We start from the raw sequence: 227399 nt of genomic DNA, 5'->3' as shown, positions 1-227399 counted from the left end.
GCCCACGGTCCACACGGTGCGCGGCTGGTCCGGCAGCAGCGCGTTGGCGTCGAGCTTCGTCACGGGTGTGCCGTCCGGCGGCACTTCTCCGGGTGCGTTGTTCGGGGGCAGCTCAGAAGGTGAGGTGGCGGTCGGCATCGTCTCGCCACCGCCACCTGCTCCAGTGCCCGCGTTCTGCGCACTGCCACAGGCCGAGATGACGAGCAGCAGAACGCCAGTGCCAACTACGGTTCCTATGTGCCTCATGTGAAGAGGACGGAACCTCGCTCACGGCGGGTTGCAGTGATTTTCCGCGGTGAGGCCTTCACAGTTACCGGCTAACGGCCGTTACAGCCTCTCGCAGAGCTTCCAGGCGTGCGGCCGACGCGAGACCACCGTGGTAGAGGTGGAACTCCTCCACACCGGCGTCCAGGTACGTGAGCCACTCCTTGGACAACGCCGCCCCGTCGGCCGGTTTCGGCGGCAACCCCAGGACGTACGCGGCGATCCGCGTGTCCGGAGCGACGGCGCGCAGGGCCTCGATGCCGGGCACAGCGACGTCCGGGCCGGGCCAGCACATCGTCGTCAGCACGTCGACGTCGGCTCCGACACCCCCGGCCACGGTCGCGAACGGTCCGGTGCCCCACGGGTCCGCCGTCACGTGCATTCCGACCCGAATCGAGGGCGCGGCCGCGCGGATCTCGGAGACCAGCCTCTGCCGCAACGACCGCACCACGCCGGTGCGCACGGCCTGAACGTCCTCCGCGAGCGCACCCAGCGCTTCCTCGACGCTGGGTGCGCCGCGGTCGACCCCGGCCCGGACCGCGTCACGCAGGGCGTCCGGGTCGGCGTACAGGGCGGTGCAGGCGGAGCAGAAGCACAGCGACAACAGCTTCTGCTGCACCGCGTCCCAGTCCGTGCCGTCGGTCTTCTCGTGGTGCCCGCCGTGGAAGAACCCCAGCGGCCCCGCGGCCTCCAGGACGATCCCGTCCGGCGCGCCGAGCTCCAGCACCTCCGACACCAGCACCGACGTGTACTCGACGACGTCGGGCTGCGCGGTGCACAACGCGTACGGGTAGCGATCTCCGAACGCGTTCACCACGGTCACGTCCGGGTGCAGGTCGCCCAGCCGCGAGTTGTGCGTCAGCACGGTCCACGCGTACACGGGCAGGCCGGCGGCGCGAACCAGGGCCGCCGCGGCACCGAACGAGTCAGAACCGTCCACCCAGGACGGTTCGGCGGGCACCAACCGGCCGTAGTTCGACTCGCGCACCGGCAGGTAGAACGCCGCGTGCCGGGCATCGACGAGTCGATGCTCCGGGTGCAACGGCGTCGCGGCCCGCACGGTGTGGTACGACGCGGCGAGCGCGATCGCGTCGACTCCGAGACCCCGGTACCGCGCAACGGCTTCAGGGTCTCCGATCAGGTCCCACGGATAGGCGTGGACAACCGACTTCACCACCGGGGACGCTTCCTCTCGTAGCTCGGGTCGAACTTCTGCATGTAGCCCGTGTCGTCACGAGCCGTGATCCCGCACCGCGCGTAGTTCTCCGCCAGCCGGGCCAGCGCGTCGCGGTCCAGCGACACACCCAGCCCTGGACCGGTGGGCACCGGCACCGCACCGTCCACGAAGGACAGGACTCCGGGTTCCACGACCTCGTCGGCCGCGTTCCACGGGTAGTGCGTGTCGCACGCGTAGTTCAGGTTCGGCGTCGCGGCGGCCAGGTGCGTCATCGCGGCCAGCGAGATGCCGAGGTGCGAGTTCGAGTGCATCGACAGGCCGATGCCGAACGTCTGGCAGATCGTCGCCAGCTGACGCGACCGCTGCAGGCCGCCCCAGTAGTGGTGGTCCGACAGCAGGACCTGCACGGCGTCCTGCTCGACCGACGGCCGCAGGTGCTCGAAGGCGACCACGCACATGTTGGTGGCCAACGGCATCGGCGCCTTCGCGGCCACCTCCGCCATGCCGGAGATCTCCGGCGCCGGGTCCTCCAGGTACTCCAGCACGCCGTCGAGCTCCTCGGCGACCTTCAACGACGTGGCCGGCGACCAGGCCGCGTTCGGGTCCAGCCGCAGCGGGTGGTCCGGGAACGCCTCGCGCAGGGCGCGGATCGCCTCGATCTCCTGCTCGGGAGGGAAGACACCGCCCTTGAGCTTGATGGACCCGAACCCGTACCGCGAGATCATCTTCGTGGCCTGCGCCACGATGCCCGCGGGGTCGATCGCCTCGCCCCACTCGTCCGGCTCCGCGCCGGGGTGCCCGTCCCACTTGTAGAACAGGTACGCCGAGTACGGGACGGCCGAACGGACGGCGCCGCCCAGCAGGTCGCTCACCGGGCGTCCCAGCGCCTTGCCCTGGATGTCGAGGCACGCGACCTCGAACGGCGAGTACACGCGGTCGACGGTGCTCTCCGCCGTGATCTTCCCGGTGAGGCCGTGCTTGTCCGGCCCCGCCTCGCCACCGAGGACGGCGGCGACGCGCGTGTGCATCTCGTTCAACGCGAACACGTCGAGGCCGATCAGGGAGTCCACAACGGACCGCGAGCGCTCCAGGTGCCCGAGGTCGCCGTAGGTCTCCCCCAGCCCCGAGATGCCCTCGTCGGTGTGCACCTCGACGATCGTGCGCAGCGCCCACGGTTCGTGCACACCCGCCGAGTTCAGCAGCGGCGGGTCCCGGAACGCGATCGGTGTCAGAACGATCTCGGTGATCTTCATGCCGGACGCCCTCTCAGCTCAGCAGTGCCTTGCCGGCGGCGATGATCTCGTCGAGCGCGGCCAGGTGCTCGTCCGACGGGTCGACCAGCGGCGGGCGCACGCCACCGACCTCGAACCCGTTGGCGCGCACGGCCGCCTTCACGAGGCCGACCGCGTAGCCGGGCACCTTGTCCCGCAGCTCCACCAACGGCTTGTAGAACTCGTACAGGTACCGGTTCACGAGCTTCGTGTCGCCCGCCTGCACGGCGTTGTAGAAACCGATCGAGATCTCCGGCGCGAAGCAGAACACCGCCGACGAGTAGAGCTCGACGCCGATGGCCCGGTACGCGAGCTGCGTCATCTCCGCGGTCGGCAGGCCGTTGAAGAACTGGAACGGCTTGTCAACGTTGGCACGGACCGACAGGACGACCCGCTGCATCTGGTCGAGGTCGCCGAGGCCGTCCTTGAGTCCGACGACGTTCGGGATCCGCGCGACCTCGACCGCGGTCTCCGGCGTGAACCGCGCGTTGTTGCGCTGGTACACGATGATCGGCAGCTCGGTCGAGGCGGCGACCTCGGCCACGTACCGCACGAGACCGGCGGCCGGGTTGCTCACCAGGTACGGCGGGAGCAGCAGGATGCCCTGGGCGCCGGCGCGTTCCGCCGCCTTCACGAACTGCTTGGTGATCACGACAGAGCCGCCCGCGCCGGCGAACACCGGCACCTTGCCCGCGGTCGCCTCGACCGCGACCGCGACCGCCCGTTCGAACTCCTCCAGCCCCAGCGCGTGGAACTCGCCGGTGCCGCAGGCGGCGAACACCGCGCCCGGCCCGGCGGAGACACCGTGCTTGACGTGCTCGGCGAGCACGTCGTACGCGATGTTCCCCTCGCTGTCGAACGGGGTCACCGGAAAGAACAGCACACCATCGAGTTGCATAACCAGACTCATCCCTTGATCGCTCCGGTGGTGATCCCACGCAGGAAGGACTTCTGCAGCGACAGGTACACGACCAGGCTCGGTACCAGCGCCAGCAACGCACCGGCCAGCACGATGCCCGTCCCGACCATGTCGTCGGAGCGGAGCGCGAGAAGTGCGACCGTGAGCGTGTAATCGGAGGGGTCAGCGGCGACGATCAGGGGGAGCAGGTACTGCTCCCAAATCATGTTGAAGCCGAACACGGCGATGACGCCGAGCGCGGGTTTGCACAGCGGGAGGATGATCTGCGCGAAGAGGCGCAGCTCCCCGGCACCGTCCACTTTGGCCGCCTCCTCCAGCTCGTTGGGGATCTCCTTCATGAACTCCGTCATGACGAAGATGGAGAAACCCCAAGCCCCCAGCGGGAGGATGACGCCGAGCAGGGTGCCCTTGAGACTCACGTGCACCAGCGGTAGGTCTCCGATCACCAGCGACAGCGGGATCGCGATGACCTCCTCCGGCAACATCATCGTGGCGAGAATGACCAACAGGGCGATGGCCTGACCGCGGAACTTCTTGCGCGCCAACGCGTATGCGGCGAAAACGCTCACCGACAGCTGCAGCAGCAGCGCACCACCGGCGATGATCAACGAGTTCATCAGGTAGTGCCAGATCTTGTTCTCCGCCGCGACCTGGAAGTTGATCAGCGACGGGTTCTCCGGGATCACCGACAGCTTGGTCGGGTCCGGGTTGTGGTCGAAGGCGCCGGAGAAGATGACCAGCAGCGGGCCGCAGAAAAGGATTACAGCGACGGCGCTGAAAAGAACCCGGATGCCCTTGCTGACCCACGCGTCCGGGCGGGCGGACCAGCCGATGGCGCTGTCGAAGCGGCTTGAGTTCACGGTGCTCATCGCGCTTCCCTCCTGCGGCGGTACCACTGCACGCTGACCGTCAGAATCAAGGTAACCAGGAACAACAGCACGGAACCAGCGGAGGCGAGTCCGGCTTCGGACTGTTCGAACGCCGTGGTGTAGACGCGGGTCATCCAGACGTCGGTCGATCCGGCCGGTCCACCGCCGGTGAGCACGTAGACCTCGGTGAAGACGCGCAGGCCGCGGATCGCCGCCAGGGTCAGCAGGATCGTGATGACCGGGCGCAAAGCGGGCAGTGTGACGTTCCAGATCCGTTGCGGCGTCGAGGCCCCGTCGATCGCGGCGGCCTCGTACTGCTGGCGGTCGATGCCGGCGAGCCCGGCGAGGATCAGCACCATGTCGTACGGGGCGTGCTTCCAGATGCCCACGAACATGACCGACACCAGCGAGGTGTCCGTGCTGTGGATGTACTCCCAGGGCCCGAGGCCGACCCACGAGATGAGCTCGTTGAGGAAGCCCTCGGGCGCCGGGTAGAAGAACAGCCGCCAGATCTCGCCGATGACCGCGGTGGCCGCCACGACGGGCAGGAACACCGCGGACCGCACGAACCACAACGACTTGGTGTGGCCCTCCAGCAGCAACGCGAGGAAGAAACCGATCACCATCGCGCCGACCGTCTGACCGCCGGCCAGCACGAGGGTGTGCCAGCTGGCGGTCAGGAACTTCTCGTCCTGCAGGATCGTCGAGTAGTTCTGGAACCCGACGAAGATGTCCCCGAGGAACGGCCGGACCTCGAACAGCGACAGCCGGATGCCCTCGGCCATCGGGATGAACTTGAAGACCAGGAAGATCAGCGCGGCCGGGAAGAGGAACAACCACGGGATGAAGGTGGCTCCCGTGAGGCGACGCCGGCGGCGCCGCCTCACGGGGTGGGTTTCGACGGCACCGCCGCCACTAGCCGTCGAGCCCACGTCTCGGGTGTCGCCGAGTGACTGCACTGCCGTCACTTCGACGCCTTCTGGTTGTCGAGCTCCTTCTTGAGCGCGTCCGCGAGCGACTTCAGCTCGGCCGAGGTGTCAGCGGGGCACTTCGCGAAGATGGAGTTCAGGGTCTCCGAGGTCTTCTGCCGGAACGGCGCGAAGTTCGGGACGCTCGGGAACGGCCGCGCCTCGCTGGAGTACACGCCCGCGACGGTCGCCCAGCGCGGGTCCTTGTACGTCGCGTTGACGTCGACGGTCTTGTTGACGGGCAGGCGCACGACCGGCTGCGGGTCGCCCTTCATGCCGGCCTGCTGCGCCTCGGCCGAGATCAGGTACTCGGCGAGCTTCTTCTGGTCGGCGGTCTTCGCGGAGCCGGCCATCTGGTAGATGTTCTCGCCCTCACCGAGAACCGTGGCGCCGGCCGGGCCCTTGGGGGACGCGACGACCTCGTACTTGTCCTTGCCGAGCGACTTGTCGAAACGGCCGATCATGTACGGGCCGGTGAGGTAGATGCCGCTCTTGCCCGACTCGAACAGCGGGTGCGCGTCGTTCGTGCCCAGGGTCAGCGAGCCGGGCTGCATGACCTTGTCGTCGCAGAAGAGCTTGCGCAGCCGTTCGACGGCCTTGGTCGACTCCGGCGAGTCGATGCCGACGCGGAACTTGCCGTCGCCCTCGTCCTCGAGGATGTCGCCGCCGCCCTGCCAGATGTAGCTGGCCGCCCACCACGCGAGGTAGCCGCGGTCGGTCGTGCCGGGCACGAGCATGCCGTAGGTGTCGTTCTGCCCGTTGCCGTCCGGGTCGTTCCGGGTGAACGCCTTCGCGAGGTCGTCGAGCTCCTCCCACGTGGTGGGGATCGGCTTGCCGAGCTTCTCGCGCCAGTCCTTGCGGATCAGCGTGACCATCGCCTGGGTGGAGTAGGGGATGGCGTAGAACTTGCCGTCCGCGCCCTTCCCGTTGTTCCACGCGCGGTCGACGATGTCGCCGCCGCCCGCGACGTCGTCCTTGCTCACCTCGGTCGTCCAGCCCTGCTTGACGAAGTTGCCGAGCGAGCCGGTGTCGGTGATGACGACGTCGGGGAGGTCCTTCGACGCGGCGCGCTGCTGCACCTGCTTGTCGAAGTCGTTGAAGATCGGCTTGTAGTCGACCTGCACACCGGTCTTCTCGGTGAACGACTTGAAGATCTTCTCGTAGACCTTCGCCGTTGCCTCCGTCGAGCGGGTCCACACCTCGAGGGGCTTGTTCGGGTCCTTCGACGACGCCGGCGTGCTGCCACCGCTGCCGCATCCCGCGAGCAGCGCGGCCACGCCCAGCGTGGCAAGTGTTGTGGCAGTTCTACGGCGCATCGTCGGAGCCCTTCGCGTTCAGATATGTGAACCTGGGTCGTACTTGTGAACCTGGTGCAGGACTGTAAGAATCGGCACAGCAACGTGTCAAGGGCAAGTTGCTTTCCTGTTTCGAGGAGGCCAGGTGGCGTCGCCGATCGACAAGGGCACGGCTCGTCCGGGCGCGGTCAAGTCCGCCGACCGCACGGTGGAGCTGCTCGAGGTGCTGTCCGCGTCAGACCGCAGGCTGACGCTCACGGAGTTGCACCGCGAGCTCAGCTATCCCAAGTCCAGCCTGTACATGCTGTTGCAGACGCTGGTGGCGCGCGGCTGGGTGGAGGTCGACTCCGACCGGGGCACGTACGGAATCGGCGTGCGCGCGCTGCTCGTCGGTACGTCCTATCTGGACCACGACCCGGTGGTGCGCGCGGCGATCCGCGTGATGGAGCAGGTCCGCCAGGAGATCAACGAGACCGTCCACCTCGCCCGTCTGGACGGCGCGGACGTCGTCTACCTGGCGAGCCGCGAGTCGGAGCACCACCTGCGCGTCGTCTCACGCGTCGGCCGGCGGCTGCCCGCGCACTCGACGTCGCTCGGCAAGGCCGTGCTCTCGACGCGCACGCCGGACGAGGTCGACCAGATCCTCCCCGGCGAACTGGCGCCGCTGACCCCGAACACGCTGGTCGACCGGGCGGCGTTGCACGAGCAGCTGGCCGGGTTCCGCAACGTCGGCTACGCCCACGAACGCGAGGAGAACACGCCCGGACTGGGCTGTTTCGCGGTGGCGCTGCCCTACCGCAACCCCGTGCTGGACGCGATGAGCTGCTCGGTCCCCCTGGGCAGGCTGACCCCGGAGCACGAGCGTCAGGTCGTCTCCGCCCTGCTCGACGCCGCCAGGACTATCACCGAGCTCCTCCGCCAGTTCGGTCGCTGAAAGCCTTGCCGACACACCTGATCAAGACGGAGGGTTCCAACCCGTGACCGCACGCATCCTGATCACCGGCGCCGGCGGCGGGGTGGGCACGCTCATGCGCACCCGCCTCGCGGCCGAGGGCCGAGTCCTGCGGCTGCTGGACATCGCGGAGCTACCCGCGGCCGCCGACGGCGAGAACGTCGAACTCGTCGAGGCGTCGGTGACCGACATGGCCGCCATGGAAGCCGCGTCGAAGGACGTCGACGCGGTGATCCACCTCGGTGGCCACAGCCTCGAGGAGTCGTGGGACAAGATTCTGCGCGTCAACATCGACGGCACCCACACGGTGCTGGAGGCCGCCCGGCGCGCCGGCGTTCGCCGCGTGGTCCTGGCCAGCTCGAACCACGCCGTGGGCTACCTCGAACGCGCGGACGGCGAGGCCGGTGATTACGCCTTCCCCCGCCCGGATACTTACTACGGTGTGTCCAAGGTGGCGTTGGAAGCGCTGGGATCGCTGTACGCCGACCGCTACGGCATGGACGTGATCGCGATCCGCATCGGCTCGTGCTTCGAGAAGCCGCGGGACGTGCGGATGCTGTCGACGTGGATGTCGCCGGACGACGGCGCGCGCCTGTTCGAGGCGTGTCTGTCCGCTCCCTCACCGGGTTTCCGGGTGGTGTGGGGCGTGTCGGACAACAAGCGCGGCTGGTTCTCGCTCGACGAGGCCCGCGCGCTCGGTTACGAGCCGCAGGACGACTCCGAGGAGTACGCGGCCGCCGTGCTGGAGCAGCACGGCGAGCCCGACCCCTCGTCGCCCGCGGCGAGGTACGTGGGCGGGGTCTGGTGCGGCCCCGATTTCGACACGGCAGTCAAGGAGGCAGGGCGTTGAGCCACGGCGTGCAGGGATACAACCCGCGGACCGGTGAGCCGTACGGCGAACCGGTCGCGAAGACCCCCGACAGCGAGGTGGACCGCATCGCGAGCGCCGCGGCCACCGCGTTCTCGGCGTGGTCGGTCGTTCCGGCGGCGGATCGTGCCGTGGTGCTGGAGAAGGTCGCGGACGCGCTCGACGCCGAGTCGGCGTTGCTCGTGGAGACCGCGGACAGCGAGACCGCTTTGGGCGTGCCGCGGCTGACGACCGAGCTCAAGCGCACGACGAACCAGCTGCGGCTGTTCGGCGAGGTGCTGCGCGAGGGCAGTTACGTCGAGGCCACTTTGGACACGGCGAACCCGGACATCATCCCGCCGCGGCCGGTGCTGCGCCGCGTTCTCCGTCCTCTGGGGACGGTCGCGGTGTTCTCCGCGTCGAACTTCCCGTTCGCGTTCTCGGTGGCCGGTGGCGACACGGCGTCCGCGCTGGCGTCCGGCTGTTCCGTTGTGGTGAAGGCGCATTCGGCCCACCCGTCGACGTCGCGCGAGACCGCGCGAGTGGTGATCGACGCGCTGCGCGAGGCCGGTGCGCCCGAGGGCGTGTTCGGGATCGTGTACGGCACCGAGTCCGGTGTCGCGCTGGTGAAGCACCCGGCGGTGCGCGCGGTCGGCTTCACCGGCTCGACCGGCGGCGGCCGGGCGTTGTTCGACCTGGCGCAGGGCAGGCCGGACCCGATCCCGTTCTACGGCGAGCTCGGCAGCGTCAACCCGACGGTGATCCTGCCCGGCGCGGCGACGCCGGACATCGCGGCCGGGTTCGCGCAGTCGCTGGTGATGGGGGTCGGGCAGTTCTGCACGAACCCCGGTCTGGTGTTCGTGCCCGAGTCGATCGTGCCCGCGCTGGGCGAGGCGGTCGCCGCGACGTCCGGCGGCGCGATGCTGAACGAGCGGATGTGCGACTCCTACAAGTCGGGCACGGACGCGCTGGCCGCGTCGGACCTCGTCTCCGTGGTGTCGACCGGCACCCGCCCGGACGAGGCGTGGGCCGTGGCGCCGCTGCTGTTCAGCACGTCGGTGAAGGTGTTCGAGGAGAACCTCGAGAAGCTGACCGAGGAGCACTTCGGCCCGGCCGCGCTGGTCGTGACGTACTCCTCGCCGGACGAGCTGCACTCGGTGCTGGCGAAGCTGCCGGGCACGCTGACCGGCACGGTGCACGCGGCCGAGTCGGACCACGCCCAGGCCGGTGAGGTCGCCGAGGTCCTGCGGCGCGTGGCGGGCCGGATCATCTTCAACGCGTGGCCGACCGGTGTCGCGGTGGCGTGGGGCCAGCACCACGGTGGCCCGTGGCCGTCGACGACGAACCCGCTGCACACGTCGGTGGGCGCCACGTCGATCCGCCGCTGGATCGCGCCGGTGACGTACCAGTCGTGGCCGGACGCGTTGCTGCCGGCGGAGCTGCAGGACGCGAACCCGCTCGGCATCCCGCGCCGGATCGACGGAGTGCTGGGCGTGCACTGATCTTGTGAACGAGCGGGGCCGCCGACGTGATGTCGGCGGCCCCGTTCTTCGTCAGACGACTCGGGCGGCGATGACTTTCGCGCACTCGACCGACTCGGCCTTCGCGGTGTCGACCTCGACGTCGTAGCTCATCCCGCGGTGCACGAGGTCGGCCTGTGCCTCGGCCATCCCGGAGACCCGGTCACCACGGGCGAGCTCCCGGCCGGCAGCTACTCCGGCGTCGCACCGCACCCCCACCCACAGCACGGCGAGCCCGTCCAGCGCCTTCTCCCACCGCTGCCGCGACTCGGCCCCGCCGAGGAACACGTCGTCCACGATCACCCGTGCCCCGGCGCGCACCATCGCGGCGACGCCGGCCATCCACGCGTCCTCTAGCAGCCGGAACTCGGCCCCGACGCTGACGTCGCCGCCGAGGTCTTCTTCTGGGAACCCGATCCCCTCCGACCCGAGCCGCAACCGCGCGGGCACCACGTCGATCAGCGTGTCGACGCCGATCGCCAGCCACGCCTGCGGCAGCACCGCCTGCAGGCACCGGGCGATGCCGGACTTGCCGGAGCTGGACCCGCCGTTGAGGACGATCACCTGAGCGCTAGACGACACGCTCCGACCGTACCCACGCGCGCCGTTCCTGAAGCAACTCGCGCTGGTAGCCGAGGAAGTCGACCTCGAGCGTGTGCCGCTTCGACCTCACGTACTTGCGCCGCAGCTTCTCCCGGTACGAGGTGATCTCAGCCTTCATCTCCGGGACCGGGGGCAGCGCGCCGCGACCGGAGATCAGGTCCGCGACCCACTCGGCCTGGGCCTCGGCGAGCGGCATGATCGCCCCGAGGGGCTGGATCAGGCCGAGGAAGTACAACCCGGGATGCGCCGGGTCCGCGACCCGCCGGTACAGCGACACCTCGTTGTCCGCGGACGACACCGCCGGGAACTCCGTTACATCCAGAAACGGGAATTCCACCTTGTAACCGGTGCAATAGACGATCACGTCCACGTCCTCGCGGGACCCGTCCGCGAACACGACGCCGGACCCGTCGAGCCGTTCGACGTTCGGTTTCACGGTGATGTCGCCGTGCCCGAGCCGCGTCAGCAGGTCGTCGGACACCGTCGGGTGCGCGGCGAGGATGGCGTGCCCGGGCTCGGGCAGGCCGTAGTCGGTGAGCTTGCCGCGGGCCAGCCGCAGCATCACCCGCAGCGACAACGCCTGCAGCCACGCGGGCGCGAAGCGGGCGAGCGGCGAGGTCGTCAGGTGGTCCGTCGGCATGCCGAAGAGGTACTTGGGCATGATGTGCGCGCCTCGGCGCATCGCGAGGAACGTCCGCGCCGAGACGCGGGACGACTCGACGGCGATGTCGCAGGCGGAGTTGCCGATGCCGAGGACCAGCACCTTCTTGTCGGCGAACCGCTCAGGCGTCTTGTAGAAGTGCACGTGCGTCTGCTCGCCGTCGAACGAGCCGGGGAACGCGGGCTCGGGCAGCCGCGGCGACCAGTGGTGCCCGTTCGCGACGATCACCGACCGGTAGACGCCCGACGTCTCCTCGCCCGTGTCGCGATCGCGCGTCGTCACGGAGTAGCCGCCCGGCGCGACGGACACGGAGGTGACCTCGGTCCGGAACCGGATGCGGTCGCGGAACCCGTGGTGCTTCACGAAGTCGTCGAAGTACTCGGCGATCTGGAAGTGCGACGGGTACGCGGGCAGGTGGGACGGCATCGGGAAGGACTTGAACTCCATCATCTGCCGCGAGGTGTTGATGTGCAGCGACCGGTAGGCCGAGGACATCCCGTTGTCGTTGAGATAGCGCCAGTTGCCGCCGATCTCCGACCCGGTCTCGAAGCAGTCGAACTCGATGCCGCGGGCGCCGAGCACCTGACATGCGGCGATGCCGGACGACCCCGCCCCGATGACGCACACGCGCTCCATGCGCTGAAGTATTTTCACGTTAAGGGCGGCTGTCAATCGGCTTCGTCCCGGGGCGCCCGCTGGGTGGAACGGGGTGCGGCCGACCGGCCGGGCCCCATACGTTGTGCGCCATGCGAAATCTTCTCGTGGCAGTCACGTCCGTACTGGCGTTCGCGGTCTCCACCGGCACGGCGGCGGGCGCGCCGCTGCCGTCCCCGGAGATCTTCGCGACGAACAACACCGCGATCATCACCGATCCCGCCGACCCGCGCCTCCAGGACAGACTGGTGAGGTTCGACCGCGAGGTCCGCGGGATCGTGCGGGCGAACGGCGGCCACACCACCCGGTCGACGTTGCTCGACGGTGTCTTCTACTCGAGCGACCTGCAGCAGACGACGTTCGAACGCTCCCGCAAGTTCGACGTCACCCTGAACGCCGAAAGCCTGCGCCACACCGCTTCCACGATCGCCAAGCAGTTCCGGCAGGAGGCGGTGCTCACGTTCCGCTTCCTGCCCGCGAACTCGCCTGCGGTCGACGCCGTGCAGGTCGAGGTCGACGGCGTCACCGCGGCCCAGGTCCGGCAGGGCCTGCTCGACGACGCCGTCGCGCGCGAGAAGCTCGGCGGCGGTAGCGTCACGTTGCAGGGCAAGGCGATTCTCCTCGCGGGCGTCGACGACCTGCCGACCGTGCGCGCGTTCATCACCACCATCGGTGGCGACGCGCGCAAGGCGAAGGTGCGCAAGGGGACGTGGGAGTTCGTTGGCGCGCAATAAACCCCCGATAAACTCCTTTGTGGAGCACTGCGATCGCCGCCTAACCTCGTGAGCATGGCAGCAACTGTGGTCCGCGGCCAGAACGTGGACATCCGAATGTGGACTCGACCGGACGAGGTCGAGGAGTTCGCCATGCGGCAGTTGCAGAACATCTCTTCGCTGCCGTGGGCGTTCAAGCACATCGCGGTCATGCCGGACGTGCACTACGGCAAGGGCGCCACGGTGGGTTCGGTGATCGCGTTGCGCGACGCCGTCTCCCCCGCGGCCGTCGGCGTGGACATCGGCTGCGGCATGACCGCCGTGCGCACCTCGCTCACGGCGAGCGACCTGCCGGAGACGCTGCGTGGCCTGCGGTCCCGCATGGAGGCCGTGGTCCCCGTCGGTTTCGGCCAGCACAGGGCGACGGCGTTCACCGAGAGGGACGCGTCCGACTGGGGCACGTTCTGGAGGAAGTTCGACGACCTCACGCCCGTCGTGAAGGCGCGTGCCGACAAGGCGATGCACCAGATGGGCACGCTCGGGGGCGGCAACCACTTCCTGGAGGTCTGCCTGGACGGCGACCAGCGGGTGTGGGTCATGCTGCACTCCGGGTCGCGTGGCATCGGCAACGAGCTGGCGCAGCACCACATCGCGGTGGCGCGCACGCTCGCGCACAACGCCGAGCTGCCGGACCCGGACCTCGCCGTGTTCCTCTCGGGCACGTCCGAGATGGCGGCGTACCGTCACGACCTGTACTGGGCTCAGGACTACGCGCGACGCAACCGCGCGGTCATGCTGCGCCTGGTCTGCGACGTGCTGCGCGCCGAGTTCCCGCAGATCGTGTTCGAGGAGCCGATCTCGGCGCACCACAACTACGTCTCCGAGGAGAACCACTTCGGCGAGGACGTCCTGGTGACGCGCAAGGGCGCGATCCGCGCCGGCCGTGGTGAGCTGGGCATCATCCCGGGTTCCATGGGCACCGGTTCGTACATCGTGCGCGGGCTCGGGAACCCCGACTCGTTCGAGTCGGCGTCGCACGGCGCCGGCCGGAGGATGTCGCGCAACAAGGCCCGCAAGACGTTCACGACGAAGGATCTCGCCGACCAGACAAGTGGTGTCGAGTGCCGCAAGGACTCCGGCGTCGTGGACGAGATTCCGGGCGCCTACAAGGACATCGACACCGTGATGGCGAACCAGTCCGACCTGGTCGAGGTGGTCGCCAAGCTCAAGCAGGTGGTTTGTATCAAGGGTTGATGTTTCCCTTGTGAGTGAACGGGAAAGCCTCCGGACAGCCAGAGAGTTTGCCTGTCTTGGAGGTTTTTCCATGTCAACGGGCGCCATCATCGGCGTGGTGGTCGCGGTTCTAGTGGTGCTGGTGGTCCTCGCGTTCGTGCTGAGGCCCGCCATGCAGCGCAAGAAGCTCCGTGACCGCTTCGGCCCTGAATACGACCGCGTGGTCGAACACAGCGACAACAGAACGGCCGCGGAGAAGGAGCTCGCCGAGCGGGAGCACCGCCACAGCGAGTTCGACCTGAAGCCGCTTTCCCCGACGGCGCAGGACAGTTACCGCCGGCACTGGGCGACCGTGCAGGCGAAGTTCGTCGACTCGCCGGAGAGCGCCATCGCCGACGCCGACCGCCTCGTGACCGATCTGATGGCCGAGCGCGGGTACCCCACCGAGGGGTACGAGGCGCAGCTGAGCGTCCTGTCCGTCGAGCACGCACGGACCCTGGAGCACTACCGCAAGGCGCATGACATCTCGGAGCGCCAGGAGATCGGCGAGGCGAGCACCGAGGACCTGCGCACCGCGATGGTGCACTACCGCGAGCTGTTCACCGATCTGCTCGAACACGGCGCAGAGCCGCGCAAGGACCGGGAAACCGTGCGGAAGGAGAAGACCGATGTCTGAGGCCCCCACCCACGCCGCCGGCGTTCCGACTCCGGCTCGGCCGCAGCAGACCGAGCGCGCGCAGACGGAGCGCACGCCGCAGCAGCCGCAGCAGACCGAGCGCGCGCAGACGGAGCGCACGCCGCAGCAGCCGCAGCGCGCCGACGCGCAGCGGATCGACGGCCAGAGGACTGACGGCCAGAGGAGCGAAGCGCAGCGTGTGGAGGCGCAGCGGACCGAGGCCCAGCGAGCTGACGGGCAGCGGGCTGATGCTCAGCGCGCTGACGTCCAGGCGACTGAGGCTTCGCGCACCGAGGCCCAGCGCACCGAACAGCAGCGCGGTGAACACCAGCGCACCGAGCAGCAGCGCACCGAGCAGCAGCGTTCTGACCACGAGCGCGGCGAGCACCGTTCCGACCAGCGCCACGCCGAGCCGCAGCACGCGGACTCGCGGCAGGTCGGCAAGCTCGAGGACGAGTGGCAGGCGGTGCAGTACGAGTTCGTCGACGACCCGAAGGCGGCCGTCCGCAAGGCGGACGGGCTCGTGACGCGCGCGCTGGAGGAGCTCACGACCCGGCACCGTTCCCTCACCAAGCAGCTCGAGGGAAACAGTGATCCACAGACCGAGGACCTGCGACTGGCTCTCCACCGCTATCGGGAACTGTTCAAGTCGCTCGTCGCCGTCAAATAAGTGCTGGAAGCCCCGGCGCCGTGGCCGTAACAGGTGGCGGCGCCGGCAGGCATGTCCGGACCCGGTGTCAGCTGGGCAGCTCGCGGATCTCCATCTCGAGCACGTCGATCTCGTCGCTGATCGCCTCGTCGAGCATGTCGTCCAGCAACTTGCGGCACTCCGCCGATCCGCATCGCGGCAGTCCCGCGCCGAACCTCGGCACCTGCTCCCACCACACCGCGGGGTTGTTCCAGAACGATCCGGAACCCTGGTCGACACCTTCCAGGCAACGCAGTCGCTGGTCCGTTGCCGGAAGGGCTCGCACGAACTCGATGAACAACGCGAGTGCGTCGGGATTGCTCACCGGGACCGCGCCGTAGCCACGCAGACAATCCTCGAGTTCTGCGAGGAACTCCGCCTTGAAGGACACGGCACACCCCCGCTCCTCCGCACCGTTGCGGACACCTGAAGTTCTTGGCACCAACAGTACCTCCGCGACTTGAGCGGGGAACGAGTGCGAACGGGCGGTATCTTCCTGCGCCCGCACGGGATCCGGTGACCCGCAGTCACGTCACCCGATGGTCACGAACCTCTGAACGACGCGTCACGGGCCATGCGGAAACCGTTGCCCGGCTTGATGATCCAGCCGACGACCAGGGCGTCGGCCGAGCCGGCGCCCCGCGCACCGCCCGCACCGGCCCAGTCGGCCGTCAGCCTCCCGGACGCGCCCGGGAAGTCACGCGCAGTGCGCGGCCTGATAGAGACCCGAACGTTGGGGCCCGAAAGGGATTCTTCCCACACAAGCCACGTCGATCACTCGCAGATCGTTTGACGCCTTTCAGTTCATCGTCCCGAGCTCCTGCCACACCTGCTGCGCTCCATTGTGGACATCTGAACACGCCACAGTGGACGGTGAGCGCTAACGGTCGGCGTGCAGCCTGGCCACGAAGCTGAACCGATCACCCCGGTACAACGACCGGGCGCGTTCGATCGGGTGACCCTCGACGTCGTAGGACACGCGGTGCAGCAACAACATGGGCAGCGCCGGGTTCGTGCCGATCAGCAGTGCCTCGCGGGGCGTGGCGAGCACCGTCTCGACGCGTTCCTCGGCCTCCGCGAAACGCACGCCGAGCCGTTCGGTGAGGCACGCGTAGAGCGATCCGGCGGGGTCGAGCTTCTCCAACAGGTCCGGGAAGCGCCCCAGGCTCAGGTAGGTCGATTCGAGGCCGATGCGTTCGTCGTCGGCGAGCAGCACGCGTTCGAGGTGCACGATCGGGTCGCCCGGCTCGATCATCAGGTCGCGGGCCAGGCCCTCGTCGGCGCCGAGCTCCTCGACCGTGATCACGGTGCGGTTCGGCTCGACGCCCTGACGGCGCATGCCCTCGGTGTAGCTGACCAGGGACAACGGCTGGACGAGCTTCGGCGGCGCGACGAACGTCCCGCTGCCCTGGCGGCGGATGAGCTTGCCCTCGAGCACCAGTTCGCTGACGGCCTGGCGCAGCGTGACGCGCGAGACGGAGAACCGTTCGGCGAGTTCGCGTTCGGACGGCAGCACGGTGCCTTCGCCGAGGTTCTCGACGAGGTCGAACAGCTCGGCCTTGACCGCGTAGTAACGCGGAACTCGGCCGTGTTCTGGGATGCCCGCGCGAACGGGACGATCAGCGCGGTGCGGCGGGACGCGGTTCACGTGGCGTGAGCCTACGTGACGCCCCGTGTGATCACGGGGCCAGCTGCGGCGGGTCGGGGATCTTGTAGCCGGAAGATCCGATGTTGGCCTCGAGCGACTTGCGCCAGGCACCCGTGTCGATCATCTTCTGCAGCGCGGCCTGGACCTTCGCCTTGCTGTTCGGGTCGTCGCGGTGCAGGCCGACGCCGTACTCCTCCTTGCTGAACGGGTCGCCGACGACCCGCAGGAGCTCGGGGTTCTGGGCGGCGTAGCCCGCGAGCAGCACGTCGTCGGTGGTGACGGCGTCGACGTTCTCCGCGAGCAGCGCCGTGACGCAGTCGCTGAACTTGGCGTACTCGACCATCTTCACGTCCTTCGCGAACTGGTCGCGGACGTACTCGGCCGACGTGGAACCGGCGGTGGAGCACAGGCGCAGGGTCGCGTTGAGCGACTTCGGGCCGTCGATGCGGTTCTCGTTCATGCGCACCAGCAGGTCCTGGCCGGCGACGAAGTACGGGCCGACGAAGTCGACGATCTGCTTGCGCTTGTCCGTGATCGAGTAGGTGGAGACGACCATGTCGGCCTCACCGCTGGTCAGGAGCGTCTCGCGGTTGCCCGGCTGTGCTTCCTTCCAGGCGATGTTCTCCTCTTTGACGCCCAGCTCGTTCGCGATGTACTTGGCGACGTCGACGTCGAACCCGCGGTAGCTGCCGTCGAGCCTGCGCACCGACAGGCCAGGCTGGTCGTACGACACGGCGATGACCATGCGGTCGTCCGAGCTGACCTTGCTGGCCATACCGGACCCGCCGCCACCCGCGCACGAGGCGAGCAGGAGCACGGCCGCACTTGTAGTCGCCAGCAGGCGGAGAAGTGCTCTCGGCGTCATTCGTCCCTCTACAGCAGTTATCAACTACAGCGCTATTCCACGGGCATGCGCCTGCGCACCTGGGTCGGTGCTGCTCGGCGATGCCGGAAACCTAAGCGGCGGCAGGACGCATGTCCATACCTTGGCACGAATGGAAACAACGGAATCGGTGCGGTAACAGTTCAGTCGGACGTCAGTCCGGAGTCACCGCAGACGGCGCGGACCGGCGTCGTGCAGGGACGGGGGCGGACCGATGACGATTCGAGCGCTGCTCACGAAAGCCCCTGCGGCAGAAGCAAGAACAGGTTCGAGCTTCAACGAACGCACCTCCGGGAGGTCCTCCGCCAATGCCGCCAAACGGAGTACCAGTTCCTGAAGTGCTTTCAGGTCCGCTGGTTCGTCGCCGCGATAACCGGTGAGCAGGGGCGCTGCTTTCGGTGCCGCAACGAGTTCCGCCGCGTCGGTGTCGGTGAGGGGTACCGCCCGGTAGGCCCGGTCGCCGAGCAGGTCGCTGACCAGACCGGACAGTCCGAACCAGACGAGCGTGCCGAAGCTCGGGTCGTCCTGCAGGCCCAGGACGCAGCTGACTCCCTTGGGCGCCATGCGTTGCACGTAGACGCCCGGTTTCCCGGAGAGCGCCGCGAGGTCGTGGTAGGCGGCCGTGACCGATTCCCGCTGGGCGACGTCGAGCCTGACGCCGACGAGGTCGGTGCGGTGGCGCAGCCGCTCGCTGGTGGCCTTCATCGCGACGGGGTACCCGAGCTCCTCGGCCGCCTCGGCGGCTTCTTCGGCGCTCTGCGCGATGCGGAACGGGACGACGTCGATGCCGTAGCACTCCAGCAGCTCAACGGCCTTGCGGTCGTCGAGGCGCTGCTCGGCGCGCGGTGTGTCCACAATGGACCTGGCCCGGTCGAGGTCGATGCCGTCGGGCCGGGTGAAGTTGCCCTGCGGTGCGGCACGCCAGCGGGCGTAGCGGACGGCGCGGGCCAGGGCGAGCACGGCGCGTTCGGGACTGGCGTAGCTCGGGATCGAGCCCTTGCCGGGCATCTTGAGCTCGTCGGGAATGCCCTCGACCGCGAGGAACGTGCTGACGATCGGTTTCGTGCGGTGGGCGGCTTCCTTGAGCGCGCGGGCGTAGGCGGCGCCGGGAACCACGATCGGGGGCACGAACACGACGACGAGGGCGTCGGTGTCGGTGCGGTCCAGGGCCTGTTCGACCGCCTTCGCGAACTCCTCGGGGGTGGCCTGCGCGCCGACGTCGACGGGATCACCCGCGAGGTCGAGGCCCTGGGCCAGCAGCGTGTCGGCGGCGAGCAGGCCGATCGCGGTGGAGTTGCCGACGACGGCGACGCGCTTGCCCGCCGGCAGCGGCTGGTGGGCAAGCAGGAGCGCGGTGTCGAACAGCTGGGCCAGCGAGTCGACCCTGATCACGCCGGCCTGCTCGAACAGGGCCTGGACGCTCGCCTCGTCGACGTTCGCGGCCGTGGCGGCGAGGCCGGGGACGACGGCGTGCCGGCCGGACTTCACCGCGACGATGGGCTTGGTGCGGCCGAGCCTGCGGGCGAGCCTCGCGAACTTGCGCGGGTTGCCGAACGACTCGAGGTAGAGCAGCACGACGTCGGTGGAGGGATCGGTCTCCCAGTACTGCAGCATGTCGTTGCCGGAGACGTCGGCGCGGTTGCCCGCCGAGACGAACGTGGACAGGCCGAGGCCCCAGCCGGCGGCGTTGGCCAGGATGGCCGTGCCGAGGGCGCCGGACTGGCAGAAGAAGCCCGCGCGGCCCCGTGACGGCAGCTTCGGCGCGAGGCTCGCGTTGAGGCGGACCTTCGGATCGAGGTTGAGCACGCCCAACGCGTTCGGACCGACGACACGCATGCCGTGCGCTCTCGCCTCCGCCGCGAGCCTGCGTTCCGCCGACAGCCCGTCAGGCCCCGTCTCGCCGTAGCCCGAACTGACGACGACGAGCGCCTTCACGCCCTTGGCGAGGCAACCGTCCATGACCTCGTCGACGCTGGCCGCGGGGACGGCGACGACGGCGAGGTCGACGTCGTCGGGGATGTCGACCACGGTGGGGTAGGCCCGGACGCCCCGCACCGAGCGGTGCTCGGCGTTGACGGGGTAGACGGGCCCGTTGAAGTCGGACTCGAGGAGGTTCTTGAGGACCGCGTGCCCGATCTTGGTCGGGTCGGTGGACGCGCCGATGACGGCGACGCTGCGCGGGTGCAGCAGGTTGTGCACGCTGCGGGCCTCGGCGGCCTGCTCGCGGGCCCTGGCGACGGCCACGGACTCGTCGGTGGGGTCGATGGCGAACTCGAGGTGCAGCACGCCCTCCTCGAACGCCCTGCTGACCTGGTAGCCGGCGTCGCGGAACACCCGGACCATCTGCCCGTTCTCGGCGAGCACCTCGGCCTCGAACCGCACCAGCCCGACCTCCCTGGCCGCCGCGGCGAGGTGCTCGAGCAGGATGCTGCCCAGCCCGCGCCCCTGGTGCCCGTCCTCGACGACGAACGCCACCTCGGCGCTGTCCCCCCGGCTGTGGTTCCTGCCCTGCTGAGCGTCGTGCAGCCGGTCGAACCGCCCGACGGCGACGATGTCGTCGCCGAGCAACGCGATGAGCGCCACCCGGTCGTGGTGGTCGACCGTGCTGAACCGGTCGAGGTCGCGCTGCGGGATCCGCGGGTACGGCCCGAAGTAGCGGAAGTACCGCGTCCGCTCCGACAGCCGGCCGTGGAACTCGCGCAGCTGCTCGCCGTCGTCCGGCGTGATCGGCCGCAGGTGGACGGTGCGGCCGTCGCTCAGGACGACGTCCGCCTCCCAGTGCCGCGGGAAGTCGAACGGATCTCTCACGCTCGGGTCGTTCTCGCTGGAATCGTTCACGCTGGCCGGCACCGGTGTCAGTCCCTGGGGTCGTCGGGATCAAGTCCATGCAACGGGAACACCGCTCGACGCGTCTCGCGGATCGCCTTGTCCACCGGCTCCTCCACGTCCCCGCCCCAAGGGTGGTACCCAGGGTCGCACCCGTCAGTCATCGACGAGGGCAAAGGCCACTCGGGCGCGATGCGTGTCGCGTGGGCCACCCAGTCCGCCGGCAACGGCCGGTTCGGGTCGACGTCGCGGTCGAGCACGGTCGCCAGCAGGTGAGTCCACGACCGCGGCACCACCCTGAGCAGCTCGTACCCACCACCACCGAGCGCGAGCCACTTGTACCCGCGCTCGTTCACCAGGTCCCGGAACGCCTGGTAGATCGCCCGATGCCCGTCCACGCTCAAAGACAGGTCCGCGAGCGGATCCTCCTTGTGCGTGTCGACACCGCACTGCGTGACCAGCACCTGCGGCCGGAACGCCCCCAGCAACGCCGGCACGGTCGCGTGGAACGCCCGCAACCAGCCGCCGTCCCGCGTCCCCGCAGGCAACGGCACGTTGACCGCGCTCCCCTCGGCCCCGGCGCCCCCGACCTCACCGGCCCACCCGGTACCGGGCCACAGGCTCATCGGATGCTGGTGCAACGAGATCGTCAGCACCCGCGGGTCGTCCCAGAACGCCGTCTGCACCCCGTCCCCGTGATGCACGTCGACATCGACATAGGCGATGCGCTCCACCCCGCTGCGCAACAACCACTCGATCGCCACCGCACAGTCGTTGTAAACGCAGAACCCGGCCGCACTGTCCGGCATCGCGTGGTGCAACCCCCCGGCGATGTTGACCGCCCGGTCCGCCTCCCCCGAAGCGATGGCCCGAGCCGCCACGAGCGACCCGCCGACCACCAACGCCGACGCCTCGTGCATCCGCTCGAACACGGGATTGTCCGCCGTCCCCAGCCCGTGCCCCACGTCCCACCCGGCCGTCGGCGCAGCCTGCACAGCACTCAGGTAACCGGGCTTGTGCACCAGCTCGATCTCTTCGTCACTGGCCGCCGCAGGCGCCCGCAACGCGACACCGTCCAGCACCCCGAGCGCCGTGGCGAGCCGCACGGTCAGATCGAGCCGGACCGGGTTCAGCGGATGGTCGCCACCGAGGTCGTACCCGAGGAAGGACCTGTCCCAGACAACAGCGGCTGGCTTACCCATGCCCTGCAACCTACAGTCGCGCGCGGAACCGATCTCACCGAACAGAGGTCAGAGGCGACATGCACCTGAGACCAGCGGCCATCCTCCTCGCACTGGGCCTGACCCTCGCCGCCGTCACGGGCTGCGCCGAACAGGTCAAGGGCAACGCGACGGCCGACACCAACGCGGTCCAAGAACCGGCCGACCCCACCACGACCTCGAAGAAGCCGTCCGCCAGCACCCCGGCCTCCAAGCCGGCGAGCCCCTCCACCGCCCCGAAGCAGGGCGAGGTGAAGGTCACCACCAAGAAGAAGGCCACGGGCCTCGAGACCTGCGGCGTCCTCAAGGCCGCGGACATCGAGGCCGCCACCGGCGGCAAGTCCTCGGCGGACGGCGGCTGCATCCACACCACCACCGGCCCGTCGACCGTCATCACCCAGATGGTCACGGTCCCCGACGTGGCGGACCAGGAAGGCGACAAGAAGCAGATCGAGATCGGCGGCAACACCGCCTGGCAGGTCAGCGCCGCCAAGGAGGACTGCCAGGTCACCGTCATGCTGACCGACGACCCGAACGTCATCACCCCGGCCTTCTCGGTGAGCGTCCTGGCGATCGAGGAACTGGACACCTGCGCCACGGCCCTCAAACTCGCCACCGAGGGCTTCAACCGCATCCCCAACGCCTGACGCAGCGTCTACCCGGTGAGCGTCAGCCGCCGGTAGCGACCTCCCGGTCCAACGCGCACCAGTTGGACCACGACCCGGCGTACAAGGCCGCCGGCCTCTCGGCCGACGTGATCCCCGCGACCTCCAGCGCGAGCACGACGGACGAGGCAGTCACACCTGACCCGCAGTACGCACCGACAGCCACACCACCCGACACCCCAAGCCCAGCGAACCGCGCGGCCAGCTCCTCCGCCCCGAGCCACCGCCCGTCCGCCCCGACGTGCCCGGTGCTCGGCGCGTTGAGCGCACCCGGAACGTGCCCGGCCTTGGGGTCCACCGGCTCGGTCTCCCCGCGGTACCGAGGGGCCGCCCGAGCATCGAGCAGCACACCCTCCTGAGCGAGCGCCGCCGCCCCGTCCGCGTCCAGCACGGGCATCTGCCCAGCTCGCACCACCACGTCCCCGGCCGCATCACCAACGGGAGCCGGCGGCACGTCGGCGGTCACCGGCAGCCCTGCGGCCTCCCACGCGGCGAACCCGCCGTCCAGCACCGCGACCTCACCGAACCCGGCCCACCGCAGCAACCACCACACCCGAGCGGCGACCGACCCGTCCCCCGCGTCGTACGCCACGACCCGGCCACCCTCGCGCACACCCGCACCGCGCAACACCGCCTGCAACCGCTCCGGATCCGGCAGCGGATGACGGCCCCCGGCACCGGGCGGAGCGGACAACTCGGTGTCCAGATCCACGTACACCGCGCCGGGCACGTGGCTGACCTCGTAGTCTTGACGTCCGGGTGGTCCGCCGAGACGCCACCGGACGTCCAGCACGACGGTCGCCGGACGCGCACTCAACGCGTCGGCGAGGGCCTCAGGAGTGATCAAGGGATGCACGGCTCACATCCTGCACCCGCGCGGACACCTGTGTCCCCCGGCACGACTACCATCGACACCATACGAAGGGGAGCGGGTGTGAACGACCTCATCGACACCACGGAGATGTATCTCCGCACGATCTACGAGCTCGAGGAAGAGGGCGTGGTGCCACTGCGCGCCCGCATCGCCGAGCGCCTGGGCCAAAGTGGACCGACGGTGAGCCAGACCGTCGGCCGCATGGAACGCGACGGCCTGGTGGTCGTGGCGGAGGACCGCCATCTCGAGCTCACCGAGCAGGGCCGCAACCTCGCGATCGCCGTCATGCGCAAGCACCGGCTAGCCGAGCGCCTCCTCGTGGACATCATCGGACTCGAGTGGGAGCACGTGCACAGCGAGGCGTGCCGCTGGGAGCACGTGATGAGCGAGGCCGTCGAGCGCAAGCTGATCAAGCTGCTCGGCAACCCCACCACCTCGCCCTACGGCAACCCGATCCCCGGCCTCGACAAGCTGGGCGACGGCGAGCCCGCCCCGCCCGCCGAGGCCGACCTGGTGCGCGTGGACGAGGTGGCCCGCCGCGGTGGCGGCCGCGTCGAGGTGCGCCGCATCGCCGAGCACGTCCAGCTCGACCCGGACCTCATGGCCGAACTGAAGGACGCCGGCGTCGTGCCGGGCGGCACCGTGGAGGTCGGGGCGCTCGGTGGCGCCAAGGTCATCCAGGTGCGCGGCGGCAACGGCAACACGGCAGAGCTCGACCCCGCGGTCGCCCACGCCGTCCTGGTGCTCGCCCGGTGACCCAGGCGACGACACCGGCGGCGAAGGCCGCGGAGGCGTTCGAGCGCCTGCACGGACGCGCTCCCGAGGGGGTCTGGTCGGCCCCGGGCCGCGTCAACCTCATCGGCGAGCACACCGACTACAACGACGGCTACGTGCTGCCGTTCGCGTTGCCCCACCGCATCGCGGTGGCGGCGTCGCCCCGCGCCGACGGCGTGATGACGGTCAGCACGATGGGCGACGACGGCGGGTTGCAGGAAGCGGACCCGGTCGTGGTGGCGGACCTAGTCCCCGGCACCGTCAAGGGGTGGGCCGCGTACCCCTCCGGAGTCGCCTGGGCCCTGCGTGAGCAGGGGATCGCCGTCACCGCCGGGGCGGACCTCGTCATCGCGGGCGACGTTCCCGCGGGGGCCGGTCTCTCCTCCTCGCACGCCCTGGAATGCGCTGTCGCGCTCGCGCTGCTCGGCCTCGCCGGCGTCGACGCCGAGCGGCCGGACATCGCGCGCTGGGTGCAGCGCTCCGAGAACGACTTCGTGGGCGCACCGACCGGCATCCTGGACCAGACGGCATCGCTGTGCTGCGTCGAAGCGCACGCCCTGTTTTACGACGTGCGCTCCGGCAAGCCGGAGCAGGTCGCGTTCGACGCGGCTGCCAGCGGGCTCGAGGTCCTGGTCATCGACACCCGCGCCAGCCACGCCCTCGTCGACGGCGGCTACGGCGCCCGGCGGGCGGGATGCGAGCGTGCGGCCGAGATCCTTGGCGTCCCCGCGCTGCGCGACGTCGACATCGCCGAGCTCGACCAGACGCTCGTCCGGCTGCCCGAAGACCTGCGTCCGCTGGTGCGGCACGTCGTGACCGAGAACGACAGGGTCCTGCGCACCGTCGACCTGCTCCGCAAGGGCAGGCTCGCCGAGGTCGGACCTCTCCTCTCGGGCTCCCACGCGAGCCTGCGGGACGACTACCGGGTCTCGTGCCTCGAGCTCGACGTCGCCGTCGACTCCGCGATGGCGGCGGGCGCCCTTGGCGCCCGGATGGTCGGCGGCGGTTTCGGTGGCTCGGCCATCGCCCTCGTGCCCGTCGAACGGCACGACGAGGTCGAACGGTCCGTGCTCGCCGGCTTCGCCTCGCGCTCGCTTACGCGGCCGAGGCTCTTCACGGCGGTTCCGTCCGCGGGTGCGGGCAGGGACCGGTAGCCAAGAACGATCTTGACCAGGAATGCGAGGACTGTGGTGAAGCTGCTCGTCACGGGCGGGGCCGGATACGTCGGCAGCGTGAACGCTGCCAGGCTGCTCGAAGCCGGGCACGAGGTGGTCGTCCTCGACGACCTCTCGACCGGGCACGAGGACGCCGTCCCCGCGGGAGCGCGCTTCATCCGGGGTGACATCGCCGAGGTGATCGGCGATGTCCTCGCAGAAGGGTTCGACGGCGTTCTGCACTTCGCCGCGAAGTCCCTCGTTGGCGAGTCCATGCAGGACCCCGGCAAGTACTGGACGGGTAACGTCCTGACGGCGATTCATCTGCTCGATGCGATGAAGGATCACGGCACGCCGAAGCTCGTCTTCTCCTCGACTGCCGCGACGTACGGCGAGCCGCGGGAGGTGCCGATCCCCGAGACCGCCCCGACCTCGCCGACCAACACCTACGGCGCCACCAAGCTGGCCATCGACCACGCGATCACGTCGTACGCCGCCGCGCACGGCCTTGCGGCGACGAGCCTGCGGTACTTCAACGTCGCCGGCGCCTACGGCAGCATCGGCGAGCGGCACGCGACCGAGACCCACCTCATCCCGCTCGTGCTGCAGGTCGCGCTCGGGCAGCGCGAGCACATCTCGATCTACGGCGACGACTGGGCCACCGAGGACGGCACCTGCGTCCGCGACTACATCCACGTCTTGGACCTCGCGGACGCCCACCTCCTCGCGCTCGAGAACGCCACCGCCGGCGAGCACCGGATCTACAACCTGGGCAACGGCACCGGCTTCTCGGTCAAGCAGGTCATCGACACCTGCCGCGAGGTCACCGGCCACCCGATCCCCGCCGTCGTCGCCCCCCGGCGCGCCGGCGATCCGGCCGTGCTGGTCGCCTCCGCCGAGCGGGCCCGCGCCGACCTCGGCTGGAAGCCCGAGCGCGCCGACATCACCGGCATCGTCCGCGACGCGTGGGAGTTCACGCGCGCCCGGCACGGAGCCTGAGCCGGGATGACCGACTTCGCCTCCTTCGAGAGCTACAACGCCACCCCGCGGCTCGCGTCGCTCGCGCTGTCCCCGGACGGCACCCGGCTCGTCACGGTCGTGTCCACGCTCGCCCCGGACGGCAAGACGTGGCAGGGCGCTCTCTGGGAGGTCGACCCCACCGGGGAGCGGGAGGCCGTCCGGCTCACCCGCTCCGCCAAGGGCGACTCCTCCCCTGCGTTCGCGCCGGACGGGTCGCTGCTGTTCCTGTCGGCCCGCCCGGACCCGCTCGCGAAGCCGGGTGAGTCCAAGGACAAGAAGGCGCTGTGGCGGCTTCCGGTCCGCGGTGAGGCCGCCGAGGTGCTCCGGCCTGGTGGCGGAGTCGGTCAGGTTCGCATCGCCGGCGAGACGGTGTTGTTCACGTCGTCGGCGTACCGCTTCGCGGAGTTCGGCGACGACGACAACGCCAAGCGCAAGGCCCGCGAGGACGCCGGCGTAACAGCGATCCTGCACGAGTCGTACCCGATCAGGTACTGGGACGCGGACCTCGGTCCTGCCTACCCGCGCCTGTTCGCGGTTCCTCTCGCGGACGTCGGCGCCGAGGCGGTCACCGCTCTCACCGAGGACTCCGAGAGCAGGCTCAGCGACGAGGACGTTGAGCTGAGCCCAGACGGGAAGTGGGCGGTCTACGGCCACGCCGTGGACGTCAGTGCCGCCTACGGCCGCCGAACTGAACTGCGGGTGGTCCCCACGAGTGGCGGTGCGTCGCGTGCGATCGCCTCCGAGGAGGGTTTCTCCTTCCACGGCGCCACGATCACGCCCGACTCCTCCGCCGTGATCGCCATCCGGTTCCGCGAGTCCACTCCGGACTCCCCACACCGGCGCGACCTCGTGCGGGTGGAGCTGGCGGACGGCTCGATCACGCCACTGGCGCCCGACTTCCAGGAGGAGCCGGACCACCCGGTGGTGAGCCCGGACGGGTCCGCGGTCTTCTTCACCGCCAGCCACCTCGGGCACCAGCCGGTGTGGCGGCTCGACCTGGCGACCGGCGAGATCACGAAGCTGACGGACTCCGGTTACTACAGCGACCTGGTCGTGAGCCCGGACGGCAAGACGCTGTACGCGCTGCGCAACTCGGTCGACCACCCGCCTCAGCCAGTGCGGTTCGCGGCCACCGGCGCCGACCAGGACCCCGAACGGCTGCGCGCGCCCGGCGCCATCGCGTCGGTGCCCGGCACCCTCACGGAGATCTCCACGGTCGTCGCCGACGGCAGGACCGTCCGCTCGTGGCTGGTGTTGCCGGAAGGCGCCTCCGCCGACTCCCCCGTACCGCTGGTCCTGTGGGTCCACGGTGGCCCCGTCATGAGCTGGAACGGCTGGACCTGGCGCTGGAACCCGTGGCTGATGGCCGCTCGCGGTTACGCCATCCTGCTGCCCGACCCCGCCCTGTCGACCGGCTACGGGCCGGACTTCATCAAGGCCGGCTGGGGCCGCTGGGGTGCCGAGCCCTACACCGACCTCATGGCCATCACGGACGTCGCGGTCGAGCGGGCCGACATCGACGCCTCCAAGACCGCCGCGATGGGCGGGTCGTTCGGTGGCTACATGGCCAACTGGATCGCCACCCAGACCGACCGGTTCCGCGCGATCGTCACCCACGCGTCCTTGTGGCACCTCGACGCCTTCTCCGGTGGCACCGACAGTTCCTACTTCTGGATGAGGGAGATGGGCGACCCCCTCACCCAGCCGGAGCGGATCCTCGCCAACTCCCCGCACCTGCGGGTGGCGGACATCAAGACCCCGATGCTCGTCATCCACGGGGACAAGGACTACCGGGTTCCCATCGGTGAGGGGCATCGCCTGTACTTCGACCTCGTCCGCCACGGGGTCGAGGCGAAATACCTTTACTTCCCAACCGAAAACCACTGGATCCTCACCCCCGGCAACTCTCGGGTCTGGTACGAGACGGTGTGGGCGTTCCTGGCCGAGCACGTCCTGGATCAGGACTGGGAGCGACCCGAGCTGCTCTGAGCGCCGGCGAGCAGCTCACGGGCGCTGTCCAGGTACTTGACGGACAGCGCCCGCATCTCCGAAGGCGGGAACGCGGCGCTGACGGCGGCACGGATGAGCTTGCTCAGCGCATGGCCGGGGCAGGCTTCGTCGGCGGCGTCGAGCGCGATGGACGCGATCCCGCCGTCACCACGCTGGTAGGCGTAGAACGCGAGCAGGCACGCGGGCTCCGCTCGCTCCGGCGCCGGGCTGGTCCTGGTGAGCTCGAGCCACAGGCGTTCGGCCAGCCTGGATCGGGACTGTGCCGCGAACCCCATGCTCGCGTCACGCACCTCGGGCACCGCCAACGCCCTCGCCAGAGCGACGACGTCCTTGTCCGGCAACGATCCCTTGCGGTGCTCCACGGCGTCGATCGCGTCGCTCACCCGACGCAGTTCGACGCGTGGATCAGGGTCGGGTGTGGCCGTCATGAGCTCGTCGAGCAACGTGGACCGGCGTTCCAGCGCCTCCGGCGGATCCAGCGTGGCGATCGCGGCCATGGCGGCGCGCGACTCGAACGTCACGTTGCCCTCGTGTGCCGACGCCGCAGCAACAGCGGACAGTTGAGGATCCGGCAGTGTCCCGTGGCAGTCGATGTCGAGATAACAGAGCCACTGCGCGTCCTTCTGGCACGACGGCAGCCACACTGCCTCGACGACCTCGATGCCCACATCGCCCAACTTGAGCCTGAGTGTGGTGACCAGTGGCTCGTGCGGCAGTTCCTCGGGCAGGTGCTCGGACGGCGCACACACGACCACGAGGATCACTTCAGTCGCGCCTTGTTCCAGCAGCGGACCTTCCAACTGGGCCGCTAGAAGGCCTCTATGTCGTGGGCGCGGAAGGTCGACGCGCATGGTCATGCTGACCAGATGGTCCTTCAGCACCAGCACGACGAGCGAGTCGGCCGGGTGGAACCCCATCAGGTGCGGGATCGCGGCGTAGAGATCGCCGGCGTCACGAACCCGGATCGGCTTCGAGAGGGTTGAGGGCATGGGCCCACTGTGGAGGGTGGGGCCGGGTGGTGAGCCGGGGTCACCGCGAGGTTGTGGACAACTCGGTGGTTGTGGACAGGTTGAGATCTTGGACCGTTGGGAAGCGGTGTTCTGTCGGGGGTGAGTGCTAGGTTGCCGCGCTTCGGCCCAGTGGACCGAAGCGCGGCACCACGTCAGAACGCCTGGAGCACGGTGCGCCAGCCGCCGACGACGGGCAGCTCCACAGAGGTCCTGGTGAGGTCCAGTGACAGGCCGGCACCCGGCTTCGGGCGCAGCGTGTAGTCGTAGTCGCTGGAGATCACGACGAACTCGAGCCGATGACCGGCCTGCAGGACGTAGTCGTCCGGCACGATCGGCACCTCGACGTCGTAGAACTTGCCGGGCTTGATCGGCGACGTCCTGTCCGGCCGCTCGCGGTTCTGCGGGTCGGTCGAGCCGCGCGTGATGACGTGCGACGTGCCGTCCGTTGAGCGGTCGACGAGCAGCGTGGTCAGGTTGGCCGCGGGCCGGTCGAACGCGACCCTCAGGTTCGCCGTCGACTTGCCGGACAGCCGCACCGGCTTCTTCGCCGGCTCCGAGCTGTAGGAGAGGCGGTTCGGCGACGTCGCCTGGTCGATCAGCGACTCAGCGGTCTTCGTCGCGTCGTCGGTCAGCTTCTCGACACCGCGGCTGGGCAGAACCCCGAGACCGCCCTTGGCGGATCCGCCCGCGGACGGCCGCAGCCGCACGTCGGACGTACCGGGAGCCGGCCAGTCCTTCTCGTCGACCCACGTCTTGTCCTCGCGCTGCAGGGTCGCCTTCGGCTCCTTGTCGATGCCGTTGCGGTGGCCCCAGAGGTACTGGGTGAACCAGCGGTTCAGCGTGCGCCGCCACTCGACCGAACGCAGCGTGTCGGCGTCGGTGTGCCCGGACTGGTGCAGCCAGATCTTGTGCGGCGCACCGACCTTCTTCAACGCCGAGTACCACTGCTCGACGTGCGTCATCTTGACGTTCCAGTCGTTGAGCCCGTGCACGGCGAGCACGGCCGCGCGGACCTTGCGGACGTCGTTGAGGTAGTTGCGCTTGTCCCAGAACCGGCTGTAGTCACCGGTGACGCGGTCCTGGTCCTTGGCGATCTCGGCGAGGATCGGCTTGCAGATCTCCCGATCCGCGCGCGTGTAGACGTACTCGGCGAGCACGTCGGCGTCCTCGCCCTGGAACGTGCCGGGTGCGACGACGGCGCCGTCCGCGCGGTAGTAGTCGTACCAGCTGGAGATCGCGGCGATCGGCACGATGGCTTCGAGGCCGCGCACACCGGTGGAGGCGACGGCGTTGGGCAGCGTTCCGTTGTAGGAGACGCCCATCATCCCGGTCTTGCCGGTGGACCAGGTCGCCTTGATGGCTTCGCCCGTGGCGGTGCGTGCGGACGCACGGCCGTTGAGCCAGTCGACGACGACACGCGCGCCGATCGTCTCGTTGACGTCACCCGTCGTCGGGCAACCCGTCGACTTGCCGGTGCCGAGCGATTCGGCGTAGACGACGGCGTATCCGCGTGCGATGAAGTAGGCCTCGTAACGCCCCGAGGTGATCGGGTTCGGGCCGAGGGCGGCGGTGATGCGTTCGTCGGAGTTGGACTTCAGCAGACGCCCGTTGCGCTTGTCGGGCACGTACAGCTCGACGTCGACGTTGTGGTTGGCGACGTCGTTGCCGCCTGAGAAGTACGGGCTGACCATGTAGACGACGGGGACTTTGAGGCCGCGTTCGGTGGCGCGTGGCCGGACGACTTCGGTGTAGACCTCGTCATCCTTGCCGTCGCGGTCGCTGTCGACCGGGGCGCGGACCCAGAGGCTCTCCTTCACCACGTCCTTCGGATCGAAGACGGGTTGCGCCTCACCGTCCTTGAACACCGGCCCTTCGGCCGCCTGGGCCGTTGCGGGCAGGAATGGCAGAACGAGCACCGCTGTCAGCAGTGCAACTCTTCGTGCGCCCCTCACGAGGCACCCCCAATGCGGAAGGCAGAGACAGGGATTCGCCTGCACCCTCTCCCTTGACTGCAAGACATGTCACCCGTCGAATGGCCCTTGACCTGAGAGCATGGACCGTGCCCATTTCCGACTTCGTCCACGCGCTGCCGAAGGCCGAGCTGCACGTCCACCTCGTGGGCGCGGCTTCCGTCGAGACAGTCCTCGCGCTCGCGCGCAACCACCCCGGCGGGCGGGTGCCGGCCGACGAGGCCGCGTTGCGGAAGTTCTACGAGTTCAGGGACTTCCGGCACTTCATCACCGTGTACGGCATCGTCAACGACCTCGTCACCACCGGCGAGGACGTCCGCACACTCGTCGTCGGATACGCGCGTGACGCCGCGCGGACCAACGTCCGCTACGCGGAGCTGACGATCAGCGCGACCAGCCACCTGCGTGCCGGCATCGAGCCCGACGAACTCGTCGAAGCGTTGAAGGCCGGGCGTGACGAGGCCCTCGCCGTGCACGGTGTGGCGTTGCAGTGGATCTTCGACGTTCCCGGAGTGTGGGACCGCGACTGGGGCATGACGAGTGCGCGGTTCGCGACCGAGCACCGGCCCGAGGGACTGGTCGGGTTCGGGCTGGGCGGATTCGAGTCGGACTCGCCGAGGTCGAACTTCCGGGAGGCGTTCGCGATGGCGCGCGACGCCGGGCTGCGCATGGTGCCGCACGCCGGCGAGACGACGCCGCCGAGCGAGATTTGGGCCGCGCTGCGTGATCTGCGTGCCGAACGGATCGGGCACGGCGTGAGCGCGGTGCAGGATCCCGAACTCGTGCGGCATCTCGCCGACGAGGGCGTCGTGGTGGAGGTGTGCCCGACCTCGAACATCCGCACGGGCGCGGTGACGTCGCTGGAGGAGCACCCGTTGCCGCGGCTCGTGGAGGCCGGGGTGCCGGTGACGATCAGCACCGACGACCCCGGCATGTTCCACACCGATCTCGACCGCGAGTACCTGCTGTGCCATGAGCGGTTCGGATTCGGCCGCGACGAGCTCGCCGGCCTCGCCCGAGCGGCGGTGCGGGCGTCCTATGCACCGGTCGAGCTGAAGGACCAGCTGATGAAGGAGATCGACGCGCTATGAGTGGTGTGAGCGTGGTGACGACGACCGTCGACTCCCCCGAAGCCGCAGAGTCGCTGGCGAAGGGCATCGTCGAAGCCCGGCTGGGCGCTTGTGTGCAGATCGTGCCCATCCGCAGCGTCTACCGATGGGATGGCGAGGTGCGCGTCGACGCGGAATGGCAGTGCGTCGTGAAGACGTCCACCATCCGCGTCGGCGATCTCGTCGTGCACATCAAGGCGCATCACACCTATGACGTGCCCGAGGTCGTCGTCACCCCCGTGACCGGAGGCAACGACGACTACCTCACGTGGGTCTCAGAGGAGACCTCGTAGGTGACGAGGCAGCGGTTCGGTGTGCAGGACGCCGAGCCGTTGCGTCGCTCTCGTCAACGCCACGTACAGCTCGCTGGGTGACATGCGTTGCGGCTCGACGACGAGGACGACGTCGAACTCCAGTCCCTTCGAGGCGCGTGGCGGCATCCAGCCTTCGCCGATGACCGCGATGGTGCGTTCGTCGCGTGCGTCGGCGTGCGCGTCGAGTTCGTCGCGCACGGCCGCCGATATGTCAGTCACGCGGCGAGCCCACGGACGGACGCCGGCGTTGCGCACCGAGACCGGTGCCGACGCGTCGGGATCGACGAGCTTCAGGACCGGTGTGGCGACGGCCATGATCTCGCCGGGGGTGCGGTAGTTGACCTCGAGCCGCCGGTAGGTGAACCGCTCGAACACCGATCCCCAGCTGCGGACGCCGCCCGCTGCCTGACGCTGGGCCAGGTCACCGACGACGGTCATGGACCTGTTGGGACACCGGCGCAGCAGGACGCGCCAGTCCAGTGCGGACAGCTCCTGCGCTTCGTCCACGACGACGTGGCCGTAGGTCCACGTTCGGTCGTCGGCGGCTCGTTCGGCGAGAGTGCGCTGGTCGCGAACCTCGTGCCTGGCGGCCAGCACTTCGGCGTTGACGAAGTCGGTGACGATGTACTCGTCGGAGTCTGCGCGCTTGTCGATCGACAGGACGTCCATGACGCCGCGCGCGTAGTCGAGCTGTTCCTCCTCCTCTCGTCTCGCCGCGCGCTCTGCGGAGCCGTCGGATCCGAGCAGGTCGGCGAGCTCGTCGAGCAACGGCACGTCGGACACCGTCCACGCCCTGCCGTCGGGCCGGTACAGCTCCGGTGCGCCGATCCGGAAGCAACGGCCTTCGTACAGGTCTGAGAGCAGCTGTTCCGGTGTGAGCAGCGGCCACAGCCTGTTGACGGCGTCGAGCAACGCGGAGCTGTGGCGGAGTTCGTGGCGGACGTCCTCCTCGATCTCCGGCCAGTCGACACCGATCAGCCGCATCGCCGGCGCGACGAGTTCCTCGGCGAGCGTGAGAAAGAAGTACTTGCGGGCAGCGTTGTGCGGCAGTTCGTAGTAGCGCGTCTTCTCCCGCGCGACGGCGGCGATGTGCGCGTCGAGCGGGACGACTACGTCCTCCAACTCGATCTCGACGGGCTCGTCGGGAAGCTCCTGCCGGTCGGCGACGGCGACGGCGAGCAGGTCCAGAACTGATAGGTCGCCCTTCAGCCGTTGCAACGACGGGGTGTCCTCCACGCCGGTCACGACGCCGGGGTAGAGCTCGCCAGGAGTCGCGAAAACGACGTCGGTCTCCCCCAGCGACGGAAGGACGTCGCCGACGTAGCGGAGGAATCCGGTGTTCGGACCGACGATCAGGACACCGTGCCGTGACAGGCGTTCACGGCGCGTATACAGCAGGTATGCCACGCGATGCAGGGCTACGGCGGTCTTGCCCGTGCCAGGCCCGCCCTCGATCACCAGCACGCCAGGGCCCCAGTAGCGGATGATCTCGTCCTGTTCGGCCTGGATGGTCGAGACGATGTCGCGCATCGTCGCCGTCCGCGGTGCGTTGAGGGCGTCGAGCAGCGCGGTCGCGTCTGTCAGCAGTTCGTCGTCGTGGAAGTCGCACAGTTCCCGATCACGAACGCGGAAGTGCCGCCGCAGCACGACGCCTTCCGGATTCGCGGCGGTCGCCGTGTAGAACGGCCGCGCCGCGGGCGCGCGCCAGTCCAGCAGCAGCGGTTCGAAGTCGTCGTCGAACAGTCCGACGCGTCCGATGTAGGTGCGGTCGCCCTTGTCCGAGTCGATGCGGCCGAAGCACAGCCCGTCTTCCGCCGCGCGATACTTGCCGACTTCCCTGGTCAGCGTCTGGACGGCAGCCTCTCGCTCCAGTCGCTGGGTGACCGCGTCCTGCAGAACGGCCGCGAGGTCTGCGGCCGCTTTGTTCCGTTCTTCATCGAGCTTTTCATACAGAGAGGTGATTCGTGCCTGTTCGCTCGCCAACACCTTGCCCCCTGTGATACAATCATTCTGTCTTCTCGGAAAATTCATTCCGAAAATGCAAAGCCATTCTTTCTATCATGCTTCTGTCGTGCGCGGAACCCTTCAGGAGATCCCGCGACAGAGTCGTTCTCCAGTTGCGGACGTGGTCGGCGGATGTGTCTGATCTGCCATAACACGATCCGGGCCGTCATCTCCGCCAGCTTTCACGTCTCGCGCATGGCCGAAGATCCCTGCGTCCACGTCATTCCACGTACTGGCCCGCGGTCGCGCGCCAGGAGACTCTTGGTGTTCATGTCGCCCTGCTCGGCGATTCGCCGTTCACCGCATCTGAAAATGTAGGATCGGCAGAGCGGTTCACACTGCGGAAGAGGCCAGAATGGACGTGGTCGAGGCATGAAGCTGGTCATCCTGGGTGGGGGCGGCTTCCGCGTGCCGCTCGTCTACCGCGCGCTCCTCGCCGACCGGTCGCCCGGACGCGTGACCGAGGTCGTGCTGCACGACCTCGACGGCACCAGGCTCACCGCGATCGGTGGCGTGCTCGCCGAGCTCGCGACCGATGTACGGGATGCACCGACGGTGTCGACGTCGACCGACCTCGACGAGGCGTTGCGCGGAGCGGACTTCGTGTTCTCCGCGATTCGCGTCGGCGGGCTCGACGGGCGCGCGGCCGACGAGAGCGTCGCGGCGGGATGCGGTGTGCTCGGACAGGAGACGGTCGGCGCCGGCGGCATTGCATACGGGCTGCGTACCGTCCCCGTCGCACTCGACATCGCACGCCGTATATCAGTGCACGCACCAGACGCGTGGGTCATCAACTTCACGAACCCCGCCGGCATGGTCACCGAAGCGATGTCGGCGCACCTCGACAACCGCGTCATCGGTATCTGCGACTCCCCCGTCGGCCTGGGCAAGCGGGTGGCTCGGGCCGTGGGCGTCGATCTCGACGACGTGTGGCTTGACTACGCGGGGCTCAACCACCTCGGTTGGTTGCGGGGTGTCCACGTGAACGGACGCAACGCACTGCCTGACCTGCTCGCCGACACCGAACGGCTCGAGTCGTTCGAGGAGGGCAAGCTCTTCGGCGCGGAGTGGCTGAGGACGTTGGGCGCCATCCCGAACGAGTACCTGCACTACTACTACTTCACTCGTGAGGCGGTGAAGTCCGGTGCGTCGCGCGGGGCGTTCCTGCTGGAGCAGCAGAAGCAGTTCTACGCCTCGCCTTCGTGGGAGAGCTGGGAACGGACCCGGCTCGAACGCGAGCAGACCTACATGGCGGAGACCCGCGACGACGAACGCGACGCGGACGACCTCGACGGTGGTGGCTACGAGCGGGTCGCCCTCGACTTGATGCACGCCATCGCGTCCGACAAACGAGCCACGTTGATCCTCAACGTGCCGAACGGGACGACGTTGTCGTGCCTCGACGCCGACGCCATCGTCGAGGTGCCGAGCCTGGTCGATGCGAACGGCGCGCGGCCCGTCTCCGTCAGCCAGGTGCCGGACGAGGGCGTCGGACTCGTCACCGCGTTGAAGGTCGTTGAACGCGCCACGATCATGGCGGCCATCAGCGGCGAGCGAGCGCACGCGGTGAAGGCGCTGGCGTTGCATCCGCTCGTCGACTCCGTCAGCGTCGCGCGCAAGATCGTCGATGCTCATCCGCTCCTGTCGGGAGTCTTCCGCGCTAGCTTCTGAGGTCGTGGACACCGACCTGTTGCGGCAGCTCAACGACGACATCTGGCACCCGTTCAGGCTCACCTACGCGCGACTGGACGCGCCGGCGTTCCTGTCCTTGTACTCGTCGACGCTGATCCGCGCCGGGGGCCCAGCGAAGCAGGTGCTCGGGTTCTCCGAGTACGCGGACCAGACGGAGAAGTGGTTCGCGGAGCTCGCCGACCGCGATAGCTCGGTGAGCATCTCATTCCGGTTCGTCGAGCGCATCGCTGAGAACGACGTCGCGAGCGAGCGCGGCATCTTCCAGCTCGTGTCGACACGTGCGGATGGCGGCGAGCGCACGTTCTACGGCCGCTTCCACACGTACTCGCGACGCACAGACGGACGGTGGCGCATCTGCGTCGACTACGACACGGACGAGCGGGCGGCGACGTTGGAGGAGGAGTTTCTCGCCGCGATCGACGTCGACGACGTCAACGCGTTCAAGGAGTGACGAGGGTCTGATGCCGAGTGGTGGTGTTCTTAACTACGCTCGTCCGCAAATGGACACCACCACCTCTCGCCGCGTGCCACTCGTCATGGGCATCGCCGTGCTCGTGCTGCTGCTGGACCAGGCCACGAAGTTCTGGGCCGAGAGCGCGCTGACCGGCCGCGCGCCCATTCCCGTGCTCGGGGAGTTCCTGCAGTTCAGGCTCCTCTACAACCCCGGCGCCGCGTTCTCGATCGGCGCGGGGTCCACGTGGATCTTCACCATCGTCGCCGCCGTCGCGGTCGTGCTGCTCGCCCGGTACGGCATGCAGCCGCAGACGAAGCTGCGAGCGGCCGCGCTCGCGTTGATGCTCGGCGGTGCGACGACGCACCTGCTCGACCGGCTGTTCCGGCCACCGGGCTTCGCGCGCGGGCACGTCGTCGACTTCATCGACTACAACGGCTGGTTCGTCGGCAACGTCGCGGACATCGCCCTCGTCGGCGGTGCCATCCTGCTCGTGCTGATGAGCTTCACCCCGACGAAACAGCCTGCCGAGTGAGTGTGTCGGCGCGGCGGGTCGTCTCCGGCAGCCGATAGCGCGGGGCCAGGCGCAGCACTTCGGCGCACGCACGGTCGAGGTCGATCTTGTGGCCGACCGACACGAAGACGGGCTTCACCCCGTCCTGCGTTCGCAGTGCCCTGCCGACGACCTCATCGCCGTTGTCGCCGTCCATGACGAGGTCGCTCATCGACCCGCGGACGTTGCCTGGCTGCTCGAACGCGCCCATCGCGTTCTTCGCGACGCCGATGCTCGGGATGCTCGTGTGCACGCCGAGATGGCAAGCCAGGCCGAACCGGCGAGGGTGCGCGAGGCCTTGACCGTCCGCGACCAACAGGTCCGGCGCGACGGTCACCCGATCGAGAGCACGCAGCAGGACGGGCATCTCGCGGAACGCGAAGAGCCCGGCGATATAGGGGAAGTCCGTTGTGTCCTCGACGACGACCTCGTCGAGGACGACCAGCGTCTTTGCATCGAACACCACGCAGACGCCCGCAACTGTGTCATTGCTACGGTAGCCGACGTCCAGGCCTGCGACGGTGTCTATGCGCAGGTCAGGGGCGCTGGTGGTGATCACCTGGGTGCGCAGGCGTTCTTGCAGTGCGACGGCGTCGTCAACCGTTCTGGGCCACTCCACGGGCGACAGTGTGCCGTGACGTGTCGTAGTGGGCGGCGAGCAGGTCGTCGCCGAAGTCACCTGAATGACGACGCCAGACCGTGTGGACGTGGTTGGCCTCGTTGGCCGTGTTGTCGTATTCGATGAGCAGTTCCGGGCCTTGGACGCGGTAGTAGTGGCCCTCGCCTCGGCGCAGCGAACCTTCCCAGGAGAAGTGCAGGCGTTCCGCGTCGATCTGGGCGAACTCCTCGTCGGCCAGTTCGTAGGTGAGCCGGTCGAGGTAGAAGCGGACTATGTCGACCAGCAACCCGGCTGCGGGCTTGCCGAGTTGGGCCGGCGTCACACCGACCGGTTCGGACGGGCTGATTCGTGGAGAGTTGCCGGTGCGGATGTCGTGCGGCGCGGTGTCCGAGACGACGGCCAGGCGGCGGGCGGTCGGGCCCATGCGGTCGAGCAGTTCGCGGGCCAGCTCTTCTTCCAGACGCAGCGGCTGGCCTACGACGCGTCCGCGGTAGGTGACGCGGGCCGGGTTGGCGCCCAGGAAGAACGGTGTCGCCGAGACGCGGCCGTTGGCGACTACGACGTTCACCGACAGGTGGTGTCCTTCGACGCGCCATCCCCACGGCTCGTCGCCGCCGGGTGTTCCGAAGAGCACTGTCCAGTAGTCGCCGTTGTGGCGGTCGCGGTGTCCGCCTTCGCGGTGGTCGAGCACGTCTTCCAACGCCATCACCGCTGCCGCCTGTGCGTAGGCGTGTGAGCTGAGCACGGTCGCGAGCATGCCGTGCACCGCCTTGCGCTGGTCTCGTTCGAGATCGCCGAGTGCCAGTCCGGGGCGTGTACCGGGTGTATACGCCCAGCGGTGCCTTAGGTCGTCGTCGGTGACGGCGCGGATCGCGTGTTCGCGCTGGTCACCGGTGAGCAAACTAATATATTGGTGCGTGGCGTCAGCGACGTCGTGCAGCATCACTCGAACTTATAGGCCTTGAGGCCTCGCAGCAGCCGAGAGCAGTCGCTCACCTGCCCTGGTGTCGATGCTTCGCGTCAGTCGCGTGCAAGACCGCGAACGTCTTGCGACCGATGCTCGACATACGCGTTCATAGGTGTTAAAAACCTTACGTAATGAAGTTGCCACATGATGACGACGCCATCTGGCGCGCCCTCGCGAACCCGTTAAGGCGCGCGATCCTCGACGTCCTGCGCAGGGGCCCGCGCACCACAGGCGAGTTGGTCGAGGTGCTGGAGACGAGCCGGCACGTCGTCATGCAGCACCTCGGTGTGCTCCGCGAGGCCGATCTGGTGATCGTGGAGCCGCGGGGCCGGAAGCGGGTCAACCACCTGAATCCCGTGCCCATCCAGCAGATCCATCAGCGGTGGGTCGCGCACTACGAGCAGAACTGGGCAGCGGCACTGGTCGGCCTGAAGCTCACGGTCGAGGGCGCCGAACAGGAGGATGAGGATGTTGGCTGACCCCGGCACCGAGTTGTTGCACAGCATCGTCATAGCCGCGCCCATCGAGAAGGTGTGGGCGGAGATCACCAAACTCGACGGCAAGCAGCGCGCCATGATGGACGCGGTTCTCGACTCCGCACTCGAACCGGGCGCACCGCTGTACTACCGGTCGACCGATGGCAAGCGGGTCTTCGTCGTCGGCCGCGTCGTCGAGGTCGATCCGCCGCGGCTGCTCTCCCACACGCAGCGACTCACGATGCGCGACGACCCGTGGACGGTCGTCTCGTGGGAACTGGAAGAGGTCGACGGCGGCACGCGTGTCACGCTGCGTAACTCCGGTTGGCCCGAGGGCGTCAAGCGTCTCGACAAGGTCGACGCGACCTGGAAGGGCATTCTCGCCGCGCTCAAGCAGGTCGTGGAGTCCGGCGATGTCGGCGCCGGCCTGAGGTTCCAGTACGCGATGATGCGCGCCTTCATGTGGGCGATGCCGTCGGGCACCAAGACCGAGAACGTCCCCGAGCCGCCCGGCATCGGCCAGTCCGTCTGAAACGTGAAACCTGGTTTAGCAATGAGTCTTTGGACTTCGTCGTCCAAAGACTCATTGCTAAGGTGCAGGTCAGCGGCGGCAGGGTGAGCGATATATTGGTTGGGCTAGGCGTGGCAGGCGATGGGGCCGCCGTGGAGTTCCATCATGTCCATCCAGACGCGCGGGAGTTCGAGGCGTTCGGAGAGGGGCTTGCCGTCCAGTTCGTGGTAGGCGCGGTGGAGGTTGCCGACCAGGCGTTCGGACTCCTGCCACGACGAGAAGCGCGACTCCCCCGCCTCGCGGACGACGTCCATCGGCGTCTTGGCGGCGGCGTGGCCGGACGAAGCCAGTTCGGAGAGATAGGTCGTGTAGGCGACCAGGTCGTCGAGGACGCGAGTGATCTCGGAGCCCCGCAGTAGCGGACCGTGACCGGGGACGACGACCGCGGCGTCGAACGCGCGCAGGAACTCCAGTGCGGACAGGTAGCCGTGGATGCTGCCTTCGGCGAGGAACGGCTGGCCGCCCGCGAAGACCAGGTCGCCGGTGAACAGGACGCGTTCGGCCGGCAGCCACACCACGGTGTCGCCGCGGGTGTGCGCCGGGCCGGGGTGGTGCAGTTCGACCACGCGCTTGCCGAGGTGCAGAGTCAGGGACGTGCTGTAGGTGAGTGACGGCGGGCGGACCTCGATGTGGCCGTAGTCCGGGCCGGTCAGGACCTGCGCGGCCAGCAGGCCGGCGGCGAGGACCTCTTCGCGGCATGCCTCGTGGCCGACGATCACGGTGGACGGCGGCACGAGCCAGTTGCCGAAGGTGTGGTCGCCGTGGTGGTGGGTGTTGATCACGTAGGTCGGGTCTGCGGAGGACACCGCCGCCACCGAGGCGAGCAACGCGCGGTTGCGCGCCTCGGTGGACGTGGTGTCGACGAGCAGGAGCGTGTCGTCGGAGCCGACGACGACACCGGTGTTGTTGATCATCCAGGACCCGTCGGGCTGGACGTAGGCGTGGACCCCTGGTGCGACCTCCACCAGTTCTGGGGCGAGATCGGGCTGGCCGGGAGAAGGTTCCACCCGATCCAGCGTAGTGACGGCCGTGGGTCAGCCCTGGGCGATGTAGGCCTGCAACTGGTCGTGGGACTGTTCGAGCTGGCCGATCCGGCTCTTCACCACGTCACCGATGCTGACGATCCCGACCAGTTGCCCGTCGGACAGCACGGGCACGTGACGGAAGCGCCGTTCGGTCATCACGACCGTGAGGCTGTCCACCGTGTCCGACGGCGAACAGGTGAAGACCTCGGCGGTCATGATCGACGACACGGGAGAAGACAGCAGGTCAACGCCCGTTTCGTGCAGTCGGCGCACCACGTCGCGCTCCGACACGATCCCCGCCACGCCCGTGGGGCCGACGACGACGATCGCGCCGACGTTGTGTTCGGCGAGCGCTCTGAGCAGTTCGGACACCGGGACGTCCGGGTCGATTGTCGCGACCGCCGATCCCTTGGTCCGCAAAACGTCAGCGATCCTCATCTGGCGCCTCCGATCCTGTCGGTCCGGTAGCAACTCAGGCTAGATCGGATTCGGACAGAACGGGAGATCGAGCCCACGAAGAGAGCAGAGGACGTGGTCGTTCGACCACGTCCTCTGCTGGTGTCGCGCCCGGTTCGGCGTCGGCTACGCGGTTCCTCCGCGGCGACGGGTCGCGAACTGGCGCGGCTGGACCAGCGGCGCCCGCTGCTGCGGCACCTGGAAGTGCGTGTTCTGGTCCTGCTTGCCCCGCTTCTGCGCACGACGCGCGGCGCGGTTGCCCGGCTCGGGCTGGGTGGTGTCAGGCATGCGAAAGCCTCCTCGTGACGAGGGCGTGCAAAGGGCACGGCGAAACGACGGCCGTGAGAGATGGACCCGCGCGGTGGGTCACCGGAGAAGGACGCGACGGCGAGGTCGCGAGGGCAGCGTCGAGAGCGCTGCGGGAGCTTCATCAGATGAAGTACATGCCCGCAACGCTAGCGACGCCGCCGCCTCACGCCAACCGAATTAACTAGCCCCGTGCGCGCGCTGCGGCCGTGCCAGCGCCGAGCATCACGAGGATGACGGTGACCATCGCCCACTTGCGGGACTTGGTCATCGGCGTCGTCTCCTGGTCGAGCGGAAGTTCCTGGCGGGCCTGGGACTTCTGACGGGCGGCGCGCACCGGCACCGGTTGCGGCGCGGCGGAAGGAGGCGGGGGCGTGGCGGCAGGAGGCTGCCGCACGACCGGAACGGGCCCTGGCACCGGCGCCGGAACCGGGGCCGAACCGGGCGGGGCGGGAGGCGGCACGGGCACCGGCACCTCGGGGCGGGGCGCGGGCGGTTCGACGCGTGGCGGCATCGGGTTCGGCAGGCAGCCCGCCGCGTCGATCAGGCCCATCTGCGGGCCGGTCGACAGCTCCACCGCCGTGGTGCCCGTGACGCGGTAGAGGCGACTGCGGCCCTGGTAACCGTTGTTGATGGCGTGGACGGTGCCGGCCGCGTCGATCACCACGGCGCCGTAGGTGGACTTGCCGGGCAGTCCGGCGATCTCCGTCCTGCTCAGCACCCGCCCCGACACCGGGTCGAACGTCACGACCTCGCCCGGTCCCCAGCCCGCGGCGGACACCCCGGTCAGCTTCCCGGTCAGCGGGTCGGCGGTGAAGTCGTCGAGCGTGAGTGCGGGCCAGTCCAGCACGACGGTCCGCACGATCTTGAGGTACGACGGGCTGGCGGGGTTGATGTCGATCGCGTGCAGCCGGGCGTGGTCGCGCACGTAGAACGTGGTGCCGACGACCGCTCCGGCCGACACGTCGTCGGTGCGGAACCACAGCGCGTCAACGGGTCCGAGGTCGTTGACCACGCCCCGGGTGTCGATCAGGACGACGTGCGACGGGTTCTTCCACCAGTGGTGGCCCTTGGACGTGATGCCGACCAGCCGGCCCAGCGCGGCCGAGTACCCCAGTGCATTCACCGCGTAGTCCAGGCGGGCTATCTCTGTCACCCCACCGGATGACGCGTCCACTTTCGTGAACATCGAGAGTTCTCCACGATGGGATGAACGCACTTGATAAGCGTCACAGTTCGGCGCCGCAGCATGAGCAACGGCGCTGGTGAACGGCGCGGAAAGCGCGAGCAAGGTCGCGGCTCCACCCAGCGCGAACGTATTCCGTCGCAACCGGAATGGAGCAGCCCGATACGACAACCGGGTATTTCTGCTGTGGCCGCGCATTCCCACCTGACCATTGCTCGTTAACCAGACCGTGTTGTACGGGCCACAGTAGACCGTGGTCTAATCCCACACCAGAAAGGAGCCGAATTGAGCATTTACCTCACCGGCGCGCTCTGGGTTCTCGGTGCCGCCGTCCTCTCCGCCGTTCTCGTCGTCATCACCCGCCGGTTCGGCTCGGAGGAAGTGAGCGAGAAGAACCTCGGCGCGGGTGGTTCCGTGTTCAGCATCGTCGCGGGCCTGCACGCCGTGCTCGCCGCGTTCATCCTGATCTCCCTGTTCGACGCGGCCAACGGCGCGGAGGAGCAGGTGCAGAAGGAGGCCAACGCGCTGGTCGCGGTCGACTGGGCGTCGGACTCGCTGCCCGAGCCCGCGAAGTCCGGGGTCGACGAGCTGATCCGCGACTACGTGTCGATCGTCGTGCAAGACGAGTGGCCCCGCATGCGCGAGGGCGAGAACGTCGACAACCAGGGCTGGCTCACGCTGAACCGGCTGCGCGACACGATCTCGACGGCGGCGCCGAACGGCGACTGGCAGGAGGACCGCAAGGCCGAGGCCGCGAACCAGCTCTGGCAGGTCTACCAGGCCAGGCAGGAACGGCTGGACGCGGCGGACAACGGCGTCAACCCGGTCGTGTGGCTCGCGCTGCTGATCGGCACCGGTCTGTCGCTGCTGTTCCCGTACCTGTTCCGCGGGCCGACCCTGACCTCGCAAATGCTGATCACTGTTACGCTGACGTCGACACTGGTCCTGCTGCTGTTCGCGATCTACCAGCTGCAGAACCCGTTCGACGGTGGCGTGCTCATCCCGTCGGACGCGTTCAGCTCCGCACTGGACAGGCTGAGCTAGCGCGAATCAGTCGTTCCGTCCGATTCTTCGAGTTCCACGGACAACACCTCGCCGTCGATCACCTTCGGCAAAGGGTCCGTGTGGGCGAAGTAGCGATTTGCGAATGAACCGACCGCCCTGGTAGAGGCGGCGTCAACGCCACCACCGATGACGCCGCCCAGCACCGGAACGCCCTTGGCCACGAGCGTGCCGAGTTTCTTCGTGCCGTATTTGGTGATGAGCGCCGAAGCGGCTTTCTTGGTGAACTGCTTGATGCCGACCTTTTTGAACAGCTCGGTCCCGGCGTTGCCGAGAAGGCACAGCAGGATGGCCATCTGCACCTCGTCGCTGTCCACGTCGTGACCGCGCAACGACGCGATGGACGCGATGAGGTGCGTCTGGATGACGTAGGTGGCCGCGACGTTGGACGGCAGCGACACCGGCAGCGTGATCAGGCCGCCGAGATTCGTGACGAAGCCCTGCGCACCCGCCAGCGCCACGTGCGTGCGGATGAGGTGCCTGATCGCGGCGGTCTCGTCGCCCTTCTTGACCAGCGCGTCGGACGCGGACTCGCGGGCGCTCTTGAACGGGCCGAAGCCGTCCACGCCGGCGCGCAGCAGGTAATCGGCGATGCCCTGCTGGACCTTGTTCAGCTCACCTTTGGACTCAGCCACAATCCCGACATTACGCGTCCAGCTGCCGCGATGACGCCTCAACGGTCTGTTCCGGCAGTGTGGTGACCGCGCCGGTGCTGCCGTCCACGGTGATCCGCTCCCCCGTCCTGATCCGGGTCACGGCCTCGCGCACGCCCACGACGGCCGGAATGCCGTACTCCCGCGCCACGACCGCGCCGTGCGAGTTCGCCCCGCCCATCTCCATCACGAGGCCGCCCGCGGTCAGGAACAACGGTGTCCAGCCGGGATCCGTCGACGGGGCGACGAGGATCTCGCCGGGTTCGAGGTGCGCGCCGACCGGGTCCATGACGACGCGCGCGATGCCGGTGATCGTGCCCGCCGACGCCGGCGTGCCGACCAGATCACCTTCCACCGGTGTGCCGTGGTGCACGGCTTCCGGTTCGGTGCCGTCCGACAACAGCACGCGCGGGATGTGCCTGCGGCGCATCTCGCGGTCGTAGACCTCGCGGCGCCCGGCCACGAGTGAGCGCAGATCTCCTTGCGAGGAGCGCATTTCCTCGAAGTTCAGGAAGTACACGTCGTCCACCGTGTCGAGGCGACCGTCCGCGACGAGCCGGGCACCGAACTCGGCGACGCGCTTCCGCAGGGACCCGAACAACGTGACGATCAGGTACTTCGGGTACTCCCGCAGGCCGGCGAGCACCCTGGTGCGGCGCAACGCGAAGCGCACGAACCAGCCGCGTCCCCGCGCACGCCGGGCGAGGGTCTCGATCATCGCCTCGGCTTCGGCGGCGCCGCGTGCGAAGACCGCGTCCGGGTGGGCCTGACCGTCCTGCAGGCGCAGGAAGTTCTTCACGACGCCGATGACGTGCGCCGGGTCGTCCGACCACCTCGGCAGGCCCAGGTCGATCTCGGCGACGGCGCGGTGGCCCCACTTCGCCAGGAAGCGGTCGAGGGCCGCGGGGCGTTCGCCGTCCTGGAACTGCCGCAGCGCGACGGGGTCGTGGCGGATCTCCTGCGCCAGGTCCCACATCGCCATGTCCATCTCGGTGGTGATGTTGTTCGGCAGGCCGCGCAGCACGGTCTGCAGCTCCCCCGGCCTCGTCTTCACGACCTTGCCGACCAGTCCGAGCATCGCGAACCCGACCAGCGCGGTGGGCGCGAGGCCGGGCAGCACCGGCACGGTGCACTGCCGCAGCGCCTGCTCGATCGAGAGGGTCGCGGACTTCTCCAGCACGTCGCGCTCCATCAACAACGCCCTGCGCACGGCCCTTTCGGGGTTCACCAGTGCCTTCACCGCCGTCACCGGTACGCGGAACCGGCGAGCGAGCCGGAGAACGCGTTTGAGCGCGGGTGCCGGTGAGGAGTTCCTGATCGCGAACCTCGGGTCGTCGAAGAGGCTTCGCAGCACCTCGGAGGAACGCGCCTCCATCACACCGAGCAGGCGCGTGACGAACTCGCGGCCGACCTTGCTCCGCAACACCTTGGTGACGTCGAAGAAGATGCGATCGCCGGCCTCCACATAGGACTGGCTCGCCGGGTCGCCGATCACGATCTCGAAGGCGGACTGGGCGATCTCCCGGAACGCCGCGCGCCCCATCGGCGTGATCGGGCGTTGGAGGCCCTGCGCGAGGCTGAAGCAGAAGTAGGCGTGAGCACCGCCGTCCGGGTTGTCCGGCAACGGGAACAGCGTCGTGATCGGCCGCGCCTGGGTCAGGTGCAGCTCGCCGTCGTCGTCGATCGCCCACTCGGTGTCCTGCGGCGAACCGTAATGCTCCTGCACCTTGCGGCCGAGGACGGCGAGCGCGTGGACCTGCCCGTCGGTGAGGCACTGCCCGGCGCTCTCCCCGACTTCGACGTGCTCGGTGCCGCCGCCGGGCAGCGAGCGGATGACGAACCTCTTGTCGCCCAGCCGCTTCTCGACGATCTCGCCGCCGTCGACGACGAAGTGGTCGGGGTTGACCGCACCGGACACCACGGCCTCACCGAGACCGGGACTCGCGTCGATGACGATCTGGTCGCGCGTGCCGGTGACCGGGTTCGCCGTGAACATCACACCCGACACCGCGGACTGCACCATCCGTTGCACGACAACGGCCAGGTACGTGGTGGTGTGGTCGATGCCGTTCGACTCGCGATAGCTGACCGCGCGGTCGGTCCACAGCGAGGCCCAGCACCGGCGCACCGCGTCGACCACCGCGTCCTCGCCGACGACGTTGAGGAACGTGTCCTGCTGGCCCGCGAAACTCGCGAACGGCAGGTCCTCGGCCGTCGCGCTCGACCGCACCGCGACCGGGACGCCGGGTTCACGATCGCCGCCGAGCTTGCGGTACTCGGCGACGATCGCGTCCCGGACGTCCTGCGGCACAGAGGTTTCCAGCAACGTCCTGCGGGCGTTGTCCGGAGTCGTGCCCGCCAGCTCGTCGGCCTTCGCGACGGCGCGGTAGGCGTCCGTGGTGACGCAGAACCCCTGCGGCACCGGCAGGCCCGCCCTGGTGAGCTCACCGAGGTTCGCGGCCTTGCCGCCCACGGTGGCGAGCATCGAGCCGTCGATGGACGTGAAGCCGATGGTGAGCGCCATGGTTACCCCTCCAGGTTCCGCCTGAAGAGGAGGTTACGAGCGTTCGGCCAAAAACTCAACACGCGATGAATAAATCACACCGTCGAGTCAAAGCTCCTGATCAGAGCGGCTCGCCCAGTCCGGGAGGGGCTCGCGGGCCTGCCGCCAGTCCTCCGGCGGGTTCGTGACGATGCCCCCGACGATCGCGGCCGTGGTGTCGACGTCGCCGCCGGCCCTGACGCACGCCGCGATGGCCGCGCGGTAGTCGCCGAGGTGGTGGGCGGCGACCCAGAGCGTGAACGGCACGGTGTCCTGCGCCGTCACGCGCGAGCCGTTGCCGAGCACGTACGCGGCCTCTTCGGCGTTGCCGATCCTGCGCGCCTTCTCGATCCCCTTGCGCACGAACGATTCTTCGAGGTGGTCGAGCACGGTGCCGAGCAGGTCGCGTGGCGGTGAGCCCGTCAGCCGCGCCCTGGCCGCGACGGCCGCGGCGTGAGCGACCGCAAGTCCGCCCATGACGCCCTCCGGGTGCTGGTGCGTCACCTCGCTGGCCCGGATCGCCTGGGCCGTGGTGGCCGCCGGGTCGTCGGCGAAGTACGCGCCCAGCGGCGCGATCCGCATCGCGGCCCCGTTGCCGCAAGAACCCTGCCCGCCGAACGCGCTGGACGCCGCTTCCTTCCACGGCGTGCCCTGGCGGATCTTGCGCAGGATGGTGAAAGCCCCCGCGCCGTAACCGCGGTAGGGCTCGCAGCGGTCGGCGAACGTCGCCGCGAGCCGGGTCTGGTCGACTTCTCCGTGGTCACGGAGCTCGGCGACGAGGTTGCAGGCCATTTCGGTGTCGTCGGTCCACTCCCACGGGCCCCGTGGCGGCTTGCCGGCCACGAGGTCGGGCAACGAGCGTCCGACCATGAAGAACTGAGCGCCCAGAGCGTCGCCGACGGAGAGCCCGTCGAGCGAGGCGTATGCGAGGTCCAGGCGCGCACGAGTGTGCAGAACTATGCGCATCACCTGCGATTTTATCGGTTTCGCCTACCCTGGTCACATGGATTTGGACCTGCGGAAGCTGCGGTATTTCGTGGCGGTCGCGGAGCATCTGAACTTCAGCCGCGCCGCCGAGGCCCTGCACATCGCGCAGCCGGTGCTGTCGCGGCAGATCCGCGCGCTGGAGACCGAACTGAAGGTCCAGCTGTTCGACCGTTCCTCGAAGGGGACCGTGCTGACGCCCTTCGGTGAGCAACTGCTGGCCGACGCACGGCCGTTGCTGTCACAGGCCTCGGCGTTGCTGCGGCGTGTGGGTGCGGCGGACGTGTTCGCAGTCGGGTTCATGCCGGGGCTGATCATCACGCCCGCGGTGCGGCTGCTGGCGTCGCGGCACCCCGGGCTGCGGGTCGACGTCGTGCGCACCACGTGGGAGGACCAGGTCGAGGTGATCCACGACGGCCGCGTCGACGTCGGCTACGTGCGGCTGCCGGTGCCGATGGACGGGCTTAGGTGCGTGCCGCTGTTCACCGAGCCGCGCGTCGCCGTCCTCCCGTCCGCGCATCGGCTGGCGGGCAAGGAGAACGTGCTGGAGTCGGACCTCGCCGGTGAGCGGATCGTGCGGCACACGACCACGCCGGGGATCCGGTCCGTCGAGGAGAAGCTGGAGCACGTCGCGATGCACGGCGGTGTGGCGATCCTGCCGTTGTCGACGGCGGTGTTCTACTCGCGCGAAGACCTCGCGCACGTGCCGATCGACGACATCGCGCCGAACGAGGTCGCACTGGCGTGGGCCGCGCACCGCCAGACGCCGCTGATCGCGGAGTTCACCTCGATAGCCCAGCAGGCGTGAAGACGAAGCTGTCGCGGAAACCGCCTTCGCCGCGCCTCGTCGCCATCAGCCGCATCTCCGGCATGAAGTGGAAGAACACCAGCGACCCCGACCTGTCCGGGTAACCGAGCGTCTTCGAGTACTTGGGGTTCGTGCCGCCCAGCCACAACGGCGGCTCGCCGTACTCGGCGATCACGTCGTCGAGCAGGCAGTCCCGCTCCCCCAGCACACCGGGGATCCGGCTGTCCGCGTCGAGGCTCAGCCAGCCCTGCCGGTGCGCGAGGTCCGCGTACACCGACGCCATGACGTCCTCGCTGCGGTGGCCGAGCGCCTCGTGCACCGCGCCGCTGACCATGGCCGCGTTCGCCGCGCCCCGCTTGACCAACGCCTCGAGCTCGTTCTGCCACCGGTCCGTGCGGTCGTCGGCGAACGCCAGCGCGTCGAGCAAGGTGAGGATCACCGCCTCACCGCCGTACATGCCGGGACGCCGGACAGCCGCGTTGAGCTGTCCGAGCAGGTAACGGCGTAAGTCGTCGAACGAAGGCATCGCTCCCCCTTAATGCGAGATGTTCTATCAGTTGCGAGTGGGCGAAACGGAATCGCCTTCACGACCGATTGGGGAGGCAACACCTGGGGAGGACCACTTGAGCATCACCAGCCAGCAGATCGTCGCGTACTGGGTCGAGCACGAGGTCGACCTCGTCATCGACTGGAGCACCGCCCACGAACGGTGCTGGCGCTGCGGTTACAGGTCCTCACTGGAGCAACACCTCGTCGTGCCCGCGTCGATGGGCGGCAGCCGCACCACGGACAACGTCGTGCTGCTGTGCGGGCGGTGCGTCAGCGAGTCGCCGAGCCACGTGGACCCGCAGTACCTGTGGAGGTGGCTGCGCGCGACGTCCGTGGCGGTCAACGACACGTACTGGACGTTGCGCGGCTGGGAGGAGTTCGAGGTCATCTTCGGCCGCAAGCCGCTGGAGTGCTTCACGGACTCAGCCGTCGACCACCGCTCGCTGAACGCCGAGTGCCGGGCGCTGGCGGCGGACGAGTTCGCGAAGACCGTCGTGCGCTTCGGCGAGGGACGGCTCAACCCGTCGACCATCGCCTGTGTGATCGCGGAGGTCGAGAAGAAGCTGGCGGACCGCCACGGCATCGAACTGCCGTGACGGCCCGCAACATCAGCTAGAGCTTCTAACCACTGCGATTAGCTGCAGCCAGACGTGCTGCCGCAGCTCTCGCACAGCCGAGCAAGGGACGGTGAGGTGCTACTTCTTCTTGCTCGACTTGGGCGTTTGTGCAAGTGCACTGGCCGCTGAAGACTTCTCAGACTTGGTCGATCCCGCGTTCCCCAACACTTTGGCTGCCTTCGAAGCCGCTGCGGGGCTCGTCTGGCCTGTGCTCTTCGGTGCCTGTGCGAGGGCGCTTGCGGCGGCGGACTTCTCCGCAGCAGTCGATTTGGGATTCGACAGAACCTTGCTTGCGCTCGACGCTGCCTTCGCGCCCGTCTGCTTGCTGTTTCTCGCGGTCATCCGGTGCTCCTGATCACTCGTTTGGCACAAGCGTCAGGAACGTGATGTCATGCGGTTGATGCACCGCGCGGGACACCACGTCCTGCCGCCACGAACACCCGGCTCTGCAAGGCCGGGTGTTCGTCGTTCCGGAGGCATCTGACCACCGGTACGTACAGGTGGGGCCTCGAACGCACGATGCGTCGAGGCCCCAGCCGCTGTTGAGTTAGAACCTAAAGTTCAGCGGCTTCTATCAGCTGCAGCCGGACGTGCTGCCGCAGCCCTCGCACAGGTAGCACGAGCCGGCCGGACGCATCTTCGTGCCGCAGGTCATGCACAGCGGCGCGTCGGCGGCCTTGCCCAGGTGCAGCTCCAGCAGCTCGGTGGAGCTGCCGACGTGCCTCGGCGTCTCGACGGCGGCCTCGACCTGCTTCGGCGCGGCCTCGACGGCCTCGACCGATCCCCGCAGGCCCTCGAGGTCCACGTCGGACGTCGCCGGGGCGCCGTACTCGTTCGCGACCTGCGCCGAACGCTCGTCGGCGGTGAAGATGCCGAGCTGCGCGCGCTTGTCGTAGGACAGGTAGTCCAGCGCCAGGCGGCGGAACAGGTAGTCGAGCACCGACGTCGCGATGCGGACGTCCGGGTCGTCGGTCATGCCCGCCGGCTCGAAGCGCAGGTTCTGGAACTTCGAGACGTAGAACTCGAGCGGGATGCCGTACTGCAGGCCCACCGAGATGGACATGGAGAACGCGTCCATCACGCCAGCCAGCGTGGAGCCCTGCTTGCCCAGCTTGACGAAGATCTCGCCGAGGCCGTTGTCCGGGTAGGAACCGGCGTGCAGGTAGCCCTCGGCGCCACCGACCGTGAAGGACACGGTCTGCGACGGGCGCTTCTTCGGCAGGCGCTTGCGGACGGGGCGGTACTCGACGACCGTGTCCGAGGCCTTCTTCTCCTCGGTCGCCTTGGCGCCCTTGCCCGCGGACAGCGGCTGGCCGACCTTGCAGTTGTCGCGGTAGATCGCGAGCGCCTTCAGGCCGAGCTTCCAGCCCTGGTAGTAGATCTCCTCGACGTCGGCGATCGTGGCCGTCTCCGGCATGTTGACCGTCTTGGAGATCGCGCCGGACAGGAACGGCTGCGTGGCCGCCATCATCCGCACGTGGCCCATGGGCGCGATGGAACGCTCGCCCATCGCGCAGTCGAAGACCTCGTAGTGCTCGCGGCGCAGGCCCGGCGCGTCGACGACGTGGCCGTGCTCGCCGATGAACTCGACGATCGCCTCGACCTGCTCGTCCAGGTAGCCGAGAGCCTTGAGGGCGCGCGGCACCGTCTGGTTGACGATCTGCATCGAGCCGCCGCCGACGAGCTTCTTGAACTTGACCAGGGCCAGGTCCGGCTCGATACCGGTGGTGTCGCAGTCCATCATCAGGCCGATGGTGCCGGTGGGGGCCAGCACGGACGCCTGGGCGTTGCGCCAGCCGTTCTTCGCGCCGATCTCCAGCGACTGCTGCCACGCCTCGGTCGCGACCTTGTGCGTGGCGGAGTCGTTGCCGCCGTAGGTGCGGATGAGGTCGTTGGCGGCGGCGTGCTTGCGCATGACGCGCTGGTGCGCCGTGGCGTTGCGCTTGTAACCGTCGTACGCGCCGACCATGCCCGCGAGCTCGGCGGAACGGCGGTACGAGACACCGGTCATCAGCGAGGTGATGGTCGCGGCGAGCGCGCGGCCGCCCTCGGAGTCGTACGCGTGGCCGGTCGCCATCAGCAGCGCGCCGAGGTTGGCGTAGCCGATGCCGAGCTGGCGGAACTTGCGGGTGGTGTCCGCGATCGGCTCGGTCGGGAAGTCCGCGAAGCAGATCGAGATGTCCATCGCGGTGATGATCAGCTCGACGGCCTTGGCGAACGTGACGGCGTCGAAGCGGCCGTCGTCACCGAGGAACTTCATCAGGTTGAGCGACGCGAGGTTGCAGCTCGAGTTGTCGAGGTGCATGTACTCGGAGCACGGGTTGGACGCGGTGATGCGGCCCGACTCGGGGCAGGTGTGCCAGTCGTTGATCGTGTCGTCGTACTGGATGCCGGGGTCGGCGCACTCCCACGCGGCCTTGGCGAGCTTGCCGAACAGCTCCTTGGCGTCGACGCGCTCGATGACCTCGCCGGTCTGACGGCCGCGCAGGCCGAAGTCGTTGCCGGCCTCGTAGGCGTGCATGAACTCGTCCGACACGCGAATCGAGTTGTTCGCGTTCTGGTACTGCACCGACACGATGTCCGCGCCGCCGAGGTCCATGTCGAACCCGGCGTCGCGCAGCGCCCGGATCTTGTCCTCTTCGCGAGCCTTGGTCTCGATGAACTCGACGACGTCCGGGTGGTCGACGTCGAGGACGACCATCTTGGCCGCGCGGCGCGTGGCGCCACCGGACTTGATGGTGCCCGCGGACGCGTCGGCGCCGCGCATGAACGACACGGGGCCGGAAGCGGTGCCGCCGGAGGACAGCAGTTCCTTGGAGGAACGGATGCGCGAGAGGTTCAGGCCGGCGCCGGAGCCGCCCTTGAAGATCAGGCCCTCCTCGCGGTACCAGTTGAGGATCGACTCCATCGTGTCGTCGACCGCGAGGATGAAGCACGCGCTGACCTGCTGCGGCGAGCTGGTGCCGACGTTGAACCACACCGGCGAGTTGAAGCTGAACACCTGGTGCAGGAGCATGTAGGTGAGCTCGTGCTCGAAGATCTCGGCGTCCTGCTCGCCCGTGAAGTAACCGTGCTCCTTGCCGGCGCCCACGTACGTCTTCACGACGCGGTCGATCAGCTGGCGCAGCGACTGCTCGCGCACCTCGCTGCCGACGGCACCGCGGAAGTACTTGCTGGTGACGATGTTGGTGGCGTTCACCGACCAGGAAGCGGGGAACTCGACACCGCGCTGTTCGAAGTTCACCGAGCCGTCGCGCCAGTTCGTCATGACGACGTCGCGGCGTTCCCACGTCACGTCGTCGTACGGGTGGCGGCCCTCGGTGGTGTAGACGCGCTGGATCTTCAGCGCGGCAGGCTTCGCAGCCGCCCGTGCGGCTGTCTTCTTGGCTGAGCCGCCGACGGTCTCGGTCACGGTGGATCTCCCTAGTGCAGGTGCTCGGAAAAAAGATGAAGTTGCCTCACGCGCTTTGACGCGCGCGGATCACTGCTCGGCCGGTGCTTCCTCGGCTCTCGCAGTGCGAAGATCAAGAATTTCCTTCTCGAAGTCCTCGACGGACGAGAAGGACCTGTAAACGCTCGCGAAGCGCAGATAAGCGACCTCGTCGAGTTCGCGCAGGGGGCCGAGAATGGCGAGCCCCACCTCGTGGCTGGCGATTTCCGCACACCCCGTCGACCGGATCGACTCTTCCACCTGCTGTGCCAGCACCTGGAACGCGTCCTCGTCGACCGGGCGGCCCTGGCACGCCCTGCGCACGCCCACGACGACCTTGTCGCGGCTGAAAGGCTCCGTCACGCCGGAGCGCTTGACCACGGCGAGAACCGCTTCTTCGACCGTGGTGAACCTGCGGCTGCAGCTGTTGCAGGAGCGCCGACGACGGATCACCTGACCCTCGTCGACCTCACGGGAGTCGACCACCCGCGAGTCCGAATGGCGGCAGAACGGACACCGCACGCCACCTCACCCCTTCCCCCGCGCAGCATCCATCGCAGCAGCCTCACTGGTCGGGTTACCCACAACCTGTGGACTACTTACAACGGTGCAACCACTAGATGTAGGGGTAGAACCTAGATCGCAACCCAACCCCTGCGCAACTCGACACGACGCATCGCGTGTCACCCTGTTGGGCGAACCGCCGACGATCAGCGGCGATTACGCAAAAAAGCCCGCCGATGACGGAGCGTTCACGTCACGACGGGCGGCGAAACACAAGATGTGGGGGCAGGCCTACGGAGTGACCCCCGCCTGCTGTAGGTAGAGCACTCCGAGCGCCACGACCGTCAACGCGCTCAAGACACCGACGGCGACGAGTTCGAACACCGACTCGCGCTTCGGCCGGACCTCGCACGAGCTCGACTCGCGCGTGGCGGGCACGACGACCTGGTGCGGCCGCGTGGCCGGACGGCGCGGCATGACCCGGGGCCCCGAACGGAGTGGACGCCCCGCTGCGACATCCGCGTCCTCGACAACGCGCAAACGCTTCTCGACGAGCACCGCCATCACGACCTCCATCGCAGGTCAACCACCTTGATCGAACAGGGGTTCGATCGAACGTCCGTGCGAATTTCTACCAGACCCGCTCTCCGAACGCCACAACACGCGCCCAAATACCTCGAACAGGTGTTTGATCTGCGCAGCAAACACGACTACCGTCGAGCACGAAGATCGACGGAGGCCGGAATCCCATTCGAACTGGGGGCGGCGAGGAGGACAGCGACCGTGGCAGGCAAGACGATCGACCCGGATCCCGCTCTTGTGGAGACACAGGTGAACGAGATCGCGGGAAACGCCGGCCTGACTCTGCGTCAGCGCAAGGTGCTCGACGTGATCCGCGATTGGGTCGACCGTTTCGGCTACCCGCCGAGCGTGCGCGAGATCGGTGAGGCCGTGGGCCTCACGTCGACTTCGTCCGTCGCATACCAATTGCGCGCGTTGGAACGTAAGGGCTTCCTGCGCCGCGACCCGAACCGCCCGCGCGCGGTCGGGATGCTGCCCAACGAGATCGACGCCGGTCTCGACCCGATGTCCAAGCCGACGCCCGCGTACGTGCCGATGCTCGGCCGGATCGCTGCCGGTGGCCCGATCCTGGCAGAGGAGTCGATCGAGGACGTGTTCCCGCTGCCGCGCGAGATCGTCGGCGAGGGTGAGCTGTTCCTGCTGCGCGTCGTCGGCGACTCGATGGTCGACGCCGCGATCACCGACGGCGACTGGGTCGTGATCCGCAAGCAGCCCACGGCCGACCAGGGCGAGATCGTCGCCGCCATGATCGACGGCGAGGCGACCGTGAAGACGTTCAAGCGCAAGGACGGGCACGTGTGGCTGATGCCGCACAACCCGGCCTACCAGCCGATCAACGGCGACGAGGCCACCATCCTCGGCAAGGTCGTGACCGTGCTCAGGCGTCTTCCGTGACTTCTCCGCGGGCCCGTTTCTTCTTCTCGAAGAAGTCGAGCCACTTCTGCCGCGTGGACTCCATGTCCACGACGACGAACGCGAAGAACTGACCCATGTCCTTGAGGCGGGCACCGACCGGCGTGCCGAGACCGAAGATCTCGGCACCGTCCAGTCCGGTGTCCGCCCAGGTCGAGTTGCGCTGCGCGCTGGACAGCCACGCCCGGTACCAGAGGTCGTCGTCCAGGAAGTAGCGCATCCGCTTGCCGTCGCGTTCGGCGCGCAGCAGGTCGATGCTCTGCAGGTACGCCGTCGACCGCGAGACCGTGCCCGGGCTGACCGACAGCCGCAGCACCAGTTCCGTCGCCGTCAGGCTGCCCTTGTCGGTCATGAAGATCTCGGCGAGGACCCGCGCCGCCGTGTGCGACAGCCCGGTCTGCCGGAACATGGCGACCAGCCTCAGGTGGAACTCCTGCACCTTCCCGGGGCTCCGGTCGAACGAGTACGCCTCGTCGTCGACGTCGAGGTCGTCCACGGCGGGCATCCGGCGCATCGCCCGCTCGCTCGCAGCACGGTGCGCGGCGCCCGGCCGATAGTTGTTGTGCCCGCCGTTGCGGACCACTTCGCGCTGGATCGTGGACGCAGGCCTTTGCAACCGCCTCCCGATTTCGGAGTACCCCAGCCCGTCCCAGAGGAACTGGGCGATGAGCTGCCGTTCTTCGTCGTCTAGCCGCTTACCAGGCACAACATCATGGTGCCTTGCTCCTCAGGCCATTGCAATGAGTCTTTTGACTTCGTCCGCAAACGTTTTTAGCTTGCAGAGAGGGGAAAGAACTCGTTGCAAGGGGGAGCGATGCCACTGAGTCCGATGACGTATCCGGACGGGCACGTCGGCTGGCGGGCGCACGACCACGCGACTGTGCGCGCGGTGCTGGCGGACGGGCGGTTCAGCATCAGGCCGGACCTGATGCACAACCCGTTCGGGCCGGGGAGCCCCGGTGACGCGCCGCCGTCGCCGCCCGGTGCGTTCACCGACCACGACCCGCCGGACCACACGCGGTACCGGAGCAGGCTGACCGGGCAGTTCACGGTGCGGCGGATGCGGTTGCTGGCCGAGCGGCTCGAGGTGATCACGGCCGGGCACCTCGACGTGCTGGCGGCGCAGGGGTCGCCCGCGGACCTGGTCGAGCACTTCGCGGTGCCGGTACCCGGGCTGATGATCTGCGAACTGCTGGGAGTTCCCTACGAGCGGCGAACGGAGTTCCAGCAGGACGCGATGCTCTTGACCGCGGCCAGCGGCGCGGAGGTCGACGGAGGCGCGGCCATGTTCGCGGCGTTCGAGCGGCTTCAGCGGTTCATGCTGGAGATGGTCGCCGCGAAACGCGCACAGCCGACGGACGACGTGCTCAGCGATCTGGTCAACAGCGGCAGCGACCTGACCGACGACGAGATGGCCGCGATGGGCATGGCGTTGCTCGGCGGCGGGCTCGACACGACGACGAACATGTTGTCGCTCGGCGCGCTGGAGCTGCTGCGGGAGCCGGCGCGGGTGGAGGCGATGCTCGCCGATCCCGGCGCGGCCGTCGAGGAGCTGCTCCGATATATCAGTTTGACGCCCGCGACGGCGCGGACGGCGTTGGAGGACGTCGAGATCGACGGCGTCGTCGTGCGTGCCGGTGACACCGTGTTCGTCGAGCTGGGGTCGGCGAACCGCGATCCGGCTCGCTACGCCGATCCGGACGTCCTCGACCTGGCGCGGGGAACGGCCGGGCACCTCGCGTTCGGGCACGGCATCCACCAGTGCATCGGGCAGCACCTCGCGCGGATCGAGTTGAAGATCGCCTTTCCGGCGCTCTTCACGCGGTTCCCGGAGCTGAGGCTGGCCGTGGCCGAGGACGAGCTGCCGCACCGGGCGAGTCTGGTGATCGGCGGGCTGGAGCGGATGCCCGTCGCCTGGGACTGATCAGGCCCTGCGGCGGAAGCGGAGACCGATGACCAGGGCGGCGACGAGCACGAGGCCGCCCAGGGTCAGCGCCAGGGGCCAGTTCTGCCAGGAGCCGCCGGACGGTTCCGGTGGCGCGGCTTGCTGCTGGTCGGCGGCCGGCGGGGGTGTCGTGGTCGTCGGCGCGGGTGGCTGGGCCAGGGCCGCGGCGCCCGCCACGGCGCGGATCGGGGTGCCGGTGCCTTCGGAGGCGGAGAGCAGGGTGCCGTCCGGGTCGAACGCGATGGCCTCGCCCTGGGGTTCGTTCGGCAACGGCACGCGGACCGGGTCTCCGGACAGGGCCTTGACGATGTCGCCGTCGGGGACCGGGTAGAGGTACGCGTCGGTGTAGGTGCGCAGGGCGATGACGGAGCCGTCGGCCGTGGAGGCGGCTCCCGTCACCAGGCGCGAGTCGAGGGTGCCCTCCAGGGGGCCGCCCGGGGTGTCCGTCGACGACAGCGACACGCGCGTGACCTGCTCCAACGGCACCGATATATCAGTTCGGAGCGGGGCCGTCGGGCGATATACCAGTGCGGAGCCGAGGGGTTCCTTGGTGATGATGTACGGGGTGCCGGACTTGTCGATCAGCAGCGCCTCGGCGTCGTGCTTGCCGTCCGGGTAGGTGACGCGGAACCGCTCCACGGCGCCGGAAGGCGAGACCTTGTGCAAGGCGACCGTGGAGCGGGACTTGCCGTTGTCGCCGGTGTCGGACGCCCAGAGGGTGCCGTCCGGCGTCATCGCCAGGTCTTCGACGTCGTACGGGTCGACGGGCGCGGTGATCGTGCGCGTCACCACGCAGTCACGGCCCATGACCTGGATGCGCAGCGTGCCGTTGTCGCTGTCGCTGACGGCGAAGAACTGCTTGCCGTCGGACGTGAGCCCGGAGAGCTCCTGCATGGCTACCGGGCACACGTCCACCGGTGGAGGCGGGAGGATCAAGCAGGCGTCCCGTTCGTCGCGAACTCCTCGAGCACGTTGGCGAGGTCCGGGCGCACGCGGGCGCTGAGCAGCGTGCCCGACTCCACGTGCTTCTCGGACAGCACCTCGCCGTCGCGGTGCACGCGGGCGACGACCTCGCCGCGCGCGTACGGCACGAGGGCCTCGACCACGACCTCGGGACGGGGCATCAGCTCGGCGATGCGGACCCGCAGCTCCTCGATGCCGAGGCCCGAGTGCGCCGACACGAACGACGCGTCCGGAAACAGGTGCCGCAGCCGCGCCATGCCCAGGTCGCCCACCGCGTCGATCTTGTTCACGACGAGCAGTTCACGCGGCATCGGCGTGTCGTTCTTGTCGTTGATCTCGGCGAGCACCTCGCGCACGGCCTTGACCTGCTTCTCCGGCATGCCGTCGGAGCCGTCGACCACGTGCACGAGCAGGTCGGACTGGCCGACCTCCTCCAGCGTGGAGCGGAACGCCTCGACCAGCTGGTGCGGCAGGTGCCGGACGAAGCCGACCGTGTCCGTCAGCGTGTACGGCAGGCCTTCCGGCGTCAGCGCGCGGCGTGTCGTCGGGTCGAGGGTGGCGAACAGCGCGTCCTCCACCAGGACACCGGCGCCCGTCAGCGCGTTGAGCAGCGACGACTTGCCCGCGTTCGTGTAGCCGGCGATCGCGATGCTCGGGATCTCGTTCGCCGTGCGGCGGCCGCGCTTGGTCTCGCGGATCACGCTGATCGCGGCGATCTCACGGCGCAGCTTCGAGATGCGCGCGCGGATCCGGCGGCGGTCGGTCTCGATCTTCGTCTCACCGGGACCGCGCAGACCCACACCGCCGTTGCCGCCACCGGCACGACCACCGGCCTGGCGCGACAACGTCTCACCCCAGCCGCGCAGGCGCGGCATCAGGTACTGCAGCTGGGCCAGCTCGACCTGCGCCTTGCCCTCCTTGGACCGCGCGTGCTGCGCGAAGATGTCCAGGATCAGGGCGGTGCGGTCGATGACCTTGACCTTGAGCTTCTCCTCCAGCTGACGCAGCTGGCCGGGTGAGAGCTCGCCGTCGCAGATCACCGTGTCCGCGCCGGTCGACTGCACGACGTCGCGCAGCTCGGAGACCTTGCCGGAGCCGATGTACGTGGCCGCGTCGGGCTTGTCACGCCGCTGCACGACGCCCTCGAGGACCTCGGAACCCGCGGTCTCGGCGAGGCGCGCGAGCTCGGCCATCGAGGCGTCGGAGTCGGCGGCCGTGCCCTCGGTCCACACCCCGACGAGCACGACCCGCTCCAGGCGGAGCTGCCGGTACTCGACCTCGGTGATGTCCTCGAGCTCGGTGGACAACCCCGCGACTCGGCGCAGCGCGGCGCGTTCGGCGCGTTCGAAGTCGCCGGTGGAGAGGTTCTCCTCTTCCCACGTCGAGTCGAACTCCGGGTCGAACTCTGTGCTCTGGATGTTTTCCGTCATTTGCCCTTCATCGTCCCACGGACAGTTAGTCCCCCGGATACACCGCGAGGTAGATCGCCACACGGGGAACATCCGGCTTCACAGGTTTCGCGGCCAGCTCATCCATCAACGACGCGAGCCGCTGCTTTAGTTCCTCCGGGTCGACGGTCACGACCAGACGGCTCTGATCCACGTCACCGAGCCCGATGTCGGCGACCTCGCCGAGGAAAGCGTGCAACATCGCCTCGCCGACGGCGACCGCATTTTCGCTGTTGTCGAGCTGCCACGACAGCCCTGTCGACCGATAGGGGATCTCCTTCGCGCCCCTGTTGCCCGCGCGGGGCGGCATCGCCTCCAGGAATCCGGCGGCGACGAGCTTGCGCACGTGGTGCAGCGTCGTGGCCGGGTCCCTGCCCAGGCGCTGCGCCAGCTCCTTGTTGGTGAGCGGGCGCTCGAACGTCATGCGGATCATCCGCAACCGCAGGTCAGAGCTCAGAGCCGCGGCTTCCTCGCTCGTCGCGGGACGACGCTTCCGTGGGAGTGGCACGCTCGCAGTCTAAGTGATTGACAGTTTCCAATCACTCAGCGCAGACTTCTCGGCATGGCGCTTTGGGGGCACCCCGACTTCCGCAGGCTCTGGGTCGGCGACACGATCAGCCAGTTCGGCGCGAACGTCGGCATGACGGTGATCCCGCTGCTCGCGGCGGGAGCGCTGAACGCGACACCGTTCGAGATGGGGCTGCTCGCCGCCGCGAGCACGATCGCGTTCCTGCTCATCGGACTGCCCGCGGGCGTGTGGGTCGACCGGATGCGCCGCAAGCCGTTGATGATCGCGATGGACGTCGCCCGCGCCGCGCTGATGCTGAGCGTGCCCGTCGCGTGGTGGCTGGACCTGCTCGACCTGCCCCAGCTGATCGTCGTGAGCCTCGCGGTGGGCGTGTGCACCGTGTTCTTCGACGTCGCCTACCAGTCCTACCTGCCCTCGCTGGTCGGTCGCGGCCAGCTCGTCGAGGGCAACTCGAAGCTGCAGGCCAGCCTCTCGGTCGCCGAGGTGTCCGGGCCCGCGATCGGCGGGTACGCGTCGCAGTTCCTCGGCGCGGCCAACGGCGTCCTCGCGACCGGGGTGGGCTACCTGAGCTCGGCGTTCTTCCTGGTGCGGATCAAGACGGTCGAGCCGGCACCCGAACGCCACCCCGACCCGCACCTGCGCCGCGAGATCATGGAGGGGCTGCGGTTCGTCTTCGGCAACGTCACCCTGCGCATGATCGTGGCCTGCACCGGCACGTCGAACTTCTTCCACGGCATCCAGAACGCCGTGATGATCCTGTTCCTGCTGCAGACCGTGAACCTGAGCGAGGGCACCGCGGGCCTGGTGCTCAGCGCGGGCGGCGTCGGCGGTGTGCTCGGCGCGGCGTTCGCGCACCGGATCGGACTGCTCGTCGGACAGGCCAGGATGATCTGGCTCATCCCGCTCCTGACCTGGCCGTTCACCCTCGCACTGCCGTTCATCTCGGACGGCTGGGGACTGGTGCTGCCGATGGCCGGCCTGGCGGTGAGCGTGTTCGGCATCGTCGTCTACAACGTCGGCCAGGTGAGCTACCGGCAGGCGATCTGCCCCGATCACCTGCTGGGCCGGATGAACGCCTCGATCCGCTGGGTGGTGTGGGGCGCGACGCCGCTCGGCGCGTTGCTGGGCGGCGGCCTCGGCTCGTGGATCGGCATCGTGCCGACGATGTGGGTCTCGCTCGTCGGTTCGGTGGCCGGGATGGTGTGGCTGCTGCTCTCGCCGCTGCGGTCTATGCGGGACCTGCCGACCGCGTCTAGCGTCGAGGCCCATGGCTGACACCACGGTGCTGCGGGACGGTCTCCACTTCGGCGAAGGACCGCGACGCGGTCCCGACGGCCGTCTCTACTACTCGGACTTCTACGCGGGCGAAGTGCACGCCCTCGACCTGGCGACGGGGGACGACGAGGTCGTCGTCGCCTTCGACGGCCAGCCCTCCGGCCTCGGCTGGCTGCCCGACGGGCGCTTGCTCGTCGTGTCGATGCTCGACCGCACCGTGCGCCGGCTCGAGGGCGACGACCTCGTCGTGCACGCCGATATATCGGATATCGCGACGTTCCACGCCAACGACATGCTCGTCGACGGCGAGGGCCGCGCCTACGTCGGGAACTTCGGCTTCGACCTGCACGGCCTGATCGACGAGGTCGGCATCCCGCGGTTGCTCGAACCGGACTTCGACCCGCAGGGCGCCGCGCTCGCGCTCGTCCAGCCCGACGGGTCCGTCAGCGTCGTCGCCGAGGACCTCAAGTTCCCGAACGGGATGGCGCTGCTGCCCGACCCGACGGGCGAGTCCGAGAGCGGCACCATCCTCGTCGTCGCCGAGACCGTTGCGTTCCACCTCACTTCGTTTTCGGTCGACCGCAACGGATCGTTGCAAAACCGCAGGGTGTGGGCCGATGTGAAGGAGTTCGGGATCGCGCCGGACGGGATCGCGGGCGACGGGGACGGTGTGTGGGTGGCGCCGGCGTTGCAGCCCGCGGCGTTCCGGGTGGCGGAGGGCGGCAAGATCACGCGCCGGGTCGAGACCACGCAGACGGTGTTCGCCGTCGCGGTCGTCGACGACCACCTCGTGTGCCTGACGGCGCCGGACTCGAACCCGAAGGTGGTCAGGCCGGAGAGGCTCGGGAAGATCGAGGTCTTCCCGCTCTGATATGCGATATATCAGTTAGACCCTGAAACAGTGACCTCTGAACAGATGGGCCCTGTAGTCAGGCGAGGGCGTCCCACCAGGACTTGTCGAGCTCGCCGCGCGCGACGAGCACGGCAGGTCCGGTGAGCGTCGACGTCGTCGGGTCGATCGTCACGTGCACCTGGCCGCCGAGGACATCGACGGTGGCCGCGCCCGTGGTCCTGCCCTGGCCCGCGAGCCAGGACGCGACGGACGCGACGGTGCCGGTGCCGCAGGAGCGGGTCTCGCCCACACCGCGCTCGTAGACGCGCATGCGCAGCGCGCCGTCCTCGATCACGTTGATGAGCTCGACGTTCACGCCGTGCGGGAACATCACCGGGTCGAAGCCGGGAGGCACGGTGAGGTCGAAGCTGCTGACCGGGAGGTCGGTGACGCACGCCAGGTGCGGGTTGCCGACGTCGACCGCGAAGCCGCCGATGCCGGAGCCGTCGACCGCGGCGATGGAGGTGCCGGTGACCCGCGCGGGGCCCATGTCGTTCGTAACGGAGCCGTCGGGGTGCGTGGTGACCGTGCGGTCTCCCGCCCGCGTGCCCACGACGAACTCGCCCTGCGGCTGGTGGCCCGCGTCGACCAAGTAGCGGGCGAAGACCCGTAGGCCGTTGCCGCACATCTCGGCGATGGAGCCGTCGGCGTTGCGGTAGTCCATGAACCACTTGCCGCCGGAATCGCCACCGGAGCGCACGACGCGCAGCACGCCGTCCGCGCCCAGGCCGCGCTGCCGGTCGCACAGCGCCTGCACGCGGGCGACGGTCAGGTCCAGCTGGTCATCGAGGTCGGGCAGGACGACGAAGTCGTTCTCCGTGCCGTGCCCCTTCACGAACTCCACGGCACAAGGCTACCGGCGGCGTCCAAAAGATCCGGCCTGGCACCGTCGAGCCAGGTGATGCGCTGGTCGCGCCGGAACCACGACCGCTGCCTGCGCACGAACCGGCGGGTGGCGCGTTTCGTCTCCTCCGCGGCGAAGTCGATCGTGCAGGCTCCGTCCATTGCGGACAGCACCTGCTGATAGCCCAGCGCGCGCGAGGCCGTCTTGCCTTCGCGCAGGCCGATCCGGACCAGCGCGCGCACCTCCGCTTCGAGGCCCGATTCGAACATCACGTCCACGCGCTGGTCGACGCGTGAGTCCAGTTCGGACACCTCGCGGTCGACGCCGATCTGGACGGTGCCGTACCGCGCGGGGCCGGGCTTGGGCAGGTTCGCGGAGAACGGCTGCCCCGTCAGCTCGATGACCTCCAGCGCGCGCACGATGCGGCGGCCGTTGGACGGCAGGATCGCGATCGCGGCGGCCGGGTCGAGTTCCCGCAGCCGCCGGTGCAACGCCTCCGAACCCGCGGAGGCCAGTTCCGCCTCGAAGCGCTCGCGGACCGCGTCGTCCGTGCCGGGGAACTTCAGGTCGTCGAGCACGGCCTGCACGTAGAGCCCCGAACCTCCGACGAGGACCGGCGGACGGCCGGCGGCGAGCAGGTCCTCGATCACGGCCCGCGTCTCGCGCTGGTAGGCGGCCACGGACGCGGTCTCGGTGACGGACAGGACGTCGAACAGGTGATGGGGCACGCCGCGGCGCTCCCCCACGGGCATCTTCGCCGTGCCGATGTCCATGCCGCGGTAGAGCTGCATGGCGTCGGCGTTGACGACCTCTCCCCCGAACCGCTCCGCGAGCGCGACGGCCAGGTCGGACTTGCCGGTCGCGGTGGGTCCGACGACTGCGATGGGCGTGATCACGGGCGCTCCCAGACGGCGACGTGGTAGCCCACGCCGAACGGTGCGAAGAACTCGGCGCTCGAGCAGCGCCACGGACCGGGCACACCGGCGAGGACCTGCCACGCGGCACGGCCCTGCGCACCCAGTTCGCGGGCGAGGTCGATGTCGAGGCCGAGCAGGCCGTCCACGTCGGCGGCGCTCAGCGAAGTGTGGACCAAAGAATCAAAAGGTCCCGAACGCTCGTCGTTGGAACCGGGAGAGCGGAGGCCGTGCCGAGTCGAGCCGTCGCCCAGGACGAGGAGCCCGACGGGATCCGGCTCGGCGGCGAGTCGCCGTCCAAACGAGACACAGTCGGAAGCGGGCAGGTCAGGCGGGACGAGTTCAACGCGTGACACCTCGACTGCGCAGCGTTCGCGCAGCCACGCGGTGATTAGCACTGGCAACGGAATCGTGGCGTCCGGCGGCAGGTCTCCGCCGAGTGACACCCGCACATCGACCCCATAACCGAGAAAAGTTCCCGACAACGGCGGCACGAAGGTGGAGGGGCCGCTGCCGCCGACCGCCACCGCGACCCACGGGCCGGGCAGTTTTCCTGCTGCGGCAAGGGTTGCGGCGCGCACGGACTCGGTTTCGGCGGCGGCCCCCACGACCAGTTCTGGCACCAGGAGAGGTGGGTGCGGCACCACCACAGCGCGGGTGATCACAACGAACCAGGCTACCTATCGTGGACTCCCAGTACCGAGTCGAGCTCTGACCTGTTTGAATGCGCGCGGGGAACTGGGGACGGGAGACCCTCCAGCGCCCGTATTGCATCGGCCCCGCCAACGGCGGGGCGCCCGTGGCAGGCACGGGCGTCAGATGGGAGGAACCGGCGATGTCGGAGCAGGACAGCACACCGGAGGCCGTGGCCGAGACCGCTCCAGTGGCGGTCGCAGCCGAGGGTGGGGTCGAGGAAACGCCGAAGGAGACCCCGCCGCAGGCGACGCCTCCGGCCGTCCCCGTGGCGTCGGACCACCCTGACCGCTGGGGGCGCGTGGACGCCGACGGCACCGTGTACGTGAAGACCGAGGACGGCGAACGTGCTGTCGGGTCGTGGCAGGCCGGCGAGCCGGTCGAGGGTCTCGCGCACTTCGCGCGGCGCTTCGACGACCTGCGCACCGAGGTCGAGCTGCTGGTCTCGCGGCTCAAGACCGGTGCCGGCGACCCCAAGCACGCCCTGACCAGCGCGAAGCACGTCAAGGAGCAGCTCGCCGAGGCCGCCGTCGTCGGCGACCTCAAGGCGCTGGCCGCCCGCGTCGAGCACGTGCTGGTGCAGGCCGAGGCCGGCATGGAGAAGGCGAAGGAGGCCAAGGAGGCCGCCCGAGCCCAGTCCGTGGCGCGCAAGCAGGCGCTCGTCGACGAGGCCGAGTCGATCGCGAACGAGTCGACGCAGTGGAAGGTCGCGGGCGACCGGCTGCGGCAGATCCTCGACGAGTGGAAGACCATCCGCGGCGTCGACCGCAAGACCGACGAGCAGCTGTGGCGCCGGTTCTCGAAGGCCCGTGACGCGTTCAACCGCCGTCGCGGCTCGCACTTCGCGGACCTCGACCGCCAGCGTTCGGTCGCGAAGGGCTCCAAGCAGGCGCTCGTCGAGGAGGCCGAGAAGCTCGTCGACTCCGACGACTGGGGCCCCACGGCCGGCCGGTACAAGGAGCTGATGGTCGAGTGGAAGGCCGCCGGGCGTGCGCCCAAGGAGGCCGACGACGCGTTGTGGCAGCGGTTCCGCGCCGCGCAGGACGCGTTCTTCCAGAAGCGTTCCGAGGCCTTCAGCGAGCGTGACGCCGAGTTCACGGCCAACGCGAAGCTGAAGGAGGAGCTGCTCGCCGAGGCCGAGGGCATCGACCCGTCGGGCGACCTCGAGTCGGCTCGCAACCAGCTCTACAAGATCCAGGAGCGCTGGGACGCGATCGGCAAGGTGCCGCGCGAGCGCATCCGCGAGCTCGAGGGCAAGCTGCGCGCCATCGAGGAGCGGGTCCGCGGCGCGGTCGACGCCCAGTGGCGCCGGTCCGACCCCGAGGCCGAGGCCCGCGTGGCCCAGTTCCGCGAGCGCGTGGAGCAGTTCGAGGCACAGGCCGCGAAGGCCCGTGCCGCGGGCGACAAGCGCCGCACCGAGCAGGCCGAGGCGCAGGCGGCCCAGTGGCGTGAGTGGCTGGCCGCCGCCGAGCAGGCTCTGGCGACTCGCTAGAGGTTCTAACGCTTGTTCTGGAGTGCAGCCGAGGGCCTCTCTTCCATTCTGGAAGAGAGGCCCTCAGGCGTTCCTGGTGGGCGATGCGCCACCTTGCGCCGGCAACCTGTTAGAGGTCGTAACGCCTGTTCGAGAGTGCGACCGAAAGCCCCTCTTCCCGCCGTGAGAAGGGCTCCCAGGCGTTCCTAGCGCGATGCGCCGCCTCTAGTCGGCACTAGCGACCGTTAGAGGTCGTAACGCCAGTTCGGGAGTGCGACCGAGAGTCCCTCTTCCCGTCGCAAGAAGGGCTCCCAGGCGTTCCTAGCGCGATGCGCCGCCTCTAGTCGGCACTAGCGACCGTTAGAGGTCGTAACGCCAGTTCGAGAGTGCAACCGAGATCCCCTCTTCCGATCGCGAGAAGGGCTCCCAGGCGTACCTAGCGCGCGATGCGCCACTTCTGGTCGGCGCTGCCCGTGCACAACGAGGCGATCAGCCACGTGCCGTCGTCGTACGAGCCGTTCGCGGTCCCCAGGCACCGGCCGGAGGCGACGTGCCCGACCTGGCTGGTGTTCACGGTCTGCCACAGCTGGGCGTCGTTGCTCCACGAGCACGCGTTGGCCTTGACGTGCTCGCCGAAGTTCTCCTGGAACACCGGCTCCATGCAGAGGTTCCCCCGCTGGTTGCGGATGCGGAAAACCGCCGGGTTCGCGTCGGAGAACTCGCGCGCCCAGAACGGCTGGAAGCTGGTGCCGTCGCTCGAGGGGTGCCGTTCCCACATCACGACGTCGTTCCAGCTGTTCTGGTAGAAGTCCGCGGCCCGCTGGGCGTTGCCGACCGGCACGAGGTAACCCGGGCCGTCGGTCGCGGGCTTCACGGGCCCCGGTGCGGGGGCCGGTGGCTGCGGTGCCGGAACGGTCGTCGGGCGCGACGGTGGAGCCGTGGTGCGCGGTTCAAGGGTCGTTACGGTGCTCGTCACGACCGTCGGTGTCACTGTGGTCCCCGAAGACGGCGACGTGGCGGCCGTGGAGAGCGTGGGCGGGGCGGCCACCGTCGTGGTCGTGGCGGCCGGCTGACCGTCGTTCTTGAGGTACACGGCAGCGACGACCGCCACGGTCAGGGCCGCGGCCACTCCGAGGACGATCGCGGCACGGGCCAGAAGTGACAGCCGCTTGCCGGAGCCGGGGAAGTACACGTCGCGCACCGTGCGCGCCTGCAGGAGGTTGCCGCGGTTGTCGCCATCCGCGGAGTTCTCGGTGTGCTCCCCCGCCTCCGTCATGCCCAGCGAATCGAGAACACCCCGGAAATCATTACACCCCGAACGTCACAGCTGGGGCGGGCGCGAGGCCGCGATCTTCACCCACTTCACCAGCAGGACGACCACCGCGATGACCGCGATGATCAACCCGATGCCGGGGCCGGGACCGATCGTCTTGTTGCTGGTCGTCGTCTGCTGCGTCCAGATCGACAGCACTCCGATGATCGACCCGGCGAACAGCCCGAGCGAGCACACCCAGGTGAGGCCCCAGCGCCGCACCGCGAGCGTGATGCCGGAGCCTGCCACCCCGACGCCGAGGGCGAGGTACGAGAACAGCGTCGGCAGGAACAGCGACGACTCCCCCAGCACGACCTGCAGGCCCGTGAGGTCGCCGATCCACGGCAGGATCAGCGACACCAGGATCGCGAGCACCGCGATCGAGATCGTCAGCGCGCCCGTGCCGGGGTCGATCCGCTTGGCCGCCTGGTGCTCGACCGCGTCGATTTCCTTGCGCAAGAAGTCCTCATCACTCACTGGGCGGCACAACCCGAGACGGCGGGCAGCGGCGCGGGCGCTCCGAACGACGGCAGACCCAGGCCGATACCCGCGGTCTTGGGCTTGATGCCGGCCTCGGAACGGTCACCGGCCTTGGTGCGGCGCCACGACAGCGGTTCGCCGTCCGCGACGAGGTAGTGCGGGGCCGCGTACGTCACGACGGTCTCGACGACGTCACCGGGACGCGGAGCGGAGGCACCCGGAGTGAAGTGCACGAGGCGTCCGTCGCGCGCGCGGCCGCTCATGCGCTGCGTCTCGGCGTCGCGCTTGCCCTCACCGGTGGCGACGAGGACCTCGACCGTGCGGCCGACCTGCTCGATGTTCAACGAGTGCGTCATCTCGTTCTGCAGAGCCACGAGCCGGTCGAAGCGCTCCTGCACGACGGCCTTCGGCAGCTGGTCCGGCAGGTCGGCGGCCGGGGTGCCGGGGCGCTTCGAGTACTGGAACGTGAACGCCGACGAGAAACGGGCCTGGCGCACCACGTCGAGCGTGCCCTGGAAGTCCTCCTCGGTCTCGCCGGGGAAGCCGACGATGATGTCCGTGGTGATCGCGGCGTCCGGCATGGCGGCGCGGACCTTGTCGATGATCCCCAGGTACTTCTCGGTGCGGTACGAGCGGCGCATCGCCTTGAGCAGGCGGTCCGAACCGGACTGCAGCGGCATGTGCAGGCTGTGGCACACGTTCGGCGTCTCGGCCATCGCGGCGATGACGTCGTCGGTGAAGTCCTTGGGGTGCGGCGAGGTGAAGCGCACGCGCTCCAGGCCGTCGATCTCCCCGCAGGCGCGCAGCAGCTTGCCGAACGCGAGCCTGTCGCCGAACTCGACGCCGTAGGAGTTGACGTTCTGCCCCAGAAGCGTCACCTCCAGCACGCCCTCGTCCACGAGCGTCTGCACCTCGGCGAGCACGTCGCCGGGGCGGCGGTCCTTCTCCTTGCCGCGCAACGACGGCACGATGCAGAACGTGCAGGTGTTGTTGCAGCCCACCGAGATCGAGACCCAGCCGGAGTAGGCCGAGTCGCGCGCGGCGGGCAGCGCCGACGGGAACGTCTCCAGCGAGTCGAGGATCTCGACCTGCGCCTCTTCGTTGTGGCGGGCGCGTTCGAGCAGCACCGGCAGCGAGCCGATGTTGTGCGTGCCGAACACGACGTCCACCCACGGGGCGCGCCGGACGATCTCGCTGCGGTCCTTCTGCGCTAGGCAGCCGCCGACGGCGATCTGCATGCCGGGCTTCGCCGCCTTCTGCGGGGCGAGGTGGCCCAGCGTGCCGTACAACTTGTTGTCGGCGTTCTCGCGGACCGCGCAGGTGTTGAAGACGACGACGTCGGCCTGTTCGGCCTCGGCCGCCCGCTCGTAGCCCGCGTCTTCGAGCAGACCGGCGAGCCGCTCGGAGTCGTGCACGTTCATCTGACACCCGAACGTGCGGATCTGGAAGCTCTTGCGAACCTGCGCGGTACTCACGCCCAACACGATAACCCCTGGTCAAACGCCCGAGTCGCGCGGACCGGGCAAAGACCGGCCGACGAGCGCCGTGACCAGGCAGGACCTTCGTCGGGTGCAAGCGCCCGCCGTCCCCGTGGCACGATGCGCTGGTGCTGGGACGAGTGCATGCCGCCGTGAGCCTCTTCGCCGCCGCAACGGTCCTGACGGGCTGCGGCAGCACGGTCGAGAACGTCAAGATCACCATGGCGACCGGCAGCGAGGAGGGCGTCTACTACGCCCTCGGCAGGGGTCTCGCGGACATCTGGAGCGGGCGACTCGGCATCACGAAGCCCCAGGTCGTCGCGACGGCCGGGTCCAAGGACAACGTCACCCGGCTCATCAACGACCAGGCCCAGGTCGGTTTCTCCCAGGCCGACGCGCTCGACGGCGTGCCGGGCTCGGACAGGCTGCGCGCACTGGCCCGGATGCACGACGACTACCTGCAGGTGATCGTCCGCGCCGACCTCCCGATCACGAAGTTCACCCAGCTCTCCGGGCTGCGCGTGTCGATCGGCGGGCGGGAGTCGGGCGTCGAGATCATCGCGCGGGCGCTGCTGAAGTCCGCGGCGGTCACGCCCCAGGCCGTGAACCTCAACCTCAACGACTCCGCCCAGGCGATGCGGGAGGGCAGGCTCGACGCGTTCTTCTGGTCGGGTGGGTTGCCGACCAAGGCCATCACGGACCTCACCAAGGGCCTCGGCGTGCGGATGCTCGACCTGAGCGACGTGCTGCCGAAGTTCCGCCAGGAGAAGCCCGTGTACGGGGCGGCGACGCTGCCCGCGTCGACCTACAACCTGCAGTCCGATCCGGTCGGGCCGGTCATCACGCTCGTCGTGCGCAACTTCCTGCTCGTCAACGAGAAGATGTCCGACGACGTGGCCGAGGCGCTGGTGCGGCAGTTGTTCGAGGGGCAACCGGAGCTCGTGAAAGCGCACTCCGCGGCGCGCACGATAGAGCAGCGGTCCGCCATCGAGACATCACCGGTACCTCTGCACGACGGCGCGATGCGCTACTACCGCGAAGCCAAGGTCTGATCTCCGGCGTCTAGACGGCCGGGAGCTCCACGACGACCTTCAGGCCACCGTCCTCCGGCGACTCCAGCCGGACGGCGCCGTCGACCCGTTCCACCACCAGCCGCACGATCGAGAGCCCCAGCCCGGAGCCGGGCACGTTCTGGTGCGCGGGGCTGCGCCAGAACCGGTCGGTGGCCCTCTCGAGCTCGTCGGGCTGCAGGCCGGGCCCGTGGTCGGCGACCGAGAGCCGGACGACACCGTCGGACTTGCGGGCGTCCACCACGATCAGCGTGCCCTCCGCGGTGAACTTCAGCGCGTTGTCCAGCAACGCGTCCAGGATCGTCTCGACACCGCGCGGCGGGGCCAGGACCATGCCGACCTTCTGCCCGTCCAGCACCAGGTGCACCTCCTTCGCCGCCGCGGCCGACTGCCACGCCGACAGCCGTGCCGCCACGGACCGGTCGACGTCGACCGGCACCGGGTCGACGGAGCTCGACTCGGCGCGCGCCATCGCGAGCAGCTCGTCCAGGATGCGGTTGAGGCGGTCGGTCTCGGTCAGCGCCTCGACCTGGTGCACCTCCGCCTCGGAGTCGACGTGACCCTCCAGGTTGGACAGCCGGAGTTTCAGCGCGGTCAACGGGTTGCGCAGCTGGTGCGAGGCGTCGGCGACGAACGCCCGTTGGGACGCAAGCACATCGCTCACGTTCGCGGCCATCTGGTCGAAGGAACGGCTGAGCTGCCTCAGTTCCGGCGGACCGCTCTCCGCGCCCACCGGCGGCACCGGCCGGCCCCGCACCACGGCGGCGAGCAGCTTGCCCGTCGCGTCGTCGAGCGCCTGCACCGGGCGCAACGTCCAGCGCACCACCGGCAGCGCCAGCAGCACGGCCAGCGCCAGCACCAGCAGGCTCGCCGCGAGCAGCAGCGCCCACCAGGCGAGCACCTCGAAGCGGGTCTTCGCCGTGGGCGAGAACGTGATCACCGCGCCGCGCACCTCGCCGTCGACGAGGACCGGTTCGGCGAGCACGAGCCGCGACTCGTCCCAGGGCATGAACAACGGCGGCGCGACCGGCAGCCGCCCGGCCAGGGCCTTGCTGACCAGGTCCTGCACGCGGCTCTCCCCGATCGCGAGGTCGTTGCGCGACGCCACCAGGGGCACCGTCGGCGCGTCCCGTGCCACGACGGCCACGCCGATGTCGTAGAGCTCGTCGTAGCGCTGCAGCTCGGGGCGCAGCAGGTCCGGCTTGTCCTCGATCAGCGGCCGTCCCGCGAGCGAGGCGAACCGGCTGGTGTCGGTGAGCCGGTCGAGGAACATCTCCTGCTGCTCCGCGGCCGCCACACCGCGGCCCAGCGGCACGCCCAGACCCACCAGCACCAGCACCACGAGGGCGAGCACCACGCCCAGCAGTCGCGACCTCACAGGCCGTCACCCCGCCCGATCACGACACGCCCGATCCAAGATCACCCAATCGAGATCACACCTGCCCCAGCCGGTACCCGACCCCGCGCACGGTCTCCAGCAGCGCGGGCCTGCCGAGCTTGGTCCGCAACGTCGCCACGTGCACGTCCAGCGTCCGGTTCGCACCGGACCACGTGCGGCCCCACACCTCGGCCAGGATCCGCTCGCGCGTGCACACCGCGCCACCGGCCGCCATCACGAGCGCGAGCACCTGGAACTCCTTGCGCGACAGGGCGACCGACTCCCCCGCGACCACGACCTCGTGACGCCCCAGGTCGACCCGCACGTCCCCGGTCTCGAACACCTCCGTGGACACCGCCCCCACACCGACGGGATCGGCGCCGCGCCGGCGCCGGACGGCGTGCACGCGGGCGACGAGCTCGCCCACGTCGTAGGGCTTGACCAGGTAGTCGTCGGCCCCGGCGTGCAGGCCGAGGATCCGGTCGTCGATCTCCCCCCGCGCGGACACCACGATGATCGCGACGTCCGACGCGGCCCTGATGGCACGGCACAGCGTCACGCCGTCCATGTCGGGCAGGCCGAGGTCGAGCAGCACCACGTCGACGCCGGTGAGGCGGTCGAGCGTGCCGCGGCCCGTGGCCTGCCGGTCCACGTGGAAACCCCGTCTGGTCAGGGCTGGGACCAAGGCCTCGGCGACCCTGTCGTCGTCCTCGACGAGCAGCACGCGCACTTTCGCTACCTCCCGGGCAACCGATGTCTGCCTGTGACAGAGTTGAGACCCTAAGTCTTGCTCAATGTCCTGGACTGGTGTGGTGGCCGACACCTAGGTTTCCGCCAACGCCGACGACCCCAAATGGAGGACTGGATGACTGCCGCCTCTGCACCGCCGATGATTCGTGTGGCGGGTGTGGACAAGTTCTTCGGCCCGTTGCACGTGCTCAAGAACGTGCAGCTGGAAGTGCCGAAGGGGCAGGTCGTGGTCGTGCTGGGGCCGTCGGGTTCCGGTAAGTCGACCCTGTGCCGGACCATCAACCGCCTCGAGCCGATCGATTCCGGCGTCATCGAGGTCGACGGGCAGCCGCTTCCCGCCGAAGGAAAAGAACTGGCTCGACTCCGCGCCGACGTCGGCATGGTGTTCCAGTCCTTCAACCTGTTCGCGCACAAGACCATTGTCGACAACGTGATGCTGGCGCCGCAGAAGGTTCGCAAGACTCCTGCCGCCGAAGCGCGCAAGACCGCGATGGAACTGCTGGAGCGGGTCGGGATCGCGAACCAGGCCGACAAGTTCCCGGCCCAGCTCTCGGGTGGACAGCAGCAGCGTGCGGCGATCGCCCGCGCGCTCGCCATGAAGCCCAAGGTGATGCTGTTCGACGAGCCCACGTCCGCGCTCGACCCCGAGATGGTCCAGGAGGTCCTGGACGTCATGACGGGCCTCGCGAAGGACGGCATGACGATGCTCGTCGTCACGCACGAGATGGGCTTCGCCCGCAAGGCCGCGGACCGGGTGATCTTCATGTCCGACGGCGAGGTCGTCGAGGACTCGACCCCGGAAGAGTTCTTCTCGGCCCCGAAGTCCAACCGCGCGAAGGACTTCCTTGGCAAGATCCTGACTCACTAGTAGTCAGCCCACTTACGGACGAATGGCAGGAGAAGGACGATGAGGGTTCGCACCCTTGCGGCGGTGCTGCTCACTGGCGCACTGGCCCTGACCGCGTGTGGCAAGGAAGGCAGCCCTGCCGACCAGGGCGCCGCGCCCGCCGGTCTGTTCGAGGTCGCCAAGGACGTCAAGGTCGACGGCTCGCCCACGTTCGAGAAGATCAAGTCTCGCGGCTCGCTGATCGTCGGCGTGAAGGAAGACCAGCCGGGTCTGGGCTACAAGGACCCGACGACCAACAAGTACAGCGGCTTCGACATCGACATCGCGCGACTGATCTCGGCGAAGCTCGGCTTCGACCCCGAGAAGATCCAGTTCAAGACGATCCAGTCGGCCGCCCGCGAGCAGGCGCTGATCAACGGTGACGTCGACTACTACGTCGGCACCTACACGATCAACGCCGGCCGCAAGGAGAAGGTCGCGTTCGCCGGCCCGTACTTCGTCGCCGGTCAGGACCTGCTGGTGAAGAAGGACAACGCCGACATCACCGGCCCGGAGACCCTCAAGGGCAAGAAGGTCTGCTCGGTCACCGGCTCCACGCCGATCAAGAAGATCCGCGACAACAACTACACCGAGCCCGAGAACATCCAGGAGTTCCAGGGCTACTCGCAGTGCGTCACGAAGCTGCTCAACGGTGAGGTCGACGCGGTCACCACGGACGACGCGATCCTCAAGGGCTACGCCGCCGCCGAGGAGGGCAAGCTCAAGGTCGTCGGCAAGACGTTCTCCAGCGAGCCCTACGGCATCGGCCTGCCCAAGGACGACAAGGCCCTGCGCGACAAGGTGAACGACGTCCTGCAGGCCGCGCTCGACGGTGGCGACTGGCAGAAGATCTACGACGGCACGCTCGGCAAGTCGGGTTCGGCGGCCCAGAAGCCGACGATCGACCGCTACTGACGGGTTAGTCACGTGGCCGGTGGATCCCGCGTGGGTCCGCCGGCCGTTCCTTTGAAGGCGGACGGACGGCAAGGAAACCGATGAGCGTCCTCACCAACAACCTAGAACTGTTCCTGCGCCTGTTCGGCCAGACGCTGCAGCTCTTCGCGATCTCCGCGGTGCTGTCGCTGGTGCTGGGCACGCTCCTGGCCGCTCTGCGGGTCAGCCCCGTACCGGTCTTCCGGGGCATCGGTGCCACCTACGTGACGGTGCTGCGCAACACGCCGCTCACGCTGGTCTTCGTGTTCTTCCTCTTCGCGTACCCGCTCCTGGAGATCCTGCGGATCGAGCCCTACACCGCGGCCGTGGTCGCGCTGACGCTCTACACCGCGGCGTTCGTCTGCGAGGTCGTGCGCTCGGGCATCAACACGGTGCCGGTCGGTCAGGCGGAGGCGTCACGCGCGCTCGGCCTGACGTTCACGCAGATGCTCGGCAACGTGGTGCTGCCGCAGGCGTTGCGCTCGGTCGTGCCGCCGATGACGAGCACGATGATCGCGTTGCTGAAGAACACGACCGTCGCGTCGGGGTTCGCCGTCCCCCAGGCGGGGTCGATCCGCGACGCGCTGTCGGAGCAGGGTGACAACGTCCTGTTCGGACTCATCTGGGTGGCGATCGGGTTCGTCGTCCTGGTGATGCCGCTGACGTACGTCCAGCAGGTCTTCGAGAAGCGGTGGAGCGTGGCCCGATGAGCATGGTGCTGTTCGACGTCCCCGGCCCGAAGGCCCGCGTCCGTCACAAGATCATGGCCGTCATCGGCATCGCCGCGGCGCTCGCCGGGGTCGCGTACGTGGTCATGCGCTTCGTCGCCACCGACCAGTTCACCGCCCGCAGGCTCGACTGGATCAACTACAAGCAGATCCAGCTGTCGCTGGTCGAGGCGATCGGCAACACCCTGTCGGCGTTCGCCGTCGGCGCGGTGCTGGCACTCGCGTTCGGCGCGATCTTCGCCGCGGCACGGCTGTCGGACCACGCCTGGGTGCGCACCCCCGCGGCGGTGATCGTCGAGATCTTCCGCGCGATCCCGCTCGTGATCATGATGTTCTTCTTCTACTACGGCCTTCCGTCGGCCGGCATCAAGCTGAGCGCGTTCACCGCGGTCGTCGTCAGCCTGATGCTGTACAACGGCTCGGTGCTCGCGGAGATCTTCCGCGCGGGCATCAACTCGCTGCCCAAGGGCCAGAGCGAGGCCGCGTACGCCCTGGGCATGCGCAAGACGCAGGTGATGACGTTCGTGCTGCTGCCGCAGGCGTTGCGGGCGATGATGCCGACCATCATCAGCCAGCTCGTCGTGCTGCTGAAGGACACCGCGCTCGGCTTCCTCATCACGTTCGAGGAGCTGCTGCGGTGGGGCACGCGCATCGGTGGTGACGCGGTGAACTTCGGCCGGCCGATGATCTCGGTCATGATCGTGGTCGCCCTGATCTACATCGGACTGTGCCTGTTGCTGACGTGGTTCGCGAACTACCTCGAGAAGCGCAACCGCCGCAACAAGAAGGTCATCCACACCGATGGCGACGCCGCCGGGCAGGTCCAGCTCGGCAACGCGTCGACGGCCGTCCCCGGCGGGGTCACCGTCTGACGCCGTTCGAACGGCGGAGGGGGCGTGTCCACTTCGGACACGCCCCCTCCGTCGTTCCTCAGACGTTCCAGTCGACGACGCCGCACCAGGCCTGGCCCGTCTCCCCCACGACGTCGAGGCAGAAGGTGGTGCCAGCGCGGAAGCCGGTGCCGAGCAGCCTGCGCGAGCGGTCGCCCGCCGGGAACAGCACGGGGCTGCCCCGGTGCTCGCCGTCGCGGGACCACCGGATCTCCAGGTCGACCGGGCTGGCCGTGACCCTGAGGTAGACGTCCGAGCCGTCGACGGTGACCGTCCGGACGGCGAGCAGGTCGGCCGATGCGGTGCGCATGGCGCGGAACGTATCGACGCGGGCGGAACCGGGTCGTCTCACGGGGAGTGGATCTCCTGTCAACTTTCGCGGTACGCTCCTGGTGGGGGATCTACCGCGGTGACGTCACATGAGTGAGGGGCATCGTGGCGCGCGTGCTTGTGGTCGACGACCAGCCGTTGTTCCGTGCGGGTCTGGTCGCGTTGTTGAACGCTTCACCTGATCTGACCGTCGTCGGCGAGGCCGGGGACGGCGACACCGCCTCCGCGCTCGCCGAGTCGTCGCGGCCGGACGTGATCCTGCTCGACATCCGCCTGCCGGGCCTGGCCGCGCTCAAGCGCGTGACGACGTCCGCGCGGGTGCTGGTGCTGACCACCTTCGACCTGGACGAGCACGTCCACGAGGCGTTGCGGCTGGGCGCGGCGGGGTTCGTGCTCAAGGAGTCCGAACCGGCCAGGCTGATCGCCGCGATCAAGGCCGTCGCGTCCGGGGAGATGCAGTTCAGCCCCACCGTGATGCGCAGGCTCGTGGCGGCCTATCTGAGAGGCGACGCGGACGCCTCGCCGTGGCGTTCGGTCGGGCTCGACGAGCTGACGGACCGCGAACGCGAGGTGCTCAGGCTCGTCGGCACCGGGCTGACGAACACGGCGATAGCGGCCCGCCTTACGGTCACGGAGGGCACGGTGAAGACGCACCTCAACCGCGTGATGACGAAGTTGCGGCTGACCAGCCGGGCGCAGGCCGTGGTGATGGCCTACGAGTCCCGGCTGGTCGTGCCGCAGGCGGCTAGGACCGCTTGAACAGCTTGTTGCCCAGCCAGACGATCGGGTCGTACTTGCGGTCGGCGACGCGCTCCTTCATCGGGATGAGCGCGTTGTCGGTGATGTGGATGTGCTCGGGGCACACCTCGCTGCAGCACTTGGTGATGTTGCACAGGCCGAGCCCGTGGTCGTCCTGGGCCTGGTCGACGCGGTCCGCCGTGTCGAGCGGGTGCATCTCCAGTTCGGCGACCCGCATGAGGAACCGCGGCCCCGAGAACGCCTCCTTGTTCTCCTCGTGGTCACGCACCACGTGGCAGGTGTTCTGGCACAGGAAGCACTCGATGCACTTGCGGAACTCCTGCGAGCGCTCGACGTCGACCTGTTGCATCCGGTACTCGCCCGGCGCCAGGTCCTTCGGCGGCGTGAACGACGGGACCTCGCGCGCCTTGGTGTAGTTGAACGACACGTCGGTCACGAGGTCGCGGATGATCGGGAACGTCCGCATCGGCGTGACCGTGATCGTCTCCGACTCCTCGAAGACCGACATGCGGGTCATGCACAGCAGGCGCGGGCGTCCGTTGATCTCCGCCGAGCACGAGCCGCACTTGCCGGCCTTGCAGTTCCACCGCACCGCGAGGTCCGGGGTCTGCGTGGCCTGCAGCCGGTGGATGATGTCGAGGACGACCTCGCCCTCGTTGACCTCGACGGTGAAGTCCTCCAGCGCACCGCCGGAGTCGTCACCGCGCCACACCCGGAACTTCCCCTGGTAGCTCATGACAACTCCTCCGCGGTGAGGTACTTCTCCAGTTCGGTGCGTTCGAACAGGTCGAGCAGGTCGTTCCGGATCGGGATCTGCGGTTTCTCGGTCACCGTCGCCCCGTCCCCGTCGGCCGTGCACACCAGCAGCTTGCGGCGCCACTCCGCGTCCATCGACGGGTGGTCGTCGCGGGTGTGACCGCCGCGCGACTCCGTGCGCAGCAGCGCGGCCTTCGCCACGCACTCCGACACGAGCAGCATGTTGCGCAGGTCCAGGGCGAGGTGCCAGCCGGGGTTGAACTGCTGGTGGCCCTCGACGGTCAGCGACCGCGCGCGTTCCTTGAGCTTCTCCAGCCGCTGCAACGCCTCTTCCATCTCGCCTTGGCGGCGGATGATGCCGACGAGGTCGTTCATCGACTGCTGCAGCTCCATGTGCAGGGTGTACGGGTTCTCACCGCCCTCCTGCTGGAACGGTTTGAGGGCCGTGGCGCGCGCCTCGGTGACGGCGTCCTCCGCGACGGCAGGACGGTCCCCGAGCGCCCGCACGTACTCCGCGGCTCCCGCTCCGGCACGCCGGCCGAAGACCAGCAGGTCCGACAGCGAGTTGCCGCCCAGCCGGTTCGAGCCGTGCATGCCGCCGGAGACCTCGCCCGCGGCGAAGAGCCCTGGCACGGAGGAGGATCCGGTGTCCGGGTCCACTTCGACGCCGCCCATCACGTAGTGACAGGTCGGGCCGACCTCCATCGGCTGCGCGGTGATGTCCACGTCGGCCAGTTCCTTGAACTGGTGGTGCATGGACGGGAGCCTGCGCCGGATCTCCTCGGCGGGCAGCCGCGTCGACACGTCGAGGAAGACGCCGCCGTGCGGTGAGCCGCGCTCCGCCTTGACCTCGGAGTTGATCGCGCGGGCGACCTCGTCACGGGGCAGGAGCTCCGGTGGGCGCCGGTTGTTCGCCTGGTCGGTGTACCAGCGGTCGGCTTCTTCCTCGTTGTCGGCGTACTTGTCCTTGAACACCTCGGGGATGTAGTCGAACATGAACCGCTTGCCCTCGGAGTTGCGCAGCACGCCACCGTCACCGCGGACGGACTCGGTGACGAGGATGCCCTTGACCGACGGCGGCCAGACCATGCCGGTGGGGTGGAACTGGATGAACTCCATGTTGATCAGCGAGGCCCCTGCGCGCATCGCGAGCGCGTGGCCGTCGCCGGTGTACTCCCAGGAGTTCGAGGTGACCTTGAACGACTTGCCGATGCCGCCGGTCGCGAGGATCACCGCGGGCGCCTCGAAGAGGACGAACCGGCCGGACTCGCGCCAGTAGCCGAACGCCCCGGCGATCTTGTCGCCGTCCTTCGCGAGCTCGGTGACGGTGAACTCCTGGAACACCCGCAGGCGTGCCTCGTAGTCGCCGAACTCCTTGAAGTCGTCCTGCTGCAACGACACGATCTTCTGCTGCAGCGTGCGGATCAGCTCGAGGCCGGTGCGGTCGCCGACGTGGGCGAGGCGCGGGTACTCGTGGCCGCCGAAGTTGCGCTGCGAGATCCGGCCGTCCTTGGTGCGGTCGAACAGCGCGCCGTAGGTCTCGAGCTCCCAGACCCGTTGCGGTGCTTCCTGTGCGTGCAGCTCGGCCATGCGCCAGTTGTTCAGGAACTTGCCGCCGCGCATGGTGTCGCGGAAGTGCACCTGCCAGTTGTCGCTCTCGTTCGCGTTGCCCATGGCGGCGGCGATGCCGCCCTCGGCCATGACGGTGTGGGCCTTGCCGAACAACGACTTGCAGAGAACGGCGGTGCGCAGGCCGTGCTCACGGGCCTCGATCGCGGCTCGCAGACCGGCACCACCCGCGCCGATCACGAGAACGTCGAACGAGTGCCTTTCCAGCTCGGGCAAAACCACTCCTAGTTGATGAAGCGGAGGTCGGAGATCGTTTCCGAGGCGACCAGGGCGACGTACAGGTCCGTCAGGCAGACGAAGATCAGCGAGGCCCACGCGAGCTGCATGTGCCGGTTGTTGAGCTTCGAGATCTGCGTCCACATCCAGTACCGGACGGGGTGTTTGGAGAAGTGCTTGAGGCGCCCGCCCGCGATGTGGCGGCACGAGTGGCACGACAGCGTGTACGCGGCCAGCAGGCTCACGTTGACCAGCAGGATGATGTTGCCCAGGCCGACGCCGGTGCCGAACGCGAGGACCGCGTCGTAGATGTTGATCAGCAGCAGGAGCGAGGCCGCGTAGAAGAAGTAGCGGTGCAGGTTCTGCGCGATGAGCGGGAACCTGGTCTCACCGGTGTACTTGCTGTGCGGCTCGGCCACGGCGCACGCGGGCGGCGACGCCCAGGCCGCGCGGTAGTAGGCCTTGCGGTAGTAGTAGCAGGTGATCCGGAATCCCAGCAGGAACGGGATGATCAGCAGCGGCGGGGTCAGGAACCCCGGCAGCGCCGGGAACCACTGACCGAAGTGCGAGGCCGCGGGGATGCACTCCTCGGTGAGGCACGGCGAGTACATCGGTGTGAGGTAGTGGTACTGGTCGACCCAGTAGTAGTTCCCCTGAAACGTGCGGAACGCCGCGTAGATCGAGATGAGCAGCAAGCCGACGAACGTCGTCAGCGGCGGCAACCACCATCGGTCCGTGCGCAGAGTCCTGGCGGCGATCTCTGCCCTCGCCATTGGTCACCTTTCTGGGGGTCCACGTCGTTGTGGAGGAAACGCGCAACGGCCCCCGCTGACTGCGAGGGCCGTGAGTTCGGGCTGGGTCAGGTCCGGTGCCGGTACCCACCGAGTCCTTCGTCGTCCGCGTCCTTCCAGAGCGACTCGTCGTAGGGCGTGTCGGGCACGACCACGACCTCGCGTTCCACTTGAGGCGCTTCGCGCTGCCTCGGGGTGCTCAGGTCGACGAGTTCGGTGGCGTCGATGTCCATGCGCTCTACGTCGTTGGCCAGCCGTTGCACGGCCGCCACGTCGCCATACCTGGCGCGCAGGTTGCTGACGGCATGCCGCATCTGACCGATGACCCGGCGCAGCTCGACGATCTCCGTGGAGTTCATGGGACACCTCCGTTCCAAGGTCGTGCCCCGCACTCTGCCCAATCTCAAGCCATGTGACAAGCACCACACGCCAAGATTCACAACTGGCCACCTACTGGCTACTGAATCGGTTTTGTGCTTGCGACCAGCCATGACTTACTGTGTGTGGCGTCACGCCCGTCCGTGGGACGCCACCGTTGTCGTCTCGTGAGGGCCCCACCACGGCCCGTGATGACCCCGGAGACCCCTATGACCGAACTGCATCCTGTTCTGACAGAGGTGACGCGCCGGATCGCCGCTCGAAGCGCCGATTCCCGCCGCGCGTACCTCGAGCGCGTGGCCGAGGCCGCGCAGGACGGAACGTCCCGGTCCGGCTTCGCGTGCAGCAACCTGGCGCACGGCTTCGCCGGAATCACCGGCGGCGACAAGGCGGCGCTGCGGGCGCTGCGCCGGTCCAACGTCGCGATCGTGTCGTCGTACAACGACATGCTCTCGGCCCACCAGCCGTTCCAGGAGTACCCGGCCTGGATCAAGGACGCCGTGCGCGCCGTCGGCGGCGTGTCCCAGTTCGCGGGCGGCGTGCCCGCGATGTGCGACGGCGTCACCCAGGGCCGTGACGGCATGGAGCTGTCGCTGTTCAGCCGCGACGTCATCGCGATGTCGACCGGTGTGGCCCTGTCGCACGAGATGTTCGACGCCGCCGTGCTGCTGGGCGTGTGCGACAAGATCGTGCCGGGCATGCTGATCGGGGCGCTCTCGTTCGGGCACCTGCCGTCGATCCTCGTGCCCGCCGGCCCGATGGAGTCGGGCCTGTCGAACAAGGAGAAGGCCCGCGTCCGGCAGCTCTACGCGGAGGGCAAGGCGTCGCGCGAAGACCTGCTCGAGGCCGAGGCCGCCTCGTACCACTCCCCCGGCACCTGCACGTTCTACGGCACCGCGAACTCGAACCAGATGGTCGTCGAGGTCATGGGCCTGCACCTGCCGGGCGCCTCGTTCGTGCCGCCGGGCACTCCCCTGCGCCGCGCCCTGACCGAGCACGCCGGCCGCCGTGCCGTCGAGATGGCCAAGGGCGAGGGCTACACCCCGATCGCGCACGTCGTGGACGAGAAGGCCGTCATCAACGGTGTCGTCGCACTGCTGGCGACCGGCGGTTCCACGAACCACACGATGCACCTGGTCGCCATCGCCGCCGCCGCGGGCATCGAACTGAGCTGGGACGACTTCTCGGACCTGTCCGCCGTGGTCCCGCTGATCGCGCGGGTCTACCCGAACGGCGGCGCCGACATCAACCACTTCCAGGCGGCGGGCGGCGTCCAGTTCGTCGTCGGCACCCTGCTGGACGCCGGCCTGCTCCACGCCGACGTCACCACCGTGGCGGGCCACGGTCTCGACCTCTACCGCCAGGAGCCGAAGCTGGCCGACGGCGAACTCGTCTGGGTCGACGGCCCCGGCCGTTCCCTGGACCTCGAGGTCCTGCGCCCGGCCTCGGACCCGTTCGCCTCCGACGGCGGCCTGCGCATGCTCACCGGCAACCTCGGTCGCGCGGTCATCAAGGTCTCGGCGGTGGCGGTGGAGAACCACGTCGTCGAGGCCCCGGCCCGCGTCTTCACCACGCAGGAGGCGTTCCAGGAGGCCTTCAAGGCGGGCGAACTCGACCGCGACGTGGTCGTCGTGGTCCGCCAGCAGGGTCCCCAGGCCAACGGCATGCCCGAGCTCCACAAGCTCACGCCGCCTCTCGGGGTGCTGATGGACCGCGGCCACAAGGTCGGCCTCGTGACCGACGGACGCATGTCCGGCGCTTCGGGCAAGATCCCGGCCGCCATCCAGCTGACCCCGGAAGCCGCCGTCGGCGGTCCGCTCGGCCGGGTTCGCGACGGGGACGTCGTGCGTCTGGACGCCACCGCCGGGACTCTCGAGGTCCAGGTGCCGGCAGAGGAGCTGGCGACGCGGCCGTTGGTGGATTTCCCGCCGACGAGCCGCGAGTGGATGGGCACCGGGCGAGAGCTGTTCGCCGCGCTGCGCCGTAGCGTCGGGCCTGCTGACCGTGGGGCGACGGTGTTCGGCCCGATCACCGCTGACCACTTCGCCCCGGTCACACATCACTAGCCCAGCCCGCCAGAAGCAATATATTGGTTGAAAGCACCACTGCTGACCTGCCCCTTAGCAATGAGACTTTGGACGACGAAGTCAAAAGACTCATTGCAAAGGGGCGGCGGCGCCCGTCCAGACCGCCCCGCCGATCCCGTGTCCGCCGCCTGCCACCGACCTTTGCAACGAGTCTTTTGACTTCGTCCGCAAACGTTTTTTGCATCCGGGCGGGTGGCGACAGGCGGTGGGCAGCATGCGATATATCGGTTTTCGATCATCAGATCTGCCAAGGAGTGACACCGTGACCAACGGCGCGACCACCGGAGCCGACCTGCTCGCGCTCTCGCCCGTCATCCCCGTCGTCGTGGTCGACGACGCCGACCACGCCGTGCCGCTCGCCCAGGCGCTGCTGCGCGGTGGCGTCCGCGTCATCGAGCTGACGCTGCGCACGCCGGCCGCGCTCGCGGCGATCGAGAACGTCGCGCGCGAGGTGCCGGGGATCGTGATCGGCGCGGGCACCGTCACGGCGCCGGAGCACGCCGAGCAGGCGGCGAAGGCCGGGGCGGCGTTCCTCGTCACCCCCGGCACGACCGACCGGGTGCTCGACGCCGCCGACGCGACCGGGCTGCCGTACCTGCCGGGCGCGGCGACGGTGTCCGAGGTGCTGCGGCTGGCCGAGCGCGGGCTCGACGCGCTCAAGTTCTTCCCCGCCGAGGCGGCGGGCGGGGTCGACTACCTCAAGTCGATCGGCGGGCCGATCCCGCACATCCGGTTCTGCCCGACCGGGGGCATCACGCCGCAGACCGCGCCGAACTACCTGGCGCTGCCGAACGTCGGGTGCGTCGGCGGTTCGTGGCTGGCCCCGAAGGACGCCCTGCAGGCCGGTGACTGGGACCGCATCGAGGCTCTCGCCCGCGAGGCGTCCCAGCTCGGCTGAGTCAGGACCACAACGCGGCGACGAGCTCGGCCCGTCCCGTGATGGCGAGCTTGCGGTAGGCGCTCGACAGGTGCAGCTCGACGGTGCGGCGGGTGAGGTGCAGGGCTTCGGCGATCTGCCGGTTCGTCAGGCCCTGCGCCGCCATCCGCGCGACCCGGTTCTCCTGCTTGGTCAGGCCCTGCACCTGGTCGTCCTCGTCGCGGACCTCGTCGCCCGCGAGCTTGGCCAGCGGGTGCGCACTCAGGTGCCGGGCCAGGTCGAACGACTTGCGCAGGTGGTGGGCCGCCTCCTCGGCGCGGCCCTTGCGGCGCAGGTGGTGGCCGAGCCAGTACGACGACTGGGCGTGCAGCAGCCGGTGCGGTGACGAGGCGAGAATTTGTTCCGCCTCCGTGAGGACGTCGACGTCGTCGGTGCTGATGCCGACGCTCATCAACGCCGTCCCGATCACCCTCGGGGAACCCCAGCGCTTGGCCAGGTCGAGTTCCTCGTGCGCGAGCCGGGCCGCGTCGTCGCGGTTGCCCAGCGCCAGGTACGCGCGCACGGCGTGGTGGCGCCACGGGATGAGCGCGGGGTTGGGCATCTCGCGCGTGGCGAGGCGCCTGCCCGCCTCCAGCAGGTCCTCCAAGCCGCCCTCCGCGTGCAGGGACGCGAGCTTGAGACGGCCCCGGGCGTAGACGATGTTGATGTGCTGCAACATGTTCCCGTCTTCGGCGACGAGCGGGGCGGCCTCGTCGAACTGCCCCATCTCGATGCACACCTCGGCCAGCTTGGCGGTCGCGAGCACGACGGCGGGGCAGTCCACGTTCCCGGTCGACACGGGCGGCGTCAGGAAGGTGTAGGCGCGGGCCAGGTCGCCGCTGTTGTGGAACGCGGAGGCGCGGGCGATCATGCTGAGCATCCCGCGGCGCAAATGAGGGTCGTGCGAGACCGGCGCGGTGCTCTGCGAGAGCCAGAACTTGTTGATGTGCTCGGGGTTGTCACCGAGGACGGGCACCAGGAAAGTGAAGATGTAGGACGCCCCGAGGACGTCGATCCACTCGCCTTCGAGTGCTTCGAGCGCGTACTCGACGGCCTCCGGGTACGAGTCGCCGCTGCGGGCGTTGCCGACCGCGAGCAACGCCGACCGGGCGCGCTTGAGGTCGGGGGCCTGCGGGACGTCGCCGACGAGGTCCTCGAAGTACTTGCCGGCGCAGTTGGCCATGCGCGCCTCGCGGTTGACGGCCAGCAGGTAGGTGGTGCAGACGAGGTTCCAGACCATGTCGCGGTCCTCCGGCAGCAGCCGTGCGACGACCATGATCGCGAGCGAGACGGCGAAGTGCGCGTCCGTGCCCGTGCACATGCGCTGGATCAACGCCAGCGCGACGCTCGCGGCGAGGTGCGGGTCCTCGCACCGCACCAGTGCGTCGCGGACCCGGTCGCGGCCCAGTGCGTTGTCCCGCAGGTGTTCCGTGTGTCCGAGCTCGACCTCGACCGCGAGGCGGTCCTGTTCGGACAGATGTTCGTCGAGCGCTCGTTCCAGGTGCTCGACGCCGCCGACCTCGCGCAGCAGGTCGACGGACCACGGTAAGCGGACGGATCTGGCTTTCAGCACGTGCTCGGCGACGCGCTCGCGGGGAGCGTCCGCCTCGAACAGCAGCCAGGCCGCGCGGGCGTGCGCGGCGGAGCGGACCGCGATCGGCATGTCGGCGAGAATGCTGTTGCGCACGAACGGGTACCGGAACGTGAGCGGGTCGGTGTCGGCGAGCACGCCGAGGCGGACGAGCATGTCGACGGCGGGCAACGCGTCGAAGCCGGTGAGCGCGGACAGCAGTTCGAGACCGGCGTCGCCGTCCAGGACGGCCGCGGACCGGGCGACCTCGGCGGCACCGGTGTACTCGCGCAGCCGCATTCCGATCAGCTCGCCGACGGCGGCCGATCCCTCACCCTCCTCGCGCAGCAACGCCTGCAGCAGGTAGGGGTTGCCGCCGGTGAGCTCGTGGCAGCGCCGCGGGTCGCGGCCGGGCAGGTTCTCGGTGAGGGTCGCGATGGCGGTGACGTCGAGGCCGGTGAGGTCGAGGCGGTTCGGGTGGGAGCCGGCGATCTCGGGCAGAGTGACCTCGTCCGTGGCGAGGTAGCCCTGGGACGCGCCGAGCGCGATGACGACCGGCATGTGCTCCAGCCGCGGGCGCAGGTAGGCGAGCGCGCGCTTGGAGAAGGTGTCGGCGACGTGCACGTCATCGATGACCATGAGGATCGGCGTCTTGCGGGCGGAGTTCGCGGCGCGCGCGTACAGCTCTTCCAGGTCGTGCACGTCCGCGAGGCACGGCGCGAGCTGGCGGACCACCGCGCCGGGGAGGTGGCTCTCCAGGCGGGCGCTCTTGGCGAGGCGGACGGTGAAGCCGCGTTCGCGGGCCTCGGCGGCGAGGGCGTCGAGCACCGCCGTTTTGCCGATGCCGAACCCGCCGGTGACAACGACGCACGAGCCGGTTCCGCCGACCGCGTCGTCCAGCAGACGTCCGAGGGCCGCGAGTTCCGCGTCCCTGCCGAGCAGTGGAGATGTCACCTCTGTCCGCTCCTGCCTTCGGTACCGAGAGGACCGCAGGTCGAAGGTTTCGGTGTTCCTTCGGTGGCGACCGTAGAGACCTGCGCTTCGTGGTCGGGCAAACTTACCCACAGGTAACGGTCAACGGCACTATGGGCTGTTCGCAGTCGGAGGGTGAGAGCGAGCGATGATCTTCGCCGGGCTGATGCGCGCATGGGTGCGCCTCGCCTGCCTGCTCTCCGGCCCTCACCAGGACTCACAGGCGTTCGAGCAGCGGAAACCGCTCGTCGTGGACGGGCGCGGCCCGCGTGAGAGTGCTGACGTCGACGGCATCGTCGGCGTGCGAGGCCAGCGATTCCACGACCGACAGCACCGCGGCGATGGCCACCACGACGCCCGCCGCCACGACCAGGATGCTGCGAGCGACGGAGCACGGCCGGCGCACGCCGGGCGGGTTCTCGCGCAGCACCGGTCGCAACACCGGCGCGAACATGCCGAAGTCGGCCACGTCGCGCCGGCAGTCCTCGCACCCGGCTAGGTGCCGGGAGAAGCCGACGTGCTGCGCCGGGTCGAGCACCCCCAGCGCGTACGCCGCCACATCACCGCACGGACCTTCCGGGTCCGTGCGGTTCTCGTTCTCCGGATCCTGATCGTGGTCTTGCCCTGCTCGCACGTGCTCGTGATGTGGTTGACGGGTCACCATCACTAGCTCCTGTCCTGCAACGCCCGGCGGATCGTGTGCATCGCCTTGTACAGCCGGGACTTGACGGTTCCTTCCGGGACTCCCAGAACGATCGCGGCCTCCTTCACCGTGCGTCCCATGACATACGTTTCGTAGATTGCTGAACGGTGTTCATCACTCAATTGGCGTACTACATCGGTAATGACCATGACCGAAAGTGTCTGTTCTGTGTCGTCCGGAGATTCGGCGATGTCCGGTCGCAACAATTCGACTTCCTGCGGGCGCGCCTGCCGGCTGCGCCATCCGTCGATCACAATGCGACGAGCCACAGTACAAAGCCAGCCGCGCAACATCCCCGGTTCACGAACGAGATTCGCGGAGTTCTGCCAAGCCCTGATCAACGTCTCCTGAACGACGTCTTCCGTCCACTGGCGGTCGTAGTTGGTCAGGCACAGGACCTGCGAGAACAGCATCCGCTGAAACTGCCCGTAGAGCAGCGCGAGCAATTCTTCGTCCTGGTGGGCTTGTGCGACCTTGCCCTGATCACCCATGAAGCTGACGACCTCCCCAGATATCGGCGACAGTTCGCTTCGGGCGGCAGTCCTAGCGACTCGGTGGCCGAGCATGGAATCCACCAGATAGTACAACGTGAACGCGAAAACCTCTCGGGTACGTAAATTGAAGTCGAATGGTTCGCGGATTGGTCTGTGATCCACATCACATATGCATCTTCGCTGGTCCCGTGAACCTCTGCCTCACCTGCGCGTATCACCTTCGAAGGCAGCTCGATCGCGGGGAGGAACGGGCACTATGCGTCACCGATTGGGCACGCTGGGGCAGCGCGCAGCGCTGTTCGCCATCTTGTCCTTCGCATTTCTGGGAGCTTTCATCGGAGCCGTCCCGGCCAATGCGCAATCAACAGAAGTAATGCCGTCGGACCGCTCGTTCATGGTTTCTCTCCGGCAGGCGAACTCGTGGTTCGTACCGGTGAGCAAAGAAGCTCCGACGCGCACGACGAATTCGGGGATCAGCAACGCCGGACGAGACATCTTCGAGGGCCATTCCCGGCTCGACGTAGACCTCCGGAAATCCGCTCAGGAACTCGGCGTGGTCATGCCGAACGACGTCAGCGGTGAACACCAGTCACTCATCGACGAGATGGCGGCACGCAGCGGCGACAACCACGACCGCGCCTACGCGACGATCGTCCGGCAGGCGCAGGGCGGCCTGTTGGTAATGGCCGTGCAAACGCGCGCGACAACGCAGAACACCACAATTCGCACACTCGCCCACCAGACGGTGCAGACGCTGATTCGTACAATGACGGTGCTGGAGAACACCGGCAAGGTCGATCCGTCCGCACTCGAATTGGTGACCGCAAAGGCTCAGCTGAACGCGGTCCGTGTTCTGGGCCAGAACGTCGATCCGTCGGATCGCGAATTGCTCGTCCTGCTCACCCAGCATTCGCTGTGGCAGAAACCGGTCAGCCGCGAGAGCTCGGACCGGGCCCGGGACGCGAAGGTCCGCAAGGTCGCGGGTCAGCTCGCCGCCGAGCACACGCAGCTGACCCAGGCGGTCACGGAGGCCGCCCGGCAGATCGGCGTGGACCTCCCGGCCGAACCGACGACGGAGCAGAAGTCGTGGGCGAACGCCATCTCGTCGAGCTCGGGCGAGGAGCTCGACACCATGTACGCGAACCTGTCGCGCGCCGCCGACGGCTCGCTCATCACCCAGGTCGCCCACGCCCGCGCGACGACCAAGAGCGTGCCCGCGCGCATCGCCGCGCAGACCGCCCTGACACTTCTGCTCAAGCACATGCTCCTGCTGGAGGGCACCGGCCTCGTGAAGGCGAACTCGCTGCAGATGACCGACGTCCCGGCCATCGCGCAGTCGAAGCCCGGCGGCAGCCCGACGTCCCAGACCGACGACTCGTTCCCGAGCGTCGGCCTGCTGACCGGCATCGCCGTCCTCGTCGTGGCCGGCGCGGGCACCCTGTGGCTCGTCCGAGCCGTCGGCCACCACGGCGAACACCGCCGCTGACACTCACCCACTGATATATCGGCTGTCGCCCTCGCCAACCGATATATCAGCGTCCGGCGGACCTTCCACCAGCCCGTCGGACGCTCTCACCTGCGTCTTAGCAATGAGTCTTTTGACTTCGTCGTCAAAACACTCATTGCCAAGGCTAGGGAGGGCTACGTGCGCATGGTGGTTGGTGCCGTGTCGACGCGTTCGACGGCGTGCGCCTCGGTGGGGTCGACCGCCTCCCACTTGCCGACGAGCCGGTCGATCACGGCGGCCGGCACCGGTTCCGGGCGGGCGCGGTTGCGAGCGTGGATCACGTTCTTCGGTGCTTCGAGTCCGACCAGGGTGATCCGGGCGTGGTAGTCCGCGGCGAGTCCGATGCAGCGCTCGCGGAGTTGCTGGGAGATGTTGGTCGCGTTCCACACGAACCGCTCCCCCGCCCGCAACAGCACTCGGGCTTCCTCGAACGCGGCGGCGGCCACCGCGCGCTGGTCGCCGTCGGGTGCGATGCCGAGGCGGGAGCGGACGGCGTCGAGGCTCACCACCGGCCAGCCCGGCCGGTGGGCGGCGATCCAGTGGTCCTTGCCAACGCCCGGCAGTCCGGACAGCACGGTCACCTCGACACGGGTGTCGTCGTAGGCGGCGTACTCCGGGTCGCGGCCGGGCGTGCGGAAGTACTGGAAGCGGGCGTGGTCGGACGGGAAGGCGCGCGGCCGGTCCAGGCAGTCGCGTTCGCGGCAGTACTCCTCGAACAGCGCGATGTTCTCCAGCACCGAGTCCGCGTCGCCGCAGATCCGGCCGAGGATGTCGGCGCGGGCGAGTGTCGCCAGGTCGTCGTTGCGCGCGAGCAGGCTCACCCGGAACGCGATGCGGTCGAGGTCGGGGCGTTCCAGCGCCCAGAACGGCACCTGGTGGTGCCGCACCAGCGCGGCGACGTGCTCGCGCCAGGCGATCGGGCGGCCCATCTCCCACAGGAGCTTGCGCGCCAGCAGGTCACCGGCGCGCGAGTGGCCGTGCGCGGTGACGCGGCCGTCGGTGATCTGGGTGCGGAACGGTTTCGCGGCGTCGTGCAGCAACACCGTCGCGAACAACCGCACCCGGTCCGCTTCGGGACGTGAGCGCCATTCGGGCAGCGACACCAGCGCCTCGCAGGCCATCCGGGTGTGCGTGGCGACGTCGCCTTCGGCGTGGTGCACCGGATCCTGCCGCACGCCTTCCATCGCCCGCACCCACGGGAACGCCGAGCGCACGGCGTCCCAGTCCAAAGTCCACTGCGGACCGGCGGGGCAGAGTTGCTCAAACACGGGTCACCACCTGGTTCGGCAGGATCGGGCGGTCCTGCCAGTGGCTGCCCGAGTCCAGCACGGCGGTGAGGAACGTCGGCCGCACCCACTTGTAGCGCTCGACCGTGCGCCCGTCCTCCTCCACCTTGATGTAGAGGCCTTCCATGTCGTCGTCCGAATCCGTCTCCGCGACAACGGCTTCCGGGTCCTGACCGGCCGCGCGCGCCGCCTGCGCCAGCGCGTCACGCCAGTCGGGAGTGCGGCACGTGGACGGGCCTATCAGCGCTGTCAGGTCCTTCAGACGGCGCAACGGTCCCTCGTGCAGCACCGGCACGGACACCACAGGTGTGCCCGCGAGCAGCCGGCGGCGTTCCGGAGTGGACAGGAAATCGCCGCTGGAACGGTCGAGTACGTCGAACTCGCAGAAGTGGTGCGGCAGCGCGTCGTAGAACACGGTGTGCTTGGCGTACAACCATTCCCCGTAGAGCACGTACCGGGTGCCGAGCCTCTCCCACAGCACGCCCTGGTGGGTCGCAGCCCACGCCTTGAACGGCGCAAACTGCCGTTCCCGCGGGCCGCCCGCCAGGAAGTGGCCCCGTGACTGGAGTTTCAGCACGCCGCCGGTGTCGAAGCTGATGCCCGAGTTGGCACCGTCGAGCTTCTCCTCGACGACCAGGTGCCGCCCCGCGATCGCGCGGAACGGCACCTGGTCGAGGTCCTCGTCGCCCGGCTGCAGGCGCGAGCCCTCCAAGTGGGGCGTTCGCGGGTACTTGCGCAACATGCCCCGATTTGTAGCCCGTCCACGTGCCCGCGGGCGAACGGTTTACGCCGGGCCGACGAAAGCGGCCTTGTCGGAGTTGAAGGTCGGCTCGAACACGAGCTGCATCTCACCGGGCTGCGCGCCGACCGCGTACACGACGTGGAACGTGTAGGTCTTGCCCGGCAACACGGTCGTCGAGTCGAACAGCGTGCCGTCGCAGCCACCACTGCTGTCGAACACCTTCTCTGCCTTCTGCCCGTTGAACTGCGCATCAGAGCCCATGGACATCAACGCGGTCTCGAACGCGGCACTCGTCCCGTTGGTGATGGTGACCTCGAACTTCACCGCGCGGGCGATGTTCTGCGGCGCCGCGAACTGGCCCGGCGTGCAGGCGACCGGCGCGGCGACGTCGACCGAGAGGCCGTTCTCCCACGAGTACTTCTTGCCCCAGGTCGGGTTCTCCTTCAGCGCCTCCTGCTTCGCGGGTTCACCGGGCGCCCCGACCTGGCCCTCGTTGACGCTGCCGTCGATGGCGTCGACCACGGCGTTCGTCGCCACCACGGAGAAGACGATGGCGAGAACACAAACGACGACACCGATGGCCGCGAGGATCTTGCGGCTGCCGAACAACGCGATGACGCCGAGCACGATCCCGACGAACGCGGCGATCGAGGTGAGGATGTTCAGGAGCGGAAGCCACGAGGACACGACGCCGACGATCCCGAGAATGACCGAGGTCCACGCGAGCGCCCCGAATTTCGACGGCTTCGGCGGAGCGCTCACAGGCTGGGCGTAGACGGGCGGCGGGTAGGTCATGACGGCTCCCTGGCGGCGGCGATATGACCACCTCGTCGATTGGTCCTCTTCACCCGTTAGCACCACCCGGCGGCGTCACCCGATCGAACTACAAGCGGCCAGGCGGCCGACTCCCACACGTAGTCGATTGACTACGATCAGTACATGGCTCGACTCGCCGGAATCCTGCTGGCCGTGATCACCGCACTCGGTGTCACCACAGCACCCGCACACGCCGCCGTCGACTTCAGCGGCACCGTGAAACTCAGCAACTGCTCCGGCTCGCTCGTCCGGCTGCCTGCCTCGGCCCCTGCCGACAAGGCGCTCGTGCTGACGAACGGGCACTGCGTCGAGTTGATGAAGCCGGGCCAGGTGGTCGTCGGCCAGCCGTCGGACCGCACCTTCGCACTGCTGGGCGGCTCCGGGTCGCAGATCGCGAAGCTGCAGAGCTCGACGCTCGTCTACGCGACGATGACCGGTACCGACGCCGCGCTCTACCGGCTGGACCTGACCTACCGGCAGATCGAGCAGAAGTACGGCAGCCGCGCACTCGAACTGTCGGCGTCGCGTCCCGCCGCCAAGTCGGAGATCCGGATCGTCTCCGGCTACTGGACGAAGATCTACTCCTGCCAGATCGACGACGTCGTCCACCAGGTCAGGGAAGCGAGCTGGACCTGGCTCGACTCCCTCCGCTACACGCCGTCGTGCAACACGATCGGCGGCACGTCGGGTTCGCCGATCATCGACAACGCCAGCGGCAAGGTCGTCGGCGTCAACAACACCGGCAACGAGAGCGGCGGCCGCTGCACGATGAACAACCCGTGCGAGGTCGACGCCGCGGGCCAGATCACCGTCCGCAAGGGCACCAACTACGGCCAGCAGACCCACGGTCTCGTCTCCTGCTTCGGCCCCGGCACCGAGCTGAACCTGTCTCTTCCCGGTTGCCAGGTCGCGAAGCCCTGAACGCGAGGAAACCGGGACGCCCCTGCCCGCGTCCCGGTTTCCTCGTCCTTCCGACTAGCGCGCGGCGCGCACGATCAGGTCGGCCACGGTGTCCGGGTGCGACACGGCCACCGAGTGCGAAGCGCTCTTGACCTCGACGACCGCACGGGCGTGGGCGCGCTCGGCCATCCACTTCTGCGCGGCGATCGGGATGTTCTTGTCCTTGCCCGCCACCACGAAGTACGACGGGACGGTCTTCCACGCGGGCTCGCCGGCCTTCTCGTTCAACGCGGTGTCGTTGATCGGGCGCTGCGTCGCCGCCGCCAGGGTCGCGTCCTTGCGGGACACGTCGGCCGCGAACTGCTGCCAGAACTTGTCCTGCGCGATCACGAGGTCGGTGGTGCCGTCGCCGAGGGCAATGGGCCGCACCGCGTCGCCGAGCGTGCTGCCGGGCAGCTTGTTCGACAGCTCGAGAGCGCTCTCGCCCTTCTCCGGCGCGAACGCCGCGACGTAGACGAGCGCCTTCACATTCGGGTTGCCGAGCGCGGCCTGCGACTGGACCATGCCGCCGTAGGAGTGCCCGGCGAGGACGATCGGGCCTTCGATCGAGGCGAGCACCTGCTTGAGGTAGTTCGCGTCACCGGTGACGGACCTGAGCGGGTTCGCCACCGCCACGACCGGGAACCCCTTGCGCTGCAGGCGTTCCACGACACCGTTCCAGCTGGACGCGTCCGCGAACGCGCCGTGCACGAGCACGACGGTCGGCTTCTTGGTGCCCTGTTTCTCGGTGTCCTCCGCGGCACCGGCGCCGGACGGGACAACGGCAGCCAGAGCCAGCAGCGTTCCCAGAACCGCGAACACCTTGCGAACTCGCATCGGTCTCTCACTCTCTCGTCGGGCACCGTGACGGTGGTGCATCGCGCTCGATTAGGTCGTGCACGACGCAAGTTACCCGACGAGTTACCTCGCACGCGATGTGTTTCAGCTCACTGGCGTTCGGCGCCGTGCTTCACGCGATTCAGCGCCTTGCGCAGGATGGTGATCTCCTCGAGCGTCATGCCGAGCGCCCTGCCGAGCTGGTTGAACATCTCGGCACCGATCCACCGCAGGTCACGGCCCTTGTCGGTGAGCTGGACGAGCACGGAACGCTCGTCGTCGGGGTGCGTCACGCGCACCAGCAGACCGCTCTTCTCCAGCCGCTTGATCAACGGCGAGAGGGTGCTGTACTCGAGGTCGAGCTCCTGCACGAGCTCCCGGATCGGCCGCGAGTCCCGCTCCCACAGCAGCAGCATCACCAGGAACTGCGGGTAGGTGATGCCCGCCTTGTCGAGGATCGGGCGGTAGAAGCCGGTGACCGCCCGCGACGTCGTGTAGAGGTCGAAGCAGAGCAGGTCCGAGACCGTGGGGGTCACGGTGGACGGCGCGTCGGGAGTAGTGCTCACGCTTTTTAGGCTACTCGGAGCCGACCAGCTCAGCGGCGTGATCGGGTGAGGCCCGGCGAACGGACCGGCCCTGGCCCACGACCAGGGCTCGTCCACCACTCCCCCGTGGCGCGCACTGCGCGACACGCGAGCTCTTCGGCTCAACCCCTTGCACGCCAACCAGCACAGCGGCGAGAACAGGCCTTGCTCGGCGGAGAAGGATCGGCCTGCGACCTGAACGGATCGCAGCCCGGCGAACGGACCGGCCCCGGCCTACGACCAGGGCTCGTCCAACGCCGACGCCTCGTCTCCCGCGTCGCGCAGCTCGTCGCGCACCACGCGATAGGCGAGGCCTTCGGCATATCCCTTGCGCGCCAACGCACCCACGAGCCGGCGGATCTTCGTCGTCTCGTCCACACCGGACAGGGTGCGCAGGCGTTTGCGGACGAGCTCGCGGGCACGGTCTTCCTCGGCCTCGCTGTCGACCGCGGCGACGGCCTCGGCCACCACCTCGTCCGCCACGCCCTTGCGGCGCAGTTCCATGGCCAGGGCACGGCGGCCCAGACCTTTGTACGTGTGCCGGGAGCGCACCCACATCTCGGCGAACTGCGCGTCGTCGATCAGGCCGGCGCGGTCGAACTTGCCGAGAACGATCTCGGCTACACCGGCGCTGATCTCCTTGCGCAGCAACGCGTCGTACAGCTCTTGCCGGGACCGGGCGCGAGCACCGAGCAGCGCGTAGCAGATGTCCCGTGCTTTGCGCTGCTCTTCAGCCTCGTCCAAACCCCACTACCTCTTAGAACTCGACCGGCGCGGCGGGAGCCGCCTCTTCGGCGTCGAGGGTGGCGCCGATGCCGAGCTTGTCCTTGATGCGCTTCTCGATCTCGTTCGCGATGTCCGGGTTGTCCAGCAGGAACTTGCGGGCGTTCTCCTTGCCCTGGCCCAGCTGGTCGCCCTCGTAGGTGTACCAGGCACCGGACTTGCGCAGGATGCCCTGGTCGACGCCCATGTCGATCAGCGAACCCTCGCGGCTGACGCCCTTGCCGTAGAGGATGTCGAACTCGGCCTGCTTGAACGGCGGCGCGACCTTGTTCTTCACGACCTTGACCCTGGTGCGGTTGCCGACGGGCTCGCCGCCGTCCTTCAGAGTCTCGATGCGGCGCACGTCCAGACGCACGGAGGCGTAGAACTTCAGCGCCTTACCACCGGTCGTGGTCTCCGGGGAGCCGAACATCACGCCGATCTTCTCGCGCAGCTGGTTGATGAAGATCGCGGTCGTGCCCGAGTTGCTGAGCGCACCCGTGATCTTGCGCAGCGCCTGGCTCATGAGGCGGGCCTGCAGACCGACGTGGTTGTCGCCCATCTCGCCCTCGATCTCGGCGCGCGGCACGAGGGCGGCGACCGAGTCGATGACCAGGATGTCGAGCGCGCCGGAGCGGACCAGCATGTCCGCGATCTCGAGCGCCTGCTCACCGGTGTCGGGCTGGGAGACCAGCAGCGCGTCGGTGTCGACGCCCAGCCGCTTCGCGTACTCCGGGTCGAGGGCGTGCTCCGCGTCGATGAACGCGGCGATGCCGCCGGCCTTCTGGGCGTTCGCGACGGCGTGCAGGGCGACGGTGGTCTTACCGGAGGACTCAGGACCGTAGATCTCGATGACACGACCCCGGGGCAGACCGCCGATGCCGAGCGCCACGTCCAGCGCGATCGCGCCGGTCGGGATCACCTCGATCGGGGCACGGCCCTCCTCGCCGAGGCGCATCACGGAGCCCTTGCCGAACTGCTTGTCGATCTGCGCCAGGGCCAGCTCGAGCGCTTTGTCCCGGTCGGGTGCTGCGGGTGCCATCTTGGGTCCACCTTTTGTCGTCTGCTGCCGTTGCTTCGTCATGTTGGACCTGACGCTACTGGCGGGGTCTGACAATTCTGCGAAGCCGGGGGTCGCGGCCACTGTAGCCGAACACGTGTTCGAGCACACGTGACACTCCGAACCGCACTTCAGCGGCGATTTTCGGGGACTTCGAAGGCGTCGCAGACCGCGACCCAGATCTCCTTGGCGCCGATCCCGGCCTCCAGCGCCTGGTCGGCGGTGCGGCCGCCGAGCGACGACAGAACGTGGTCGCGGGCGATCATCTCGGCCCTGACCTGGCCGAACTCGCCTGCCATGAGTTTGCGGAACATGGTGATGCGCACCGCGAGACCCTAACGAACGGGCTTTCGCAGCGACGCGAAGAGGCACACGACCAGCAACGGCAGCGCGGTGAACCCGACGATCAGCCCGAGCGCCGCGTACGACCACGCCGTGACGACGATCCCGGACACCGCTCCCCCGATGGCGCCACCGACGTTCATCACCAGATCGGAGAGGCCCTGTGCGGCGGGCCGGTCGTCCACCGGCACGGACTCCGTGAGCAACGCGGATCCCGCCACCAGCCCGGCCGACCAGCCGAACCCGAGCAACGCCAGTCCCACGGCGAGCTGCGGGGCGTCGTGCGAGGGGGCCATCCCGGCGACCCCGGACGCCGCCACCACCAGCGACGCGCCGACCGCGAGCACCGGCACGCGGCCCAGCCGGTCCGCCATCCACCCGAACAGCGGGCTCGCGGCGTACATCGCGGCCACGTGCAGGCTGATCACCACGCCGACCACGCGCAACGACGCCCCGGCGTGGTTCATGTGCACGGGCGTCATCGACATCAGGCCGACCATCGCGGTGTGGCACAACATCACACCAACGAGTGCAAGTCTGGCCATGGGCCCGAGTCGTCCCCAGACCTTCAGGCCTCCGGGCGCCGCGCTGGACCCGCCCGCGCAGTGCGCGGGTTCAACCGGTCGTGTGCTCTTCACGACGACCAGCGGGTCCGGCCGCAGCCCGAACTGGATCACCAGCACCGCGGCGCCGAGCACGACGGCCGCCAGCAGGAACGGCCCCACGCCCGCCGGCAGGCCGAGGGAGGCCGCGGCCCGTCCGGCGGGATCGGCGAGGTTGGGCCCGATGATGGCGCCGATCATGGCCGCCCACACCACGCGCGAGAGTTCCCGCGCACGGCGGTGAGGGTGCGCCAGATCCGTTGCGGCATAACGAGCCGCGTAGTTCGCGCTGGACGCCCCTCCGAACAGGAGGAGACCCACGAGCAGCAGCTGCCACAGGCCGAGGCCCACGGCGACGGCGGCGATCAACGCGCCGAGCGCGCCCATGCTGTAGCCGAGGACGAGCGCGGGACGGCGTCCGCCGCGTTGCGCGAGGCGCGCACCGGGAAGGGCGAGCACGGCGGCACCGGCGACGGCCGCGGTCTGCGCGAGCCCGCCGACGGCCTCGGACCCGGAGAGCGTCGCGGCGATCAGCGTGCTGAACGCGAGGCCGATCGTCACCGCCGACGACCCCAGCACCTGGGTGCCGGTCAGCACGCGGACGACCTTGCGCTGCACGCGTTCGACCTGCGGCGCGACGATCACCATGATCACGATCGTGACACGGCCGGACCTCGTGCCGACAGGTCCATCAGGGGCGGTTACTCACCCGGTTGCACGGACTTCTCGAAGAAGTCGGCCATTTCGTCGGCCTTGAGCTCGTCCGCGTTCTCCTCGGCGGTCTTGGTGAGGATGCCGAACATGGGGCGGTCCTGGGCGGTGAACACCAGCACGCCCGTGCCGCTGGAGGTGGCCACGCGGTAGTCGCCCTGCAGGCCGTTGCCGGTCCAGTCGGCCTCGACGCGGTCGGTCTGGAACGACTTCGCGATGGTGTCGGCGTTGTTCTCCGCGCCCGTGACGCTGTCGGTGAGGATGTACTGCACCGCGTAGCCGTCGCGGATCGTGCAGCTCACGACCGTGCCCTTGATCTCCTCCATGCCGGTGATCTGCGCGGAGTCGGCCTTCTCGCAGCCGCCGCCGTCCGGCACGGTGCCCGCGAGCTGGCGCAGGCACTTCGTGAAGCCCTGGCCGTCCTGCGAGGTGTCGTCCTTGCACTCGTCGGCGCTGGGCAGGCTCGGGCCGGAGAACGCGAAGATCGCGCCGATCACGCCCGCCACGACGAGGACCGCCGCGCCGGCGCCGGCGAGGATCTTCCTGTTGTCCTTCTTCGGCGCCTGCTGCTGCGGGAAGTTCGTCGGGTAGCTGCCGCTGACGTTCGGGTTCGGGTACGGGCTGGTGAGCTGGTAGGTGCCGCTGGCCGAGTACGCGCCGCTCGGGTACGACCCGCTGGGGTAGGACCCGCTCGGGTACGAGCCGCTGACCACCGGGTTCGGGCCGCTGACGTTCGGGTTCACCGGGTGCGGGCCGGTCACGGCGGGGCTGACCGGCGCGGTCACGACCGTGGGCGGTTCGACGTAGCGCGGCTTGTCGTCCTCGGCCTTGAGCGTGATCATCGCCCGGTCGACGACCTGCGCGCCGGTCGCGACGATCGTCTCGGGGTGGTCGGGGTTGGTCGGGACGATGCCGACCTTCTCCGCGATGATCTGCGCGACCAGCGGCATCCGGCAGGACCCGCCGACGAGGTAGACGTGCTCCGGGGTGACGCCCGCCTTGTGCACGGACGAGATGAGCAGCTCGGTCGTGCGGATCAGGCTCGACCTGACCAGCGCCTCCAGTTCGCCGCGGGTGATGACGACCTTCTCGAACGGCTCCGGCATCAGCACCTCGACCTGCGGCAGCTCGGAGAGGTCCTCCTTCGCGAGGCGCAGCTCTTCGCGCAGGCCGAGGCGGGCGCGGTGGTCGTCGACGGTGGTGGGGCGCAGCAGCCGCTGCCAGCCGGCCGGGTCCTTGTGCGAGACCATGCGGCCCAGGTGCTCCAGCAGCGCCTGGTCGACGTCGAGACCGCCGACGTCGCCGAGGCTGCCCTCGGCCAGGATGCGGTGCTGGGAGTCGAGCACGGAGACGTCGAACGTGTCGGCGCCGAAGTCGTAGACGGCGAGCGGGCGGCCGCCACCGAGCGAGGCCACCGCGACAGCCTCGGGAACGGGCACGAGCTCGCCGGTCATGCCCGCGAGCCTGGCCGAGGACAGCAGCTTGTTGCGCCTGGTCGGCCCCCATTCGGCCGGGTGCGTCAGGCGGATCTCGTCGAGGTGCTCGCCCTTCAGCAGCGCCGTCACGGCCTCGAGCACGCGCGCGTAGATGGCCGCGAGCGCGTCGTTGGTCGGCAGGTTCTGCTCGCCGAGCTTGATCGTCGGCTTGTCGATGTGGCGCTTGGGGTTCGGCTCGTAGCGCGACGGGTCCTGGCGCGAACGCCGGTCCGCCTCCTTGCCGACGAGCAGGGAGCCGTCCTCCTCGAGGTAGACGGACGAGGGCATCGTCGGCCCACCGTCCACATCCACCACACCGTGGTCGGACAGCACCGCAACCGTGTTGGCGGTGCCCAGGTCGACGGACAGGACGCGCACCGTGCTCCCCTCGAAGGACGTACCCGGTGATCGTGCCACAGGGGCCTTCACCGGGTGCTCGGACCTGCGTAATCAGAAATTGTCGGACCCCGGCGTCATGATGGTCGGCATGGACGTGATGGAGGCATTCTCACCGGCGACCAGGCAGTGGTTCGCCGGTGCCTTCGCCGCGCCCACCCTGGCTCAGACGGGGGCGTGGGCGGCCGCGGCGGCGGGCGAGCACGCTCTGGTCATCGCCCCGACGGGCTCGGGCAAGACGCTCGCCGCCTTCCTGTGGGCGCTCGACAAGCTGGCGTCGTCCCCGGTGCCCGAGGAGCCGAAGCGCCGGTGCCGGGTGCTCTACATCTCCCCGTTGAAAGCGCTGGCGGTGGACGTCGAGCGCAACCTGCGCGCGCCGCTGACCGGCATCCGGCAGGCGTCGCAGCGGCTGGGGCTCGCGGAGCCGTCGATCGCGGTCGGCATGAGGACGGGCGACACGTCCCCGGAGGAGCGCAGGGCGTTCGGGCGCATTCCCCCGGACGTGCTGGTGACGACACCGGAGTCGTTGTTCCTGCTGCTGACGTCGTCGTCGCGGGAGTCGTTGCGCGGCGTGGAGACGGTGATCCTCGACGAGGTGCACGCGGTGGCCGGCACCAAGCGCGGCGCGCACCTGGCGTTGTCACTCGAAAGGCTGGATTCGCTGCTGGAGCGGCCGGCGCAGCGGATCGGGTTGTCGGCGACGGTGCGGCCGGTCGAGGAGATCAGCACGTTCCTGGCCGGCGGGCGGCCGGTGTCGGTGGTGCAGCCGAAGACGCCCAAGGTCATCGAGGTCGAGGTGGAGGTGCCGGTCGAGGACATGGCACAGCTCGGCCAGCCGACCGGTGAGGTGTCGGGGTCGGCCGCCGGGGCCGAGCAGCGCACGTCGATCTGGCCGTCGGTCGAGGCACGGGTGCTGGAGCTGGTGCGGGCGCACCGGTCGACGATCGTCTTCTCGAACTCGCGCCGGCTCGCGGAACGGCTGACCGCGCGTCTCAACGAGCTCGCGGAGGAGGCCGAGGAAGGTGCCGGGCCGGAGTCGTTCCCGGCGGAGGCGATCGGCCAGTCCGGGATGACGGTGCAGAAGACCGCGTCCGTCGCCCGTGCGCACCACGGGTCGATGTCGCGGGAGCAGCGCACCTCGGTCGAGGAGGACCTGAAGTCGGGGCGCCTGCCCTGCGTCGTGGCGACGTCGTCGCTGGAGCTCGGCATCGACATGGGCGCGGTCGACCTGGTGGTGCAGGTGGAGGCGCCGCCGTCGGTGGCGTCCGGGCTGCAGCGCGTCGGCCGGGCGGGGCACCAGGTGGGCGCGGTGTCGAAGGGCGTGATGTTCCCGAAGTTCCGCGGCGACCTGGTGTCGTGCGCGGTGGTCGCGGAACGGATGCGCGACGGCGCGATCGAGGCCGTCCGGTTCCCGCGCAACCCGCTGGACGTGCTGGCGCAGCACGTCGTCGCGATGGTGGCGATGGAGACGTGGACGGTCGAGGAGCTGACGGCGCTGGTGCGGCGGGCGGCGCCGTTCGCCGGGCTGCCCGACTCGGCGCTGAACGCGGTGCTCGACATGCTGTCGGGCCGGTACCCGTCCGAGGAGTTCGGCGAGCTGCGGCCCCGGATCACCTGGGACCGCGTGAACTCCGAGCTGCGCGGCAGGCCGGGTTCGCAACGGCTCGCGGTCACCTCCGGCGGCACGATCCCCGACCGGGGGATGTACACCGTCATGACACCGCCGTCGGAGAACGGCCCCGGCTCCCGCGTCGGCGAGCTCGACGAGGAGATGGTCTACGAGTCGCGGGTCGGCGACACGTTCCTGCTGGGCACGTCGTCGTGGCGGGTCGAGGACATCACGCACGACCGGGTGATCGTGGTGCCCGCGCCGGGGCAGCCCGCGCGGATGCCGTTCTGGAAGGGCGACGCCCCTGGCCGTCCGCTCGAACTCGGCCGTGCGATGGGCAAGTTCCTGCGCGAAGTGTCCACGATGGAGGATTCGGCGGCGCGCGAACGGGCCGCCTCAGCCGGTCTCGACGCGTGGGCGACGGACAACCTGCTGGCGTACCTGGGCGAGCAGCGCGAGGCCACGCGGCACGTGCCGAACGACAGGATCGTTCTGGTGGAACGGTTCCGCGACGAGCTGGGCGACTGGCGGCTCGTCGTGCACTCCCCGTTCGGCGCCCAGGTCAACGCGCCGTGGGCGCTCGCGATCGCGGCGCGGCTGCGGGAGAAGCGCGGTGTCGAGGTGCAGGCCGCGCACTCCGACGACGGCATCGTGCTGCGGCTGCCCGACGCCCTGGACCACGAGGGTGCGGAGGTCACGGCGGGCGCGGAGGACGTGCTGCTCGACCCCGACGAGGTCGAGCAGATCGTGGTCGCGGAGGTGGGCGGCTCGGCGTTGTTCGCGGCCCGGTTCCGCGAGTGCGCGTCCCGGTCGCTGCTGCTTCCGCGCCGCGACCCGAAGCGGCGCACCCCGTTGTGGCAGCAGCGTCAGCGGTCGGCGCAGCTGCTGTCGGTCGCCGCGAAGTACGAGAGCTTCCCGGTGGTCCTGGAGGCGATGCGCGAGTGCCTGCAGGACGTCTACGACGTGCCGGGCCTGAAGGAGCTGATGTCGGACGTCCGCGCGCGCAAGGTGCGCGTGGTCGAGGTCGAGACCCCGTCGCCGTCGCCGTTCGCCCGCAGCCTGCTCTTCGGGTACGTCGGCATGTTCCTCTACGAGGCGGACGCCCCGCTGGCGGAACGGCGGGCGGCGGCGCTGTCGCTCGACTCGACGCTGCTCGCGGAACTGCTCGGCTCGGAGGCGATCCGCGAGCTGCTCGACCCGGAGGTCGTGGCCGAGGTCGAGCAGAGCCTGCAACGCCTCTCCGAGGACCGCCGCCCGCGCCACGCCGAGGACGCCGCGGACCTGTTGCGGTTCCTGGGAGATCTCTCGGACGCGGAGGCGCTCGAACGCGGTGTGCCCCGCGAATGGCTCGACGAGCTGCTGGCGCAGCGCCGCGTTCTCCGCGTCCGGATCGCCGGCGAGGAACGCACGATCTCGATCGAGGACGCGGGCAAGGTCCGCGACGCGCTCGGTGTCGCTCTCCCGGTCGGCGTGCCGGAGGCGTTCACCGAACCGGTGGCGGACCCGCTGGGCGATCTGCTGAGCCGCTACGCCCGCACGCACGGGCCGTTCCCCGCCTCGGAACCCGCCACGCGCTTCGGCCTGGGCGTGGCCGTGGTGACGGGCGTGCTCGAACGCATGGCGGCCACCGGCCGCCTGGCCCGCGGTGAGCTCCGTCCCGGTGGCACGCACACCGAGTACTGCGACGCGGACGTGCTGCGCCGCCTGCGCCGTGCCTCGCTGGCGCGGCTGCGGTCCGAGGTGGAGCCGGTCGAACCCGCCGCGCTGGGCCGGTTCCTGCCGCAGTGGCACGGCCTGGGCCGCCGGCTGCGGTCGGCGCCGACGCTCGACGACGTGTTCTCGGTGGTGGAACAGCTCGCCGGAGCGCCGCTTCCGGCCAGTGCGCTGGAAGCGCTGCTGTTCCCGTCCCGGTTGCCGGGCTACTACCCGGCGCTGCTCGACGAGCTGACGGCGTCCGGCGAGGTGACGTGGACGGGCTGCGGCGCGCTGGCCGGCGGCGACGGCTGGATCGCGCTCGCACCGACCGACGTGGCCGACCTGCTGCTGCCCGACCTGGTACCGGAGTCGATCCCGGAGTCACCGCTGCACACGGCGGTCCTGGAGGCGTTGTCCGGCGGGGCGCTGTTCTTCCGCCAGGTCGTCGACCGGGCCTCGCAATCCGTGACGTGCACGGACAACGAGGTCGTCGGCACGCTGTGGGACCTGGTGTGGGCGGGACTGGTCACGAACGACACGTTGTCGCCCCTGCGAGCCCTGGTGTCCGGCGGCGGCGCGGCGCACAAACCCCGCCGCAGCGCTCCCCGGGGCCGCTACGCCCGCCTGCGCTCCCGTCCCGACATGCCTTCCCGCACGGGCCCGCCGACAGCAGCAGGACGCTGGTCGCTCGCAGTGCGCCCGGCGGAAGACCCGACCCGCCGCGCACACGCGCGGGCCGAAGCCTTCCTGGAACGCCACGGCGTGCTGACACGCGGCGCACTGGACACCGAACGCGTGACGGGCGGGTTCAGCGGCGTCTACAAGGTGCTGCGGGCCATGGAGGAGTCGGGCCAGGTCATCCGCGGCTACGTCGTCGAGGGACTGGGCGCCGCCCAGTTCGCGGCACGAGGCGCGGTGGACCGCCTGCGAGCCCTGTCCCGTCCCCCTGGTCAGTCGTCGCAGGCCGACCAGGCCGCGGTGGTGCTCGCCGCGGCCGATCCGGCCCAGCCCTACGGGGCCGCCCTGGCGTGGCCGGACCCGCTGGGCGAGGGCAAGCACAGGCCGGCACGCAAGGCAGGCGCACTGGCGGTGCTGGTCGACGGCACCCCGGCGCTCTACGTCGAGAGAGGAGGCAAGTCGCTGCTGTCGTTCACCGACGACGACCCGACCCTGCGCACCGCCGCGAACGCCCTGAGCCGGGCCGTCCGCGACGGCTGGCTCGGCCAGCTGGCCGTCCAGCGCGCCGACGGCGAGATCGCACTGACCTCGCACCTGGCGACGGTCCTGCAGGAGGCAGGCTTCCGCGCCACCCCGAAGGGCCTGCGCCTACGGGCGTGACCGCAGCCTTCCCACCGGCTCCACCCGCCATGCCGCGCTCGGCCCACCGCGCTCGCTCTTGTCGCGCCTGCCTGACGGGCTTGGTCGTGCGGGCGCACCTGCCCGACAAGCCTGGCCGGGCGGGCTCGCTCTTCCGTGCTCGGTCTGACAGGGCGCGGGCTGGCGCACCTGCCTGGTGAGCTAGGCCGGGGGCTCGCTCTTCCGCGCTCGACCTGACGGGCCCGAGCTGGCTCACCCGCGTGGCGAGCTTGGCCCGACAGGGCTGACTTGGTGCATCTGTCTGATGAGCTTGGCTGGATGGGCTCGCTCTCCCGCTTGGCCTGACAGGGCTTGGGCTGGCGCACCGGTCTGGCAAGGATCGCCCCGACAGGTCGGTTTCCACGACTCGGCATGAGGAGCCTATTCAGCCTGGCGGGCTCCACCCGTCACGCCCACCCGCCACACCAACACGGTGGATTCGGCATGACGTGCCCGCCCGTCACACCCCCACTGTCGTGCCGCGCGTGGTTCCTCGCCGTCCCTCGGCCTACTGCGGGAACAGCGAGCTGTAGGCGTTCAGCGCCGGCTGGCCACCGAGGTGCGCGTAGAGGACCGTGGAGTCGCGGCCGATCTCGCCCGACGACACGAGGTGGATGAGCCCCGCCAGGGACTTCCCCTCGTAGACCGGGTCGGTGATCATGCCTTCGAGGCTCGCGCCCAGGCGCATGCCGTCCACCGTGGACTCGTCGGCGATGCCGTAGGTGCCGCCGTGGAAGCGGTCGTCGAGGAGGATGTCCTCTTCGGACACCGTGACCTCGCGCAGCTTGGCGGTGTTGTGCGCGATGCGGGTGATCTGGTCGAGGGTCTCGGCGGGCTTGGCGGACGCGTCGATGCCCAGCACGCGACGGCCTGTGTCGTTCGCGAATCCGGCGACCATGCCCGCCTGGGTGCTGCCGGTGACCGAGCAGACGATGATCGTGTCGAAGAAGACGCCGAGCTGGGCCTCCTGCTGGCGGACCTCGTCGGCCCAGTTCGCGAAGCCCATGCCGCCCAGCGGGTGGTCGGAGGCGCCGGCGGGGATCGGGTAGGGCTTGCCTCCGTTCGCGCGGACCTCTTCGATCGCCTGTTCCCAGGCGGGTTTGACGCCGATGCCGAACTCGGCGCTCACCAGCCGGACGTCGGCTCCCATCATGCGGCTGAGCAGGATGTTGCCGACCCGGTCGCTGCCCACGTCCTCCCAGTCGACCCAGCTCTCCTGCACCAGCACGGCCTTGAGGCCGGCCCTGGCCGCGGCGGCCGCGACCTGGCGGGTGTGGTTGGACTGGATGCCGCCGATCGACACGAGGGTGTCGCAGCCCGTGGCCAGCGCGTCGGCGACGAGGTACTCGAGCTTGCGGGTCTTGTTGCCGCCGTAGGCGAGACCGGAGTTGCAGTCCTCGCGCTTGGCCCAGACCGCGGCACCACCGAGGTGCGCGGTGAGGCGGTCGAGGCGGTGGACGGGCGAGGGCCCGAAGAGAAGCGGGAACCTGTTCACAGCTCGGCCTCCAGGGTGTTCCAGTTCTCGTCGACCAGGGAGGCGGCCAGCACGGGGTCGCCGTTCTCGCACGCCTCGATGATCTGCTGGTGCTGGGTGACGGAGTGGCGGGCGTTCGGCGACGAGAACCGGCTGTGCTCGGCCCGCCGCACCAGCGGGGTGAAGCGGTCGATGGTCGCGGCGATCGCGAAGTTGTCGCAGCGGTGGACGGCCACCGCGTGGAACTCGTCGTCGGCGGCCAGCGCGGCGACGGCGTCGTCGGCGTCGAGCGCCTTCTTGAAGGCCTTGTTCGCGGCGCGCATCGCGACGATGTCCTCGACGTTCATCTTCGGTGTCGCGATGCCGACGGCGAGGGCGTGCATGGACTGCACGACGACGAGTGCGTCGCGCACGGGTTCGGCTTCCAGCGCGGTGACACGGGTGTAGGCGTGGGGCTTGGTCTCGACCAGGCCCTCGTCGGTCAGCGTCGCGAGCGCCTCCCGCACCGGGGTGCGGGACAGGCCGAGCCGCTCCGCCAGTTCGACGTCCTTGATGGGCGTGCCCGGCTCGAGGTCGCCGCGCACGATCGCCGATCGGATCTCGGCCGCCGCCCGCTCCTTCAGTGACCCATATCCAATATATTGCATATTGGCGAGAGTAGGGTTCGGGTCGAATGATCGCAACCCTCACGCTCTTGAACTGGCGATATACGACCTCCACACACCCACAACGCACCGCCCTCACAGCCATTGCAATGGGACTTTTGCGGACGTCCGCAAACGTTTTTGGCATAAGCCGGGACGCTCGATGTGGTCGAGCAGGAGGGAATCTGTGCTTGCCACGGCGGCGACGGATGCCAGTCAGGCCTGGGTCGGCGCACGCCAGCGGTGCGCGCCGAGGAGGTCAGCGCGCGCGGAATCAGGTGGGGGTCAGAAGGGCAGCGTGCGGCCGAGGACCGCGAACGGGCGCGGGTCGCCGGTGAACTGGTAGTGCCGCAGCACGTCCAGGAAGCCAACGCGGCGGTAGAGCTTCCACGCCTTGCTCGGGCCTTCAGGCGTGGACAGCAGCACGCGGGAGGACGGCACGCCCTCCATGAGCCTGCGCAGCAGGTCTTCGCCGAGGCCGCGGCCCTGCGCGCGCGGCAGCACGTGCAGTTCGGTCAGCTCGAAGTAGTCGGTGAGCCATTCGTCGACGACGGCGGGCGGCGACACCTGCATCAGCCCGCGCCGCACCTGCTCGTGCCACCACTGGCCGGACGCGCCGCGGTAGCCGTAGCCGATGCCGACGAGCTCGTCCTGCTCGCCCAGCGCGACGACGCAGCGCCAGTCCTCGCGCATCATGTGCGCGAGCCACATCGGCGCGCGCTGCTCGACGGTGGCGGGCGGGTAGTTCATCGCCGTCACGTACAGCGCGAGCGCTTCACCCAGCCGGACGTTCAGCTCCGCGGCGGTCATCTCGACGATGCGCTCGAGGCGCGGCGAGGCCGTCATGCCGACACCGCCGCGACGCGGCCGCCGGTCAGCGCCACCAGGTCGGCGAAGGTCGTGGGGTAGACGGCGTGCGGGTGGCCCGCGGCCGCCCAGATCTCCTCGTAGCCGGACAGCGACTCGTCCACCACGGTCTCGATCGGCGCCGGGTGCCCGACGGGCGACACGCCGCCGATCACCTGGCCCGTGTGCTCGCGGACGAACTCGGGGTCGGCGCGCTTGACCGCGTCCGCCCCCACCAGTGCGGCGACCAGTGACGTGTCCGCGCGATGCGCGCCCGAGGTCAGAACCAGCAGCGGGGCCGCCTCCCCGTCGCGCACGGCGGCGAAGACCAGGCTGTTCGCGATCGCGCCGACCTGCACGCCCACCGCCTGCGCCGCGGCGGCCGCGGTTCGCGCCGCGTCCGGCAGCACGACGATGCGTGCGGCGGTGGCGGGCGGCAGGGCTTCCGCGACCTTGCGGATTCCGGGGTGTTCGAGCGAACTCACATCACCATCAGACCACGACTCGCGCCTGTGTGGTGGGGCGGGTTGAGGAATCCATCGGCCGGGAGCTACGCTGATGGGGACTCGAACATGTGTTCGAGTCTCACCATGCCTCGGAGGTGGGGTGGGGGAAGCACCCCACCTCCGAGAGCCGCCGGCTTCCCCTCGGCGGTGACGTCGTTCACCGACGCCACGAGGAGGCCGAGATGACAGCCGATCTTTCGAATCCGGCAGCCTTCCCCGTACCCGTCCCGATTCCGCTGCCACCCGCGTCCGCGCTGGCCCTGCTGCGGCAGGCCCGTGACTCGCTCGCCGAGTCGGAGCGCACGCCCGAACCCTCCGAGCGGTTCGCGACCGCTTACCTCGCCGCGTTGCGCGCCGCCGCCGCGGTGCTCGCCCTGAGAGGACGGCCCCATCGCGGGCGGTCGAGGCCGACCAGCGCGTGGGTGCTGCTCGGCGCGATCGCGCCGGAGATGAGTGAGTGGGCCGCTTTCTTCGCGTCGTGGTCGTCCACACGGGCCGCTGTGCTCGCGGGGATCACCCGGCACGTCAACGCGCGCACGGCTGACGATCTGGTGCGCCAGACCCATCTGTTCGTGACGCTCGTCGACCGCGTGATGAGCGAGGCGAGGCGGTGAACCTGCTCGACGTATTGCGCCGTGAGGCGGACATGCTCGCCATGTCCGCGATCGGCCAGCCACCGCACAAGGGCGTGCCCGCCTGCCCCGGGTTGAACCTCGGGGAGACCGTGCGGCACGTCGGCGGCGGTTATCGCGGCGCGCTGGCGTGGATCAGACTCGGCCGCGAACCCGTGGCCGGGGAGTGGCAGGACCACCCGGCGCCGGGTGAGGACCCGCTGGAGTTCATGCGGTCGGGCGCGGAGGCCGTGATCGCGGAGCTCGAAGCGCACGACGAGGAGGAGCCGTGCGCGACGTGGTGGCCTGATCGGCAGGACTACGGGTTCTGGCGGCGCCGGCTCGCGCACGAGACGACGCTGCACCGCATGGACGTGCAGGGCGCCGCGGGCATGGAGGTCGGTGCCGTCGACGACGAGGTCGCGGTCGACGGCGTCGACGAGGTGCTCACGTTGTGGCTGGGGCACAAGCTGGACGTGCTCGGGGTGCGGGGGTCGCGGGACAGCCTCGTCACCATCCAGGTCGAGGACGACCTGTGGCTCACGCGCTGCGGCCCGCAGGGCTCGGCGGCGTGGCGTGTCGTCGACCCGGAGGACGCGCACGCCGCCGACGCGCAGGTGTCGGCGAGCCCGATGACGATGTACCGCTGGCTGTGGGGGCGGTTGCCCGACCGCATGGTCACGACCGTCGGCGACGACGACGCGATCGCACAGCTGTGGGCTCTACTCCGACTCGCGACCAAGTAGGACGGACGCGGTCTCCTCGCCCGTCGCCGACAACAGCCGGTAGCGGGCGAGGCGGCCGTCGAAGTCCAGCAACGCGATGGAGTTCCCGAAGTGCGGACCGCTGGTCTTGCGCCAGTGCACCAGGTCCTCCGGCACGCCGACCTTCGTCGCGAGGCGGCGGAACACCCGCGAGGCCGCGCGCGACCACGACAACCGGAACGCCGGCCGCAGCGCCTTCGGCGCCTCGTTGTGGATGGGCGAGCACACGAGCTGCGCGACCAGGGCCTTGGTGGGCCTGGGGAACTCGGCCTCGGCGACGTAGCTGTGGTGGACGTCACCGGACAGCACGCACACCGTCGCCGCGCCGTTGCCGGCCGCCTTCTCGATCATGCGCGAGAGCCGGTCGAACGACTCGCGGAACGCGGGCCAGTGCTCCAGGTCCACTGCCTGCCTGATGCTCTCGGCGGCCTTGCCCTGCCAGTCCGGCTTGTTCGCGCCGATCTCGTTGATGGACTGGAGGTGGCTGAGCGCGTGCGGCATCAGCCACGGCAGCGACGAACCGATCAGCAGGTGGTCGTACTCGTCGTCGTTCGTGTCGGTGTTCCGCTCGATCCAGTCGAACTCGTCGTCGTTGATCATCTGCCGCTTGCCCTCTTCGAGGATGCGGCCGGAGCGCGTGTCGACCATGAGCAGCCGGGCGCGGCCGAAGTCGCGGCGGAAGCTCCACCACGTCGACTTGCGGCCCTCGGTCTCCTTGTCCGCCGCCTCGGCGAACTCCAGCAGCATCGGCAGCACGTCCGTGCCCTGGGCTTTCACCTTGGCGTACAAGGAGTTCTTGGCGAGCTCGTCCGGGCTGAGGTTGCCCAGGTGCTGGTAGACCCAGTACGAGGAGATGGCGCCGCGGATCCTGTCGCGCCACCACGGCTTCTCCGCCATCTCCTTGCGCCACACCGCGGAGGTGTTCCAGTCGTCGCGCACGTCGTGGTCGTCGAAGATCATCGCCGTCGGCACGACCGACAGCAGCCAGCGGATCTCCGGGTCGCCCCAGGTCTCGTGGTAGAGCCGGGCGTACTCGCCGAAGTGGACGACCTCGCCGTCGGGTTCCTTCGTGCCGCGCCTGCGGTCGCGCAGCCACTGCTTGGTGGCGTCGGTGGGTTCGTCGGCGTAGACCTGGTCCCCCAGCAGGATCATCGCCTGCGGCCACTCCTCCTCCGGCACGGCCATGAGCCGTTGCGCGAACGCGTCGAGCGCGTCCGGGCCGAGGGGCTGGGACGGCGCGGCACGGCACGAACCGAAGGCGATCCGGCGGACCTGGCCGGTGCGGATCACCGGCTTCGGGAAGTCGCTGTCCGGCTCCGGCCAGACCTTCTCGCCGTCCAGCCGGACGTCGTACTCGGTGCGGGGACCGAGGTTCTCGAGCCGGACGAGCGCGTAGTGCTGCGACCCCGCCTGGAACGTGCGGGCCGTGTTTCCGGCGATCGTCACCTCGCAGGAGGCGTCCGTCTCGACCCACAACGTCGCGGACGTGTCGTCGACATACCTGAGGAGAGGTCCGAGCACCAGCTTCGCCACGCGCGAGACAGTACCCTCGCACGGGTGGAAATCACGTTCGAGTCCGCAGATCCCCCGGCCCTGGCCGCGTTCTGGTCCGAGTTCGCCGGTGACGAGATCGAGCTGACGTTCGTGTGGAGCGACGTTCCGAAGATCGAGAAGAACCGGATCCACATCGATCTCGCCTCGTCGTCGCCCGAACACCAGGCGGATGTCGTGGCGCGGGCGTTGAAGCTCGGCGCCGAACACGCCGACGTCGGTCAGGCCGACGTGCCGTGGGTGGTGTTGCGCGATCCGCAGGGCAACGAGTTCTGCGTCCTCGAACCCCGGCCCGAGTACCCCGGTGTGATCGCGGCCGTCGTCGTCGACTCGCGTGATCCGCTGGAGTCGGCGCGGGCGACCGGGCACCCGGTGGTGCGCAGCGGTGACGGGTTCGCCTCGGTCCGTCCCGAACCGGGGCCGTGGCTCGAGTTCGTGCGGACCGACGACGCGGAGCCGATCACCAACCGCGTGCGCGTCCGGTGGGCCGACCCGGTGTGATATCCGATATATCAGTCCGCCCGACACGCCGCTCATGCAAAAGACGTTTGCGGACGTCCGCGAACGTCTTTTGCATGAGGGTGGATAAGCGCTGGTCAGGCCATTGCGCGCGGGTGGTGCGTCAGAGGGCTGCCAACCGTTCACGAAGGGTGTCGAGGCCCATCGCGCCCATCTCCAGGGCCTCCTTGTGGAAGCGCTTGAGGTCGAAGTCGGCGCCCTTGCGGGCCCGTGCGTCCTCGCGGGCGGCGAGCCAGAGGCGCTCGCCGATCTTGTACGCGGGCGCCTGGCCCGGCCAGCCGAGGTAGCGGTCGATCTCGTCGTGGACGTGCGCGGGCTCGGAGAGCGTCCGGGTCAGCATGAACTCGAGGCCGAGCTCCGGGGTCCAGCGCTCGCCGGGGTGGAAGCCGGTGCCGGCCGGGATCTCGAGCTCGAGGTGCATGCCGATGTCGATGATGACGCGGGCCGCGCGGAACAGGTGCGCGTCGAGCATGCCGAGCAGGTCGCCGTCGTCGTCGAGGTAGCCGAGTTCGCGCATGAGGCGTTCCGCGTAGAGCGCCCAGCCCTCGCCGTGGCCCGACACCCAGCACATGAGGCTCTGGAAGTCGTTGAGCGTCCCGGACTGGTACACGGCCGTCGCGCACTGGAGGTGATGGCCCGGCACGCCCTCGTGGTAGACCGTCGAGGTCTCGCGCCACGTCGGGAACACCGACTTGCCCTCGGCGATCGACCACCACATGCGGCCGGGACGGGAGAAGTCCGCGGTCGGCTGCGTGTAGTAGGCGCCGACGGCACCGCCGGGCGGGGCGATCCTGCACTCGAGGTTCATGAGCGCGTCCGGCAGGTCGAAGTGCACGCCGCGCAGGTCGAGCAGGGCCTTGTCGGACAGCTCCTGCATCCACGCCTGCAGGCCGTCCTGGCCGTGGACCTGGTAGCGCGGGTGTTCGTCGAGGTAGGCCGCGGCCTCCGCCAGCGAGGCGCCCGGCTTGAGCCGGCCGGCGACCTCCTTCATCTCCGCCTCGATGCCGAGGAACTCCTCCCAGCCCCACGCGTAGGCCTCGGCGAGGTCGAGCTTCGAGCCGGTGAAGTAGCGCGAGCCGAGGCGGTAGCGCTCCTCGCCGACCGCGTCCTTCGTGGGCGCCTGGGGAGCCAGGGTCGTGCGCAGGAACGAGGCGAAGTCCGCGTAGGCGGCGGCCGCGGCGGTGGCGCCGGCGTCGAGGGAGGAACGCACGGAGCCGTCGACGTCGGCGGACGCGGCGAACGGGCCGAAGAAGGTCGTGGCGAAGGTGTCGCACTGCTTGGCGACCTGGGTGACCTGGCGCAGCGCGGAGACCTGGCCGCGGGAGGCGGCGCGTGAGAGAGAGGCGCGCAGGCCGTCCAGTGCGGCGGGCACGGCGGAGAGGCGGCGGCCGATCGTGGCCCACTGCTCCGGGGTGTCGGTCGGCATCTGGTCGAAGATGTCGCGCACGGACTGGATCGGGCTCGCGATGACGTTCAGCGAGGACTCGGTCTCCCCTGCCTCGTACAGCTCGTGTTCGAGGCCCGTCCGCTCCAGGAAGACCGCGCGTGCCGCCTCCTCCGAGGCGTTCGCGGGCTGCGTGGCGGTGATGTCGGCGAGAGCGCGGACGGCGAGTTCGTCACGTGCCGCGTGCCCTTCCGGGGAGAGGTCCGTCAGCTGGTCGTCGGATCCCGCGAAGCCGAGACTGGTGGCCGTGATGGGGTCCAGAGCCGCGTAGTCGCGGACGAACTTGTTGCTGATGTCGTGCACCGATGCCATGTTTCGAGACGCTACCTCGCGCCTCTCGACGCCAAAAGGTAGTTAGTCAAGCTCACGACCTTCGGAGGGGACCTGCGTCGTTCGGGCCGTCCTGGCAGGATGTCGGCCGTGCGTCGTTCCCGGGCACTTCTGCTGCCGGTCTTCTTGCTGCTCACCCTGTTTTCGCTGAGTGGTTGCGTTCGCGTGTACGCCGCCATGGCCGTGTCGGAGGACGACCGCATCTCCGGTGAGATCGTCGCGGCCACACCGCCGACGCAGGACAACGACCCCGGTCCGCAGCTCAAGGTGCCGCCGGAGCTCGAGAGCCGCGTCACCACCAAGGCTTACCGGGTGGAGTCGTACGCGGGCACTCAGCTGTTCTTCAACGGCCTGACGTTCGACGAGATGCGGACGCTCTCGACGGCCACCAGCTCGTCGAACAGCCGCTACAGCCTCAACTTCCGCCGGTCGGGTGATCTTGTCACGCTGTCGGGGTCCGTCGACCTGACCCAGGTGCCCGTGGAACGCGCGGACATCCAGGTCAAGGTCAGCTTCCCCGGCAAGATCGTGAACACCAACGGCCGCGAGGAGGAGAACAACACGATCGCGTGGTCTCCGAAACCCGGTCAGGCCTCGATGCTGCAGGCCACCGTGCAGTACGCGGGCGAGAACTCGCAGTCGTTCTTCGGCTGGGCGCTGCTGGTCGCCGGGCTCACCGGTGGCGCCGCGCTGATCGTCGTCGTGCTCGCGCTCATCGCCCACAAGCGCAACGTCACGATCTAGGCGCGCGTCACCAAGCCCAGGCGCCCCAGCACTTCCCGCGTCGCCTTAGCCCTGTTCATCGTGTAGAAGTGCAGCGCGGGAACGCCTTCGTCGAGCAGCCGCTGGCACATCTCGGTCGCGATGTCGATGCCGGTCGCCCGGAACCCCGCGACGTCGTCCGCGTACGGCTCCAGCCTGCGCGAGACGTCGAGCGGCAGGTCTGCGCCGGACAGCTCCACGATCTTGGACAGGCCGCGCGGCGACAGCATCGGCATGATCCCGGGCAGGATCGCCGCGGTGCAGCCGGCCTCGGCGACCCGGTCGCGCATCCGCAGGAACGGCTCCGGCGCGTGGAACAGCTGGGCCACCGCGTAGTCGGCGCCCGCGTTGAGCTTGCGCAGCAGGTACTTCAGGTCGGTGTCGAGGTCGGCCGAGCGCGGGTGCCCGTACGGGAACGCCGCCACGCCCACGCAGAAGTCGCCGAGCTCTCGGACCAGGGTGACCAGCTCGTCGGCGTAGCTCAGGCCCTCGGGGTGCGCGACCCACTCGCCCATCGGGTCGCCCGGAGGGTCGCCGCGCAGCGCGAGGACGTTGCGCACGCCGATCGCCGCGTACCAGCCGATGACGTTGCGCAGCTCGGCCACGGAGTGCTCGACGGCGGTGAGGTGCGCGACGGGGAGCAGCGTCGTCTCCTGCGCGATGCGGCCGGTGGCGCGGATCGTGCGATCGCGGCGAGACCCGCCGGCACCGTAGGTGATCGACACGAACGCCGGGTCGAGGCCCTCCAGCTCGCGGACGGCCTTCCAGAGGACCTTCTCGTCCTCCGCGTCCCTGGGTGGCAGGAACTCCACCGAGAACTTGGGTGACTCCCCCTGGAGCCGCTCCACCACCGACGTCATGGGACCAACCCTAGTGGTACTTCCGCCAGGTGAGACGACAGCTCACGATGTGGTACCCGGCCCCGACATGCGCGTGGCCCCGGACACAGCGGACCATGGACGGGTGTCCCACCACCCACTCGACGCTGCCCTGCCCCAGCACGTCGACGAAGCGCTGACCGCTTATCTGGCCTCCCGGCGCGCGTCCGGCGAGGCGATGGACCCGAGTTTCGCGAGCGCGGTCGACGCGCTCTCCGACTTCACGCTGGGTGGTGGCAAGCGCATCCGCCCGACCTACGCGTGGTGGGGCTGGCGCGCGGCCGGCGGTGATCCCGACGGCGAACTCGCGAGCGAGGTGCTCACGGCGGTCAGCTCGCTGGAGCTGATCCAGGCGTGCGCGCTGATCCACGACGACCTGATGGACGCCTCGTCGGTGCGCCGGGGCAAGCCGACCGTGCACATCGCGTTCGGCGCTCGGCACCGCGAGCAGGGCTGGCTGGGCTCGTCGGAGCGGTTCGGCATGTCGGCGGCCGTGCTGATCGGCGACGTCGCGCTGGCCTGGGCCGACGACATGCTCTTCGCCGCCGGGCTGCCGCCGGAGGTGCTGCGGCGGATGAGCGAGCCGTGGCGGGACATGCGCACCGAGATGCTCGCGGGCCAGTACCTCGACGTCCTGACGCAGGCGCGGGGCGACTCCTCCGCGGACGCCGCGTTGCGCATCGACCGCCTCAAGACGGCCGCGTACACCGTCGAACGGCCGCTGCACATGGGCGCGGCGATGGCCGGCGGCTCTGCGGAACTGATCAGCGGGCTGCGCGCGTTCGGCGCCGACATCGGCGTCGCGTTCCAGCTGCGCGACGACCTGCTCGGCGTGTTCGGCGACCCCGAGGTCACCGGCAAGCCCGCGGGCGACGACCTCGCCGAGGGCAAGCGCACGCTGCTCGTGGCGCTGGGCGTGCAGTTCGGGGCCGACATCCTCGACACCGCCCTGGGCAGGCCCGACCTCGACCTGGACACCGTCGAGGAGGTCCGGCGCGCGCTCGTGAAGGTCGGCGCCGTCGACGCCGTCGAGGAGCGCATCGAGGAGCTCACGAAGAGCGCCCTGGCCGCCCTCGACGCCGCTCCCGTGGCCGAACCGGCCGCGACGAAGCTCGCCGACCTCGCCATCAGCTCGACGAAGCGGACCTTCTGAAGTCGATCATTCTTCTCGGCATCCTTCTCGGCATCCTGTCCGGTTCCTGAGAGTTGGTTAACTCCTCGTCACCGTGTGGGCCGTTGCTTGCTGACGCTTCCGCGCCTTGTGCAACGATGTTCGGGCGATGGCAGCAACTCCGTCCCCACCCCGCACGAGCTCCGAGGCGTCGATACAGGAGCTTCAACCAGTCGTGCGCACGAACACCTACGCCATCCCCATCCGCACGACCATGCTCGGCCTGCTGGGCGTGACGCTGATCGCGCTCGGGGGAATGGGCGCCGGCGCGATCCTCGAGCGCGACCCGCTGCTCGGCGAGGTCGGTCTGAGCTGGCTGCGCTACGGCCACGGCCGCGACCTCGCGAGCATGGTCCTGTACCTGGGGCTCGGCCTCGTCATCTGGGCGTGGATCCGGCTCGGCCGCCTCGTGCGGTGGGGCGAGATCGGCGACTTCGCGGTCCTGGTCGCGGTGACGGTCTGGACGTTGCCGCTGCTGTTCGCACCGCCGCTGTTCAGCAAGGACATCTACAGCTACCTGGCCCAGGGCCAGCTCGCGCTGAGCGGCTACGACCCGTACACGGTCGGGCCCGCCGTCCTGCAGAGCACGCTGTCCGAGAACGTCAGCTGGGTGTGGCAGCACACGCCGGCACCGTACGGGCCGTTGTTCATCCTGATCGCCAAGGCGATCGTGTGGATCACGGACGCGAGCGTCATCCTCGGCGTCGTCGCCATGCGCTTCTCGCTCGCGGGCGGGCTGGTGCTGCTGTGCTGGGCGCTGCCGGGCCTGAGCAGGCACCTGGGCGGCCGCTCGGCCATCGCGCTGTGGCTCGTCGCGGCGAACCCGCTGGTGCTGATCCACCTCATCGGCGGCGCGCACAACGACCTGCTGATGATCGGGCTGATGGCGGCCGGTGTGCTGCTGGTGCTCGACCGCAGGCACGTGCTCGGCTTCGTGCTGCTCGCCCTCGCGTTCTCGGTGAAGGCCACGGCCGTCGTGGTCGTGCCGTTCCTCGTCTGGATCTGGGCCGCGCGCCTGGACGGCGACAAGCGCGCCCAGTTCCGCAAAGCGCTGCTGCCGGGCCTCGCCGCGTTCCTCGGGACGTTCGCCGTGTGCACGGTCGTCGCCGGGGTGAACCTCGGCTGGATCCCGGCGCTGCGCAGCTCGTCGATGATCATCAACTGGCTGTCGGTGCCGAGCGCGGTCGGCGACTTCGTGCGCATGGTCGTGAACTGGTTCGTCTACGTCGACGGCGGCATCTTCATCGGCGTCGCGCGGGCCCTGGGCTCCGTGGTGCTGATCTGGATCGCGTACACGCAGTGGTGGGCGTCGCGTGACGGCGAGGTGCGCGACTCGATCCGGCGTGCCGCGCTGACGATGCTGGCCGTGGCGCTGCTGTCCCCCGCGACGCTGCCCTGGTACTTCACCTGGCCGCTGGCGCTGGCCGCCGGGTTCGCGTGGAGCACGGCCGGCCTGGTCACGATGACGGTCGCGTCGCTGTTCCTGCTGCTGGTGACGTTCCCGAACGGCGACACGGCGCTGTACTCGTGGGGCTACCTGTTCTTCGCGCTGCTGGTGTCGGGACTCGCGGCGCGGTCACTGGTCAAGCCGGACCCGTTCGGCCTGTCCTCCCGCTACGAATGAGCCCCGGCACAGCGGACCTCGCCGGCGCGGCAGGAGCCGCACCGCACGCCGCACGGCTCGGGGTGGCGTTCCGGCTCACGGACTTCCTGCGCGGCGTCGGCGAGGACCCCGACCGCGGCCGGGTCCACCAGCCGCAGGACGTGCCGGCCGCGCACGGCGTCGACCACGACCTAGTGCAATGGCGTCGTTTGCGGCGGAGCGCAAACGAGCGGGTGCAAAGGGTTTTCAACGGCCTCGTCGCACACTCATATGCGATATATCGGTCCGCGAAGCCGGGTATCGACATGCTGGACGCGGCGTCCAGGCTTTGTGTGCGGGCTGTATACACGCTGTATCGCGACAGCCTCGGGCTCGTCGGCTGCGAGGTGCTGTGGCGGCGTGTGGCCGTGTCGAACGCACGGCGGATGGCCGTCGCCGTGCGTGGCGCCGGTCTGGCCTTGGTCACGCGGATGACGAACCGGGCGATGGCCCCGGTGATGTCGGGGTGAGCCCCGCTTTACGGACGCAGAGCGATCCCGGACGCCTCCGACCTGCGGAGACGCCCGGAACCGCTGGTGTCGGCGTCTTAGAAGCCCATGGCCTGTGCGCGGCGCTTTACCTCGCGCCCACGGTCTCCGCGCAATGCTTCGATCGGAGTGCCGGGGAGGCTGTCGTCCTCCGTGAAGAGCCAGCGCAGAATCTCCTCCGTGGAGAAGTTCTGATCGCGCAGCACCGTGATGGTGCCGGGCAGACCCTTCACCACCGTTCCGGCGGCGAGGAAGGCCTCGGGAACGACGAGAACGCCGTTCCGCCGCTCGGCGAGCAGTTGCCCGTCGCGCAGCATTTGGTGGACCCGGGTGACCGGAAGTCCCATTCGGTCGGCCACCTCGGGGAGAGGAAGAACCTCCAGGTCGGCAGCCAGTACATCCGCAGCGGCAGGAATCGCACTCACAGGGGTCACGATGCCATAACCGAACTGGGAACGCCCTTCCGCCAACCGGGTCATGCTGAGCTTTACCATCTCGCACTGTGGAGAGGTCGGTTTCGAACGTGATGGGTGGACTGCTGGAGCAGCGCTACCGGGTGGACTCCGTGCTCGCGCGCGGCGGCATGTCCACCGTCTATCGAGGTCGTGACACCCGCCTCGATCGCGATGTCGCCATCAAGGTGATGGATCCTCACCTGACCGCCGACCCCGCTTTCGTGGCGCGCTTCGAGCGCGAGGCGCGTGCGGCGGCGCAGCTGCATCACCCGGCCGTGGTGTCCGTGCACGACCAGGGCGTCGACGGTGACCAGGTGTACCTGGTGATGGAGCTGATCGACGGCGGCAACCTCCGTGACCTGCTCAACCAGCGCGGCAAGCTCGCTCCCGCCGTCGCGTTGAGCATCCTCGGCCCGGTGCTGTCGGCGTTGGGCGCAGCTCACCGCGCGGGGCTCGTGCACCGGGACGTGAAGCCGGAGAACGTGCTGATCGGACCGGGTGGCCAGGTCAAGGTGGCGGACTTCGGGCTGGCCAGGGCGATCGGCGAGAACGGCGTCACGAGCGACAGCGAGATCCTGGGCACCGTCGCCTACCTGTCACCCGAACAGGTGGAAACGGGCTCGGCGAACGCGCGCAGTGACGTCTACTCGGCCGGGATCGTGCTCTACGAGATGCTGGCGGGTCAGGCGCCCTATCGCGGCGAGACGGCCATCTCGGTGGCCTACCAGCACGTGAACTCGGACGTCCCGTCCGTTCCGGAGATCCCGCTGGCGCTCGACACGCTGGTGCGCAAGGCGACCAGGCGCGACCCGGTGCTGCGGCCCGCGAACGCCGACATGTTCCTGGCCGAGCTGGAGCGCGTGGGCACGGAGCTGGGCCTCACGCCGCAGCCGGTGCCCGTTCCCGGCTCGGCGCCCGAGAACGACAGGACGGTCATCATGCGGCCGGTTCCCGTCGCGGTGGGCGCCACTCCCCCGTCCGCGGCCGAGCTGACCAGGCCGGTCGTGCCGAAGCCGCCGCTGAACTCCGCGGCGATGACGACGGTCAACACCGGCCCGCCGACGCCGCCTCCGGGCTTCCCCCACAACGCTTCGGCGACGCGCACGATGCAGCGGCCGGAACCGCCGCGCCGTCGTCCCCCGCAGAAGAAGAAGCCGAAGGTCGACCCGGTCGAGGAAGAGCGCAAGCGCCGCAAGAAGCTCTTCACCATCTGGGGTTCCGTCGGGGCCGTGGTCCTGGTCGCCGTCGGCCTGTTCGCCTGGTACGTCGGCGCCAACCGGTACACGGAGATGCCTTCGGTGGCGGGCCAGTCCGAGCAGAACGCACAGCTGCTGCTCTCGAACGCGGACCTCGCCGGCCTGGTCGAGAAGGTGCCGTCCAACGACGTCCCCAACGGCACGGTCATCAGCTCCGACCCCGGTCCCGGCACGGAGCTGCTCAAGAACAAGCAGGTGAAGCTCGTCGTGTCGCGGGGCAAGCCCGTGGTGCCGTTCATCACCGCCGGTGCCGAGGTCGACGCCGCGACCAAGGAGATCGAGGCCGCCGGCCTGAAGACGGCCAAGGACCCGTCGAAGGACGCGTTCCACGACACCGTGCCGATCGGCAAGGTCGTGGGTCTCGACCCGCGTCCGGGCACGGCGCTCAACCTCGACGCACCGGTCGTCCTCATCCTGAGCAAGGGACCGCCGCCGCGCCTGCCGGTGCCGAACGTGGCCGGCAAGACGAAGAACGAGGCGGACGCCGAGCTGCGGCGCGCCGGTCTGGAGCCGACCGACGCCGGTGGCGACGACGCCCCGGAGAACGGCGAGTCGCGCGTGGTGCGGACGGACCCGCCGGCGGGCACGGTGCTGGACCCGACGCAGAACAAGCGCGTCACGGTCTTCTACCAGAACAACCGCGAGGTCGAGGTGCCCGACGTCTCCCGGCAGAAGGTGCGCGACGCGAAGGAAGCCCTCGAACGGGCCGGCCTGAAGGTGAAGGTCGAGTTCAACAAGAGCGGCAACGCCACCGTCGTCAACCAGTCGATCCCGCCGCGCACGCGGGTGCAACGAGGAACCGAGATCACCATCGTCGGCCTCTGACCTAGGCAAGGAGAAGGGCCCCGCGTTCTCGACGCGGGGCCCTTCGGTCTTCAGGAACCCGTTACGACCGGAGCATCTCGGCGACGAGGAACGCGAGCTCGAGCGACTGCTGCGTGTTCAGGCGCGGGTCGCACGCCGTCTCGTAGCGGCCGGCGAGGTCGGCGTCGGAGATCTCCTGGGCACCGCCGAGGCACTCGGTGACGTCCTCACCCGTGAGCTCGATGTGGATGCCGCCGGGGTGCGTGCCGAGGCGGCGGTGCACCTCGAAGAAGCCCTGGACCTCGTCGACGATGCGGTCGAAGTGCCGGGTCTTGTAGCCGGTCGACGACTCGTGCGTGTTGCCGTGCATCGGGTCGCACTGCCAGATGACCTTGTGGCCGCTGGCCTCGACCTTCTCGATGATGGCGGGCAGCACGTCGCGCACCTTCTGGTTGCCCATGCGCGAGATGAGCGTCAGGCGGCCCGGCCTGTTGTGCGGGTCGAGGCGCTCGACGTACTCGACGGCCATCTCCGGCGTCGTCGTCGGGCCGATCTTGAGACCGATCGGGTTCGCCAGCATCTCGGCGAACGCGATGTGCGCGCCGTCGAGCTGACGGGTGCGCTCACCGATCCACACGAAGTGCGACGACAGGTCGTAGAGCTTGGGCTCGTCGCCCGTCGTGTCGAGGCGAAGCAGCGCGCGCTCGTAGTCGAGGAGCAGCGCCTCGTGCGACGCGAAGATCTCCGTGCCGTGCAGCGACTGGTCGGTCACGCCGCACGCCGACATGAACTTCAGGCCGCGGTCGATCTCGCCGGCCAGGGCCTCGTAGCGCTCACCGGCGGGCGAGGTGCGCACGAAGTCGCGGTTCCAGTCGTGCACGCGGTGCAGGTCGGCGAGACCGGCGCCGGTGAGGGCCCGCAGCAGGTTCATGGCCGCGCCGGCGTTGGCGTAGGCGCGGATCATGCGACCGGGGTCGGCGACACGGGCTTCGGGGGTCGCGACCAGGGAGTTGATGATGTCGCCGCGGTAGGACGGCAGGCCGAGGGCGTCGATGCCCGACGAACGCGGCTTGGCGTACTGGCCGGCGATGCGGCCGACCTTCACCACGGGAAGGCTCGCGCCGTAGGTCAGCACGACGGCCATCTGCAGCAGGGTCCGGATGTTCGCGCGGATGTGCGGCTCGGTGTTGTCAGCGAACGTCTCCGCGCAGTCACCGCCCTGCAGGAGAAACGCCTCACCGTTCGCGACCTGCGCCAGTTGCGTGTGCAGCCGGTCGATCTCGGCGGGCACGGTGATCGGCGGCACGCTCTCGAGCACGGTCCGCACGCGACGCACCTGTTCGGCGTCGGGCCATTCGGGCTGCTGGGCAGCCGGGCGCGACAGGGCGTCGTCCAGGCGCTTGCGCATCTCGGGAGGCAGCGGCGGAAGCTCGGGAAGCGTGTCGATGGGCACGTCCACGGTCCAGTTCACGCTGCTCATCCTAGTTGTCCCACACTGAGAGACCGGGCCGGGCCTGTCAGCGGTTCCAGGCCTGTGCGCAGGGCGTCATCCGGCGTAGCGGACGTTACCCCTGGGCGAGTGAAGTCTGTTACTTGTCAACTATCGCCCTCTGCCCTGTCGAGACGCCGCACTGCATGATGTGGGCCATGGACGCCACCCGATTGGATGACGGCACCGCGACCCGGCTGCTGGGCATCGCGATCGACAACATCCAGCGCGACCACCCGGTGCACTGGACGCACGTGATCGACGGAGATCACCGGCTCGTGCCGCAACGGGTGCTGCACCCGGTGTTCGCCGGGTCGTTCGACTGGCACTCGTGCGTGCACCAGACGTGGCTCGCCGTGCGCCTGCTGCGGCTGCGCCCCTCTCTCACGGGAGCGGACACGGCCCGCGACGCCCTGGACAAGCTGATCACGCCCGACAACTGCGCCGTCGAGGCGTCATTCTTCGCCTCCCCCGCCGGCCGGTACTGGGAACGGCCGTACGGCTGGGCGTGGCTGCTGCTGCTCGACGCCGAACTGCGCTCCTCGGACCTGCCGTGGTCGGTGGCGCCGATCGCGGACGTGCTGCGCGACCGGTGGCTCGAGTGGATCTCGGTCGCGCGCCTGCCGGTCCGCACCGGCACGCACGGCAACACCGCGTTCGCCACCGGCCTCGTGTTCGACGCGGCCCAGGCCAACGGCGACTCCGAACTGGCCTCCGCGTGCGCGCAGGCGGCACTGCGGTGGCACCGGGACGAGGCCGGCTACGGCGGGTTCGAGCCGGACGCCGCCGACTTCCTGTCGCCCGCGCTGACGACGGCCGACCTGATGCGTCGCGCCCTGAGCCCCGTGGAGTTCGCGGAGTGGTTCGACGCCTACCTGCCGGACCTCGAGTCCGAACGGTGGCGAGTGCTGCGCGAGCCCTTCCCGGTCGACGACCCCAGCGACCCCTACGGCTCGCACCTGGCCGGGCTCGCGTTGTCGCGCGCCTGGAACTGGGAGGCGATCGCGGAGGCGCTGCCGGACGGGCACCGGTACGCGTCGCTGGCGCGGACGGCCTCGGCCGTGCACCGCGAGGCCGGGTGGACGTACGTGTTCGGCGGGCACGGGTACATGGCCGACCACTGGCTCGGGACGTTCGGCGCATACCTCGACGTGAAGGCCTTCTGAGCCGCGCCGCCGCCACTCACCGGATGCAAAAAACGTTTGCGGACGAAGTCAAAAGACTCATTGCAATGGTATCCGGGCAGGTAGGCGGCGGTTTGAGGGTGAGTGCTCCAAGAGGTCGCTGAGGTGGCGGGCAGGCTCGCTGGCGGCTTGTCAGGCTGTGGCGGTCAGGTCGAAACGGACCGCCGCACAGCTGATATATCGGATATCAGGTGCCCGACGACAGCGTCGCGCGCCGGATCAGGGTGAGTGCGATCCCCGTCGCCGCCGCGTGCACCGAGGCCGCGTGCGTGCGGGGATCGAACCGGGTGGTCGGACCGGCGACGCTGACCGCCGCGACCACGGTCCCGTCGTGGCCGAGCACCGGCGACGCCACGCAAGCGAGGCCGACCCGGGACTCCTCGAACTCGTAGGCGACGCCCGTCTGCCGGATCGTGGCGAGCTGGCGGCGGAGCATGCCGGGGGTGACGACGGTGCGAGGGGTGAGGCGAGCCAGGGCCGCGCTCAGGAGCTCGGTGCGCAGGGACGGCGAGGAGTGCGCGAGCAGGGCCTTGCCGATCGCGGTGGCATGCAGGGGCATGCGGCCGCCGAGGCGGGACGGCGACGAGGCCTGGCGGTGGCCGCCGATCTTGGCGGCGTAAACGACCTCGTGGCCTTCGAGGAGTCCGAGGTGGACGGTCTCGTGGGTGCGTTCGTAGAGGTCTTCCAAGTACGGGGTCGACACCTCGACCAGGCGGCGTTCCACCGACGCGCGGATGCCCAGCTGGAACAGGTGACCGCCCAGGCGGTAGCCGCGCGTGCCCCGGTCCAGGAGGCGGACCTCGGTCAGGTCGCCGAGCAGGCGGTGCAGCGTGGCCTTGGACAGGCCGGTGCGCCGGCCCAGTTCGGCGAAGCCGAGTTCGTCGTCGTCGGCGCCGAAGGCGTTCAGCACCGTCATCACCTTGCCCAGCAGGGTGTTCGGCACCTCGGTCATCGCCTGATCGTGCCACCGAGTTCCGGTCAGCGGAACGGATGGGTCCCCGCAGGGCGGGTGACACCGCCACGATGTGCGGTATGAGCGAAGTCCGAACTGCAGCGGAGCGCCTGGCCACGGCGGCGCGGGAGAAGGTCGCGTGCGCGCCTGTGCGGGACGTCATCGGTGAGGCCGAGGCCTATGCGGTCCAGCAGCACAACATCGCCGCACGTGTCGCCGAGGGCGCTGTCGTCGTCGGCCGGAAGATCGGTCTCACCTCGCCCGCGGTGCGCAGGCAGCTCGGGGTGGACCAGCCGGACTTCGGGGTGCTGCTCGACGACATGGCGTTCAAGGACGGCGACGTGCTGCCGGCCGGGCGCCTGCTGCAGCCGAAGGTCGAGGCCGAGGTGGCGTTCGTGCTGAAGGCGGACCTGGACGAGGGCCCATTCGACGAGCGGAAGGTCGCGGCGGCGGTCGCGTACGCCCAGGCGGCGCTCGAGGTCGTGGACAGCCGCGTGGAGGGCTGGGACATCACCTTCGCCGACACGGTGGCGGACAACGCCTCGTCGGGGCTCTACGTGCTCGGCACCGAGCAGAAGGAGCTGTCGGAGGTCACGCCGCGCGAGGTGTCCGGGGTGCTGTCGGTCAACGGCGAGGAGCGCTCGACCGGCACCGGCGCCGACTGCATGGGCGACCCGCTGACCGCCCTCGCCTGGCTCGCCGAGACCGCCGCGCGGCTCGGGGACCCGCTCAGGGCGGGTGACGTCGTCCTGAGCGGCGCGCTCGGCCCCATGGTGGCGGTGCGGGCGGGCGACGAAGTCGAGGCGACCATCACCGGCCTCGGCACGGTGCGGGCCACGTTCAGCGGGGAGGCGTCGTGAAGGTCGCGGTCATCGGGTCGGGCAACATCGGCACCGACCTCGTCATCAAGGTCCTCAAGCGGTCCAGCGCGCTGGAGGTGGTGGCGCTGGTCGGCATCGACCCCGCGTCGGACGGTCTCGCGAAGGCCCGCGGGCTCGGCGTCGCGACCACGGCGGACGGCATCCAGGGCCTCGTCGGCCTGCCCGGGTTCGACGAGATCGAGATCGTCTTCGACGCTACGTCGGCGGGCGCCCACGCGAAGCACGCGGAGATCCTCGCGGCGCACGGCAAGAAGGTCATCGACCTCACCCCGGCGGCGATCGGGCCGATGGTGGTGCCGACGGTGAACCTGGACGAGCACCTCGACGCCCCGAACGTCAACATGGTCACCTGCGGTGGTCAGGCCACGATCCCGATCGTCGCCGCGATCAACGCGATCACGCCCGTGCCGTACGCGGAGATCGTCGCCTCGATCTCGTCGCGCAGCGCGGGTCCCGGCACCAGGGCCAACATCGACGAGTTCACCGAGACGACCGCGCAGGCCATCGAGGACGTCGGTGGCGCCAAGCGGGGCAAGGCCGTCATCGTGCTCAACCCCGCCGACCCGCCGATCACCATGCGCGACACGGTCCTCGCGCTCGTGAACGCACCGGATCCCTCGACACAGCAACGGATCCGCCAGTCCGTCGAGGACATGGTCGGCCAGGTCGCCGCCTACGTCCCCGGTTACCGGCTCAAGCAGGACGTGCAGATCGATCCCGTCGACCAGCCGGGCACGCTCACCGAGGAACCGGTGACGCACCAGGTCACCGTGCTGCTGGAGGTCGAGGGTGCCGCCGACTACCTGCCCGCCTACGCGGGCAACCTGGACATCATGACCAGCGCGGCCGTCCGAGTCGCCGAGACCATGGCGAAAGCGGCGGTGCGCGCGTGAAGATCTACCTCCAGGACGTGACGCTCAGGGACGGCATGCACGCCCTGCGGCACCGCATCGATCCCAAGAAGGTCGCCGAGATCGCCAAAGCGCTGGACCTGGCCGGGGTCGACGCCGTCGAGGTGTCGCACGGCGACGGGCTCAGCGGCGGCTCGCTCGTCTACGGTCCCGGCAGCCACACCGACTGGGAGTGGATCGAGGCCGCCGCCGGAGCGTTGACCGAGGCCAAGCTCACGACGCTGCTGCTGCCGGGCATCGGCACGCTCCACGACCTCAAGCGCGCCCACGGCCTCGGCGTGCGGTCGGTCCGCATCGCCACGCACTGCACCGAGGCCGACATCTCCGCCCAGCACATCGCCGGCGCGCGCGACCTCGGCATGGACGTGTCCGGGTTCCTGATGATGAGCCACCTCGCCGAACCGCAGGAGCTCGCACGCCAGGCCAAGCTGATGGAGTCCTACGGCGCGAACTGCGTCTACGTGACGGATTCCGGCGGCCGTCTGCTCCCCCACGACGTCCGCGACCGCATCCGCGCCTACAAGGACGTTCTCGACGAGCGAACCGAAATAGGCATTCACGCTCATGAGAACCTCTCACTGGCCGTGGCGAACTCGATCACCGCCGTCGAGGAAGGCGCCACGCGAGTCGACGCCTCCCTGGCCGGACTCGGTGCCGGGGCGGGCAACTGCCCGATCGAGCCGTTCGTCGCCGTCGCGAACCTCCAGGGGTGGCGGCACGGCGCCGACCTGTTCGCGCTCCAGGACGCCGCCGACGACCTCGTCCGGCCGATCATGGACCGCCCGGTCCGCGTCGACCGCGAAAGCCTCACGCTGGGCTACGCGGGCGTCTACGGCTCGTTCCTGCGCCACGCCGACACGGCCGCGCAACGCACGGGCGCCGACGTCCGCACGCTCCTGCTGGAGGCGGGACGCCGGCGCCTGGTCGGTGGTCAGGAGGACATGCTCACCGACATCGCCCTGGATCTCACCCGGTAGCCCTTACACAGGAAAGGTGGTTCCGATGCCCATGCCCGTGATCCACTCGGGCACGGGCTCGTAACTCGTCCACGCCAGCGGGAGCCCCACGGCGACCTGCCCGATGAGCCAGCAGCGGATCTCGTGCCCGCCGCTGCCGGCGTGGTCCTCCAGCGCCTCGTGCCCGAGGGAGGCGATCTCACCGGCCGACCCCGCCGACAGCCGGTCGAGGAACCACTCGTCCCACACCGCGTTCACGCGCGCTTCCGGGTTGCCGCCCATCGCGCGCACCCGCGGCTCCCGCGCCGCGGCGAACTCCTTCGCGTAGGCCCGTCCCCGGATCAACGACTCGCGCCGCTCCCCCACCACGGACGGATCGCGCGGGTCGTTGGACGGCAACCAGTGCGACAGCCCGCCGGACGCGACCACCAGCACCCGTCCGGGGAACGCCGAGGACCGCAACGCGGCCCCCAGGGCACGTCCCAGCTCCACACAACGGTCCAGCGACGGCAACGGCGGCGCGGCGGTGTTGACCACCAGCGGCACCAACGGGAGCGTCGTGCCGCCGGTGATCATCTCGTAGCTCTGCACGATGCCGTGGTCGACGGTCAGCGAGTACGACAGCGACACGTCGAACCCCGCGCCGGCCAGCCCGCTGTGCGCCGACCAGGCCAGGGTCCGCTCGACCGGCAACGGGCCCGAGCTGCTGCCGAAGTCGCCGAACCCCACCGCCTCCTCGACGCCGAGCACGAACGGCGGCATCACGTCGTAGAAGTTGGCGTGGAAGTGGTCGGGCCCGATGACCACGACGGCGTCCGGGGCCAGCTCGTCCACGGCCTTCCGCACGCGGTCCGCGTCGCGCAGGAACACCGAGCCCGGCCCGGCACCGTCCGGCGGCAGCAGGGTCGCGAACGGGCTGTGCGACATCCCGGCGAATCCGATGATCTCGGCCATCAGGACGGGTCCTTTCCGTGCAGCAACCAGGTGCGGTGCGTGTCGAGGAACTCGGAGACCTTCTCCCACTGCGGCCAGTGGCCGGCGTCGTCGATGACGTGCAGCCGCGCGTCCGGCAGCCACTCCAGCAGCATGTCGGCCTCGTCCAGCCCGCCCGTCGGGTCGTGACTGGTCCACAGCAGCAACGTCGGCGCCGCGACCTTCCCCACCCACGCCGGGTCCCATGCGAAGTCCTTGCGCACCAGGGGGTCCTGCAGCACCAGCGTGTTGGTGATCGCCTGGACGAACCCCGGCCGCGAGTACACCTGACGGCGCAGGTTCACCAGCTCGTCGGTGACCATCTCCTTGTGGTGGAACAGGAACTCCACCCGCCGCCGCACGGTCTCCTCGCTCGGGTCGAGCACCGCGGCCATCGTGCTGTCCCGCATGCGTTGCATGACCTCGGGCTTGTTCGCGATGTTGCCGGGCGTGTTCAGCACGAGCCGGTCGACGCGCGAGGGGAAGTGCGCGGCGACCCACGCGACGACCCAGCCGCCCAACGACTCACCGGACAGGTGCGCGCGATCGACGCCCAGCGCGTCCAGCAGTCCCACGAGGTGCTCGGACAGCACGTCGGTCGTGTACGGCAGGTCTGGCAGGTCCGACCAGCCGTGGCCGATCATGTCGTAGGCGGTGACGTGGAAGTCCTCCGCCAGACCCGCGATGTCGCGGGCGTAGGCCTCCAGGTGGCCGCCGGTGCCGTGCAGCAGCACGAGTTCCGGGCCGGATCCCGCCTGCAGGACCCTGGTCCGCACGGTGTGGCCGCGCACCGGGACGTCGACGTGCCGCACGGCGTGGTCCACATGCGACAGTTCGCCCCAGATGCTGACGTGTTCGGGAATCACTTGTCCTCCCCAGAAGGTGTGTCGAAGCGGGCGCGGGCCTCGTCGAAGGTCGCGAGGCCGGCGCTCTGCCTGCGGGCGAGCCCGAAGAGGGCCAGCAGCCGGGAGTTCTCGATGGTGAGGAACTCGACGGGGTGCTCGGTGGAGTCGTTGTAGTGGCGGTGCCAGGTCCAGGGCGGCGTGTAGACGAACGAGCCGGTGGTCCACGACACCGTCTCGTACTTCTCCACCTCCGCGTCCTGGATCTCGCTGTGCCCGTCGCCGGAGATCACGAAGTGCACGGTCTCGTGGTAGTGCCGCTGCATGTCCGAGCTCTCGCCAGGCGGAATGACCTGCCGGAACAGCTCGAACGTCGACGTCGGCAGCTTTCCGGCGATCCGCAACGTGGTCGGGTTCGGCACCGCGCCCGGCGGGATCGTCTCCAGCTCGTCGTCGTGCACGACCAGCGGACGCCCGCCGTCCGGCCGCACGGCGTGCGTGAGCGCCCCGAGGAAGTCGGTCATGGCGAAGTCGGGTCCTGAGGTGGCCAACGCGATCGTCCCTTTCACCCAAGCGATTTCAAGCGGAGAACTCGGTGCGGCCGCCGTCGACGGTCAGCACGGTGCCGTTGACGTACGAAGCCTGCGGTGAAGCCAGAAAAGCCACTGCGGCGGCGATCTCGGCGGGATCCGCCGCGCGCAGGGCCGGGATGTCGGCCATGTCCTGTGCGGCGGCGGTCTCGAAGTCCACGCCCGCGGCCTCCGCCCTGCGCGCCAGCACCTCCCGACGGCGGGGGGTCAGCGTGGCTCCCGGAGCAACGCAGTTGACCGTGACGCCGTTCGCCGCGAACTGCCGCGAGGTGAGCTTCATCGCCGACGTCACGGCCGCGCGCAGCACCGTGGACGACGCCAGACCGGGCTGCGGCTGCCGCACCGCGGTCGACGTGATCGCCACGGCCCGCCCGAACCCGCGCGCCGCCATCGGCGGCAACGCCTCCCGCAGCAACGCGAGCGGTCCGAGCAGCAGCAGGTCGAGGTCGCGGTGCCACTGGGCGTCCGAGACCTCGAGGATCCCGCCCGGCGACGGCCCGCCCGCGTTCACGACCAGCACGTCGAGGGACCCGCACCGGTCGACGACCTCGTCCACGACCGCGGCGGCCTCCCCCGGATCGGCGAGGTCGCAGACCACGTGGTCCGCGCCCAGCTTCACGGCCGTCTCCTTCAACGTGGATTCGGTGCGTCCGGCCAGCACGACGCGGTGCCCGCTCTCGACGAGCGCGGCGGCCGTCGCCGCCCCGATCCCTCCGGCGCCGCCCCCGACGAGCGCGACCCGCGTGGTGTTTGCGTCCATGAGCTCCTACAGTCGCCGTGTGCGAATGGTCGACCAAGGATGAGTCCCAGTCACCGGGACTCGCAGCCGGGCGAGCCGAGCGGTTCACTCGAACGCGCGGCGGCGATCCTCGACGCCTTCGACGTCGCGCACCGCGAACTGGGCCTCGCCGAACTGGTGCGCAGGTCCGGGCTTCCGCGTTCGACGGTGCACCGCACGGCGGCGCGGATGATCGAGCTGGGCTGGCTCGACAAGCCGCACGACCGCTACCGGATCAGCACCGGCCTGTTCAAGCTCTCCAGCCTGGTGCCCGTGCGGCACGAGCTGCGCGAGGCCGTGCTGCCGTTCCTGCAGGACCTCTACGCCGCCGCCCGCGTCACGGTCCAGCTCGGCGTGCTCGACGGCACCCGCGTGCTGGTCGTCGAGAAGATCGCCGGGCACCGGCCGATGCCCATGCTCGACCAGGTCGGCGGCACCATCCCGGCCCACTGCTCCGGTCTCGGCCGGGCGATGCTCGCGTTCTCCGCCGCGTCCACTCTGGACGCGGTCATCGCCGCCGGGCTGGAACGCCGCACCCCCCGCACCATCACGAGCCCGACGGCGTTGCGCCGCGAGCTCGCCGCCATCCCGGACCAGGGCTGGGCCTACGACCGGGAGGAGGGCAACGTCGGCATCAGCTGCATCGCCGCTCCGATCTTCGCGGCCGGTGGCGAGGTCGCCGCGGCGCTGTCGGTGACCGGCCCGAGCGCGGTGGTGCGCCCGGAGCGGATCGGCCCGGCGGTGCGGATGGCCGCCTCGGCGGCGACCCGCGCCTACTCGACGCGGCGCTGGGAGTCCCACTAGCCGGGACTCCCGGTTGGTCTCGAACGAGCGAGCGCTCCACAGTGTGGTCCGTCACATCCTCACCGAGGAGGCCCAGGATGCGTGTCGCGATCATCGGCGCCGGAGTAGCCGGCCTCACCACCGCGAAGGTGTTGTTGCAGGCAGGGCACGAGGTCGAGGTGTTCGACCGGACGCCGGACGTCGGCGGCGTGTGGAGCCGCACGAGGCGCTATCCGGGCCTCACCACGCAGAGCCCGAAGGCCCAGTACTCGTTCTCGGACTTCCCGATGCCGAAGGACCTGCCGGAGTGGCCGACCGGCGAGCAGGTGCAGGCGTACCTGCAGGCCTACGCGTGGCACTTCGGAGTCGACGCGTGCCTGCGCCTGGAGACGACGGTGACGTCCGTCGTGCCCGCCGGCGACGCGTGGGAGCTGACCACGCACACCGGCACGACCTACCGCTACGACCGCGTGGTCGTGGCCAACGGCGTGTTCTGCGAACCCGCTGTGCCGGACTTCCCCGGCCGTGACGAGTTCGAGGCGGCCGGGGGACGGGTGCTCGCGGGCACCGAGTTCCTCGACGTCGAGGAGGCGCGGGACAAGCACGCGCTCGTCGTCGGGTACGGCAAGTCGGCGTGCGACGTGACGGTGCCGATCAGCGGTGTCGCCGCCAGCACCGACATCATCGCGCGGCAGCTGCTGTGGAAGGTGCCGCGCAAGATCGCCGGCACCGTGAACTTCAAGATGCTGCTGCTCACGCGCATGGGCGAGGCGCTGTTCCGCTACCGGTTCCTGCGCGGGTTCGAGAAGTTCCTGCACGGCCCCGCGAACGGGATGCGGCGCTCGATGCTCAACTCGCTCGGCTCGGTGTCGGTCCGGCAGTTCGGGCTCGCGAAGCACGACCTGGTGCCGTCCGGGCAGATGGAGGACATCGTCAAGGGCGCCATCGGCCTGGCCACCGAGGGGTTCTTCGAGGGCGTCGAGTCCGGTGAGATCCGGGTGCACCGCGACAGGACCATCGCGCGGCTCAAGTCCGGCGGCGCCGTCCTCTCGGACGGTTCGGTGTTGCCCGCCGACCTGATCGTGTGCGCCACCGGGTTCACCCAGGGCGTGCCGTTCCTGCCGGACGCCGTGCAGGAACGGGTGTTCGACGAGCGCGGGAACTTCGCGCTGTACCGGCAGATCCAGCCCATCGGCGTGCCGGGCCTGTACTTCAACGGCTACAACTCGTCGTTCTTCAGCCCGCTCAACGCGGAGATGGCGGCGCTGTGGATCGCGGCCGACCTCGCGGGAACGCTCTCGCTGCCCGACGCCGAGACCCGCCGGGCGGACGTGACCGCGCAGCTCGCGTTCATGGACGAGGCGACGAACACGCACCACTGCCGCGGCACGAAGATCATCCCGTTCTCGCTGAAGAACGCCGACGAGGTGCTCTCGGACCTCGGCCTGCAGATCAGCAAGCTCACGCGCGCGTCGCACTGGCTCAACCCGGTCGCGCCATCGGCGTACCGCGAGGTCACGCCCCGGTTGCTCGCCCGGCTCAGTCGAAATGAGGTTGGAGACCATGGAAACCCCCGTGAAGCACCACGTCTACCGCAGCGGTGAGGGCACGAACGTCGGCGCGATCGGCCTGGGCATCTACACGCGGCTGACCGGCGCGGACACCAAGGGCGCCTACTCGCTGTTCGAGTACGTCGTGCCGCCGAACCTCGGCGGGCCGCCCACGCACATCCACTCCCGCGAGGACGAGCTGTTCACGTGCGTGCAGGGACGCGTCGTCGTCGAACTGGACGGCGAGGAACACGTGCTGGAGCCGGGGGATTCGCTGCTGATGCCGCGCGGGGTGCCGCACATGTTCCACAACCCGTTCGACGAGGAGACGCGCGTGGTCGCGGTCGTGTCGCCGCCCGGGCTGGAGAACTACTACCAGGCGCTGTCCGAACTACCACCGGGACCGCGGGACATGAAGCTGGTCGCGGAGATCATGGTGCAGCACGGCCTTTCGCTGCAGAAGAAGCCATGAGCACGCGCGCCGACATGGTGCGGCAGATGTGCGCCGCTGTGGACTCCGGTGACGCGGAGGCGTTCGGCGCCTGGTTCGCCGAGGACGCCACCTACACGTTCGGCAACAACGAGCCGCTGATCGGTCGTGCCGCCGTGGTGGCGGCGACGGCCGGTGCGGCGGGAGCGTTGCCGTGGGTGCGGCACGTGGTCGACCAGGTCGCGGAGGTCGGCGACCAGCTGTTCTGCCGGTTCACCATCGAGACCGAGGCACCGGACGGGAAGCCGCTCGCCCTGCCGTGCGTGACGGTGATCTGGCTGTCCGGCAACGAGATCGTCGACTACCGCGTGCACATGGACATATCTCCGGCTTTGGCGTGAGAAGAAGGGCCCGGTTCGCCGGGCCCTTCTCGTCATGCGGCTCGGGCCTGCTGCGCGGCAGGGCGGCGCATCGTCCCCAGGAACCGTTGGCACGCCTCGAAGTCGAGCTCGTCGCAGCGCCACGCGACGTGTCCGTCGGGACGGATCACGTACAGGGCCTGCGAATCCGGTTCGGTGAGGCCGTAGTGCTCGAACACCTGCGCCGAGTCGGCCCGGTGCACGCGGGCGTCCGGCCTGGCCTCGACACGGGCGACCAGATGGCTCACCACGCCGAGTTCGGCCAGAGCAGCCGTGTGCGAGGTGATCTCGTCCGCCGTGAGGTGCTTGCGGGACAACGCGACCACGTGCAGCCGGTAGCCCTGCAGGAGGTCGAACACCTGCTCGCGGTCGTTGATCCGCGCGTCGGGGACGCGCTGGCCGGCGAGCGGGCCTCGGAGCGAGTGGAGCAGTTCGTTGACGTTGATCTCGCTGGGCCGGTAGCCGAGGCTGATCTGCGAGAGCCGGTGGAACGACTTGCGGTGCGGGATCGGCGCCGCCGACATCCGCCCGAGCAGGAACGGTCCCGCGGTGTCGCGCAGCCACGCCCGCCAGCCGCGTAGGCCCGCCGCGACCCGGTAGAGGCGGTCGGTGAACTTCAGCAGCCTCACGCCCGCGGGGTGCCGTTCGGCGGAGTAGGTGCCGAGCAGGTCCACGTCCTCGTTGACGGCCGTCGCGAGCTTCCAGGCGAGGTTGGCGGCGTCGTGCAGGCCGGTGTTCATGCCCTGCCCGCCCGCCGGGGAGTGGATGTGGGCGGCGTCGCCGACGAGGAACCCCCTGCCGCGCCGGTAGTCGTCGACGCCGCGCAGGTGGACCTGGTAGCGGCTGGTCCAGGTCGGGGCGCTGAGGGTGACGTCCAGGTTCATCGCCCTGCGCAGCTCGTCCTGCAGGACCTGGAGGTCGAACTCGGCCTTCGGGTCGCCGAAGTCGGTGACCATCACGCGGGACGTCTCGGCGCCCTTGAGGGGCAGGAAGAGGCCGATGCGGGCGCGGTTCATGAACACCCGGAAGTGCGCGTGGTCGAGCGGCCACTCGACCTTGCAGTCGGCGAGGAGGTAGCGCTGGCCGTACTTGTCGCCGTCGAAGGAGAGCCCGAGCTGCTGCCGCACGGTGCTGTGCGCGCCGTCCGCCCCCACGACGTACTGGGCGGTGACGGTGCGCTCCCCGACCAGCGCGGTGACGGCGTCCTCGGTCTGGTGGAGCTGGGTGAGCCGCGTGCCGCGCCGGACCGTGACGCCGTGCCGGGCGAGGTCCTTGAGCAGCACCTCCTCCACCTCGGACTGCGGCGCCATCAGGATGAACTGGTACGGCGTCGTCGCCGCCTTCGCGCGGTCGAAGTCGAGGCCGCCGACGTGCCTGCCGCGGATGTGGAAGCGGATGCCGGTGGTGACGACCCCGCGTCCGAGCAACTCGTCGGCGAGTCCGATGCTCCGGAACAGCTCGATCGTGCGGGCCTGGACGGCGAACGCCCTCGACTCGGTGGCGGGCCCCGCGTTCGCGTCGACCACGCACACCTTGACGCCCTGGCGGACCAGCAGCGCCGCCGTCATCAGGCCGCTCGGGCCGGCGCCGACGACGAGGACGTCGCAGTCGTAGCGGGCCAGCCGCGGGCCGGTGGTCTTCGGTGGCGCGAGCGTCGGTTCCGGACGCGTTCGCGACTTGCCGACGCCTGCCAGGAAACCGCCGCCGGGACGGGCGGTGACCTGCGGCAGCGGGTTGCCGGTGAGCCGGCCCCACATCCGGCGGGTGAGCAGGAACAGCAGCGTGACGATCGCGAAGATCAGCAGGCCCACGGCTAGCTCACCGCCGGCAGCGCGCTCGACATGCGCAGGAACGTCTGGCGCAGCGGACCCGTGACGAGCGGCTGGATCGCGCGGACGAACTCCTGCACGTAGGGCTCGGCGAGGTGCTTCTCGAGGTCCTGCTTCGACCGGAACATCTCGTAGATCACGAACTGCGACCGGTCGGCGCGGTCGCGGTGGACGTGGAACTCGATCGAGCCCTCTTCGGCGCGCAACGGCGCGACGAGGCCGAGGATCAACGCCTCGACCTCGTCCTCGTGGCCGGCCTTGGCCTGGGCGAAGCCCAGGTGCGCGTACGGCCCGGTCTCGTCGGCGTCCGGCTCGGGCAGGACGACTCGCGCGTCGCTCATCAGGTCTCCCTCAACTGCTCAACGAATGGTGAATTCACCTTGGCAGTCGGCGAGAGCCCGGTCACAACGCGAGTCCCAGCGAGCGGGACCCCCGCTCATGCAAAAGACGTTTGCGGTCGTCCGCAAACGTCTTTTGCACAAGCGATATATCGGATATTGGATATCGCTGCATCAGACCAGGTCAGGCGCCTGATGCAGCGAGCCCGGGCATCAGGCCCCGAAGAAGACCTCGGCCTCTTCGTAGCGCTCGGTCGGCACCGTCTTGAGCTCGGCCGTCGCCTCGGACAGCTTCACGCGGACGATGTCGGTGCCGCGCAGCGCGACCATCGTGCCGAAGTCACCGGCCGCGACGGCGTCGACGGCGTGCAGGCCGAAGCGGGTAGCGAGCACGCGGTCGTAGGCGGTCGGCGTGCCACCGCGCTGGATGTGGCCGAGGACGGCCGCGCGGGACTCCTTGCCGGTGCGGTCCGCGATCTCCTCCGCGAGCCACTGGCCGACGCCACCGAGGCGGACGTGGCCGAAGGCGTCGCGCTCACCGGAGTGCAGCACCTCGGCGCCGCCCTCGGGGATCGCACCCTCGGCGACGACGATGATCGGCGCGAACTCGCTCTCGAAGCGGCGCTCGACGTGCTCGACGACCTTGTCGACGTTGAACGGGCGCTCCGGGACGAGGATGACGTTGGCGCCACCGGCGAGGCCGGAGTGCAGCGCGATCCAGCCCGCGTGACGGCCCATGACCTCGACGACGAGCGCACGGTGGTGCGACTCGGCCGTGGTGCGCAGGCGGTCGATGGCCTCGGTCGCGATGTGGACGGCCGTGTCGAAGCCGAACGTGTAGTCCGTGGCGCCGAGGTCGTTGTCGATCGTCTTCGGCACACCCACGACGCCGATGCCGTCGTCGGTGAGGCGCTTCGCGACACCGAGGGTGTCCTCGCCGCCGATCGCGATGATGGCGTCGATCTGGTTCTCCGCGATGGTCTCGCGGATCCGGTCGACACCGCCCTCGACCTTGTACGGGTTCGTGCGCGACGAGCCCAGGATCGTGCCACCGCGGGTGAGGATCTCCTCGACGTCCGCGAGGTCGATCGGCTTGGTGAGGTTCTCGATCGGGCCCTGCCACCCGTTGCGGAACCCGACGATCTCCCAGCCGTGCGCCTTGATCCCCTTGCGGACCACGGCCCTGATCACAGCGTTCAGACCGGGGCAGTCACCGCCGCCAGTGAGCACACCGATGCGCATCTGCTTGCCCAATCTCTCGTGTCCTGTGTCACGCAGACTTTCACGAGCTGTATCGGTGCAGCAACGCGGGTCTCACTTACCGGACGGGAAAGCCGATTTTCTGCCGCTGTTCCTCGATCACCTTCCAGCGCGCGAGGTTGTGCCGCGCGTCGGCGAGGGCGTCGTGCGCGTCGGCCGGCGGGGCGGGCAGCTTGGGGCGGCCGACGTCGTCCCAGCGCTGCCGCAGGTCGCGCGTGAACCGCGGCAGGGCGCGCGGCAACGCGGGCATCGCACCCCACAGCTGCGCCAGCGCCACGTGGTCGTAGGCGGCGAACCACGCCCACAGCTCCACGTCGTCACGGGCGGCGTTGCGGGCGCCGAGGAAGTCGAGCAGGTCCTCGCGGATGCGCGCGCGGCTGCGCCACGCCTTGTCCGCGGGCGAGGGCAGCTGGTTGAGCACGTTCTGCCGCACCCACGGACCCGCGCGATCCGGGTCGAACTCGGTGGACACGGCGTAGAACTCGCGGCCTTCCTCGTCGACCACGCCGATCGACACGAGGTCGATCGTCAGCCCGTCCTCGATGAACTCACAGTCGTAGAAAAACCGCACCGCGACACCCTAGGGGTGCGGTCAGCTCGCCTTCTTCTCGGGCACCCGGTCGTCGGGCTTGCCCTGCTTCGCCGCGTCCGGGGCCTGCTCCTTGGCCTTCGCCGCGTAGACGTCGACGTACTCCTGGCCGGAGAGCTCCATGAGGGCGTACATGATCTCGTCGGTGATCGAGCGCAGCACGAACCTGTCGCCGGACAGGCCCTCGTAGCGGGAGAAGTCGAGCGGCTTGCCGATCTTGATGCGGATCGGGTGCGGCTTCCACATGCGGGAGCCGATGGGGTTCGCCTTGTCCGTGCCGAACATGGCCACGGGGATGACCGGCGCGCCGGACTCCAGCGCGATCCACGCGACGCCGACCTTGCCCTTGTACAGGCGCGCGTCGGGCGAACGGGTGCCCTCGGGGTAGATGCCGAGCAGCTTGCCCTCGCGCACGATCCGCACGCCGGTGTCGAGCGCCCCCTGCGCGGCGGACGCGCTGGACCGGTCGATCGGCACCTGGCCGACACCGGTGAAGAACCACTTCTGCAGCTTGCCCTTGATCCCCGTGCCGGTGAAGTACTCGATCTTGGCGGGGAAGGTCATGCGCCGCGACAGCATCAGCGGCAGGAAGAAGGAGTCCGACACGGCGAGGTGGTTGCTCGCCAGGATCGCTCCACCTTCCTTCGGGATGTTCTCGGCTCCCTCGATGATCTTGGGCTGGAAGAACAGCCGCAAGATCGGTCCCAGGAGGACGTGCTTCATGATCCAGTACAGCACAGCGGGAAGCGCCTCCCTAGACACCGAACCTTGATCCCGGCAACCAGCCTACGGAGCCGACGGCACCTCACACAACGAATCCCGGGTGAGCGCGTCACGCGAACGCTGAGCCGACTGCCGCAACCCGCAACACATCCGGCCCGTGCAACGATGAGGGGTCAGAGGGTTGCGGCACATGGAGAGGCTCTGGATGAACGCCCGGCGCGACTCGACCGACGGCCCCGAGAACGTCGACGAGCTCTTTGCCGAGATCGTCGCGGGTCTCGAGCGGGACGGGGTCGGCAAGGACTGGCTCGACCTCGACGAGGCGGGTCCCGACGACGCGAGGCCGGCCGGGCCGAAGGCGCGCGCCGACGAGGCCGACATCCCCCCTGACGTGGAAGAAGAGCCCGAACCGCGCGATCCGGCCGACGAGGACCACTACGTCCCGCCGGAGCCGCCGCCGCTCCCGGTGCTGCGCGCGTCGACGTTCGCGGCCCTCGGCCTGTTCGTGCTGGGCATCCTCCTGCTGGTCGCCCCGGGCATCTTCGGACTGCAGTCGAGCGTCGGCACGCCGCTGTCCCTGGTGGCGCTCTGCGCGGGCGTCGGCTGGCTGATCCTGCGCATGCGCAACACCCCGCCGCCCGACTCCGGGTGGGACGACGGCGCCCAGGTGTGACACGTCACGGCTCGCCGGGTAACGACGTGATAACGGCCACTCAAACCTTCAGATAACGATTCGGTCATGCTTACGTGGCGGGCATGGACCAGATGCAGCACCTGATGATGGCCCGCGCCATGGCGACCCTCGGCAAGAAGGACGTGGCCAAGCGCCGCCGTCCGCGCATCCTGCGCCTGCTGGGCCGCTAGGACCTCTCCACCGCAGACCGGATGTTCGCGGTGGGCGAACAACCCCGACCCGCCCACCGCGAACGTTCACTTCTTCTTCTTGAGCGCCCCCGGCTTGTGGACCGCGTCCCGGCCGCTCTTCGCGCTCTCCACGCGGTACTGGGGCTCCTCCTCCGAGGCCTTCACCTTGCGCCCCGCCGCCTCCTTCTCCGTGGTGATCTCCTCCTTCACCTCGCCGTGCGTCGTCGAACCGTGGCTGGACCACTCGACCTCGTCACCGGGCTTGAAAGGGTGCTTCGTCATGATCGCGGGGTACCCCGTCCGGACGAGTCCACCCGGCCAGGAGGAGCACACCCGTGAGCGACGACCAGGACCAGACCCGCCAGGAGTTCGGCGAGGCGGTCAACATGACCGCGTCCACGCTCGAGAAGTGGCTCGGCACCGACGAGTCCAAGGAGGTCGGTGACAAGTCGTCCGGCGAGTCGACCGGGCACGCCTCAGGCCGCCGCATCGTCACGCTGCTCAAGACCAAGCGCGACGACCTGACCGACAGCGACTACCAGCACATGCGCAAGGTCGTCGGCTACGTCCACCGCCACCTGGCCCAGAAGCCCGACGGCGACGTGAAGGACAGCCGCTGGCGGTACTCGTTGATGAACTGGGGCCACGACCCGCTCGAGGACTAGGAGCGGCGCGAGTTGTTCCTGGAACCCCGTGTCGTCATCTGGGCGGCCATCTCGCGGGCCAGGGTCGCCGCGCCCACGATGCCGGCGTCGTCGCCGAGCTGGGCGGTGCGGATCCGGGCCAGCGGGCGGTGTCCCGCCCCGGTCACCACGGAGGCGTAGTGCTCGCGGGCGTCGTCGAGGAACAGCGGCGCCGAGGTCGACACCCCTCCCCCGATGACGATCACCTCGGGGTCGTAGACGTCCGCGACCAGCGCCAGGCCCTGGCCGAGCCACCTGGCCAGCTCGGCCAGCGCGCGCTTGGCCAGCGGGTCGCCGTCGCGCGCCGCGCCCGCCACCCGGCGGCCGGTCACCGCGCGGGAGTCGCCGGCGGCCTCGCGGGCCAGGACGGTCGACACACCGGGGTGCTTGGCCAGCAGTTCGACGGCCGTGGCGCTCAGGGCCGTGCCGCTGCAGTAGCGCTCCCAGCAGCCGTTCTTGCCGCACGGGCACGGGCGGCCGTCGGGGACGACGCGCAGGTGGCCCAGTTCGGGGGCGACGCCGTGCGCGCCGCGGAAGACCTCGCCGTCGAGCAGCAGCGCGGCGCCGATGCCCGTGCCGATGGCGACCAGCACGGCGGTCTTGGCGCCGCGGGCCGCGCCGAAGCGGTGTTCGGCCAGGGCGGCGGCGTTCGCGTCGTGCTCCAGCACCACCGGCATGCCCAGCCGGTCGCTCATGCGGTCGGCGACGTTCACCTGCCGCCACGCCAGGTGCGGCGCGAACCGGACCGTGCGGCGGTCGGAGGCGATGAAGCCCGCCACGGCGAGACCGACCGCGGTCACCGCGTGCCGGTCCGCCACCTCCTCGACGGCGGCGACGATCGCGTCCTCCAGGGCGCGTTCGCTCGCGGGGGTGGGGGCGCGCGAGGTGTCGAGCACCGAACCGCGCGGGTCCACGACACCGGCGCGCACGCTGGTGCCGCCGATGTCCACTCCGACGGTGAGCACTAGTCCGACTTCCTGACGACCTTGATGTGCTGGACGCGCTGGCCCGCGTCCGGCGCGGGCTCCTCGTCCGCGGCGGGCGCCGGAGCCGCACCGGGCTCGCTCAGGGCCGCGCGCAGCACCGCGATCAGGCCCGCCGCGTGTTCGGCGGCCTTCGAGGCCAGCTCCGAGCGGTCTCCGCGCAGCAGCGCGACGCCGTTGCACAACGGGCACCAGCCGCACGTCTCGGGCGTGTGCGAGCCGTCGCCCGCCTCGGAGACGCGCTGCAACCACGGCTGCACGCGTTCGGCGGCCGTGTCGATGAGCAGCCGCAGCTCCTCGGCGAGCTTGCCGGCGTTGTCCTGGGTCATGTGCGAGCTCCTAGCGGCCGAATCAACGCCACAGCGACGGGTCTGGACGGAACCCCACCGTCACGCCGCCCGAATCCATTTCCGCACCGGTCACGATGCAGCGCCTCAGCAACGACGGCAGCGCCACGAGCCTGCGCCGGCCGTCGACGGTCAGCGCGAGGTCGTCGCCCACGCGCGCGAGGTCCAGCTCCGTGTCGTCGTTCAGCGGCAACGCGATCCGCAGCGAGTACCGGGCGTCGAGGCCCCGCCCGCTGCCCGACACCTCGAGCATCGACTCGGAGACCGCGCTGCCCGGCAGCGGGTCCGAGTCGCCGTAGAGCTGCTCGGCGACCTCCAGCAGCGCCGGCACGCCCACGGGCTCCGACGCGCGGTGGTCGACCGTGCGGATCTCGCCGATGCCGGTCAGCTCGGCCAGCACGGCGTCCTGTTCCTGGCGGCGGGTGCGCAGCCAGGTGGCGGCGGCACCGCGCGCGGCACCCGGCGAGGGCACCAGCCGGTTCGCGATCACGCTGTCGACCCGGATCCCCTGCAGGGCCAGCGCCGTCAGCGTGCGGCGGGTCTCGGCGGCGACGACGCGTTCGGGCGTCAGCACCAGCCGCACCGAGCACGACGACGGGTCCGCGAGCATCGAGCGCAACGCGTCCAGCCGCTCGGCGAGGCGGCTCAGCGCGTCGGCCGTGGCGTCCCACTTCTCGACGGTGCCGGTGCCCGCGACGCCCGCGAGCAGGCCGCGCACCACGCGCCGGTGGGTCGGGAAGAGCCGTTCGAGGTAGCCCGCGAACGCCTCGGGCAGCGACAGCAGCCGCAGCGTCTCCGCGGTCGGCCCGCAGTCGACGACCACGACCTCCCACGGCCCGGACGCCGCGAGCCGGCGCACCTCGGCCAGCGCGAGGAGCTCCTCGACGCCCGGCAGCACGGTCAGCTCCTCGGCGTCGAGCTCGTCGACGCCGGCGCCCGCGAGCACGGTGCGCAGGTGGCCGCGCAGCTCGCCCCACGCCTCGTCGACGAGGCCGCGGGGGTCGATCTGGCAGGCGAACAGGCCGCCGGAGCCGTCCACTTCGGACGGTTCGGCGCCGAGGCGCACGTCGAGCGCGTCGCCCAGCGAGTGCGCGGGATCGGTGGAGACCACGAGCGCCTTGCGGCCGTGCGCGGCCAGCGAGGCGGCGGTGGCGGCCGACAGCGTGGTCTTGCCGACCCCGCCCTTGCCGGTGAAGAGCAGGACCCGGCTCAAGCCGCCTTCTCCGCGCGCTTCTTGAGCTCCTTGAGCGCGGTGTCGAGGATCAGCTTCTCGGCCTTGCGGCGGAACAGTCCGATCATCGGGATCACCAGCTGCACCGACAGCGTGTAGGTGACCTTGGTGCCGGTGCCGGAGGGCGCCAGCACGTAGCTGCCCTGCTGCGCCTTCTGCATGGTGCCCTTGACGAGCTCCCACTTCACCGACAGGCCGTCGGCGGACCAGTCGTAGGCCAGGGTGTACTCGTCCTTCACGGGACCCTGGTCGATCGCGAACCGCACCTGCCGGGCACGGCCGTCGTCGAAGGTGTCGAGGACCTCGACCTCTTTCATCCCGTTCGCCCAGTCCGGGTACGACGGGAAGTCCGCGATGATCGCCATGATCTTCTCTGGCGGAGCGTCGATGACGATGGACTGAGTGGACTCGTCGGCCATAGACGTGGAGGTTACTCGCGTGCCTACCAATTCAGGACGTGAGGCTTGCCGCTGCGCTGGAAGTGCCCGACGTTGACGCACTCGGTGTGACCGACGCGCACGCGCCGGGCCAGCGGCTGGTGCACGTGGCCGAACACCGACCAGCGCGGACGTTCCCGGTGGATCTTCTCCAGCGCGGCCCGCGACCCCCACTCCGGACGGCGCGCGACGACGTCGTAGGTGAGCTCGGGGACGGCCGGCGGGATGTGCGTGCAGAGCACGTCGACCCGGCCCATCCGCTCCAGCGCGGCGGCCATGTCCTCCTCCGTGCGCAGGTACGGGAACCACGGCGCGTTGGGGTTGCGGACGAGTCCGGGCACCATCAGCCCGCCGCCCGCGAAGCCGAACCTCAGCCCGCCGATGTCCGTCGCCTCGCCGTCGAGGACGTGCACCCCCTCGCCGGCGAACCGGGGCCACAGGCTCGGACTGTCCACATTGCCCGGTGTCACGTACGTGGGCGCGGACATGGCGCCGAACAACGCCTGGTACTGCTCCAGAACCGCTTCCTCGACCACGGACCGCGCGTCGGCGAGGCCGTCCCACAGCGACCTGATGTAGCCCGCCGTGTCCGCGCGCCGCGTGCCGCGCCGCAGCTCGGCGAAGATCCCGACCTTCTCCGGCCCGAAGACGCGGCCGAGGATCCCCCTGGAGTGGTCGTGGTAGTCGACGAAGTCGATCAGGTCGCCGAGGACGACGAGGGCGTCGGCCCCGTCACCGGCGCGCGCCAGCGCCTCCGCGTTGCCGTGCACATCGGAAACCACGTGAGCCCGCACGGTTCCAACTTAGTTGACGCCGCATGGAGGTGTTCCGCGAGACGGAAGTCGAGCAAGATCACCCTGCCGGCGGGCAGCCGGCCGGGCGGCCGTCCTCCAGGGTCAGCTTGAGCCCCAGCGAGACGGACTTCGCGTCGAGCTGGCGGCGTTGCACCTCACGGCGGGCGTCGCGCGGCGTGAGCGACCCGGCGGGAGGATCAGCGCGGAGGAAGTAGTGCAGCACAGTGCCGTCGAGCATCGGCTCGAGCCAGATCTCCATCGTGCCGACGAGCGCGCCTCCGACCGTCCAGCGCAGCCCCTCCTCACCCCGGTCGGCGTAGACGCCGAGCTCGAGATCGGGCCAGAACTCGCGCCACGACGCGGGCGAGGCGAAGGCTGCGGCGACCACTCCGGGTGGTACCGCGAGGAAAGTCTCGTCGACGACGTCCACGCTGGCCATGAGGACAAAAGGTAACGGAAGGGCGTACCGACCTTTGTATCGCCGGAATCACAGGATAGGTTTCCCCACCAGTAACATTTCACCGTACGGAGGTTGACGTGCGCGAGTTCAGCGTCCCCGCCACCGCCGCTGTGGCTCCGGAGGAGAACCTCACCGACATGGTGTGGGCCAACGCGGAGCGCTTCGGCAACGCCGTCAGCTTCCGCAGGCAGGTCGACGGCACCTGGATCGACATCACCGCGCGTGACTTCGCCGCGCAGGTGATGGCGGTCGCCAAGGGCATGGTCGCCGCCGGTCTCGAACTGGGCGACCGGGTCGGTTTGGTCTCCAAGACGCGCTACGAGTGGTCGTTGCTCGACTTCGCCATCTGGGCGGCGGGCGGCGTCGTGGTGCCGATCTACGAGACGTCGTCGGCGGACCAGATCGAGTGGATCCTGTCCGACTCGGGCGCGAAGGCGGTGTTCGTCGAGGCGTCGCAGCACCGCGCGCTGGTCGACGAGGTCGTCGGCAAGCTGCCCGAACTGCGCCACGTGTGGCAGGTCGAGGGGTCCGCCGCGGCCGTCGACGAGCTGACCGCGCTGGGCGCCGAGATCACCGACGAGCAGGTGCACGAGCGCCGCGGGCAGGTGCGGGCGGACCAGACGGCGACGATCGTCTACACGTCCGGCACCACCGGCCGCCCCAAGGGCTGCACGCTCACGCACCGCAACCTGCTGTCCGAGGTGCGGTCGACGCTGACGCGGTTCCCGGAGATCCTCGCGGCCGGCAACTCGCTGCTGCTGTTCCTGCCGCTCGCGCACATCCTGGCGCGCGCCCTGGCCGTGGCCTGCGTGTACTCGCGGGTGACCGTCGGGCACACGGCCGACGTGAAGGACCTCGTCTCGGACCTGGGCCAGTTCCGCCCGACGTTCGTCGTCGCGGTGCCGCGCGTGTTCGAGAAGGTCTACAACGGCGCGAAGCAGAAGGCGCACGCCGGCGGCAAGGGCAAGATCTTCGACGCCGCCGAGGCCACGTCCGTCGCGTACAGCACGGCGCTGGACAACGGCGGTCCCGGCATCGGGCTGCGGATCAAGCACGCGGTGTTCGACAAGCTGGTGTTCACGAAGCTGCGGGCCGCCCTGGGCGGCCGGGCGATGGCGGCGGTCTCCGGTGGCGCGCCGCTGGGCGACAGGCTGTCGCACTTCTTCCGCGGCGCGGGCATCCCGGTCTACGAGGGCTACGGCCTGACCGAGACGTCGGCGGCGGCGTGCGTGACGTTCCGCGGCCAGGAGAAGGTCGGCACGGTCGGCCTGCCGGTGCCCGGCACGTCCGTGAAGATCGCCGAGGACGGCGAGATCCTCATCAAGGGCGACATCGTCTTCACCGGCTACTGGAACAACGAGGCCGCCACCGAGGAGGCCTTGGAGGACGGCTGGTTCCACACCGGTGACATCGGTGAGCTCGACGGCGACGGGTACCTGAAGATCACGGGCCGCAAGAAGGAGATCATCGTCACCGCCGGTGGCAAGAACGTCTCCCCCGCGCAGCTCGAGGACCGCATCCGGGCGCACCCGCTGATCTCGCAGTGCATGGTCGTCGGCGACAAGCAGCCGTTCATCGGCGCGCTGATCACGATCGACCCGGAGTTCTTCCCGGCGTGGAAGGAGTCGCACGGCAAGCCCGCGTCGGCCGAGGTCCCCGACCTGATCGAGGACGCGGACCTGCTGGCCGAGATCCAGGCCGTGGTGGACGAGGCGAACAAGTCGGTGTCCAAGGCCGAGGCGATCCGGAAGTTCCGGGTGCTGCCGGTCGACTTCACCGAGGCGGGCGGCGAGATGACGCCGTCGCTGAAGCTCAAGCGCTCCGTCGTGGCGTCGACCTACTCCTCGGACATCGACGCGATCTACGCGAAGTAGCAGGCAGAAAGCGCGAAAGGCCCAGGAGCTCTGCTGAGCTCCTGGGCCTTTCGACCCCCAGCGATCGTGATCCGCGAAGAGTTCCGCGGAACCCGAGAAGTGTGTTGCCCCGGCCCCCCGACCGGGACGTGGTGAAGATTGCCTCATGGCGCTGACGTATCGCTGACGCGCCGATGTCACTCGGCGACAGTGCGCGCATAGGCTGTCGGGCAGACGGGGATCGTCCGGCTCGCACGAGGGGAAGGCAATGGCTCCGGGTCCGCAGTTCCGGCTGCTAGGCCCGATGGAGGTGCGCCTGGGCGGGTCCGCTGTCGTACTGCGAGCGGGCAAGCACAGAGCGTTGCTGGCGGCGTTGCTGCTGCGGCCGAACCGCGTCGTTCCCGTGACGGAACTGGTCGAGCACGTGTGGGGTGACACACCGCCCGCGCGCACGCGAGGCACGTTGCAGACGTACGTCATGCGGCTGCGTGCGGCACTGGGTGATCCCTCGTTGATCCAGACGGCCGCCGACGGCTATTGGATGCGTGTCGACCCTCTCGCCGTGGACGCCCATCGGTTCGCTGACGCGGCGGCTCGTGGCCGTTCGTCCTCCGACCCGGTGACGGCGCGGACGGCGTTCGCCGAGGCGTTGGAGCTGTGGCGCGGGCCGGTGCTGTCCGACGTGCCGTCCGAGACGCTGTACTCCGAGCACGCTCCCCGCCTGAACGAGCTGCTGATGACGGTGCACGAGCAGCGGGTCGACGTGGAGCTCGCGCTGGGCAACCACGCGGACCTGGTGCCGGAACTGTTCGGGCTGACGCGGGACCACCCGTTGCGGGAGCGGTTCTGGGCGCAGCTGATGCTCGCGCTGTACCGCAGCAGCAGGCAGGCGGAGGCGCTGGAGGCGTTCCGGCAGCTCGACCGGACCCTGGACGAGCAGCTGGGCATCGACCCCTCCGACGAGCTGCGGTCGTTGCACCAGGCGATCCTGGTGGGGGCGCCGGAACTGGCGGCGCCGGTCGTGGCGCCCGTGGCGGCGCGGGAGCCGGCGGCACCGATGCGGCTGCCGGACGACATCGCGGACTTCACCGGCCGCTCCGCCCACGTGGAGCGGATCTCCGGGCTGATCACGGGTTCGGTGCCGATCGTGACGCTGGCGGGGCAGCCGGGGGTGGGCAAGACGACGCTCGCGGTGCACGTGGCGCACCTGCTGCGCGACCGGTTCCCGGACGGCCGGCTCTACGTCGACCTGCGCGGCTACGCGCTGGGGGCGCCCGCGGACGGGATGGACGTGCTGTCGCGGTTCCTGCGGGCGCTGGGCGTGCCGCCGGACGAGATCCCGCCCGACGCGGACGAGCAGAGCACGATGCTGCGGTCGTTGCTGTCGGGCCGGCGGATGCTGCTGGTGCTCGACAACGCCTCCGCGCCCGACCAGGTGCGGCCGCTGCTGCCGGGGACGGCGTCGTGCCGGGTGATCGTGACGTCGCGTGACGACCTGCGCGGGCTGATCGCGCTGAACGGCGCGCGGACCGTGCCGGTGGACGTGTTCTCACCGGCCGAGTCGGTGTCGCTGCTGTCGTCGCTGCGGGGACCGGGTGATCACGCGGAGCTGGCGGAGCGCTGCGGGCACCTGCCGCTGGCGCTGCGGGTGGCCGCCGCGTACCTGGCCGGGCGGGACGACGTGACGATCTCGGGTTCGCCGATAGAGCTCGCCTACGCCGCGCTGCCTCCCGCGCCGCAGCGGTTGTTCCGCCTGCTGTCGGTGGTGCCGGGGCCGGACTTCACCGCGGAGGCCGCCTCGGCGGTGGCCGACGTGGACGCCGACGGCCTGCTGACGGTGCTGGCGATCGCACGGCTCGTGGTGTCCTGCACGCCCGGCCGCTACCGGTTCCACGACGAGCTCGTCCGCTACGCCGCCGCGCTGCGCGAGGAGTCGGACAGCCCGTCCGAGCAACAGGTGGCGTGGACGGCGCTGCTGAACCACTACCTGCGCGGCGTCGAACGCTGCGCCGAACTGCTCTACCCCGGCATCGTGCGGCTCCCGTCGTCCTCCACAGGCCCGGCACCCCGGATCGCCACCTCCGCCGAGGCCCTCGCGTGGCTCGACGCGGAACGCCCGAACCTGATCGCCGCCATCCGCCACGCCGCCGAGCACGGCCCGTCCGAGATGGCCTGGCAGCTGGCCGACGCGCTGCGCGGCTACCTCTGGATCGGCCAGCACGTCGGCGAATGGCTGGCGACGGCCCACCACGGCCTGCAGGCCGCGCAGTCCTCGGCGCACCGCCCTGCCGAAGCCGCCATGCACGCGAACCTCGGCACCCTCTACCTGCGCCTGGGCGAGTACGCGCGCTCCGTCGAGCACCACGACCACGCCATCGAGCTGTACCGCGAGCTGGGCGACAAGGACGCCGAGGCGGGCGTGCTCAACAACCTGAGCCTCGTGCACCGCCGCTCGGGCGACCTCGCCGCCGCCCGCGACACCCTGCTCCGCTGCCTGGAGATGCTGCGCGCGGCCTCGGCCGACAGCGTCAGCACCGGCCTGTACAACCTCGGCCAGCTCGCCGTCGAACTGGGCGAGATCGACGGGGCGGTCGAACACTTCTCCCAGGCCCTGACCCTCACCCCGAACGCCGACAGCCACACCTACCTCGGCATGGCGCTGCGCCTGCAGGGCCGCCCGGACGAGGCCCGCGCCCACCTCGAACGCGCCCTGGAGATCGGCAACGTCCCCGCCGGCGAGGCCGAGGCCCTGGAGAACCTCGCCGCCCTCGAACTCGCCTCCGGCAACACCAAGGAAGCGCTGTCCCTGGCGTCGCGCGCCCTGTCGCTGGTGGCGGACGGCGGCGACCAGCAGGTGGCGACGTCGGTGCGGCTCACGCTCGGCGAGGCCCGCCTGGCCCTGTCCGACCTCGACTCCGCCGCCGGGTTGTTCGAGCAGGCGCTGGCGACGGCCCGGCGGATCGGCTACGCCTCCGGGGAGGTGCGCGCGTTGATCGACCTGGCGGTGGTGCTGCGGGATCTGGATCGGGACGTGGACGCGCGGTCGGCTGCCGATCAGGCCGCGCGGCGGGGTGCGGAACTCGGCCTGCGCGCTCTCGAGAGCCGGGCCCGCGAACTCGCCTGACCCGCCTTGGCCCGGCGCCTCATCTGTCGCTTCCCTGCGCACCCCGGATGCAAAAAACGTTTGCGGACGAAGTCAAAAGACTCATTGCAAAGGCTGTGGGAAGCGGAAACCGACGGCCAGCAGGCGTACGGCGGCGAATTGATATATCGGATACTGGATATCGGTCAGCCGATGAAGCCTTCGAGGCGGTGCGCGAGCTGGTCCCAGCGCCAGTGGTCGCTGACCCACTCCCGGCCGGCGCGGCCCATCTTGGCGGCCGTCTCGGGGTCGGCGAGCAGGGAGGCGACGCGCTCGGCGACGTTCTCGACGTCGAGGCCGTCGACGACGTTGCCGGTGATGCCGTCGCGCACGGTCTCGGGCGCGCCGCCGGACCGTCCGGCCACCACGGGCAGCCCGGTCGCCGAGGCCTCCAGGTAGACGATGCCGAGCCCTTCGACGTCGAGGCCGCGGCCGCGCGTGCGGCACGGCATCGCGAAGACGTCGCCGGCGTTGTAGTGCGCGGGCAGTTCCTCCCAGGGCACCGAACCGGTCAGCACGACGTCCCGCGAACCGGCGGCCAGCTTCTCGAGGGTTCCGCGGTAGGGGCCGCCGCCGACGATCAGCAGGGCGGCGTCCGGCACCGACCGCTGGATGAGCGGCAGCGCGCGGATGAGGACGTCCTGACCCTTGCGCGGCACCAGGCGCGACACGCACACGATCACCGGCCGGTCGCCCAGCCCGTAGCGGCGGCGCATCTCTGCCCGTGCGGCGGGATCGGGGCGGTACTGCTCGGTGTCCACACCGGACGGCAGGTGTTCGAGGGCGGCCATCGGGCCGAACGCCGCCGAGAACCGCGAGCGGGTGTAGCGGCTGACGTAGGTCACGACGTCCACACCGGACCCGATCGCCCGCAACGCCTGCCGTGCGACCGGCAGCATCGACCAGCCGACCTCGTGCCCGTGCGTGCTCGCCACCGCGCGGCTCAGACCGAGTGACGGTGCCAGCAGCGCCAGTGGTGCCGCCGCCCCGAACCACGCGGCCTCGCACGACTCGGCACGGGCGATGTCGCGGGCGCGCGAGAGCACGTCCGGCGTCGGCAGCATCAGCGACGTGGGGTGCCGCACCACCGGGAAGGGCTGCTCGGCGTCGAACTCCTCCGCGCCCTTCCACTTCGGCGCGTAGACGACGAGGGAGTCCGCGGGCAGCCGTGTCGCCAGAGCGTGCAGGTAGGACTGGATGCCACCGGGGCGGGGCGGGAAGTCGTTGGTCACCAGCAAGGTTCGGCGCACGAACTCAACGCTATCCGATGCTCGTCCTCAGAAATTCACGCCAGCCCGCCACGTCGACGACGCCGGAATCCACAGCGGACGACGACGCCTGCCGCAGGAAGAAGTCAACAACACCGCGCTCCCCCAGACTCGACTCCAGGTAGACCATGATCGAGTACGCCTGCTGGTACGCCAGGTCACGCCCGGCACCGCCGAAGTCGGCGGGCAACGCCGAGACGTCGGGCTTGAGCAACGGCGCGGCCTGCCGGAGCGACAGGCCCGTGCCGCGGAACGCCACCCAGTCGGCGAACCCCTCCACCAGCCACAGCGGGGCCGTGTCCGACGTCAGGTCGCGCGTCGCGACGTGCGTGATCTCGTGCCGCAGCAGCACGCCCAGTTCTAGATCCGACAACGCCGAGGCGCGCACCCGGTTGATCACCACACGCTGCCCGGAGCCGTCCCGGATGGCCACCCCGGCCATGTCCGCGAACGCCGGCCCGACGAGCGACACGAGCTCGTCGTCCGACGCTGGAACGACGACGTCGACCCGCCGAATCCAACTGATGTCCAATACATCGGCGACACCGGCCACAGAGGTGTCCAGCAGCCCCGACACCCGCGACGCCAGCTCTCCGTCACAGGAACTGCTGGTCACGGTGCCCGACGCGGCCGTCAGCACTGCCTCATTGCAATGGGTGGTTGCGGTCGGCTGCAACTCAACGGGCCGTAGTGCAACGGTGATGCCCAGCAGGAACGTCATGGCGACGGTGATCGCCAGCAACGTCCGGAGGTTTTTCACCGGAGCAACGCTAGCCCTCGATGCGCCGAATCACCGCGATGGGCCCGATGGCGTCGATCGGTGCGATCTTCACCGGCTGCCCCTCCGTGGAGGCGTGCACGGCCCTCGCGTTGTCGACGGCCATGGCGACGTGCGACCGGCTCGAGTAGTAGACGATCAGGTCGCCCGCGCGGACGTCGTCACGCGACACGGCACGACCGACCCCGGCCTGTCCGCCGGACGTGCGCGGGATCGCGATCCCGGCGGCCGCGTAGGCCTTCATGGTCAGTCCGGCGCAGTCCCACTGGTCGAAGCCGGTGGCGCCGTACCTGTACTCGTCGCCGCGCTGCGCCAGCGCGAAGGTCAGCGCCTGCCCGGCCATTCCGGACGGCGCGCTGATCGGCGAGCGGTCTCCCGGATCGCGCAGCTGGTTCACGACGGGGGCGGGCAGCCGCGTCAGCGCCGTCCGCACCTCGCTGATCTGGCCCTGCAACGCCTGGTTGCGCGTGTCGAGGTCGCTCTTGAGCTTTTCGGCGGCCGCGGTGGTCTCCGCGGCGCGGGCGCGGGCGTTCTCGGCCACCTGGTGCGCCTGGCTGGCCCTCTCCACCGCGCCGGACAGCCGCGCGAGCGATTCGGCCTTGTCGGAGGCCAGCACCCGCATCATCTCGAGGCGGTTCAGGAAGTCCTGCTGCGAGTCCGCGACGAGCAGCGCCGAGAGCTGGTTGAACCGGGCGCCCTCGAACGACGCCTGGGCGATGAGGTCGACCTGCCCCTGGAAGTCGTCCCGGTCGCGCTTGGCCTGCCGTTCGATCTGCTGCGCCGCCGCCACCGTCGCGGTGACGCGGCCGAGCTCGGCCCTGCGCTCGTCCAAATCCTGCTGCGCGCGCAGGACTTCCTCGTTGAGCTTCGTCGCCTGCGCCGTCAGGTCGGCGTACGCGCGCGCCGGGTCGGCCGGCTGCGCGGCTGACGACACGGCCGGGACAGTCGGGAACAACAGCAGGAGAACCAGGAAACCACGGGTGAAGTTGCGCGACATGAGGTCGCCGATCCCCTTCGCCAGAACAAGACCGCCAAGATCGACGGCGTCAGGCTACCGGGTGATCAAACGCGCACGAGACGGGCCAGCAACACGGCGGAGGGCACGGGGTGCGCGCCACGGCGGCGCACCGAGTCCGCGACCGCGCGATCCGACGTCACCACCACCACGGGCCGGCCCTCAGGCTCCGCCGTGACCAGTGCACGGATCACGTCATCAGCCAGAACACCGGGGTCGCTGAAGAGCACGCGCACGCCGCGAGGAGCCGCCGCGGGCACGGCCACCACTCCGGCGCCGTCGAACACCAGCGTCACCTCGGCACCCGTGCGCGCGGCCAGCACCGCGAGCTGGTGCACGAGCCGATCGCGCTGGTCCGACAGCGACAGCTCCGGATAGCCGGTCTTCGTGACGTTGTAGCCGTCCACCACCATGTGCACCGCGGGCAACGCCAGCAGCCTGTCCAGCGCCGCCGGGTCCTCCACGCGCCCCACGGCGCCCTGCGACGTGCTGGCACCCCGCACCAGGTCGGCGGGACGGGGGCCGGTACCTCCGCCCAGTGCCAGTTCGCGGCGCAGGCCCGTCACGGCGCCGTCGAGGGTGTCGACGAGCAGCGCGAGCCGCACCTCGTCGGCCTGCCGGGCCTCCCGCGCGGACTGCCGCGCCACGTCGGCGTCGGCGATCGCCCGCTGCGCCTTGCCGCGCTCGGTCTCGGCGCGTTCGCGTTCCCGGTCGCGCTCGGTGGTCAGGCGTTTGACCTCGTCCGCGGTGCGCTGCTCGATCTTGGCCACCTCGGCGGCCGCGGCCTCGGCGGCGTCCTTGGCCTCGCGCAGCTTCACGCCCTGTTCGCGCAACCGCTTGCGCAGGCGTTCCAGCTCGATCTCGGCGTCCGCGCGGACGCGTTCGGTGGCGCCGTCGAACTGGGTGCGCTCGGCGCGCAGCCGCTCCAGTTCGCCTTCGAGCCGTTCGGCGCGCACGACGGCAGCGTCCCGTTCGGCTCGCAGCGACGCGTCGCCCACCCGCCGCGACACCAGCTCCACGTAGTGCGGTGCGACGTCGTCTCCGGTCAGCACCGCCGCCGCGGCCGCCGTCACCGGGTCCGGTGAGGTCACCTCGAGCGTCGACGGCCTGTTCTTGCGCAGCCACTCGACCACGGCGGTGCGGAAGTTCGCCGAGTCCCTCAGCCCCGCCACGACCTGCGCGCCGCCCAGCCGGGCGCGTTTGGTCGGGGCGAACCTCGCCACCGGCCGCAGGTGCTGCGGAACGTCGACCTTCGCCATCTCGCCCAGCGCGTCCGCGCCCAGCTCCGCGAGCCTCACCCGCAACGGTTCCGGCAGAGCCGACCAGTCCACAGCGGACTCATTGGCGGGCTCGTCGCCGGACTCACCCGCCTCCTCGGCGGGCTGGTCGAACTCGGGATCGGGCATCGGGTCGGGCACCCCCACAGGCTAGAGCCCTCGCGCTCGAGCGGCGCACGGACGTGTCCGCCCCCGCAACAACGATCTGGAAAAGATCACCCGAACACCACTCCAATGGAGCAGCCGCAGGTCAGGGCACCACCGAAGATCGCCGGCGAAAATTGTCAGACCCCGCCGCTACCGTCAGCCGCGTGACCGGACAACTGTCCTTCGACGAGCTCGGGACGCCCCTGCGCGACACGACGTTCGTCGTCTTCGACCTGGAGACCACGGGCGGCAGCAACGAGGAGGACGCCGTCACCGAGATCGGTGCGGTGAAGGTCCGCGGCGGCCAGGTCCTCGGTGAGTTCGCCACGCTCGTCGACCCGGAGCGCGGCATCCCGCCGATGGTGGCGCAGCTGACCGGGATCACGCAGCTGATGGTGACGGGCGCGCCGACGATGAAGACGGTGCTGCCCGCGTTCCTCGAGTTCGCGGCCGGGGCGGTGCTGGTGGCGCACAACTCGGGCTTCGACGTCGGCTTCATGAAGGCCGCCTGCGAACGGCACGGCTACCGCTGGCCGAAGCCGCCGGTGGTGTGCACGGTGAAACTGGCCCGGCGGGTGCTGAGCCGCGACGAGGCGCCGTCGTGCCGCCTCTCCGCGCTCTCGGACCTCTTCCAGACGGAGACGAAGCCGACGCACCGCGCGCTGGCCGACGCCCGTACGACGGTCGAGGTGCTGCACTCGCTGCTGGAGCGCGTCGGCAACGTGGGCGTGCACTCGCTGGAGGAGCTGCTGGCGTACCTGCCGGAGGTGACGCCGGAACAACGCCGCAAGCGCTCCCTGGCCGCCCACCTGCCCTCCACACCGGGCGTCTACCTCTTCCGCGGCCCCAAGGAGGAGGTGCTCTACGTCGGCACGGCCTCCGACCTGCGCCGCCGGGTCCGCCAGTACTTCACGGCCAGCGAGGGCCGCCGCAGGCTGCGCGAGATGGTCGCGCTGGCCGTCCGCGTCGACGCCGTGGAATGCGCGCACCCGCTGGAAGCCGAAGTGCGCGAGTTGCGCCTCTTACGCGCCCACCGCCCCGCCTACAACCGCCGCTCCAAGAACCCGCACCACGCCTGGTGGCTGACCCTGACCGACGAGCCGTTCCCCCGGATCTCCCTGGTCAAGGTCCCGCGAGACGGGGCGCTGGGGCCGTTCCGCACCCGCAAGGCGGCCGAGTCGGTCGCCGACGCCCTGCTGGACGCCGTGCCGCTGCGCTCCTGCACCATCAAGATCCCGGCGACGAACCAGCGCGCCTCCCCGTGCGCGCTGGCCGAGCTCGACCGCTGCCGGGCCCCCTGCGCGGGCAAGCAGACGGTCGACGAGTACGCCCCCGCCGTCATCGCGGTGCGCGACCTGGTCGTCGGCCGCAGCACCGACCCGCTGCGCACGCTCATCACGGACCTGGGCGGCCTGGCCTCGGCCGAGCGCTTCGAGGAGGCCGCCCGCCGCCGCGACCGCCTGGCGGGCCTGGTCCGCTCCCTCGACCGCGCCCAACGCCTCGCGGCCCTCGCCGCACTCCCCCAGCTCGTGGCCGCCAGACCGGACCGCGAAGGCGGCTGGGAGTTCTCGGTCGTCCGCTACGGCCGCCTCGCCTCCGCCGGGGTCGCCCGCCGGGGCACCCGCCCGATGCCGGTGGTCGACGCGCTCGTCGCCTCGGCCGAGACGGTCATCCCGACACCCGGCCCGCTGCGCGGCGCACCCCCGGAAGAGGCCGGCGTCGTCCTGCGCTGGCTCGACCAGCCGGGCACCCGCCTCGTCTACGCGGACGAGCCGTGGTCGTCCCCCGCCGGCGCCGCCGCGGCCTGGGTCCCGTGGGCCGAACAAGCCGCCAGCGCCCGCCCTGTGCACGACCACTGGAACTGACTCCTACAGCACCCCGTTGCACCGGCTTATGCAAAAGACGTTTGCGGACGTCCGCAAACGTTTTTTGCATAAGGGGCGTACGCGCAGGTCAGCCAGGGTGGCGGTAACCGATATATCAGTGTGGATGTCGACAAGGCGACAAGTGAGAGGGTCATACGGGGCGCGTGGCGAGAGCGGTGACGTCCTCACGTCGGCGATCAGCCGGTAGGGCAGACTACGGGTGCTTGAGACACCGGAGCCCAGACCCGAGGAGGACGCCGTGGTCACCGCCATCGTGCTGATCCAGGCCGCCGCCGAACGCATTCCCGAGGCCGCGCAGGAGATCGCCGACATCGACGGAGTCACCGAGGTGTACTCCTGCGCCGGTGACGTCGACCTGATCGCGCTGGTGCGGGTCAGCAAGCACGAGGACCTCGCCGCCCTGGTGCCCGGCAAGATCAGCAAGGTCGCCGGTGTGCTGAACACCGACACGCACATCGCGTTCCGCAGCTACTCCAAGCGCGACGACGAGGCCGCGTTCTCGATCGGCCTGGACGACGCCCAGTAGCAGAGCCGACAGCAGTAGCCGGTAGTACCGGAAGTAAGAGCCTCTAACGACCGAAAGGCCCCCGTGGAGTCCACGGGGGCCTTTCGGTCGTTAAAGCTGGAGGTCAGGCCTTCGGGTCGGAAGGCTTGCCCGCGAGCTCGCTCGCCTCGTCCTGAGAGCTCAAGCCCTCCGAGGCGTGGATGTGCTTGCGCGCGTTCTGCAGGGCCACGGTCTCCTCGACCGGGTCCGGCGACAGCGTGCTGCCGGCGACCGGGTGACCGGCCGAGCCGAGCTTGTTCATCTTCTTCGGCACCGACGCGCCCTGGTAGGCGAGCGGCAGCGGGTGGCCGTGGTCGTCCACCGGGCCGAGCGGCTGGTGGATCTCGATGAACTCGCCGTGCGGCAGGCGCTTGATGATGCCCGTCTCGACGCCGTGCTCGAGGACCTCGCGGTCGCCGCGCTGCAGGCCGATGCAGATCCGGTACGCGATGAAGTACGCGAGCGGCGGCAGCACCAGCATGCCGATGCGGCCCATCCACGTCGTCAGGTTCAACGAGATGTCGAACTGGTAGGCGAAGATGTCGTTCGCGCCCATGAGCAGCAGGACCATGAAGTACGTGATCGCCATCCAGCCCAGCGCGGTGCGGACCGGAACGTCGCGCGGGCGCTGCAGCAGGTTGTGGTGCGCGTAGTCCTTGGTCATCTTGCGCTCGATCCACGGGTACGCCGCCGCGATGCCGGTCAGCAGCGGCAGACCGAGGATGAACGGCAGGAACGGCGCCGGGATCGTGTAGTTGCCCAGGTAGAACTCCCACGCGGGCCAGATGCGGACCAGGCCGTCGGTCCAGCCCATGTACCAGTCGGGCTGCGAGCCGGCGGAGACCTGCGCGGGGTTGTACGGGCCGATGTTCCAGATCGGGTTGATCTGGAAGACGCCACCCATGATCGCGATGACACCGACGACGATGGCGAAGAAACCGCCGCCCTTGGCCGCGAACACCGGCATGATGCGGACGCCGACGACGTTGGTCTCCTTGCGGCCCACGCCCGGGAACTGCGTGTGCTTCTGGTACCAGACCAGCGCGAGGTGCGCCGCGATCAGACCCAGGATGATCGCCGGGATGATCAGGATGTGCGCGGTGTAGAGCATCGGGATGATGTCGGTGCCGGGGAACTCCCCGCCGAACATCAGCCAGTTCAGCCACGTGCCGATGACCGGGAACGAGATCAGCAGCGCCGCCATGACGCGCAGGCCGGTGCCCGAGAGCAGGTCGTCGGGCAGCGAGTAGCCGAGGAAGCCCTCGATCGCGCCGAGCATGAACAGCACGATGCCGATGACCCAGTTGATCTCACGCGGCTTGCGGAACGCGCCGGTGAAGAAGATCCGGAACATGTGGACGACGATCGCGCCCATGAACAGCAGCGCCGCCCAGTGGTGCACCTGGCGGACGAACAGGCCGCCGCGCGTCTCGAACGAGATGTCCAGCGTGGACGCGAACGCCCGCGACATCTCGATGCCGCGGAGGTTCTCGAACGAGCCGTTGTAGGTGACCTCGGTCATCGACGGGTCGAAGAACAACGCCAGGTAGGTACCCGACAGCAGCAGCACGATGAAGCTGTACAGCGCGATCTCACCGAGCAGGAACGACCAGTGCGTCGGGAAGACCTTGTTGATCTGCTTGCGCAGACCTGAGGCCGGGTGGAACCGCTCGTCGGCAGCGTTGGCCGCCGCCCCTGCGACGCGCGCGGCCGCGTTGGCCGGCTTCGTCGGCGTGGTGATGGCACTCATGACTTCCGCTCCCAGAACGCCGGTCCCACAGCCTCGATGAAGTCGCTGCGGGCTACCAAGTATCCCTCTTCGTCCACAGTGATCGGAAGCTGGGGAAGAGGACGGGTTGCCGGACCGAACCGCGGCTTGGCGTACTCGAACACGTCGAACTGCGACTGGTGGCACGGGCAGAGCAGCAAACCGGTCTGCTGCTCGAACAGCGACGTCGGGCACCCCAGGTGCGTGCAGATCTTGGAGTACGCGTACAGGTCGCCGTGGTTGAAGTCTTCCTGACCGGCGCGCTTGGTGATCGCCTGGTTCGGGCGCATGCGGATGAGCATGACCGGGGCGTCGGCCCGCTTGAGGGCCGCGACCAGGGCGTGCTCGTCGTCGCGCTCGGACTCGCGGAACGGGAAGACGGTCTCGAAGCCGCCGGGTTCGACGTCCTCGGGACGCACGAGGGAGACCTCGTGGAAGTTGCCGGTGTGACGGCGCAGGTAGACCTTCTCGCCCGGCTTCTCGGGCTTCCAGCTGGTGTGCCACAGCGAGGCCTTGGTCTCGCTGTCCGTGTGCGGGTTCTTCATCAGCGCGCCCAGCGGGACCGCGGCCACGCCGAGGCCCAGCACGCCGGCGCCGAGGCCCGCGGTGCGCTTGATGAGGCTGCGGCGGCCGATGCCGCTGCGGTCACCCGCGTCGGCGAGCTCGGCGACCAGGGTGGCGCGGTCCACGGCGGCCGACGGGCCGTCGTGGCGCTGCTGCACCGCGAGCTCGTCGGGCAGGAACTTCTTGGTGTAGAGCAGGGCGCCGACGCCCAGTGCCACCACCGACAGGCCCAGGAACAGGCCGATCAGCGGGTTGTACAGGTTGTGCAGGAAGTGGCCGCTCTCGTTGAACGGGGACTCGTACTCCCACGGCCAGAAGAGGAACACGCCCAGGAACGCCAGTCCCGACAGCGCGGAGACCATGAACCACGCGGCGACCGAGCGCTGAGCACGACGCTCCGCGCGGGTGCCGGGAACCGGGAACTTCTCCTCGTAGTGGACGAGCTCGACGCCGTCCAGCTTCGTACCGAGCTTGACGAGGTCGTCCCGGCTCATCTCCGCGAGCTCTGCCTCGCTGGGCAGCTCGATCGGCTTGTCGCCGCTCATGCCTTGGCTCCGATCCAGAGGGTCACGCCGATGAGCGCGGCGATGCCCACGATGAACGCGATCAAGCCCTCGGAAACAGGTCCGAACCCACCCAGGGCGTTGCCGCCGGAGTTGTTGTTCCCGTCGGTGACCGACTTGACGTACGCGATGATGTCTTTCTTCTCTTCCGGCGTGAGCTGGCGCTCGCCGAACTTCGGCATGTTCTGCGGGCCGCTCAGCATCGCCGTGTAGATCTGCTCCTCGTTCACACCGTCGAGCGCCGGCGCGAACTTGCCGGACGACAGCGCGCCACCACGACCCGTGAAGTTGTGGCAGCTGGCGCAGTTGAGGCGGAAGAGCTCGCCACCGCGGGCGGGGTTGTCGCCGCGCAGGGCCTCACCGGACTCGGAGGGCTTCTTCGGGCCCTCGCCACCGCTCTCGGTGATGTAGGCCATCAGCGCGTTGATCTCCTCGGGGGAGAGCTTCGCGGGCTTGCGGATGGCCTGCGCCTCCTGCCGTGCCATGGGCATGCGGCCGGAGGAAGTCTGGAAGTACACCGCGGCGTCGCCGACGCCGATCAGGCTCGGTCCGCGGTCCTTGACACCTTCGAGTGACGAGCCGTGGCAGCTCAGGCAGGTGTTCAGGTAGATCTGCTCGCCCTGGCGGACCAGGGCGTCCTGCTGCTGCGCCTGGGCGGTCTGCGCCTGGGGCGCGAAGGCGGCGAACAGCATGCCGGCGCTCAGCAGGCCGAAGCCCAGTGCGAGCAGTCCGGCGACCCGGCGGCGCAGCTTCGTGCGGGCGCCGCGGGGGCGTTTCGTCGTGGTGGTCATGGTGTGCGGCAACCCTTGCTGTCAGTTCGGGAGCTCGTGGCTTTGCTGCGTGCCGACTGGGTCAGGGCACGATGTAGATGATGGCGAACAGGCCGATCCACACGACGTCGACGAAGTGCCAGTAGTACGACACGACGATGGCGGAGGTGGCCTGTGCCGGCGTGAACTTGCTGAGCTTCGTCCGGATCAACAGGTAGACGAACGCGATCAGACCGCCGATGACGTGCAAGCCGTGGAAGCCGGTCGTCAGGTAGAAGACCGTGCCGTAGGCCGAGGACGGGATGGTGGTGCCGCTCTCGACGAGCTCGATGTACTCACCAGCCTGGCCGCCCACGAAGATCGCGCCCATGATCAGCGTCACGACGTACCAGCGACGCAGACCGAAGACGTCACCCCGCTCCGCCGCGAACACGCCCCACTGACAGGTGAAGGACGACGCGACCAGGATGATCGTGAAGACCGACGCGTAGGGGATGTTCAGGTGCGTGGGGGGCGGGGGCCAAGGTCCCTCGTTCTGGGCCTTCACCGTGAAGAACATGGCGAAGAGGCCAGCGAAGAACATGAGCTCACTGGACAGCCAGACGATCGTGCCGACGCTGACCATGTTCGGGCGGTTCAGCGAGTGCACGCGCTGGCCGATTGAAGGCGCTGCCGTGGTCACGAGCAGCATTATTGCCTGCGCTATTTCCGTCCGCCCATCGGGTCCTGGGCAGATCATGGGTCGGCCGGGTCACACGCAGGGTGATCGCGAGGAGATCAACGACATGAACTTGCTGCGCCGATTGCGCGACATGCTGCACCGACAGGACGAGCCGACGTTGTCGGTGGACGACCCGGACCTCGCCGTGGTGGTCGAGGCGTTCGACATCGCGGAGGCCGATTCGGCCGCCCTCGCGCGCTCTCCGCGGTGGCGCCCGGACGAGCCCGCAGTGCTGCGCCACCACGTCCGCATCCCCGATGAGCAGGTAGAACGTGCGCGCGAGCTGCTCGCGCCGGACGGCTGGGTGCTGGAGGAGGGCGAGGTGACGCGGATCAGCCGGGTGCAGAAGCTGGACGCGTTGCACTGCGCCCAGGAGCGGTCGCGGATGGCCTCGCTGGCGCAACGGCTCGGCGGTGACGCCCTGGGGTGGGACGCCCTGCAGAGGCCGTCCGAACCGGCCCGATAGCATCACGGCGACCTTGGTCACTTTCTTCACGACCGCAGTCGGCAGTCGCAGCGGAGGATCCAGAGATGAGCACGCAGACCACGAAGATCCTGGTGTTCAGCCACCGTCCCGAGGTGCGTGAGACGATCATCACTGCGATCGGCCGCCGTCCCGCGCCGGACCTGGCCCGCGTCGACTACGTCGAGGCCGCGACCATCGCGGACGTCCTCTACGAGGCGGACAACGGCACCGTCGACCTGCTGATCCTCGACGGCGAGGCGCAGCCGACCGGGGGCATGGGCCTGTCCCGCCAGCTCAAGGACGAGATCACGAACTGCCCGCCGATCGTCGTCGCGGTCCGCCGCAAGGACGACAGGTGGCTCGCGACCTGGTCGCAGGCGGACGCGGTGCTGGTGCACCCGCTCGACCCGCTGGCCGCCGCCGAGACCGTGGCCGAGGTGCTGCGGGGCTCGGCTGTGCCCGTCGTCAAGGGCTGATCCGGCCATGAGCCAGCGCACCTGGCCCTCGCTGCTCAACCGGCTGCTCGACGGCGTCGACCTGACCGCCGACGACACCGCCTGGGGAATGGACCAGGTGATGTCGGGCGAGGCGACCGCGGCGCAGATCGCGGCGTTCATCGTCGCGCTGCGCGCCAAGGGCGAGACGCCCGAGGAGGTCGACGGCCTCGCCACGATGATGCTCAACCACGCGAACCGGTTCACGGTGGACGTGCGGGCGGCCGACATCGTGGGCACCGGCGGCGATCATTCCGGTTCGGTGAACATTTCGACGATGGCCGCGCTCGTCACGGCCGCCGCGGGCGTTCCCGTGGTCAAGCACGGCAACCGCGCGGCCTCGTCGCAGTGCGGCACGGCGGACGTGCTGGAGGCCCTGGGCGTCGCGATCGACCTGCCCGCCGAGGGCGTGCGGGAGACCGTGCGCGAGCTGGGCATCGGGTTCTGCTTCGCGCCGGTGTTCCACCCCGGTTTCCGGCACGCGGGCCCGGTGCGGCGCGAGATCGGCATCCCGACGTCGTTCAACCTGCTCGGCCCGCTGACGAACCCCGCCCAGCCCACCGTCGGCCTGATCGGCTGCGCGCGGGCCGCCGCGGCACCGCTGATCGCCGGGGTGTTCGCGCGGCGCAACAACACCGCGCTGGTCGTGCGGGGTGACGACGGCCTCGACGAGATCACCACGACCACGACGACGTCCGCGTGGCTCGCGCAGGACGGTGTGGTGCGCACGGAGACCATCGACCCGGCGGTGCTGGGCGTGAAGCCCGCGCGCGAGGAGGACCTGAAGGGCGGCGACCCGTCGGTCAACGCCCAGGTGGTCCGCGACCTCGTGGCCGGCAGGACGGGTTCCGTGCGGGACGCGGTGCTCGTGAACGCCGCGGGGGCCATCGCGGCGCACGGCGGGTTCTCCGACGACCTGCACGCCGACCTGACGGCCTCGCTGGGGCGCGCGGCCGAGGCCGTCGACTCAGGTGAGGCGGCAGCCCTGTTGAGTCGCTGGGTGGAGCTCTCACAGGCCTTGAAGGCGTCCCCCCGATAGCCACCGGAGCAGGCACCAGAGGCCCGGCGGACGGGTTTCGGTCACGCGTCGTCGCCGGCGCGTGACCCTGCTCGCACGAGCGCCGCATCGGCGTAGTCCGAGCGAGTGATGGGCCCGAGATGCGCCTCACGTGGTAACGCCGTGGCAATCGTCACCTGGAATGCTGAGCGCATGGCCCTCCTCTACCCAGTGATGAAGCACGTCGTCGCGCGCGCAGCCCGTCTCGTCTACCGCCCGGTGGTCGACGGTCTGGAGAACATCCCCACCGACGGCCCCGTCATCCTGGCGGCCAACCACCTGAGCTTCATCGACAGCGTCGTGATCCCCATGGTCGTGCCGCGCCGCGTGTCGTTCCTCGCGAAGGCCGAGTACTTCACCGGCACGGGCGTCAAGGGCTCGCTGTCGCGCCGGTTCTTCTCCTCGCTCGGCCACGTGCCGGTGCACCGCGGCAAGGGCCGGGACGCCCGCGCCGCCCTGGACACGGCCGCCGAGATCCTCGCGCGCGGGGACGCGTTCGCGATCTACCCCGAGGGCACGCGCTCGCTCGACGGCATGCTGCACCGCGGCCGCACGGGTGTCGCCCGCATGGCGCTCGAGTCCGGCGCCCCGGTCATCCCGGTCGGCATCATCGGCACGGACAAGGTGCAGCCCGTCGGCAGCCGGTTCCCGAAGATCGTCCCGGTGACGGTCCGCTTCGGCGAGCCGCTCGACTTCAGCCGCTACGACGGCATGCAGGACTCGCTGCCGGTGCTGCGCAGCGTCACCGACGAGATCATCTACCGCATCCTGGACCTGAGCGGCCAGGAGTACGTCGACGCGTACCAGAAGGCCCCGGTCCCCGCGGCGGCGTAACTCCCCGAGAACTGCGAAGGCCCTTCTCGCCACTGCGGCGGGAAGGGCCTTTTCGTGCACGCTGTGCGAAGTGTCACAGCAACGGCCGAGGCCCCCTCCGCGCGGGAGAGGGCCTCGGCCGGAACTGCGGGGAGATCAGTCGTGGTTCGGGCCGGTGTGGTACTCGAACACCAGGCCGCCGACCATGATCAGCACCATGACGATGGCGATCACGAGCAGCCACACGTGCCAGAACGCCACCGCGACACCCGTCGTCGCCGCAGCGGCGGCGAGACCGACCGGCCAGTACGAGCCGGGGCTGAAGAAGCCCAGCTCACCGGCGCCGTCGGACACCTCGGCGTCGGGGTTGTCCTCCGGCCGCACCTCGATGCGGCGGGCGACGAACCGGAAGTAGGTGCCGGTGATGAGCGCCAGGCCGCCGGTCAGCGCGAGCGCCACCGTGCCGGTGGGCTCGACGTGGCCGGTCGCCAGGTGCGTCCAGTAGCCGTAGACGACGGCCATCAGGAACGAGAAGGCCATCACCAGGTCGAATACGCGAGCTTCGATCTTCATCGCGGAATGTCCCTACTTCTGGCCCGCGCCGGAGGCCTCACGGGCCGTCCGGTCGGTGTTGAACGGGGTCGTCGTCGTGGCCAGCGGTGAGCACCACTCGTCACAGTTCACCTGGGAGAGGGCCTCGGCCGTGGTGTACGGCTTGCCCGTCTTCTCGTTGACCTGCTTGCGCAGCTCGATGTACTTCTCGAAGTCGGCTTCCTGCAGTGCGCGGACCTCGAAGTTCATCACCGCGTGGTACGAGCCGCAGAGCTCGGCGCAACGGCCGACGAACGCACCGGGACGGTCGATCTGGTCGATCTGGAAGACGTTGTCCTGGTTGTTCTTCTCCGGCATCGGGAACACGTCCCGCTTGAAGTGGAACTCCGGCACGAAGAACGAGTGGATGACGTCGGTCGAGCGCAGCGTGAACTGGATGCGCTTGCCGGCCGGCAGCACCATGATCGGGACCTCGCCCGAGGTGCCGACCGTGCTGACGACGTTGCCCTCTTCGGTCTTGTGGTCCGGGTACTGGAACTCCCAGTTCCACTGGAACGCGATCACGTCGACGTTCACGTCGGGCTTGCCCGACTTGTCCGTGACGTAGTTCTGCGTGATGGCGGTGAAGTAGAACAACACCGCCACGATCACCGTCGGCACGACGATGAGCACGATCTCCAGCGGGAGGTTGTACGCCGTCTGACGCGGCAGCTCCTCCGACTTCTTGCGGTGGAACACCACCGACCACAGGATCAGGCCCCACACGATGACGCCGACGACGAGTGCGGCGACCACGGACCACGTCCAGAGCTCGCGCATCTTCTCGGCCTGCGGCGTGACGGCCTGCGGCCATCCGAAGCGCAGCACCTCGTCCGTGGAGCAACCGGTGGCCCCGATACCGACCAGGCCCACTAGCCCAGCGGTCTTCACCAGCCGGGATGCCCTGGTGCCCTCCTTCAGGCCCACTGCTCGCCCGCCTCCTCGTTCACAACTACTGGTCATGCCAACGGATCAAGCGGGAGCGTAGCCCAGCGCAACGCCGCTCACCCCTTGGGGGCACCGCCGCTGCGGTGCAGTTTCGGTCACACGGAGCCCCTTCGGCATACTGGGGACTTCCCCGTGGTCTTCCCCTTCATGTCTTTTGAGAGGTGCGAGAGCCTTGTGCGGCCTGGCAGGACTTGTTTGCCCCAGCGAGAACGAGGCTGAGAACGCACGTCCGGCGGTGGAGGCGGCGCTGCGCTGCATGCGGCACCGCGGGCCGGACGAGAGCGGCACCCGTCGGGTCGACGAGGTCGTCTTCGGCTTCAACCGCCTCGCCATCATCGACATCGAGCACTCCCACCAGCCGTTGACCTGGGGTCCGGCGGAGTCGCCGAGCCGGTACACGATCAACTTCAACGGCGAGATCTACAACTACCTGGAGCTGCGCGCCGAGCTCACCGAGAAGCACGGCGCGGTCTTCCACACCGACGGCGACACCGAGACGATCGTCGCCGCGTACCACTACTACGGGCCCGCGGCGATCACGAAGCTGCGCGGCATGTTCGCCTTCATCATCTGGGACGCCGAGCGCGAGGTCCTGTTCGGCGGCCGCGACCCGTTCGGCATCAAGCCGCTGTACTGGGCGCAGGGCCAGAGCGGTGTGGCGTTCGCCAGCGAGAAGAAGATCCTGCTGGAGATCGCCTCCTCGATCGGCATCGCGCCGAAGATGAACGTCAAGGGGCTGCAGCACTACCTCACGCTGCAGTACGTGCCGGAGCCCGCGTCGCTGCACGACTCGATCTTCCGCGTCGAGTCCGGGCACTCGTTCACGCTGGTCCCGGGCGAGTCGCCGAAGTTCGAGCGCTACTTCCCCGCAGAGTTCAAGGTCCGCACCGTGCGCAGCGAGGCCGAGGCGAACGCGCTGTACGACGAGATCACCGCGGCGCTGCGCGACTCGGTCGCCAAGCACATGCGCGCGGACGTGACGGTCGGCTCGTTCCTGTCCGGCGGCATCGACTCGACGGTGGTCGCGGCGCTGGCCAAGGAGCACAACCCGGACCTGATCACGTTCACGACGGGGTTCGAGCGCCAGGGGTTCTCCGAGGTCGACGTGGCCGCGGAGTCCGCGGCGCTGATCGGCGTGAAGCACGTGGTCCGCACGGTCAGCGCGCAGGAGATGATGGACTCCCTGCCGCTGATCACCTGGTACCTCGACGACCCGGTGGCCGACCCCGCGTTGGTGCCGTTGTGGTTCATCGCACGTGAGGCGCGCCAGCACGTGAAGGTCGTGCTGTCCGGTGAGGGCGCGGACGAGCTGTTCGGCGGGTACACGATCTACCGCGAACCGTTGTCGCTGGCGGGTTTCGAGAAGGTGCCCGGCGCGCTGCGCAAGGCCATGGGCAAGGTCTCCACGAAGATCCCGCACGGCGTGCGCGGCAAGGACCTGTTGCGTCGTGGCGCTTTGACGCTGGAAGAGCGCTACTACGGCAACGCGCGCATCTTCCTCGACGACCACCTGCGCCAGGTGCTGAAGACGTACGACCCGGCGGTGTCCCACATGGACGCGACGGCCCAGCCGTACCGCGAGTCGCAGGCGTGGGACCCGGTGACGCGCATGCAGCACGTCGACCTGTTCACGTGGCTGCGCGGGGACATCCTGGTCAAGGCCGACAAGATGACCATGGCGAACTCGCTGGAGCTGCGCGTCCCGTTCCTCGACCCCGAGGTCTTCCGGATCGCGTCGCAGATCCCGAGTGAGTTGAAGATCACGAAGGACACGACGAAGTTCGCGCTGCGCAAGGCGATCCGCGAGATCGTGCCGGCGCACGTGCTGAACCGCCGCAAGCTCGGCTTCCCGGTGCCGATCCGGCACTGGCTCAAGGACGAGATGCACGACTGGGCCGTCGACATCGTGCGTTCGTCGCAGACCGACCAGTACATCGACAAGAACGCGGTGCTGCGGCTCATCGAGGAGCACCGCTCCGGCGTGCTCGACCACAGCCGCCGCATCTGGGCGTTGCTGGTGTTCATGATCTGGCACGGCATCTTCGTCGAGGGCCGCATCCAGCCGGTGGTGCCGGAGCCGCACTACCCGGTCAAGCTCTAGGCAGGTCAGGGGCCCCTCTTCGGAGGGGCCCTTTCACGTCATCGACGGCCTTGCGCGCTGCACATCGCGTACGAGCTGACGACGGTCTCCGGGTCCGCCATCAGCTCCAGGTAGCGGTCGAACTCGGCGTCGGTGAGCGGGAGCTTCGCGCGCACCAGGCGCGCGGTCGCGGCGAGCAGCCGGCAGCCCGCGGACCCGCCCTCCCACTCCCGCACCTCGCGGGAGCCGCTGACGTCGTGCAGACCGGCGTCGAGCAACGCCCTCTCGATGCGCGCGCCCCACGCCAGTTCGGCGCCCGCCTGGTCGAGCAACGTCAGCAGGGCGTTCTTCACCCGCATGATCAGCTTCACGTCGTCGGGACCGGGAGCCGCGAGGACGTCGAGCGGGAGGCAGTCGAACTCGTCGAGCACGAGCCAGCCGCCGGGGCGCAACGAGTCGCGCAGCTTGCGCAGCACGGCTTCGCGGGCGGGCAGGTGGAAGAGCACCAGGCGGGCGTGGACGAGGTCGAACGCGTTGCCGGGCAGGATGTTCGACACGACGTCGTGTTCGAGGACGGTGACGTTGTCCCGTTCCTCGAGGCGCGCCACGTCGATGTCGGTGACCGTCACGTGGCCGGACGGGGCGACGACGTCGGCGAGCCAGTTCGCCACCGATCCCCCGCCACCTCCGACTTCCAGGCAGCGCCAGCCGTCCGCCACACCCAGCTGCTCGACGCGGGCGAAGGTGCCCGCGTCGAGCAGGGAGCTCAGCGCGTCGAACTTAGGATCGAGCGACTCACCGGCGTCGCCGAACAGGTACGTCCCCATTGTCCGATCATGGCAGGACGGGGGCGATCTCCTCAGCCGCTTGTGCACCGAACGCGCCACGAATGCGGGCGAGCGCCGCCTCGCGCTCGATCACCCACTCCTGCGTGCCGACGGTCTCGAGCACCTCGACGGCGATGAACGAACCCAGCTGAGCAGCGCGTTCGATGCTCAGGCCCGCGGTGATGCCGGCCAGGAAGCCCGCGCGGAAGCCGTCGCCGACACCGGTCGGGTCGGTCTTCGCGACCTCGGGGACGGCCGGCACGTGCAGCGAGAAACCGTCGCGGTCGACGATCTCGACGCCCTTGGCGCCGAGGGTGGTGACGCGCTTGCCGACGCGGGCGAGGACGTCGGCCTCGGTCCAGCCGGTCTTCTGCAGCAGCAGTTCCCACTCGTAGTCGTTGCTGAACAGGTACTCGGCGCCCTCGACGAACGCGCGCGCCTGCTCACCGTCCATGCGGGCGAGCTGCTGCGACGGGTCGACGGCGAACTTGTAGCCGCGCTGACGGCACTCCTCGGCGTGCCGGAGCATGGCCGCGGGGTCGTCCGGGCTGATGACGACGAGCTCGAGGTTCTCGACGCGACCGGCGATCGGCGCGAGCTCGATGTTGCGCGACTCGGCCATCGCGCCCGCGTAGAACGAGGCGATCTGACACATGTCGTCGTCCGTGGTGCAGACGAACCGCGCGGTGTGCGCGACCTCGGACACGTACACGCCGGACGTGTCGACGCCGTGCCGCTCGAGCCACGAGCGGTAGTCGTCGAAGTCCTTGCCGACGGCGCCGACGAGCACCGGCCTGATCCCGAGCACGCCGAGACCGAACGCGATGTTCGCGCCGATGCCACCGCGGCGGACCACCAGGTCGTCGACCAGGAAGCTCAGCGACACTCTGTCGAGACGCTCCGCGACCAGCTGGTCCGCGAAACGACCCGGGAAGTGCATGAGATGGTCGGTCGCGATGCTGCCGCACACGGCTAGGGGCACGTCGGCTCCTCTTTTCTTGTTGCGCTACGTGACAACTCACCCGGACGAGTACCGCGTGAAGACTACTGTTTGGTAGGGCTACCGCAGGTCAGACCGCCGTCATACGGTCGGCACGTGACGATCCCAGAGGCGACCACGATGAGTGAACTGATCGAGGACTGCGCGCAGCTCCCCTTCGCTCTGACCCACCCCGAGCACCCCCTCCCCGTCCCGCGCGCGGCCGCGCCGTGGCAGGTCGACGAGCGGTGCGCCCACCAGGTCGAAGGCCTCGCCGAGTACGGCGTCTAGCGTTCGGCCCCACGGTTCGCCTCCGCAGTTCGCCCAGGTCGTACCTGGCAGAACTTCCGGTCCACACACGGAGAGGCCGCGTTCCCGTCGATGCGGGAACGCGGCCTCTCCGCGTGTTCGCCTTAGTGGAACGAGTCGCCGCAGGCGCACGACCCGCCGGCGTTCGGGTTGTCGATCGTGAAGCCCTGCTTCTCGATCGTGTCCACGAAGTCGATGACAGCACCTTCGACGTACGGGGCGCTCATGCGGTCAACGGCGACCTTCATGCCGTTGAAGTCGACCATCGCGTCGCCGTCGAGCGCACGCTCGTCGAAGAACAGCTGGTAGCGAAGGCCGGCACACCCACCGGGCTGGACGGCGATGCGCAGGTGCATGTCGTCGCGGCCCTCCTGGTCGAGCAGCGCCTTGGCCTTGACGGCGGCCGCATCGGTCAGCGTCACGCCGTGGCTGGGCGCCTCGGTGGAGGTCGAAGCGGCATCCTGAGCGGTCGTCATGGCTCTCCTAAGAGGTCCTTTGCGGGCGGTTCACCCATCAACAACACGGGCGTTCCCCGCCTTGTTCCTCTTCCCATGGTCCCACAACGAGGCCTCATGTCGACCTAGGTGTCGACTGTCACGTGGACCACGCCCCGCCTGACCGATATATCAGCGCGATCACCGGCCGGAACGCTGGTGAGACCCTCTAACTCCTCAACGCGCCTCTCATCGCGACCACTGGGTGGCCACGTGCCGGGCCATTGCAACGAGACTTTTGCGGGCGTCCGCAATCGACTTGTGCACAGAGCCCACGTGGTCGGACACCGAGTAGGCCTCCTGCACGCCCGCGGCGCCCATCTCGCGGCGGCCGACGCTGACCTGGCCCGCGACGGCGACGCACGGGATGCCGCGTTCGGCGGCGCCGCCCGCGACGGCGGTGATGAGCTTGCCGCGCAGCGACTGCCAGTCGAAGCTGCCTTCGCCGGTGATGACGAGGTCGGCGTCGTCGAGGGCGGTGTCCAGGCCGGTGAGGTCGCGGACGAGACCCGCGCCCGACGTCACCGTCGCGCCGAGGGAGAGGAGTGCGGCGCCCAGGCCGCCTGCCGCTCCGGCACCCGGTACGTCGGCCACCGGTGTGAGGACGTTCATGGCGGCGAGCTTCGCTTCGAGGCGTTCGACGGCTTCCGGGGACGCGCCCTTCTGCGGGCCGAACGTGCGCGCGGCGCCGTGCGGGCCGAGGAGCGGGTTTTCCACGTCGGAGGCGGCGACCAGCGATAGGTCAGTCAGGTCGACGCCCGCGTCGCGCAGAGCGGCGAGCATGCCGGCGCCGCCGTCGGTCGTGCCGGAGCCGCCGAGACCGACCGTGATGACATCGTTGTCATCCGCCGCTGCCGCGATGAGCTCGCCGACGCCTCGCGTCGTCGCCGTCTCGCAGGACTCCGCGCGGAGCTCCGCCGGGACCAGGTGGAGGCCGCACGCCTCCGCGGACTCGATGTATGCAACCTGTCGACCGCCGGTGTGCACACTGAGCCAGCGGGCCTCGACGGGATCGCCGAGCGGGCCGGTGACGGTGATATACCGGATATCGCCGCCTGCGGACGCGTGCAGGACGTCGACGAAGCCGGGGCCTCCGTCGGCGAGCGGGCGTTGGGTGAGGACGTCGCCGGGCTTGGCCTCGCGCCAGCCGGTGGCGATGGCGTCGGCGGCCTCGCGGGCGGTCAGGGTGCCGCCGAAGCAGTCCGGAGCGATGAGTACGCGCACCTCGCGAAAGGTACAGAAGGACCTCTGTCCTACCCTGGTGCCGTGAGGTTCCTGCGCCGCAACGCCGCCGACACCGAAGCCCCGGTCTCCGACTCGACCGACGAGGCCGCCGAGTCCACCCGCACTGCGGGCAAGGGCCGGCCCACGCCCAAGAGGCGCGAGGCGCAGGGTCGGCGCAGCGGGCCGGTGCCGCCTCCTCCCCGCACGCAGCGCGAGGCGTTCAAGCGCATGCGCGGCAACAAGGTGAGCAAGGAAGAGCGCCGTGCCGCGGCCACCGAGCGCCGTCAGCGCATGATGGCGGGCGAGGACAAGTACCTGCTGCCGCGCGACCGCGGTCCGGTGAAGGCGTACATCCGCGACCTCGTCGACTCGCGCCGCAACCTCATGGGCCTGTTCATGCCGCTCGCGATCCTGGTGTTCGTGGCGCTGCTGACGCCGTCGCTCGCCGTGCAGCGGTACGCGACGCTCGCGACGACGTTCATGCTGATCGCGATGGTCATCGAGGGCATCGTGCTCGGCCGCCTCGTCACGAGGAAGGTGCGGGCGAAGTTCCCGACCGAACCGATCAAGGGCCTGTCGATCGGCTGGTACTCGTTCATCCGCGCGAGCCAGATCCGCAAGCTGCGCGTGCCCAAGCCCCGGGTCGGTCCGGGCGACACGATCAAGTAGCGGTGCGCGAGAAGCCGCGCAAGCTCCAGCTGCCGGAGAAGCTCAGGTGGAACCACAACGCGTGGTACCGCCGGTGGCTGCTCCGGCAGTTGCCGTCTCGGGCCCGTTCCGCGCTCGACGTCGGCTGCGGGCTCGGTGAGCTGGCACGCGAGCTGAAGGCCACCGGGGTCGTGACCGGTGAGGTCACCGCGATCGACGCCAGCGCACGCATGATCGAACGGGCGAGCGCGACGGGCGCCGGGGTCCGCTGGATCCACGGCGACGTGTTCACCCACGACCTCGGGCGCTACGACGTCGTCACCGCGGAGGCGAGCTTGCACCACTTGCCGTTGCGGGAGGGTCTCACCCGGCTCGCCGGGCTCGTCGGGCCGGGCGGCACGCTGGTCGTCGTCGGGCTCTACATGACGGCGACTCCGGCGGACAGGGCGATGGAGGTCGTGACGCTGCCCGCGAACGCGCTCGTCGGGCTCGCGAAGGCCCTGCGCGGCGGCGAGCAGCCGCACGACCCCGAGATGCCGGTCGTGATGCACGCGCCGACGTTGGCCGAGATCCGCGCCGCCGCCCGCGAGATCCTGCCTGGCGCGCGCGTGCGCAGGCGTTTGTTCTGGCGGTATTCCATGGTGTGGCACGCTCCGCAAGTTCTTTAGCAGCACGAACGATCTGGTCTAGGCTGCGAGCATGGAGTTTCGACGTCTGGGCCGTAGCGGCTTGAACATCAGCGCGATCACGTACGGCAACTGGCTGACCCACGGTTCGCAGATCGAGGAGGACGCCGCCACCGCGTGTGTGCGCGCGGCTCTCGACGCGGGCGTGAGCAGCTACGACACCGCCGACGTGTACGCGAACACAGCGGCGGAATCGGTGCTCGGGCGCGCCCTGAAGGGTGAGCGCCGCGAGTCCCTCGAAATCTTCACCAAGGTCTACTGGCCCACCGGGCCGGGCGGCCCCAACGACCGCGGCCTCGGCCGCAAGCACATCATGGAGTCCGCGAACGCGTCGCTGAAGCGGCTCCAGACCGACTACGTCGACCTCTACCAGGCGCACCGGTGGGACGAGACCGTTCCGCTCGAGGAGACGATGACGGCCTTCGCCGACCTCGTCCGCCAGGGCAAGGTGCTCTACCTCGGCGTCTCGGAGTGGACGGCCGAGCAGATCGCGCGGGGCGCCGCCCTCGCCCGCGAGCTCAACGTGCCGCTGGTCTCCCACCAGCCGCAGTACTCGATGCTGTGGCGAGTGATCGAGCCGCAGGTGATCCCCACGTCCGAGCGCGAGGGGATCTCCCAGATCGTCTTCTCGCCGATCGCCCAGGGCGTCCTGACGGGCAAGTACCTGCCGGGCGCCGGGGTTCCGGAGGGGTCGCGGGCGGCCGACGAGCGCGGCTCGAAGATGATCGCCCGGTGGATGCGCGACGACGTCCTCACGGCCGTGCAGAACCTGAAGCCGATCGCCGAGGAGGCCGGTCTGACGCTGGCCCAGCTCGCGGTGGCGTGGGTGCTGCAGAACCCGAACGTCGCCTCCGCGATCATCGGCGCGTCGCGTCCGGAGCAGGTGACGGAGAACGTCAAGGCCGTCGGCGTGAAGCTCGACTCGGAGCTGCTGAAGAAGATCGACTCCGTGCTCGAAGGGCTCGTCACCGACGACCCGAGGCTCACCGCCCAGGGCTGATCCGCCCAGGGCCGTTCTACTCGGCGGGGTGCAGGCTCATCGGGCCGTACACCGCTGTGTCCGACCGCAGCAGCGTGACCTGTTCGACCCCGGCGTCGAGCAGGTCGCGCCACCCGGCGCTGAACCACTCCTCGGCCTCCGCCTGGTCCGCGAACATCACATCCGGGCCCGCGACGTCGCGTCCGTGTGCATCCTGGTAGAGCCAGCGGTATTCCACGGACGAAGGCTAACTCTTGTCACCTCGCACGCTCGTGCTCGGCGGAGCGCGTTCAGGCAAGTCGGCGCATGCGGAAGGACTGCTCGTCGAGCCGGTCGTGACGTACGTCGCCACCGCCCGCCGCTACCCCGACGACCCGGACTGGGACGCGCGCATCGCCCTGCACGTCGAACGGCGCCCGTCCACCTGGCACACGGTCGAGGCTTCCGCGCCGGCCGACCTGCCCGCGTTGCTCACCGCGACGCAGTACGAGGACCCGCCGATCCTGGTGGACGACCTGTCGACGTGGCTCGTCGGCGTCCTCGACGACGCCCAGGCGTGGGAGGGCGACAACCCCGGCTCGGTCACCCCGCAGGTCGACCTGCTCGTGCGTTCGGTCGCCACGTGCCGGGCGCGGCTGGTGCTGGTGACGGCGGAGGTCGGCCTCGGCGTCATTCCGTCGACGCGCTCTGGCAGGCTCTTCCGCGATCACCTCGGTGCGCTCAACGCGCGCGTCGCCGAGGTGTGCGACGAGGTCACCCTGCTCGTCGCCGGCATCCCGTTGAAACTGCGTTAGGAGCGCCCAGGTGAGCACCGAGTTCCCGTCGGTCGTACCGCCGGACGAGACCGTTCTGCGCGAGGCGCAGGCCCGGCACGCGGTGCTGACCAAGCCGGTCGGCTCGCTCGGACGGCTCGAGGAGCTGGGCAACTGGATCGCGGCCTGCCAGGGCGTCGTGCCGCCGAAGCCGTTCGTGCGGCCGCGCGTCGTCGTGTTCGCGGGCGACCACGGCATCACCGCGCAGGGCGTGTCGGCGTTCCCGAGCGAGGTGACCGGCCAGATGGTCGCGAACTTCCTGACCGGCGGCGCCGCGGTCAACGTGCTCGCGCAGGTCGCGGGCGCCACGGTGCGCGTGGTCGACATGGCCGTCGACGCCGACACCCCGGCCGCGGTCAGCCAGCACAAGGTGCGGCGCTCGTCCGGGTCGATCGACCGCGAGGACGCCCTCACCCGTGAGCAGTGCGAACTCGCGATCACGGCCGGACGCGCGATCGCCGACGAAGAGGTCGACGCGGGCGCGGACGTGCTCATCGCCGGCGACATGGGCATCGGCAACACGACGCCCGCCGCCGTGCTGATCGCGTCGCTGACCGGGTCGGAGCCCGTCGCGGTCGTCGGGCGCGGCACCGGCATCGACGACCAGGCGTGGATGCGCAAGACGGCGGCGATCCGAGACGCGTTGCGCCGGGCCCGCCTGCAGATCAGCGACCCGGTGTCGTTGCTGGCCACGGCCGGTGGCGCCGACATCGCCGCGATGGCCGGGTTCCTGGCGCAGGCCGCGGTGCGCAAGACGCCCGTCGTGCTCGACGGTGTCGTCGTCGGTGCGGCCGCCGTCGTCGCCGAGGAGATGGCGCCGGGTGCGCGTGAGTGGTGGGTGGCCGGGCACGAGTCGGCCGAGCCCGCGCACGCGATCGCGCTCGGGCACCTCAACCTGAAGCCGCTGCTCGAGTTCGGGATGCGGCTCGGTGAGGGCTCCGGTGCCGTGGCGGCGCTGCCGTTGCTGGTCTCGGCGGTGAAGGTGCTCGCGGAGATGGCGACGTTCGAGAGCGCCGGCGTGACCAACCGGGAGGACACGGCCCGGGAGGACACGGCCACGTCTCAGGAAACCGCCGTCGAAGAAACCACGGCGGGGTGAAGCTCGCCTTCTCCTGGCTGACGGTCCTGCCGCTGCGCGTCGACGACGTCGACCGCAGGGCGGCGGGGCGGGCCATCGCGTGGACGCCGTTCGTCGGCGTCGTGCTCGGCGCGTTCGTCGTCGGCGTGCTGGAGCTGCTGGCGATATCCGATATATCAGCGCTCGTGGCCGGGTTTCTGGTCGTCGGCGTCGTCGCGCTGTCGACACGCGGTATGCACCTCGACGGACTGGCCGACGTCGCCGACGGGCTCGGGTGTTACGGGCCGCCGGAGCGCGCGCTCGAGATCATGAAGGACGGCGGTGCCGGACCGTTCGGCGTCGTCTCGCTGATCGTGGTGCTGGGGGCGCAGGCGGCCGCGCTCCCCCACGCCCACTGGGGCGTGGTGCTGCTCGCGTTCGCGACGAGCCGGGCGGCGTTCGGGATCTGCTGCCTGCGCGGTGTGCCCGCCGCACGGCCTGAGGGGCTCGGTGCGCTCGTTGCGGGCACACAGCATCCGTTGGTGGTCATCGGCACGTGGGTGGTACTCGCTGTTGCGGCGATTCCGCTCGGGTGGCGCGCGGTTCTCGCCGTCGTCGTCGCGTTCGCGCTCGTGTGGGTGCTGGTGAAGCACACCGGAAAGCGTTTCGGCGGCATCACCGGTGATGTGCTCGGTGCTGCCGCCGAAATCGCGCTTCTCGCCGTGCTGGTGATCGCCTAAGCCTTGAGGGTCGTCATCCAGCCGTGGGTGTCGGCGACGGCGCCGTGCTGGAGGCCGGTCAGGCGCTCGCGCAGCTTCATCGTCACCGAGCCGGTGCCGCCGTCGGCGACGTCGAACTCGCCACCGGCGTGCTTGACGTGGCCGACGGGCGTGATGACCGCCGCCGTGCCACAGGCGAAGACCTCGGTGAGCTCACCGGAGGCGTTGGCCTTCTCCCACTCCTCGGTCGAGATGCGGCGCTCCTCCACGGTCAGGCCGAGGTCGGAGGCCAGCGCCAGCAACGAGTTCCGGGTGATGCCGGGAAGCAGCGTGCCGGTCAGCTCGGGCGTGATCACCTTGTCCCCGAAGACGAAGAACAGGTTCATGCCGCCCATCTCCTCGACCCAGCGGCGTTCCACCGCGTCGAGCCAGACGACCTGGTCGCAGCCCTTCTCGGCGGCCTGCGCCTGCGCCACGAGGGACGCGGCGTAGTTGCCGGCGAACTTGGCCGCGCCGGTGCCACCGGGAGCCGCGCGGACGTACTCGGTCGAGAGCCACACGCTCACGGGGCGGACGCCGCCCGCGAAGTAGGAGCCGGCGGGAGAGGCGATCAGCACGTAGAGGTACTCGGACGCGGGTCGCACGCCGAGGCCCTTCTCCGTGGAGATCATGAACGGCCGCAGGTAGAGGGACTCCTCCGCGGCGGACGGCACCCAGCGGTCGTCGACCGCGAGGATCTGCCGCACGGACTCGAGGAAGAGCTCGTCGGGGAGCTCGGGCATCGCCATGCGGCGGGCCGACGCGCGGAAGCGCTCGGCGTTCGCCTCAGGGCGGAAGGACGCGATCGAACCGTCGGGCTGCCGGTAGGCCTTGAGCCCTTCGAAGATCGCCTGGCCGTAGTGCAGCACCATTGCCGCGGGGTCCAGTGCGAGGGTGGAGTACGGGCCGACTTCAGCGTCGTGCCAGCCCTTCTCGCGGTTCCAGCGGATCGTCACCATGTGGTCGGTGAAGTGCTGCCCGAAGCCCGGCTTGGCAAGTACCTCAGCTACGCGCTCCGGGGTCGCCGGGTGCGGGTGGGAGGTCCGGGTGAAAGGCAACTCGCTCGTCATGTGAGCACGGTAACCCGCAGGTCGGGATACGGAAAATCCACTTCCCAAAACTCGGACGTCCTACTAAGTCACAGTCTATAGAGTCCCCGGACATGACCGAGCCGCAGCAATCTTCCAGGGGTGCCGACGTCCGCACCGTCTTGCAGGCAGCACTGCTCGTCCTGGGCACCGGGATGACCCTTCTGGACGGCTGGGTCATCGGCGGCGTGGGCGGGGTCGTCGGCGCGGTCTTCCTCGCCGTCTTCTTCCTGGCGATCTACTACGGCATCAGCAAGGACAAGCCGGCCACCAACGGCCGCGTCATAGGCCTTGCGGTGTGCGTTGTGGTGACGCTTCTCGTTTTCCTCTCAGCGACGTCCTGACGGACGCCGACAGGCCGATGAGGCCCGTGCCGACGCCCAGTCCCGCGATGGAGATCAGCATCGCGGGCACCGGCAGGCTCATCGCGAGCAGCACCGAGAGGCCCAGGCCGAGGCAGGCCGTGCGCATGGGCCACGTGCGGTCGTTCTGCAGCAGCACGCGCGCCGACGCGTTCGTGAAGGCGTAGTAGAACAACGTCCCGCAGGCCGCCACGCCCAGCGCGAGCCCCAGCGGCATCAGCACGACGGCGAGCGCGGAGGCGCCGGCCACCGCGAGCGACAGCACCGCGGGCTTGAGGCGGGTCGGCAGGTCACCGTCCTCGGCCAGGCCGGTCAGCGTGCGGTGCGCGGACACGAGGACGAAGTGCAGCGCGGCCACACCCGCCACCGCCGCGGCGATCTGCACGAGCGGCACCAGCGCCGCCGCGTCGGCCGCGACCAGCGCGTCCCGCAGCGGGGCCGGCGACAACGCGAGGCGCGCGCTGCCGAGCTGACGGAGCACACCGGCGCCCACGGCCAGGAAGACGGCGAACGACAGCCCGATCAGCACCGGGATCGCGATCTTGAGCACGGCCGGGGAGTGCGGCCGCTCGCCGCGGTGCGGGGCGGTGATGCGTTCGAAGCCCGTGAAGGCCATGAACATCAGACCGGCGACGCCGACGAGCTCGTTGACCGTTCCGGCCTCCCCCACCGACGGCACGGGCGCGATCGAGAAGCTCGACGCGACGACCAGCGCCAGCACGCCGAGGACCACCACCGACACCAGCGCGCTGACGCCCGCGGTGAAGCGGAACCCGGCGGCGCCCAGCAACGTCGTCGTGACGACGAGGGCGAGCGCGCCGACCACCGGCCGGTCCGGCACCAGGTACGCGCCGAACATCAACGCCACTGCCGCCGCCATGGCGGCGCGGCCCAGCAGGTGTGCGCTCGCCGTCATCCGTGCGGGCCACACACCGAGCTGCGCACGTACGTATCCGTAACCGCCGCCGATGTCGGGGTAGGCCCGCGACTGGTCGGCGGTGGAGAAGGCGGAGCACAGGGCGGCGAGCGCGGAGATGGCCAGCGCCGGGAGCACCCACCAGCCCGCAAGGCTTGCGGCTGGGGCGAATCCGGCGAAAACCCCCGCACCGAGCACTGCGGGAAGACCGAGCGCGACCGTCGTGACGATCTCACGAGGCTTGTGGGTCACGGGTACACGTTCTCAGATGGGGCATCCGGCCGTAACCACCCGGTCGGTTGATGAGCGAAACGGGCGAATCGCCACTGTGCGCAACTGTGAACGTCACGGATTGCGGCGAACGTGGCGGGGCGGGCATGGCTGGACCAGTCCGACCTTTAGCATGGGTCACGATTCCGAGCCCCCGCATCGCACACCTGGAGCAGCACGTGACAGCCCCGAAGCTGGCCCTCACCGAGGGTGACCTGAGCACCACCGCCGCGGACGCAGTCGTCGTGGGCACCCTGCAGGGTGCGGACGGTCTGGAGCTCGCCCCCGGTGCCGAGGCGGTCGCCGCCGCGTTCGACGGCGCGCTGCTCGACGTGCTCGGCACCCTGCGCGCGTCCGGCAAGGCCGACGAGCTGGTGAAGGTGCCGACCTTCGGCAAGATCGCCGCTCCGCTCCTGCTCGCCGTCGGCCTCGGCAAGACGGCGGGTGAGGAGCAGGTGCGCCGCGCGTCCGGTGTCGCCGCCCGCGCGCTGGCCGGCAAGAAGCGCGCGATCAACACGCTCGCCTCGCTGCACGTCGGTGCCGCCGCCGAGGGCACGCTGCTCGGCGCGTACTCGTTCACCGAGTACAAGTCGGACAAGGGCGAGGGCGCGGTCGCGAAGGTCGACCTGCACGCCGCCGGTTCCAAGGAGAACAAGGCCGCGCTGAAGGCCGCCGTGGCGATCGCCGAGTCCGTCGCCATCGCGCGCGACTTCATCAACACCCCGCCGAACGACCTCTACCCCGCCTCGTTCGCCGCCCGCGCGGAGAAGCTCGCCACCGCGGCCGGCCTCGACGTCGAGATCCTCGACGAGAAGGCGCTGAAGAAGCAGGGCTTCGGCGGCATCCTGGGCGTCGGCGTCGGGTCGACCCGCCAGCCGCGCCTCGTGCGCATCTCGTACAAGGGCGCGAAGGCCGTCAAGAAGGTCGCGCTCGTCGGCAAGGGCATCACGTTCGACACCGGCGGCATCTCGATCAAGCCGGCCGCGGGCATGGACGAGATGACCTCGGACATGTCGGGCGCCGCCGCGATCGTCGCGACGATGGTGCTCGCCGCGAAGCTCAAGTACCCGCTGGAGATCATCGCGTCGATCCCGATGGCGGAGAACATGCCGTCCGGTGACGCCTACCGCCCCGGCGACGTGCTGACCATGTACGGCGGCAAGACCGTCGAGGTGCTCAACACCGACGCCGAGGGCCGCCTGATCCTGTCCGACGCCATCGTGCGCGCGTGCGAGGACGGCCCGGACTACCTCATTGAGACCGCGACCCTGACCGGCGCGCAGGTCGTCGCCCTGGGCAAGCGCACCTCGGGCGTCATGGGCTCCGACGAGTTCCGCGACCGCGTGGCCGCCATCGGCACCGCCGTCGGCGAGTCGGCGTGGGCCATGCCGCTGCCCGAGGAGCTGCGCGCGGACCTCGACTCCCGCCTGGCCGACCTCGCGAACGTCACCGGCCACCGCTGGGGCGGCATGCTCGCGGCCGGTCTGTTCCTGCGCGAGTTCGTGGCCGAGGGCGTGCAGTGGGCGCACATCGACATCGCCGGCCCGGCGTTCCACACCGGTGGGCCGTACGGCTACACCTCGAAGGGCGGCACCGGTGTCCCGGTGCGGACCATCGCGGCCGTGCTGGCGGACATCGCGGCCAACGGCTGAGTCCTCCTCGCTGACGCGGGCGGAGATCCTTCGGGGTCTCCGCCCGTCCGGCTTTTCAAGACGTGGTCTCAGGGCCATGGGAGAACGGTGAGTTCCGGCCACTGCTCGCGCCATCGGGACGTCTTGGTCTCGTAGACGTCCCGGGGCGCGAGGACGGGGTTGGGCCTGACGACCAGGTCGAACACGTCCGACAGGCCGTGCGGCGCGTAGACCCGCCACCGGCCGTCGGGGTCTGTCCGGACGCCGACGCAGCAGGTGGTGGCGGCGAAGGAGTCGATGGCCGACTCGGTCGAGTCGTGCGGCGGGCAGGGCACGCCGAACTTCTGCTCGTACCAGAGGTGGACGCGGGCCTCGTTGCGGATCTCGACGGTCGCGGGCACGGCGGCGAACCGCTCACGGCCCGCGCGGATGACGGCGTCCTCGGCCTCCCACGACAGGTCGGACGCGTCGAAGTAGAACAGGTCGTAGTCGAGGATCCCGTCCTCGGCGGGCTTGCCGGTCACGACGTTCCACACCGTCTGGACCACGCAGCCGGCGGTCAGGTACCAGCCCGGCAGGCGCAGTCCGGCCGCCCCGGCGAGGACGTCCGTCAGCGTTGTGTTGCGGCTGAGGACATCCCGCAGCGCCTCGATCTGCTCGTCCAACGGCAGCCGCCCGAGTCGCATGCCCACTCCCCCACGTGCGCGAATGCCGATCGCGATATCGCCACCCTTTCCGCCGATTCTGGCAGTCCGCGCGAAAAGCGAAAGAAACGACCGCGAATCGTTCGGCCAGGAAAGACACCGCCACAATCGCCACGGACACGATCTCGGCCTTTGCAACGGCTCATTTGCCGACGAAGTCAAAAGACTGGTTGCAAAGTGGCAGGTCGCGGGCCTTCAGGAACTGATATATCGGTGCGGTGGAGCCGGGAGTGCCGGCGGGACTAGGCCTCGGGGCGTGAGGAGAGGAGGATTTCCACATGGGGACGCATCACTACGAGGCTGACGTCGTCTGGACCGGGAACACCGGGACCGGGACTTCCGGGTACAACTCCTACGAGCGCGCGCACGAGATTCGGATCGAGGGCAAGGAGACGATCCTCGGGTCGTCCGATCCGTCTTTCCGGGGTGATCGCAGCCGGTACAACCCCGAGGAGTTGCTCGTCGCGTCGTTGTCGCAGTGCCACATGCTCTGGTTCCTGCACCTCGCGTCGGTCAACGGCGTCGTGGTCACCGGCTACCGGGATCACGCGACCGGCACGATGACCGAGCACCCCGACGGGTCGGGGCGGATCACCGGGGTGGTGCTGAACCCCGTCGTGACCGTCGCCGATCCGGGCACGAGGGAGACGGCGCAGGCGTTGCACGAGAAGGCGCACTCGATGTGCTTCATCGCGGCGAGCGTGAACTTCCCCGTGCGGCACGAGCCGACGGTGGCGTGAAAAGGGCTTGAGTCTCAAGCTGCTTGAGACAGCAGGGTGCCGGTCATGACCAACGACAAGCTCTACGCCATCGGGGACGTCGCGCGCCGCACCGGGCTGAGCGTGAGCGCCATCCGGTTCTACGCGGACGAAGGTGTTGTGACGCCGACCGGTCTCACCGACGGCGGGTATCGGCTCTACGACGTCGAGGCCGTCGCACGGCTGGAGTTGGTGAGAACGCTGCGCGATCTCGGGGCGAGCGTGGAGGACGTGCGGCGGGTGCTGGCCGACGAGACGTCGTTGCACGACCTGGCCAGTGCGCACCTCGTGATCGTCGAACGGCAGTTGCGGCATCTGAAGGCGCGGCGGGCCGTCTTGCGGACCGTGGTGAGTCAGGGCAGCAGTGCGCGGCAGATCGCTCTCATGCACGAGCTCGTCTCACTGTCCGATGAGGACCGTGAGCGGCTGCTCGACGACTTCTGGAGCGAAGTCACCGACGGACTGGCGGTGCACCCGGCGTTCGTCGAGCACCTGCGCCGGTTGCGGCCCGTGCTGCCGCAGGAGCCGGGCACCGAGCAGTTGCAGGCGTGGATCGAACTCGCGGACTTGGTGCAGGACGCGGACTTCCGCGACGAGGTGCGGGTGTTCTTCCGCTCCAGCTTCGCCTCGCCGAAGGCGGCACTTGTGACGTCGCCGGAGGTGATGGCGCGTGTGGAGGCGCACCGGGTGATCGAGGCCGAGGCGTGGGAGGCGGAACGGTCCGGAGTGGAGCCCGGTTCGCCGCGCGGGCGCGAGATCGGCGGGCAGTTGCTCGCCTCGCTCGCCGGGCTGACCGCCGAGGTGACCGGCGACGCGCCGGAGCCGGCCGAGTTGACGCGGGCGATGAGCGAACCCGACCCGCTCGTCGAGCACCACGCCCAGGAGGCCGTCGCGAGGTTCGGCGGCGTGCTGCAGCGATACCTGTCGCTGATGGCGACGATCAACGGGACCACCGACGAGATCGGCACCGGGGCGAGCGAGCCCTGGATCGCCCCGGCGATCCAGGGGGTCTAGGCGCTGTCCTGCAAGTTCGTCAGGTGAGAGACGCGGGCGAGAATCCCGGAGGCGGTACCGCCGCCACGCCCTCATACCGGGCGTTGCGGCGGTGCCGTCTCCGGGGCCCTCGGCCGCCGCTGTCGCCCGACGAGACTTGCAGGACAGCGCCTAGCCGTTGCCCAGCTTCTTCTGCCGCGCGGTGTAGTCGCGCATGCGCTTCGGGTAACCGACGATGCCCGCGTCGTAGATGGGCATGCCGAGTTTGCGTGCGAACGACTTCGCGGCGTCCGGTGACGCGACCCGGCGGCGGGTCCACTCGCCGTCGTGGGCGACCAGGACCACAGTGGTTTCGGTCACCGTGGTCTTCGGCTCCACATAGGCCTCGACGCCCTGGCGGCTCTTGGTCCACTGCTCGAGGTGGCTCGTGTCCTGGCCGGAGGCGGTACGCAGCACACCCGGCCGTGGCTTCCTGCGGAAACGGTCGAACAGCCCCATCGGGCACCTCCTGATGCTTGCCTCCACCATGGTGCCAGGAAAGGGTGTTATGAGTAGGTGAATGATCAGGATCGTGACGCGATGTCCCCATGCCGGATCACCGCGCTCCGACAACTAGTGACAAGATGGCGGAGTACCTCGCGCGCACCCGCGCGTAGTAAGTAATCCCGAGGAGATCCGAAGTGACTTCGCCGGAACTGGAGTCGGCCACCAACGCCGATCTCGTCATCCTCGGCGGTGGTTCAGGTGGCTACGCCTGCGCGTTCCGCGCGGCCGAGCTCGGCCTGTCCGTCGTCCTGGTCGAGAAGGACAAGCTGGGTGGCACCTGCCTGCACCGCGGTTGCATCCCGACCAAGGCGCTGCTGCACGCGGCCGAGGTCGCGGACAACGCCCGCGAAGGCGACCAGTTCGGTGTGAAGTCCTCGCTCGAGGGCATCGACATCGCCGGCGTCAACTCGTACAAGGACGGCGTGGTCTCGCGGCTCTACAAGGGCCTGCAGGGACTGGCGAAGGCCAACAAGGTCACCTTCGTCGAGGGCGCGGGCACGTTCGTCGGCCCGAACACCGTCGAGGTGAACGGTCAGCGCTACACCGGCAAGAACGTGGTCCTCGCGACCGGTTCGTACGCCCGCAGCCTGCCCGGTCTCGAGATCGGCGGCCGGGTCATCACCAGCGACCAGGCGCTCAACCTGGACTTCATCCCCGAGAAGGTCGTCGTCCTCGGCGGCGGCGTCATCGGTGTGGAGTTCGCGAGCGTGTGGCGTTCGTTCGGCGCCGACGTGACCATCGTCGAGGCCCTGCCCCGCCTGGTCCCGGCCGAGGACGAGTACGCGTCCAAGCAGCTCGAGCGCGCGTTCCGCAAGCGCGGCATCAAGTTCAAGACCGGCGTGAAGTTCACCGGCGCCACCCAGTCCGGCTCGGGCGTCTCGGTCACGCTGGAGAACGGCGACGTCCTCGACGCCGACCTGCTGCTCGTCGCGGTCGGCCGCGGCCCGAACAGCGCGGGTCACGGTTACGAGGAGGCCGGCGTCAAGATCGAGCGCGGCTTCGTCGTCACCGACGAGCGCCTGCGCACGAACCTGCCGAACGTCTACGCCGTCGGCGACATCGTGCCCGGTCTGCAGCTCGCGCACCGCGGTTTCCAGCAGGGCATCTTCGTGGCCGAGGAGATCGCGGGCCAGAACCCGAAGGTCATCGACGAGGCGGGCATCCCGCGCGTCACCTACTGCAAGCCCGAGGTCGCCTCCGTGGGTCTCTCCGAGGCCGCGGCCAAGGAGAAGTACGGTTCCGCCGAGACGTTCGTCTACGACCTCGCGGGCAACGGCAAGAGCCAGATCCTCAAGACCGCCGGTGGCGTCAAGCTCGTCAAGGCCCCCGACGGCCCGGTCGTCGGCATCACCATGGTCGGCGAACGCGTCGGCGAGCTCATCGGTGAGGCCCAGCTGATCTACAGCTGGGAGGCTCACCCGGAGGACGTGGCTCCCCTGATCCACGCCCACCCGACCCAGACTGAAGCCCTCGGCGAGGCATTCCTCGCCCTGGCCGGCAAGCCGCTGCACGTGCACGGCTGACCGTTCCCCACACAAAGTCAGCCACACGAGAGCACGAGGAGTCAGCGAACAATGGCCTTCTCCGTCCAGATGCCCGCACTCGGTGAGAGCGTCACCGAGGGCACGGTCACCCGGTGGTTGAAGCAGGAAGGCGACCGGGTGGAGGTGGACGAGCCGTTGCTCGAGGTCTCCACCGACAAGGTCGACACCGAGATCCCGTCCCCGGCGGCCGGTGTCCTGCAGAAGATCGTCGCCCAGGAGGACGACACCGTCGAGGTCGGCGGCGAGCTCGCGGTCATCGGCGACGGTGACGGCGGTTCCTCCGACTCGGCGCCGGCTCCCGCCCAGGAGTCCGCCCCCGAGCAGCAGCAGGAGGAGCCCCAGCAGACGCAGCCGTCCGCGGAGCAGCCTGCCGAGGAGGAGCAGGAGGCTCCGGCGCCCGCCCAGTCGGGTGGTTCCGCCGAGGGCACCGACGTCACGATGCCCGCGCTCGGCGAGTCCGTCACCGAGGGCACCGTCACGCGCTGGCTCAAGCAGGTCGGCGACAGCGTCGAGGTCGACGAGCCGCTGCTCGAGGTCTCGACCGACAAGGTCGACACCGAGATCCCGTCGCCGGTCGCGGGCACGCTGCTCGAGATCGTCGCCGGTGAGGACGAGACCGTCGAGGTCGGCGGCAAGCTCGCCGTCGTCGGTTCCGGCAGCCCGGCCCAGGCCTCGTCGCAGCCGGCTCCCGCGCAGGAGAGCAAGCCCGAGCCGAAGCAGGAGGCCCCGGCCCCCGCGCCGAAGCAGGAAGAGGCGCCGAAGCAGCAGGCTCCGGCTCCGCAGGCCGCTCCGGCTCCGAAGCAGGAGGCTCCCGCGGCGTCTTCCTCGGGCGACGACGCGAACGGCACCCCGTACGTCACGCCGCTCGTGCGCAAGCTCGCGTCGGAGAACGGCATCGACCTGGGCTCGCTCAAGGGCACCGGCGTCGGCGGCCGCATCCGCAAGCAGGACGTGCTCGCCGCCGTCGAGGCCAAGAAGGCCCCGGCTCCGGCACCGGCCGCCGCTCCGGCCGCCTCCGCCCCCGCCGCTCGCACCGCCGCCCCGGCGTCGGTCGACAACTCGGGCAAGCGCGGCACCGTGCAGAAGCTCCCGCGCCTGCGTCAGATCGTCGCGCAGCGCACGCGCGAGTCGCTGCAGATGTCGGCCCAGCTCACCCAGGTGTTCGAGGTCGACGTGACCAAGATCGCCCGGCTGCGCAACCAGGCCAAGAAGGCGTTCGAGGCTCGTGAGGGCGCGAAGCTCACGTTCCTGCCGTTCTTCGCCAAGGCCGCCATCGAGGCCCTCAAGGCCCACCCGGTGCTCAACGCGTCGATCGACGAGGAGCGCAAGGAGGTCACCTACCACGGTGCCGAGCACCTCGGTCTGGCGATCGACACGGAGCGCGGCCTGCTCAACGCCGTGATCCACAACGCCGGTGACCTGAACCTGTCGGGCATCGCCCACAAGATCGGTGACCTGGCCGGGCGCGCGCGGTCGAACAAGCTCACGCCGGACGAGCTCGCCGGTGGCACGTTCTCGCTGACCAACCTCGGCAGCAACGGCGCCCTCTTCGACACCCCGATCATCCAGCAGCCGCAGGTCGGCATCCTGGGCGTCGGCGTCGTCAAGAAGCGCGCGGTCGTCCTGACCGACGAGGACGGCAACGACACCATCGCGATCCGCTCGATGATGTACCTCGCGCTCACCTACGACCACCGCCTGGTCGACGGTGCCGACGCGGGCCGCTTCCTCACCACGGTCAAGAACCGTCTCGAGGAGGGTGCGTTCGAGGCCGACCTCGGTCTCTGACAGCACCGAAGAGTGTGATCTGAGGGCCACCCCGGTTTGCCGGGGTGGCCTTCGGCACATCCTGGGTCCGTTATGTCAGTTGCGGCTGTGCAGGCGCCGCCCGCGTGGGGAACGATCTAGGTATGCGAGTCGTCATCGCGGGATCGTCGGGCCTGATCGGAACGAGCCTGGTGGCGTCCATGCGCGCCGCCGGGCACGAGGTGCTGCGGCTGGTGCGCCGCAAAGCCGCCGCACCCGACGAACGCGGGTGGGACCCCTACGCCGGTCGCATCGACGACGGCACGTTCGACGGCGTCGACGCCGTCATCAACCTGTGCGGTGCCGGCATCGGCGACAAGCGCTGGGACGACGCGCGCAAGCAGGTGCTGCACGACAGCCGGGTCGTCCCGGCCGAGGTGCTGTCGGCGGCGGTCGTCGAGCACGGCGTGCCCGCGCTGGTGAGCTCGTCGGGCGCCCACTTCTACGGTGACACCGGCTCGCGGCTCGCGGACGAGGACGCTCCGGGCGGCCACACGTTCATGTCGCGGCTGACCCAGGACTGGGAGGCGGCGACGTCCGCGGCCCAGGACGCCGGTGTTCGCGTCGTGCTGATGCGCACCGCCGTCGTCATCTCCCCCTCCGGTGGTGTGTTCGGCCGGTTGAGGCCGGTCTTCCAGTTCTTCCTGGGCGGCAAGCTCGGGACCGGTGAGCAGTTCTTCCCGTGGGTGTCGCTGGACGACGTCGTGTCCGCCTACCGGTTCGTCGTCGAGCACGACGAGATCCGCGGGCCGGTCAACGTCGCGGGCCCGACCCCGGTCACGAACGCCGAGTTCACCAAGGCGGTCGGCGCCGCGCTGAGCCGTCCGACGCCGTGGACGGTGCCGGCGTTCGCGCTCAAGACGTTGCTCGGCGGCGAGATGGCGCAGGAGCTGCTGCTCAGCGGCCCCGGCCTGACGCCGAAGGTGCTGGAGAGCCGCGGGTTCCACTTCCTGCACCCGGCACTGCCGTCGGCCCTGAACGCGGCGGTCGCATGACGCGAGCGGTCGCGGCGGTGCTGGTGATCTCGTGGGTCCTGCTGGGACTCCCCGAGATGACGGGGCTCGACGTGTGGGTGCACGACGAGCTCCCGCGCCCGGAGTGGTTGCGGGCGACGGCTTTCGCGGTGAGCCTGGTGATGGGGCCGACGCTCGGGTGGGCGTTCGCGGCCGTGTTGTTCGTGCTGGCGTGGAAACGGCGCGATCCGCGGCTGTGGAAGGCGCTGGCGCTGCACGCGATCTGCTGCGCGACCCTGCTGACGCGGTTCCTCTTCGACCGCGTGCGGCCCATCGAGTACCACCTGCCCAGTTATCCGAGCGGGCACACGGTGGCGGTCGCGTCGGTCGGTTTCACGATGGTCGTGCTGCTCAGGCGCGGTGTGCTGTGGGCGGTGCTCGCGGTGCTGGTGGCGGGGTTCGCGCGGATCGTCCTGGAGATGCACTGGGTCACCGACGTCGTCGGCGCCGTGCTGGGTGTGACGGGCGTCGGGCTTTTGGCCGCCGTGCTGCTGGGGTTGGTAACGTCGGGTCGTGAACTCGTCCCGCACCTCGTCAGACCCCGTCGTCGTCCGTGAGCTGGGGCTCATCGAGTACACGGCGGCGTGGGACCTCCAGAAGGAGATCGCGGAGGCGCGTGCCGGTGGCACCGGCCCCGACACCCTCCTGCTGCTGGAGCACCCGCCCGTCTACACCTGCGGCAAGCGCACCCTCGACGAGGAGCGCCCGCGCGGGGGCAGCACCCCGGTCATCGACGTCGACCGCGGCGGCAAGATCACCTGGCACGGTCCCGGCCAGCTGGTCGGCTACCCGATCGTCAAGCTCTCCGACCCGATCGACGTCGTGGAGTACGTGCGGCGCGTCGAGCAGGGCCTGATCGACGTGTGCGACCGGCTCGGCGTGCACACCGGCCGGGTCGAGGGCCGCAGCGGCGTGTGGATCCCCGCCGACGACCGGGGCCCGGAGCGCAAGGTCGCCGCCATCGGCATCCGCGTGCAGCGCGGCGTGACCATGCACGGCTTCGAGATCAACTGCAACGCGAGCCTCGACGCGTTCGGCGACATCATCCCGTGCGGCATCGCCGACGCGGGCGTCGCTTCTCTCTCGCACGAGCTGGGCCGTGACGTCACCGTCGCCGAGGTCCTGCCGCTCGCCCGTGACTCTGTGCTCGCGGCGCTCGACGGAACGCTCCCCCTGACGGACCGCACTTTGGCCCGCACTGGCCCCGTCGCGGCGGGTATCACCTTCGCTAGCATTCCGTAGCCCTGCGGCGGGGAGCCGCAGGCCTTCGGAGGAGGGTGCGTCGTGAGGTTGTCCCGACGCCAGTTGTTCACGGCTGCCACGATCACGGCTTTCGCCTCGTCAGGACTGCCGGCGGGCTCGGTGGCGGTGGCCGCGCCGGTCCGGACGTGGTCCGGTGGGATCGAGGTCGGCGAGTGGGAGCGCTACTACCTCGGGCTCGACGGCGGAGCGCACCAGAAGGCGCTGGCCGCGCTGGGCATCGCCCACCGCGACGGCGTCCGCGCCGACGAGCCGTACCTGGTCGTGCCGGTCGAGTCCGTGCGCCGGGCGGCGCTGGAGTTCGGTGACCACGCCGCCGCCGACGTGCTGCGGGCCCGGTTCGACCTCGATTCGCCGTCGCTGCTCGGACGGGGGCTGAAGGTCGTGCTCGGCCAGGACGGGCTGGAGCAGCGCTACCTCGACGACCCGGCGTTGCAGCTGCGATACATCGGACATCGGCGGCGCTTCGCGGGGTACGTCCTGCCTATGCCGGCGGCAGTGCGCAAAGCGCTCGCCTGATATCCCGTATATCAGCTCAGCTGCGGAGCGACGTCCGACGCGATCTCGGTGATGTGGTCGAGGTCGGCGAGGTCCAGGATCTGCAGGTACACGCGCTGTATACCGGTCGCATCCCGCCAGGCGCCGATGCGGTCGACGACCTCGGCGGGCGTGCCGGCCAGGCCGTTCTCCTTGAGCTCGTCCACCTCGCGGCCGATCGCGGCGGCACGGCGGGCGACGTCGGCGTCGGTGCGGCCGACGGCGGCGACGAGGGCGACGGAGCGGGTGAGCTCCTTCGGGTCGCGGCCGATCTCCGCGCAGGCGGCGTCGACGCGGCCGAACTGCTCGACGGCGGCGTCGATGCCGACGAACGGCAGGTTGAACTCGGTGGCGTAGGACGCGGCCAGCGCCGGGGTGCGCTTGGCGCCCATGCCGCCGATCAGCAGCGGGACGCGCTCCTGGGCGGGCTTGGGCAGCGCGGGCGAGTCCGTCAGCGCGTAGTGCTTGCCCTCGAACGAGAACGTGCCGCCCTCCGGGGTCTCCCAGAGGCCGGTGATGATCGCGACCTGCTCCTCGTAGCGCTCGAAGCGCTCCCCCAGCGCCGGGAACGGGATCCCGTACGCGGTGTGCTCCGCCTCGTACCAGCCCGCGCCGATGCCGAACTCCACGCGCCCGCCGGACATCTGGTCGACCTGGGCGACGCTGATGGCCAGCGGTCCGGGGTGGCGGAACGTCGCCGCGGTCATCAGCGTGCCCAGGCGGATCGTCGACGTGTCGCGGGCGAGACCGGCGAACGTGATCCACGGGTCGGTCGGGCCGGGCAGGCCGTCGGCCGACCCCATGCTGAGGTAGTGGTCGGAGCGGAAGAAGGCGCCGTACCCGGCGTCCTCGGCCGTCCGCGCCGCGCGGAGCAGGTCGTCGTAGCTCGCGCCCTGCTGGGGTTCGGTGAAGATTCGCAGTTCCACAAGGCGAATCTAGTCGCCGGAAAAGCGTGGTGCAGGCGCGGCCGCGCCATCGGCCGTGAACACCCCGCGTGCCACCAGGTGCGGGTGGGACGCGGCCTCCTCCAGCGTCAGCACCGGAGTCACGCAGGCGTCCGTGGAGGCGAACACCTCCGACCACTCGTCGCGCGTCCGCGTCAGGAAGGCCTCGGCGAACGTCTTGCGCAGCAACAGCCACGAGTCGCGGTCCATCTGCGCGGGCAGGTCGTCGGCCGAAAGCCCCAGACCGGCCAGCAGGAGCGCGTAGAACTGCGGTTCCAGCGACCCGACGGCGACAGAACGGCCGTCCGCGCACTCGTAGATCGAGTAGAACGGGCACCCGCCGTCGAGCAGGTTCGAGTCCGGCGAGTCCTCCCACACCGACTGCGCCTTCATCGACCAGATCATCTGCGCCAGCGACGCCACGCCGTCGACGATCGCCGCGTCCACGACCTGGCCGCGCCCGGTGCGCTGCCGTTCCCACAACGCCGCCAGCACGCCCAGCACGAGGTACAGCGAACCGCCGCCGAAGTCACCGACGAGGTTCAGCGGTGGCTTGCCGATCGCGTGCAGCACCCCGGTCACCGACAGGTAGTTGATGTCGTGGCCGGCGCGCTGGGCCAGCGGACCGTCCTGGCCCCAGCCCGTCATCCGCGCGTAGACGAGCCCGGGGTTGACCGCCAGACAGTCGGAGGGCCCGAGCCCGAGGCGCTCCAGCACGCCGGGCCGGAAGCCCTCGACCACCACGTCGGCCGACGAGATCAGCGCCAGCACCGCGGCCCGGCCGTCAGCGGACTTCAGGTCAGCCGACACCGAACGCCTGCCGCGCAACAGGAAGTCGCGGGAGGCGTCCGGCACCACGGACAGGCCGCCGGACGGACGCTCGACGCGCGTGACCTCCGCGCCGAGGTCCGCCAGCAGCATCGCGCCGTGCGGACCGGGCCCGATACCGCCGAACTCGACGACCTTCAGCCCCTCGAGAGGACCCATCAGGCTTCGAACGACAGACGCGGGCTGAAGATCGCGCCGGTGGACTCGGCCAGGCCGCGCATCGCCTTGGCGTGGTTGCCGAAGTCCGGGTGGGCCAGGGCACCGCGCAGGGCGTCGGCGCTCTCCCACAACGCGATGTTGATGTAGGAGGCCGGGTCGTCGAGCTGGCGCGAGAGCGTGTACTGGATCAGGCCCGGCTGCTCGCGCAGGAACGCGGCCGTCTCGTCGAAGGCCTTCTCGAACTCCTCGGGGTCACCGGTGAGCGTGAAGCGGTTGACGAAGGTGATCATGAGAGAGCTCCCTAAAACGGTGTCAGGCTGGGGAAAACTCTGCACACCCCGTCTTGAGACGTGCTCAAGGAACACCCGCCAGGCTCAGCACCATGCGCATCATCGATCTGTCTTCCCACATTGACGCATCCGCGTACGAAGCGGACCCGGTGACGCACGAGGTGCTCACGGCCGCCCAGGGTGCCGAACACATGGCCGAGCAGCTCAAGGCGCGGCTCGGCATCGAGTTCGACGTCTCCGTGCTGCGGGATTCCGAGTTCCTCACGCTGGACCGGATCAGCCTGACCTCCCACACCGGCACGCACGTCGACGCGCCGTCGCACTACGGCTCGAAGACCACGTACGGCAACGGGATCCCGCGCCACATCGACGAGATGCCGCTGGAGTGGTTCCACAACCCCGGTGTGAAGCTCGACGTCCGCGGCCACGGCACCGGTGTCATCGGCGTCGAGGTGCTGGAGAAGGAGTTCGCCCGCATCGGCTACACGCCGAAGCCGATGGACATCGTCATCCTCGACACCGGCGCCGCCGAGCACGCGGGCACCCAGACCTATTTCACCGACTACACCGGACTCGACGGTCCCGCCACGAACTTCCTGCTGGACCTCGGGGTCAAGGTGATCGCCACCGACGCGTTCAGCCTCGACGCGCCGTTCCCGGACATCGTCAAGCGCTACCTGCAGACCAAGGACGAGAGCGTGCTGTGGCCCGCGCACTTCGCCGGCCGCGACCGCGAGTACTGCCAGATCGAGCGCCTGGCGAACCTGGAGGCGTTGCCGGACTTCGGGTTCACCGTCGTCGCGTTCCCGGTCAAGATCAAGGGTGCCGGTGCCGGCTGGACCAGGGCCGTCGCGCTCCTCGACGACTGACGACGCGAACGTTCGTTTCGAACCCGGGCTCAAGTGAGAGCTGAATCACCGTACTTACCTTGGGAAGTATGGATGACAACGATTTCTCCCCGCCCGAGACCGAAGACCACATCGTCCGCGGCATCGACTAGGTGACCGCAAAGGGCCGCCCTTCCCAGTGGGGTTCCACCGGGAGAGGGCGGCCTTTTTACGTGCTCACACCAGACGGGCGCGGGCGGTCTCGACGGAGTCCGAGGCGTCCAGCAGCGGCAGCACCTGCGAAGCCCCGTGCCGCACCGCCTTCGTGCGCCGCGCGAACGACGTCAGCGTCTGCCCGGGACCGGCCTCGACCAGGAGCACGTCGTACATCGCCAGCAGGTCGTTCAGCGCCGGTCCGAAGTAGACGGTGTCGGTCAGCTGCCGCGTCCAGAACCGCGCGGAGGTGGCGTCGTGCTCGGTCATCAACGTGCCGGTGTACCCGGAGTAGACCGGCATCTTCGGCGCGCGCGGTGACACGGTCCAGGCCGCCAGCGCCTCGTCCACGGCGGGTTGCATCGCCGGGCTGTGGAACGGTGTCGTGGCGGGCACGGTCACCACGGTGAACTCGTCCGCCTCCAGCCGGGCGCGCACCGCGGCCAGTGGTTCGTCCGACCCGGCCAGCATCGTCTGCCGGGCGGAGTTCACGGCCGCGATCGCCACGTCGCCCGCCAGGTACGGCAGCAGTTCCGCCTCCGTGGCCGCCACGGCCAGCATCCCGCCGGACGGGATCGGCACGGCCGACACCACCCGGTCCCGCACCAGGGACACGGCTTCCTCCAACGAGAAGACGCCGGCCAGGGTGACCGCGACCACCTCACCGGCGGAGTGCCCGATCAACGCGACGGGCTTGACGCCCCACGACAGGACCGTGCGTCCCAACGCGTAGTCGACGGCGAACAGCAGAGGCTGCGCGCGCGACACGTGGTCGATGCCGGCACCGGACAGCCAGTCGTCACAGGCCAGCGAGCCGACCTCGCCGAACAGCTCGAACACCTCGTCGACCACCGAGGTGAACACGGCGTCCGTGCCGTACAGGGACGCCGCCATCCGCGGGTACTGCGATCCCTGGCCCGGAAACATCAGTGCTACGTCCACAACACGCCTCCAGAAACGGCTCGAGGCCGTGAAGGGGACACCTTCACGGCCTCGAGGCACGACATCACCTGTACTCGCGAACCACCATGGCGGAGTTGAAGCCGCCCTTGCCGCGGCCGAGCACCAGCGCGGCCTTGATCTTGCCGTGCCGCGCCTCGTTCATCACGAGGTCGAGCTCGTACTCCGGCACGGGGTTCTCGACGTTGACGGTCGGCGGGATCGCGCTCCAGTAGATGGAGAGGATCGCCGACGCCACGTCCAGGGACCCGCCACCGGCGAAGAGGCGGCCCGTCATGGTCTTCGGGGCCGTCACCGGCACGCCGTACGGCCCGAAGATCCCCTTGATCGCCTCGGCCTCGGCCTTGTCGAGCTCGGGGATGCCCGCCGCGTCGGCGAACACCACGTCGATCTCCGAGGCGTCCATGCCGGCGTCGCGCAACGCGAGTTCCGCCGCCCGCTTCAGGCCCGGCTCCCGCGAGGGCATCCGCGAGTCGAACGTCGAGGCGTACCCGACGATCTCACCGTAGATGCGCGTTCCCGGACGCTCGGACGCCGACTCCGGCGTCTCGAGCACCATGATCGCGCCGCCCTCGCCCGCGACGTACCCGGAGGCGTCGCGGTCGAAGGGCAGGTAGGCGCGCCTCGGGTTGTTGTTGCGGGACAGGCGGCCCGACGCCTGGTGGGCCACCCACGCCCACGGGCACAGGGACGAGTCCATGCCGCCGGTCAGCGCGAGCTGGACGCCCTTGCGCAGCTGGCGGCGAGCGTGGCCGATGGAGTCGATGCCACCGGCCTGCTCGGACACCACCACCGCGCCGGGACCGCGTGTGCCGTGGCGGATGGAGATCTGGCCCGTGTTGACCGCGTAGAACCACGCGAACGACTGGTACGCCGAGACGTACTCGGGGCCCTGGTGCCACAGCTTCTGCAGCTCGCGCTGACCGAACTCGTACCCGCCCGCCGTCGCCGCGGTGATGACCGCGATGTCGGTGTCCGGGATGTCGTTGGGCTGCACACCGGCGCCGCGCAACGCCCAGTCGGTGCCCACCAGCGTCAACCGCGTCATGTGGTCCGTCTGCGGCAGCAGCCGGCCCTGCAGGTGCCGGCCTGCCTCGAAGCCCGGCACCTCACCGGCGATCTTCGCCCAGTAGTTGGCGCTGTCGAACCGGGTGATCGGCTTGATCGCCGTCTCCCCCTGCAGGGTCGCCCGCCAGTACGCGGTCGGCCCCAGCCCGTTCGGCGAAGCAATGCCGATTCCCGTCACCACCGCCCGAGTCACCGGCCCGCCCCTTCCACCTTCTTGAGCACCATGGCGCTCTGGAATCCACCGAAACCACTGCCCACGGTGAGGACCGTGTCGACTTTCTTCTCGCGTGCGACCAGGGGTGTGTAGTCGAGGTCGCACTCGGGGTCCTGCTCGTGCAGGTTCGCCGTCGGCGGGATGAGGTCCTGCTCGAACGCCAGCAACGAGCCGACGATCTCGAGCGATCCGATCGCGCCGAGCGAGTGCCCGATCATCGACTTGAAGCCGGAGACCGGGGTCTTGTACGCGTGCGCGCCCAGCGAACGCTTGAACGCCGCCGTCTCGTGCAGGTCGTTCTGCTTGGTGCCCGACCCGTGCGCGTTGATGTACCCGACGTCCGTGGCGTCCGCCCGCGCCTGCTTCAGCGCGATGTTGATGGCGTCGGACATCTCGATGCCCTCGGGGTGCAGGCCCGTCATGTGGTAGGCGTTGCACCGCGAGGCGAAGCCGGCGACCTCACCGTAGATGTGCGCACCGCGGGCGCGGGCGTGCTCCAGCTCCTCGAGCACGATGATCGCGCAACCCTCGCCCAGCACCAGGCCGTCGCGGGTCTTGTCGAACGGACGGCACGCGGTGGTGGGGTCGTCGTTGCGGGTGCTCGACGCGCGGATGACGTCGAAGCACACCACCGTGATCGGGGAGAGCGGGGCCTCGGTGCCGCCGGTGACGACGACGTCCGCGGAGCCCTCCATGATCAGCTCGGCCGCGTACCCGACCGAGTCGAGGCCGGAGGTGCAGCCCGTGGAGACCACGGAGACCGGGCCTTCCGCGCCGACCGTCCACGCCAGCTCCGTCGCCATCGAGGACGGCGTGAAGTAGTCGTAGAGGTGCGGGACGGCGTAGGACTGGTCGACCTCCCAGTACTTGCCCCGGTCGGAGCCGACGATGAACTCGCGCTCCAGCGAGGTCGTGCAGCCGACCGCGGTGCCGAGCGAGACACCGATGCGGCCGGGGTCGAGCTGGTCGAACTCGATGCCGGAGTCGGACATCGCCTCACGGCCCGCGACGACCGCGAACTGCGCGGCCCGGTCGAGCCTGCGGATCTCCTGCGGTGTGAGGCCTTCGCGAACCGGATCGAAGTCTGCTTCCCCCGCCATGCGGGAGCGGTACGGAGACGCGTCGAAGTGCGTGATGATGCGAGTCGCCGTACGCCCTTCGGACAGCAGATTCCAATACGCCTTCGTTCCGATTCCACCAGGTGCGACCACGCCCACCCCGGTGATGACGGCGCGACGACTCATCGGACACCTCCATTCGCCTTCTGTGCGGACACGGTCTGCTCCAATCTCGGACAGGGCACGGGAGCGACACCTGTTTCTGCCGGATGAACCGATGGTGGGACGGCCCGATCGAGGCCACCTTGAACGACGGCGTAGGACCCCTGCACGAGTCCCGCCCCCGCATCCACGGCGAACAGCTGCTTCGCCGCCGAAGCGCCGGCGTCGTGACAACCAAAACCAAGCGGCACACCGGTTTCCGCGACCACCTCGACGATCTCGCCGATCTGGTCGGGCCACAACGAACCCGCTGTGTCGTGCAGCAACACGGTTTCCGCCCCAGCCTCCGCGGCCGTCAGCACGACCTCGAGCGCGTGCTCGGGGTCGGCCAGCCAGCCGTCGAAGAAGTCCCGCGCCTCGACGATCACTCGCCGTTCGGCGCGCACGAGTTGGCGCACGGCCTCCCGGACACCGGTGAAGGTGTCCGGGAGACCGTGCCCTTGTACAACCACGGCCACCGCGGGGGTTTCCGCGGCGAGCAGTGCGGCGAGGTCCTCCGCACCACCGGAAGCGATGAGGGTGGCGGCGCGCAACGAGAGCTCGGACGCCGCTCTGCGGTAGAAGGTCCCGGGACGGGGCCACCGTCCAGGCCTGCCTCCGTCGACGAACGCGACACCGAGCGCGTCGAGGCGCCGGACCGCGACCAGCCTGTCCGAGATGGACAGACCGGTGCGGCGCAACGAGATGTCGTAGAGCTCCACCTAGAATCCCGACAGCAGTACTCGGGAGGCCTCGATCTCCTGGGCGCAGGGCGCCACCGGTGACGGACATCCCTTGAGCCTGTGCTCGGCCGCTGCCCTCTCCAGGTACATCGACACCACGTGGAGCCCGTTGCGGCTTGCAGCGCGTGCAGCCGCGGTGAGCAGGTCCGCGCCGCCCAGCCCCATCGCGTCACCTCACCCGTTCTCGGCGAATTCCTTGGCGTGCCGGAGAGTCGTGAGGCTGTTGGTGCCCAGTGCGTGGCGAATGAGCTCGCGAGCGCGCTCGATCGTCCCGTCGGGCCCCAGCACGTCGGTCACGACCTCGGGCCGGATGACGACCGTGTGGTGCGAGGTCGCCTGGATGCCGGCCTCGATGCCGTCGCCGATGTCGGTGAACGTCCACCGGCCGACGTGCGCCGCCATGATCGGCGGTGTGCGCGTCTGCTTGTAGACGATGCCGTCGTACGGGGTGCAGACCCGCACCGAGTGCGTGGTGTGGATCGACCCGTCCGGGCTGCGCGTGTCCATCTCCATGGACTGCACGCCGGTGACCGCTTCCGTCAGGTCCAGCCGGGCCACGTGCGGCAGGCGCTGCGGCCACAGGTCCGACCGGTAGAGGAACTCGTACACGTCCTTGCGGCTCGCGTGGATCGTGATGCTGTCGGAGAACTTCAGCACCAGCTTGTCGTAGTCGTCGCCGTACTCGGCCGCGCGCTTGAGCGCGGCCAGTTCGGCGTCGCTGTTGTTGTTGACCGCGTTCAGGATGAGGTCGACCGCCTCCGGCTGGGCGGCGGTGAAGTGGTGGAGCAGATCGACCCGGGTCGCCGAGTCGGCGATCGGGACGATCCGCCATTCACCGCCCATCGTCTTCACCGGCGCGGCCGAACGCTCCTGCTGGAACTTGACGTGCAGGTTCGCCGGGTCGAGCTCGCGACGAGACGTCCACGTGCGCACGTCACCGTTCGCGAACGCGTGCAACCGCAGGCGCTCGGTCGAGCCGTCGCTTTCGAACACCTCGGCGTTCACCGTGGGCCCGAAGGTGTACGGCCAGGTGGTCACGTCCGCGATCAGGTCGTACACCACCTTGGCGGGAGCACCGATCATGACCGTGTGCGTGGTGGTGTGCGTCATGTCCCGTCTCCATCTCGTCTGTTCTGGGCTCGGCGGCTCAGGCCGCGAGCACGCCGTTCACCTTGGCCAGCAACGCGCGCGGCGTCTCGATGACCGCCAGCTCGTCGTCCGCCACGGCGACGCCGTACTTCCGCTTGATCAACGACACCGTCTCGAGCAGCGCCAGCGAGTCGAAGCCCAGCTCGATGAACGGGGTGTCGAGGATGTTCCGCCCGGCCTGGAACGAGTCGTCCTCGCCGGCGGCCTCGCTGAGAATGTCCTTGAGACCTTCGATGGTCAGTTCGCTCACGGCCTTTTCCTTTCCTCACCGGGCGTTTCGCGCGCCCCACCTGTGAGGTTGCCAGCGCGAGCTGGTAATCCGCTGGAGGTCGCCTTGACGAATGCCTTGTGGCAGAACGAAAAACGGCTCCCGTCACAGTGTGACGGGAGCCGCTCGAAGCGCACTTCTATGCCAGAAGTCCTTGCAGCTGACGGGTTTCCTCGCGGTCCAGCCGCGGGTCCGAGGTCAGGATGGCGTGCTGCAGCTGCTGCAGCCGCGTCGACGGCTCCACCCCGAGCTCCTCGACGAGCGTGTGCCGCAGCCCCTTGAAGGCGTCCAGCGCCTGCCACTGCCTGCCCGCCCGGAAGAGCGAGATCATGTACTGCGCGCACAGGTGCTCGTTCATCGGGTGCTTGACGGTGAGCACGGCGAGCTCGCTCAGCAGCCCCTTGTGCTTGCCCATCCGCAGATCCGCGTCGATGCGGATCTCCAGCGCGCTGAGCCGTGCCTCCTCGAGCCGGACCGCCTCGAGGCCGAGCGGCATGCCGGGCCGCACGTCGACCACGGCGGGGCCGCGCCAGATCTCCAGCGCCGCCCCCAGCAGCCTCGACGCGGCCGCGAAGTCCTCGGCCTCGTAGGCGTGCTGACCGGACTGGACGAGCCGTTCGAACTCGTAGACGTCGACGGCCGTCTCCGGCACGTCGAGCAGGTAACCGCCGTAGCGGGTGACCAGCACTTCCTTCGCCTCGGACGCGTCGGACGCGGCCAGCGCGTCACCGATCAGCCGGCGCAGCTGCAAGATGTAGGTCTGCAACGTGGTGCGTGCGCTGCGCGGCGGGCGGTCGTCCCACAGCTCCTCGACGAGGGTCGGGACCTGCACGACCTGTCCCGCGTTCAGCGCGAGCAGCGCCAGGATCTGACGCGGCTTGGCCGCGGACGGAACGACCGACCGGCCGTTGACCGTGGCCTCCACCAGACCGAGGACCTTGATCTGCATCGTCGTCCCTCCTCCGCGATCGTGCTGTGAACTCATGGACAAGTTCACCGCACGGGGGCGGGAAAGGGCAGTGTCTGCACCACCGAACGCGGATGAAGTCAGCCCGCGACGGGCATGAGAACTTCACATGCATGCACATTAACGAGTAACTACCGAGTTTTCCCCAGTTCGCAGAACCATTGGGCTACCACCGAAAACCGAGGTTCAAACGCTTGGGGGCCAAAAATGTCCGCACACCGCACGCTCGAGTTGTTACCTTCACCCTCGACGTCGCCCGACGGGGACGACGCCGTGCTCTCGATCTACGAGTTCGACCGTCCCACGAACACCGGCGACAACACGTTCGCCTTCTTCAGCGGATGTGGCCTGCCGCCGTGGACGTGGTTCCACGCGGACCAGACGCTGGCCGCCTGAGCCCACACGGAGCCGGTCGTGAGAGAACGCATCGGGTTCAAGCGCCACCTGCGCACCGAGATCGTGCAGGGAGAGGCCGTCTACCTGTTCGCCGAGAACGGGGTGACGGCACTGCGCGGGCCGCACGTGGAACTGATCGCTCCCCTGCTCGACGGCACGAGGGACCTCACCGCACTGCTCAGTGAGATGCCCGAGCACGTGCCCACCGAGCACGTGGGACGCGTGCTGACGCGGCTGGGGGCCGCGGGGCTCCTCTGCACGCGTGAACCCGATGACCACACCGGAGATCCCGCCACCCGCGCGGCCGCACTGGCCTACTGGGACGCGGCGGGACTGGACGCGACCAGCGCCGTCACCAGCACGACCACCGCACGCGTGCGGCTTGTCGCCGTGGGCGGTGCTGCGACCGGGGCCATGGCGGGAGCACTGCGCCGCGCCGGGCTCGTCCTCAGCGCCGAGGACGAACCGGGTGCCGCTCTCACCGTCGTGGTCTGCGACGACTACCTAGCTCCCGGCCTGCGGGAGGTGGACGAGTCCCACCGCGCCACGGGCACTCCGTGGCTGCTCACCAGGCCGACCGGCACCCAGGTGTGGGTCGGGCCGGTCTTCACCCCGGGCGACGGCGCCTGCTGGCGGTGTCTCGCGACCCGCCTGTCGGCCAACCGCCCGGCCGAGGCGCACGTCCAGGCACGCCGCGGGCAGAACGGTCCCGCGGCACGGCCGGCCGTGCACCTGCCGTCCGTCACCGCGACGGCCGTCGAGGTCGCCGCGCTCGAGGCCACGAAGTGGCTGGCCGGCCACCGCCACCCCGGCCAGCGCGAGGTGTGGGCGTGCGACAGCCTCACCCTGCGCACCACGCACCACCAGGTCAGGGCGCTGCCGCAGTGCCCTGACTGCGGCGATCCGGACATCGTGCGGCAGCAGGCCCACCGGCCGGTGCTGATCGGGCAGAGGCTCAAGCGCTCGCGCGACGGCGGCGGCCACCGGTCCTCCACGCCCGGCGAGGTGCTCGACACCTACGGCCACCTGATCAGCCCCGTCACCGGCGTCGTCAAGGACGTCCGGCGCGACTCGCGCGGCCCGAGCACGTTCCACTCCTACCGCTCCGGGCTGAACCACGCCGCGAACGGCGGCGGGTTCGAAGGACTGCGGTCGACCCTGCGGTGCGAGAACGGCGGCAAGGGCGTCACGGCGCTCGACGCCGAGGTCGGCGCGCTGTGCGAGGCGCTCGAGCGCTACAGCGCCGGCTACCACGGTGACGAAGCGCGGATCCGGGGCAGCTTCCGCACCCTCGGCGACGAGGCGGTGCACCCCGACACGTTCCAGCTCTACCACCCGCGCCAGTTCGAGGACCGCACCGCGTGGAACGGGGCGCACTCGGCGTTCCAGCACGTCGCGGAGCCGTTCGACGAGACCGGCGTGCTCGACTGGACGCCGGTGTGGTCGATGACCGCCCAGTGCCACCGGCTGATGCCGACCTCGTCGCTCTACTTCGGCGCCCCCGCGCCCCGGTCGATCGTGGCCAACTCCAACGGGTGCGCGGCGGGCAGCAGCATCGAGGACGCCACCCTGCAGGGCATGCTGGAGCTGGTGGAACGCGACGCGATCGCGCTGTGGTGGTACAACCGCAGCGTCGTGCCCGCCGTCGACCTGGACGCCGCGGGCGACCCGTTCGTCGACGAGATGCGCGAGGTCTACGCCGACCTCGGCCGTGAGCTGTGGGTGCTGGACCTGACCGCCGACCTCGGCGTGCCCGTGCTCGCCGCGGTGTCGCGCCGCGTCGACGGACCGCACGAGGACATCATGTTCGGCTTCGGCGCCCACCTGGACCCGCGGTGCGCGCTGCGCAGGGCGCTCACCGAGCTCAACCAGGTGATGCCCACGATCATCGACCTCGACGACAACGGGCGTCGCGCGCTCGACGTCGACCTGCGCGGCTGGCTCGCCGACGCCACCATCGCGAACCAGCCGTACCTCGCGCCCAGCGGCGCCGCCGCGCCGCACCACGACTACTCGCGCCAGCCCGACCTCGGGGAGGACGTCAGGTCCGTGCAGACCCGGATCGAGGCGGCCGGGATGGAGGTCCTCGTGCTCGACCAGACACGGCCCCACGTCGGACTTCCCGTCGTGAAGGTGGTGGTGCCGGGCATGCGGCACTTCTGGTCGAGGCTCGCTCAAGGGAGGCTCTACGACGTTCCTGTAGCACTGGGCCGTGTGAGAAGACCGGCGACTTACGACGAGCTGAACCCGATCCCGATGTTCATGTGATCCACTTGCGCACAGGCTGGGGAACTGCCGTGAAATCACACATTCCGTCGGCACGGCCGCTGTGGTCGCTGCTCGAGGACGCGGTTGTGGTGAGTGATCCGGAACGTGGCCACCTCACCGTGCGCGGCCGATGGGGTGACATCGAGTTGCACGACGGAACGCCCCTGGTGCGGGAGGCGTTGCACCGCATGACGCTCGGGCCGGTCTCGCTCGAGAACATCCCCGCGCTGTACGAGAACTACGCGAGCTGGAAGTCGGGCGGCGGCGGCCCGTGCCCGGTGTGGCACAGGCTCAAGAAGACGCTCGACAAACTGGGTGGCTGCGTCATCCCGTCGCTCGGGCTCGACGACGGCGCGGGGCCGATCCTCTCGGTGCTGGCGATCGCGGGCGACGCCGTCTTCACGTTGCCGCACATCGCGCACGAACAGCCGATCGGCATCCTGCCCGACACCAGCATCGAACGCCTCAACGGAGACCAGGCCATGGTGTGCCCCGGTCTCGCCTACCAGGTGACGCTGCACCGGGCGCCGGCCGCGGAGATCGCGAAGTCGTTGATGCACACCGAGTCCACGATCGCCGACATCGCGAACAACCTCCAGCTCAGCCGGTTGATCGTCGCCGACGTCGTCGCGTACCTCGCGGGCGCGGGATTCATCGCGTTACCAGCGAATTAAATCGGCTCCCCGGCGTGAGCGGGTAGGTAGCATGGCCTGCGGTGACGCTCCAGACTCTCGGCAAGGAGTGGTTGTGGCAGTTCGCCTGGACCCCGACGTCCGGCGGGAGTACCCGCGCATCGCACCCCGGCTGGTCCTCCTGGTTCTCAGCACCGTGTTCACCGGCTACTTCGTGAACGCCTTCATGCACGTCCAGGCCGCGAAGGCCGAGCCGGCAGTCCTGGTGTCCGCGGTCGTCGGCCTCGCCGCGCTCGCGTTCCTGCAGTTCCGCTTCCTCAGCAACCCGCACGCCGACGTGCGCGGCCGCACCGGTCTCCTCGCGCTGCTGGCGAACGCGGCGCTGACGTTCGGCGGGCTCGCGCTGTACGGCCAGGGCTGGACGGCCATGGTCGGGTTCTTCGCCGGCTCCGCCGTGCTGGTGCTGCCCCCCGTCGTCGCGTGGCCCCTCTTCGGCGTCGTGTACGTGGCGTCGGGCGCGGTGCAGTGGACGATCGACCACAACCCGTTGCACGTCGCCTACACGGCCAACCTCGTCATGGTCACCGGGCTGATCGTCTACGGCCTGTCGCGGCTGCGGTCCCTCGTCGAGGAGCTCGACGAGGCCAGGTCCGCGCTCGCGGGCACCGCGGTGACCCAGGAACGGCTCCGGTTCGCGCGCGACCTGCACGACCTGCTCGGGCTGAGCCTCTCCGCGATCACGCTCAAGAGCGAGCTCGCCCACCGGATGGTGCCCGACCGCCAGGACGACGCGCGCAAGGAGCTGACCGAGGTCCTCGACATCTCCCGGCAGGCGCTCGCCGACGTCCGTTCGGTGGCGTCGAGCTACCGGGAGCTCTCGCTGGACGGCGAGATGGCGTCGGCCCGTTCCGTGCTCGACGCCGCGAGCGTCACCTACGCGCTGGACGCCGAGAGCACCGGCGAGCTGTCCCCCAAGGTGAGCACGCTGTTCGCCACCGTGCTGCGCGAGGGCGTCACGAACCTCCTGCGGCACAGCAAGGCCGAGCGGTGCGACGTCACGATCTCCTCGGCCGGCGACGTGGTGTTCATCGACGTCGTCAACGACGGCGTCCGCGAGGGCGGCGACGGCACGCACGGCAGCGGTCTCGGCAACCTCACGAGCCGCGTCGAGGCGCTGGGCGGCACGGTCACGGCGGGTGCCCGCGGTGACGGCTCCTACCGGCTGCGGGCCGAGGTGCCCGTGCACGGCGGCCAGCCCTCGGAGTCGTGGGAGCCCGCGCCCGCCCGCCGGGAACCGCGCATCGCACCCCGCCTCGCGACCGTGCTGACGGCCGCGGTGCTCGTCGGGTACACGATCAGCGCGTTGATCCTGGTGTGGTTCTCGGGCATCTCCGAGACCGCGGTGCTGCTGTCGATGGCGGGCGTGGTGTCCTCGCTCGTGCTGGTGGCCGCCTACTTCAGCAGACCGGGCGTCGGGGTCCGCTCCCCGCTCGGCCACGGCCTGCTGGCGGCGATGGCCGTGATCACCTTCACCCCGATCGTCGTGTTCGACAGCCCGTGGCTCGGCCTGCCGGGCTTCCTCGCCGGCGCCGCGTTGCTGGTGCTGCCGCCCCGTGTGGGCGCGGTGGCGTTCGTCGGCATCGTCGTCACCGTCGGCCTTACCTACACCTTCCACGACGTGGGCCTGGTGGACAGCGGCTACGGCTTCATCGCCACGATGAACATCGGGCTCATCGTCTGGGGCATGACCCGGCTGCGGGCGATGGTGTCGCAGCTGCACGACGCGCGGTCCGAACTGGCCGAGCTGGCCGTCACCAAGGAACGCCTGCGGTTCGCCCGCGACCTGCACGACCTGCTCGGCTTCAGCCTCTCCGCGATCACGTTGAAGAGCGAGCTGTCCCTGCGCCTGATCGGCAGGGACGACCAGCGCGCGCGGCAGGAGCTGTCCGAGATCCTCGACATCTCCCGGCAGGCGCTCACCGACGTCCGCGCGGTCGCGTCGAGCTACCGCCCGCTCTCGCTCGACACCGAGAAGGAGTCGGCCCGCGCGCTGCTGGCGGCCGCGGACATCGAGGTGCGGATGGACCTCGACGAGTGCGAGCTGCCGCAGGAGGTCCGCACGGCGCTCGCCACGGTGCTGCGCGAGGGCGTCACGAACCTGCTGCGCCACAGCAAGGCCGAGCACTGCGAGATCACCCTGGTGCGCGGCGGCGACCGGCTGACGATGGCGATCGTGAACGACGGCCTCGTGGGCCACCAGGAGCCCGGCCGGGACACCGCCGGTGGCAACGGGACCGGGGGCAACGGGATCGGCAACCTCACCGTCCGCGTCGCCGACGTCGGGGGGACGCTGGAGGCGGGGGCCGTCTCCGCGGACACCTACCGGTTGCAGGCGCAGATCCCCCTGCCGCGGTGACGGCGCCGGTCAGATCCAGCCGGCGTCCTGGGCGACCCTGATCGCGTCGACCCGGTTGCGGGCGTTGAGCTTGCTGATGACCGTCGTCAGGTAGTTCCGCACGGTGCCGACCGACAACGCCAGCGCCCGCGCGATGTCCGGCGCGTCCGTGCCGCCGGCGGCGAGGCGCAGCACGTCGAGCTCGCGGTCGGTGAGCGGGCACTCGCCCTGGTCCCAGGCCGCCAGCGCGAGCTGGCTGTCCACCACGCGCTTGCCCTGCCGGACGTCGCGGATGGCGGCGGCGAGCTGGGCGGGCGGGGCGTCCTTGAGGATGAAGCCGTCGACCCTGGCGGCGAGAGCTTTGCGCAGCGTGCCGGGACGGGCGAGGCTCGTCAGCATCAGCGTGCGGACCCCGGGCAGGGTCTCCCGGATCGTGCCGGCGGCGGTCAGGCCGTCCAGGATCGGCAGGTCGATGTCGATCACGGCGACGTCCGGCCGGTACTTCTGGACCATGGCCACGATCTTGTCGCCGGAGTCGACCTCGGCCACCACCTCGATGTCGGGTTCGAGGCTGAGCAGCGCCACCAGAGCGCCCCTGACCATGTGCATGTCCTCGGCCAGCAAGACCCTGATCATCCCTGACGTCCCCCTCGCCCCGATGCCGAACACCTTAACCCCAGTTGCTTCGACCTGTGCTCGATCTGGCGTCGAGAGCCGGCCACGAGGCTGGAACCGCCACTTTCCGCGAGCCCCGGGGAACCGACATGGACCTCAGTGTGAACGTCGCCGTCGTCTACTACTCCTCGACCGGAACCATTCACCGGATCGCGCAGGAACTGGCGGACACGGCCGAGAAGGCGGGCGCGGAGGTGCGGCTGGTCAGGGCCGCCGAACTGGCTCCGCGGGCCGCCATCGACTCCCGGCCCGCCTGGGCCGCCCACCTGGCCGCGACCGAGGACGTTCCCGTCGCCCAGGTCGAGGACGTGCTGTGGGCCGACGCCGTGCTGTTCGGCACGCCGACCCGGTTCGGGAACATGTCGGCCCAGCTCAAGCAGTTCATCGACACGCTGGGGCCGGCGTGGTTCCGCGGCCAGCTCTCCAGCAAGGTCTACAGCGCCTTCACCTCCGGCGGCAGCTCGCACGGGGGCATGGAGACGACGCTGGTGTCGATCTACAACATGGTCTGCCACTTCGGCGGCATCATCGTGCCGCCTGGTCTGAACGAGAACCCCTACGGCACGTCGCACGTGCTGGGCAGCGACAACCTCCCCGTGGGCGAGCTGGCGCTGCAGTCCGCGCGAGTGCAGGCAAATCGGGTCGTGCGGACCGCACGGGCGCTGAAGGAGATCTGAACCGGTGCGAATCAACGAGAACGTGTACGTGCGCGGCAACGGGATCCGGCTGCCGTCGACGTTGTCGGTGGCCGACGCGATCGCCTCGGGCGAGTGCGAGCCGAAGCTGGTCGCCCGCACCGACGCCGTGTCGGTCGCGGTGTCCCCGGACGAGTCGGCGGCGGAGATGGCCGTCTCGGCGGCGAGGATGGCGCTGGGGCGGTCCGGGTCCACGTCGGAGGACGTCGACCTGATCCTGCACGCCGACACCTACCACCAGGGCCAGGACCTGTGGCCGGTCGGCTCGTACATCCAGCGGGAGACCGTGCGCAACAGCTGCCTGGCGCTCGAGATCCGGCAGATGTCCAACGGCGGCATGGCGGCGCTCGACCTCGCGGTGTCGTACCTGACGTCGCGCCACGGCCGGGCCGACGCCCTGCTGACTACGGCGGACCGGTTCTGCCTGCCCGGCATCGACCGGTGGCGCACCGACCCCGGCACGCCCTACGCGGACGGCGCGACCGCGATCGTGCTCTCGCGCCGGGGCGGGTACGCGCGGCTGCTGTCGCTGGCCGTGCACGCCGACTCCGACCTGGAACCGCTGCACCGCGGCGACGAGCCGTTCGGGCCCGCGCCGTTCACGCACCGCATGCCGGTGGACTTCGAGGCCGCCAAGCACACGTTCAGCAGGCAGTACGGGCTGTCGTACGGCATCAACAAGGCCAACGCGGGTCAGGCCACGGCCATCGAGGAGGCGCTCGCGGACGCGGACATGAAGCTGGGCGACGCCGACTGGATCGTTCTCCCCCACTTCGGGCGCCGCCGGCTCGACGTGAACTACCTGCGGCCCTACGACATCGACCCGGCGCGCACGACGCTGGAGTGGAGCCGGACCATCGGCCACCTCGGCGCCGGCGACCAGTTCGCCGGGCTGGGGCACCTCGTGGACACCGGTCAGGCCAAGCCCGGCCACCGGATCGTGCTGGTCGGCGTCGGCGCGGGCTACAGCTGGGGGTGCGCGGTCGTGGAAATGGTCGAGCAGCCGTCATGGGTCAGCTGACCGTTGAACGCTTGAAGCCCACGTGGACCTGAGGTCCGCGTGGGCTTCAAGGGTTTCGGGGTCAAGCAGCTGCGGCGCCGCCCTGCAGGTAGGTGCGCAGGTCGAAGCCGGGTGCCGCGACGACGGCCGGGGAGACGGTGCCGCCGGCGGAGAGCAGCCGCCGGGCCAGCATGTAGTCGGCGGGCTTGTTGACCGACTCCACGCCGAGCAGCCGGTCACCGCGGAAGCAGAACACGGAGAACCGCCCGCCGTCCGGATCGCCGGTCACGACGGTGTGGTCGTGGCCGTCGACGAGCCCGGCGATCTGCAGCTTCACCGCGTGCTGCTCGCTCCAGAACCACGGCAGGCCGGTGTACGGCTCGGCCGAACCCATGATCGACGCCGCGACGCAGGTGGCCTGGTCGGTGGCGTTCTGCACGGACTCCAGCCGGATGCGGCCGCCGGTGCGCGTGCTGGAGAACCGCGCGCAGTCGCCGATGGCGTAGATCGACGGGTCGTCGGTGCGCAGGTGCGCGTCGACCACGATCCCGTCGCCCACGGTCAGCCCCGCACCGGCGGCGAGCTCCGCGTTCGGGACGACGCCGATGCCGGCGACGACGAGGTCCGCGAGCAGCACGGTGCCGTCGGCGAGCTCGACCGCGCCGGTGCGCACGGCCTTCACCTGCGTGCCGAGCAGGACCCGGACGCCGGTCTTCTCGTGCTCGGCGACGACGTGGGCCGAGGTGAACGCGGTGACCGCGCGCGCCATCGCCCGCGGCAACGCCTCCACGACCGTGACGTCGTGGCCCTGTTCCCTCGCCACAGCGGCGAACTCGAGCCCGATGAACCCGGCACCGATCACGACGACCCGCGAGGGGCCGTCCAGACGCGCCCGCACGGCGTCGGTGTCCGCGATGGTGCGCAACGACAACGTGCCGGGCAGCGTGCGGGGCGTGGCCCCGGTGGCGAGCACCAGGTCGCCGAACACCAGCGTGCGGCCGGAGCTCAGCACGACGACCCGCGCCGCGCGGTCGATCACCGCGACGGGATCGTCCAGCACCAGCTCGATGTCGTTGTCCTCGTAGTACGACTCCTTCTGCATCAGGAGTCCCTCGACGTCGGTCTTGCCGGCCAGGTACGCCTTCGTCAGCGGCGGCCGCTGGTACGGCGCGACGGGTTCGGCGCCGACGACCGTGATCGAGCCGCGGTACCCCTGCTCGCGCAGGGACACCGCGACCTGACCTCCGGCGTGGCCGGCACCGACGACGACCACTGACGACGATGCGGCGGCCATCTCAGTAGTTCCCCAGCCCGCCGCACACGTTGAGCGCCTGTGCGGTGATCGACGACGCCGTGTCCGTCACCAGGTAGGAGACGAGCCCGGCGACCTCCTCCGGCGTGGAGTAGCGGCCGAGCGGGATCTTCGCGTTGAACTTCTCCTGCACGTCGTCCTCGGTCACGCCCCAGTAGTTGGCGTAACCCTGGCGGACCCGGCTCGCCATCGGCGTCTCGACGTAGCCGGGACACACCGCGTTGACCGTGATGCCGGTCTTCGCGAGCTCCAGGCCGACCGCCTTGGTGAAGCCGATGACGCCGTGCTTGGACGCCGAGTACGGCGCGGCCAGCATGACGCCCTGCTTGCCGCCCGTGGAGGCGATGTTGATGATCCGCCCCCACGAGCCCTCAAGCATCTTGCCGGTGCTCAGAACCTCTTTGGTGACGCGGAAAACGCTGTTGAGGTTGGTCTCCACGACGTCGAGCCAGAGGTCCTCGTCGAGCGACGCGGTCTCACCGCCTCCGCCACGACCCGCGTTGTTGACGAGGACGTCGATGCGGCCGAAGCGCTCCACGGCCTGTGCGACGGCGGCGCGAACGTCCTCTGTGGACTTCACGTCGCATGCCGCGCCGTCGGCCTCGTAGCCGTCCTCGCGGAGCTGCTTCACCGTCGAGGACACGTTCTCCTGGTTGCGCGAGACGATGAACACCGGTTTGCCCTGCGCGGCGAGGGACTGCGCGACGGCGAGACCGATGCCACTCGTGGCGCCCGTGACGAAGGCGGTCATGCTCTTCTCCTAAATCTGCTTCTCGGGCACGTGCACCACGAGCCCGTCGACGTCGTCGGACACCGGGATCTGGCAGCTGAGCCGGCTGTTGTCCAGGCGCGGGCTCGCCGTGCAGTACAACAACTCGTCCTCAACCGCGTGCATGGTCGACAGCGGCCTGGTGTTGTCCTTGTCGACGTAGACGTGGCAGGTACCGCAGGACGCCCCTCCGCCGCACTCGGCGACGATGCCGGGGACGCCGTTCAGCTTGGCGCCGCGCATGACCGAGTCGCCGTCCTTGACGTCGACGATGGTCGAGGTGCCGTCGGTCTGGATGTAGGTGATCTTGGCCATGGTGGCCCCCTTCTCATGCGTCCCAGGTGACCGGGAGCTCCCACAGGCCGTAGATGACAGCGCCTTCCTTGCGCGGGATCTCGTCGAACGGCTTCGCGAGGCGCAGGCTCGGGATGCGCTGGAACAGCGTCGTCCACACGATCTGCATCTCCAGGCGCGCGAGGTCGGCGCCGATGCAGTGGTGCAGGCCGTACCCGAACCCGAGGTGCTTGCGGGTGCCGCGTTCGAGGATGAGCTTCTCCGGCTCGGGGAAGATCTCCGGATCGCGGTTGCCCGCGAGACCGAGGCACAGGATGCCGTCGCCCTTGCGGATCACCTTGCCGGCGATCTCGATGTCCTCGAGCGCGACGCGGGGGATCGCGGTGTCGCCGATGGTGGCGATGCGGACCAGTTCCTCGACCGCGGGGTCGATCATGCCCTCGGGGTCGTCCAGCAACAGCTTGAGCTGGTCCGGGTTCTCCAGCAGGCACGCGGTGCCGAGCGAGAGCATGCTCGCGGTGGTCTCGTGGCCACCGTTCATCAGCAGCCTGATCATGTTGAACAGGTCGCGCTTGGTGTACTCCTCGCCCGACGCGGCGTACTCGGCCATCGCCCGGCTGAGCAGGTCGTCGCCCGGCTCACGTTCCTTGATCGTGATCAGGTCGTTGACGTAGGCGTTCACCTCGACGATGGCCGCCTGGCGCTCCTCGGGCGTGCTGTGCCCGCCGAGCAGACAGGTGCCGTGCTTGATGAAGAACTCGTGCTCGTCGTGCGGGATGCCGAGCAGCTCGCAGATCACCGTCATCGGCACCGGCAGCGAGAACGCGTGGTGGAAGTCCACCACGGGCCCCATCTCGAGGAGCTTGTCGATCTGGTTGTTGACGATCTCCACGATGCGCGGCCGCAACCGCTTCACCTGGCGGTTGGTGAACGTCACCGCCGCCTTGCGCCGGGTCGCCGTGTGCTCGGGCGCGTCGTAGCCGATGAACGACGTCTCCGTGCGGAACTCCGGCGGGGCGATGAAGTAGAACGGGAAGTTGTCGTGCTTGCGGGACGCGCTGATCCGCGGGTCCGTGAGGATCGTGCGGATCGTGTGGTAGCCGGTGATCGTCCAGATCCTGAGGCCCGACCCCGTCAACGTCACCTGCGAGACGTCCTCCTCGATCATCCCCTCGTACTGCTTGGGAGGGGTGAACGGGCACTGCCGCTTGTAGGGGAACGTCTCCTCGGCTTCTGTGCCTGGCACGGCGGCACCTGTGGTCATGGCTCGTCCTCCTGGTCGGGTTGACCGCGAGATTTCCACCGCCGCCTGGAAGTGAGCCGGAACACCGCTCGAAGACGACCACACGGGGTTCGAGTGGCGGGCGAGGTCGTTTCGAGGCGCGGCGGCGACGCTTCGGACCGCGATCCGCGCCCGCCACTAGACAACACCCGGAGGTGTTCGAGTTGGTCGCTCCAGAGGTGGCACTCACGTTCCCTTTCCCCGGTTCGACCTACCTCGGCCCCGATCCCGAGTACGCGCGGATGCGCGCCGAGTGCCCGGTGGCGCCGGTCGCGCTGCCCGACGGCAGGCAGGTCTGGCTGGTGACGCGGTACGAGGACGTGAAGGCGGCGTCGACCGATCCGCGGTTCAGCCGCGCGGAGACGTTCCACCGCGGCGTCGAACCGTTCCCCGGCATGTCGCTCGTGCCGCCGGAGATGATCATCTCGACGGACCCGCCGGTGCACAGCCGCCTGCGCAGGCTCGTGATGAAGGTCTTCACCGCGCACCGCGTCGAGGAGATGCGGCCGCACATCGAGAAGGTCGTGGAGGGCCTGCTCGACGACCTGGAGGCGAGCGAGCGGCCGGCGGACCTGGTCTCCACGCTCACCACCCCGTTGCCGCTCACCGTCATCTGCGACCTGCTGGGCGTGCCTGCCGCGGACCGCGGCCGCTTCCACGGCTGGGCGCGGCAGTTCGCCGCCGTCGGCGGCCCGCCGGAGCAGATCCAGGAGGGCATCGCCCGGCTGAGCCAGTACATCGCCGAGCTCATCGAGGTGAAGCGGGCCGAGCCGGCCGACGACCTGCTGTCCGCGCTGATCACCGCGCGCGACGAGGACGACCAGCTCACCGAGCAGGAGCTGGTCGTGTTCGGCTTCACGTTGCTGGGCGCGGGTTTCGACTCCTCCGCGAGCCAGATCGCGAACTCCGTGCTGGCGCTGCTCGCCCACTTCCCCGACCAGTGGCGGTTGTTGTGCGAACGGCCGGAGCTGATCTCCGACGCGGTCGACGAGCTGCTGCGCGTGGTGAACCTCTTCGGCACCGACACGACCGGTTTCCCGCGCATCGCCACCGAGGACGTCGAGATCGGCGGCACCGTGGTCCCCGAGGGCGCGATCGTCCTCTTCGGACTGACGTCGGCCAACCACGACGAGACCGTCTTCCCCGACCCGGACCGCGTCGACGTGACCCGCGAGGCGCGCAGCCACGTCGCGTTCGGGCACGGCATCCACCGCTGCCTCGGCGCGCAGCTCGCGCGCATGGAGCTGCAGGTCGCGCTGGCGGGCCTGGTCCGCCGCTTCCCCGGCCTCCGGCTCGCCGTGCCGGAGTCGTCACTGCAGTGGCAGCACGGCGACGTCAACCACACCGTGCTGTCGCTTCCCGTCACCTGGTAACCGTTTAAGGAGATCTTCCGATGACCGACTACACGATTCCGGCGACGGGCAAGGAAGTGCGGCTGGCGTCCTTCCCGGACGGTGACGTGCGCGCGGAGAACTTCACCGTCGCCGAGGTGGACGTTGTCGAGCCGGGTGCCGGCGAGGTGCTGGTCCGCAACGAGTGGCAGTCGCTCGGCACCGGCGCCCGCGAACTGCTGGTGCAGGACACGAACGTGCCGCTGCCGACGTTCAAGATCGGCGAACCCATGTGGGGCCGGATGGTCGGCACCGTGGTGAGGTCCAACAGCCCGCTGCTCGCCGTCGGCGACCTGGTCGAGAACTTCTACGGCTGGCGCGAGTACGCCACCGGGCCGGCCGAGTCGTTCTTCAAGCGCGACCGCGACCAGCTGCCGTCGGGCGAGTACTTCCTGTCGAACGGTCCCACCGCGTGGCTCGGCATGTCCGACATGGCCGGGGTCGGCGAGGGCGACGTCGTGTTCGTGTCCGGCGCCAGCTCCGGTGTCGGGTCGATGGCCGGGCTGATCGCCAAGGCCCGCGGTGCCAAGAAGGTCATCGGCAGCGCGGGCAGCAAGGCCAAGGTCGACTACCTGGTGAACGAGCTCGGGTTCGACGCCGCGTTCGACTACCACGACGGACCGGTGCTCGACCAGCTCGCCGCGCTGGCGCCGGAGGGCATCACGGTGTTCTTCGACAACGTGGGCGGGGAGCAGTTCGAGGCCGCCGTGCTGCTGGCCGCGCCGTTCGCCCGGTTCGCGTTGTGCGGCGCCCTGTCCGGGCAGCTCGGCGTCGGTGACGGCGCGCAGCCCCGGCTGAACCTGCTGGCGGCGATCCCGAAGCAGCTGCAGCTGCGGCCGTTCGCCTGCTACCACACGCCCGAGCAGCTCGACGGGTGGAACAAGCAGTTCGGGCAGTGGCTGAGCGAGGGCAGGATCTCGTTCCCGCACACCGTGGTGGAAGGCGGGGTCGCCGCCCTGCCCGAGACCTTCGTGGCGTTGTTGAACCGGAAGTACAGCGGCACCACCGTCATCCGGCTCTGACCCCGCAAGACGGAACGCCCGGTCCGAGGACCGGGCGTTCTGGCGTTCTCAGCGGCTGGGGAGGACCTGGACGGCGCGGGACTCGGCCTTGGGGAAGGCGAACTCCAGCAGCGCGTGACCGTCCTTCTCCAGTGCCGTCAGGTCCTTCTTGGACACCTTGGTGAACGGCTCGACCACGAGCGTGTAGGACTTCTTCTCCTTGTCGATCCGCCAGATGCCGTTCAGCAGCCCGCCGATCAGCAGGTTGCCGCGCAGTACTCCACCGCGCACCGTCATCATCAGGCCGTACCGGCGGCACCACTCGGCGAACGACAGGCCGTCCGGGATGATCCGCTCCCGGTTCGCGTGCGAGAGCAGCACGTTGTCGAACTCCGGCAGGTACCTCGGCGGAGCGGGCGCGTCGGCGTCGGGCAGCTCGCCCTCCGGCACGTCGAACAGCTCCTTGCCGTTGTCGTCCAGGTACACCCGCAGCGACGACCGGATGCGGCCGACGACCTCGTTCAGCTTCGTCAGGCCGCACCACGCCTGCACGTCGTTGACGCTCGCCGGCCCGAACGCCGCGAGGTAGCGGCGGATCATCGTCTCGACCGACGGCGCCGGGTCGACCGGCCGGTCGAGCCAGGTGGTGGCTGACGCGTGGATCGTGCGGCTCGTGCCGCCCCAGGTGCCCCGCGGCGGGATCTGCACCAGCGCGGACAGGTTGCGCACGGCGTAGGCCAGCGTGTCCGGTTTGCGGTCCGGCCAGCGTTCGTGCAACGCCCTGCCGAGGTCGGCGGGCGTGCGCGGCTGCTCGTCCAGCAGTGCCAGTCCGGCCGCGACGACCTCGTCCAGGTCGAGGCCCTTCACGACCGCGGCGTGGCTCGAGTTCGTGTAGAGGTCGCGGTCCAGCACCTGTTGCACGAGCGGGCGCAGGGTCATGCAGTCGTCCGGGGTCACGAGGTGGATCGTCGACCGCATCAGCGCCGTGCGGACCAGCTCGCGGTTCGTGACCATTGTGGACAGTCGATCCGGCCGGTACCCGGCGAGCCTCGACCACAGGCCGATGTAGGGGCCGACCGGGATCTGCGCGTGCATGCCGACCAGGTGCTCGACCACCTCGCGCTCGGGCAGGTCGAGTCTGCGCAGCAGGTACTGCCTGGACAGCAGAGCACGGTTGAGCGCGCGGGCGCCCAACCGTGCCGTGGCCACGTTCATGTACGGGATCCTTCCAGATCGTTCAGCGCAGCCCCCGGAAGAACTCGCGCAGTTCGTCGATCAGCACGCCCGGCTGTTCGATCGCCGGGAAGTGGCCGCCCTCGTCCAGGTCGCGCCAGTACCGCAGGTCCGTGAAGCGCCGCTCGCACCACGCTCGGGGCACCCACGAGTTCTTCGGGAAGATCGAGCAGCCCGTCGGCACGTGGACCTGGTCGGTCGGCACCTTCTGGTAGCTCTCCCAGTACAGCCGCGCGGACGACGCGCCGGTGCCGGCCAGCCAGTGACCGGTGATCGAGTCGAGCAGGCGGTCGCGCGGGATCGCCTGGTCCAGGTCGCCGTCGTGGTCGGCCCACTCCCAGAACTTCTCCGCCACCCACGCCGCCTGCGCGGCCGGCGAGTCCGCGAGCCCGTAGCCGAGCGTCTGCGGGCGGGTCGACTGGATCGCGGCGTAGCCGGAACCGTTCTGCCACATCGAGTACGCGACGCCGAGCCTCGCCTGGTCGGCCGCGTCGAGCTCGACGGGCTCGTCCGGCTTCGGCGCCACGGGCATGGTGAGGTGGATGCCGGTCAGGCGCTCCGGGTGGCGGATCGCGAGCGTCGAGGTCGTGTACGAGCCCCAGTCACCGCCGTGCGCGGCGAACTCGTCGTAGCCGAGCCTGGTCATCAGCTCGGCCCACGCGTCGGCGATCCGGGGGATGTCCCAGCCGGTGCTGACGGGACGTTCGCTGAAACCGTAGCCGGGCAACGAGGGCACGACGACGTGGAACGCGTCCGCCGGGTCGTCGGGATCGGCCAGCGCGTCGATGACGTCGAGCTGCTCGACGACCGACCCCGGCCAGCCGTGCGTGATCAGCAACGGCATCGCGTGCTCGTGCTTGGACCGGACGTGGATGAAGTGGATGCCGAGTCCGTCGAAGTCCGTGCGGTACTGGGGGAACGAGTTCAGCCGGGCCTCGGTGGCCCGCCAGTCGTACTTGTGCAGCCAGTAGTCGCACAGGTCCTTGGCGTACGAGATCGGCACGCCCTGCGACCAGTCGCCGACGGTCTCCGGCTCCGGCCACCGCGTGCGGGCGAGCCTGTCGCGCAGGTCGTCCAGCGCCTCCTGCGGCGTCTCGACGCGGAACGGCGTCACCTCGGCGCTCATGCCCTGCCTCCTTCGGCCACCAGCTTCTCCAGCACGGTCAGCACGTCGACGGGCATGGGCAGCGCGTGGATCTCCCTGGCGAGCTCCTGCGCCTTCACCCGGTACGACGGGTCGGTCAGCAGCTCGAGGACGGCCGCCGCGGACCGTTCGGGCGTGTCCTCGCCGCGCGGGATCGTCAGCGCGGCACCGTACTGCGCCCAGCGCTCGGACGGCGCGACGGTGTGCATCAAGGTGGGCACCAGCAGCTGCGGCACGCCGGCGTTCGTCGCGGTCATGCTCGTGACACCACCGCCGTGACTCACGATGACGTCGCAGGTGGGCGCCAGCACGTCGAGCGGGATCCAGCCGATCCGCACGCCCGGCAGCTCCTCGCGCAGGTCGGCGGCGATCGACTCCGGCGCGGCGACGACGATCTCGGCGTCGACGGACTTCAGGTTCTCGTACATCTCGCGCAGCAGCCCGCCGTACTGGCCGCGGGCGACCTTGCCGCCCGCCTGGCTGCCCGCGGTGATGGCGACGCGGCGCTTGCCGGACCGGGTGTACATCCACGGTTCCAGCCGCTTCTGCTGGTTGCCGGGGATCCAGCGCATCATCTGCGCGGGCACGGAGTCCGGCGGGCGCAGGCTCGGCGGGCAGATGTCGATCCACAGGTCGGGTTCGGGCAACGCGTCGAGGCCGAGCTCGTCGAGCTCGGGCCGCAGCACCTGGTTCGCGCCGAAGTCCATCTCGGTCGGCGCGGCCGGGTCCCACGCGTGCCGGACGAACGGGATGCCGTACCGCGTGCAGATCAGGCCGGCGGCGTAGGACAGCATGCCCGCGACGACCAGGTCGGGCCGCCACGCCTCGACGAGCGCGGTCAGCCTCGGCAGGCTGTGCACGCCGAGCCGCGCGAAACCGCGGCCGGCGAACCGCATCTCCTCCACCGGCTCGTGCGGCAGCGCGAGCTTGCTCCCGTCGCGGTCGGTGAACATCCACTCGGGCGGGGTGACGTCGGTGACCGGCACGGCGGGCAGCCCTGCGGAGGCGATGTACGGGAGCATCTCCTCACTGGAGGCCATGAAGACCTCGTGGCCCGCGTTGCGCGCCGTCTGCGCGAGCGGGGCGAGCGCGAACACTGTCGCCGGGCTTCCACCGGCCAGGAACAGAATCTTCATGGCTCCTCTTCACGAGCGCGAACGACGGATCGGTGGAAGGCCCGGGATGCCGGGCCTTCCACCGAGGGGGAGCACCGATCAGGCCGCGGCCGGGGTCTCCAGCTGCTCCTCAGCGGCGCGCTTGGGCAGCGCGAACGTGAGCAGCAGGATCACCGCGACCAGTCCGAGCGTGCTGTAGAGGGCGGGCTCGAAAGCCGTCGCGAACTTCTCGGCCGTGGTACCGGTGGCCGAGTCGAGCGGCGTCAGGAACACGAACGACACCACCGCGATGCCGAGCGCGAGACCGAGCTGCTGCATCGTGTTGATGACACCGGAGGCCGATCCCGCGTGCTCGTGCGGGACCTCGGTCAGCGCGAAGAGCGTGATGGGCGGGGCCACCAGGCCGAAGCCGAGACCGATGATCACCAGCGGCAGCACCATCTGCCACGTGCTGACCTCCGGGCTGAGCACCAGCAGGAAGACGCCGAGACCGATCGCCGTCGTGACGGCGCCGATCTGCAGCACCGCGCGGCCGAACTTCTGCACCAGCACCGTCACCGACATGCCCGAGGTGATGAACGCGCCGATGCAGAACGCCAGCGCGGTCAGACCGGCGTGCAGCGCCGACCAGCCGAGGCCCAGCTGCATGAACAGGTACCAGGCCAGGAAGAACGCGCCGGTGAACATGAACAGCCCGAGCTGCAGCGCGTTGCCGGCGGCGAAGCTGCGGGTCTTGAACAGGCTGAGCGGCACGAGCGGCTCGTCGTTGCGGCGCTCCTTGTTGCGCTCGTAGGCGATGAACGCGACGAGCAGCACCACGGAACCGCCGATGGACCAGAACGTCCACGCGGGCCAGCCCAGCTCGTGGCCGAGCGTGAGCGGGTAGAGCAGCGCGACGACGAAGCCCATGGCGAGCACGACGCCCAGCGGGTCGAGCCTGGTCTTCGTCTCCTTCTTGGACTCGGTGATGTACTTCCACCCGGCGATCAGGCCGAGGACGCCGATCGGGACGTTCATCAGGAACACCGGGCGCCACTCGAGCCCGAACAGGTCCGCCTGCACGACCACGCCGCCGATCAGCGGCGCCACGGTGGCCGCGAGACCGCCGACGATGCCGTAGATGGCGAAGACCTTGCCGCGCTCACCGGAGCCGAACGTGACGTGGATGATCGAGAGGACCTGCGGGACCATCAGGCCCGCCATCGCGCCCTGCAGCAGGCGCGAGGCGATCAGCATCTCGGGGTTCACGGCGATGCCGCACAGCAGTGACGCCACCACGAAGCCGACCACGCCGGTCTGGAAGATCCGCTTGCGGCCGTAGATGTCGCCGAGCCTGCCGCCAGTGATCAGCATGAGCGCGAAGGCGAGCACGTAGCCCGCCGAGATCCACTGGATGGAGGAGTAGCTCGCCCCGAGTGTCCGCTGGATCGACGGGATGGCCACGCTGACGACGTTGCCGTCGAGCATGTCCATGAACACCGCCACGAGCAACGTGACGAGAGCGAACCAACGGGCTCGGTCGCCGGCTGCGGGAGTCGCCTCCTGCGACGTCGCCGACCTGGATTCGGTCGTGGTCATGAGAAATCTCCTCTGTGCGGCTGGCCGCATGAAGACAGTTGTCTGCGTCCTGAGGATGACCTGGTCCACTCGAACCGCGCTCGAGCCGATGCCGCCCGATTCCGGCTCCACCGCCGCTCGAGAGGCCCGCTGGATCGTGGGCGCGAAAACCCGACGGGCTGACGCCTGTCCACGATCTGAGAGATGAGAGGGACCGCAATGGCCAATCTCGCAATCGATTCCGCCTCCCAGGACCTGCTCTTCCGGGAGGCCCACTCGGCCCACCGGTTCACCGACGAGCCGGTGTCGGACGAGGCGGTCAAGGCGATCTACGACCTGATCAAGTACGCGCCCACGTCGATGAACATGCAGGCGTTGCGGGTCGTGCTCATCCGGTCGGACGACGCGCGCGAGCGCCTGGTGCGGCAGATGATCGACACCAACAAGGAGAAGACGTCGAGCGCCCCGCTCGTCGCCATCATCGCCGCGGACCTCGACTTCCACGACGAGATGCCCAGGCTGTTCCCGCACTTCCCGCAGGCGAAGGACATCTTCTTCGCGAAGCGCGACGACCGGGTCCCGCACGCGGTGAGCAGCGCGACCCTGCAGCTGGGCTACTTCATCGTCGGTGTGCGCGCCGCCGGTCTCGGCGCGGGCCCCATGGCCGGCTTCGACGTCGACGGCGTCAACAAGGAGTTCTTCGACGACGGCAAGCACCACGCGATCTGCGTGATGGTCATCGGCAACCCGGCCGAGGACGCCTACCACCCGCGGCTGCCGCGGCTCGAGTACGACGAGGTCTTCACGACCGTCTGATCCGACGCGAACCGGGCCGCCCGCGAGATCTTCCTCGCGAGGCGGCCCGATTCGTTCGCGGCCTCAGACCGGCTGGGGTTCCGGAGCGGCCTTCGCGGCCCTGGCCGCCGCGCGCTCCTGCTTCTCCGCCTTGCTGACGGACCACCGGTTCATCGCGGGCACCTCGACGAACCGGTAGGTCAGGTACGCGACCCCGAGCGAGGCGGCGAACGCGCCCGCGAGGAACAGCACGGCGACCGGCGTGCTCCACGTCGGACCGGCCAGCCCGCCGTACGGCCCGACCTCCACCCCGAACGCCCGGTGCGCGTTCTTCAGCACCAGGTCGTGCACCAGGTAGAAGCTGAACGTCAAGTCACCGAGGAAGAACATCTTCCTGCCGTTGACCCACGTCTTGCGCCCCTTGATGTCGGCCGCGGCCGCGGCGGGCACGAGCAGCGCGATCGGGATGATCATCGACGCCGCGTAGTTGTAGAGGAAGCTCCACGGCGACAACGTGGTGAGCACGTACCCGATCGCCGTCAGCACCGCGGCGCCGGCCAGAGGGAAGCCGATCCAGCGGCCGGTCATGACGATCCGGGCGAGCAGCATGCCGACGAAGAACTCGAGCAGCCGCACCGGCGGGAACAGGTAGACGAACCAGATCTGCGTCCACGACGCGCCCTTGCCCCAGCTCCACGCGGGCGTGTCGGGCAGGAACGTCTTCGACACCAGCGGCATCAGGATCACCAGCGCGATCGTCGCGATCACCGCGAGCCACAGCAGGTTCTCCCTGATCTTGCGGGCGAGGAAGATCAGCGCCGGGAACGTCAGGTAGTACAGCAGGTCGACCGACAGCGACCAGCTCACGCCGTTCGCGCTGTCCAGGAACGAGTTGTCGGGGATCCAGGCCTGCAGCAGGAAGAGGTTCGACAGCGACTGCCAGAACCCGACCTCCGCACCGAACGCGACCAGCGAGACGATCGCGACCGCCCACGTGACGACGTGCACCGGCACGATGCGCATCAGCCTGCGGCGCAGGAACCTCGGTGTCGAGAGATCCGGCCGGTAGGACCAGGTCAGCACGAAACCGCTGAGCACGAAGAAGAACGCGACCGCCGCCGACGCACCGCTGGTGAGCCAGATGTAGATGCCGCCGACGGTCTCGTCGGAGAAGACGAACGAGATAGCGCCGTGGAACGCGAACACGAGCAGCGCCGCCACGAAACGCATGCCGTGCAGGGACTTGAGCTTGGGTGGTGCCTGGGACTTCTCTGTCGTCTCGGTTGTCTCGGCCACGGGGAATCACCTTTCGATGCGGCGAGGCGGTGCGGTGGGGGGAAACTGCCCCCAATCTCGCCCAGTCCACTCGGGATCGTCTTGAACGCGCGCTGAAAGACCAGGAGCCCCCACCAGCCGCTGGTGGGGGCTCCTGTCGCGGGGTCCGCGCCTACAGCGGTCCGTCGGCCAGCAGGGCCGGGTCGGTGCCCGCGATCCAGGCCTCCATCGACGGCCTCATCAGCGTCGACAGCAGCTCGATCCGGATCCCGCCGAGACCGCGGTGGTAGGACCACAGGGTCACGCCGTCCTGCTCGACGTCGTTGGTCGCCTCGACCTCGAGACCGAGCTCCACCAGCGCCGACGAGATCTTCTCGATCTCCTCGGCCTCCGCCCAGTAGCCGACGTGGTGCGCGCCGTTCGCTCCGTTGGAGACCCACACGGTGCCGGGAATCTCCTCGACCAGCTCCAGGCGCGGTTCCTCGACGGAGAGCACGAACCGCTGCTTCGCCCGCTGCAGGCCGTCCTTCGTGCGCGCGGTCACGTCGAGCTCCATGACCGTGGTCCAGCTGTAGCCGAAGAGGTGGCTCAGCTTCTCCTGCGCCTCCTCGAGGTCCGCGACCACCAGTCCGGTGTGGAACAGCTGCGAGGGGTCCAGCACGGAGTCGAGTCGTCGGGCAGTCATGGGGCGGGAACCTTCCTGGCCTCGGTGGAACACGAGTGCGGTGTAGGGCGTCGTGGACTTCGGTTCCGTGGTGATCCGGGAGTTCACGACGACGAGCCGGTCACCGTGCACGGCGACGGCGGTCGGCACGTCGAAGTCGTTCGACGAGATCCGTTCGAGCACGACACCGTTGGTGCCGCTGGTGTCCAGCTGCACGACGGCGACCGAGTTCTCCCGGCCCAGCGCCACGTGCAGCGTCGTGCCGGTGCGCGCCATCCCGTCACCGCTGGGGAGCCGGGACCCCGCGAGCTCGACTCGCGTGGCCGCACCGGTCGCCGGGTCGACGCGGAACAGCTCGCCGGTGCCGGAATGGACGACGAGCAGGGCCGAGGAGTCGGGGGTGGTCGTGATGCCGCTGGCGTTGAACCCCTCGACGTGCGGGAAGTCGCCGGACAGCGGGATCCGTTCGACGGCGTCCTGCGCCGGCAGCTCCCCGTCCGCGCCGAGGGGCAGGCGGTACAGCACGGGGTTGAAGGAGTCGGTGAACCACGCGGCGTCGCCGGTGACGACCACGTCGGCGACGAGCGCGGGCTGCGCGTCGGTCAGCCGGTAGGAGGCGAGCACCTCGCCGGTGCGCACGTCCACGACCCTGGCGTCACCGTGGAAGCAGCCCGCGACGAAGAGCCTGCCGCGGCCGTCGAGCCACAGGCCTCCCGCCTGTCCCCCGCACGCGGGGCTGACGGTGCGCCCGGTCCCGTCGAGCAGGTCGACCGCGAGGATCGACCCGTCCGCGAGGGAACCGAAGTACGCGACCGGTTCGGCACCGAGCGCGAGCGACTCCGGCCGGAAGCCGTCCGGGAGGGAGAGCGTGGTGCGGGCGGTCATGGCAGGGGGATCCTTTCCAACGCGGCGGCTCGGCGCACGCCTTCCACGAGACTGGCCAGTGCGATCGTGTCGGCGGCATCGCCGTGCCGCACCTGAGGTGTGCGCACCGCGGCGGCGAAGAGCTCGACCGCGTTGCGGTACTGGTCGTCCTGCCCGAGAGCGACCTGCCGCACGCCGTCGCGGTCCACGAGCCTGGCGGGCGGCGCGAGGCCGGCGGGCGGCGCGAAAGCGCGGTCCACGCTGATCGCGCCGGCACTGCCCACCAGCTCGTAGCAGCTGCGGTAGGAGTGCTCCATGCCGAACGTGAGCTGCGCCGTGACGCCGTCCTCCCGGGCCAGCAGCACGGCTCCCGCCACGTCGACCCCGAGCTTCTCGTCCACGCGCAACCGCGCGCCGACGACCTCGAGGTCGTTGCCCAGGAACAGCTGTGCGGTGCGCAACGGGTACACGCCCAGGTCGAGCAACGCCCCGCCGCCGAGGTCCCGCTGGTGCCGGATGTCCCCGGAGGGCACTGGCGGCACGGTGAACGCGGCGGTCAGCCCGATGAGCTCGCCGTCGAGCGACGAGAGCGCTTCGGCGTGCTGGCCGTGGAAGGGGAACATGAAGTTCTCCCGCAGCACCAGGCCCTTCTCCGCCGCGAGCTCGACCAGCCGGACCGTCGTGGCGAGATCGGCCGTCAGCGGTTTCTCGGCGAGCACGTGCTTGCCGGCCAGCAGCGCGCGTTCGACCCACTCGGCGTGCAGGGCCACGGGCAGCGGGACGTACACGGCGTCCACATCGGACCGTTCCAGCACGGCCTCGTACCCGGCGACCGCGGCACACCCGTACGGCGCCGCGGTCTCCTGCGCCTTCGCCAGGTCGCGGCTCGCGACCGCGGTCACCTCGACGGCGTCCGACGCGGCGAACGCCGGCAGCATCCGCCGCCGCGCGATGTCCGCGCACCCCAGCACCCCGATGCGCACGGATCAGCCGATCGCGTTGACGCAGGCGATCAGCGTGCGCGCCTGGGAGTTGACGTACTGGCCGTGCCGCAACAGGTCCGTCATCTGACCGACCGTGAGCCACGCGTACCCGGGCGGCGGTTCCGCCGCCACCTCGCCGTCCACCTCCACGACGAGGTACCGGGTCTCGGCCTCGTAGAACCGGCCGCCCTCCTCGGCGTGCACGGCCTCGTACCGGATGGTGGACTTGTCCGCCTGCAGCACGGTGTCGAGGAACAGCGGCGCCTTGACGTGCTGGTAGTTCCACGGCACGCACTGCACGGTCGGGCCCAGCTCGATCACGTCGATGAAGCCGCCCTCCATCCGCGCCTGCACCAGCACGTGGAGCACCCCGGCGAACCGCCGGACGACGAACGCGGCGATGCCGACGCCGTGCGGCTGGAACAGCGGCTGGCTCCAGCCGGTGACCTCCCGGCTGCCCGCCTGGACGTCGACCCCGATGACGCGGAAGAACCTGCCGTCCTCGCGGGCGATCTCCTTGTCGGTGCGGTGCCAGTTCGGCACGTCGTAGAGCGGCACGCGGGAGATGTCGAGGTCGTAGGTGGAGCGCTCGACGGTGAACCAGCTCAGCACCTCGCTGTTGGTGTGCAACGCGCCCTTGTCCGGGTCGCGGGACGCGGCGAGGGAGGCGTGGAACTCGTCGGGCTGCGCGGTGTGGTCCTGCTGCGGCTGCGGCAGGCACGACAGCACCGACCTGGCGGGCATGTTCACCACGTTGTCGCGCTTGACGAGCTCGTTGACCTGGCCGATGGTCAGCCAGCAGAAGTCGTCGTCGACCTCGATGTCGCCCTCGTACTCCACGAACATGTTGCGGTTGCGCTTGCGGTAGAACCACGCGCCGCACTCGGACTGGAGCACGTCGACGATCACGCGGGTGCCCGGCTTGCCCGCGAAGTAGTCGAGGTAGCGCACCGGGGAGCCCTTGTGCACCTGGCTGTAGTTGCTCTTGGTCGCCTGCACGGTGGGCGAGAGCTGCAGCAGCCCGGGGTTGCCCGGCTCCATCTTCGCCTGCATCAGGCAGTGCAGCACCCCGTCGAACTCCTTGACGAGGATGCCCAGGATGCCGACCTCGGGCTGGTTCATGATCGGCTGGTGCCAGACGGGGAACTGGTCGTCCTTCGAGCGCACCCGCAGGCCCTCGACGCTGAAGAACTTGCCGCTCTGGTGGACCAGGTTGCCCGTGTCGGTGTTGAAGAACCAGCCCTTCAGCTGCTGGAAGGGAACCTGGCTGACCTCGAACGAGTACGCGTCGGCGCGCTCCTTGAGCCAGCCGTCGAACTCGTCGGTGCGCATCTGCACACCGCTGTCGGTGGCCGCGACGGACAGCGCGAGCCGGGCGGGCAGGCTGCGGTCCTCCCGCCGCGACAGGGTCGGCTGTTCTTCCAGGGTCGTCACGTGGACACCTCCGCCTAAGGATGTTCGCCGGTGTCGAGCGTCCGATCGCCCGCTCGAGTGGTGGGACAGAGCGAGCGGAACGACCGCCGCTCCAGAGACGCACCACCGGTGGTCGGCAGGGTGCGGTCACATGACTGCTCAGCTGACGCGGCCCGCCGCCACCACCCGGCTCGGACTGGTGCTGGTCGCCTGTTGCCTCGGCCAGTTCATGGTCGTGCTCGACGCGTCCGTCGTGAACGTCGCGCTGCCGAGCATCGCCGCCGAACTGCGCTTCGAGGTGCACAACCTCCAGTGGGTGAACAACGCCTACGCGATCGCGTTCGCGGGTTTCCTGATGCTCGGCGGACGTCTCGCGGACCTGTTCGGACAGCGCAGGATGTTCCTCGCGGGCGTGCTGCTGTTCACGCTGGCGAGCAGCGTCGGCGGTCTCGCGACCGATCCCGTGACGCTCGTGCTCGCCCGCGCGTTCCAGGGCCTCGGCTCGGCGGTGATGGCACCCGCCACGCTGACGGTGCTCAGCACGACGTTCACCGACCCCGGTGCCCGCGCCAGGGCGTTCGGCATGTGGAGCGCGGTGTCCGGTGCGGCCGGCGCGATCGGGGTGCTGCTCGGCGGCGTGATCACCGAGTGGTTCTCGTGGCGCTGGATCCTGCTGGTCAACGTGCCGATCGGCGTCGTGCTGCTCGCCGCGGTGTGGTCGGCCGTGCCCGAGACGGCCGGCAGGCGGCAGAAGCTCGACGTGCCCGGCGCGCTGCTCGTGACCGCGGGCCTGCTGGCACTCGTCTTCGGCATCTCGAGCAAGGTGCCCGCCGCGGCCGCCGCCGGGGTGGTGCTGCTCGGGATCTTCCTGCTGCACCAGGCGAAGTTCGCCGCCCAGCCACTGGTCCCGCTCGGCATCTTCCGCGTCCGGTCGGTGTGGTCGGCGAACCTGGTGGCGTTCTTCGGCATCGCGGCCTTGTTCAGCACGTTCTACTTCTTCACCCTGATCCTGCAACAGGTGCTGGGCTACAGCCCGTTGCAGACGGGGCTGAGCTACCTGCCGTTGTCCGCGGGCATCGCCATCGCGGGCTGGCGCGTCTCGACCGTCGTGCCGCGCACCGGGCCCCGCCCGATCCTGCTGGCCGGGCTCGCGCTCGGGTGCGCCGGACTGCTGTGGCTGTCCTCCGTGGACGAGCACGCCACCTTCGCCGCGGACCTGCTCGGACCCGCGCTGCTGCTGGGCTTCGGGATGGGCATGGTCCTCAACGCCACGACGAACGCCGCCACGGCGGGACTCCCCCGCGAGCAGGCGGGACTCGCGTCGGGGCTGCTGAACACGACGCGGCAGCTCGGCAGCGCGCTCGGCCTGGTGACGCTCGCGACGATCTCCGCCACCCGCATCGACGCCGAGGGCGGAGCCGGCACGCACGCGCTCGTCTCCGGGTACGGCCTCGCGGTGTTCGGCGCGGCGATGTTCACCGTCGCCGGGTTCGCCGCCGCGCTGATGGTGCCGCGTTCCAGGACGGCTCGAGGCGGCGGCGAAACGCTGAACACCTGACGAGACCCGGAGGATTGTGGTGACAACCAGCGAGTTCCACGCACAGCGGCCGCAGTGGTCGACCGGTGCGGACGACATCGAGTCCGCGACGATCGAGGTGCCGCGCGACTACGCCGATCCCGGCGGAGAGCGGATCCGCATCGCGGTCACCCGCCGCCGCGCGTCGGACCCCGCACGGCGCCGGGGCGTCCTGCTGTCCGTCAACGGAGGTCCAGGCGGTGACTGGGGTTTCGGCCGCGGCCTGGCGGAGAAGTTCGCCGGCACGCCGGTGCACGAGGTCTACGACCTGATCGGGTTCGACCCGCGGGGCACCGGCGAGTCCACCAACCTGCACGCCGAGGTGGCCATCGCGAAGGCCCCGTTCGACTCGCGGCCGCCGGACTCGGCGTTCGACGCGCTGGCGGAGGACATGCGGCTGCGCGAGCTCGCCTGCGAACGCGGAGGCGGCGAGCTGCGGCCGCACATCAGCACCCGCAACACCGCGCGCGACATGGACGTCATCCGCGCGGTGCTCGGTGAGGAGAAGCTGAGCTTCGTCGGCTACGCGTACGGCGCGTACGTCGGCGCGGTGTACGGCAGCATGTTCCCCGAGCGGCTCGACCGGAGCGTGCTCGACTCGTGCGTGAACCCCGACTGGACGTGGCGCGAGCAGTTCCTCTGGCAGGGCGACGCCGTGCAGCGCAACGTCGACCAGTGGGCGCAGTGGGTCGGCGAACGCGACGGCCACTTCGGCCTCGGCCGCGATGCCTCCGCCGTGCTCGGCGTCGTGGAGGAAGTCGTCGCCGCGCTGGAGGTCCAGCACGACACGCCTCAGCCGCGCACCCTGTTCGACGGCGCCGTCGGCACGCGGGCGGGCGACCGGTCGCGGTGGGAGGAACTGGGCAAGCTCGTCGGCGACCTGCGCACCGCCACCCGCGCAGGCGACGCCGCGCTGTCCGCCGAGCTGCTGCGGGAGCAGGGCACCTGGCGGCCGCAGGACCAGGAGGGCGACCTGCGCATCGGTGTGCTGGAGGCCATCACGCTCGAGCACGAGTGGCCGTCGGACATCGAGGTCTACTACCAGGACATGCGGGACTTCCGGAAGCGCTTCCCCTACGGCTACGGCGTTCTGCGCGCGCAGCCGTGGGTCGGCGCGTTCCGCACGTTCAGCGCGCCGGAGCCGCCGGTCGAGATCAAGCGGGACGGGTACCCCGTCGGGCTCATCGTGCAGGCCGACGGCGACCCGCTGGACCACTACGCGGGCGGTGTCGCGATGGCCGAGCGCCTCGGCCACCACCTGATCACCGTGGAGGACTCCGGCGACCACGAGGTCTACGCCCTCGTGGGCAACGCGGAGCTGGACGCGATCGTCCACCGCTACCTCACCGACGGCGACCTCCCGCCGGCGCGCACGTCCGTCCCCGGCACCACCGCACGGCCCGCCGTCCCCGCCGACTAGCTTGAGTTTTAACCTCTGAGCGGCTGGGTGAGACCCTGGTTGATCATGAGTGAAGCCCTT

At 69.6% G+C, this 227399-nt stretch carries 225 protein-coding genes (1 of these 225 running past the window's edge); 95 read left to right on the top strand and 130 right to left on the bottom strand.

Annotation, left to right across the window (positions count from 1 at the left end; genetic code table 11):
- The 7 genes from IE307_RS33010 to IE307_RS32980 form a co-directional block, all read right to left on the bottom strand.
- Window positions 1–138, bottom strand: the beginning of a protein-coding gene (locus IE307_RS33010) for a hypothetical protein (RefSeq protein WP_229905299.1). It extends 228 nt beyond the left edge of the window; the window shows 138 of its 366 coding nt (coding positions 1–138); it begins with the start codon at window positions 136–138; its stop codon lies beyond the left edge, outside the window.
- Window positions 139–310: 172 nt separating this feature from the next.
- Window positions 311–1438 carry a hypothetical protein gene (locus IE307_RS33005; protein WP_229905298.1) on the bottom strand — a complete coding sequence of 376 codons (1128 nt, stop codon included), beginning with the start codon at window positions 1436–1438 and terminating at the stop codon, window positions 311–313.
- Complete coding sequence (locus IE307_RS33000) at window positions 1435–2694, bottom strand: glucarate dehydratase family protein (RefSeq protein WP_191303310.1); 1260 nt, start codon at window positions 2692–2694, stop codon at window positions 1435–1437. The genes IE307_RS33005 and IE307_RS33000 overlap by 4 nt, the downstream gene beginning before the upstream one ends.
- A gap of 13 nt (window positions 2695–2707) precedes the next feature.
- Window positions 2708–3610 carry a 5-dehydro-4-deoxyglucarate dehydratase gene (locus tag IE307_RS32995; protein WP_191303309.1) on the bottom strand — a complete coding sequence of 301 codons (903 nt, stop codon included), beginning with the start codon at window positions 3608–3610 and terminating at the stop codon, window positions 2708–2710.
- A gap of 8 nt (window positions 3611–3618) precedes the next feature.
- Window positions 3619–4500, bottom strand: coding sequence for a carbohydrate ABC transporter permease (locus IE307_RS32990; protein WP_191303308.1), 882 nt, complete (start codon window positions 4498–4500; stop codon window positions 3619–3621).
- Complete coding sequence (locus tag IE307_RS32985) at window positions 4497–5468, bottom strand: carbohydrate ABC transporter permease (RefSeq protein ID WP_229905297.1); 972 nt, start codon at window positions 5466–5468, stop codon at window positions 4497–4499. Before IE307_RS32985 ends, IE307_RS32990 begins: the two co-directional genes overlap by 4 nt.
- Window positions 5465–6784, bottom strand: a complete 1320-nt coding sequence (locus IE307_RS32980; protein WP_191303307.1) for an ABC transporter substrate-binding protein — start codon at window positions 6782–6784, stop codon at window positions 5465–5467. The genes IE307_RS32985 and IE307_RS32980 overlap by 4 nt, the downstream gene beginning before the upstream one ends.
- 124 nt (window positions 6785–6908) lie before the next feature.
- On the opposite strand from IE307_RS32980, the gene IE307_RS32975 reads away from it, so the two are divergent.
- Genes IE307_RS32975 through IE307_RS32965 form a run of 3 tightly spaced genes read left to right on the top strand, consistent with a single transcriptional unit; the run spans window position 6909 to window position 10064 of the window.
- The gene (locus IE307_RS32975; RefSeq protein ID WP_229905296.1) at window positions 6909–7697 is read left to right on the top strand and encodes an IclR family transcriptional regulator; all 789 of its coding nucleotides are present in this window, start codon (window positions 6909–6911) and stop codon (window positions 7695–7697) included.
- A gap of 43 nt (window positions 7698–7740) precedes the next feature.
- A complete protein-coding gene (locus IE307_RS32970; protein ID WP_191303306.1) occupies window positions 7741–8565 on the top strand; it encodes an NAD-dependent epimerase/dehydratase family protein in 825 nt (274 codons plus the stop codon).
- Window positions 8562–10064 (top strand): aldehyde dehydrogenase (NADP(+)), encoded by a 1503-nt coding sequence (locus IE307_RS32965; RefSeq protein ID WP_191303305.1) that lies wholly within the window; start codon window positions 8562–8564, stop codon window positions 10062–10064. Before IE307_RS32970 ends, IE307_RS32965 begins: the two co-directional genes overlap by 4 nt.
- Before the next feature lie 51 nt (window positions 10065–10115).
- Here the strand turns inward: IE307_RS32965 and cpt are convergent, their stop codons facing one another.
- Window positions 10116–10664, bottom strand: coding sequence for a chloramphenicol phosphotransferase CPT (gene cpt / locus IE307_RS32960; protein WP_229905295.1), 549 nt, complete (start codon window positions 10662–10664; stop codon window positions 10116–10118).
- Window positions 10654–11982 (bottom strand): NAD(P)-binding domain-containing protein, encoded by a 1329-nt coding sequence (locus tag IE307_RS32955; protein WP_191303304.1) that lies wholly within the window; start codon window positions 11980–11982, stop codon window positions 10654–10656. Before IE307_RS32955 ends, cpt begins: the two co-directional genes overlap by 11 nt.
- A gap of 110 nt (window positions 11983–12092) precedes the next feature.
- Between IE307_RS32955 and IE307_RS32950 the strand changes: the two genes are divergently transcribed.
- The 4 genes from IE307_RS32950 to IE307_RS32935 all read left to right on the top strand — a co-directional run bounded on the left by IE307_RS32950 (window position 12093) and on the right by IE307_RS32935 (window position 15292).
- Window positions 12093–12734, top strand: a complete 642-nt coding sequence (locus tag IE307_RS32950; RefSeq protein WP_191303303.1) for a hypothetical protein — start codon at window positions 12093–12095, stop codon at window positions 12732–12734.
- Between the two features lie 54 nt (window positions 12735–12788).
- Window positions 12789–13967: an RtcB family protein gene (locus IE307_RS32945; protein WP_191303302.1), complete on the top strand. Its 1179-nt coding sequence runs from the start codon at window positions 12789–12791 to the stop codon at window positions 13965–13967.
- A 70-nt stretch (window positions 13968–14037) separates the two neighbouring features.
- Window positions 14038–14622, top strand: coding sequence for a hypothetical protein (locus IE307_RS32940; RefSeq protein WP_191303301.1), 585 nt, complete (start codon window positions 14038–14040; stop codon window positions 14620–14622).
- Complete coding sequence (locus IE307_RS32935; RefSeq protein WP_191303300.1) at window positions 14615–15292, top strand: hypothetical protein; 678 nt, start codon at window positions 14615–14617, stop codon at window positions 15290–15292. Before IE307_RS32940 ends, IE307_RS32935 begins: the two co-directional genes overlap by 8 nt.
- A gap of 67 nt (window positions 15293–15359) precedes the next feature.
- On the opposite strand, the gene IE307_RS32930 is transcribed toward IE307_RS32935, so the two are convergent.
- The 5 genes from IE307_RS32930 to IE307_RS32910 all read right to left on the bottom strand — a co-directional run bounded on the left by IE307_RS32930 (window position 15360) and on the right by IE307_RS32910 (window position 21869).
- Window positions 15360–15701 carry a hypothetical protein gene (locus IE307_RS32930; RefSeq protein WP_090006401.1) on the bottom strand — a complete coding sequence of 114 codons (342 nt, stop codon included), beginning with the start codon at window positions 15699–15701 and terminating at the stop codon, window positions 15360–15362.
- 489 nt (window positions 15702–16190) lie between these two features.
- Window positions 16191–16958: a GntR family transcriptional regulator gene (locus tag IE307_RS32925; RefSeq protein ID WP_191303299.1), complete on the bottom strand. Its 768-nt coding sequence runs from the start codon at window positions 16956–16958 to the stop codon at window positions 16191–16193.
- Window positions 16959–16989: 31 nt separating this feature from the next.
- Entirely contained in the window at window positions 16990–17823 is an 834-nt protein-coding gene (locus IE307_RS32920) for a glutamate ABC transporter substrate-binding protein (protein WP_191303298.1), read from the bottom strand.
- 183 nt (window positions 17824–18006) lie between these two features.
- On the bottom strand, window positions 18007–20649 hold the full coding sequence (locus IE307_RS32915) for a bifunctional acetate--CoA ligase family protein/GNAT family N-acetyltransferase (RefSeq protein ID WP_229905293.1): 2643 nt from the start codon (window positions 20647–20649) through the stop codon (window positions 18007–18009).
- A gap of 47 nt (window positions 20650–20696) precedes the next feature.
- Window positions 20697–21869 carry an acetoin utilization protein AcuC gene (locus tag IE307_RS32910; protein ID WP_191303296.1) on the bottom strand — a complete coding sequence of 391 codons (1173 nt, stop codon included), beginning with the start codon at window positions 21867–21869 and terminating at the stop codon, window positions 20697–20699.
- A 59-nt stretch (window positions 21870–21928) separates the two neighbouring features.
- Between IE307_RS32910 and IE307_RS32905 the strand changes: the two genes are divergently transcribed.
- Window positions 21929–22534: a hypothetical protein gene (locus IE307_RS32905; protein ID WP_191303295.1), complete on the top strand. Its 606-nt coding sequence runs from the start codon at window positions 21929–21931 to the stop codon at window positions 22532–22534.
- Window positions 22535–22556: 22 nt separating this feature from the next.
- Here the strand turns inward: IE307_RS32905 and IE307_RS32900 are convergent, their stop codons facing one another.
- Window positions 22557–23408 (bottom strand): sulfurtransferase, encoded by an 852-nt coding sequence (locus IE307_RS32900; RefSeq protein ID WP_191303294.1) that lies wholly within the window; start codon window positions 23406–23408, stop codon window positions 22557–22559.
- 78 nt (window positions 23409–23486) lie between these two features.
- On the opposite strand from IE307_RS32900, the gene IE307_RS32895 reads away from it, so the two are divergent.
- Genes IE307_RS32895 through IE307_RS32880 form a run of 4 tightly spaced genes read left to right on the top strand, consistent with a single transcriptional unit; the run spans window position 23487 to window position 28363 of the window.
- Window positions 23487–24182: an iron-dependent transcriptional repressor DtxR gene (locus IE307_RS32895; RefSeq protein WP_191303293.1), complete on the top strand. Its 696-nt coding sequence runs from the start codon at window positions 23487–23489 to the stop codon at window positions 24180–24182.
- Window positions 24179–25354 (top strand): galactokinase, encoded by a 1176-nt coding sequence (gene galK / locus IE307_RS32890; protein ID WP_191303292.1) that lies wholly within the window; start codon window positions 24179–24181, stop codon window positions 25352–25354. The genes IE307_RS32895 and galK overlap by 4 nt, the downstream gene beginning before the upstream one ends.
- Before the next feature lie 36 nt (window positions 25355–25390).
- Window positions 25391–26353: a UDP-glucose 4-epimerase GalE gene (gene galE / locus IE307_RS32885; protein WP_191303291.1), complete on the top strand. Its 963-nt coding sequence runs from the start codon at window positions 25391–25393 to the stop codon at window positions 26351–26353.
- 6 nt (window positions 26354–26359) lie between these two features.
- A complete protein-coding gene (locus IE307_RS32880) occupies window positions 26360–28363 on the top strand; it encodes a S9 family peptidase (protein ID WP_191303290.1) in 2004 nt (667 codons plus the stop codon).
- Here IE307_RS32880 and IE307_RS32875 read toward each other — a convergent pair.
- Together IE307_RS32875 and IE307_RS32870 are read right to left on the bottom strand one after the other, a co-directional pair.
- Complete coding sequence (locus IE307_RS32875) at window positions 28333–29373, bottom strand: DUF4192 domain-containing protein (RefSeq protein WP_191303289.1); 1041 nt, start codon at window positions 29371–29373, stop codon at window positions 28333–28335. The two genes, IE307_RS32880 and IE307_RS32875, sit on opposite strands and share 31 nt — an antisense overlap.
- 173 nt (window positions 29374–29546) lie before the next feature.
- Window positions 29547–31346, bottom strand: coding sequence for a Xaa-Pro dipeptidyl-peptidase (locus IE307_RS32870; RefSeq protein WP_191303288.1), 1800 nt, complete (start codon window positions 31344–31346; stop codon window positions 29547–29549).
- A 107-nt stretch (window positions 31347–31453) separates the two neighbouring features.
- Between IE307_RS32870 and add the strand changes: the two genes are divergently transcribed.
- Entirely contained in the window at window positions 31454–32455 is a 1002-nt protein-coding gene (gene add, locus IE307_RS32865; RefSeq protein ID WP_308436420.1) for an adenosine deaminase, read from the top strand.
- On the top strand, window positions 32452–32766 hold the full coding sequence (gene cutA, locus IE307_RS32860; RefSeq protein ID WP_191303286.1) for a divalent-cation tolerance protein CutA: 315 nt from the start codon (window positions 32452–32454) through the stop codon (window positions 32764–32766). The genes add and cutA overlap by 4 nt, the downstream gene beginning before the upstream one ends.
- Here the strand turns inward: cutA and IE307_RS32855 are convergent.
- Entirely contained in the window at window positions 32749–34773 is a 2025-nt protein-coding gene (locus tag IE307_RS32855; protein ID WP_308436419.1) for a helicase domain-containing protein, read from the bottom strand. The genes cutA and IE307_RS32855 overlap by 18 nt on opposite strands.
- Window positions 34774–35163: 390 nt before the next feature.
- On the opposite strand from IE307_RS32855, the gene IE307_RS32850 reads away from it, so the two are divergent.
- Genes IE307_RS32850 through lspA form a run of 3 tightly spaced genes read left to right on the top strand, consistent with a single transcriptional unit; the run spans window position 35164 to window position 37469 of the window.
- The gene (locus tag IE307_RS32850; protein ID WP_191303285.1) at window positions 35164–36462 is read left to right on the top strand and encodes a 6-phospho-beta-glucosidase; all 1299 of its coding nucleotides are present in this window, start codon (window positions 35164–35166) and stop codon (window positions 36460–36462) included.
- A gap of 4 nt (window positions 36463–36466) precedes the next feature.
- Window positions 36467–36934: a YybH family protein gene (locus IE307_RS32845; RefSeq protein ID WP_191303284.1), complete on the top strand. Its 468-nt coding sequence runs from the start codon at window positions 36467–36469 to the stop codon at window positions 36932–36934.
- A 49-nt stretch (window positions 36935–36983) separates the two neighbouring features.
- Window positions 36984–37469, top strand: a complete 486-nt coding sequence (gene lspA, locus IE307_RS32840) for a signal peptidase II (RefSeq protein WP_191303283.1) — start codon at window positions 36984–36986, stop codon at window positions 37467–37469.
- Here the strand turns inward: lspA and IE307_RS32835 are convergent.
- Together IE307_RS32835 and IE307_RS32830 are read right to left on the bottom strand one after the other, a co-directional pair.
- Window positions 37441–38106 carry an endonuclease V gene (locus tag IE307_RS32835; RefSeq protein ID WP_229905291.1) on the bottom strand — a complete coding sequence of 222 codons (666 nt, stop codon included), beginning with the start codon at window positions 38104–38106 and terminating at the stop codon, window positions 37441–37443. The genes lspA and IE307_RS32835 overlap by 29 nt on opposite strands.
- A complete protein-coding gene (locus tag IE307_RS32830; RefSeq protein ID WP_191303282.1) occupies window positions 38084–39049 on the bottom strand; it encodes a DUF3500 domain-containing protein in 966 nt (321 codons plus the stop codon). Before IE307_RS32830 ends, IE307_RS32835 begins: the two co-directional genes overlap by 23 nt.
- Window positions 39050–39204: 155 nt before the next feature.
- Between IE307_RS32830 and IE307_RS32825 the strand changes: the two genes are divergently transcribed.
- Entirely contained in the window at window positions 39205–39552 is a 348-nt protein-coding gene (locus IE307_RS32825) for an ArsR/SmtB family transcription factor (RefSeq protein ID WP_191303281.1), read from the top strand.
- Window positions 39542–40081: an SRPBCC domain-containing protein gene (locus IE307_RS32820; protein ID WP_191303280.1), complete on the top strand. Its 540-nt coding sequence runs from the start codon at window positions 39542–39544 to the stop codon at window positions 40079–40081. Before IE307_RS32825 ends, IE307_RS32820 begins: the two co-directional genes overlap by 11 nt.
- 104 nt (window positions 40082–40185) lie before the next feature.
- On the opposite strand, the gene IE307_RS32815 is transcribed toward IE307_RS32820, so the two are convergent.
- The 4 genes from IE307_RS32815 to IE307_RS32800 form a co-directional block, all read right to left on the bottom strand.
- On the bottom strand, window positions 40186–41127 hold the full coding sequence (locus tag IE307_RS32815; RefSeq protein ID WP_229905290.1) for an MBL fold metallo-hydrolase: 942 nt from the start codon (window positions 41125–41127) through the stop codon (window positions 40186–40188).
- Window positions 41128–41154: 27 nt separating this feature from the next.
- On the bottom strand, window positions 41155–41583 hold the full coding sequence (locus IE307_RS32810) for a CBS domain-containing protein (protein WP_191303279.1): 429 nt from the start codon (window positions 41581–41583) through the stop codon (window positions 41155–41157).
- Window positions 41584–41727: 144 nt separating this feature from the next.
- On the bottom strand, window positions 41728–41889 hold the full coding sequence (locus tag IE307_RS32805) for a hypothetical protein (protein ID WP_191303278.1): 162 nt from the start codon (window positions 41887–41889) through the stop codon (window positions 41728–41730).
- Between the two features lie 202 nt (window positions 41890–42091).
- Complete coding sequence (locus IE307_RS32800; protein WP_191303277.1) at window positions 42092–43096, bottom strand: DUF6923 family protein; 1005 nt, start codon at window positions 43094–43096, stop codon at window positions 42092–42094.
- A 282-nt stretch (window positions 43097–43378) separates the two neighbouring features.
- On the opposite strand from IE307_RS32800, the gene IE307_RS32795 reads away from it, so the two are divergent.
- Window positions 43379–44137: a bestrophin-like domain gene (locus IE307_RS32795; protein ID WP_191303276.1), complete on the top strand. Its 759-nt coding sequence runs from the start codon at window positions 43379–43381 to the stop codon at window positions 44135–44137.
- On the opposite strand, the gene IE307_RS32790 is transcribed toward IE307_RS32795, so the two are convergent.
- The 3 genes from IE307_RS32790 to IE307_RS32780 form a co-directional block, all read right to left on the bottom strand.
- Window positions 44134–44790 (bottom strand): EcsC family protein, encoded by a 657-nt coding sequence (locus IE307_RS32790; protein ID WP_191303275.1) that lies wholly within the window; start codon window positions 44788–44790, stop codon window positions 44134–44136. The genes IE307_RS32795 and IE307_RS32790 overlap by 4 nt on opposite strands.
- A 10-nt stretch (window positions 44791–44800) precedes the next feature.
- Entirely contained in the window at window positions 44801–47332 is a 2532-nt protein-coding gene (locus IE307_RS32785) for a PEP/pyruvate-binding domain-containing protein (protein WP_191303274.1), read from the bottom strand.
- 87 nt (window positions 47333–47419) lie between these two features.
- The gene (locus tag IE307_RS32780) at window positions 47420–48316 is read right to left on the bottom strand and encodes an ADP-ribosylglycohydrolase family protein (RefSeq protein ID WP_191303273.1); all 897 of its coding nucleotides are present in this window, start codon (window positions 48314–48316) and stop codon (window positions 47420–47422) included.
- Between the two features lie 37 nt (window positions 48317–48353).
- Between IE307_RS32780 and IE307_RS32775 the strand changes: the two genes are divergently transcribed.
- On the top strand, window positions 48354–49142 hold the full coding sequence (locus tag IE307_RS32775; RefSeq protein ID WP_191303272.1) for a LysR family transcriptional regulator: 789 nt from the start codon (window positions 48354–48356) through the stop codon (window positions 49140–49142).
- Here IE307_RS32775 and IE307_RS32770 read toward each other — a convergent pair.
- Window positions 49117–49668 (bottom strand): hypothetical protein, encoded by a 552-nt coding sequence (locus IE307_RS32770; protein ID WP_191303271.1) that lies wholly within the window; start codon window positions 49666–49668, stop codon window positions 49117–49119. The two genes, IE307_RS32775 and IE307_RS32770, sit on opposite strands and share 26 nt — an antisense overlap.
- 97 nt (window positions 49669–49765) lie before the next feature.
- Here IE307_RS32770 and IE307_RS32765 point away from each other — a divergent pair, with 97 nt between their 5' ends.
- Together IE307_RS32765 and IE307_RS32760 are read left to right on the top strand one after the other, a co-directional pair.
- Window positions 49766–50287: an HNH endonuclease gene (locus IE307_RS32765; RefSeq protein WP_191303270.1), complete on the top strand. Its 522-nt coding sequence runs from the start codon at window positions 49766–49768 to the stop codon at window positions 50285–50287.
- Window positions 50288–50396: 109 nt separating this feature from the next.
- A complete protein-coding gene (locus IE307_RS32760) occupies window positions 50397–50663 on the top strand; it encodes a hypothetical protein (protein ID WP_191303269.1) in 267 nt (88 codons plus the stop codon).
- A gap of 219 nt (window positions 50664–50882) precedes the next feature.
- Here IE307_RS32760 and IE307_RS32755 read toward each other — a convergent pair whose 3' ends face one another.
- The 3 genes from IE307_RS32755 to IE307_RS32745 all read right to left on the bottom strand — a co-directional run bounded on the left by IE307_RS32755 (window position 50883) and on the right by IE307_RS32745 (window position 54818).
- A complete protein-coding gene (locus tag IE307_RS32755; protein ID WP_191303268.1) occupies window positions 50883–53720 on the bottom strand; it encodes a vitamin B12-dependent ribonucleotide reductase in 2838 nt (945 codons plus the stop codon).
- Between the two features lie 69 nt (window positions 53721–53789).
- The gene (gene nrdR, locus IE307_RS32750) at window positions 53790–54260 is read right to left on the bottom strand and encodes a transcriptional regulator NrdR (protein WP_089924179.1); all 471 of its coding nucleotides are present in this window, start codon (window positions 54258–54260) and stop codon (window positions 53790–53792) included.
- Between the two features lie 273 nt (window positions 54261–54533).
- Window positions 54534–54818: a hypothetical protein gene (locus IE307_RS32745; protein ID WP_191303267.1), complete on the bottom strand. Its 285-nt coding sequence runs from the start codon at window positions 54816–54818 to the stop codon at window positions 54534–54536.
- A 222-nt stretch (window positions 54819–55040) separates the two neighbouring features.
- Here IE307_RS32745 and lexA point away from each other — a divergent pair, with 222 nt between their 5' ends.
- Window positions 55041–55718, top strand: a complete 678-nt coding sequence (gene lexA / locus IE307_RS32740) for a transcriptional repressor LexA (protein WP_373306061.1) — start codon at window positions 55041–55043, stop codon at window positions 55716–55718.
- Here the strand turns inward: lexA and IE307_RS32735 are convergent.
- Window positions 55702–56442, bottom strand: coding sequence for a GbsR/MarR family transcriptional regulator (locus tag IE307_RS32735; RefSeq protein WP_191303265.1), 741 nt, complete (start codon window positions 56440–56442; stop codon window positions 55702–55704). The two genes, lexA and IE307_RS32735, sit on opposite strands and share 17 nt — an antisense overlap.
- Before the next feature lie 108 nt (window positions 56443–56550).
- Here IE307_RS32735 and IE307_RS32730 point away from each other — a divergent pair, with 108 nt between their 5' ends.
- Complete coding sequence (locus tag IE307_RS32730; RefSeq protein WP_229905289.1) at window positions 56551–57660, top strand: cytochrome P450; 1110 nt, start codon at window positions 56551–56553, stop codon at window positions 57658–57660.
- Here IE307_RS32730 and IE307_RS32725 read toward each other — a convergent pair whose 3' ends face one another.
- The 3 genes from IE307_RS32725 to IE307_RS32715 are packed head-to-tail and all read right to left on the bottom strand — an operon-like array spanning window position 57661 to window position 60600.
- Window positions 57661–58617 (bottom strand): SdiA-regulated/phytase-like domain-containing protein, encoded by a 957-nt coding sequence (locus IE307_RS32725; RefSeq protein ID WP_191303264.1) that lies wholly within the window; start codon window positions 58615–58617, stop codon window positions 57661–57663.
- A complete protein-coding gene (gene hflX, locus IE307_RS32720; protein ID WP_191303263.1) occupies window positions 58614–60074 on the bottom strand; it encodes a GTPase HflX in 1461 nt (486 codons plus the stop codon). The genes IE307_RS32725 and hflX overlap by 4 nt, the downstream gene beginning before the upstream one ends.
- 25 nt (window positions 60075–60099) lie before the next feature.
- Complete coding sequence (locus IE307_RS32715; RefSeq protein WP_229905288.1) at window positions 60100–60600, bottom strand: ArsR/SmtB family transcription factor; 501 nt, start codon at window positions 60598–60600, stop codon at window positions 60100–60102.
- Window positions 60601–60654: 54 nt separating this feature from the next.
- On the opposite strand from IE307_RS32715, the gene IE307_RS32710 reads away from it, so the two are divergent.
- Window positions 60655–61896, top strand: coding sequence for an MFS transporter (locus tag IE307_RS32710; RefSeq protein WP_191303262.1), 1242 nt, complete (start codon window positions 60655–60657; stop codon window positions 61894–61896).
- Window positions 61889–62767 carry an SMP-30/gluconolactonase/LRE family protein gene (locus IE307_RS32705; RefSeq protein ID WP_191303261.1) on the top strand — a complete coding sequence of 293 codons (879 nt, stop codon included), beginning with the start codon at window positions 61889–61891 and terminating at the stop codon, window positions 62765–62767. Before IE307_RS32710 ends, IE307_RS32705 begins: the two co-directional genes overlap by 8 nt.
- A 58-nt stretch (window positions 62768–62825) precedes the next feature.
- Here the strand turns inward: IE307_RS32705 and dapF are convergent, their stop codons facing one another.
- From dapF to IE307_RS32690, 3 genes are read right to left on the bottom strand one after another with little or no spacing between them, the layout of a single operon-like run.
- Complete coding sequence (gene dapF / locus IE307_RS32700) at window positions 62826–63632, bottom strand: diaminopimelate epimerase (RefSeq protein ID WP_191303260.1); 807 nt, start codon at window positions 63630–63632, stop codon at window positions 62826–62828.
- Window positions 63620–64528: a tRNA (adenosine(37)-N6)-dimethylallyltransferase MiaA gene (gene miaA, locus IE307_RS32695; protein ID WP_191303259.1), complete on the bottom strand. Its 909-nt coding sequence runs from the start codon at window positions 64526–64528 to the stop codon at window positions 63620–63622. Before miaA ends, dapF begins: the two co-directional genes overlap by 13 nt.
- Complete coding sequence (locus tag IE307_RS32690; RefSeq protein ID WP_191303258.1) at window positions 64525–65211, bottom strand: class III extradiol dioxygenase subunit B-like domain-containing protein; 687 nt, start codon at window positions 65209–65211, stop codon at window positions 64525–64527. Before IE307_RS32690 ends, miaA begins: the two co-directional genes overlap by 4 nt.
- A 170-nt stretch (window positions 65212–65381) precedes the next feature.
- Here IE307_RS32690 and IE307_RS32685 point away from each other — a divergent pair, with 170 nt between their 5' ends.
- Window positions 65382–66731, top strand: coding sequence for a DUF349 domain-containing protein (locus IE307_RS32685; protein WP_191303257.1), 1350 nt, complete (start codon window positions 65382–65384; stop codon window positions 66729–66731).
- Between the two features lie 415 nt (window positions 66732–67146).
- On the opposite strand, the gene IE307_RS32680 is transcribed toward IE307_RS32685, so the two are convergent.
- Genes IE307_RS32680 through miaB form a run of 3 tightly spaced genes read right to left on the bottom strand, consistent with a single transcriptional unit; the run spans window position 67147 to window position 69977 of the window.
- Entirely contained in the window at window positions 67147–67986 is an 840-nt protein-coding gene (locus tag IE307_RS32680; RefSeq protein ID WP_191303256.1) for an RICIN domain-containing protein, read from the bottom strand.
- 45 nt (window positions 67987–68031) lie between these two features.
- Complete coding sequence (locus tag IE307_RS32675; protein ID WP_229905287.1) at window positions 68032–68481, bottom strand: Rv2732c family membrane protein; 450 nt, start codon at window positions 68479–68481, stop codon at window positions 68032–68034.
- Window positions 68482–68495: 14 nt separating this feature from the next.
- Window positions 68496–69977 (bottom strand): tRNA (N6-isopentenyl adenosine(37)-C2)-methylthiotransferase MiaB, encoded by a 1482-nt coding sequence (gene miaB, locus IE307_RS32670; RefSeq protein WP_191303254.1) that lies wholly within the window; start codon window positions 69975–69977, stop codon window positions 68496–68498.
- Between the two features lie 131 nt (window positions 69978–70108).
- Here miaB and IE307_RS32665 point away from each other — a divergent pair, with 131 nt between their 5' ends.
- Window positions 70109–71032: a TAXI family TRAP transporter solute-binding subunit gene (locus IE307_RS32665; protein ID WP_229905286.1), complete on the top strand. Its 924-nt coding sequence runs from the start codon at window positions 70109–70111 to the stop codon at window positions 71030–71032.
- 10 nt (window positions 71033–71042) lie between these two features.
- Here the strand turns inward: IE307_RS32665 and IE307_RS32660 are convergent, their stop codons facing one another.
- On the bottom strand, window positions 71043–72428 hold the full coding sequence (locus IE307_RS32660; RefSeq protein WP_191303253.1) for a sensor histidine kinase: 1386 nt from the start codon (window positions 72426–72428) through the stop codon (window positions 71043–71045).
- Window positions 72429–72483: 55 nt separating this feature from the next.
- On the bottom strand, window positions 72484–73158 hold the full coding sequence (locus IE307_RS32655) for a response regulator transcription factor (RefSeq protein ID WP_191303252.1): 675 nt from the start codon (window positions 73156–73158) through the stop codon (window positions 72484–72486).
- Window positions 73159–73317: 159 nt separating this feature from the next.
- Between IE307_RS32655 and IE307_RS32650 the strand changes: the two genes are divergently transcribed.
- The 4 genes from IE307_RS32650 (at window position 73318) to IE307_RS32635 (ending at window position 76597) form a co-directional block, all read left to right on the top strand.
- Entirely contained in the window at window positions 73318–74046 is a 729-nt protein-coding gene (locus IE307_RS32650) for an amino acid ABC transporter ATP-binding protein (RefSeq protein WP_191303363.1), read from the top strand.
- Between the two features lie 39 nt (window positions 74047–74085).
- Entirely contained in the window at window positions 74086–74979 is an 894-nt protein-coding gene (locus tag IE307_RS32645) for a glutamate ABC transporter substrate-binding protein (protein ID WP_191303251.1), read from the top strand.
- Between the two features lie 80 nt (window positions 74980–75059).
- Window positions 75060–75707, top strand: a complete 648-nt coding sequence (locus IE307_RS32640) for an amino acid ABC transporter permease (protein WP_191303250.1) — start codon at window positions 75060–75062, stop codon at window positions 75705–75707.
- Complete coding sequence (locus tag IE307_RS32635) at window positions 75704–76597, top strand: amino acid ABC transporter permease (RefSeq protein WP_191303249.1); 894 nt, start codon at window positions 75704–75706, stop codon at window positions 76595–76597. The genes IE307_RS32640 and IE307_RS32635 overlap by 4 nt, the downstream gene beginning before the upstream one ends.
- Before the next feature lie 58 nt (window positions 76598–76655).
- On the opposite strand, the gene IE307_RS32630 is transcribed toward IE307_RS32635, so the two are convergent.
- Entirely contained in the window at window positions 76656–76925 is a 270-nt protein-coding gene (locus tag IE307_RS32630; RefSeq protein WP_191303248.1) for a hypothetical protein, read from the bottom strand.
- 125 nt (window positions 76926–77050) lie between these two features.
- On the opposite strand from IE307_RS32630, the gene IE307_RS32625 reads away from it, so the two are divergent.
- Entirely contained in the window at window positions 77051–77704 is a 654-nt protein-coding gene (locus IE307_RS32625; RefSeq protein ID WP_191303247.1) for a response regulator, read from the top strand.
- On the opposite strand, the gene IE307_RS32620 is transcribed toward IE307_RS32625, so the two are convergent.
- The 4 genes from IE307_RS32620 to IE307_RS32605 all read right to left on the bottom strand — a co-directional run bounded on the left by IE307_RS32620 (window position 77691) and on the right by IE307_RS32605 (window position 81455).
- Window positions 77691–78440 (bottom strand): succinate dehydrogenase/fumarate reductase iron-sulfur subunit, encoded by a 750-nt coding sequence (locus tag IE307_RS32620; RefSeq protein WP_191303246.1) that lies wholly within the window; start codon window positions 78438–78440, stop codon window positions 77691–77693. The genes IE307_RS32625 and IE307_RS32620 overlap by 14 nt on opposite strands.
- Complete coding sequence (locus tag IE307_RS32615; protein WP_191303245.1) at window positions 78437–80305, bottom strand: fumarate reductase/succinate dehydrogenase flavoprotein subunit; 1869 nt, start codon at window positions 80303–80305, stop codon at window positions 78437–78439. The genes IE307_RS32620 and IE307_RS32615 overlap by 4 nt, the downstream gene beginning before the upstream one ends.
- A gap of 8 nt (window positions 80306–80313) precedes the next feature.
- Entirely contained in the window at window positions 80314–81078 is a 765-nt protein-coding gene (gene sdhC / locus IE307_RS32610; RefSeq protein WP_191303244.1) for a succinate dehydrogenase subunit SdhC, read from the bottom strand.
- 86 nt (window positions 81079–81164) lie between these two features.
- The gene (locus tag IE307_RS32605) at window positions 81165–81455 is read right to left on the bottom strand and encodes an Rv0250c family protein (protein ID WP_089924263.1); all 291 of its coding nucleotides are present in this window, start codon (window positions 81453–81455) and stop codon (window positions 81165–81167) included.
- A gap of 228 nt (window positions 81456–81683) precedes the next feature.
- On the opposite strand from IE307_RS32605, the gene edd reads away from it, so the two are divergent.
- Window positions 81684–83540, top strand: coding sequence for a phosphogluconate dehydratase (edd, locus tag IE307_RS32600; protein WP_191303243.1), 1857 nt, complete (start codon window positions 81684–81686; stop codon window positions 83538–83540).
- Between the two features lie 283 nt (window positions 83541–83823).
- Window positions 83824–84459: a bifunctional 4-hydroxy-2-oxoglutarate aldolase/2-dehydro-3-deoxy-phosphogluconate aldolase gene (gene eda, locus IE307_RS32595; protein ID WP_229905285.1), complete on the top strand. Its 636-nt coding sequence runs from the start codon at window positions 83824–83826 to the stop codon at window positions 84457–84459.
- A 1-nt stretch (window position 84460) separates the two neighbouring features.
- Here the strand turns inward: eda and IE307_RS32590 are convergent, their stop codons facing one another.
- The 3 genes from IE307_RS32590 to IE307_RS32580 all read right to left on the bottom strand — a co-directional run bounded on the left by IE307_RS32590 (window position 84461) and on the right by IE307_RS32580 (window position 88213).
- Window positions 84461–87001 carry a helix-turn-helix transcriptional regulator gene (locus IE307_RS32590; RefSeq protein ID WP_191303241.1) on the bottom strand — a complete coding sequence of 847 codons (2541 nt, stop codon included), beginning with the start codon at window positions 86999–87001 and terminating at the stop codon, window positions 84461–84463.
- A gap of 235 nt (window positions 87002–87236) precedes the next feature.
- Window positions 87237–87653: a zf-HC2 domain-containing protein gene (locus IE307_RS32585; protein WP_191303240.1), complete on the bottom strand. Its 417-nt coding sequence runs from the start codon at window positions 87651–87653 to the stop codon at window positions 87237–87239.
- A 32-nt stretch (window positions 87654–87685) separates the two neighbouring features.
- A complete protein-coding gene (locus IE307_RS32580; RefSeq protein WP_191303239.1) occupies window positions 87686–88213 on the bottom strand; it encodes a sigma-70 family RNA polymerase sigma factor in 528 nt (175 codons plus the stop codon).
- Between the two features lie 172 nt (window positions 88214–88385).
- On the opposite strand from IE307_RS32580, the gene IE307_RS32575 reads away from it, so the two are divergent.
- Window positions 88386–89702, top strand: a complete 1317-nt coding sequence (locus IE307_RS32575; protein WP_308436418.1) for a DUF4142 domain-containing protein — start codon at window positions 88386–88388, stop codon at window positions 89700–89702.
- Between the two features lie 155 nt (window positions 89703–89857).
- Here the strand turns inward: IE307_RS32575 and IE307_RS32570 are convergent, their stop codons facing one another.
- Genes IE307_RS32570 through IE307_RS32560 form a run of 3 tightly spaced genes read right to left on the bottom strand, consistent with a single transcriptional unit; the run spans window position 89858 to window position 92546 of the window.
- Complete coding sequence (locus IE307_RS32570) at window positions 89858–90991, bottom strand: AAA family ATPase (protein ID WP_229905283.1); 1134 nt, start codon at window positions 90989–90991, stop codon at window positions 89858–89860.
- Window positions 90984–91751, bottom strand: a complete 768-nt coding sequence (locus IE307_RS32565; protein ID WP_191303237.1) for an RNA ligase family protein — start codon at window positions 91749–91751, stop codon at window positions 90984–90986. Before IE307_RS32565 ends, IE307_RS32570 begins: the two co-directional genes overlap by 8 nt.
- Before the next feature lie 42 nt (window positions 91752–91793).
- On the bottom strand, window positions 91794–92546 hold the full coding sequence (locus tag IE307_RS32560) for an SUR7/PalI family protein (protein ID WP_191303236.1): 753 nt from the start codon (window positions 92544–92546) through the stop codon (window positions 91794–91796).
- A gap of 144 nt (window positions 92547–92690) precedes the next feature.
- Between IE307_RS32560 and IE307_RS32555 the strand changes: the two genes are divergently transcribed.
- Complete coding sequence (locus tag IE307_RS32555; RefSeq protein ID WP_191303235.1) at window positions 92691–93488, top strand: trypsin-like serine peptidase; 798 nt, start codon at window positions 92691–92693, stop codon at window positions 93486–93488.
- Between the two features lie 54 nt (window positions 93489–93542).
- Here the strand turns inward: IE307_RS32555 and IE307_RS32550 are convergent, their stop codons facing one another.
- The 7 genes from IE307_RS32550 to IE307_RS32520 form a co-directional block, all read right to left on the bottom strand.
- Window positions 93543–94343 (bottom strand): alpha/beta fold hydrolase, encoded by an 801-nt coding sequence (locus IE307_RS32550; RefSeq protein WP_191303234.1) that lies wholly within the window; start codon window positions 94341–94343, stop codon window positions 93543–93545.
- 110 nt (window positions 94344–94453) lie between these two features.
- Window positions 94454–94909 carry a MarR family winged helix-turn-helix transcriptional regulator gene (locus IE307_RS32545; RefSeq protein ID WP_191303233.1) on the bottom strand — a complete coding sequence of 152 codons (456 nt, stop codon included), beginning with the start codon at window positions 94907–94909 and terminating at the stop codon, window positions 94454–94456.
- Between the two features lie 252 nt (window positions 94910–95161).
- On the bottom strand, window positions 95162–95671 hold the full coding sequence (locus IE307_RS32540; protein ID WP_191303232.1) for a regulatory protein RecX: 510 nt from the start codon (window positions 95669–95671) through the stop codon (window positions 95162–95164).
- 13 nt (window positions 95672–95684) lie between these two features.
- Window positions 95685–96731: a recombinase RecA gene (recA, locus tag IE307_RS32535; RefSeq protein WP_191303231.1), complete on the bottom strand. Its 1047-nt coding sequence runs from the start codon at window positions 96729–96731 to the stop codon at window positions 95685–95687.
- A gap of 149 nt (window positions 96732–96880) precedes the next feature.
- Window positions 96881–97075 (bottom strand): DUF3046 domain-containing protein, encoded by a 195-nt coding sequence (locus IE307_RS32530; RefSeq protein ID WP_191303230.1) that lies wholly within the window; start codon window positions 97073–97075, stop codon window positions 96881–96883.
- A gap of 9 nt (window positions 97076–97084) precedes the next feature.
- Window positions 97085–98341, bottom strand: a complete 1257-nt coding sequence (locus tag IE307_RS32525) for an MFS transporter (RefSeq protein ID WP_191303229.1) — start codon at window positions 98339–98341, stop codon at window positions 97085–97087.
- A gap of 53 nt (window positions 98342–98394) precedes the next feature.
- Window positions 98395–100257 carry an Hsp70 family protein gene (locus tag IE307_RS32520; protein ID WP_191303228.1) on the bottom strand — a complete coding sequence of 621 codons (1863 nt, stop codon included), beginning with the start codon at window positions 100255–100257 and terminating at the stop codon, window positions 98395–98397.
- A 109-nt stretch (window positions 100258–100366) separates the two neighbouring features.
- Between IE307_RS32520 and IE307_RS32515 the strand changes: the two genes are divergently transcribed.
- Entirely contained in the window at window positions 100367–104917 is a 4551-nt protein-coding gene (locus IE307_RS32515; RefSeq protein ID WP_191303227.1) for an ATP-dependent helicase, read from the top strand.
- 526 nt (window positions 104918–105443) lie between these two features.
- On the opposite strand, the gene IE307_RS32510 is transcribed toward IE307_RS32515, so the two are convergent.
- From IE307_RS32510 to IE307_RS32495, 4 genes are all read right to left on the bottom strand, one after another.
- A complete protein-coding gene (locus tag IE307_RS32510; RefSeq protein ID WP_191303226.1) occupies window positions 105444–106430 on the bottom strand; it encodes a 1-aminocyclopropane-1-carboxylate deaminase in 987 nt (328 codons plus the stop codon).
- Entirely contained in the window at window positions 106427–107056 is a 630-nt protein-coding gene (locus IE307_RS32505; RefSeq protein ID WP_191303225.1) for a GntR family transcriptional regulator, read from the bottom strand. The genes IE307_RS32510 and IE307_RS32505 overlap by 4 nt, the downstream gene beginning before the upstream one ends.
- A gap of 282 nt (window positions 107057–107338) precedes the next feature.
- Window positions 107339–107899: a GNAT family N-acetyltransferase gene (locus IE307_RS32500; RefSeq protein WP_191303224.1), complete on the bottom strand. Its 561-nt coding sequence runs from the start codon at window positions 107897–107899 to the stop codon at window positions 107339–107341.
- The gene (locus IE307_RS32495; RefSeq protein ID WP_191303223.1) at window positions 107896–108384 is read right to left on the bottom strand and encodes a YbaK/EbsC family protein; all 489 of its coding nucleotides are present in this window, start codon (window positions 108382–108384) and stop codon (window positions 107896–107898) included. Before IE307_RS32495 ends, IE307_RS32500 begins: the two co-directional genes overlap by 4 nt.
- A 203-nt stretch (window positions 108385–108587) precedes the next feature.
- On the opposite strand from IE307_RS32495, the gene IE307_RS32490 reads away from it, so the two are divergent.
- Both IE307_RS32490 and IE307_RS32485 read left to right on the top strand, forming a co-directional pair.
- Window positions 108588–109019: an SAV_6107 family HEPN domain-containing protein gene (locus tag IE307_RS32490; RefSeq protein WP_191303222.1), complete on the top strand. Its 432-nt coding sequence runs from the start codon at window positions 108588–108590 to the stop codon at window positions 109017–109019.
- On the top strand, window positions 109016–109762 hold the full coding sequence (locus IE307_RS32485; protein ID WP_229905282.1) for a maleylpyruvate isomerase N-terminal domain-containing protein: 747 nt from the start codon (window positions 109016–109018) through the stop codon (window positions 109760–109762). Before IE307_RS32490 ends, IE307_RS32485 begins: the two co-directional genes overlap by 4 nt.
- On the opposite strand, the gene IE307_RS32480 is transcribed toward IE307_RS32485, so the two are convergent.
- On the bottom strand, window positions 109739–111313 hold the full coding sequence (locus tag IE307_RS32480; protein WP_191303221.1) for an alkaline phosphatase D family protein: 1575 nt from the start codon (window positions 111311–111313) through the stop codon (window positions 109739–109741). The genes IE307_RS32485 and IE307_RS32480 overlap by 24 nt on opposite strands.
- 24 nt (window positions 111314–111337) lie before the next feature.
- Between IE307_RS32480 and IE307_RS32475 the strand changes: the two genes are divergently transcribed.
- A complete protein-coding gene (locus tag IE307_RS32475) occupies window positions 111338–111832 on the top strand; it encodes a VOC family protein (RefSeq protein WP_191303220.1) in 495 nt (164 codons plus the stop codon).
- 121 nt (window positions 111833–111953) lie between these two features.
- Here the strand turns inward: IE307_RS32475 and IE307_RS32470 are convergent, their stop codons facing one another.
- Window positions 111954–113606 carry a DUF885 domain-containing protein gene (locus IE307_RS32470; RefSeq protein ID WP_191303219.1) on the bottom strand — a complete coding sequence of 551 codons (1653 nt, stop codon included), beginning with the start codon at window positions 113604–113606 and terminating at the stop codon, window positions 111954–111956.
- Window positions 113607–113714: 108 nt separating this feature from the next.
- Here IE307_RS32470 and IE307_RS32465 point away from each other — a divergent pair, with 108 nt between their 5' ends.
- On the top strand, window positions 113715–114368 hold the full coding sequence (locus tag IE307_RS32465) for a DUF3153 domain-containing protein (RefSeq protein ID WP_191303218.1): 654 nt from the start codon (window positions 113715–113717) through the stop codon (window positions 114366–114368).
- Here the strand turns inward: IE307_RS32465 and metF are convergent.
- Window positions 114365–115246 carry a methylenetetrahydrofolate reductase [NAD(P)H] gene (gene metF / locus IE307_RS32460; RefSeq protein ID WP_191303217.1) on the bottom strand — a complete coding sequence of 294 codons (882 nt, stop codon included), beginning with the start codon at window positions 115244–115246 and terminating at the stop codon, window positions 114365–114367. The two genes, IE307_RS32465 and metF, sit on opposite strands and share 4 nt — an antisense overlap.
- Window positions 115247–115313: 67 nt before the next feature.
- Here metF and IE307_RS32455 point away from each other — a divergent pair, with 67 nt between their 5' ends.
- The 3 genes from IE307_RS32455 to IE307_RS32445 all read left to right on the top strand — a co-directional run bounded on the left by IE307_RS32455 (window position 115314) and on the right by IE307_RS32445 (window position 118547).
- Window positions 115314–116417, top strand: a complete 1104-nt coding sequence (locus tag IE307_RS32455; protein ID WP_191303216.1) for a polyprenyl synthetase family protein — start codon at window positions 115314–115316, stop codon at window positions 116415–116417.
- Between the two features lie 193 nt (window positions 116418–116610).
- The gene (mptB, locus tag IE307_RS32450; protein WP_229905280.1) at window positions 116611–118059 is read left to right on the top strand and encodes a polyprenol phosphomannose-dependent alpha 1,6 mannosyltransferase MptB; all 1449 of its coding nucleotides are present in this window, start codon (window positions 116611–116613) and stop codon (window positions 118057–118059) included.
- On the top strand, window positions 118056–118547 hold the full coding sequence (locus IE307_RS32445) for a squalene/phytoene synthase family protein (protein WP_191303214.1): 492 nt from the start codon (window positions 118056–118058) through the stop codon (window positions 118545–118547). The genes mptB and IE307_RS32445 overlap by 4 nt, the downstream gene beginning before the upstream one ends.
- 77 nt (window positions 118548–118624) lie before the next feature.
- On the opposite strand, the gene IE307_RS32440 is transcribed toward IE307_RS32445, so the two are convergent.
- Window positions 118625–118990 carry an Rv2175c family DNA-binding protein gene (locus tag IE307_RS32440; protein WP_229905306.1) on the bottom strand — a complete coding sequence of 122 codons (366 nt, stop codon included), beginning with the start codon at window positions 118988–118990 and terminating at the stop codon, window positions 118625–118627.
- A gap of 77 nt (window positions 118991–119067) precedes the next feature.
- Between IE307_RS32440 and pknB the strand changes: the two genes are divergently transcribed.
- Window positions 119068–121101 carry a Stk1 family PASTA domain-containing Ser/Thr kinase gene (pknB, locus tag IE307_RS32435; protein ID WP_229905279.1) on the top strand — a complete coding sequence of 678 codons (2034 nt, stop codon included), beginning with the start codon at window positions 119068–119070 and terminating at the stop codon, window positions 121099–121101.
- Window positions 121102–121162: 61 nt separating this feature from the next.
- Here pknB and IE307_RS32430 read toward each other — a convergent pair whose 3' ends face one another.
- On the bottom strand, window positions 121163–122551 hold the full coding sequence (locus IE307_RS32430) for a class II 3-deoxy-7-phosphoheptulonate synthase (protein WP_191303212.1): 1389 nt from the start codon (window positions 122549–122551) through the stop codon (window positions 121163–121165).
- A gap of 176 nt (window positions 122552–122727) precedes the next feature.
- Here IE307_RS32430 and IE307_RS32425 point away from each other — a divergent pair, with 176 nt between their 5' ends.
- Entirely contained in the window at window positions 122728–123735 is a 1008-nt protein-coding gene (locus IE307_RS32425; RefSeq protein WP_191303211.1) for a DUF2891 domain-containing protein, read from the top strand.
- 205 nt (window positions 123736–123940) lie between these two features.
- On the opposite strand, the gene IE307_RS32420 is transcribed toward IE307_RS32425, so the two are convergent.
- Entirely contained in the window at window positions 123941–124705 is a 765-nt protein-coding gene (locus tag IE307_RS32420) for an IclR family transcriptional regulator (RefSeq protein WP_191303210.1), read from the bottom strand.
- A gap of 80 nt (window positions 124706–124785) precedes the next feature.
- Here IE307_RS32420 and IE307_RS32415 point away from each other — a divergent pair, with 80 nt between their 5' ends.
- From IE307_RS32415 to dmpG, 3 genes are read left to right on the top strand one after another with little or no spacing between them, the layout of a single operon-like run.
- Window positions 124786–125565, top strand: a complete 780-nt coding sequence (locus IE307_RS32415) for a 2-keto-4-pentenoate hydratase (RefSeq protein ID WP_191303209.1) — start codon at window positions 124786–124788, stop codon at window positions 125563–125565.
- A complete protein-coding gene (locus IE307_RS32410) occupies window positions 125562–126479 on the top strand; it encodes an acetaldehyde dehydrogenase (acetylating) (RefSeq protein ID WP_191303208.1) in 918 nt (305 codons plus the stop codon). Before IE307_RS32415 ends, IE307_RS32410 begins: the two co-directional genes overlap by 4 nt.
- Window positions 126476–127474, top strand: a complete 999-nt coding sequence (dmpG, locus tag IE307_RS32405) for a 4-hydroxy-2-oxovalerate aldolase (protein WP_229905278.1) — start codon at window positions 126476–126478, stop codon at window positions 127472–127474. Before IE307_RS32410 ends, dmpG begins: the two co-directional genes overlap by 4 nt.
- Before the next feature lie 3 nt (window positions 127475–127477).
- Here the strand turns inward: dmpG and IE307_RS32400 are convergent, their stop codons facing one another.
- The 4 genes from IE307_RS32400 to IE307_RS32385 are packed head-to-tail and all read right to left on the bottom strand — an operon-like array spanning window position 127478 to window position 130617.
- Window positions 127478–128407, bottom strand: a complete 930-nt coding sequence (locus IE307_RS32400; RefSeq protein WP_191303207.1) for a DODA-type extradiol aromatic ring-opening family dioxygenase — start codon at window positions 128405–128407, stop codon at window positions 127478–127480.
- Window positions 128407–129291 (bottom strand): alpha/beta fold hydrolase, encoded by an 885-nt coding sequence (locus tag IE307_RS32395; protein ID WP_229905277.1) that lies wholly within the window; start codon window positions 129289–129291, stop codon window positions 128407–128409. Before IE307_RS32395 ends, IE307_RS32400 begins: the two co-directional genes overlap by 1 nt.
- The gene (locus IE307_RS32390; RefSeq protein ID WP_229905276.1) at window positions 129288–129836 is read right to left on the bottom strand and encodes a cupin domain-containing protein; all 549 of its coding nucleotides are present in this window, start codon (window positions 129834–129836) and stop codon (window positions 129288–129290) included. The genes IE307_RS32395 and IE307_RS32390 overlap by 4 nt, the downstream gene beginning before the upstream one ends.
- 10 nt (window positions 129837–129846) lie before the next feature.
- Window positions 129847–130617 carry an SDR family oxidoreductase gene (locus IE307_RS32385; protein WP_191303206.1) on the bottom strand — a complete coding sequence of 257 codons (771 nt, stop codon included), beginning with the start codon at window positions 130615–130617 and terminating at the stop codon, window positions 129847–129849.
- Between the two features lie 39 nt (window positions 130618–130656).
- Between IE307_RS32385 and IE307_RS32380 the strand changes: the two genes are divergently transcribed.
- From IE307_RS32380 to IE307_RS32365, 4 genes are all read left to right on the top strand, one after another.
- Window positions 130657–131439 (top strand): IclR family transcriptional regulator, encoded by a 783-nt coding sequence (locus tag IE307_RS32380; protein ID WP_191303205.1) that lies wholly within the window; start codon window positions 130657–130659, stop codon window positions 131437–131439.
- A 77-nt stretch (window positions 131440–131516) separates the two neighbouring features.
- Entirely contained in the window at window positions 131517–133022 is a 1506-nt protein-coding gene (locus tag IE307_RS32375) for a flavin-containing monooxygenase (RefSeq protein ID WP_191303204.1), read from the top strand.
- The gene (locus IE307_RS32370; RefSeq protein ID WP_191303203.1) at window positions 132982–133440 is read left to right on the top strand and encodes a cupin domain-containing protein; all 459 of its coding nucleotides are present in this window, start codon (window positions 132982–132984) and stop codon (window positions 133438–133440) included. Before IE307_RS32375 ends, IE307_RS32370 begins: the two co-directional genes overlap by 41 nt.
- Window positions 133437–133799: a nuclear transport factor 2 family protein gene (locus tag IE307_RS32365; RefSeq protein ID WP_191303202.1), complete on the top strand. Its 363-nt coding sequence runs from the start codon at window positions 133437–133439 to the stop codon at window positions 133797–133799. Before IE307_RS32370 ends, IE307_RS32365 begins: the two co-directional genes overlap by 4 nt.
- A gap of 32 nt (window positions 133800–133831) precedes the next feature.
- On the opposite strand, the gene IE307_RS32360 is transcribed toward IE307_RS32365, so the two are convergent.
- The 5 genes from IE307_RS32360 to IE307_RS32340 form a co-directional block, all read right to left on the bottom strand.
- Window positions 133832–135628 carry an FAD-dependent monooxygenase gene (locus IE307_RS32360; protein ID WP_191303201.1) on the bottom strand — a complete coding sequence of 599 codons (1797 nt, stop codon included), beginning with the start codon at window positions 135626–135628 and terminating at the stop codon, window positions 133832–133834.
- A gap of 2 nt (window positions 135629–135630) precedes the next feature.
- Window positions 135631–135987 (bottom strand): putative quinol monooxygenase, encoded by a 357-nt coding sequence (locus IE307_RS32355; RefSeq protein ID WP_191303200.1) that lies wholly within the window; start codon window positions 135985–135987, stop codon window positions 135631–135633.
- 210 nt (window positions 135988–136197) lie between these two features.
- Window positions 136198–137226, bottom strand: a complete 1029-nt coding sequence (locus tag IE307_RS32350) for a 6-phosphofructokinase (protein ID WP_191303356.1) — start codon at window positions 137224–137226, stop codon at window positions 136198–136200.
- 76 nt (window positions 137227–137302) lie between these two features.
- Window positions 137303–137815, bottom strand: a complete 513-nt coding sequence (locus IE307_RS32345; protein ID WP_191303199.1) for a polyadenylate-specific 3'-exoribonuclease AS — start codon at window positions 137813–137815, stop codon at window positions 137303–137305.
- A gap of 21 nt (window positions 137816–137836) precedes the next feature.
- Window positions 137837–138571, bottom strand: a complete 735-nt coding sequence (locus IE307_RS32340; protein WP_191303355.1) for a lysophospholipid acyltransferase family protein — start codon at window positions 138569–138571, stop codon at window positions 137837–137839.
- A gap of 175 nt (window positions 138572–138746) precedes the next feature.
- Here IE307_RS32340 and IE307_RS32335 point away from each other — a divergent pair, with 175 nt between their 5' ends.
- On the top strand, window positions 138747–139229 hold the full coding sequence (locus IE307_RS32335; protein WP_229905275.1) for a hypothetical protein: 483 nt from the start codon (window positions 138747–138749) through the stop codon (window positions 139227–139229).
- A 257-nt stretch (window positions 139230–139486) separates the two neighbouring features.
- On the opposite strand, the gene IE307_RS32330 is transcribed toward IE307_RS32335, so the two are convergent.
- Window positions 139487–139702: a hypervirulence associated TUDOR domain-containing protein gene (locus IE307_RS32330; protein WP_191303198.1), complete on the bottom strand. Its 216-nt coding sequence runs from the start codon at window positions 139700–139702 to the stop codon at window positions 139487–139489.
- 53 nt (window positions 139703–139755) lie between these two features.
- Between IE307_RS32330 and IE307_RS32325 the strand changes: the two genes are divergently transcribed.
- A complete protein-coding gene (locus tag IE307_RS32325; RefSeq protein WP_191303197.1) occupies window positions 139756–140085 on the top strand; it encodes a DUF3140 domain-containing protein in 330 nt (109 codons plus the stop codon).
- On the opposite strand, the gene IE307_RS32320 is transcribed toward IE307_RS32325, so the two are convergent.
- The 6 genes from IE307_RS32320 to IE307_RS32295 are packed head-to-tail and all read right to left on the bottom strand — an operon-like array spanning window position 140082 to window position 144334.
- Window positions 140082–141053 (bottom strand): ROK family glucokinase, encoded by a 972-nt coding sequence (locus IE307_RS32320; RefSeq protein ID WP_191303353.1) that lies wholly within the window; start codon window positions 141051–141053, stop codon window positions 140082–140084. The two genes, IE307_RS32325 and IE307_RS32320, sit on opposite strands and share 4 nt — an antisense overlap.
- A gap of 14 nt (window positions 141054–141067) precedes the next feature.
- A complete protein-coding gene (locus tag IE307_RS32315) occupies window positions 141068–141415 on the bottom strand; it encodes a hypothetical protein (RefSeq protein ID WP_191303196.1) in 348 nt (115 codons plus the stop codon).
- Between the two features lie 22 nt (window positions 141416–141437).
- Complete coding sequence (locus tag IE307_RS32310) at window positions 141438–142646, bottom strand: ArsA family ATPase (RefSeq protein WP_191303195.1); 1209 nt, start codon at window positions 142644–142646, stop codon at window positions 141438–141440.
- Window positions 142643–143083, bottom strand: coding sequence for an SRPBCC family protein (locus IE307_RS32305; RefSeq protein ID WP_191303194.1), 441 nt, complete (start codon window positions 143081–143083; stop codon window positions 142643–142645). Before IE307_RS32305 ends, IE307_RS32310 begins: the two co-directional genes overlap by 4 nt.
- Window positions 143084–143106: 23 nt before the next feature.
- Window positions 143107–143895, bottom strand: coding sequence for a metallophosphoesterase family protein (locus IE307_RS32300; RefSeq protein WP_191303193.1), 789 nt, complete (start codon window positions 143893–143895; stop codon window positions 143107–143109).
- A 58-nt stretch (window positions 143896–143953) separates the two neighbouring features.
- The gene (locus IE307_RS32295; RefSeq protein WP_191303192.1) at window positions 143954–144334 is read right to left on the bottom strand and encodes a polyketide cyclase / dehydrase and lipid transport; all 381 of its coding nucleotides are present in this window, start codon (window positions 144332–144334) and stop codon (window positions 143954–143956) included.
- 98 nt (window positions 144335–144432) lie between these two features.
- On the opposite strand from IE307_RS32295, the gene IE307_RS32290 reads away from it, so the two are divergent.
- Entirely contained in the window at window positions 144433–146229 is a 1797-nt protein-coding gene (locus tag IE307_RS32290; RefSeq protein ID WP_191303191.1) for an AMP-dependent synthetase/ligase, read from the top strand.
- A gap of 247 nt (window positions 146230–146476) precedes the next feature.
- Window positions 146477–149332, top strand: coding sequence for an AfsR/SARP family transcriptional regulator (locus IE307_RS32285; RefSeq protein WP_191303190.1), 2856 nt, complete (start codon window positions 146477–146479; stop codon window positions 149330–149332).
- Between the two features lie 164 nt (window positions 149333–149496).
- On the opposite strand, the gene IE307_RS32280 is transcribed toward IE307_RS32285, so the two are convergent.
- From IE307_RS32280 to IE307_RS32265, 4 genes are all read right to left on the bottom strand, one after another.
- Window positions 149497–150600 (bottom strand): glycosyltransferase family 4 protein, encoded by a 1104-nt coding sequence (locus tag IE307_RS32280; RefSeq protein WP_191303189.1) that lies wholly within the window; start codon window positions 150598–150600, stop codon window positions 149497–149499.
- Window positions 150601–150610: 10 nt separating this feature from the next.
- Window positions 150611–151378 (bottom strand): hypothetical protein, encoded by a 768-nt coding sequence (locus IE307_RS32275; protein ID WP_191303188.1) that lies wholly within the window; start codon window positions 151376–151378, stop codon window positions 150611–150613.
- A gap of 10 nt (window positions 151379–151388) precedes the next feature.
- Window positions 151389–152393, bottom strand: coding sequence for a C40 family peptidase (locus IE307_RS32270; protein ID WP_191303187.1), 1005 nt, complete (start codon window positions 152391–152393; stop codon window positions 151389–151391).
- 65 nt (window positions 152394–152458) lie between these two features.
- Window positions 152459–153817, bottom strand: coding sequence for an NYN domain-containing protein (locus IE307_RS32265; RefSeq protein WP_191303352.1), 1359 nt, complete (start codon window positions 153815–153817; stop codon window positions 152459–152461).
- Between the two features lie 182 nt (window positions 153818–153999).
- On the opposite strand from IE307_RS32265, the gene IE307_RS32260 reads away from it, so the two are divergent.
- Both IE307_RS32260 and IE307_RS32255 read left to right on the top strand, forming a co-directional pair.
- Window positions 154000–155700 (top strand): DEDD exonuclease domain-containing protein, encoded by a 1701-nt coding sequence (locus tag IE307_RS32260; RefSeq protein ID WP_191303186.1) that lies wholly within the window; start codon window positions 154000–154002, stop codon window positions 155698–155700.
- A 259-nt stretch (window positions 155701–155959) separates the two neighbouring features.
- Window positions 155960–156247 carry an Lrp/AsnC family transcriptional regulator gene (locus IE307_RS32255; protein ID WP_030465012.1) on the top strand — a complete coding sequence of 96 codons (288 nt, stop codon included), beginning with the start codon at window positions 155960–155962 and terminating at the stop codon, window positions 156245–156247.
- Between the two features lie 103 nt (window positions 156248–156350).
- Here IE307_RS32255 and qcrB read toward each other — a convergent pair whose 3' ends face one another.
- From qcrB to ctaE, 4 genes are all read right to left on the bottom strand, one after another.
- The gene (qcrB, locus tag IE307_RS32250) at window positions 156351–158015 is read right to left on the bottom strand and encodes a cytochrome bc1 complex cytochrome b subunit (RefSeq protein WP_191303185.1); all 1665 of its coding nucleotides are present in this window, start codon (window positions 158013–158015) and stop codon (window positions 156351–156353) included.
- Entirely contained in the window at window positions 158012–159142 is a 1131-nt protein-coding gene (gene qcrA / locus IE307_RS32245; RefSeq protein WP_191303184.1) for a cytochrome bc1 complex Rieske iron-sulfur subunit, read from the bottom strand. Before qcrA ends, qcrB begins: the two co-directional genes overlap by 4 nt.
- On the bottom strand, window positions 159139–159951 hold the full coding sequence (gene qcrC / locus IE307_RS32240; RefSeq protein WP_191303183.1) for a cytochrome bc1 complex diheme cytochrome c subunit: 813 nt from the start codon (window positions 159949–159951) through the stop codon (window positions 159139–159141). Before qcrC ends, qcrA begins: the two co-directional genes overlap by 4 nt.
- A gap of 61 nt (window positions 159952–160012) precedes the next feature.
- Window positions 160013–160621, bottom strand: a complete 609-nt coding sequence (ctaE, locus tag IE307_RS32235) for an aa3-type cytochrome oxidase subunit III (protein ID WP_191303182.1) — start codon at window positions 160619–160621, stop codon at window positions 160013–160015.
- 94 nt (window positions 160622–160715) lie between these two features.
- On the opposite strand from ctaE, the gene IE307_RS32230 reads away from it, so the two are divergent.
- The 4 genes from IE307_RS32230 (at window position 160716) to IE307_RS32215 (ending at window position 163502) form a co-directional block, all read left to right on the top strand.
- Window positions 160716–161117: a hypothetical protein gene (locus IE307_RS32230; RefSeq protein WP_191303181.1), complete on the top strand. Its 402-nt coding sequence runs from the start codon at window positions 160716–160718 to the stop codon at window positions 161115–161117.
- Window positions 161118–161182: 65 nt separating this feature from the next.
- Window positions 161183–161593, top strand: a complete 411-nt coding sequence (locus IE307_RS32225; RefSeq protein WP_191303180.1) for a hypothetical protein — start codon at window positions 161183–161185, stop codon at window positions 161591–161593.
- Between the two features lie 7 nt (window positions 161594–161600).
- Window positions 161601–162650, top strand: coding sequence for an anthranilate phosphoribosyltransferase (gene trpD, locus IE307_RS32220; protein WP_191303179.1), 1050 nt, complete (start codon window positions 161601–161603; stop codon window positions 162648–162650).
- Window positions 162651–162821: 171 nt separating this feature from the next.
- Entirely contained in the window at window positions 162822–163502 is a 681-nt protein-coding gene (locus tag IE307_RS32215) for a lysophospholipid acyltransferase family protein (protein WP_191303178.1), read from the top strand.
- A 135-nt stretch (window positions 163503–163637) separates the two neighbouring features.
- Here IE307_RS32215 and IE307_RS32210 read toward each other — a convergent pair whose 3' ends face one another.
- Both IE307_RS32210 and ctaC read right to left on the bottom strand, forming a co-directional pair.
- A complete protein-coding gene (locus tag IE307_RS32210) occupies window positions 163638–164054 on the bottom strand; it encodes a cytochrome c oxidase subunit 4 (RefSeq protein WP_191303177.1) in 417 nt (138 codons plus the stop codon).
- Window positions 164055–164066: 12 nt separating this feature from the next.
- Complete coding sequence (ctaC, locus tag IE307_RS32205; protein ID WP_229905273.1) at window positions 164067–164999, bottom strand: aa3-type cytochrome oxidase subunit II; 933 nt, start codon at window positions 164997–164999, stop codon at window positions 164067–164069.
- 193 nt (window positions 165000–165192) lie between these two features.
- On the opposite strand from ctaC, the gene asnB reads away from it, so the two are divergent.
- On the top strand, window positions 165193–167121 hold the full coding sequence (gene asnB, locus IE307_RS32200) for an asparagine synthase (glutamine-hydrolyzing) (RefSeq protein WP_191303175.1): 1929 nt from the start codon (window positions 165193–165195) through the stop codon (window positions 167119–167121).
- Between the two features lie 38 nt (window positions 167122–167159).
- On the opposite strand, the gene IE307_RS32195 is transcribed toward asnB, so the two are convergent.
- Together IE307_RS32195 and IE307_RS32190 are read right to left on the bottom strand one after the other, a co-directional pair.
- Window positions 167160–167927, bottom strand: coding sequence for a class I SAM-dependent methyltransferase (locus IE307_RS32195; RefSeq protein WP_191303174.1), 768 nt, complete (start codon window positions 167925–167927; stop codon window positions 167160–167162).
- Between the two features lie 7 nt (window positions 167928–167934).
- Window positions 167935–168867, bottom strand: a complete 933-nt coding sequence (locus IE307_RS32190) for a carbohydrate kinase family protein (protein WP_191303351.1) — start codon at window positions 168865–168867, stop codon at window positions 167935–167937.
- Window positions 168868–169023: 156 nt separating this feature from the next.
- Here IE307_RS32190 and IE307_RS32185 point away from each other — a divergent pair, with 156 nt between their 5' ends.
- Window positions 169024–169197, top strand: coding sequence for a hypothetical protein (locus tag IE307_RS32185; RefSeq protein WP_191303374.1), 174 nt, complete (start codon window positions 169024–169026; stop codon window positions 169195–169197).
- Window positions 169198–169319: 122 nt separating this feature from the next.
- Here the strand turns inward: IE307_RS32185 and IE307_RS32180 are convergent, their stop codons facing one another.
- Together IE307_RS32180 and IE307_RS32175 are read right to left on the bottom strand one after the other, a co-directional pair.
- The gene (locus IE307_RS32180; RefSeq protein ID WP_191303173.1) at window positions 169320–169691 is read right to left on the bottom strand and encodes a HesB/IscA family protein; all 372 of its coding nucleotides are present in this window, start codon (window positions 169689–169691) and stop codon (window positions 169320–169322) included.
- Window positions 169692–169898: 207 nt separating this feature from the next.
- Window positions 169899–170933 (bottom strand): glycerate kinase family protein, encoded by a 1035-nt coding sequence (locus tag IE307_RS32175; RefSeq protein WP_191303172.1) that lies wholly within the window; start codon window positions 170931–170933, stop codon window positions 169899–169901.
- A gap of 42 nt (window positions 170934–170975) precedes the next feature.
- Here IE307_RS32175 and IE307_RS32170 point away from each other — a divergent pair, with 42 nt between their 5' ends.
- From IE307_RS32170 to IE307_RS32160, 3 genes are read left to right on the top strand one after another with little or no spacing between them, the layout of a single operon-like run.
- Window positions 170976–171602, top strand: coding sequence for a DUF3043 domain-containing protein (locus IE307_RS32170; RefSeq protein ID WP_191303171.1), 627 nt, complete (start codon window positions 170976–170978; stop codon window positions 171600–171602).
- A 2-nt stretch (window positions 171603–171604) separates the two neighbouring features.
- Window positions 171605–172249 carry a class I SAM-dependent methyltransferase gene (locus IE307_RS32165; RefSeq protein WP_191303170.1) on the top strand — a complete coding sequence of 215 codons (645 nt, stop codon included), beginning with the start codon at window positions 171605–171607 and terminating at the stop codon, window positions 172247–172249.
- 31 nt (window positions 172250–172280) lie between these two features.
- Window positions 172281–173267, top strand: coding sequence for an aldo/keto reductase family protein (locus IE307_RS32160; protein ID WP_191303169.1), 987 nt, complete (start codon window positions 172281–172283; stop codon window positions 173265–173267).
- Window positions 173268–173283: 16 nt separating this feature from the next.
- On the opposite strand, the gene IE307_RS32155 is transcribed toward IE307_RS32160, so the two are convergent.
- Window positions 173284–173484 (bottom strand): hypothetical protein, encoded by a 201-nt coding sequence (locus IE307_RS32155; RefSeq protein ID WP_191303168.1) that lies wholly within the window; start codon window positions 173482–173484, stop codon window positions 173284–173286.
- Window positions 173485–173500: 16 nt separating this feature from the next.
- On the opposite strand from IE307_RS32155, the gene IE307_RS32150 reads away from it, so the two are divergent.
- The 3 genes from IE307_RS32150 to cobS are packed head-to-tail and all read left to right on the top strand — an operon-like array spanning window position 173501 to window position 175855.
- Window positions 173501–174040: a bifunctional adenosylcobinamide kinase/adenosylcobinamide-phosphate guanylyltransferase gene (locus tag IE307_RS32150; protein ID WP_191303167.1), complete on the top strand. Its 540-nt coding sequence runs from the start codon at window positions 173501–173503 to the stop codon at window positions 174038–174040.
- A 10-nt stretch (window positions 174041–174050) separates the two neighbouring features.
- Complete coding sequence (gene cobT, locus IE307_RS32145; protein ID WP_191303166.1) at window positions 174051–175157, top strand: nicotinate-nucleotide--dimethylbenzimidazole phosphoribosyltransferase; 1107 nt, start codon at window positions 174051–174053, stop codon at window positions 175155–175157.
- A complete protein-coding gene (cobS, locus tag IE307_RS32140) occupies window positions 175154–175855 on the top strand; it encodes an adenosylcobinamide-GDP ribazoletransferase (RefSeq protein WP_191303165.1) in 702 nt (233 codons plus the stop codon). The genes cobT and cobS overlap by 4 nt, the downstream gene beginning before the upstream one ends.
- On the opposite strand, the gene IE307_RS32135 is transcribed toward cobS, so the two are convergent.
- Window positions 175852–176943, bottom strand: coding sequence for a branched-chain amino acid aminotransferase (locus IE307_RS32135; protein ID WP_191303164.1), 1092 nt, complete (start codon window positions 176941–176943; stop codon window positions 175852–175854). The two genes, cobS and IE307_RS32135, sit on opposite strands and share 4 nt — an antisense overlap.
- A 92-nt stretch (window positions 176944–177035) precedes the next feature.
- Here IE307_RS32135 and IE307_RS32130 point away from each other — a divergent pair, with 92 nt between their 5' ends.
- Window positions 177036–177305 carry a hypothetical protein gene (locus IE307_RS32130; protein WP_191303163.1) on the top strand — a complete coding sequence of 90 codons (270 nt, stop codon included), beginning with the start codon at window positions 177036–177038 and terminating at the stop codon, window positions 177303–177305.
- On the opposite strand, the gene IE307_RS32125 is transcribed toward IE307_RS32130, so the two are convergent.
- Entirely contained in the window at window positions 177244–178491 is a 1248-nt protein-coding gene (locus tag IE307_RS32125; RefSeq protein WP_191303162.1) for an APC family permease, read from the bottom strand. The genes IE307_RS32130 and IE307_RS32125 overlap by 62 nt on opposite strands.
- Window positions 178492–178688: 197 nt before the next feature.
- Between IE307_RS32125 and IE307_RS32120 the strand changes: the two genes are divergently transcribed.
- Window positions 178689–180161 carry a leucyl aminopeptidase gene (locus tag IE307_RS32120; protein WP_191303161.1) on the top strand — a complete coding sequence of 491 codons (1473 nt, stop codon included), beginning with the start codon at window positions 178689–178691 and terminating at the stop codon, window positions 180159–180161.
- A gap of 68 nt (window positions 180162–180229) precedes the next feature.
- Here the strand turns inward: IE307_RS32120 and IE307_RS32115 are convergent, their stop codons facing one another.
- The gene (locus IE307_RS32115) at window positions 180230–180826 is read right to left on the bottom strand and encodes a nucleotidyltransferase family protein (RefSeq protein ID WP_191303160.1); all 597 of its coding nucleotides are present in this window, start codon (window positions 180824–180826) and stop codon (window positions 180230–180232) included.
- 296 nt (window positions 180827–181122) lie between these two features.
- On the opposite strand from IE307_RS32115, the gene IE307_RS32110 reads away from it, so the two are divergent.
- Together IE307_RS32110 and IE307_RS32105 are read left to right on the top strand one after the other, a co-directional pair.
- The gene (locus IE307_RS32110; RefSeq protein ID WP_191303159.1) at window positions 181123–181584 is read left to right on the top strand and encodes an OsmC family protein; all 462 of its coding nucleotides are present in this window, start codon (window positions 181123–181125) and stop codon (window positions 181582–181584) included.
- Between the two features lie 45 nt (window positions 181585–181629).
- Window positions 181630–182616, top strand: a complete 987-nt coding sequence (locus IE307_RS32105) for a helix-turn-helix domain-containing protein (RefSeq protein WP_191303158.1) — start codon at window positions 181630–181632, stop codon at window positions 182614–182616.
- Between the two features lie 150 nt (window positions 182617–182766).
- On the opposite strand, the gene IE307_RS32100 is transcribed toward IE307_RS32105, so the two are convergent.
- Window positions 182767–183093 (bottom strand): oxidoreductase, encoded by a 327-nt coding sequence (locus IE307_RS32100; RefSeq protein WP_191303157.1) that lies wholly within the window; start codon window positions 183091–183093, stop codon window positions 182767–182769.
- Window positions 183094–183275: 182 nt separating this feature from the next.
- Here IE307_RS32100 and lpdA point away from each other — a divergent pair, with 182 nt between their 5' ends.
- The 6 genes from lpdA (at window position 183276) to IE307_RS32070 (ending at window position 189283) form a co-directional block, all read left to right on the top strand.
- Complete coding sequence (gene lpdA, locus IE307_RS32095) at window positions 183276–184664, top strand: dihydrolipoyl dehydrogenase (protein ID WP_229905272.1); 1389 nt, start codon at window positions 183276–183278, stop codon at window positions 184662–184664.
- Between the two features lie 51 nt (window positions 184665–184715).
- Window positions 184716–186473 (top strand): 2-oxoglutarate dehydrogenase, E2 component, dihydrolipoamide succinyltransferase, encoded by a 1758-nt coding sequence (sucB, locus tag IE307_RS32090; RefSeq protein ID WP_191303156.1) that lies wholly within the window; start codon window positions 184716–184718, stop codon window positions 186471–186473.
- Window positions 186474–186595: 122 nt separating this feature from the next.
- Window positions 186596–187486: a TIGR01777 family oxidoreductase gene (locus tag IE307_RS32085; protein ID WP_191303155.1), complete on the top strand. Its 891-nt coding sequence runs from the start codon at window positions 186596–186598 to the stop codon at window positions 187484–187486.
- Complete coding sequence (locus tag IE307_RS32080) at window positions 187483–188061, top strand: phosphatase PAP2 family protein (protein WP_191303154.1); 579 nt, start codon at window positions 187483–187485, stop codon at window positions 188059–188061. The genes IE307_RS32085 and IE307_RS32080 overlap by 4 nt, the downstream gene beginning before the upstream one ends.
- Window positions 188018–188746: a lipoyl(octanoyl) transferase LipB gene (gene lipB, locus IE307_RS32075; protein ID WP_191303153.1), complete on the top strand. Its 729-nt coding sequence runs from the start codon at window positions 188018–188020 to the stop codon at window positions 188744–188746. The genes IE307_RS32080 and lipB overlap by 44 nt, the downstream gene beginning before the upstream one ends.
- Before the next feature lie 42 nt (window positions 188747–188788).
- Window positions 188789–189283 (top strand): hypothetical protein, encoded by a 495-nt coding sequence (locus IE307_RS32070; protein WP_191303152.1) that lies wholly within the window; start codon window positions 188789–188791, stop codon window positions 189281–189283.
- An 11-nt stretch (window positions 189284–189294) separates the two neighbouring features.
- Here IE307_RS32070 and IE307_RS32065 read toward each other — a convergent pair whose 3' ends face one another.
- The 3 genes from IE307_RS32065 to IE307_RS32055 are packed head-to-tail and all read right to left on the bottom strand — an operon-like array spanning window position 189295 to window position 191522.
- Window positions 189295–190227: an LLM class F420-dependent oxidoreductase gene (locus IE307_RS32065; RefSeq protein WP_191303151.1), complete on the bottom strand. Its 933-nt coding sequence runs from the start codon at window positions 190225–190227 to the stop codon at window positions 189295–189297.
- Window positions 190228–190236: 9 nt separating this feature from the next.
- On the bottom strand, window positions 190237–191235 hold the full coding sequence (locus IE307_RS32060) for a CaiB/BaiF CoA transferase family protein (RefSeq protein ID WP_191303349.1): 999 nt from the start codon (window positions 191233–191235) through the stop codon (window positions 190237–190239).
- Window positions 191232–191522, bottom strand: a complete 291-nt coding sequence (locus IE307_RS32055) for an antibiotic biosynthesis monooxygenase family protein (RefSeq protein WP_191303150.1) — start codon at window positions 191520–191522, stop codon at window positions 191232–191234. Before IE307_RS32055 ends, IE307_RS32060 begins: the two co-directional genes overlap by 4 nt.
- Before the next feature lie 92 nt (window positions 191523–191614).
- On the opposite strand from IE307_RS32055, the gene IE307_RS32050 reads away from it, so the two are divergent.
- On the top strand, window positions 191615–192391 hold the full coding sequence (locus tag IE307_RS32050; RefSeq protein WP_191303149.1) for a cyclase family protein: 777 nt from the start codon (window positions 191615–191617) through the stop codon (window positions 192389–192391).
- 195 nt (window positions 192392–192586) lie between these two features.
- Here IE307_RS32050 and IE307_RS32045 read toward each other — a convergent pair whose 3' ends face one another.
- The 8 genes from IE307_RS32045 to IE307_RS32010 all read right to left on the bottom strand — a co-directional run bounded on the left by IE307_RS32045 (window position 192587) and on the right by IE307_RS32010 (window position 199172).
- Window positions 192587–193504, bottom strand: coding sequence for an acyltransferase domain-containing protein (locus tag IE307_RS32045; protein WP_191303148.1), 918 nt, complete (start codon window positions 193502–193504; stop codon window positions 192587–192589).
- 64 nt (window positions 193505–193568) lie between these two features.
- Entirely contained in the window at window positions 193569–194783 is a 1215-nt protein-coding gene (locus tag IE307_RS32040) for a ketosynthase chain-length factor (protein WP_191303147.1), read from the bottom strand.
- Window positions 194780–196048, bottom strand: a complete 1269-nt coding sequence (locus tag IE307_RS32035; RefSeq protein ID WP_191303146.1) for a beta-ketoacyl-[acyl-carrier-protein] synthase family protein — start codon at window positions 196046–196048, stop codon at window positions 194780–194782. Before IE307_RS32035 ends, IE307_RS32040 begins: the two co-directional genes overlap by 4 nt.
- Window positions 196045–196785, bottom strand: coding sequence for a hydroxymethylglutaryl-CoA lyase-like TIM-barrel protein (locus IE307_RS32030; protein ID WP_191303145.1), 741 nt, complete (start codon window positions 196783–196785; stop codon window positions 196045–196047). The genes IE307_RS32035 and IE307_RS32030 overlap by 4 nt, the downstream gene beginning before the upstream one ends.
- Window positions 196786–196971: a hypothetical protein gene (locus tag IE307_RS32025; RefSeq protein WP_191303144.1), complete on the bottom strand. Its 186-nt coding sequence runs from the start codon at window positions 196969–196971 to the stop codon at window positions 196786–196788.
- 9 nt (window positions 196972–196980) lie between these two features.
- Window positions 196981–197916: an aromatase/cyclase gene (locus tag IE307_RS32020; protein WP_191303143.1), complete on the bottom strand. Its 936-nt coding sequence runs from the start codon at window positions 197914–197916 to the stop codon at window positions 196981–196983.
- A 37-nt stretch (window positions 197917–197953) separates the two neighbouring features.
- A complete protein-coding gene (locus tag IE307_RS32015) occupies window positions 197954–198205 on the bottom strand; it encodes an acyl carrier protein (protein ID WP_191303142.1) in 252 nt (83 codons plus the stop codon).
- Window positions 198206–198362: 157 nt separating this feature from the next.
- Entirely contained in the window at window positions 198363–199172 is an 810-nt protein-coding gene (locus tag IE307_RS32010; protein WP_191303141.1) for an AfsR/SARP family transcriptional regulator, read from the bottom strand.
- Window positions 199173–199397: 225 nt separating this feature from the next.
- Here IE307_RS32010 and IE307_RS32005 point away from each other — a divergent pair, with 225 nt between their 5' ends.
- The 4 genes from IE307_RS32005 (at window position 199398) to IE307_RS31990 (ending at window position 204902) form a co-directional block, all read left to right on the top strand.
- On the top strand, window positions 199398–199586 hold the full coding sequence (locus tag IE307_RS32005) for a hypothetical protein (protein ID WP_191303140.1): 189 nt from the start codon (window positions 199398–199400) through the stop codon (window positions 199584–199586).
- Between the two features lie 18 nt (window positions 199587–199604).
- A complete protein-coding gene (locus IE307_RS32000) occupies window positions 199605–201854 on the top strand; it encodes a TOMM precursor leader peptide-binding protein (protein ID WP_191303139.1) in 2250 nt (749 codons plus the stop codon).
- Between the two features lie 29 nt (window positions 201855–201883).
- Complete coding sequence (locus IE307_RS31995; RefSeq protein ID WP_191303138.1) at window positions 201884–202528, top strand: hypothetical protein; 645 nt, start codon at window positions 201884–201886, stop codon at window positions 202526–202528.
- A gap of 73 nt (window positions 202529–202601) precedes the next feature.
- Window positions 202602–204902 (top strand): sensor histidine kinase, encoded by a 2301-nt coding sequence (locus IE307_RS31990; RefSeq protein ID WP_191303137.1) that lies wholly within the window; start codon window positions 202602–202604, stop codon window positions 204900–204902.
- Between the two features lie 9 nt (window positions 204903–204911).
- Here IE307_RS31990 and IE307_RS31985 read toward each other — a convergent pair whose 3' ends face one another.
- Window positions 204912–205517, bottom strand: coding sequence for a response regulator transcription factor (locus IE307_RS31985; protein ID WP_191303136.1), 606 nt, complete (start codon window positions 205515–205517; stop codon window positions 204912–204914).
- Window positions 205518–205645: 128 nt separating this feature from the next.
- On the opposite strand from IE307_RS31985, the gene IE307_RS31980 reads away from it, so the two are divergent.
- Complete coding sequence (locus tag IE307_RS31980; protein WP_191303135.1) at window positions 205646–206233, top strand: flavodoxin family protein; 588 nt, start codon at window positions 205646–205648, stop codon at window positions 206231–206233.
- Window positions 206234–206237: 4 nt separating this feature from the next.
- Window positions 206238–207272 (top strand): ketoacyl-ACP synthase III family protein, encoded by a 1035-nt coding sequence (locus IE307_RS31975; protein WP_191303134.1) that lies wholly within the window; start codon window positions 206238–206240, stop codon window positions 207270–207272.
- 61 nt (window positions 207273–207333) lie between these two features.
- Here the strand turns inward: IE307_RS31975 and IE307_RS31970 are convergent, their stop codons facing one another.
- The 4 genes from IE307_RS31970 to IE307_RS31955 are packed head-to-tail and all read right to left on the bottom strand — an operon-like array spanning window position 207334 to window position 210872.
- The gene (locus IE307_RS31970; RefSeq protein WP_191303133.1) at window positions 207334–208545 is read right to left on the bottom strand and encodes an NAD(P)/FAD-dependent oxidoreductase; all 1212 of its coding nucleotides are present in this window, start codon (window positions 208543–208545) and stop codon (window positions 207334–207336) included.
- 1 nt (window position 208546) lies between these two features.
- Window positions 208547–209314: an SDR family NAD(P)-dependent oxidoreductase gene (locus IE307_RS31965; protein ID WP_191303132.1), complete on the bottom strand. Its 768-nt coding sequence runs from the start codon at window positions 209312–209314 to the stop codon at window positions 208547–208549.
- A gap of 9 nt (window positions 209315–209323) precedes the next feature.
- Window positions 209324–209647, bottom strand: coding sequence for a 2Fe-2S iron-sulfur cluster-binding protein (locus tag IE307_RS31960; protein ID WP_191303131.1), 324 nt, complete (start codon window positions 209645–209647; stop codon window positions 209324–209326).
- Window positions 209648–209660: 13 nt separating this feature from the next.
- Entirely contained in the window at window positions 209661–210872 is a 1212-nt protein-coding gene (locus IE307_RS31955) for a cytochrome P450 (RefSeq protein WP_229905271.1), read from the bottom strand.
- Between the two features lie 200 nt (window positions 210873–211072).
- On the opposite strand from IE307_RS31955, the gene IE307_RS31950 reads away from it, so the two are divergent.
- Both IE307_RS31950 and IE307_RS31945 read left to right on the top strand, forming a co-directional pair.
- The gene (locus IE307_RS31950) at window positions 211073–212281 is read left to right on the top strand and encodes a cytochrome P450 (RefSeq protein WP_191303129.1); all 1209 of its coding nucleotides are present in this window, start codon (window positions 211073–211075) and stop codon (window positions 212279–212281) included.
- Between the two features lie 20 nt (window positions 212282–212301).
- Window positions 212302–213321, top strand: a complete 1020-nt coding sequence (locus IE307_RS31945) for an MDR family NADP-dependent oxidoreductase (protein ID WP_191303128.1) — start codon at window positions 212302–212304, stop codon at window positions 213319–213321.
- A gap of 48 nt (window positions 213322–213369) precedes the next feature.
- On the opposite strand, the gene IE307_RS31940 is transcribed toward IE307_RS31945, so the two are convergent.
- From IE307_RS31940 to IE307_RS31925, 4 genes are all read right to left on the bottom strand, one after another.
- Window positions 213370–214515 (bottom strand): winged helix DNA-binding domain-containing protein, encoded by a 1146-nt coding sequence (locus IE307_RS31940; RefSeq protein ID WP_191303127.1) that lies wholly within the window; start codon window positions 214513–214515, stop codon window positions 213370–213372.
- A gap of 22 nt (window positions 214516–214537) precedes the next feature.
- Window positions 214538–215659 (bottom strand): epoxide hydrolase family protein, encoded by a 1122-nt coding sequence (locus tag IE307_RS31935; protein ID WP_191303126.1) that lies wholly within the window; start codon window positions 215657–215659, stop codon window positions 214538–214540.
- Entirely contained in the window at window positions 215656–216813 is a 1158-nt protein-coding gene (locus tag IE307_RS31930) for a nucleotide disphospho-sugar-binding domain-containing protein (RefSeq protein WP_191303125.1), read from the bottom strand. Before IE307_RS31930 ends, IE307_RS31935 begins: the two co-directional genes overlap by 4 nt.
- 78 nt (window positions 216814–216891) lie before the next feature.
- Complete coding sequence (locus IE307_RS31925; RefSeq protein WP_191303124.1) at window positions 216892–218370, bottom strand: MFS transporter; 1479 nt, start codon at window positions 218368–218370, stop codon at window positions 216892–216894.
- Window positions 218371–218568: 198 nt separating this feature from the next.
- Here IE307_RS31925 and IE307_RS31920 point away from each other — a divergent pair, with 198 nt between their 5' ends.
- Window positions 218569–219165, top strand: coding sequence for a malonic semialdehyde reductase (locus IE307_RS31920; RefSeq protein WP_191303123.1), 597 nt, complete (start codon window positions 218569–218571; stop codon window positions 219163–219165).
- Window positions 219166–219228: 63 nt separating this feature from the next.
- Here IE307_RS31920 and IE307_RS31915 read toward each other — a convergent pair whose 3' ends face one another.
- The 4 genes from IE307_RS31915 to IE307_RS31900 form a co-directional block, all read right to left on the bottom strand.
- Complete coding sequence (locus IE307_RS31915) at window positions 219229–220440, bottom strand: acyltransferase family protein (RefSeq protein ID WP_191303122.1); 1212 nt, start codon at window positions 220438–220440, stop codon at window positions 219229–219231.
- A 151-nt stretch (window positions 220441–220591) separates the two neighbouring features.
- Entirely contained in the window at window positions 220592–221968 is a 1377-nt protein-coding gene (locus IE307_RS31910) for a VOC family protein (RefSeq protein WP_191303121.1), read from the bottom strand.
- On the bottom strand, window positions 221965–222930 hold the full coding sequence (locus IE307_RS31905) for a Gfo/Idh/MocA family protein (protein WP_191303120.1): 966 nt from the start codon (window positions 222928–222930) through the stop codon (window positions 221965–221967). Before IE307_RS31905 ends, IE307_RS31910 begins: the two co-directional genes overlap by 4 nt.
- 3 nt (window positions 222931–222933) lie before the next feature.
- A complete protein-coding gene (locus IE307_RS31900; protein WP_229905270.1) occupies window positions 222934–224364 on the bottom strand; it encodes an NDP-hexose 2,3-dehydratase family protein in 1431 nt (476 codons plus the stop codon).
- A gap of 130 nt (window positions 224365–224494) precedes the next feature.
- On the opposite strand from IE307_RS31900, the gene IE307_RS31895 reads away from it, so the two are divergent.
- Window positions 224495–225901: an MFS transporter gene (locus IE307_RS31895; RefSeq protein WP_191303119.1), complete on the top strand. Its 1407-nt coding sequence runs from the start codon at window positions 224495–224497 to the stop codon at window positions 225899–225901.
- Between the two features lie 19 nt (window positions 225902–225920).
- Window positions 225921–227339, top strand: coding sequence for an alpha/beta fold hydrolase (locus IE307_RS31890; RefSeq protein WP_229905269.1), 1419 nt, complete (start codon window positions 225921–225923; stop codon window positions 227337–227339).
- Window positions 227340–227399 lie beyond the last annotated feature (60 nt).

This window comes from Lentzea cavernae, from assembly GCF_014653695.1.
Taxonomy (GTDB): Bacteria; Actinomycetota; Actinomycetes; order Mycobacteriales; family Pseudonocardiaceae; genus Lentzea; species Lentzea cavernae.
This window is presented reverse-complemented; position numbering and strand designations above follow the sequence as displayed.

Coding starts and splice junctions, on each gene's coding strand:
- IE307_RS32490 (WP_191303222.1), top strand. CDS start 108,588: ATGACAGCCGATCTTTCGAATCCGGCAGCCTTCCCCGTACCCGTCCCG.
- IE307_RS32385 (WP_191303206.1), bottom strand. CDS start 130,617: ATGGACGCAAACACCACGCGGGTCGCGCTCGTCGGGGGCGGCGCCGGA.
- IE307_RS32825 (WP_191303281.1), top strand. CDS start 39,205: ATGAAGTTGCCACATGATGACGACGCCATCTGGCGCGCCCTCGCGAAC.
- IE307_RS32375 (WP_191303204.1), top strand. CDS start 131,517: ATGCGTGTCGCGATCATCGGCGCCGGAGTAGCCGGCCTCACCACCGCG.
- IE307_RS32705 (WP_191303261.1), top strand. CDS start 61,889: ATGGCTGACACCACGGTGCTGCGGGACGGTCTCCACTTCGGCGAAGGA.
- IE307_RS32195 (WP_191303174.1), bottom strand. CDS start 167,927: ATGGGGACGTACCTGTTCGGCGACGCCGGTGAGTCGCTCGATCCTAAG.
- IE307_RS32505 (WP_191303225.1), bottom strand. CDS start 107,056: ATGCAATATATTGGATATGGGTCACTGAAGGAGCGGGCGGCGGCCGAG.
- IE307_RS32315 (WP_191303196.1), bottom strand. CDS start 141,415: ATGACCCAGGACAACGCCGGCAAGCTCGCCGAGGAGCTGCGGCTGCTC.
- IE307_RS32525 (WP_191303229.1), bottom strand. CDS start 98,341: ATGGTGATCGTCGCGCCGCAGGTCGAACGCGTGCAGCGCAAGGTCGTC.
- IE307_RS32550 (WP_191303234.1), bottom strand. CDS start 94,343: ATGCGAGTTCGCAAGGTGTTCGCGGTTCTGGGAACGCTGCTGGCTCTG.
- IE307_RS31945 (WP_191303128.1), top strand. CDS start 212,302: ATGACCGACTACACGATTCCGGCGACGGGCAAGGAAGTGCGGCTGGCG.
- IE307_RS32160 (WP_191303169.1), top strand. CDS start 172,281: ATGGAGTTTCGACGTCTGGGCCGTAGCGGCTTGAACATCAGCGCGATC.
- IE307_RS31925 (WP_191303124.1), bottom strand. CDS start 218,370: ATGACCACGACCGAATCCAGGTCGGCGACGTCGCAGGAGGCGACTCCC.
- IE307_RS32910 (WP_191303296.1), bottom strand. CDS start 21,869: ATGGGTAAGCCAGCCGCTGTTGTCTGGGACAGGTCCTTCCTCGGGTAC.
- IE307_RS32135 (WP_191303164.1), bottom strand. CDS start 176,943: ATGACGAGCGAGTTGCCTTTCACCCGGACCTCCCACCCGCACCCGGCG.
- IE307_RS32415 (WP_191303209.1), top strand. CDS start 124,786: ATGAGCGAAGTCCGAACTGCAGCGGAGCGCCTGGCCACGGCGGCGCGG.
- IE307_RS32010 (WP_191303141.1), bottom strand. CDS start 199,172: ATGCAGATCAAGGTCCTCGGTCTGGTGGAGGCCACGGTCAACGGCCGG.
- IE307_RS32100 (WP_191303157.1), bottom strand. CDS start 183,093: ATGGGGCTGTTCGACCGTTTCCGCAGGAAGCCACGGCCGGGTGTGCTG.
- IE307_RS32630 (WP_191303248.1), bottom strand. CDS start 76,925: ATGCGCACCGCATCGGCCGACCTGCTCGCCGTCCGGACGGTCACCGTC.
- IE307_RS32920 (WP_191303298.1), bottom strand. CDS start 17,823: ATGACGCCGAGAGCACTTCTCCGCCTGCTGGCGACTACAAGTGCGGCC.
- IE307_RS32035 (WP_191303146.1), bottom strand. CDS start 196,048: ATGAGTCGTCGCGCCGTCATCACCGGGGTGGGCGTGGTCGCACCTGGT.
- IE307_RS32110 (WP_191303159.1), top strand. CDS start 181,123: ATGGGGACGCATCACTACGAGGCTGACGTCGTCTGGACCGGGAACACC.
- IE307_RS32370 (WP_191303203.1), top strand. CDS start 132,982: ATGGAAACCCCCGTGAAGCACCACGTCTACCGCAGCGGTGAGGGCACG.
- IE307_RS31935 (WP_191303126.1), bottom strand. CDS start 215,659: ATGAGCGCCGAGGTGACGCCGTTCCGCGTCGAGACGCCGCAGGAGGCG.
- IE307_RS32215 (WP_191303178.1), top strand. CDS start 162,822: ATGGCCCTCCTCTACCCAGTGATGAAGCACGTCGTCGCGCGCGCAGCC.
- IE307_RS32710 (WP_191303262.1), top strand. CDS start 60,655: ATGGCGCTTTGGGGGCACCCCGACTTCCGCAGGCTCTGGGTCGGCGAC.
- IE307_RS32055 (WP_191303150.1), bottom strand. CDS start 191,522: ATGATCACCTTCGTCAACCGCTTCACGCTCACCGGTGACCCCGAGGAG.
- IE307_RS32905 (WP_191303295.1), top strand. CDS start 21,929: ATGCACCTGAGACCAGCGGCCATCCTCCTCGCACTGGGCCTGACCCTC.
- IE307_RS31965 (WP_191303132.1), bottom strand. CDS start 209,314: ATGACCGCCTTCGTCACGGGCGCCACGAGTGGCATCGGTCTCGCCGTC.
- IE307_RS32620 (WP_191303246.1), bottom strand. CDS start 78,440: ATGAGCTACCAGGGGAAGTTCCGGGTGTGGCGCGGTGACGACTCCGGC.
- IE307_RS33000 (WP_191303310.1), bottom strand. CDS start 2,694: ATGAAGATCACCGAGATCGTTCTGACACCGATCGCGTTCCGGGACCCG.
- IE307_RS32605 (WP_089924263.1), bottom strand. CDS start 81,455: ATGAACTCCACGGAGATCGTCGAGCTGCGCCGGGTCATCGGTCAGATG.
- sdhC (WP_191303244.1), bottom strand. CDS start 81,078: ATGGCGAGGGCAGAGATCGCCGCCAGGACTCTGCGCACGGACCGATGG.
- IE307_RS32005 (WP_191303140.1), top strand. CDS start 199,398: ATGTCCGCACACCGCACGCTCGAGTTGTTACCTTCACCCTCGACGTCG.
- IE307_RS32945 (WP_191303302.1), top strand. CDS start 12,789: ATGGCAGCAACTGTGGTCCGCGGCCAGAACGTGGACATCCGAATGTGG.
- IE307_RS32810 (WP_191303279.1), bottom strand. CDS start 41,583: ATGAGGATCGCTGACGTTTTGCGGACCAAGGGATCGGCGGTCGCGACA.
- IE307_RS32400 (WP_191303207.1), bottom strand. CDS start 128,407: ATGGCCGAGATCATCGGATTCGCCGGGATGTCGCACAGCCCGTTCGCG.
- IE307_RS32830 (WP_191303282.1), bottom strand. CDS start 39,049: ATGCTGCACGACGTCGCTGACGCCACGCACCAATATATTAGTTTGCTC.
- IE307_RS32875 (WP_191303289.1), bottom strand. CDS start 29,373: ATGCCCTCAACCCTCTCGAAGCCGATCCGGGTTCGTGACGCCGGCGAT.
- IE307_RS32780 (WP_191303273.1), bottom strand. CDS start 48,316: ATGCGCATAGTTCTGCACACTCGTGCGCGCCTGGACCTCGCATACGCC.
- IE307_RS31930 (WP_191303125.1), bottom strand. CDS start 216,813: ATGAAGATTCTGTTCCTGGCCGGTGGAAGCCCGGCGACAGTGTTCGCG.
- IE307_RS32025 (WP_191303144.1), bottom strand. CDS start 196,971: ATGGGGCTGGGCGGCGCGGACCTGCTCACCGCGGCTGCACGCGCTGCA.
- IE307_RS32420 (WP_191303210.1), bottom strand. CDS start 124,705: ATGACCGAGGTGCCGAACACCCTGCTGGGCAAGGTGATGACGGTGCTG.
- lspA (WP_191303283.1), top strand. CDS start 36,984: ATGGACACCACCACCTCTCGCCGCGTGCCACTCGTCATGGGCATCGCC.
- IE307_RS32190 (WP_191303351.1), bottom strand. CDS start 168,867: ATGCACTTCCCGGGTCGTTTCGCGGACCAGCTGGTCGCGGAGCGTCTC.
- metF (WP_191303217.1), bottom strand. CDS start 115,246: ATGACGTCGGTGGTGGAGCGGCTCCAGGGGGAGTCACCCAAGTTCTCG.
- IE307_RS32230 (WP_191303181.1), top strand. CDS start 160,716: ATGAACTTGCTGCGCCGATTGCGCGACATGCTGCACCGACAGGACGAG.
- sucB (WP_191303156.1), top strand. CDS start 184,716: ATGGCCTTCTCCGTCCAGATGCCCGCACTCGGTGAGAGCGTCACCGAG.
- IE307_RS32225 (WP_191303180.1), top strand. CDS start 161,183: ATGAGCACGCAGACCACGAAGATCCTGGTGTTCAGCCACCGTCCCGAG.
- IE307_RS32470 (WP_191303219.1), bottom strand. CDS start 113,606: ATGGCATCGGTGCACGACATCAGCAACAAGTTCGTCCGCGACTACGCG.
- IE307_RS32350 (WP_191303356.1), bottom strand. CDS start 137,226: ATGCGCATCGGTGTGCTCACTGGCGGCGGTGACTGCCCCGGTCTGAAC.
- IE307_RS32980 (WP_191303307.1), bottom strand. CDS start 6,784: ATGCGCCGTAGAACTGCCACAACACTTGCCACGCTGGGCGTGGCCGCG.
- IE307_RS32640 (WP_191303250.1), top strand. CDS start 75,060: ATGAGCGTCCTCACCAACAACCTAGAACTGTTCCTGCGCCTGTTCGGC.
- IE307_RS32805 (WP_191303278.1), bottom strand. CDS start 41,889: ATGCCTGACACCACCCAGCCCGAGCCGGGCAACCGCGCCGCGCGTCGT.
- IE307_RS32425 (WP_191303211.1), top strand. CDS start 122,728: ATGGACGCCACCCGATTGGATGACGGCACCGCGACCCGGCTGCTGGGC.
- IE307_RS32580 (WP_191303239.1), bottom strand. CDS start 88,213: ATGGGTGATCAGGGCAAGGTCGCACAAGCCCACCAGGACGAAGAATTG.
- IE307_RS32950 (WP_191303303.1), top strand. CDS start 12,093: ATGCGAAATCTTCTCGTGGCAGTCACGTCCGTACTGGCGTTCGCGGTC.
- IE307_RS32500 (WP_191303224.1), bottom strand. CDS start 107,899: ATGACGGCCTCGCCGCGCCTCGAGCGCATCGTCGAGATGACCGCCGCG.
- IE307_RS32935 (WP_191303300.1), top strand. CDS start 14,615: ATGTCTGAGGCCCCCACCCACGCCGCCGGCGTTCCGACTCCGGCTCGG.
- IE307_RS32020 (WP_191303143.1), bottom strand. CDS start 197,916: ATGACGCACACCACCACGCACACGGTCATGATCGGTGCTCCCGCCAAG.
- IE307_RS32745 (WP_191303267.1), bottom strand. CDS start 54,818: ATGGAGGTCGTGATGGCGGTGCTCGTCGAGAAGCGTTTGCGCGTTGTC.
- ctaE (WP_191303182.1), bottom strand. CDS start 160,621: ATGCTGCTCGTGACCACGGCAGCGCCTTCAATCGGCCAGCGCGTGCAC.
- trpD (WP_191303179.1), top strand. CDS start 161,601: ATGAGCCAGCGCACCTGGCCCTCGCTGCTCAACCGGCTGCTCGACGGC.
- IE307_RS32785 (WP_191303274.1), bottom strand. CDS start 47,332: ATGGCGCTCACCATCGGCTTCACGTCCATCGACGGCTCGATGCTCGCC.
- IE307_RS32650 (WP_191303363.1), top strand. CDS start 73,318: ATGATTCGTGTGGCGGGTGTGGACAAGTTCTTCGGCCCGTTGCACGTG.
- IE307_RS32265 (WP_191303352.1), bottom strand. CDS start 153,817: ATGCCCGATCCCGAGTTCGACCAGCCCGCCGAGGAGGCGGGTGAGTCC.
- IE307_RS32680 (WP_191303256.1), bottom strand. CDS start 67,986: ATGACGGAGGCGGGGGAGCACACCGAGAACTCCGCGGATGGCGACAAC.
- IE307_RS31895 (WP_191303119.1), top strand. CDS start 224,495: ATGACTGCTCAGCTGACGCGGCCCGCCGCCACCACCCGGCTCGGACTG.
- IE307_RS32880 (WP_191303290.1), top strand. CDS start 26,360: ATGACCGACTTCGCCTCCTTCGAGAGCTACAACGCCACCCCGCGGCTC.
- IE307_RS32455 (WP_191303216.1), top strand. CDS start 115,314: ATGCGCGTGGCCCCGGACACAGCGGACCATGGACGGGTGTCCCACCAC.
- IE307_RS32515 (WP_191303227.1), top strand. CDS start 100,367: ATGGACGTGATGGAGGCATTCTCACCGGCGACCAGGCAGTGGTTCGCC.
- IE307_RS32115 (WP_191303160.1), bottom strand. CDS start 180,826: ATGCGACTCGGGCGGCTGCCGTTGGACGAGCAGATCGAGGCGCTGCGG.
- IE307_RS32105 (WP_191303158.1), top strand. CDS start 181,630: ATGACCAACGACAAGCTCTACGCCATCGGGGACGTCGCGCGCCGCACC.
- IE307_RS32380 (WP_191303205.1), top strand. CDS start 130,657: ATGAGTCCCAGTCACCGGGACTCGCAGCCGGGCGAGCCGAGCGGTTCA.
- IE307_RS32335 (WP_229905275.1), top strand. CDS start 138,747: ATGGAGAGGCTCTGGATGAACGCCCGGCGCGACTCGACCGACGGCCCC.
- IE307_RS32850 (WP_191303285.1), top strand. CDS start 35,164: ATGAAGCTGGTCATCCTGGGTGGGGGCGGCTTCCGCGTGCCGCTCGTC.
- IE307_RS32130 (WP_191303163.1), top strand. CDS start 177,036: ATGACCGAGCCGCAGCAATCTTCCAGGGGTGCCGACGTCCGCACCGTC.
- IE307_RS32800 (WP_191303277.1), bottom strand. CDS start 43,096: ATGTTCACGAAAGTGGACGCGTCATCCGGTGGGGTGACAGAGATAGCC.
- IE307_RS32210 (WP_191303177.1), bottom strand. CDS start 164,054: ATGAAGATCGAAGCTCGCGTATTCGACCTGGTGATGGCCTTCTCGTTC.
- IE307_RS31920 (WP_191303123.1), top strand. CDS start 218,569: ATGGCCAATCTCGCAATCGATTCCGCCTCCCAGGACCTGCTCTTCCGG.
- IE307_RS32330 (WP_191303198.1), bottom strand. CDS start 139,702: ATGACGAAGCACCCTTTCAAGCCCGGTGACGAGGTCGAGTGGTCCAGC.
- IE307_RS32355 (WP_191303200.1), bottom strand. CDS start 135,987: ATGAGCGACGCGCGAGTCGTCCTGCCCGAGCCGGACGCCGACGAGACC.
- IE307_RS32270 (WP_191303187.1), bottom strand. CDS start 152,393: ATGTCGCGCAACTTCACCCGTGGTTTCCTGGTTCTCCTGCTGTTGTTC.
- cutA (WP_191303286.1), top strand. CDS start 32,452: ATGAGTGGTGTGAGCGTGGTGACGACGACCGTCGACTCCCCCGAAGCC.
- hflX (WP_191303263.1), bottom strand. CDS start 60,074: ATGACGGAAAACATCCAGAGCACAGAGTTCGACCCGGAGTTCGACTCG.
- IE307_RS32445 (WP_191303214.1), top strand. CDS start 118,056: ATGAGCCCCGGCACAGCGGACCTCGCCGGCGCGGCAGGAGCCGCACCG.
- IE307_RS31960 (WP_191303131.1), bottom strand. CDS start 209,647: ATGGCCAAGATCACCTACATCCAGACCGACGGCACCTCGACCATCGTC.
- IE307_RS32940 (WP_191303301.1), top strand. CDS start 14,038: ATGTCAACGGGCGCCATCATCGGCGTGGTGGTCGCGGTTCTAGTGGTG.
- IE307_RS31985 (WP_191303136.1), bottom strand. CDS start 205,517: ATGATCAGGGTCTTGCTGGCCGAGGACATGCACATGGTCAGGGGCGCT.
- IE307_RS32645 (WP_191303251.1), top strand. CDS start 74,086: ATGAGGGTTCGCACCCTTGCGGCGGTGCTGCTCACTGGCGCACTGGCC.
- IE307_RS31970 (WP_191303133.1), bottom strand. CDS start 208,545: ATGGCCGCCGCATCGTCGTCAGTGGTCGTCGTCGGTGCCGGCCACGCC.
- qcrA (WP_191303184.1), bottom strand. CDS start 159,142: ATGAGCGGCGACAAGCCGATCGAGCTGCCCAGCGAGGCAGAGCTCGCG.
- IE307_RS32635 (WP_191303249.1), top strand. CDS start 75,704: ATGAGCATGGTGCTGTTCGACGTCCCCGGCCCGAAGGCCCGCGTCCGT.
- IE307_RS32820 (WP_191303280.1), top strand. CDS start 39,542: ATGTTGGCTGACCCCGGCACCGAGTTGTTGCACAGCATCGTCATAGCC.
- qcrB (WP_191303185.1), bottom strand. CDS start 158,015: ATGAGTGCCATCACCACGCCGACGAAGCCGGCCAACGCGGCCGCGCGC.
- recA (WP_191303231.1), bottom strand. CDS start 96,731: ATGGCACCCGCAGCACCCGACCGGGACAAAGCGCTCGAGCTGGCCCTG.
- IE307_RS32295 (WP_191303192.1), bottom strand. CDS start 144,334: ATGGCCAGCGTGGACGTCGTCGACGAGACTTTCCTCGCGGTACCACCC.
- IE307_RS32770 (WP_191303271.1), bottom strand. CDS start 49,668: ATGCCTTCGTTCGACGACTTACGCCGTTACCTGCTCGGACAGCTCAAC.
- edd (WP_191303243.1), top strand. CDS start 81,684: ATGACCGAACTGCATCCTGTTCTGACAGAGGTGACGCGCCGGATCGCC.
- IE307_RS32775 (WP_191303272.1), top strand. CDS start 48,354: ATGGATTTGGACCTGCGGAAGCTGCGGTATTTCGTGGCGGTCGCGGAG.
- IE307_RS32305 (WP_191303194.1), bottom strand. CDS start 143,083: ATGGCCGACGAGTCCACTCAGTCCATCGTCATCGACGCTCCGCCAGAG.
- IE307_RS32365 (WP_191303202.1), top strand. CDS start 133,437: ATGAGCACGCGCGCCGACATGGTGCGGCAGATGTGCGCCGCTGTGGAC.
- IE307_RS32180 (WP_191303173.1), bottom strand. CDS start 169,691: ATGACGACCGCTCAGGATGCCGCTTCGACCTCCACCGAGGCGCCCAGC.
- IE307_RS32080 (WP_191303154.1), top strand. CDS start 187,483: ATGACGCGAGCGGTCGCGGCGGTGCTGGTGATCTCGTGGGTCCTGCTG.
- IE307_RS32730 (WP_229905289.1), top strand. CDS start 56,551: ATGCCACTGAGTCCGATGACGTATCCGGACGGGCACGTCGGCTGGCGG.
- IE307_RS31910 (WP_191303121.1), bottom strand. CDS start 221,968: ATGACCGCCCGCACCACGCTCTCCCTCCCGGACGGCTTCCGGCCGGAG.
- qcrC (WP_191303183.1), bottom strand. CDS start 159,951: ATGACCACCACGACGAAACGCCCCCGCGGCGCCCGCACGAAGCTGCGC.
- IE307_RS32285 (WP_191303190.1), top strand. CDS start 146,477: ATGGCTCCGGGTCCGCAGTTCCGGCTGCTAGGCCCGATGGAGGTGCGC.
- IE307_RS32990 (WP_191303308.1), bottom strand. CDS start 4,500: ATGAGCACCGTGAACTCAAGCCGCTTCGACAGCGCCATCGGCTGGTCC.
- IE307_RS32085 (WP_191303155.1), top strand. CDS start 186,596: ATGCGAGTCGTCATCGCGGGATCGTCGGGCCTGATCGGAACGAGCCTG.
- IE307_RS32555 (WP_191303235.1), top strand. CDS start 92,691: ATGGCTCGACTCGCCGGAATCCTGCTGGCCGTGATCACCGCACTCGGT.
- IE307_RS32685 (WP_191303257.1), top strand. CDS start 65,382: ATGTCGGAGCAGGACAGCACACCGGAGGCCGTGGCCGAGACCGCTCCA.
- IE307_RS32560 (WP_191303236.1), bottom strand. CDS start 92,546: ATGACCTACCCGCCGCCCGTCTACGCCCAGCCTGTGAGCGCTCCGCCG.
- IE307_RS32565 (WP_191303237.1), bottom strand. CDS start 91,751: ATGTTGCGCAAGTACCCGCGAACGCCCCACTTGGAGGGCTCGCGCCTG.
- IE307_RS32995 (WP_191303309.1), bottom strand. CDS start 3,610: ATGCAACTCGATGGTGTGCTGTTCTTTCCGGTGACCCCGTTCGACAGC.
- IE307_RS32575 (WP_308436418.1), top strand. CDS start 88,386: ATGCATCTTCGCTGGTCCCGTGAACCTCTGCCTCACCTGCGCGTATCA.
- IE307_RS31940 (WP_191303127.1), bottom strand. CDS start 214,515: ATGAACGTGGCCACGGCACGGTTGGGCGCCCGCGCGCTCAACCGTGCT.
- IE307_RS32955 (WP_191303304.1), bottom strand. CDS start 11,982: ATGGAGCGCGTGTGCGTCATCGGGGCGGGGTCGTCCGGCATCGCCGCA.
- IE307_RS31980 (WP_191303135.1), top strand. CDS start 205,646: ATGGACCTCAGTGTGAACGTCGCCGTCGTCTACTACTCCTCGACCGGA.
- IE307_RS32050 (WP_191303149.1), top strand. CDS start 191,615: ATGCGCATCATCGATCTGTCTTCCCACATTGACGCATCCGCGTACGAA.